The organism is Rhodococcus sp. C3V (genome assembly GCF_029269915.1).
Taxonomy (GTDB): Bacteria; Actinomycetota; Actinomycetes; order Mycobacteriales; family Mycobacteriaceae; genus Rhodococcus_F; species Rhodococcus_F qingshengii.
On record NZ_JARJBE010000011.1, the window covers coordinates 1 to 229,328 of the forward strand.

Genomic DNA, 229,328 nt, shown 5'->3' on the forward strand with positions numbered 1-229,328 from the left:
AGCCCACGACGACTGAGCCCACGACGACTGAGCCCACGACGACTGAGCCCACGACGACTGAGCCCACGACCAACCCTTCGGCGTCGCAACGTCCGAGCAGCAGCGCTTCCCCCGCGACCAACGCAACTTCGCAGACCGAGAGTCCTTCGAGCCAAGCACCCTCCGAGACGCAGTCTCCTTCCGAATCGCAGCCGAGTTCCGAGCAGTCGTCCGCGGTAGCGGCTCCGCCGGCTGGACCGTCTGATCCGCAGGGACCGTCAGCGGGCGGCGGAGCGCCTGCACCCTCTGCCGGTGGACCGGCGAACGCTGCGCCGGGCGCAGTCGCAGCCCCTTCCGCACCCGAGGTTCTGGCCGCACCCGCACCCGTAGCTCCGCAGGTACCGTCGAACGTTCCGAACGTCGCGGCTCCGACTGACAACCCGCAGGCATTTCCGACGGCGTTCACTCAAGGGCTTCCGCCGATTCTCAACGCCGCCGCCGTCGCCGGCGGTGTAGGCGGAATGGCAGTGGTAGCGGCCGGTGCGGGAGCACTGACTTTCCGCGGAGCATCGCTGCAGAAGGCACGATTGGCTGCCGCGCGTGCCGAATTCCTGGCACCCGGATCACAGGGAGGTGCGTGAGTCGTGCCGGACAGACGTTCACATCGCCGCGTTCTGGCCGCGGTGGATGCCGTATGCGACGCAGCAGCGTCGTCGGAGGCAGTGTCACTGCTGACGGTGGTGCAGACAGTCGCCCGCGAGCGTGGGCGCCCGATCGAGATCGATCTGGAAACCCCGCTCGCCACCGGAGTGTGCGGTCAGCGCCGAGCCTACGACGATCACGATGTCATCGTCTTGGCCCCCGGGCTTCCCAATGTCGAGCGAACTCTGGCACATGAGTTGGGGCACATAGTGTTTCGGCACGAAGGTGCCGAAATCGCCGAGGCGACGCTCGAGGTCAGTGACGATTTGATCGCCTACATGCTGAGTCAACGTTCTTTGCGGCGCAACGAACCCGTGCCGATGGATGACATCGCGGAGTGGGAAGCCGAGACGTTTGCGTCGATGTTGATCATGCGTCTGCGAACGATGAGTGGCCGTGGAACACCGCTGTCGGTGTTGCGGTACGACGAGGCGATCGGATGATCTTTTGGGCTGTGGCCCTTCTCGTCTGGGTTGCAGCCGGCGCGAGACTGGGTCGAGTTGTCGCGCGCACCGCGACGCCGTTGCGAATGTCGATGGTCTTTGCAGGCTTCTCGGTCGCATTGTCGTCGACGGTCATGGTGCCGGCGGTATGGGACATCGTCGATCGCATTGCGCCGGAGCAGCATGCCGCGGCGATGATCGTCATCGTCTTGTGGACAGCGTTGTCTGCGGCCAGTGCAGTCGGCGCCGTGTCTGCGTGGCCGGTGATGTCACGTCCAGCTATGCGCGGCCTCGCCACCGTGCTGTACTCGGTGGGGCTCCTGGTGGCGATCGCGGTTCTCTTCGGCTACCCGGCGCCGGCTCTGATCTTTATCATCGTCGCTCTGTCCCTTGTCATTTCGACGGGGCTACGGCACGTTGCGTGGGCACCGTTGGGGCGCGGAATCGCGTTGATCGTGACCGGTTCGTCGATCCTGCTCGTCGTGGTCGTAGTGATGCTGGTCGAATCGATCGGTGGCACCGGCGCACTCGAATCGGATATCTGGACGGGCGCAGGGGTGTGGTTCATCGCTGCCTCGAGTGTTCTGATTGCGCTGGGCATCACGTGGGTGCTTCTCGAGACCTGGTTACGTGCGCGACGAGATCTGTACCGGCTGCGGCGGATGCACGCGCTTCTCGTCAAGCGATTCCCCGAGGTAGTCGACGCGGACAGCGCCGGGAGTACGTCTGTGCTGCGGGCATCGGACATGATCGCGCAGATCATGGATGCGATGTACATCCAGTCCGGCGCCGGGATGTTCGACGTTGGTGGTCAGGAACCGCCGCGGGCCGTCACTGCACACGCGGGGATTTTGGCGGGGTGGATCGCCGATCCCTTGGCCTCGGATGTGTTGGACACCAGGTGGATTGCGCCTCCTGAGAAGATGTCGGCGCGCCGATGGGTGTTGTTGTTGGCGAAAGAACTCGATGAAACGACAAAAGTAGGTCGACGTTCGTAGTCGACCTACTCCATGTCATTGCAGTGCTCGAGATCGAGTCAGTGCTTCAGCACGTTCACATCAGCGTGACGCGTCAGGCGGAACCTCTGGCAAACCTTCACTCGCGCGGAGCTTTTCAGCCATCGTGGTGAGTAGATTCTGCGATTCTTCCGAGAGGTCGAATGCACGGCTCGAGAGGCGGCGAAGCCCGTAGCCTTGGAGCTGTGAGAGCAGTTCGAGATCGTGATCGATCTTGGCTGCGTAGATGTCGTTGAAGAAGTAGTCGGGCTTCACCTTGAAGAACCGGGCGAAGGCTGCGACTGTCTCGTCTGAGGGGTTGGTGCGCTGTCCCGAGCGGAGCTGCGAGATGTACGGCTTGGAGATCTGATGGCCGTCTTCGATGAGCGCTGCCGCAACCTCGGCGTTGGTATGGGGTTTGCGCCCCGGAGGATGAACACTGTCGAACAGTTTGTTCAATCGTTCTGCAAAGTCAGCCATTGTGAACCGCCCCGTAATCCTCTCTAGCTAGCAATTGTCCGTTCAGTGAATCCTACGGTATCACGCGGATAACCGATCGGTAGCTCACCGTAGTCTGTTTAGTGGACTAGTTGTCAAATGTGTCCGAGATTCGATTCGTCCGCCCAATGAGTGCTCAGCTATGTCTCAGCGCACATTGAGTTTCCGCCACACGGAAATGTGCAGCTACGACTGCGCTATTCGAACCTTCCAGTACTTGGCCAATCTGCCCAATATCAAACCTTTTACCCGTTTTGGCGATATTAGCTATGCGTTAGCCTGGTTTTTCACAACTATTTCGATTGAAAAACTGCAGTTCAAGCGATGTTTGAAGGTTTAGGGTCGCGATCAGGGTGGCTGGTTGCGATGTCATGCGGATCACCTCCGGGTTGAACCTTGAACGGTTTGCCGGATTGCGATCTGTGCTAGCTAAACCCTCCGAGTGGGTGCAGAATTGTGACATGAAACACACGATGAGTGATGATGAATTGCGCCGCGCAATCCGTGAAATTCAGGATCGAGCCCACGACGCGCGCAAGCGTGGGGACGATGTAGCGGCGGAAGAACTCGAACGTACGGTCAAGGGCTATCAAGAGCAGATGATGCAGCGTCTCTAGTGCTCGCTGCGGTCGTCTCTGTGCGGTGTTTGCGCGGAGTGCGGCCGTGCCCCGCAGGTCGCCTTGCGTGTTTCAGGGCGGCCGCACCGTGCGTGCGTAGACTTTCCCGCATGTCCACAGTACGAGTGCGGGGGAGTGTTCATCCATGTCTGTAAGGTCGCTCGACGGCAAGAAATGCCTGATCACCGGCGCCGGTAGTGGAATTGGACGTGCAACTGCGCTGCGTGCATCGGAGGCCGGCGCCGAATTGTTTCTCACCGATATCAACAGCATCGGATTGGAAGAGACGGTCGCGATGGTCGGCGCCGGCGGCGGCACGGTCAGCATGGCGAAGGCACTCGATATCTCGGACTACGACGAGGTCGTGAAATTCGGTACCGAGATTCACACTCAATTCTCTTCGATGGATGTCGTCATGAATATCGCCGGCATTTCAGCGTGGGGAACTATCGAGAACCTCGAACATCGGCATTGGAAGTCCATGGTGGACGTCAACCTGATGGGGCCGATCCATGTCATGGAGACGTTTGTTCCACCCATGATTCGTGCCGGCAAGGGTGGACACCTGGTCAACGTGTCTTCGGCTGCCGGACTTTTGGCCCTGCCGTGGCACGCCGCCTACAGTGCGAGCAAGTTCGGCCTTCGCGGGGTGTCCGAGGTGCTGCGATTCGATCTGAAGCGGCACGGAATCGGGGTCAGTCTGGTTGTGCCGGGTGGGGTGAAGACGCCATTGGTGGGAACCGTGGAAATAGCGGGTATCGACAGGAACGACCCGCGGGTCGAAAAACTCACGCACCGGTTCGAGGCGCGTGCTGTCTCCCCAGAGAAGGTGGCGTCGTGCATTCTGCGGGGAATCGAGAGGAATACGTACCTCGTATATACGTCCAATGACATCCGATTCGGATACTGGTGGGCGCGCAAATTCGCCCTGCCTTACGAGTTCGTGATGCAAAAAGCGAACGACCAGTTCAGTAAATTGCTCAAGCGATGAGCGTTAACTCCGCCGGGACTTTTATCTAGTCGAATAGGGACCAAAGTCATGCCGAAGAGTTTTCACTTCGATATCGAATTCAAATATCCGATCGACGACGTGCATCGAACTTTGACAGACCCGAATTATTGGAAAGGCAGACTCGGAGACCTTTATGCCACCTCGGACATCGAAGTTCGAGACGGATCGATCGAAGTATCCGTGTCCGAGGAAATCGACTCCGCCTCCCTCCCGAGCCTGGTCGCCAAGGTTGCGCCGAGTCGGCTCGGTCTGAAACGGGTCGATCGGTGGGGACCTCTGTCGGACGGGCGTGCAGCAGGGTCGGTCACCGGAATCGCGCGGGGACTGCCGATCCGAATCGAGACGACGCTCGATCTCACCGCCGCCGAGTCCTGCACGCGGTTGGTCGTCGACGGAACGGCTGAGGTGAAGATGCCGATCATCGGCGGCCAGATCGAGAAGTTGCTGAAGAAGACCGTCGAGGACTTGTTGGGGCGCGATCGGGACGCCGTCGAGTCATTTCTCGCCTGAGTCTGCACCGAAATCTACTTCCAGAACGCGCGCACCCGGGCCGGCGGATGCGAGTTGATCGTGCGGGTTGGCGAGGGCGCACCCCTCCAACGAGAGGCACCCGCAACCGATGCAACCGGTGAGGTTGTCCCGTAGACGTTCCAGTTGCTCGATGCGTAGATCGAGGTGGCGCCGCCACCCGGTCGACAATCTTTCCCAATCTGCGCGGTTCGGGGTACGGCCTTCAGGAAGTGTGCCGAGGGCCTCTCTGATTTCCGACAGCGGAATGCCGACGCGTTGCGAGATTCTGATGAAGGCGACGCGTCGAAGCGTGTCTCGTTGGTATCGGCGCTGGTTTCCGCTGGTCCGGCGACTGACGATGAGGCCTTCTCGTTCGTAGAAATGCAGGGCCGAGACGGCGACACCGCTGCGCTCGGAGAGCTGGCCGGGCGTGAGTTCCTTTGCCTTCCACGACGGCATCTCCATGGCGGCTACCGGTCCGTCGCGCGGTGGAGGGTGGCGTGGAGATGATGCGTCAGCGGGGTGTCACCGTGCGCCATCCACAAGTCGTATGTCAGCGTGTCGCCCTGAACGCGCATGACTCGCCGGACGTCGTGAACCGGTTTTGCGTCGGGTGATGCTGCGAGCGTGAGACGGGTCAAGGCGAGAGTGCCTTCGGAGTCGAGGGTGCCGCGATGGATCTCGACGAATCCGGTGGGCTGGCTGACCAGCAATTCGAGCTCACCACCAGGTGTTGGGCGCAGGTATCCCGATTCCATGTGAAGCGGTCGTCCGTCGGGGAGCCCACGAGTGCGCGACGAGTAGGTGAGAAACGGTTTCGGGGTGGGCGCGAACTCGATCTCCTCGGAGTACTCGAAGTCGTCGATGGTGGGGAAATGTCCGGCTCCAGCGCCGACCCAGCGCCCGGTGAACCTCTCGATTCCGGCGCCGTTCAGCGCCGCCTGATCCGTACTAGTCATTGCCTGGTCCTCTCGCCTGCGTCGGATCAGACGTTACGCGGACCGGTACGACAGCTGCTTGTCCCTGCTGGGTGGGGCCTACGGGATTAGTGTTCACTCATGAACGCTTCTGGCTCCGTCCCCCTCGGTGTCGATTCCGAGGTGGGCCGATTGCGATCGGTCATTCTTCATCGTCCTGGCGACGAGTTGAAACGATTGACTCCGCGCAACAACGACGAGCTGCTGTTCGACGCGTTGCCGTGGGTGGACCGCGCGCAGGAAGAACACGATCAGTTTGCGACCGTCCTTCGTGAGCGCGGCGTCGAGGTACTGCTTTTGTCCGATCTCCTCACCGAGGCGCTCGAGGTCAGTGGCGCAGCGAGGATCCAGGGAATCGCGGCCGCCGTGGACGCACGCAAGATCGGCCACGCGCTCGGGCAACACCTGGCCGCCTACCTGCGAAAGGTGGAGCCGAAGGAGCTTTCGTCGATCCTTACTGCAGGAATGACGTTCGACGAATTGCCGATCGATGCCGACTCGACCTCGTTGGTGCGCAGGATGCATCACGGCGGTGACTTCGTGATCGACCCGTTGCCCAACTTGCTCTTCACCCGTGATTCGTCGTTCTGGGTCGGGCCACGGGTCATCATCACGTCCTTGGCGTTGTCAGCGCGAGCTCGCGAATCCTCGATAACGGATCTCGTCTACGCGCATCACCCTCGATTCAAAGGCGTGCGCCGCGCGTACGAGTCGCACACGGCTCCTGTCGAGGGAGGTGACGTGCTGCTTCTCGCGCCGGGGGTAATCGCAATCGGTGTCGGTGAACGTACGTCACCCGCCGGAGCAGAAGCATTGGCGCGTAGCGTGTTCGACGACGGCCTCGCCCACACGGTGTTGGTTGTTCCGATCGAGCAACGCCGAGCGTCGATGCATCTCGACACGGTCTGCACCATGGTCGAGGCCGACGCGGTCGTCATGTATCCGGCCATTCAGGACACCCTGGCGGCGTTCACTCTGCGCAAGGAAGACGACGGGGTGAGTATTCGCGGTGCGACGCCGTTCCTCGAAGCGGCGGCCGACGCCATGGGAATCGGAAAACTGCGTGTGATCGACACCGGACTCGACACGGTGACTGCCGAGCGTGAGCAGTGGGACGACGGAAACAACACTCTCGCCGTCGAGCCTGGCGTCGTCGTCGCTTACGAGCGCAACGTCGAAACGAACGCCAGGCTGGAGGCCTCGGGCATCGAGGTTTTGCGAATCGCGGGTTCGGAACTGGGGTCCGGCCGAGGTGGTCCTCGGTGCATGTCCTGCCCGATCGCCCGCGATCCGCTGTAAGCCGTCGACGCTGTCAGAGAATTTCTTCCACCTTGGCTGCAGGCCGCGCGAGGACGGTGCCTTTGTCGGTGACCACGAACGGGCGTTCGATCAGAATTGGGTGTTCGATCATCGCGTCGAGGATCTCGGATTCGGATGCATCGGCGAGCCCGAGTTCCTTGTACTGCGTTTCGCGCTTGCGAACGGCTTGGCTGGGCTCGAGGCCTGCGTCGGCGAGGAGTTTTTCCAGCTCGGATCGGGTAGGCGGAGTATCGAGGTACTTCACAATGGTCGGTTCGATGCCGGCGTCGCGGATAAGTCCGAGAACAGTCCGCGACGTGTTGCACCGTTGATTGTGGAAGATGGTTGCAGATGCCATGGCCGTCATTCTGCCTCTGTGTCCGAACTCGTGGGACAAACAGGGGAACAACGGACACCTCCGGCGCGCTGCACTTGAAGTACCGACTTGTGAGGAGAAAACGATGACGGAACATCGAAGTGTGGACGAACGGCGCGTGGTCATTGCCGGTGGGCACGGCAAGATCGCGCAGCACCTGACGTACCTGCTGGCAGGACATGGTGATCGGCCGGTAGCGCTGATCCGCAACTCCGCGCACGAGGGTGCGGTCCGCACACTCGGCGCGTTCCCCGTGGTGATCGATCTGGAATCCTCCACGGTCGAGGAAGTTGCGAAGGTACTCGACGGTGCCGACGTCGCGGTCTTCGCCGCGGGCGCCGGACCTGGCAGCTCGATCGAGCGGAAGGATTCCGTAGACCGAGCTGCGGCGGTGCTGTTGGCCGATGCCGCCGAGAAAGCGGGAGTGCGTCGGTTCATTCAGATCAGCGCCATGGGTGCTGGTGACGAAATACCGGAGAACACCGACGAGGTTTTTGCCGCCTACCTGCGGGCGAAGACGGCAGCGGAGGAAGACCTGAAGACAAGGACTTCGCTGGATTGGACGATTCTTCGGCCAGGACTTCTGACAGACGACGACCCCACCGGTGAAGTCCTTCTTGCAGAGCCGCCCGTCGATCGAGGCTCTGTGCCTCGTGCAGATGTCGCCGCAGTGATCGAAGCGCTCATCGACGCGCCGTCCAGTGTCGGCAAGATATTGGTTCTGACCTCCGGCCCGCATACGATCCGCGAAGCGATCGAGGGTTTGTGAGAGAGAAGATGCTGTGACCGAGAAGATACGACGAGGGTGACGATGAAGATCGCGATCGAACACGATTCCTCCACAGCTCCGTACGACCAACTGCGGCAACAGATTATCGAGCAGGTTCACGGCGGCGGATTGATTGCGGGAACCAAGATCCCGACGGTGCGTGCATTGGCCTCGGAGCTGGGATTGGCGGCCAACACCGTCGCGAAGGCTTATCGCGCGCTCAGCGATCAGGGCGTGATCGAGACGAGGGGAAAGCAAGGGACGTTCATCGCTTCGGGGACCGATCCGGTGCAGGCGCAGGCGGAGCAGGCGGCGACCGCGTTTGCGCATAAGGTCCGCTCGCTCGGGTACTCCGACACTGAGATCGTCGCCATGGTGGAGTCGGCATTGAGAGGTGCGTGACACATTGATTAAGTTGACGCTTCAACTTAAAGCTGTCAGTCTTGGCTCATGAATTCGTCGATTGCTCGTGACCTCGGACTCCTCATCGCCCGTGTCGGCCTCGGGATCATCTTCATCGCCCACGGTTGGCAGAAGTTCTTCACCTACAAGATCGCCGGAACGCAGGCCGCATTCGAAGGGATGGGCGCCCCGCTCCCCAAGATTTCTGCAGTTCTGGCAGCATCCATCGAACTCGGTGGCGGCATCCTGCTCATCGCGGGTCTGTTGACCCCGCTCGTCGGAGCGCTGCTGTTCCTCGACATGGTCGGCGCGTTCTTCATCGTGCACGCGGACAAGGGTGTCTTTATCGACAACGGTGGCTACGAACTCGTCGTCGCTCTCGGTGTCGGATCGCTCTTGATCGCCGTGATCGGCGCAGGACGGATCAGCATCGACGGATTGATCGGCAAGGGCAACGGTTGGGTTAAAACCCCAGCTTGATCGGGGTGAGAAGGCGGGCTCAGCGGACGTTGAGCCCGCCTTCTGGCTTGCTTTTGGACCACAAAGTGACGAACGTAGTCATCTATGGTGACGAAATCTGATCGATCCGAACAAGATTCCGGGGCCAACGAAGAGCGCCCGGAGACGGGCTTTACTCGGGTAGGCGTTCGGACCGACTACGTGGTGTTTTCCGTGGCGGCCGCAGCGGTGTCGGCCATTGTCGTGTGGGGCCTGGTAGCTCCCGACAACCTCGACTCGGTAACCGGAAGTGTTCTCGGCTGGTTGGTGACCAACATCGGCTGGCTCTTCGTACTCGCGGCTTCGGCTTTCGTGCTGTTTTCCATCTACCTCGCAGTGAGCCGATTCGGCGACATTCCGCTGGGTAAAGACGGGGAGAAGCCCGAGTTCCGCACCGTCAGCTGGATCGCCATGATGTTCAGCGCCGGTATGGGGATCGGCCTGATGTTCTTCGGTGTCGCGGAACCGCTTGCGCACTACGTGACTCCGCCTCCCGGCACCGACGGCGGCGTCGGAACTGCCATGGCTACCACCATGTTTCACTGGGGACTTCACCCTTGGGCGATGTATGCCGTTGTGGGCCTTGCCATCGCGTACGGGTCGTATCGCCGCGGACGCAAGCAACTGTTCAGTTCGGCCTTCATCCCGTTGCTCGGTCGCAAGGCTGAAGGGCCGATCGGCAAGGTCATCGACATCCTGGCAATCTTTGCGACACTTTTCGGAACCGCAGCATCCTTGGGGCTCGGCGCACTGCAGATCGGCTCCGGTTTCGAGGTAGTCGGCTGGATGGAAGAAGCCGGCGTGTTCCTGCTTGTTGCCATCGTCGCGGTGCTCACCCTGGCGTTCGTCGCGTCCGCAGTTTCCGGCGTGGCCAAGGGAATTCAGTGGCTCTCCAACATCAACATGGTGCTCGCGCTGGTCTTGGCCTTGTTCGTGTTCGTTCTCGGGCCCACCGTACTGATTCTCAATCTGCTCCCGACGACCATTGGTGCATACGTTTCCGACCTTGCCCAGATGTCCGCCCGCACGGGTGCGTCGTCGAATCCGGAAACGGGCGCGTGGCTTTCGTCCTGGACGATCTTCTACTGGGCATGGTGGGTGTCCTGGACGCCGTTTGTCGGCATGTTCCTGGCGCGCATCAGCCGTGGTCGTACGATCCGTCAGTTCATCGTCGGCGTCATCGCCGTTCCCACGACTGTCAGCTTGCTCTGGTTCGCGATCTTCGGCGGCGCCGGCATCGGGGAGGAACGCGATGGAATCGGCCTGTCCAGCCGCGGCTCGGAAGAGGCTCAACTCTTCGGCATGCTCGACAATCTGCCGTTGGCCGGAGTGACGACTGTCCTGGTCATGCTGCTCGTCGCAGTGTTCTTCGTCTCCGGCGCGGACGCCGCGTCGATGGTGATGGGCACGCTCTCGCAGCGCGGAACGCTCGAACCGAGTCGCTGGGTCGTGGTCTTCTGGGGCATGTTGACCGGTGGCGTCGCGGCGCTTCTGCTGTGGACCGGTGGTTCCGAAGCGCTCGACGGCTTGCAGACGATGACGATCATCGCTGCGGCGCCGTTCGTGCTTGTGATGATCGGACTGTGCTTCTCGCTGTACAAGGATCTTTCGCACGACCCGATCATCGTTGCGGCGAAGGAGCAGAAACGTGCACTCCTGCGCCCGCGGCGGGGGCGTCGCGTCGGTAAATCGGCGGAGTAACCGTGAAAAGAAGGAGGCACCGAACTGGGTTCGGTGCCTCCTTCTTTGTCCTGTTACTTCCAGCTCGGCAACCAGAGGTGGTTCTGCCACGATTCCGGCGTGATCGGCATGGCGGTGAGTATCGGCCAGAGGTAGACGAAGTTGGCCACGACCAGACCGATGTACAGGCTGACTGCAAGAAGTCCGGTGGTACGACGCTCGACGGACGCGCTCGCCTTGCCTAGAACGTCACCGAGGACGAGCGCAAATCCCATGACCATGAACGGGGCGAGTGCAACGGCGTAGAAGTAGTACATCTGGCGGTCCAGCGTCGCGAACCACGGAAGGTAGGCGGCACCGTAACCCGTCAGGACCACTGCGTATCGCCAATCCCTGCGCACGAACGTCTGCCAGATCGCCCACGCCAGCATCGGCAGGGCCAGCCACCACATCGCCGGTGTGCCGATCAGCATCACGGCCTTGACGCAGCTGGCGGCCCCGCAACCGGTGACCTGCTCACCGTCGGCGTAGTAGTAGAGCATCGGTCGCAGCCCCATCGGCCACGTCCACGGCTTCGACTCCCACGGGTGGTGGTTTCCGGCGGAGTTCGTCAGACCGGCGTGGAATTGGAGAACGTTTCCGCTGTAGTACCAGAGTGAGCGCAGCGCGGAGGGGATGAAGCTCCACGTGCCGCCCTCACCGATCTCGTTACCGACGGCGTGACGGTCGACGCCGGTCTCGCTGGTGAACCAAGCCCAGTAGCTCGCGAGGTACACACCGAGCGGAATGATCACCAGCGCATACAGAGCGGGTCCGATGTCGCGAACGGCGGTGCCGACCCATGGGCGCTGCACGCGGTAGGCGCGGCGCGCTGACAGGTCGAAGGCAACACTGAGCAATCCGAAGAACAGAATGAAGTACATGCCGGACCACTTGGTTCCGCAGGCCAGGCCGAGCAGGATGCCGGCGCCGAACCTCCACCACCGGAAACCCAGCCGCGGACCCCAGGCAGAGTCGCCGATTCGGCCCTCTTCGTATACCTTCGCCATCCGTTCGCGGACTTGGTCGCGATCGACCACCAGGCATCCGAGGGCGGCGAGAACGAAGAAAGCCAGGAAGATGTCGAGCATCCCCAGGCGTGAGGAGACGAAGGTGACGCCGTCCACGATGAGCAGGATTCCGGCAATCGCGCCGATCAGCGTGGAGCGCGTCATGCGGCGCACGATCCGGATGATCAGCAGGACCATCAGTGTCCCGACCAGTGCCGACGAGAATCGCCACCCCCAACCGTTGTAACCGAAGAGTGCTTCGCCGATCGCGATCATCTGCTTGCCGATCGGTGGGTGAACCACCAATCCGTAGCCGGGGTTGTCCTCGATGCCGCCGCCGGTGAGAACCTGCCAACCCTGCGGAACGTAGTGCTTCTCGTCGAAGACCGGAGTGCCGGCGTCGGTCGGATAGGCGAGCATCGTGAAGCGTGTGATTGCCGCGATGGCGGTGATGAAAGCGGTGACGATCCAGCCGCGCAATCTGTCGGTCGGGCCGAAATCAGGATCCGGTACCAGCGGCCCGGGACTACGCACTACCCGATCGCTCGTGGCGGGCGTTGGCCGCTCGTCCGTCTGCACAGTCACCTGGCAATCGTAGGCTGTCAGGTATGACTGGTCGTTTGGTACTCGCCGCAACACCCATGGGAGATGTCGGTGACGCGTCTCCGCGTCTTCGGTCTGCTCTCGCCACCGCCGACGTCGTCGCTGCGGAGGACACACGACGCACCAAGTCTCTGGCGTCCGCGCTCGACGTCACCATCACCGGGAAGATCGTCAGTTTCTACGACCAGGTCGAGATTTCGCGGCTGCCCGCGTTGGTCGCCGACGTGGCCGAAGGCAAGACCGTCCTGCTGGTCACCGATGCAGGCATGCCGTCGGTCAGTGACCCCGGATATCGCCTCGTTGCCGCCTGCGTGGCCGAGAACCTCGCCGTCACGTGCCTGCCCGGCCCGTCGGCGGTCACGACGGCGCTGGCGCTCTCGGGTTTGCCGGTGGAGCGGTTCTGCTTCGACGGATTCCCACCGCGAAAGCAGGGGCAGCGCAAGACCTGGCTTTCGGCCCTGGCAACCGAGCAGCGAGCGTGTGTGTTCTTCGAAGCGCCCCATCGCCTCGCCGACTGCCTTGCAGATGCAGTCGAAGTTCTCGGGCCCGATCGCCGCGCGGCCGTGTGCCGGGAATTGACCAAGACTTACGAGGAGGTCAAGCGCGGCACTCTCGGGGAGTTAGCTGCTTGGGCGGCCGAGGGCGTTCGCGGTGAGATCACGGTGGTGCTCGAAGGCGCAGTGCTGGTGGCATCTGATCCTGCCGATCTGGTCGACGAGGTGGAAAGGCTGGTCGAGGGAGGAGCGCGCTTGAAGGACGCGTGCGCTCTGGTCGCAACGGCCGGAGTCTCCAAGCGCGAGTTGTACGAGACGGTTCTGGCAGCTCGCAAGGACTAGCGGGAGCGGTGCACTGCTGGTGCACCGGGACGCAGGTTGGCGTCGTCGGCTGCGGCCTGGCCGGCGTGCCAGCCTTCGGCGTCGACGGACCGTCCGCGAGTTTTGCGGGTTGTCGGGAACAATCGATCGAATTCGGCGTCGACGGCCTCGGATGTGGTGGCGAGGATCGGGAGAAGATCCGCGACGTCCATCGATGCCGCGTCGGCCGCTTCGGCTGTGGCCTTGGTGCCTGCGTCGCGTAGGCGGTGTCCGATTCGGCTGGCGAACCCCGCCAGGAATCCTTTGCGGAACGAGGTGGTGCGTGAGCCACCGCGATTGCTCGAATCGGCGAATTGCATTGCACGGGTTGCCTGTACGAGCAATGAGGTGAACAGCATGTCGACTTGCTGAAGGTCGACCGGAGTGCCGACGACGGTCGCGAGTGCGATGTCGCTGAACCAGACAGTCCGGACTCGATTCGATTCGCCGATCTCGGTCAGGAGGTGAACCTTTTCCTTCACGTACGGGTTCTCGATGTGAATGCGTCGGGCATTCACGGATGTGTCGGTGACCCCGGCGCGACTGTGGAGCAGTGCGGAATCGATGGCGTACCGGGTCATCAACTCCTGGGCCTTCGCGGTGAAAATTTCGGCTTCTTCCGCGAAGTTGGTGGCTTCCGCTTTGGCGAGTAGCCCACGAATTCGCTTGAGTACCTTGGCGTCGACCTCGGTATCACCGACGCCGGCATAGCTGGTGTCGGTGCGTTGCGACGGCCAGACGGATGGTGGTGCGAGCAATACCGTCCACTGAGGTAGGCGCATCCACGATCGTGCGACATCGACGATCTGCGAAACAAGGAAGTAGGGGTCTTGGAACAGTAGGCCGGCCGCGAGGGAGCGGAAAGCGTCGTCGTCCACGGTGATTCGAGAAGCGATACGCCGAGATTTCGGGTACTGCTCACCGATCGTCTGCAACTGCCCCACCCACTCGAGTGGTGCGCGATCGGACGCGCGGGATGCGTTCGCGTCGAACAGGATGGTGGTGGCAGCGAGATCGGCGTCGGACGCGTCTTTGCTTCGGCGAGCCAGATGGATCAGATCTGCCGGTTGCCATCCGCGTTCGTAGGCGGCCGTCAGTTCGCTGACGAGACCCTGCGCCGCAGAGACGGATTGAGGGCTGACCTCCTGAGTGGACACCCGTGCTCCGTTCCAAGGCAGTGTCTGCGCCGAAGCGCTGGTTCGAATGTATGTTCTATTCGTAGTCATGGCTGGAGTGTGCACGTGGGGTCCGACACATCCGCCGGTAGACGGATATTTCGGACCCCACGTGCGGCACTCGTGCCTAGCTCATTCCTCGACGAAGCGGGGGAAGACCGGTGCCGGAGCAGGCAGTTTCCGGTTCGCGTCGATGCGAACCGCGATGTCGGTGAACTGACGGTTCTCTTCGCTCTGGCCAAGCAGATCGAGGATGCGTGACGCCGCGTCGGGCATCACCGGCTGAACGAGAAGGCCGACGATACGGACAACTTCGAGCGTCACGTACAGAACCGTCGCCATGCGTGCCGGATCCGTCTTGCGCAGAACCCACGGTTCCTGCTTGGAGAAGTACCGGTTGGTCTCGCCGAGAACGCCCCAGATGGCTTCCAGTGCGAGATGCAGCGCCTGCACGTCGAACTCGCTGCGGCACTTGGCAAGCAAGGCATCCGCCGACGCCAGCATCGCCAGATCGTCCTCGGTGAACTCACCGGGGGTGGGGACCTGGGCGTCGCAGTTCTTCGCGACCATCGTCAGTGAACGCTGCGCGAGGTTGCCCAGTTCGTTGGACAGGTCTGCGTTCATACGAGTCACGATTGCTTCGTGGCTGTAGCTGCCGTCCTGGCCGTACGAGATCTCGCGGAGCAGGAAGAAGCGGACCGCGTCGAGGCCGTACTGATCGACCATCGCGATCGGATCGACCACGTTGCCGACCGACTTCGACATCTTCTCGCCCTTGTTGTACAAGAACCCGTGGACGAAGACTCGCTCCGGCAGTTCGATGCCGGCCGACATGAGGAACGCCGGCCAGTACACGGTGTGGAACCGTGTGATGTCCTTGCCGATGATGTGCAGGCTCGCGGGCCAGAACTTCTCGAACTCTTCCGAGTCGACGTTCGGATAGCCCACGCCGGTCAGGTAATTGGTGAGGGCGTCGACCCAGACGTACATGACGTGGTCGGGGTCGCCGGGAACCTCGACGCCCCAGTCGAACGTGGTGCGCGAGATCGACAGGTCCTTGAGGCCGCCCTTGACGAAGCTGACGATCTCGTTGCGGCGAGTCGTGGGGGCGATGAACTCGGGATGCTCTTCGTACAGTGCGAGGAGGCGGTCCTCGTACGCCGAGAGGCGGAAGGTGTAGTTGGACTCCTCGGTCCACTCCACCGGCGTACCGGTCTCGGTGGACTGACGGGTGCCGTCCTCGAGAAGCGTGGTCTCGGCTTCGGTGTAGAAGGCCTCGTCACGAACCGAGTACCACCCCGAGTACGTGTCGAGGTAGATGTCGCCCGATGCGGCCATCTTCTCCCAGATTGCCTTGCTGGCGACCTGATGATCTGCGTCGGTGGTGCGGATGAACCGGTCGTACGAGATGTTCAGGACCTTGTCGAGGTTCTGGAACACGTCGGAGTTCCGAGCCGCGAGTTCGCGGACGTCGATACCCTCTTTGATCGCTGTCTGCTGCATCTTCAGACCGTGCTCGTCGGTGCCGGTCATGAAGAACACTTCATGTCCGTCCAGCCGCTTGAAGCGGGCGAGCGCGTCCGAGGAGATGTACTCGTACGCGTGGCCGATGTGCGGAGCGCCGTTGGGATACGCGATCGCTGTCGTGATGTAGAACGGCGGTCGTTCCGCGCCTTCCGAGGCGGCGGAGTCCGGGCGCGGGGTCTGGGAGGGTGAGGCAGGCACAGTCATGGTGGGCTTACTCTATCGGGCGTGAGCAAAGACCGTCCCGCCCCCGATGCCCCTGAGCCCTTGTCGCCTCTGATCGACGCACATACGCACCTCGACGCCTGTGGTGCGCACGACGCTGCGACCGTGGCCGAAATTGTCGATCGAGCCGAGGCAGTCGGCGTCGGACGGGTCGTCACGGTGGCTGACGACCTCGACGCCGCACGCTTTGCCGTCGACGCTGCGAACTGGGATTCCCGTGTGTACGCCGCCGTCGCGATCCACCCGACCAGGGCAAACGTCCTTGATACCGATACCCGAGCCGAGATCGAGCGGTTGGCGTCGGATCCGCGAGTTGTCGCAGTGGGGGAGACAGGGCTTGATCTCTACTGGCCCGGCAAGCTTGAGGGCTGCGCCACCATCGAGGAGCAGGTCGACGCTTTCCGGTGGCACATCGACCTGGCGAAGCGTCTGGGTAAGACGTTGATGATCCACAACCGCGAAGCCGACCAGGACTTGCTGCGGGTGCTGAACGAGGAAGGCGCGCCGGAGACTGTGGTGTTCCACTGCTTCTCCTCGGATTCGGAGATGGCCCGTGCGTGCATCGACGCGGGCTACGTGTTGAGTTTCTCGGGAACCGTGAGTTTCAAGAATGCGAAGGCGCTGCGTGAGGCCGCGCTGTTGGTGCCCTCGGATCAGCTGATCGTCGAGACGGATGCGCCGTTCTTGACGCCGCACCCGTTCCGCGGTGCGCCCAACGAGTCGTACTGCCTGCCGTACACAGTGCGCGCGCTCGCAGACATCCGCGGTGAGGATCCGCAGGCGCTGGCAGCAGCGTCCACGGCGACAGCGGAGCGCGTCTACAAGCTCTGACGCTATGGTGGTCTGACAGGTAACTCCGCGCCCGGGACGGTCGTGTCCCGGTTCGTCTACTGCGCGGAGTATTCAGATGAATGACTACAACGTGGTCACAGTCCGCATCGAAACGTGGGAATTCGAGTGCTGTGCACCGTTGCCGGTGGTCGGCGAAAAATCTGCGTGGGCTTTGCACCCCACACGTGAGTCGCTGTGGTTCGACGGGACGGTTCATGGAGGAATCTATCCCGACGACGTGGAACCTACGGCCGGGATCGTTCTCTCGATCCGACTCGAGCGCGGCGAGTTTGTCGAACAAGAACCCAGGCACTGGGTATTGGTACCTGGGAGCACCGATCACGTTCGAGTCGAGAAGGTCCCACGGTCTTTTCGCGGCATGTCGTCGCTGGTTGCCGGTCGTCGTGGCTGGATGGAGACGGCCGTTGTCGTCGAGCTTGCTCTTCCCGCGAGGGGATGAGGGCGCACAGCTTCACTGAGCCGACGCCGGTCGACTCTTCGGTCCGGATCGTCAGCGTTCATGTCGACGCGGTCGAAGTCGAGTGCTGCGGGCCGTTTCCGGTGGTCGGTGAACCATGCTCGTGGACATTGACACCGCGATCGCAGGACGACGATTTCGACGGTTGGGTTCACGGCGGGATGCCGGCGTCTGGAGTCGTGACCACCGGTGTGGTGCTCGGGATTCTCGTGGTCACGACGACGTACGAGGAAGTCGGAAGTCCACGCATGTGGTTGCCCGTCGAAGGTAGCGAGACCTATCGAAGGGTCGAGGCCAGTCCTCGGTGGTTCCGAAGGTTCGGCGACTTCGACTTCGAGCCGCAGAATCGGATCGAGACCGGGCTGGTCGTCGAATTGGCCACCACCCGTGCGCCTTTCCGGTAGTCCCCACTACCAAAAAGGCGCACAGGGGGCTTGCCCCTAGAGAACCTTCGCCAGGAAGTCCTGGGTGCGCTGCTGCAGGGGGTTGCCGAACAGACTCTCCGGCTTACCTTCTTCGACGATGTATCCGTCGGCCATGAAGATGACTCGGTCGGAAACCTCACGGGCGAAGCCCATCTCGTGGGTCACGACGACCATGGTCATGCCCTGCTTGGCGAGGTCGCGCAGCACCTGCAGAACCTCACCCACCATTTCGGGGTCGAGGGCGCTGGTGGCCTCGTCGAAGAGCATGATGTCCGGACTCATCGCGAGTGCGCGGGCTATGGCAACGCGCTGCTTCTGCCCACCGGACAGGCTGGCGGGCTTGGCATCTGCCTTCTCCGCGAGGCCGACCTGGCCGAGCAGTTTGACGGCGATCTCGCGAGCCTGCTCCTTGGTCGATCGCCCGGTCTGCACCGGAGCGAGCATCACGTTTTCGACGACGCTCATGTGGGGGAACAGGTTGAAGTGCTGGAACACCATCCCGATGTGCTGGCGCACCTTGTCGATGTCGACATCCTTGTTCGTGAGGTCGAACTGGTCGACGCGCACGGATCCGGCGGTGATGTCTTCGAGGCGGTTGAGGCAACGCAGGAAGGTCGACTTGCCGGAACCTGAAGGCCCGATGACGCAGACCACTTCACCGCTCTTGATGTCGACGTCCAGGCCCTTGAGGACCTCGTTGTCGCCGAACGACTTCTTCAGTCCCTTGACCGAAATCTTGACCTCGGTGGCGGACTTGCCCATGTTGACGGCTGTTTCGGTCACTTGTTGATCCTCTTCTCGAGGCGGTTCGACAGCTTGGTGAGCGCCATGATGATGATGAAGTACATGACGCCGATGATCAGCCACATGTTGAACGACTGGAAGTTGCGCGCGATGATGATGCGCCCTGTCTGAGTGAGCTCGGCGAGTCCGATGACCGACAGGATCGACGTGTCCTTGAGGGTGATCACGAACTGGTTGATGTACGACGGGATCATCGTGCGAATTGCCTGCGGCATGATGACTTTTCGCATCGACTTCATGTAGCTGATGCCCAGGCTTCGTGACGCCTCCATCTGTCCCTTGTCGACGGACAGGATGCCGCCGCGGACGATTTCAGCCATGTACGCGCCGGCGTTGAGCGAGAGCGTGATGATGCCTGCGGTGAAGGCGGACATCTGGAAATGCAGGGCTGCCGGGATGCCGAAGTAGATGAAGAATGCCTGCACCAACAGCGGTGTGCCGCGGAAGATGTCGACGTAGGTTGTGCCTATACCTCGGACGAACATGTTGGTGGAAACGCGGCAGAGACCGAAGATCGCGCCTAGGACCAGAGCGATCGCGATCGAGACGACGGAGAGAACGATCGTCAACCACAGGCCCTTGAGAAGCTGCGGGTAGGTGCTCTTGATCAAGCCGATGATGGAGTTGTCCGACGTCGACGCGCCCTGACCGAGGTAGGTCGAGACGATTTCGTCGTACTGGCCGTCGTCGCGCAGGTTCTGCAGTCCGGCGTTGAACATCTGGAGCAGTTCGGCGTTCTGGCCCTTGTTGACTGCGAAGCCGTAGCTCGCGCCCACCTCTTTTTCGGTGACCGTCTTGAGGCCGTTGCCCTGTGTGATGCCGTAGGCGAGGACGGGGTAGTCGTCGAAGACTGCGACGGAGTTCCCGGTGCGGACCTCGTCGTACATGCTGGCGGAGTCGGCGAAATAGACTGTGGTGAAGCCGTATTGGTCCTTGATGGACTCGGCGAAGCTGGCGCCCTCGGTGCCGTTCTTGACGGCGACGCGCTTGCCCCTCAGATCCTCGTACGACTTCACGTCGTTGTCGGTCTCGAGGACCGCCATCTGCACGCCCGACTCGAAGTACGCGTCGGAGAAGTCGAACACCTGCTTGCGGGCGTCGGTGATGGACATGCCCGCGATGACGCCGTCCGCCTGCCCGGCCTGCACGGCCTGAAGGGCCGCGTCGAAGCCGAGCTGTTTGATGTCGACCTTGAAGCCTTGGTCCTCGGCGATCGCATTGAGCAGGTCGATGTCGATGCCGACGAGTTTGCCGTCTTCGTTCTCGAATTCGAACGGGGCGAATGTCAGATCGGTGGCGATCGTGTAGGTGCGGCCGGGTTGCGCGCTCGCGATTCCGGGGGCGAACAGCGCTGCGATCAGCGCCAGCAGGATGGCCAGGATCGGCCACCTGGCATTACGTGGTCTGTCGAATCTTCTTCGCACTATCGCCCAGCTTTCTTCTGTCGCGCCCGGGATCGCCGGACTGCTTTGAACCAGACGAGAACATACTGCGCCCAGAGCTGAATCGATACACGGGTATCGGAGCCGGAAAGTGCAGAACACACGACACGCCGTTGCCGTTCCGTGACAAAAGTCGCATTTCGTTGTGATTTGGTTGCCGATACAACGCTCGGTCGTTACCGTATTGTGATCGAACGTCGTCTGCCTTGGGATTTCCTGTGTCGCCTTTTGCCAAGATCAACTCCACGAAGTCACCACTTCTCTATTCAGTGGTGGGTGCGTTGCTTCTGACGCTCATCGTCGGGGGTGCGCTCGCCGTGGTTCGGCACAAGACGATCACCCTCGACGTCGACGGCGACATGATTTCGCTGTCCACGATGTCGAGCAGCGTCGGTACCGCTCTCGAGGACGCCGGATACCCGGTCGATCCCAAGGACGCGCTCGCACCCAGTGCCGATTCCTCCCTGTCCGATGGCGATACCGTCGTACTACGCCGTGCCCGTGAGTTGGCTCTGACCGTCGACGGTCAGCCGACCACCATCTGGACCACCGCATTGACGGTCGACGAGGCATTGAAGCAGGTAGATGTTTCCGACGACTTCGCAGTCTCGGCTTCGCGCTCGCATCGTCTGCCGCTCGAACGGACCGAGCTCGACGTCGTCAGCCCGAAGACCGTCAGCGTCAGCGACGGTGGTGCTCCGGCGGCGGAGGTCAAGCTCGCCGCCGTGACCGTCGGCGATCTTCTCGCGGCCAAGAATGCGCCGCTCGAGCAGGCCGACTCGGTGGTTCCCACCGCCGACACACCCGTTACCAACGGCCTGACCATCCAGGTCACTCGCGACCGCACGGACACTCGCGTCGAGACGCAGCCGATCGCGCCGCCGGAGAACAAGGTCGAGGATCCCGAGCTGGAGAAGGACAAGACCGTCGTCGAGAACCCGGGTGTTCCGGGTGAGCGCACGGCCACCGTCGAGGTCAAGACCGTCAACGGCGTCGAGGCCGGACGAACCGAACTGTCCGCGACCGTGATCAAGGAACCGGTCGCAGCAGTGGTGAAGGTCGGTACCAAGCAGGCTTCCGCTCCCGCTGTGTCCAACGCGTCGACGTGGGATGCCATTGCTCAGTGCGAGGCGACCGGAAACTGGGCCATCAACACCGGCAACGGTTTCTACGGAGGACTTCAGTTCACCCAGAGCACCTGGGAAGCATTCGGCGGCGGTCAGTACGCAGCTCGCGCCGACCTCGCATCACGTGAACAGCAGATCGCGATCGGCGAGAAAGTCCGCGCCGGTCAGGGCTGGGGTGCTTGGCCGTCCTGCACCAGCAAATTGGGCCTGCGCTGACGCGCTCACACCTCACAGAACACAGGAACCGATGTCACCGTTCGCCAAGATCAACTCGACCAGGTCGCCGTTGTTGTACTCGGCGATCGCCGCTCTTCTCCTGACGGTTCTCGTGGGTGGTGTTCTGGCCGTCGTCCGGCACAAGACCATCACTCTCGATGTCGACGGTGAGCAGATTCGCCTGAGCACCATGTCGACCAACGTCGACGGCGCTCTCGAGGACGCGGGTTACCCGATCGGTGACAAGGATGCAGTTGCTCCCGCGGCCGACGCTTCGCTGTCCGACGGCGACACCGTGGTGCTCCGTCGTGCCCGTGAGATCACGCTGACGGTCGACGGTCAGCCGCAGAAGCTCTGGACCACTGCCTTGACCGTCGACGACGCGTTGAAGCAGTTGGACGTCGCGGCGGATGTGCACGTGTCGGCTTCGCGCTCGCAGCGTCTTCCGCTGGACGGCGCCGCGCTCGACGTGCTGACACCGGTCGTCGCAAAACTGGTCGACGGCGCAAACGCGGCAGCAGACGTGCGTATCGCGGCGCCGACGGTCGGGGAGTTCCTTACCGCCAACGGCACTCCGCTCGAGCAGTCGGACACGGTGGTTCCCGCCGCCGACGCTCCACTGACCGAGGGCCTGGAGGTCACGGTGACGCGCAACCGCACCGAGAACAAGGTCGAGACCTTGCCGCTCGATCCGCCGGATCAGCGCATCGAGGATCCGACGATGAACCAGAGTCGCACGATCGTCGAGAACCCGGGCGTGCCCGGCGTGCGTGACGTGACGTTCGCCGTGAATCTCGTCAACGGTGTCGAAGCCGGACGTACCCAGGTCTCGGAGACGATCACCACACCGGCGCAGCCGAAGGTCGTGCGTGTCGGAACGAAGCCGGGCACCGAGGTGCCGCCCGTGGAGAACGGTTCGACGTGGGATGCGCTCGCACAGTGCGAGGCCACCGGTAACTGGGCCATCAACACCGGCAACGGTTTCTACGGCGGCGTGCAGTTCGACCAGAACACCTGGGAACGACAGGGCGGGTTGAAGTATGCGCCCCGCGCCGACCTCGCCACCCGTGAAGAACAGATCGCGATTGCGACACAGACCCAGCGCACTCAGGGCTGGGGCGCATGGCCGTCGTGCTCGGGTCGCCTCGGACTGGGATAAGTTCTACTGGTGTCAGACGCCGAACAATCGAACGAACCCATCGCTACTCCGCGCGGGCGGGCAGCCCTGCTCGGTCCGGTCGAGGTGCGCGCTCTTGCCGAGGAATTCGGTGTCCGGCCCACGAAACAGTTGGGGCAGAACTTCGTTCACGACGCCAATACCGTGAGGCGCATCGTCACCACGGCAGGCGTGACACGTGACGACGTCGTTCTCGAGGTAGGGCCTGGTCTCGGTTCGCTGACGATGGCGCTGATGGACGTGGTCGATCGGGTCATCGCGGTCGAGATCGATCCCAACCTCGCGGCTCGCCTGCCGAAGACGGTGGCCGAGCGAGCGCCGGAACTGGCCGATCGCCTGACCGTCGTCGAAGCCGACGCGATGCGTGTGCTGCCTTCGCAGATTCCCGGCGAGCCGACCGCGCTTGTCGCGAACCTGCCGTACAACGTCGCGGTGCCGGTGCTGTTGCACCTGTTCGCGTCGCTTCCGAGTCTGCGGACCGCACTCGTGATGGTGCAAGCCGAGGTTGCCGATCGCCTGGCGGCTGATCCGGGAAGCAAGATCTACGGCGTTCCCAGCGTCAAGGCCAACTTCTTCGGCGAGGTTCGCCGCGCTGGTGCAGTCGGACGCAACGTGTTCTGGCCGGTGCCGAAGGTCGAATCAGGACTGGTTCGTATCGATCGGTACGCGGAGCCGCCGTGGCCGATGGACGAGAAGCACCGCAAGCAGGTTTTTGCGGCGATCGACGCCGCGTTCGCACAGCGCCGCAAGACTTTGCGTGCCGCTCTCAGCGGTTGGGCAGGTTCGCCTGCCGAGGCCGAACGACGGCTCCTCGCTGCCGGCATCGAGCCACAGACGCGTGGCGAGATGCTCGACGCAGCAGCCTTCGTTCGGCTGGCTGGAGGCGAATAGCCCCGTGCGCGGTTAAGGAGTGCAGGGACTCCCTAACCGCGCACAGGGGCTTGCCCCCTTATTTGAACCGCCGCAACCTCAGGCTGTTGCTCACCACGAACACACTGCTGAATGCCATTGCGGCACCGGCGAGCATCGGGTTGAGCAGGCCGGCCGCAGCCAGCGGGATCGCAGCCGTGTTGTAGGCGAATGCCCAGAACAGGTTGCCCTTGATGGTCTTGAGCGTCTTGCGGGACAGTCGAATTGCATCGGCCGCCGACCGCAGGTCACCGCGCACCAGAGTGATGTCGCTGGCCTCGATCGCAACGTCGGTACCCGTGCCCATCGCCAGGCCGAGATCGGCCTGAGCCAGGGCTGCCGCGTCGTTCACGCCGTCGCCGACCATGGCCACGACGCGTCCTTCCGCTTGCAGTTTCTTGACGGCGTCGACCTTGTCCGCAGGCATGACCTCGGCGAAGACGGTGCTGATCCCGACCTGATCCGCGACAGTGCGAGCAACGGTGGCGTTGTCACCGGTCAGCAGAACCGGTTCGAGGCCGAGTGCTTTCAACTGCGCGATTGCTTCGGCGCTCGTGTCCTTGACCGCGTCGGCGATCACGAGGATGCCGTGCGCCTTGCCGTCCCAGCCCACCGCGATTGCGGTGCGCCCGGCCTTCTCTGCTGCAGCCTTCGCCTCGCGGAGATTTTCCGGCAACGGCATCGACCAGTCGGCGAGCAGCGCGTCTCGGCCCGCGACGACGGCGTGACCGTCGACCATTCCCTGCACGCCGCGCCCGGCGACGTTCACGAAATCCTCGACCGCAGGCAATTCGCCCACGGCTTCGGTCGCACCCTTCGCGATCGCTGCGGCGATGGGGTGCTCGGAGCGATGTTCGAGTGCGCCCGCCAGCCGAAGGACCTCGTCGACGGTTGTTCCTTCGCCCACCACGGTGTCCAGCAATGTCATCTGACCGGTGGTGACGGTTCCCGTCTTGTCGAGCACGACGGTGTCGACTGCGCGCGTCGATTCGAGCACCTCGGGTCCCTTGATGAGGATTCCCATCTGGGCTCCGCGACCCGTGCCCACCAACAGGGCTGTGGGCGTTGCCAATCCGAGGGCACAGGGGCACGCGATGATCAGCACGGCGACAGCAGCGGTGAAGGCCATCTCGATAGGGTTACCGGTGCCGAGCCAGTAGCCCAGTGTCGCAACGGCAATCGCGATGACGACCGGTACGAAGATACCGGCGATCCGATCGGCGAGGCGCTGAACTTCGGCCTTGCCGTTCTGGGCGTCTTCGACCAGTGCCGCCATCTGGGCGAGTTGGGTGTCGCTCCCGACCCGGGTGGCCTCGACGGTCAAGGTTCCACCGACGTTGACGGTGGCGCCGACGACAGTGTCCCCGACACCGACTTCCTCAGGCACGGATTCACCCGTCAACATGCTCATGTCGACGGCTGAGCGGCCCTCGGTGATGATGCCGTCGGTGGCGATCTTCTCGCCGGGCCGGACGATGAAGGAGTCGCCCGCTGCCAGTTCTTCGGCGGGGATTCGTACTTCGACGCCGTTGCGCAATACCGCGACGTCTTTCGCACCGAGCTCCATGAGTGCGCGTAGTGCGGCGCCGGACGTGCGCTTGGACTTGTGCTCGAAGTAGCGTCCGGCGAGCACGAACGTGATGACGCCCGCGGCAACTTCGAGGTAGATGTTGGCGCTGCCGTCCATCCGGTCGACCGTCAACCGGAAGGCGTGCTTCATACCGGCTTCGCCCGCAGTGCCGAAGAACAGTGCGTAGAGCGACCAGACGAAGGCCGAGATGGTGCCCAGCGAGATGAGCGTGTCCATCGTGGCCGCGCCGTGACGCAGGTTCACCCAGGCAGCCCGGTGGAAGGGGAGGGCCGCCCACACGATGACCGGTGCGGCCAGTGTGAGGGAGAGCCATTGCCAGTTGTCGAACTGCAGCGCAGGAATCATCGCCATAGCGATGACCGGCACGGAGAGAAGAGTCGAGATGATCAGGCGGGTACGGAGCTCGCGCAGATCACGATCCTGCGGGGTTTCCGCATCCGGGTCGACGGTGTCCGGCGCGCTGGGCGGCTTGGGGAGCGCGGCGGAATAACCGGCGTTCTCGACGGCAGTGACCAGATCTTCGACGGGTACCCCGTCCGGGAAGGTGACCTTGGCCTTCTCCGTCGCGTAGTTGACGGTGGCTGTGACGCCGTCGATCTTGTTGAGCTTCTTCTCGATTCGTGACGCGCAGGAGGCGCAGGTCATCCCGGTGATCGCGAGTTCGACGCTGCTCGAGTTGGCAGCATTGTCGACCGCAGTCGGTGACGTCATCAGTGCCCTCCCTCGTGATTGTCTGGAACTGAAGCTGTGGAAATGCCTGCATCAACAGTGAATTCGGCGGTCCGAACCACGCCCTCGTGCTGGAAGTCGAGGAACAGCCGGTATGTGCCTTCGCTCGGTGCCTGTGCGTGGAAGGAAATGTCCGGACCAGGAGCTGTGACGCCGTCGCCTGGCTCGCCTTCGGGGTGCACGTGCAGGTAGGCGAGGTCGCCGGTGCGCAGGGCAACGAGGTGACCGAAGGCACCGAGGTACGGATCGAGATCGGTGACCGGGGCTCCGTCGCGAGCAACGCTCAGCGTGATCGGGCCGCCGGCAGTGGTCAGATCACCGTCGAGAGTCACGGTGTATCCGTCGACGGTTGCGGTCGCGCTCTTCGCAGGTAGCGGCGCAGGAGTGAATTCGCCTGCCACGTCGAAGTTTCGGCCGAGTGTCAGTTGGGTGCCGTCGGTGGGATCGAAGTCCGCGAAGACTCGGTAGGTGCCGGCGGCGGGCCAGGCCCAGTCGATCGACCAGGTGCCGTCTGCAGCGAGGGACGGATGTACGTGGCGGAATTCGCTGGTGTCGTTTCGGACGACAATGAGGTGGAGTTTCTTCTCGTGCAGGAGGTCGAAATCGACGACGGGCGTGTTGGTGTCGTCGAGAATCCGGAAGGTCAAGGTTCCCGGCTCCCCAGCTCGACCGGGTGCGGTCACATCGGTGAGTGTGTATCCGCCGGAAGAGACTTCGAGTCCTGCAGGTGTTGCCGAATCCATGCCTGGCATCGATTCTGTGGTTGATTCGTGGGTGCTGTGCTGGGCGGTGGACATGTCTATCGGGCTTCCGATTGCGGCCCCCACGCCGAGGGCGGCGCCGAAGACGGCGACCAGCCCTACGGCGTAGGCGGCAAGTGTTGTCGAGGTGCGCACGGCTGACTCAGCTTGGTACGACTGCGTAGCCGGCTTCGTCGACTGCTGCGACGACGTCGGCTGCGGAGACGGGAGCATCGCTGGTGACGACGACACGTCCGCTCGCCAGTTCGACATCCACCGCGGTTACTCCCGCGATGTTGCCGATCTCTTCCTTGACGGATCCGACGCAGTGTCCGCAGGTCATTCCGGAAACGGTGTATTCGGCGGTGGTCATCGCAGGTCCCTTCGGTTGTGGAAAGCTTATTTTACGGATACCCGGTGTAGGTATCACTCTGCAATCGAAGGTACCCCCAGGGGGTATGCCTGTCAACGGGCTGGGCAGTGACGAAGGCCTCAGGGAAGACAACAGGGCGGATGTGTGGTCTACTTGTGTTGGTCGTAAGTGTTTGTGTTTGTGTTTCCACGCTCGCAAATGGTTAGGTTGCGAGCGTTTGGACATCCTCCACGGATTTGTCTCAGAACGGTCGTAGTAAGTGACCCGGGCGGTCGAAGCGACTGCCTGTTGACACTGTGTTAGAGGAGATTTACATGGCAGAGGGCATCGTGAAGTGGTTCAACTCCGAGAAGGGGTTCGGCTTCATCGCTCCCGAAGACGGCAGTGCTGACGTCTTCGTTCACTACTCCGAGATCCAGAGTGGCGGCTTCCGCACTCTCGAGGAGAACCAGCGCGTGGCGTTCGAGATCGGTCAGGGCAACAAGGGCCCGCAGGCCACCGGCGTTACCATCGTCTAAGACGTCCATGTGAGTCGGGCAACCGACGCATGACGTACTGACAAGACCCCAACTCTTCGGAGTTGGGGTCTTGTTGTATTTGGGTGAAAAACGCTGTCATGCATCGAGATACCGCTGAGTGGCGACTGCCGTTTCCGCCGCGATCGTGCGGCATTCCTCGCGGAGTTCAGGTGGATTCACAACGGTGAAATCGACGTCGAAAGCTCTGAGCCAGTGTGCGATCGATCGCAGAGAAGTGCCCGAAAGCACTATGACGCAACGCCCTTCGTCGGTGGACTCCACCGATCCCCACTGTTCGTTGACCATGGGTGCTATCTGCTCGATGGGTGCATGCAGTAGAACTGTTGCGCGCGTGGAGGAATAGACCCGAGCGACACCGCGGGACACGAAGTCTGCTGCACCACCGGCGGGTAGTTCCCGCGGCACGAATCGTGGGCCGGTGGGGATCTTGGGTTCCATCCGGTCGACGCGGAACGACCGCCAGTCTTCGCGAGACAGATCCCAAGCCACCAGATACCACCGAACACCCGACCGCACGAGCCTGTACGGTTCCACCTCGCGTCGGCTCTGGGTGCCGTCGTGAGTGCTGTAGTCGAATCTCAATCGCTCGTGGTTGTGGCATACGGATGCGATGGCGGACAGTACCGACGCATCGACTGCGCTCGCGGCGGGCTCGCGTGGCACGACATCGATCGACAGCGATTCCAGACGGTGTCGCAGCCTCGACGGCATGATCTGCCGCAGCTTCGCCAGCGCGCGCATCGAAGCCTCGCCGATGCCGACCACAGAGCCGGTCGCTCCGGATTGCAGTGAAAGTGCCACCGCGAGCACTTCTTCGTCATCGAGCTGTAGCGGGGGCATCTCCGCGCCGGCACCCAGGCGATATCCGCCACCGACTCCGACTGTCGCGTCGACCGGATAGCCGAGATCGCGGAGGCGGTCCACGTCACGTCGAACCGTGCGCGGGGTGATCGCGAGTTTGTCTGCGAGTTCGGCACCGGACCAGTCTCGACGCGTCTGGAGCAGTGACAGCAATCGCAGTAGGCGAGCCGATGTCTCCTTCATGGCCAGAAGTCTGCCAAACATTTAGGACCGTATGAGTCCTCAATTGAATTTAGGTTGGTCCACATCCGACCAGTCGAGAAGAAATTGGGGCCACGTCATGAGTCGCATCAACGACGGCAGACCGATGATCGAGACGAAGGCGCTCACCAAGCACTTCGCTCAGGGCAAGAAACTCGTGGAAGCAGTCAAGGGAGTCACGCTCGACGTAGCGGAGGGTGAGTTGGTTGCCTTGCTGGGGCCGAACGGCGCCGGGAAATCGACGACGTTGCGCATGTTGACCACCTTGCTCGAGCCCACGTCCGGCAGCGCGCGAATCGCAGGATTCGACATCGCTGCGGCACGAAACGAGGTGCGATCGAGCCTCGGATACGTCGGGCAGGGGAACGGCGCCGGCCACAACCAGCGAGTTCGCGACGAGTTGGTGACGCAGGGGTTGTGCTACGGAATGCCCAAGGGTGACTCGCAGGTCCGGGCCGACGAGCTGCTGCGTGATCTCGAACTCACCGAGTTGGGCACTCGAAAGGTCAGTACGTTGTCCGGCGGGCAGCGACGGCGGCTCGATATCGCTCTGGGCCTGGTCCATCGCCCACCGCTCCTGTTCCTCGACGAGCCGACCACGGGCATGGACCCGCAGAGTCGGGCCAACCTCTGGGACCACATCCTCCGGCTGCGGCGCGAGATGGGCACCACGATCGTGCTGACCACGCACTACCTCGAAGAAGCGGATTCGATGGCAGAGCGGGTCATCGTCATCGACGAAGGCACTGTCATCGCGGACAACACCGCTGCCGCACTCAAGGCTGATCTTGCCGGAGATCATTTGTTGCTCACCTTCGACAGCGTCGAGGCGGCCGCCGTCGCAGCGTCGGTGGCCGAGCGACTTGTCACTGTGCGTGACGTCACCGTCCAGGCGAGTTCGGTGAGTATCCGTGCCGGCGAGGGTGATTCGACGCTACCGGTGTTGCTGCGTGAAGCCGATGCCCGTGGTGCCCGCGCACTCACTGCCGACATCACCAGGCCGACTCTCGACGACGTCTTCCTCACTCTCACCGGCCGCAGCCTGCGCGAGAGCGCCGCCGCGGTCGCTTCCTGAAACACGACAAAGAACTTCGACGAACAGGAATCCGCCATGACAATCACACTCGATACCCCACGTACCGTGCACGGCAACATCGTTCGAGACAGCGCAATCGTGATGGGCCGTGAGCTGCGACCGATGTTGCGCGACCCGGTCAGCGTCATCTTCAGCCTCATCCAGCCGCTGATCCTGTTGGCGTTGTTCGGGCCTCTGCTCAAAGGGGTTCCGGGTACCGGTGACGGCGTATGGAATTGGTTCATTCCCGGTGTGTTGGTGATGATCGCGATCTTCGGAACGACGATGACCGGGTCCAACCTCCTGATGGAGATGCAGCAGGGATCGCACGAGCGAATGTTGGTGACTCCGCTCCGACGCTCGTCCTTGTTGATCGGGCGATCGTGCAAGGAGATGGTTCCGCTTGCCGCGCAGGCGATTCTGATCATTCTGGTCGCACTTCCGCTCGGATTGGACGTCAATGCAGCGGGAGCCGCGCTCGGGATAGTCCTGCTGGGAGTGTTCGGCGTCGGACTCGGTGCGCTCTCGTACGCTCTCGCTCTGGCTGTGCGGGAGCAGGATTGGATGTTCTGGGTCGTTCAGCAGACGCTGATGTTCCCGCTCCTGATCCTGTCGGGAACCATGCTTCCACTCGAGGACGCACCAGGTTGGATGAAGGTCCTCGTGAACATCAATCCGCTCGGCTACGTCGTAGACGCCGAGCGGGCACTCTTTGCCGGAGACTTCGCGTCGAGCAGCGTTCTGGCAGGAATCGTCGCCGCCTTGGGCGTGGCGGTGGTCGGTCTGGGCGTAGGTGTGCGCGCGGTGAAATAGCGTGGGTGTGCTGGCTGTCGGACGGGCTGCTGCGGTCGCAGGTTTTCGCCCAGGTGTTCGCAGCGCCTATTGTTGTTCCTTGTGCTCTCCGTCGTTCCACGCCCCGTAGTCGTCCGGGCCCCGTCCAAGGTGAATCTCCACCTTGCCGTCGGGGACCTGCGAGACGACGGCTATCACGAGCTGACGACGGTTTTTCAGGCATTGTCGCTGGCAGACACCCTCACGGTGGCGCCTGCGGACACCTTGACCGTGCGGGTGATCGGCGACGACGCCGCGGCCGTGCCGACCGATCGCACCAACCTCGTGTGGCGTGCCGCCGAGATGCTCGCCGTCGAGGGTGGCGTGGCCCCGAACGTCGAGATAGTCATCGAGAAAGGCATCCCCGTCGCAGGCGGAATGGCCGGCGGGAGTGCCGACGCAGCCGCCGCTTTGGTTGCGCTCAACGCTTTGTGGAAGCTCGACTTCTCGCGGCCTGATCTCGACGCTTTTGCGGCACGCCTCGGGAGTGACGTTCCGTTCTCGCTGCACGGTGGCACTGCCCTCGGAACCGGCCGCGGCGAACAACTTGTCCCCGTGTTGACCCGCCACACTTTTCACTGGGTGTTGGCGCTGGCCAAGGGTGGCTTGAGCACACCAGTCGTGTTCCGCGAGCTGGACAAGCTGCGGGCAGAAGGCTCCCCGAAACGGTTGGGGAGCGCCGATGCGTTGATCCAGGCACTGACCACGGGTGACGCTCATCTGCTTGCGTCGCTGCTCGGCAACGATCTGCAGGCTGCGGCACTCTCACTCAACCCGGATCTACGACGGACGCTTCGAGCGGGCGTCGAAGCCGGAGCTTTGGCCGGCATCGTCTCCGGCTCCGGACCGACATGCGCCTTTCTCTGCGCCGACGCACAGTCCGCGGTGGAAGTGAGCGCAGAACTTGCGGGAGCGGGGGTGTGCCGCACCGTTCGCGTGGCGAGCGGACCCGTTCCCGGAGCACGAATACTCGACAATGCGGCAAAGGGACAGCACTGATGGCGAATCTGATCAATCTGGAAAACGTGTCGAAGTCTTTCGGCGTCAAGCCGTTGCTCGACGGGGTCTCCCTGGGCGTCGAGGAGGGCGAGCGCATCGGCGTCGTCGGCCTCAACGGTGGCGGTAAGACGACCATGCTCGAAGTCCTCGCGGGTGTGGAGCAGCCGGATTCGGGACGCGTCAGCCGCGTCGGCGGATTGCGTATGGCCGTCGTGACGCAGCGCGGTGTACTGCCTCCCGGCTCCACCGTCGGTGAAGTGGTCCTGGGGCCGCTCGGAGTGGCGCAACACGAATGGGCCGGCGACGCGCGCATCCGTTCGGTGCTCTCGGGTATCGGCATCGACAACCTGGGCGCCGGCGGCGAGCGGTCCGCATTGGATGCCAAGGTCGACGGCCTGTCCGGCGGTGAGCGTCGCCGCGTGGCTCTCGCTGCGGCCCTGGTTCAGGACCTCGACCTGCTGGTGCTCGACGAGCCCACCAACCACCTCGACGTCGAAGGTGTTCAGTGGTTGGCCGAGCACCTCGTCTCGCGTCGCAGCGCGCTTGTCGTCGTGACCCACGATCGCTGGTTCCTCGACACCGTCGCCACCCGCACCTGGGAGGTTGTCGGCGGCGGCGTCGAAAGCTACGAGGGTGGCTACAACGACTGGGTGTTCGCTCGCGCCGAGCGTTCGCGTCAGGCTGACGCTTCCGAAGAGCGTCGACGCAACCTTGCACGCAAGGAACTCGCATGGCTGCGCCGCGGTGCGCCGGCCCGTACGTCCAAGCCGAAGTACCGCATCGAGGCCGCGGAGGCCTTGATCGCCGACGTTCCGGCACCTCGTGACGCGGTGGCACTTGCGTCCTTCGCCCAGCGTCGACTCGGCAAGGTTGTCATCGAACTCGAAGACGCGCGTCTGGAGACCCCGGACGGCCGCGTACTCGTCGAGGATCTGACCTGGCGTCTCGCTCCGGGTGAGCGTGTCGGCCTGGTCGGCGTCAACGGCTCAGGCAAGACGACTCTGCTGCGGACTCTGGCCGGCGAACTCGAGCCTGCCGCCGGAAAGCGCATTCAGGGGCAGACCGTCCACATCGGTTGGCTCAAGCAGGAACTCGACGATCTACCGACCGACATGCGCGTACTCGACGCGGTCAAGGATGTAGCCGAGCGAATCACGCTGGGAGACAAGGAAGTATCGGCGGGTCAGCTGGCTGAGCGGTTGGGCTTCACACCGGCGCGTCAGCGCACCCCAGTCGGTGATCTCTCCGGTGGTGAGCGCCGACGTCTGCAGTTGACACGTGTCCTCATGGCCGAGCCCAACGTCCTGCTTCTCGACGAGCCGACCAACGATCTCGACATCGACACGCTTCAGCAACTCGAAGATCTGCTCGACGGCTGGGCGGGCACCATGGTGGTCATCTCGCACGATCGGTACCTGATCGAGCGCATCTGTGACACCACTTGGGCGCTCTTCGGTGACCGCAAGCTCACCAACCTGCCCGGCGGTATCGAGGACTACCTGCGTCGGCGCGCAGCAATGGGGGATGGCGACAACCCGTCGGTGGCTTCGACGGCGAGTGGTGCGTCGAAGAGCAAGCAGGTCCGCGACGGTGCCGCGGATCGCGCTGCACGCAAGGAACTTTCGAAGCTCGAGCGGTCAATTGCGAAGTTCGACGACCGAGAGAAGAAGCTGCACGCTTCCCTCGCCGACGCGGCCACCGACCCGGACAAGCTGCAGAAACTCGGCGCAGAACTCAAGCAGGTCATCGCCGACAAGGAAGCCGCCGAAGAGCAGTGGATGGAGCTCTTCGCCGAGCTGGACGGCTAGGGGAACTTCGCTGCGAACCTCTTGAAGATTCGCTCGGGATCCAGGGTTTCCGGAGCATGCCTGCGCAGCAGTGCGTCCAGAACGAGCCCGTCCAGTGCTGCGACCAACTCCGTTGCATCGGACGAGGTCATGCCGCGTTCGACCAGGATGTCGACAAACCGATCCCGACCACGCACCAGTTCCACTGCGAGGTCGGGATCGTGGAATGACGCGATGATCAGTTCGTAACGCGCCCGAGTGCGGCCGGATTCAGGCCCCAGCCACCGGGCCACCTGTTGCTTCGGCGTCTCGCCCGGGCGAGGAAGATCACCGTCCAGAAGGTGTCGCACCACCTCGACTATCAGTCCACGCTGGTTTGCGAAGTAGTGCCGTGCGCTGCCGTGTGGCACGCCCGCCTCGTCTTCGACGCCTCTCATCGACCAGGCTTGAAACCCAACCCGGCCCGTCTTTTTCGACATCCTGCTCGTGCTGTGCGTTGTTGCGATTGTGTGTTTCGCGGGATACGTCCTCTATCGCGTCGTCTTTGACGGCTAGCTGAATGGTGATGTACTTCAACAGGTCTCGAGTCTTCATGTTCCCGAAGTTGTCCGGTTTGTCTCTGGTTATCGAAAGTATGTTCGATTAAACTTTGAGCATGGACAGTCGGGAAGCGTGGCAGCTGGATGGCGAGGACCTCAAGAGTGAGGTTCTGGATCTGGTGCGCGCCCGACACGAATTGCAGTCGCGGATGGTGTTGCTGATCGTGGAGATGTTTTCCCGTGAGGTTCTTGGCGGGAAGGGTTTTCGGGTGATCGCGCAGTGGTTGCATGGTTCGACGAATCTGGAGATCGGTGAGTGCAGTCTGCTGGTCGGGTTGGCGCGGTTGTTGATGCTCGAACCGGTTGTAGGCGATGCGTTTCACCGCGGTGACGTGGATGCGTTGAAAGCCCGGCAGGTGGCGTCGTTCTGTCAGCATCCACCGAAGAACATGACGCCGGCGGATGTGGACAAGGCCCGCGGGATTCTGCTTGGCCTGGCGTCGAAGAACATCGCTGATTGTGATGCGGTGCGGGCGGCGATCCGCCGGATCGAGAAGCAGTACGGCAAACGCGAAGACGGCGTCCCGGTCGGTGAGGATTCCGAACGTAACGAGTTCTACGCCTCGAAAGGCCTGTACGGGCGGGTCACTGTGAAGGGTGACTTGGATGCTGTGAACGGGGCCCGTCTGATCACGTTGCTGTCGAGCCTGTCTGCGCCGACGCCGGAGAAGGACGGGGTCAAGGACACCCGCACGCCGGCGCTACGGCGGGCGGACGGGTTTTGCGAACTACTGCGGCGGTACGAGCGGGCGGGGTTGGGTCCGATCGAGGGCGGGGTGAAACCGCACATCACGGTGACTGCGTCGGCGAAAGACATGACCGACCTCAAAGCGTTGAAAGACCTCCTGCCGTCGACTCAGGAACTGGGTTTCGCGTGGACGGATTGGGTAGGTCCGATCAGTATCGATACTGCCCGGATGTTGGCGTGCGACTGCACCGTCACCCGGATCCTCCTGGACGAGAATGGTGTTCCGCTCGACTGCGGTAAGGAAGCGAGAACGGCGACGGTGCCGCAGCGGCGGGCGTTGGCGGTTCGTGATGGTGGTTGCGCGTTTCCGGGGTGCGGGACACCGTCGGGGTGGTGCGATGCCCATCATATTGTTCACTGGAACGATGGTGGCCCAACGGATCTCGATAATCTGATTCTGTTGTGCGGTCATCATCATCGGACGATGCATCACACCGAGTGGCGGGTGGAGATCGGGCCGGATCGGAAGACGGTGTTCTATCCGCCGATGTCGGTGGATCCGTATCAGCAGCCGATCGGCGGGAACAGCCCACCCACCGCGGCGTGAATCGCGACAACTGAAGACGTGAGCACCGGGGCATCACCATGCCCCGGTGCTGACGGCTGTCTACTGTCAGAACGCTACTGTCAGAACGTGAGCGTGAGTCGCCCGTTCTCGTCGCTGATGTGAACAGTTCGCCCGATCGACGGAGGGTTGTCACCGCGAAGCTGGGTCAGTTCGGCGGCATTCTCGGGACCGGTGTGACCGGCGACGCGGCGGCCGTCCGGCGTTGCCGCGATCACGAACCCGATCTCAGGCTCCCCGGTGCGGCCGTATTCGACAGAGGTAGTGACAATTTCCGCCGTGCCCGTGTAATCAGTGATCAGTTCCGGAACCTCCGCAGTTAGCGCGCGTGCGTCGGGATCACCGACGTACCCGTCGGCATGAGCGGCGGACGACAGCAGTACGCAGTGCTGGTAGGTGAGGAATCCACCGTTGCCGTGGACGAGGGCAAGGTTCGCGCCGTCGCGAATTCGCCTGGTGACTTCAGCGACGGAATGCAGGGTGTAGCTGTTGAGCGGTCCGCCGAAGAACGAGTGTCCTCCGGTGACGCTTGGGATCGCGGTATCGGGAAGTCCGAGTTCGCGGATCAACAGCTTGGGCACGATTGGGAAGCAGCTGTAGGCATCGACGATGTCGAGTGCGTCGGCGCCGACTCCGGCACCGTCGAGTGTGCGATGTACGGCGTCATGCATCGCGGCCGAGCTGTCGAAGCTGTTGCGGCTGAGTATGTCCAACGGATCACTCGCACCTGCGCCGCCCCAGAGGTACACCAGCTTGTTTTCATCGATCCCGAACTCGCGGGCCGTCGACAACGAGCAGACGACAACGGCCGCAGCCTGATTGACGAAAGGCATGGCGTTGAGCATCAGCGGGTACGGCTCGGAGACCATCCGATTGCCGGGGCCGACGGTGCCGATCTCGTCTGCCGATCGGATCTCCGACGTCCAGGAGGCGGGATTCTTCGAAGCCAGTTCCGAGAACGCGGCGTACATCCGCGCGGACCAGTCGAGCGATTCACGGGCGTCGTGGCCCTCGGCAGCACTGAAACAGTTCTCGAAGAGCGGGTAGACACGAGTCGGCACGATGAAACCGGCGCGCTGCATTTCGGCGCTTCCCAGGTCGGTCGGATCGAATCCGGGAGGCCCACCCGGCGCGGCTGTCCACCCGATCGAGTCGGGGGCGACTCCGGACTTTCGCAGGGCGGTACTGCTGGCGTGCGATTCGCCGCCCACGAGCAGAGCAGCCGAGGATTCACCGCGAGCGATGGCCGCGCCGATCCGATCGAGGAGCGCCGCGGGCCAGTGGCCACCGATCGGCGAGGTAGAGGTGACCGTGGGGGTCGCGCCTAATCGTGAGGCGAGTAGCCCGGGGAGATCGTCGTACGACCAGCTGACTGTCTTGATCGCGAACACGGAATCGATCTGTGTTCCCAGTTCAGCGTGTCCACTGTCGTTCAACGCGGCGACGGTGGCGTCGTGAATCAGATCGAGGGGTTCGCGGTGCCCGTCGGCAGGATTCCAGCGCAGATCGCCGACGCTGACCGGGATTCGTGATGCGTCAACCATCATGTACCTCTCGTTGCCGACCCGTAGCCGGGAGTTGCAGTCACGATATCGGGGACCCTGGTATGTGTAACTCTGGGGTCACAGTCAACGATTTTCGGGTTCCTATTTAGGTATGCCTAACGAAAGTCCTATACTCGTCTTCATGACAGCTGTGGCAGAGAGAATTTCGGTGCCCGTGGGGCCGCGTTCCATCGATCACCCCTACTCGATGACAACGGTGACTCTGAAGCTCTCTCATCAGCGGCAGTGGGCCCCGCATCGTCATCCTGAACATGAGCTGATCTGGGGAAACTCCGGTGGAATGCTCACGGTTGTCGCTGACGGCATCACTTGGGAGGTGCCGCCTTCGGCCGGACTGTGGCTGCCTGCCGGGGCGTTGCATGCCGTGAAGGCCGGTCCGGGTACGGAGTTCTTCTGCACCTACTTCCGGCCCGAGGCTCACGAGGCGCCGTCGGGTGTTCCGGGCTTGTTCGGTGTCAGCGCTCTCCTGCGTGAGGTACTCCTGCACATGCATCGGCGGAACATGCCCGACGAGGCGCGCAGTCGCGCCGAGCGGGTGGCCTTCGACATGTTGCAGCCGCTCGAAGTCGCTGCGGTGGAGGTTCCGATGCCGACCGATCCGCGAGCGTTGTTCGTTGCCGAAGCGTTGGTCGCCAATCCGGCAGACCAGCGGTCGCTGTCCGAATGGGCGCTGACGGCTGGCGGTAGCGTCCGTACGCTGACGCGTGTGTTCGCTCAGGGCACGGGAATGACTTTTGCGCAGTGGCGAATTCAGGTACGTGTCCGCGCAGCGTTGACGTATTTAGCTGCTGGAGTGCCGGTTTCGGTTGTCAGTAGGCGGGTCGGATACGAAACTCCGAGTGCCTTTGTCGCAGTGTTCCGCCGGGTCACCGGCCGCACACCCGGCAGCATGATGAACAAGGGGAGCGTGGCGCCGGAATCGGTGCCGTACCTTCTGCACGCTTGAGTTGGGTTGCACCGGGCGGAAGTGCTCGGTGCAACCGTCGCGGTCAACTCCGCGGAGCGGACCACGCTTCCCACAGGTCCGCGTACCGACCCCCGAGGTTGACCAACTCGTCGTGAGAGCCGTGCTCGACGACGCGGCCGTCGTCCATCACCAGGATCTGATCGGCGTCGACGGCCTGTGAGAGTCGGTGTGCCACTGTGACAGCAGTGCGACCTCGGGTCAGAGCGAGAGCGGCATCGTCGAGGACCCTGGCTCCGGCGCTGCCCGCTTCGGCGGTCGCCTCGTCGAGAATCAGCAGCGGCGGATCCAGTAATTCGATTCTTGCCAACGCAAGTTGTTGTGCCTGTGTTGCGGTCAGCCGGTGTCCACCGTCTCCGACCACGGTTTCGAGTCCGTCCGGGAGAGCCCGCAGCCAATCCGACGCGCCGACGGTATCGAGCGCCGCGGTGATGTCGTTGTCGGTTGCCGACGGGTCGGCCAGCCGCAGATCCTCTGCCAACGTGCCGGCGAAGACGTGGACCTCCTGAGTCACGAGGGCCACCGCGCTCCGAGATGTCGACGGTGGCAGTTCGTTCCGGGGCACCGTCCCGATCTTCACGACGCCTTCGGTCGGTTCGTAGGTTCCCGCGATCAGCTTTGCGACTGTAGATTTTCCGGCTCCGGTAGCGCCCACCAGTGCGGTGACGGTTCCTGCCGGAATGGTGATGTCGATGTCTCGCAGAACAGGAGCGTCGCCGCTTCGGTACGAGAATGTGACGCGTTCCAAAGAAGCTGAGCTGTCGACAGGTTCCTGCGGATCGGTCGGTGCGGATGGCACGGGCGCAAGCGTGACTCCGACCAGGCGAGCCATCGCGATTGTGCCTTCCTGCAATTCGTCGAACACGCTGAGAACCGCGCCCACCGGATCGAAGAGGCGGTGGAAGAACAGGGCTGCGGCGGTGGCGGCACCGATGCTGATCTGACCGTCTTTCACCAGCCAGAAGCCGGTGATCAGCACAGCGGACAGGCCGATGAACTCCGCGATGTTGAGCCGGCCGAAGAACCTGGTGCGTAGACGCGTGGTCAACAAGCTCAGCCGGACGGCCGTCATCGATCGAGATTCGATCTGTTCGAGATGCGACTCGGCCAGGCGAAGCGATCCGACGGTGTCGGAGTTGCTCAGCGAGTCCAGGAGCTGTTGCGCACGTGCACCTTCTGCCTCCCGCTCCTCGCGGTAGACCGGTGCCGACCTCGAGAGGTACCAGCGCAGCGCCTGGATCTGGATGGGTGCCGCGATCACCGCGGCGACGGCGAATCTCCAATCGAGGCTACCCAATCCGATCAGCGTCAACACGATGGTCAGTGCCGCGGTGGCAAAAACCGGAAGTGCTTCGGATACAGCCCGGGTCACCAACCGCACGTCGCCGGTGATGCGGGAGACGAGATCTCCGCGCCCGGCGCGTTCGACGTCGCTCTGCGGAAGGTCGAGAACCCGGACGACGACTTCTTCGCGAAGGTCGGCGACAACGCGCTCGCCGACGCCGGCGAGCAGGTAGTTGCTCACTCCGACGAGAAGGGATGAGGCAACCGCGATGCCGACCAACGCGAGAGTCAATGTGCCGATGCGAGAGACAGCGTCGCCGTCTGCCTCGGTCACGGCGTCGACCATGGCGCCGAGGACCAGCGGTGTGAGCAGACCGATCGCGGTCGCGGCGGTCAGGGTGACGACTGCTGCGATCGCGGAAATTCGGTGGGGTCCCATCAACCGAAGTGCCGCGCGCCGCGCCTGTTTCGGTGTTGCGGTGGGGAGTAGTTCGTTCACAGCTCGATCACCCGATCGCAGATATCGAGCAGCACGGGGCTGCTGGTCAGAAGTATTGTGGCGTGTGCCCCGCGTACCTCGGCGATCCCGCGAGCAATGCGCGCTTCGGTGACGGAGTCGACGGCAGTGGTGGGATCGTGCAGGACCAGGACGGGAGCTTCGCTCGCCAGTGCCCTCGCCAACGCGATGCGCTGACGCTGACCGCCGGACAAAGAATTCCCTTGCTCGGTGACTCGGGTTGCGAGGCCGAGCGGCAGTGCCGAGATCACTTGATCTGCCGCAGCAGCGGCGATGGCCTCGTCGTTGCGGCTGCCGATCGGTGCGAGGGCGTCGATGTTGTCGCCGACTGTGCCGATGAACAGTGCCGCGTCGTGCGGTGCTGCCAGAACGTGAGTGCGAAGTTCGTCGATGTGCAGCTCGTGAATGGCGTTGTCGCCGAGATGAATTGTTCCGCTCGAAGGCTCGATTCGACGCGCCAGTGCGTCGACCAACGCATCCGCCCATGTGGCATTCTCGGTGACGATGCCGATGATCTCGCCGCGTTTGACGTCGAGATCGACTGGTGACGCTCCGGCCAACACGACGTCGCGCAGCGTCAGGAACTCGGAGTGATTCAGGGACACAGGTTCACCCGCGGGAGTCACAGCCTCGGTGGTCCCGAGAAGTGCTGCGACGCGGTTGGCGGAAGCACGCGCCCGTGCCAGACCGGCGCCGAAGTAGATGATGTCGATCAACGGACCCCGAAGGAACTGTGCCAGACCAACCACGGCAACGAATTCACCGACCGAGATGCTCCCGGACGCTGCCATCCGTCCGCCCACGTACGCGATGACAGCGAGGAAAGCGCCGGCGATCGCAACGTTGGCGGCGGAGTACATCGCTTGGTATCTCTGTGCGCGAAGGGTTGCTTCCAACGAAGTCCGGCTGGCTCCCCGATACCGCTGCGCTGCAGCATCTCCGGCGCCGATTCCGGAAAGGATTCGGAGTCCGGAGAGTAGATCTGCGGCTAGCGCGCCGGCCTTGGCGCCCTGCCATTGATCTGTTTCGGCTCGGCGTTCGAGCGGCCGACTGACCACCTGCATGAGAGCCAGCACCGGGGGAGTGCCGAGGATGACGAGCAGGCCGAGTGGCACCGAGATCACCAGTAGCGAAATCGCGGCGGTCAGCACTCCGCAGGCGGCCGCAAGTTTGGTGCTCAGCGTGTGCGTGAATCCGGCCACCGAACCCGCGTCGGATGTTGCAATCGAGTAGACCTCGCCCGGCATACGCCGCGGCGACATGCCGTGCGGATCGAGGCCTCGGCGCGCGATGTCCATCCGCAAGCGATGTGCTCCGTGCTCGGTGACGGAATCGGAGATGCGCGCCGCGAAGCGCCAACTGAGCAACAAGCCGGTGAAGAGAATTCCGAGAACGAGGATCCACTTTCCGAGTGCGGCGGCATCGTTGGTCGCCACAGCACGGTCGATGACCGCACCGATCACCACCGGCACCAACGCTTCCGCGACCTGGTGGCCGGTGAAGCCGACGGACGCGGCCGCCAGCTTGGCTCCGCGACCTTCGGAAGCGATCGCGCGTGTGATTACCTGACGCGGCGTGATCGCCGGGCTGGTTGGGGGACCGTTTGTCTCGGCCGAAAGAAGTGGTGTCGAAGGCACTGGGTCCACGCTAGGGATCGTGGGCGGTAGTCAGAAGTCACACCGGTGCCAATACTTGTCGTGAACAGGCCATACGTATTGCGTTGGCCGAATTGCGATAGTAGTTGGCCCCGTTGCAGCGGAGAAGGCATCGACTCATCGACGACACTGCAATAAATTAAGGTCTACCTTACTTAGCACGGGTTAACTATGTCCGGAAGTCGGATAGATCCTCGTGTTCGGGTCCGGTTCATGTTCCATCGATGTTGGAGATTGTTGTGAGTCTTGTGTTCGGCGAGGTACTTCACAAGGAGTACGTGACCCCGGGAATGGTTCGTATCGTGTTCGGTGGGGAGGAACTGACCGCCTTCGAAACCACCGGCACCGGTGACGAATACCTGCGCCTCCACTTCCCGGTCCCGGCTACAGGCAAGTTCGTTCTACCGGCGGAAGATCCGGATGCACCGCGCGGTTGGCGATACCCGGAGGGAGAGGAACCGTCCCCGTGCCAGCCGTACACCGTGCGACGGTTCGATTCCGAAACCAGCCGCATGACGATCGACTTCGTCGTTCATGAGGGTGGTATCGCCAGCGACTGGGCACAGAAGGCCGAGATCGGTGACAAGTTGGCGATCGGCGAATCTCGCGGCCTCTACGAGCCCCCAGTCGACGCACGCTGGCAGGTGTTCGTCGCCGACGCGACTGGACTCCCCGCACTCGGGCGCTTGATCGAACAGTTGCCCGCCGGGATGTCGGCCAAGGCGATCGTCGAGGTGGTGGACGAGTCTCACAAGCAGCAGATCACCTCGGACGCCGACGTCGAGTTCATCTGGCTGGTCGGCAGTGGCAACGGTGTTGCACCGTCGAAGTTGCCGGACGCGGTTCGTGCGATGAACCTGCCCACCGAACTCGGATACGTGTGGGTTGCAGGCGAGAGCACGATGCTCCGTGACATCCGCAAGTACCTTCGCCACGAACTGAAGTTGCCGGGTGAGCAGTACAAGGTCATCGGCTACTGGACGTACAAAGCCGAGGTGTGGAACGCGAAGTACGAGGCCCTCGACGAAAGTGTCCGCGCGGCACTCGATGCGGCCTGGGAATCGGACCGCGACGAGGAAGAGATCCGCGACGAGGTCGAGAAGACTCTAGAGAGCGCCGGCTTGTGACCGTTGGATTCGACAAGAGTGCTGTCGACAGCGGTGCGGCGGACAAGAGTGCAGTCGACAAACACACCGAAGAACTGATCGACGAGTCGCTACACGAGAAGCAGAAGCAACCGGACGGGCTGGTATCGACCAACTCTCGTCGTATGGCGGGTCTTCTGGTCTGCCTGGTGGTGCTCGCCGCCGTGCTCCTGCTGAGTATCGCGGTGGGATCGAAGACCATTCCGTTCGGCACCGTGATCGACGCGCTGGTGAACTACGACGATTCCAATGATCACGTGATCATTCGTGATCTGCGGCTACCTCGTACTCTGCTCGGTCTGATAGTCGGTATGGCACTGGGTGTGGCCGGTGGCCTCATCCAGGCGATGACACGAAATCCCTTGGCTGATCCAGGAATTCTCGGTGTCAATGCCGGCGCGGGCTTCGCGATGGTCGTTGCCGTCGCGGTCTTCGGCTTGACCAGCATCTGGTCGTACATATGGTTCGCTTTCCTCGGAGCGGTGATAGCCACGGCGATCGTCTACACGCTGGGCTCGATCGGTCGAGGTGGTGCGACGCCCATTCGGCTGACGCTTGCCGGTGTTGCCATCGGCTCCGTGCTCGGCGGCATCTCGTCCGGGATCACCTTGCTCAACCCGACCGCCTTCGACCAGATGCGCCAGTGGAATGCCGGCTCACTCAGCGGGCGTTCGTTGGAAATCGTTCTGGCCGTTGCCCCATTCATTCTCATCGGGCTCTTCCTGGCGCTCGCGTTGGCGCGCCAACTCAACGCGGTGGCCCTGGGTGACGATCTGGCACGTTCGCTCGGTGCCAACATCACTCGTACTCGCATCCTCGGTGTCATCGCGGTGACATTGCTGTGCGGCGCGGCGACAGCTGCGGCCGGGCCGATCGGATTCGTCGGTTTGATGGTTCCGCACGTCGCGAGATGGTTCGTCGGACCGGATCAGCGATGGATTCTCCCGTACACGTTGGTGTGCTCGCCGATTCTTCTTCTCTTCTCCGACGTCGTCGGCCGAATCGTGCTGCGCCCGGGTGAACTTCAGGTCGGCATCGTCACGGCCTTCATCGGCGCTCCGGTGCTGATCATGCTGGTGCGTCGAAGCAAGGTGAGCGGTCTGTGAGCATCGATTTCGGGCGCGCCACCACGGTGGTGCGCTCACCCAAAGAAGGCTGGTCCGCGCGGATCGACGTCCGCACGGTCACAGTCTGCCTCGTCCTCGTTGCGCTTGCATTGGCCATCGGTGTCATCGCGCTCGGTAGTGGTGACTACCAAGTGCCGATCGGGGACGTCCTCGGTGCACTGTTCGGCGAAGCCCCCGCGCGTATCCACATGGTCGTCGTGGAATGGCGTCTGCCCCGAGTTCTGTTGGCGCTGATGCTCGGTGCGGCGCTCGGTATGAGCGGTGCGATCTTCCAATCGCTGACCAGGAACCCGTTGGGTAGCCCGGACATCATCGGCTTCAACTCCGGTGCGTACACGGGCGCTCTGGTGGTCATCCTCCTCATCGGTGGTACTTACTACGAGATCGCAGTCGGTGCTCTGGTGGGCGGAATCGCCACCGCAGCAGTTGTTTATCTCCTTGCGTACAAGCGAGGTGTGCAGGGATTCCGGTTGATCATCGTCGGTATCGCCATCAGCGCGATGTTGGGCTCGGTCAACACCTGGATGATCCTCAAGGCGAAACTTGACGACGCCATGGCTGCCGCAGTGTGGGGTGCCGGTTCGTTGAACGGCCTCGGCTGGACTCAGGTGTGGCCGGTGGTCGTCGTGCTGGCCATCCTCGTTCCGCTGATCCTGGTGTTGGGCAGGCGGATGCAGATGCTCGAGATGGGCGACGACGCCGCCAAGGCGCTCGGCGTCCGGGCCGAACCCACGCGGCTTTCCCTGGTTGTTCTCGGCGTCGCCCTGACGGCCATGGTGACAGCAGCGGCCGGTCCCATCGGGTTCGTCTCGCTGGCGGCTCCGCAGTTGGTGAGGCGATTGACCGGTAGTGCCGGAGTGACCCTGCTGCCGTCGGCAGCAATGGGTGGCGCGTTGCTGATGGTCAGCGACTGGGTGGCGCAGCGAGCTTTCGCGCCGACACAGTTGCCGGTCGGCGTCGTCACCGTCTCCATCGGTGGCATCTATTTCGTATGGCTTCTCGCGCGAGAGGCACGTAAGCAGTGATCGGTGAAGGAACGAGGAACAGCGTGAACGAGACAAGTACGGCCGCCGTCGTGGTCGAAAGGACGAATCGGCTTCGCGCCGAGGACGTCACGATCGGTTACGACAAGCGCGTCATCTCGGAACACCTCGACGTCGAAATCCCCGACGGTGGCTTCACCGTCATCGTCGGTCCCAATGCCTGCGGCAAGTCGACGCTTCTGCGTGCGCTGTCCCGGTTGCTCAAGCCGACCACCGGCAAGGTCCTTCTCGACGGTAAGACGATCACGTCGTACCCGGCAAAGGAAGTTGCGAGGCGACTCGGGCTTCTGCCGCAGACGTCGATCGCGCCGGACGGAATCAAAGTCGCCGATCTGGTTGCGCGAGGGCGTTATCCGCACCAGAAGCTGATCCGCCAGTGGTCCCGAGAGGACGAGGCCGCCGTCATCAAGGCGATGGAGGCAACCAAGGTCACGGATCTGTCGGCCAGGCCGGTCGACGAACTGTCCGGTGGTCAGCGCCAACGTGTCTGGGTAGCTATGGTTCTCGCGCAGCAGACTCCGTTGGTGCTACTGGACGAGCCGACGACGTTCCTCGACATCGCGCACCAGATCGAGCTGCTGGAACTCTGCCGCGATCTGAACGAGAACGACGGACACACGCTGGTGGCGGTGCTTCACGATCTCAATCACGCGTGCCGCTACGGAACTCACATCATCGCGATGAAGGACGGCGCGGTGGTCGCCGAGGGCCCGCCCGCGGAGATCATCACCGAAGAACTGGTGCAGGAGGTGTTCGGCATGGCGTGCCGCATCATCGACGATCCGGTTTCCCACACACCGCTGGTCATTCCGCTGGGACGCGAGCGTCAGCGAAACATCGAAGGAGCAAAGGTATGACACTCGTCCTGGATGCGCAGGTTACCGACACGGAGTGGGCTCAGATCGTCGACCGCATTTCGCGACGCCGATTCTTCGGTGGCGCAGCTGGTGTGGCTGCAGCATTGGCGCTGAGCGCCTGCGGAAGCTCCGATGGCGAATCCGACTCTGCCAGTGACACTCTCCCGTACACGTGGGCCGAGTTCAGCGGCGACGTTCCGCGCGACCCGAAGCGTGTGGTGGTGCTCGACGGCCGCGTCGACCTCGAATTCGCGATGATGATGGACTACCCGATCGTCGGATCGGGCAACTTCTGGTTCCCCGACGCCAAGGCAGGATTCCAGTTTCCCGGCCGCACCATCGAGGACGCGAGCTTCGTCAACGTCGCCGGCGACTTCTCCACCAACTTCGAGGCTCTGCTCGCTCTCGAGCCCGATCTGATCGTCATCACTGCGATCGGATACACCAGTGACTGGTACGGCACCGAGCGCTTGTCTTCCATCGCGCCGCTGTTGGTCGTCGGCGACGACGTCGAACCGATTGCCGGGCACCCGGTCGACTGGCGAGGTGCTCTGATGGCGCAGGCGAGCCAGCTCGACCGGGTGACGATCGCCGAGGCTTCCATTGCGGAGTACGACGACAAGCTCGCGAGACTGCGACCGATGTTGCAGGAGAAGCTGGGCGGAAAGAAGATCGTGTTCGGCGTTCAGACGCCGACGGGCTTCCTTGTGCATCAGCGGAATCTGCGAATCAGTGTTGCACTCGATGCCGGCCTGGACGTGCTTTTCCGTGACGACGACAATGCAGAGAACTCGTTCGAGTTGTCGTTCGAGCAACTCGACACCTTGGCTCCGGCGGATGTGATCATCGCCCAAGCACGCGATCAGGAAGCGCTCGACGCGATCAAGTCGCAGCCGACGTGGCAGCGGTTGCCTGCAGTTCAAGCGGGCAACGTGTTGACCAGCGACGCGCGATACAACCAAGGATTTGCGCTCACCGCGGCCATCTTCCTCGACGTTCTCGAGGAAGCGGCCGGACGAATCACTGCTGGGCAGTAATTCAGGCGACGTTGCGGGCCTGGTCGAGTAGTTGTGCAACCTGCTCGAACCAGGCGCCGTAATTGGCGTAGGTGTTGGGACGCTTGTCGTCGAAGTCGATCACCTGGTTCGCGGTCACCGCGGGCAGCTTGACGAACACGGGTGATGCCGCGAATGCCTCTGCCGACTTCGCGAACTGGAACACGATGTCCGCCGGATAGTCCGGTACCTGTTCCCAGCTGAGATCGGCCCAGCCCTTGTCGCCTCCCGGACCGGTGAACTTCACGCCCAGTTCCTTCAGGTAACCGAACTGAGCGAGCGCCGTTGTGCCTGCGTACAACTCGGAGCTGTCACCGTTCAGGGCGAGGACTTCGATGTCGTCGACCTTGGCCGCAGCAGTTCGGATGCGCTCCGCACCGGATTCGAATGCTTCCTTGCCCTCGCGTGCTGCGGCTGTGTCGGTGTTCCCGCCGAGTGCTTCGGCGAGTGAGGCGTACTCGTTCAACACGTCCGGTGTCGAGGCTCCGGAGAACTTGACGCCGACAAACGGTGCAACATTGTTGACGGTCTTGCCCATCGGCTCGTCCCACCAAGTCCATCGTGTCGGGTCGTCGCTGTTGCCATACCCGATGACCAGGTCTGGGTCCAGCGCCGCAAGAGCTTCCGCGCTGAGTTCACCTTCACGGCCGACGACGGTCATCGTCGACTCGTCAGCGCGATCGGTGACGTCTGGATTGCCGACGCCGTAACCGAAGATGCCGACCGGCCGAATGCCGTAGTCCCACAGAGCCGCAGCGGAGTACGCGTCGACGACGATCCGCTCCGGGGCGTGGTCGAGGGTGATCGTGTTTCCGTATCCCGTTGTGTAACTCCAGGACTGGTCGGCAGACCTGGTCTCGGTAGAGGGCGCTGCGTCGCTACTTCCGCAACCGGCGAGTAGGAGCGTGGCGACGGCGGGTAGAGCGGCGAAGCCGGCGAGCCGGCGATTGATTTTCATGAGAACCTTCCGAACATGGCGAACTAAGCTAGGTAAGCCTAACCTGACATGCCATTCGGGTGTTCTCGGGGTCAGTTGCCCTGCCACATCTGAAGCCATTCGCTCCAGGACGGGGGAGTGATCGTTGGTCGGGGTGTTCCGCCACGAAGTCCGTCGAGCATGAAGTCGAGATAGCGCGTGTGTATTTCGGTGGCTCGATCACCCTCGATCGGCAGAGTCGGCCGCAGATGCACTGTCATGAGCATGACGTCTGCAGCAGTGAAGTCGGGCGGGACTTCGCGAGCGTCGATGCAGACGTCGACCATCGATTGCAGTGCGGCCTCCAATTCTTCGGCGGCACGAGTGACTTCGGCGTGTTCAGGTAACTTGCCGCCGAGGACCGGAATGAGCGGTCCCACTGATTCGGTGAGATATCGCGAGAAGAACGTCTTCAGTACGGCTTCATCGGTTTTCGCGGTGCTCATGCACTCTCGGGCGAGGGTGGCGAGGTGGTCGATCGCCCAGACGCGCAGGGATTGCGCCAGTTCCTCCTTGCCTCGGTATCGGCGATAGATGCTGCCTACTCCCACTCCGGCCCGGGTGGCAATTGCCGATACCGGTGCATTCCAACCCTGTTCGGCAAAAATCTCGCGCGCTGCTCGCAGTACGGTGACGTCGTTGTCTGCGGCTTCTCGGGCGCGTCCGGGGAGGCTCGCATTCTCTTTCGCCATTCCCACAGGCTAGCAATGCATGGTTTACTCAATCGGAACGGAGTATTCCGTTCCGATTCGATTCATGATTGGAGGAAGGTGTCGATGACAACCTTGGCGGAGGCGCCCACGCGATCCGGGAGCCGGGTGATCGCCGCGCTTGCGGGGGCGGTACTCGTCTACTCGCTCATGCAGACCATGCTGGTACCGGCGTTGCCGGTGTTGGGTGAGCATTTCGACACGTCCGTGGCGGTGACCGGCTGGATCCTGACGGCGTACCTGTTGGCGGCCGCGGTGATGGCTCCGATAGTCGGCGCGATGGGTGACCGATTCGGCGACAAGCGAGTCCTGGTGATCGTCCTGATCATCTTCGCTCTCGCGACATTTGCCGCGGCAGCCGCCCCGAATATCGGGGTGCTGCTTGTCGTTCGAGCTGTCCAGGGAGTGAGCATGGCGAGCTTCCCGCTTGCGATGGCAGTACTGCGGAGAACGGTAGTAGGTCCCGAGTTGTCTTCAGGGATAGGTTGGCTCGCTGGGACTTTGGGAATCGGTGCCGGAAGTGCACTGGTGATCGGCGGTGTCATCCTCGAGTATCTCAGTTGGCAGTGGTTGTTCGTGATCACCGGGATCTTGATCGTGCTCGCATTGGTCGCAGTGGTGGCCGTGGTTCCGGGCTCGCATCGCCGCCCGGGTATGCCGACGGACTGGGCCGGTGCCGGCGCTCTGGCGTTCGGATTGGTGAGCCTGCTCTTGGCGATCACGAAAGCCTCCGACTGGGGAGTTTTGTCGCTCGGATTCTGGGGTCTGGTGGTAGTCGCGTTCGTTTCGTTCGCGACACTGATTGCCGTCGATTCCCGCCACGACGCGCCGATCGTCGACATGCGAGTTTTTCGGGACAAGCCGATGATGATCACCAGCGCACTCACCCTGGTGTTCGGGTTCGTGCCGTACATTTTCTATATCTGTCTGCCGCGGATCCTCCAGGCGCCGGAAACGTCCACGTATGGAAGCGGATTCACCGTTGTGCAGACCGGCTTGGCGCTCTTGCCCGCCGCTGTCCTCGTCTTTCTCGGTGGCCGCTTGACGCCGGCTCTCGCGCGGCGATTCGGGCCGCGGGTGCCCGCTGTCATAGCGCTGGCCCTCATGGCGGCGGGCGCAGTCGGACTCGCGATCTGGCCGAGTTCGGTGGTTGCGATCGTGGCGTTCTTTTCCCTCGTCGGATTGGGGAACGGCGTGGGGTTCGCGGTCTGTGCTCTGTTGGTTGCCTCGATCGTCCCGCCATCGGAAATGGCAGCAGCCAGTGGAGTCAACAGTGTGATCAGAACCGTCGGTTCGGCGGTGGGCGCCCCGGTGACCACAGCGGTCCTGGCGATCGGCATTTCCGGCGACTCGTTCGCGCTGGCGTTCGTGATGGGTGCCGTCATCAGTGTTGTCGCCTGTCTGCCGGCGATTGCACTTCCAGCGACGAGGACTGCACAAAAGGCATGACTTACTGTAGGCTCCCCTAATCGAGACAGCGTGTAACTAAAGCGGGGAGAGAAGGATGTGGCAGCAGTGGGGCCTGCGAGCAACGGCACTCGCAGCGACAGCAACGGCGCTTGTCGGTTGCTCCGTGGGCGGCGATGACGCAGACGCATCGGAAACAGGCGAGTCGTCGGCCGTACCTGCACCTCAGAAACTGCTCGCACTGGACGAGTTCGCAGCGCTCAACGCACTCACGCTCGGGGTCAAGCCCGATACGGTCTTCGCCACGCTGCAGTCGCAGGCGGCGAAGGAGATATTGCAGAGTGAGGGGATCGAGGTCGTCGACAAACCGACGTTCTTCCAATCACCAGATGTGGAGCAGATCGCGGCCGTTCATCCTGACCGAATCCTGCTCAGTGATGTCGGCTCGTTGACGTCGATCACCGCGCAGGCCAACGAGATTGCCCCGACGACGGTGCTCGCCTATGCGGCGCCGTGGCGCGAAGTTCTGAATACCGCGGCGACGGCACTGGGTCGAGAGTCCGAAGCTCGCGAAATCGTGTCGAGGCTCGAGACCAAATTTGCCGAAGTATCCGGAACGGTCGAGGCGCAACCGCAGACGCTGTCAGTGCTGGTGGGATTCTCCGGCGGCATTTACACCGTCATCCCACAGTCGCCGATGTCCTCGATCATCGAGGAAGCCGGTTTCGGGCGCCCGCAAGCCGAACTCGACGCGAAGATCGGCCCCAACACAGGTGTTGCCACGTCTTCGGTGTCAGGCGAGGAGGTCGGACAGCACGCGGCGGACGCGATGGTCGTGACCTCGGGCAACATCTACGACGGCGCTCTAGTTCACGCAAATCCACTGTTCAACGAGATCTCCGCAGTGAAGGCCGGACGCACAGTGGACGTGAGCGGTGAACTTTGGTTCGGCAGTTATCCTTTCGCGGTCTACTGGATCCTCGAAGACCTCGAGGCTCTTGCCGATCGCACTCTCACCGGCGCGGAACTCCAAGGCCGCATCGCATCCGACGCCGACGCAGTAACCCGATGGAAGGCGTTCTCGAAATGACGACGACACAGGCCACGAAAGCAGACATTTCATCTGAAGAGGCCGACGCATCACAAGGAGCGACGGCCGAAGCCTCGCAAGCCAAAGCTGAAGCGGCGGCGCACAAGAGCGCGCTTCGCGAACTCCTTGCGCCAGTTCGTACACGGACCACCATCGCGATGGTGATGCAGGTGATCGCCGCGGTCGCGGCCATCGTGCCGTACGTGGCCATCGCCGAGTTGGGTAAGACGCTGATCGTGGGCGGCGACATCGACTCGTCTCGCGTCTGGACTATCGTGTGGGTGGTCGTCTTCGGTCTGGGTATGCGTGCGTTCTTCGGAGGCGGTGCATTGATCGTGACGCACTTCGCCGATGTCAATCTTCAAGCTGTGCTTCGGCGTCGAATCGCAGCGACACTCGGTCGACTTCCACTGGGCTGGTTCACCTCCCACTCGTCCGGAACCGTACGCAAAGCCGCGCAGAACGACATCTCCGATCTCCACTACCTGGTTGCGCACAGCGCCGTCGAGACCACCGGCGCCATCGCGGTGCCGCTCGTCGGGCTCGGCTACGTGATCTCGATCGACTGGCGTCTGGGACTGGTCGCGATTGCCACCCTCCCGATCTACATGATCGCCTACGCGATGATGACCAAGGACATGGCCGTCAAGATGAGCCGGATGAATGAGGGCATCGCGGCCATCAGCAACACCATCGTCGAGTTCGTCACCGGCATCGCAGTGGTCAAGACCTTCGGTCAGGACAAGCAGTCACATTCTCGATACCGCGACGCTGCCAAGGCGTTTGCCGTCTCGTACGAGGGCTGGGTTCGCCCGATGCTCCGGACCGAGGCACTGGCCTCGATTGCGTTGAGCGCACCGGTTGTGCTGGTGGTCAACCTTGGCCTCGGCTCGTGGTTCGTTCACTCCGGATGGGTGTCACCCGTCGATGTGCTGACCAGTTCTCTTGTCGCGATGGTGATTCCGGTGTCGGTGACGACCATCGGTTTCGGTATGCAGGCACGCCGTGAGGCAGCCGCCGCTGCGGCGCGACTGATCGCGCTGTTCGCAACCGACGCTCTGCCGGAAACCGATCATCCGAAAAAGCCTGTGGGGAACGAAGTTCGATTCTCCGGAGTTTCCTTTGCATACGACGACGGCGCCGACGTTCTGACCGACATTGATCTGACGCTGCCGGAGGGCACGGTGACGGCGCTGGTCGGACCGTCGGGTTCGGGTAAGTCGACGCTGGCGACGTTGGTTCCGAGGTTCCACGACGTGCGTGCCGGATCCGTGGCCATCGGTGGTGTCGACGTCAGGGAAGTCGCTACCGACGAGCTGTACCGCCACGTCGGATTCGTTCTGCAGGACGTGCAGCTGGTCGAAGCGACCGTGCTCGACAACATTCGGCTTGCCCGACCGCAGGCGACTTCGGCCGAGGTGAAGGCCGCTGCCGCAGCCGCGCAGATCGACACCCGAATCGAAGCGCTCCCGAGGGGGTACGACTCGGTGGTCGGGGTCGACGCCAGATTCTCGGGTGGTGAAGCCCAAAGAGTCTCCATCGCGCGTGCGATTCTCGCGGACACTCCTGTTCTCGTGCTCGACGAGGCAACCGCGTTCGCCGACCCGGAGTCCGAAGCCGATATCCAAGAAGCGCTGTCGCGTTTGACGGTGGGGCGCACCGTGCTGGTGATCGCGCACCGGTTGGCTTCGATCGTGAGTGCCGATCAGATCGTGGTCCTCGACGCCGGACGGATCGTGGAGAAGGGCACGCACGATCAGCTTGTGGCGAGTGGTTCAACCTATGCGCGGATGTGGGCGAGTCACAGTCGGGCCGACTCGATTGAACACAGTCGGGCCGACTCGATTGAACACAGTCGGGCCGACTCGATTGAACGCAACACCGCAGGTAAGTCTGACGCAGCAGGAAAGGCCAACTCATGATTCGCGACCTCTTCCGGATACTCGGCCCGCAGAATCAGGGCCGCTATCGCGAGTTCCTGGTGTGGGCAGTGTTGTACGGCGTGATGCAGGGTTTGGCAGTGGCGCTTCTGGTCCCTGCGGTGCAGGCACTGTTCGATCAGAACTGGGGCAGTTTCGTTCGGTGGCTCGCCGCCATGGCCGTATGCGCTGTGATCAGTTCGATTGCGCACTACCTGCAGGCGATGAAGGGTTTCGAGTCGGCCCTCACTCTGCTGCGGACGATGCATCTGCGTCTGGGAGATCATCTCGTCACTCTGCCGCTCGGCTGGTTCGGCGCCGGGCGACTCGGGCAGGTATCGCAGGTTGCCAGCAAGGGCACCATCTCGGTGATGGGGGCGGCTGCGCACCTGATGACACCGATCATCTCCGGAATTGCCAGCCCGGCAACCATTGTCGTGTGCATGTTGTTCTTCGACTGGCGGCTCGGGTTGGCGCTGGTGGTCAGCGTTCCGATTCTGTTCGCGGCAGCCAGATTTGCCTCGACGATGACTGCCAAGGCCGACGATCGGGCACATGCCGCAGCCGTCGAATCGAACAATCGAGTGCTCGAATACGCGCGTTGCCAACCGGTCCTGCGTGCTTTCGGACGCACCCACGGGGTGTACGAACCGCTCGACGACGCGATCGAAGCGCAACACACTGCGGGTCGTTCACAACTGTGGTTCGTGGTGATCGGGTCCGTGGTCAACGGGATCGCCCTGCAATTCGTGTTCTCTGCCGTGATCATCTTGGGCGCGTTCCTCGCGCTCGGCGGCGACATCGATCCGGTCACGTTGATCGCGCTACTCGGACTGACCGCACGGTTCATCCAGCCGCTGGGTGAGATCGGCGAGTTCGGCGGTGCAATCAGAATGGCACGCAATGAAATCCGGCGAATGTCCGAGATCCTCGAAGTTGAACCAATGGTCGAACCCGATACCAGCGGGACGGCGACGGGGGAGACGGCAGTGCAGTTCGACGCCGTCGACTTCGGATACGCGGACGGTGGGCAGGTTCTGCGAAACATCTCCTTCGACGTGCCACGGAAGTCGTTGACGGCGTTGGTCGGTCCGTCAGGGTCCGGCAAAACCACCGTCACCCGGTTGATCTCGCGCTTCTACGACGTCGACTCCGGTGTGGTGCGTGTCGGCGGCGTCGACGTGCGGGACCTCACGAGTGCCGACCTGATGTCGCAGCTGTCTCTGGTCTTCCAGGACGTGTACCTCTTCGACGACACGTTGATCGCGAACATCCGCCTCGGCCGCCCCGAAGCCACGGACGAGGAAGTCTTCGACGTGGCTCGGATCGCGGGCGTCGCGGAAATCGTCGAGCGGCTTCCGCGGGGTTGGGACACCCGTGTCGGTGAGGGCGGGACGGCACTGTCCGGTGGAGAGCGGCAGCGGGTCTCCATTGCGCGCGCACTCCTCAAACGCGCACCTGTCGTTCTGCTCGACGAGGCGACGGCCGCGCTCGATCCCGAGAACGAGGCACACGTTCAACGTGCGATGCAAGAACTCGCCAGGGAAAGCACACTGCTCGTGATCGCTCACAAACTGTCGACCGTCGTGGCCGCAGATCAGATCATCGTGCTCGGTGACGACGGTTCGATAGTCGAAGTGGGCACCCACGAAGTCCTGCTCGCAGCCGGTGGGAACTACGCCGCGTTCTGGAATCAGCGCCACCGTGCGTCGGGATGGCGGTTGGTGGCAAGCTGAGCAGAATGCAGACCGGAAAGAAGACGGGGCGGCCGCCGACGTTGTCGACAGTGGACATCGTCGAGGCCGCCCTCGCCGGTGATCTGAGTGAACTGACCATGCCGAGCGTGGCAAAGCGGCTGGGCGTCAGTCATTCTGCACTTTATCGCTACTTCGCAGACCGCGAAGCGCTGCTGCGTGCCTGCTCGGATCATGTTGTGCGTCAGACTGTATGGCCCGATACGAATCGTCCGTGGCGCGAATTCCTGAAGGATTTCTGCGACGTTCTGTGGTCCTCGTTCGAGCGCTATCCAGGTCTGGCCCAGGTCGGTCTCGCAGTTCCGGGCACGCCGCCGGCGATAATCGAGATCGTGGAGAAACTGGTCGGTTCGTTGACTGCGCAAGGCTTCACACCCCACGATGCGATATTGGCGGTGGACTTCATCTCCGAGGTGACGATGACGCAGTTCGCAATGATGGCGGCGATGGACAAGACCGTCAGCTCCGCCGATTCACGTTCCGCGCGACAGGCGTATCAGGAAAGTTGGAATGCATCGGAGTCGTTGATCGAGGGAATCGGCGACGAATCGACGTGGCACGGGCGAGGTTGGTTGGACGAGAAGATCACGATCATGCTCGACGGCCTGGAAAAGCGTGTTATCGGCTGACATTTCTACTAGCTTTGAGAGTAATGCCCGTTTCGGCGTGATACAGGCTAATGTGCACACATAGGACGGGTGGTTGCTGCACCGGGAGGCGGGGATCATGGATCTCGAAGCGATTGTTCTCATCCAAAGACTCAAGTACCGATACGCACGCGCCTTGGACACCAAATCGTGGGTCGAATTCGCCGACACTCTGACCGTCGACGCCACCGCGATCTACGGAGAACAACTCAGTTTCGATTCCCGAGATTCGTTCGTCTCCTTCCTCGAGAACACTCTCGGATCACACATCATCACCGAACATCAGTGCGGGCAACCCGAGATCGACGTCGACGGAGACACCGCAACCGGGATCTGGTGCCTCGCGGACACAGTGGTAATCCCCGAAGACGGCATGCTGCTTCGCGGATCGGCCTTCTATCACGACAGATACACCCGCTGCAGCGACGGTGAATGGCGAATCTCCCACACGAGCTACGAGCGGACCTGGGAATCGGTGGTGGCGCTCGCCGACATGCCGAGTTTCCGATTGACGTCCAACAAGTGGGCGCTGCTGCAGCAACCGTCGTTCGGCGACTCGGTAGTTCGCAACGTCTCCTGAGGTCGCCCGCGATTAGAGTCGGCTCATGGTTGATGCAGATTTTTCGCTGCCTGACGTACGGACGTGGATTCGCGGTATCCCCGCGCTGACCGGAACTCCGCCGCCCGCGCCCGAGTGTTTTCCGGAAAAGCCGGGGGAGTTGTTCCTCGACTGGCTCCGTGCGGCCGTAGCCTTCGGCGTCGTCGAGCCACACGTGTGTGCGCTCTCGACCGTGGACGGCGACGGTATGCCTGATTCTCGCTTCCTCATCCTCAAGGACGTGACCGAGGGTGGGTTCTGGTTCTCTGGTTCAGCTGCTTCGCCGAAAGGTGTTGAGCTGAAAGAAAATCCGCGAGCATCGCTCGCCTTCTACTGGCGCGAAACAGGCCAACAGGTCCGGATTCGCGGAACGGTTCGCGAGGGCGACGACGCACTTCGACGCCGAGACTTCGTCGAACGCTCCGTCACGGCGAGAGCGGTGGCGACGGCAAGTGAGCAGAGCGAGGTGCTCGAAGACTTAGGGGCGTACGACGCGTCGGTGGCCGCTGCGGAAGCAAGAATCAGCGACGACCCAGGGTTCGTGTCGAAGGACTGGCGTGCGTGGTGCCTCGAGCCGGAGTCTGTCGAGTTCTGGCAGGCAGACTCCGGGCGTCGGCATCAGCGGTGGTTGTACCGGCGCGGCTCGGACCGAGCATGGACACGAGCAGTGCTGTGGCCCTAAGTGACAGCTGGGTCGAGCTCAGCTGGCGCTGATTTCCGGTGAAACGAGGTTGACGACAATCGACTGTCCGCCCAGCTTGGCGTGGATTTCGGGATGTTCGAACCCCGAGGACAACAGGTAGCTGCCGAGCATCGTGAGCAACTCGTCCAGATCCGTCGTGGGGTCGGAGGAATGTGTGCTCGAGGGTGAGGCCTGATTTGCGATGAGTTCGGTGTGGGTGAGTCGACCGGCCACTCGAACGGCGGCTACGCCCATCGCGTCGCGACGTACGACGGTACGACTCCGAGTTTCGAGCGTCCTCGATGATTCGCGTGTTGAAGCTGGCACTGAAAGGTCCTCTCCGCTGCTGTGTGCGGCCGTGGTTCGGGCAGGAAGCGGAAACGTGAATGCATCGGATTGCTTGGGTGCGGTCGACAGAAAATCCGCTGTGGCGGTGGGACTGGTGGAACCGTTACCCGTGGAAAGGTTGCTCCCAGAACCATTGCTTGCAGAACCATTGCTTGCAGAACCATTACTTGCGGAGCTATTGGCTCTCGATCCGTTGCCGGAACCGTTGGGGCCCACTATTCCGTGAGAATTCTTGTCTTCCATTGTTTCGCTCCTGATGCCCGTAAACAGACCGCCGGTTTGCTTAATTGACGCAAACATACCAGGAGTTGGTTTACGGCCACACCCCTTGTGGAGTTCGGCGTTGAATGCGCAGCCACATTGCGAAGCCCCACAGGACGAAGAATGCATAGACCAGATAGAGGATCGCCGAAGGGTAATAGCCGGCTCGGAAAAGAAGCGGAACACCAACGGCGTCGACGCCGATCCAGATGAGCCAGAATTCGGTCCAGCTGCGCGCCATGCCGTATGTCGCGAGGATGGAGCCGGTGAAGATCCAGGCCTCCGCCCACGCTCCGTACGAGCCGAGGAGGTCGAAGATCCAGGCGAAAGCGATTGTGCCGCTGGTCATGACGGCGATCATGGCGACGCGCTCGCGAGTTGTCGCCCAATGGGGCAGGACTGCGCGACCGGAGTCGCGTGCCCCGCGTCGCCACTGAGTCCACCCGTAGACGCTGACGGTGATGAACAACAACTGACGGCCGGCCTGGCCGTAGAGATTGAGCTCTTGCGGAGTGTGGAAAAGTGCGCCCATGAACACCGTGAACAACAAGGCATTTCCGGCTATACCGACGGGCCACGCCCATACCGAGCGTCGCGCGCCCGCGATCGCGGAGCCGATTCCGAACGCGTTTCCGATGATCTCTCGCCAGAGAATCGTGGCGCTGCCGATGTGCAGTTCGGCGTCGAACAGCGCCTCGATCAGGCTCATCAGTCCGCAGCAGCGACGAGGGGTTCGAGCGTCAGATCCGGGAGTTCCTTCTGGATGTACTGCAGGCGCCACTTGTCACTGACCAGGGCGAGCAGAACACCGTCGGAACGGGTGAAGACCTCCACACCGCGCTGACGGTTCAGTTCGACCTCGGACGCGGCGTCGGTACGGCGAGCCAATGCGTAGCCGAGCGGTTCCATCTTGGCCTCGACGTTGAACTCGGCCTTCATGCGCGCTGCGACGACCTCGAACTGCATCGGGCCGACAGCCGCCATGACGGGGGAGGCGTCGCCGCGGATGTCGTTGCGGAGAATCTGGACGACGCCCTCGGAATCGAGTTGGTCGACAGCACGGCGGAACTGCTTGTACTTGCCGGCGCTTTCGGCGCGCAGGATCGAGAAGTGTTCCGGCGCGAACGACGGAATCGGCGGGAACTCCACCTTCTTCTCGGTGTACAGCGTGTGGCCGGGTGCGAGTGCGGTGGCGTTGACGAGGCCGACGACGTCGCCGGGGAACGCGGATTCGACGGTGGAACGTTCACGTCCGAATACCGTCTGGGCGTACTTGGTCGTGAAGGGCTTGCCGGTTTGGGCGTGTGTGACAACCATGCCGCGCTCGAACACGCCGGAGACGATGCGCATGAACGCCAGACGGTCGCGGTGCGCGGTGTCCATACCGGCCTGGACCTTGAAGACGACCGCACTGAACGGATCGGTGACCTCGCGCGGCTTGCCGCTGAGGTCTTCGCGCCCACGCGGCGGCGGCGCCAATTCGACGAGGGTGTCGAGGATCTGGCGGACGCCGAAGTTGAGCATCGCGGACGCGAAGATCACCGGGGAAGTCTGACCGGCGAGGAACATCTCCTGATCGTGGTCCTGGCCGGTAGCGGAGAGCAGTTCACTCTCCTCGGCCGCGGTCTCCCACTCGGAGCCTTCCTTGGCGAGCGCCGCGTCGGCGTCCATGACCTCTTCGGGGGCGATCTTCGCGCCGCCTGCGGTACGGGTGAAGCGGACGTACTCGCGAGCCTCACCGTCTTCACCGCGCCGCAGCAGTCCGCGGAAGTCGCCGGCGATGCCGACCGGCCAGTACAGGGGGGTGGGTGTGAGGCCGATCCGTTCGCTGATCTCGTCGAGCAGTTCGAGAGGAGTCTGACCGGGACGGTCCCACTTGTTGATGACGGTGATGACCGGAATGCCGCGGTGACGACACACCTGAAACAGCTTGAGCGTCTGCGGTTCGAGGCCCTTGGCAGCGTCGATGAGCATGACCGCCGCGTCGACGGCGGTCAGGACGCGGTACGTGTCCTCGGAGAAGTCGGAGTGACCGGGGGTGTCGACGAGGTTGATGACGTTGATCTGCTCGTCCGGGGTCTCGGAGGAGTGGTAGTTGAACTGCAGTGCGGTGGAACTGACGGAAATGCCGCGGGCTTTCTCCATCTCCATCCAGTCCGAGACCGTCGACTTGCGGCCTGCCTTGCCGTGGACGGCTCCTGCCTCCGAGATCTTCTTCGCGTGCAGTGCCAGCGCTTCGGTCAGCGTCGACTTTCCGGCGTCGGGATGCGAGATGACGGCGAAGGTGCGGCGACGCTCTGCCTCGGCGGACAGGCCCTTGGTCGTCGTCGTGACCGCGACCGACCCGCTCTCGGTTGAATCGGGGCCTTCGGTGTCGGACTGGACAGTCGAGTCGGAAGGGACGGTCGAGTCGGACGGGGTAGTCAACGAAGAACCTCTCGAAGTGGGCGTCGGTGCCGGCGACGTGCCGGTGCGCGGACAGGTGGAGAGTGCGGCAGCACAACAGAGAAAGGATACTCGCAGACCAGGATGCAATAGCCACTGCGGCGTAACACTCGGCGAACGATCGCTGATTATCCATGTATGTGTGTGTTCGAACACACAGCCATTTGTGTCCTGCGAAGAGTTGCACTGATCGAAGAGTGACACTGACCGAGGAGTTGCGTTGAGCAAGTTCACCGAAGAGATGTATGCGACCGCCGCAGTCACCGACCGCGGCCTGGTGACGGGAGAGCCGGACAACGCTTTCCGTCAGACCTGGGGCGACATCCACCAGGAGGCTCGGCGCATGGCCGGCGGCCTGGCCGAGGTCGGTATCGATCGCGGCGTCGCGATCGGCATTCTCGCCGGACAGCCCGTCGACATCGCACCTGCCTGCCAGGCGACGTGGATGCGCGGTGCGTCGGTGACGATGCTGCATCAGCCGACCCCCCGAACGGATCTGGGCGTCTGGGCTCAGGACACCGAGACTGTGATCGACATGATCTCCGCGAAAGCCGTCATTCTGGGTGCGCCCTTCGACGCGGCCAAGCCGCTCCTCGAAGAGCGTGGCATCACCGTCGTGACGGTGGACGAGCTTCGCAGCGGAACGTCGATCGATCCCGTGGAGACGGCCGAATCGGATATCGCACTCCAGCAGTTGACGTCCGGTTCCACCGGTTCGCCCAAGGCCGTGCAGATCACGCACGAGAACTTCTACACAAATGCCTACGCCATGATCAACCGCATCAAGTTCTCCATCGAGGACGACGTGATGGTGAGCTGGCTTCCGCTCTTCCACGACATGGGCATGGTCGGCTTCCTCACGGTTCCGATGCAGGTGGGCGCAGAGGTCATCAGCATCACGCCGATGGATTTCCTGCGCACCCCGGTGCTGTGGGCCGAGCTGATGGGCAAGTACGGCGGAACTGTCACCGCCGCACCGAACTTCGCGTACTCGCTCTTGGCTCGTCGACTCGCACAGGCGGAAGACGGGGCAGTCGACCTGTCCAGCGTCCGATACATGTGGAACGGCGCCGAGCCGGTGGATCCCGACACGATGGATGCACTCGCCGAGGCCGGTGCGCGTTTCGGTTTGAACCCGACTGCGCTGGCGCCCGTGTACGGAATGGCGGAAACCACGCTCGCCGTGTCGATTCCGGATCCCGATCAAGGTCAGGTCCTCGACTACGTCGATCCAGACTTTCTCGAATCGATGTCTCGAGCGGTGCCGTCCAATCGCCCCAACGCTCGTGCCCTCGCCACACTCGGCAAGATGGTGCCTGACCTCGAGGGACGCATCGTCGACCGTGACGGTCAGGTGCTTCCGGCCCGCGGTGTCGGAATCATCGAGGTTCGCGGCAAGGCAGTCACTCCCGGGTACGTCACGGTCGACGGACACAAGCCGGCCCAGGACGCCGACGGTTGGCTCGACACCGGTGACGTCGGGTACTTCACCGAGGAAGGACTGGTCGTGGTGTGCGGGCGTGTCAAGGACGTCATCATCATGGGCGGCCGGAACGTGTACCCCACAGACATCGAACGGGCGGCCGGAACCGTTGCCGGTGTGCGTCCCGGAAATGCCGTCGCGATTCGTCTCGACGCCGGCCAGAAGCGTGAGAGCTTTGCAGTCGCCGTCGAGACCAACGCTTTCGAGGATCCGGAAGAGGTCAAGCGTATCGAACGCGAAGTGGTCCACGCCGTGGTTGCCGACGTCGGTGTCCGACCTCGCGCCGTTGCGGTCCTGGGTCCCGGCAGTATCCCGAAGACGTCGTCGGGGAAGCTCCGCCGCGCCAATTCGGCTGCACTGCTGGGTAACTGACCGTCAGTGCAGGCGGTTCTGTGCGGCCTCCAACCCGAGTTCGAGCAGTAGCTCCACTGCATCCGCAGCCTCTTCGCATACGAGATCGAGTTCTTTTCGCTCCGTGGACGAGAACGGCTTGAGAACGTAGTCCGCCGGGTCCATGCGGCCCGGCGGACGACCGATCCCGACGCGCGTGCGCAGGTAGTCCTTGGTGGTCAACGAACTCGAAATGGACCGCAGGCCGTTGTGGCCGCCTTCGCCGCCGCCGAGTTTGAGTCTGATCGTCCCGAAATCGAGATCGAGTTCGTCGTGGACGACGATGATGTTCGCGGCGTCGACCGAGAAGAACCGTGCGAGACCGGCGACAGCGCCACCCGAGAGATTCATGTACGAGCGTGGTTTTCCGAGAATCACACGCCGGCCGGCGAGGCGACCTTCGACGATTTCGGCGCCACTCTTCTTGTGTACGTTGAACTTTCCGCCCATGCGCCCGGCAAGGGTGCCGGCGACCATGAAGCCGACGTTGTGCCGGGTCTTCTCGTACTGGGGGCCGGGATTACCCAGGCCGATGACGAGGGCGGTATCTGTGCTCAACGGACGCTACTTTCTGGCTTGTTTTTTCCTGCTACGCACGAACGGCGCGTCACTCCGAATCGGAATGACGCGCCGCGCGCAGTGAGTTCTGTTGGAACCGAGAGGATCAGGCCTCTTCTGCAGCCTCGTCGGCGGCGGGAGCTTCTGCGCCCTCTTCGAGGTCTGCCTCGGTGGGTGCAGCAACGACGTTGACGATCAGGGTGTCGGCGTCAGCCTGCAGGGTCGAGCCCTTGGGCAGTTCGAGCTGGCTGGCCAGGATCTGGGTGCCGATCTCGAGACCCTCGACCGAAACCTCGATCTGCTCGGGGATGTGAAGCGCGTCGGCCTCGATGGAGATCGTGGATGCGTCCTGCGCGACCATCGTGCCTGCAGCAGCATCGCCGACGACGATGACGTTCACGTCGATCGTGACCTTCTCGCCCTTCTTGATGACGAGGAGGTCGGCGTGCTCGATGTAGTTGCGGATGGGGTGCACGACGACCGACTTGGTCAGTGCAACCTGCTCCGTGCCCTCGATGTCGAGGGTGAGGATGGCGTTGGTGCCGTGTGCACGGAGGATGGCGGCGAAGTCGCGAGCCGGCACATTGAGGTGGCGGGGATCTTCACCGTGGCCGTACAGAACCGTGGGGACCTGGCCGTCACGACGTGCGCGGCGAGCTGCGCCCTTGCCGAATTCGGTGCGGACGACGGCGACGAGGTTGTTTTCTTCAGACATGATGAAACGGCTCCTACAACTCACGGGGTTCGTGCTCGGTTTACTGACGTGTGGTTTTGCCTGCGGCAAGGCGGACAGGCGCGCACACGGCCAGGAGCGAAACGCTCGAGCTGAGCCGTAGCCGCGTCGATCACGGTAAACCTGCAACGTGTGGAACTGCTGCGATTCACCCTCGCCGAGACAACTTCGGATACGTTACCGGAGTTTGCTCCCGGCCGCTAATCGCAGGTGGTGGGGACCTGGCCGTGTGGACGTGGTTCGCGTCACATCGAAAGCGGTAGCCTGACGGAGTGACCACCGTGGGGAACGCTCCCGAAGGCAGTCGGCTCGGTGCCGTCGTGCCGGGTACCGACCTGTCGCAGCATGCTCGCCTACTCAGTCGGGTGCACGACGCAGTTCTCTCCGGCCAGGAACCACCGGCGCAGCCGCGGACCGTCGTGGCGCGGTCGTGGTCGAGGGTGGCCGCCGGCGGGCTCACGCCGGATCACTGCGGTGCGTCTACTGTTGCCGATTTCTCCGAGTTGGAGGCGAGGCGTTCGCGTACCGCGCTGCGAAGCGTTCTGCCCGAACTGCGAACCACGCTCACCGAGGTCGCCGAGGACGCGGGCTTCATCGTGGTCGTTGCCGACGCCGACGGTGTCCTGCTCTGGCGCGAAGGGGCGAAGACCGTCAAACGTGCGGCGGACGCTCTCGGGTTCGCGGAAGGCGCACGCTGGTCGGAGCAGTCGGTGGGGACCAACGCGATAGGTACCGCGCTGATCGAAGACTCTGCGGTGCAACTCTTCTCGGCCGAGCACTATGCGCCCACGCATCACAATTGGTCGTGTACCGGCTCGCCCGTGCACGACCCACGGACGGGCGAGATACTGGGCGTGGTGGACATCAGTGGATCCGCAGCTTCGGTGCATCCCACCACCGTCGCGCTGGTGCGCACCGCGGTTCGCCTCGCGGAGGCGACGCTGTGGCGCGAGCACGCGGCTTCGCTCGAGCGCCTGCGCTCGCGGGCGGCACCGCTGTTCGCGGCAGGAACAGGTCCGGCATTGGTGGTCGACGAGTACGGCTGGGTGGCCGGCGCCAGCGGGATTGCCGCGCCTGACCGCGTGGCAGCACCCAGTGCGGGAAAGCCCGTCATCGTGCCAGGTCTGGGGATGTGTCTGCCTGAGCCGCTCGGAGACGGCTGGCTGTTGCGCACCGGCGTCGGCGGGCCGTTGATCGAGCTGGAGCTGGCCCTCGGCGCATCGCCGCAGGTGACGGTGCGTGGTGACGCCAACTGGACGCGCGCGCTTTCGCCGCGTCACGCTCAGATCTTGCGGGCACTGGCAGCCGTCGGTTCGGCAGGTGTGGATGCCGCAGGCCTGAGCGAAGTGCTCTTCGGTGATCGCGAGCATGTCGTGGCAGTGCGCGCCGAGGTGTCCAGACTGAGGAAACACCTCGGCGCGGTCCTCCAGACTCAGCCGTACCGCTTTGCCGAGGGCGTGCGAGTTGTGGTGATCTAGCGCGCCGCGCTGATTCCGGCACGACGTCCGAAGAAGCTGCCGTCGCCGAGACTTGTCCCGCTGGCGTAACCGCCCGCACAGACACCGGACGTGCAGCGACCCGCTGCGAAGAGTCCGGGGATCGGCGCACCCGAGACGTGCAGAACCTCGGAATCGACGGTGGTCTTCAATCCTCCCAGCGTGAATCCGCCTGTGCGGCCACGGAGATCGATTGCCGCGAACGGGCCGACGATCGGCTTCACCCACTCGGACTTCTTGCCGAGCACCGGATCCGAACCTTCAGCCGCGTGCCGGTTGTAGAGGTCGACGGTGGATTGCAGCGATCCGGCGGGCAATCCCATCTCGCCTTCGAGTTCCTCGACGGTCTCCGCCACCCAGCTCGGCTGCGCCCGCAACTGTGCACTGGACGATTCGGCATTCATGCCTTCCTCGTACGCAGCTTCGTCGATCACGAGGAATGCCTGGTTGTCCTGCTGGAACAGCGTTGCCTGGCCGATGCGGCCGGGGTAGGTGTCCTCGGGGATGTATCGCTGACCGCGGCCGTTGACAAGAATGCCGCGCACCATCAACTGCGGGTCGCAGAAGAACGCGACCTCGGTGGCGTCCATGTGTGCGGTGTCGGCGCCGAGTGCCTGACCGATCTGGATTGCGCGGCCGTCGTGCGCCTCGATGGAGGCCGCCGGGTGGCCGAAGATGCGCGGTGCGTTCGAGCGCACCATCTCGTTGTTGTACGCGAAGCTGCCCATCGCCAGCACGACGCCCTTGCGTGCGCGAATCGCGACGTCCTTGCCGTAACGCTTGGCGACGACGCCGACAACCCGATCGCCGTCTACCACCACAGTTTGGACGCGCAGATCGTATTCTGCTCGGACGCCGAGCTTTTCGGCCGTCTCGACGAGTGGCTTCATCAGCATGTAGCCGCCGCCCTTCTCGCCGGTGTTCTTCTCGGACATCTGCGGAACGTGTCCGCGGGGCGCGGGATCGACGAGGGTGTTGAACGGCGCGGCGTTCTCGCCTCCCGAGTACATCAGGCCGTCGTCGTACGGCGGTTCCCAGCCGGGCTGACCCCAGAACGATTCCTTGAACGGGACCCCGGCGTCGACGAGCCAGTTGTAGTGATCGACGCTGCCCTCGCAGTACGCGTCGATCTTCGTATCGTCGGTTCCGGGGCCGAGCGCTGCCTTCATGAACGTCTTCATGTTCTCGACCGAGTCCTCGAACCCGCACGCCTTCTGCAACGGCGTTCCACCGCCCAGGTAGATGAATCCACCAGCCAGTGACGCGGCTCCGCCCCAACCGCCCGTCCGCTCCAGGACGAGCACCTCGGCGCCGGCACGCGCTGCTTCGATCGCAGCGGTGACGCCGGCGATGCCGTATCCCGCGACGACGACGTCCGCCTCGTAGTCCCAGGTGGTGATGTCGGCAGCGGAGATCGGTCTGACGGTGGGGTCGGCCATGCGAATAGTCCTCTCGGAAGGCGAAACTGCTGATCACCCCACAGTTGCAGTTTCGACTTCCGCAGATCAGGCATGGTCCCGGTCAACGGGAGGTTTGCAAACTCCTCACCGCGCCCAGAAATGTGTCCAGGTCGGCTTCGTCGACGAAGTAGTGCGGCGATGCGCGAACCACGGCGTCGAGTCCGCGGGCATCCATGTCGAGGAGGGTGGACCCGCGACCGCTGACGGTGACGGTGATGTTCTGTGCTGCAAGCTGATCCCGAACCAGGTGCTCGGAAATACCGTCGACGGTGAAGGAAACGATGCCGCTCAGATGGGTTCCTCGATCGCGGACTTCGACTCCGGAAATCGCTGCCAGACCTTCCCTCAGCGTGACTGCTCGGGATTCGATCTGCTCCCACGCCGTGTCGGTGCCGATCGAGAGCAGATAGTCGGCGGCGACGCCGAGACCCAGGCGCGCCGCGACACTCGTTTCCCAGAGTTCGAATCGTGTTGCATCCGGCGCAGGGACGAAGCTGTTCTCGCCGGTCCATTCCGCTCCGTGCAGGTCCATCGCAGCGGGTTCGAGTGCGTCGACGAGTCCGGGGCGGACGTACAGGAATCCGGTTCCGCGTGGCCCGCGGAGCCACTTGCGGCCGGTTGCGCTGAGGGCGTCGACGCCGAGTTCGGTGACGTCGATGGGCAATTGGCCGACGGACTGGCATGCGTCGAGCAGAACGAGCGAGCCGTAGGCCCTCGCGAGTTCGACGACCTCGCGGACGGGGTTGATCAGGCCGCCGTTGGTGGGGACGTGGACGACGGAGACGACGCGAACACGATCGTCGAGCATGTTCTCGAGTGCGTCGAGGTCGATGCGTCCGTACTGATCGCTCGGGATGATCTCGACGTGGGCACCGGTCGAACGCGCCCGCCCCAGTGCAGCGATGGCGTTGCTCGCGTATTCGACTCCGCTGATGAGGATTCGATCACCGGGTCCGAGCGGAACGGCAGCGAGGAAGTCGTTCCACGCACGGGTCGCGCTGTCCGTCAAAGCGATATCGGTTGCCTGAGCACCGATGACCCGGGCCAGCGAATGGGGAACAGCAGCGAGGGCGCCGCTCTGACGAGCAGCTGCGACGTATCCGCCGACGTCGGCTTCACGTCTCAGGTGCTCGATCATCGTGGTCAGCACCGGCTCGGGCGGGAGCGAGGATCCCGCGCTGTCGAGGAACACCTTGTCGAGGCATCCGGGAGTGTCGCGGCGGATCGTGTCGAGATCGAACATGGCACCTTCCGTTCATGTCGGTGTGGTTCAAACTACCTGTGAACGAAGCTGTCCCGATGGAGCGAAGACTGGGCACGTCCGATGCCGTAGTGATCGGCCTCGGCGCGATGATCGGCGCCGGAGTCTTCGTGGTGTTCGCGCCCGCTGCCGCAGTAGCCGGTACCGGGTTGCTTGTGGGCCTGGCGATTGCAGCGTTCATCGCATTCTGCAACGCGACGTCGTCGGCGCAGCTTGCGGCCAGATACCCCACGTCAGGTGGGACCTACGTCTACGGACGTGAGCAGCTCGGACCCTGGTGGGGGTTTGCCGCCGGCTGGTCGTTCGTGATCGGGAAGACCGCGAGTTGCGCGGCAATGGCCCTGACTTTCGCGACGTATGTTGCGCCTACCGCCTGGCGTGTTCCCGCCGCGGTATTGGTGGTGGCGGCGCTGGTTGCAGTCAACTACCGCGGAGTGACGCGGACGGCGCACATGGCCAGGGTGATCGTCGCCGTGTCGGCGACAGCACTGTGCGTAGCGCTGCTGGTTGCCGTCGTCGGTCCTGGTGCGGTGCGCGAGCTCCCGGATCTCGCGTTCGGGTCGTGGTACGGAATTCTGCAATCGGCGGGACTGCTGTTCTTTGCCTTCGCCGGGTACGCCAGGATCGCGACGCTGGGGGAGGAAGTGCGTGATCCGCGTCGAACGATTCCGCGGGCGATCCTGATCGCACTCACCGTCGCCGTCATCCTCTATGCGCTGGTAGCGGTGGTGCTGTTGGTGACGCTGGGACCTGATCGGCTGGCGAATTCGGCGCGACCACTGGCAGATGCGGTGGGCGCAGTCGGTTGGAGTTGGGCCGTTCCCGTAGTGGTGATCGGTGCCACGGCGGCGTCGGCGGGGGCGCTGCTGGCTCTGATCGCCGGCGTGAGTCGTACGGCGATGGCGATGGCCCGCGAGCGCGATCTGCCAGTGGCCCTCGCTGCAGTCCATCCACGGTTCGGGGTCCCTCACCATGCGGAACTTGTGGTCGGTGCCGTTGTGATCGCCTTGGTCTCGACAACCGATCTTCGTGGGGTGATCGGCTTTTCGTCGTTCGGAGTGCTGCTCTACTACTTCGTCGCGAACGTGAGTGCGTACAGCCAACGCGGTGTGGACCGGATGTATCCGAAGTGGCTGCAAGCGGTCGGCGCGGCTGGTTGTGTCGTTCTGGTGGTCACACTTCCGTGGATCGCGGTTGTTTCCGGGGCAGGTGTGGTTCTGGCCGGTTGTGGGTACCGGTGGATACGACTGAAGAAATTCAACGACACGTAACACCACAAAGGGTGCATCTCGGACGTTGGCGTTCTATCGTCGGTAGCGACCGCGAAGACCGCCCGAAGGGGAAGTCGAATGGTGACAGCAGCGTTGACAGCAGCACAGACCACGCAGGTGGATTCACGTCCTGCGGCCGAGGCCTACGTCGGTGGTGTGTGCTTCAAACAGGGGCCACCCCGTTTGGTCGGAGCTGAGCTCGAATGGCTGACCAGCCAGGTTCCCGGTGGGGAGCGGCCGTCAGCAGCGACTCTGGCAAAGGCACTCGGGCGACACGCACCCACCAGTATCGACCCGGATTCACCAGCGGTTCCGCTTCCTCGTGGCAGCCTCGTCACCGTAGAACCTGGCGGACAGATCGAACTCTCGTCAGCGCCGCGGACGTCCGCCCGAGAACTGTGTGACTGTCTCGACGAAGACCGTCGTACTCTCGAAACACTCCTCGCGTCGTACTCCATCGAAATTAGTTCTGCCGCGGCCGACGTCGCCCGCCCACCTTCCCGGATTCTCCGGTTGCCACGTTATTGCGCAATGGAATCCCGCTTCGCCGGGATAGGACCGTACGGCACCTTGATGATGTGCAATACAGCAGCAGTGCAGGTCAGTGTCGATGCCGGCGGCAGCCCGGAGTCCATTGCCCAGCGTTGGCGGCTCCTCGGGGACATGGGGCCGGCGCTCATCGCTGCGTTTGCGTGTTCTCCACGCTTGCAAGGGGTTCCGAGAGGGGATTGGGCGTCCCAACGCATGCGGACGTGGCTCGAACTCGATTCCTGGCGAACGGTCGCAGTCCCGGAAGTGCAGGACTACGCCGGCTGGGCGCTCGATGTTCCGCTGATGTGTGTGCGAAACGAGGGCGACGATTGGACGGCTCCGCGGGGTGCCACTTTCGGGGACTGGATAGACGGCACTTTCGATGCCGAGATCGGACGCCGACCCGTCTGGGCGGACTTGGACTATCACCTGTCCACGCTGTTCCCGCCGGTTCGCGCTGTCGGCCATCTGGAGGTTCGCTACATCGATGCGCAGCCGGAAGATCTGTGGCGAGTACCGGTAGCAGCGATCGACGCGTTGCTGTCCGGGCCTGCCGTGATGCGTGAGGCGAGTGATGCCGCAGCGTCGACGGCCGGGAGATGGCGGGATGCGGCAGAGTACGGTTTGGACGACGTCGAACTGCGTTCGGCGGCAACCTCTCTGATGTCGCTTGCCGCGTCGTACGCGCCGGAGCCGCAGTTCGTCCGTCTTCTCGATGCCGCAGCCGAACGGTGTTGTCGCGCAATTGTGCCCGGTGAGAGCGACACATGACGGGGGAGATCACCAAGGAAGCGGTCGAGGCCGTACTTCTGCGAGCGCGTGAACGGTCGACTCTGCTCACCGACTGCGTCGACGATACCGAATTGGTCGCTCAGCATTCCCCGTTGATGAGTCCGCTCGTGTGGGACCTGGCGCATATCGGCAATCAAGAGGAACTCTGGCTGGTGCGAGATGTCGGTGGCCGCGATCCGGTGCGTAGCGACATAGACGAGCTGTACGACGCGTTCAAGCATTCGAGATCGTCGAGACCCACACTTCCCCTGCTCAACCCGGCCGAGGCGCGCGAATACGTACGTACGGTTCGCGGGAAGGTCTGGGATGTGCTCGAAGCCAGCACCTTCGGACGCACAGAACTCGACATGGACGGTTTTGCCTTCGGGATGATCGCGCAGCACGAGCAGCAACACGCCGAAACCATGCTCGCAACACACCAATTGCGTTCGGGACCCACGGCACTCGTTGCGACACCCGCTCCGCAAGCGGCCCGCATGCCGGAACTCGACGAGGTCACGATTCCCGCCGGCCCCTTCGTCATGGGGACCGACGACGAACCGTGGGCACTCGACAACGAGCGCACGGCGCATCAGGTCTATCTCACCGACTTCGCGATCGACAGATTCCCGGTCACCAATGGGCAGTTCGTCGAATTCATCGAGGACGGCGGCTATTCCCGACCGGAACTGTGGTCTCGAGACGGTTGGCGGCATCGCGTCGACGCGAAACTCCGTGCACCGCTGTTCTGGGAACGCGACAGTTCGGGTTGGTGGCACGAGACTTTCGGCGTCGAGGCGCCGGTCCCACCGGACAAGCCCGTCGTGCATGTGAGCTTCTACGAAGCCGAGGCCTACGCGAGTTGGGCAGGCAAACGGCTTCCCACCGAGGCGGAATGGGAAAAGGCCGCGCGGTGGGATCCGGAATCCGGAAGATCGCGACGATTCCCGTGGGGGGACGTGTCCGCAGACGAGAATCATGCCAATCTCGGTCAGCGCCATCTCGGTCCCGCCGGCGTCGGCTCGTACCCGGCGGGTGCGTCGGCAGCGGGTGTCGAGCAGTTGATCGGTGACGTGTGGGAGTGGACGTCTTCGGGTTTCCATCCGTATCCGGGTTTCCGGGCCTTCCCGTATCGGGAGTATTCGGAGGTGTTCTTCGGCGGCGACTACAAAGTGTTGCGAGGGGGATCGTTCGGGACCGACAGCGTTGCCTGCCGGGGGACGTTCCGCAACTGGGACCACCCGATCAGGCGCCAAATCTTCTCGGGTTTTCGCTGCGCCAGAACGATTTCGGGTAGATCCTGACATGTGTCGGCACCTCGGGTATCTCGGGCCGCCGCGTTCGGTTCGTGAACTCCTCCACGACGGCGAGAACTCACTGATGCGACAGTCGTGGGCACCTCGCGAGATGCGTGGCGGCGGGACCGTCAATGCCGACGGATTCGGCGCGGTGTGGTGGAACGGTGGAAGGCAGGGACGGTACCGCAGTATCTCGCCGATCTGGTCGGACCCGACAGTCGACGAGACGTTGTCCCACATCGTTTCCGGATCCGTTCTCGCCGCCGTACGTTCCGCGACGGAGGGGATGGCCGTCGAGATCGGTGCCTGCGCACCGTTCGTCGACGGAACCTACGCTTTCAGCCACAACGGAGCGGTATCCGGTTGGCCTGGCTCACTCGCCGACTTGGCAGCAGAAGTTCCGGCCGTCGAATTGCTGAAGATGCCCGCGCCGACGGATACTGCCTTGTTGTGGACAGTGCTTCGGCATCGGTTGAAGTCGAAGCCCGCGGAAGCCGCCGTGACGAGCCTCGTTCACGATGTGGCTGCGGCGGCACCGGATTCACGATTGAACCTCCTGTTCGGCGACGGGCAGGAACTGTGGGCCACGGCGTGGGGCCACACGTTGTACACGCGGGTCGACGAGTCGCGGGCCCTGATCGTTTCCGAACCGTTCGATCGTTCGCCGGACTGGGAGCAGGTGCCGGACCGGCACATCGTCTGCGCGCGTCCCGGCCATTTGATCATCACCCCGATACCGATGGGAGAACAATGAAAACCCCTACGCTCGAGGTTTATCTGACACCGGCCGAATCGGTCGACGCATTGCGAGCCGAGGCCAGGGAGGGCTTGACCGCTACGCCGAAGTGGCTCTCGCCCAAATGGTTCTACGACGCGCGTGGAAGTGAACTCTTCGAGGAGATCACGGCCTTACCCGAGTATTACCCCACCCGTACCGAACGCGGCCTGCTCGCTCGGTACGCCGACGAGATCGCGGCGTTGACCGAACCCGAGATCCTGATCGAACTGGGTTCAGGTTCCTCTGAGAAGACGCGGTTACTCCTCGACGCGATGACGGCTCTCGGAACTCTGCGAACGTATGTACCACAGGATGTTTCGGTGACGGCCCTCGAAGGTGCGGCGCAGCAAGTCGGTGCCGAGTTTCCCGGAATCGACGTGGTCGGGGTGGTCAGTGACTTCACCGGTTCGCTGCATCATCTACCCGGGGGCGGACGGCGCGCAGTCGCTTTTCTCGGTGGAACTCTCGGCAATCTCGTTCCGGCAGAACGCGCCGAGTTCCTCTCGGGCATTGCAGCGGTGCTCGATCCCGGTGAGAACCTGATCCTGGGCGTGGGATTGGTGATCGATCCCGCAGTCCTCGTGCCCGCCTACGACGACGCTGCCGGTGTGACTGCTCAGTTCAATCTCAATGTTCTCTCGGTCCTGAACAAGCAACTGGGAGCGAACTTTCCCTTGGAGGACTTCCGTCACGTCGCGCTCTGGGATGCCGAGAACGAGTGGATCGAGATGCGCCTGGAAGCACTTCGTGAAGTCTCGGTGCATATCGACGACCTGGATCTGGAGATCACCTTCGCAGCGGGCGAGCAGCTGCGCACCGAGATCTCGGCGAAGTTCACCGAGGAGGGGATTGCCGCGGAACTCGCGTCCGCGGGCTTCGGGGTACGGAAGGTGTGGACAGATCAGGATCAGCGCTTCGCGCTGTTGTGCGCGCAGCGGGCGTGAAGTGGGCGCTTGTCAGAGGATGCTGTCTCCTCCTAGAAGTGTCTCAAAAGTTCTGTAGGCGGCAATATTTGAGAAGTGTCGAGAGTAGAGATCTGCGGTGCCAGTATGGACAGCGTCCGACACCGGCGCAAGATCCACGAGATGCGCGAGTTTTACATAGGACTGGTCATCGCTCGCGCCGAGCGGATACTCCCGCTCGCCGGCCTTGCGCTCGAATTTTGACTGCGCCTCAGCGGGGTCGCCAGCCCAGATGAGATAACAGTCCTCTCGGTAGAAGCACCCGACCCCGTCATTCTTCCCCAACTCGAATATCGCTATGCCGAAGTACGGTTGATCTCGTGTCGGATGCTGAGTCATGCGATTGAACGTAGTGACATCGGAGCGCAAAAGGTATCGGTGAATACCCCGGGATTTCGCAAAAACTTGTCGGTGGGCGCCCGTAGAATCGCTCATATGTTCGAATCGAAGACTTCCGCGGACGCGCTGTTTCGGCAGCATGTGGAAATCGCGCGCGCCCACTTCCTCGAGATCGACGCGGTCACTGCGCTGTACTTGGACCGTTGTGAGGAGGATGCCGCGGTTGGAGTCAATGAGGCTTTTCGGGGTCAATTCGCGCACGTGGAGATCGCGTCGATACTGAGCATTACGGAGTACGCCGCGCAGAAAATGATTGCACTGGGATGTGACCTGCGCTGGCGACTTCCGCGGGTGGCGGCCGCTTTTGCTTGCGGTGACATCGATCTGGCCAAAGCGATGGCACTGTCCGAAGCTCTCGCCAACGTCTCCGAGCACGCGCTCGATGACATCGAGCGACTCCTCGTGGACGGTGCCTGCCGTGTAACCGGTAACAAGTTGAAGGCGCGCGCACGAGGTCTCATTGCTCGGCACGACCCTGATGGGGTGCGTGCCAGGCGAGTTCGTGCGGAGGCGGATCGGGACGTTCGGACGTGCGCGTCGCACGACGGTATGTCGACTCTGGACGGAATGCTTCCAGCGGTCGGCGCTCAGACTTTGGCCACCAGGCTCCGTGCGATGTCGATGCAGGTCTGTGGTTCCGATCCGAGAACTTTCGGGCAACGGCGTGCCGATGCACTGATCGCATTGGCGGAAGGAAAGACGTCGTTGGATTGTCAGTGCGACGGCGATTGCACCCGTAGGGATGATACGAAGACCTCCGCGCTCCCGATTGCGACAATTCTTGTGGGTGTCAACGCTTCCACCCTGCTCGGATTCGACGACCTGCCAGGCTATTTGCAGGGGTACGGCCACATCGATGCCGACCTTGCGCGCGCGATCGCCGCGGACGCCACGTGGCAGAGAGTCCTCACCCTTGCACCGTCCGAGGTGCAACATTGTTCGACTGCGGGGGCAGTCGGACCGGTGCTCGGCGTGGGTCGGTCGATGCGCTCACCGGAGATATTGCCCGCTGCGGCAAGGGATAATCGCTCGAGAAGGAACAGTGGTTCGCGGCGCGGTGAATCCACGTACCAGCCGTCCGCGGCGTTGGCGACGATTGTTAGGACGCGAGACGGTACGTGCCGCTTTCCGAATTGTGTTGTGCGTTCTGATAGTTGCGATATCGATCACACGGTGCCGTTCGATCACGGCAACCCCGCTCAGGGAGGGCCCACTGCAGAACGGAACTTGGCCTGTCTGTGTCGAAAACATCACCGACTGAAGACGTTTGGCAGGTGGACAGTGAAGCAAATCGGAGGTGGTCTTCTGGAGTGGAAAGATCCGTCAGGACGACGAACGGTTACCGCGCCCGTAGGCCCATTCTGTGACCCCGAACTGAGGTTGCCCGACGCGGCGAGACTGCATTTGACGGACGACGATGCGCTGGAACGACGTTTCGGACTTCGGGACAGGGGAGTGGAAGCGGATCTCGAATACCTCCTGGACTGGAGTGTGCCCGGCTGGCGGAAGGCACGATCTGCATCAAGACGTAACGCATCCCCACTGGCGAACGCTTTGCCGGAGTTTGCCGACTTCTGAAGGGGTTTCGTTTCTCCTGTGGCCTGCGGGTATAGCGAGAGGGCCCGAAAAATGGTGTTTGTCTGTTTATAGTGAGGCGCAGAACGGTTTCCGACCCGAGGAGAACGCGTGCGTCATCCGAAGCTCGCCGCATTGACCGTGGCCCTGACTGCAGTACTGGTGATGCCGGTAACGCAGAGCGTGGCTCAACCATTCCCCTTCGACCCCGGCAGTTTCGGCAACGGAAGCACCGGATCGTTGGGGAGCGACGACCCGGACATACCCATCGAGGACACCCTCCCGCAGTTGTCGGTCACCACACTGGTCGACGGACTCGACCACCCCTGGGACGTGGTGGCGGCCCCGGACGGTGCAATCCTGACCGGACAACGATCCGGCGGATTCTTCGTTCGCCGAGGCGACAACACGACAGGTCCAGTCGCTGCTGACCTTTCGGATCTCTACGCGCAGTCCGAAACCGGGCTCATGGGCATCGCGCTTGCTCGCGACTTCGCTCAGTCGCGCACCCTGTACACCTGCCAAGGATTCAGTGCTGGGGGAGTCACGGACGTTCGAGTGATCGCGTGGACCGTCGACGCCGGATGGACCGCACTCACGCGAACCGGAACTGTATTGCCAGGAATCCCGGTCTCGTCCGGGCGTCACGGGGGTTGCCGAATTCTTGCGGCGCAGGACGGAACGCTGTTCGTCGGGACGGGTGACACCGCGACGCCGAGCGTCCCGCAGGATCCGAATTCGCTGGGCGGCAAGGTCTTGCACATCAACGCCGACGGAACTCCGGCGGCGGGGAATCCGAATGCTTCCAGCCCGGTCTACACGCTCGGGCACCGCAACGTCCAAGGCTTGGCCGTGCAACCCGGAACCGGCCGGGTGTACTCGGTTGAACAGGGCACAAGCGTCGACGACGAAGTCAACCTGCTTACCCCCGGCGGAAATTACGGCTACCGCCCGGATCGGCTTCCCGGAACGTACGACGAATCCGTGCCGATGACCGATCCCGTGCGAGTGCCGGGAGCAATTGCGGCGGTGTGGCGTTCGGGTAGCTCGACGTTGGCTACCGCCAGCGCTGCCTTCACCGGTGGAGCTGCATGGGGTGCCTGGGACGGTGCGCTCGTAATGGGTGGCCTCAAGAGCAAGGAACTGATCTTCCTCCGCCTGAGTGCCGATGGACGCTCGGTCGACGCGCAGACCTTCGGGTTGGAGAACCAGTTCGGTCGCTTGCGGTCGGTGACCCCGACGCCCGACGGCTCGCTCCTGGTGACCACCGACAACGGCGCCGGCGACAAGGTGCTGCGGGTGACGCCCACGCCCTGATCTTCAGTACCAGGCGATGACCCGGCACGGACCACCGGAACCACCCGCATGCGTCGGCGCTCCCACCATCACCGTGGCGCCGACGGCCGGAAGTGCGGACAGATTTGCGAGGGCTTCGACTGCGTACTTTCCTGAGCCCAAAGCGCTTCGGTGAGCCCCGTGGGTGGTGCTTCGGCCCGCGTCGATGCTGAGGGTGTCCGAGCCCACGGCGACGATGTTGCGCTCGCGGACGAGAAAGTCGATCGCCTCGGGGTTGAATCCCGGTGTGTGTTGCACGCCGAGTGGATCTCGATTCGTGAAGGCGCCACCGGCACCGGCCCGGTTATCCCAACCCGAGTTCATCGCGACCAGGCTGCGGGGAGCGATCGTCCCATGGACGGCTTCCCAATCGAGGATGTCCTGGTGGGTGAGCAATGTGTCAGGGTCGGCGGCGGCGCGGGCGCTGATGTCGACGACCGCAATCGGTACGACGAGGTCGGCAACCGGAATCTTCTCGACGGTGATCCCGTCCGCACTGGCGTGTGCGGGCGCGTCGATGTGAGTACCCGTGTGTTCCTCGAGGCGGAGTTCGTTGAGGTAGAACTTTCCACCTGACCCGGCGGAGCCGAGCGAGCCCAGAGACCCGCCGGCGTCGGCGATCTTCGCCAGGTTCCTCATCTCGAACGAGCGCGCGCCCGGCCACACCGGGAACTCCGGCGTCAGTACGTGTGTCAGATCGACAATGGTCCGACCCGATGGCGTTGCCGACGCAGCGGGCTGTACAGCGCCGGCCATGACGGTCGCGCCGAGGGCACCGGTGCCCAGCGCCGCGAACATCGATCGACGGCTGATCTTCCTGCCCTCGCGTCCGATCGATTCGTAGACCTCCGACAAGACCTTCGGTGAGCACATCAGAAACTCCAGATCACTGGGATCAACACCGTTGCAACTATCAGGAACCACAACAACATCGGGAGTCCGAGCTTCCAGTAGTCGCCGAACTTGTAACCACCAGGGCCCATCACCATCATGTTCGCGGGAGTGGCTACAGGCGTCAGGAAGGAGGCCGCGGCAGCGACGGTGACCGTCATCAGAAGGGGCAGCACCGAGATGTCGAGTTCGATGGCGACCGAGATCGCGATCGGCGTGATGATCAACGCGGTTGCAGTGTTGCTGATCAGCTGGCCCAGAGTCGCCGTCACGACGAAGAGTCCAGCGACGACGACATACGGGCTTGCCCCACCGACGACGTCGACAAACGCATGCGCGAGCTTTTCGGCCGCGCCGGTCTGCTGGATTGCGGTCGACAGCGGGATCATTCCGCCGACGAGAATCAACGTGGTCCACGAGATGGACCGATGCGCCTGCTCGACGCTGATGACTCGTAGCAGCACCATCGCACATGCCGCGAGGAGTCCGGCTATCGCGGACGGCACCAATCCGAACGTCAGCATCACTACCATCGCCGCAACGACGACGAGAGCGATGACCGCGCGGGTTCCCAACGGGGCTGCCTGCTTACGGATCTGGGCAGGTGCGTCGACCACGAGGACGTTCGGATCGACGGAGGTGTGGGTGTCGAGATCGTCCCAGCTTCCTTGCAGGAGAAGCGTGTCACCGGCCGCCAACTTGACGCCCTTGGGGCCGCAGTCCTCACCGGCGCGCTGGACTGCGAGTATCACCAGATCTCCACTGTCGGTCACCATGCCCGGAAAAGCCCTGTCGCCGATCATTTCCGAGCGCGGCGGGATGATCACTTCGACCACGCCGTCGTGCTTGGTGATCAAGGGCTCTGCGGACGGCGCATCCTTTCCCATGAGCTGATACTGCTTCGCGAGGGTCTTGGCATGCCGGCTCAGGTCAGGCGACATCGACGTCCCCGCACGATGGGGGAGGACGTGAGGACCGAGAAGTACGGCGATCGCAATCGTTCCCAATACGAGCGGCGCACCGACCAAGGTGAAACTGAAGAACCCGAAAGCACCGGCCCCGGATTCCTCGGCGGCTTCGGAAACGATGATGTTGACCGGTGTTCCGGTCAAGGTGAGCATCGATCCGGCATGGGCGGCAAATGCCAACGGCAGAAGCAGTTGTGACGTCGATTTACCGAGACGAACCGCCAAGACGACCACCATCGGTACCAACGCGGCCACGGCCCCGTTGACGCTGATCAATGCGGTCAACGCGGCAACCAGCAACATGATCGCACTCACGAGACGGACTCGGGATTCGCCGACTTTCGCCAGCAGTTTCTCGCCCGCCCACGTGGTGACACCGGTGGCGTCGAGGGCTTCGCTGACGACAAAAAGCGCGGCGATGAACACCACCGTGGGATCGCCGAATCCGGCGAGCGCCTGCTCCATCGTGATCACACCGGTGGCGTACAGCGCCAGGGCAGTGCCGATCGCGATGATGCCGACCGGGATTCGGCCGATCACGAACAGCGCCACGACCAGTGCAAGCACGACGAAAGTGATGGTGATGTCATTCACGATTCGTAAAGGTACCTGCTCATACAGAACGGCCCCGTCTCGCAAGTGAGACGGGGCCGTGGGACGGACGCGAGGAGAATTAGTTGGAGGCGGCGATGCGGGCCTTCTCGAGAGCGGCCAGCGTGCGAAGAACCGTGGCCTTCTGCTTGTTCAGATCGCTCAGTCGTGCGCGAGCCGGCAACCCTTGTGCGAGTTCGGCGACCTTGATCTGCTCGTCGATCGAACCGAGCTGATCGAGAAGCCCTAGGACGCGCGTCTGGAGCGTGTCGATGTCCACGGTGTCGGTCTTGACCGGAGCGGCAACACGCGTCGCTGTGCCCGTGCTGGCGGGGCGGGAAGCGCGTGCGGGTGACGTGTCGGCGACAACCGTTGCGGCGCGGGGCCGAATTGCCTTGCGAACAGCGGCCGCATCAGGAAGGACGTCCATACGGATCTCGTTCAGGACTCGGCGGGCCTCGCGTGCGTTGACGCGGTACTCGCGCTCTTCGTCGTCGTCGGACTGCAGCGTGCCGCCGAGCGGGCGCAGACCGTACATGCCGAGGAAGCGCTTGGCGTCGTCGATGATGCCTTCGTTTTCACGGCATTTTCCGCAGCGGGGTTCGTTGCGGAACATGTCCACGGAGTTGTCGTCTCCGCACCAGACACAAGATCCTGGGCGCCACCGCCGGATCGTCGGAACTGATGAATTCAGGGAATGAGATTCGGGCCGGGATTCCAGGGTTTGCGCGTCGATCACGACGAGCCACACTAGGCGAAGATTGCGGCGCGGTGAACACCGCCCCAACATCGACCTGGGTTTCTCGACGGGAGCGTGATCAAGATCATGTCAATCGTCGCATTCGGTGGTATTCGTGTGTCCCACAGGTGGTTTCATGATGACCGGGTGGTCTGTTTCTGAGACCTTCACGAAGACGACGACGGGCGCGTACCGGTGACCGTGAAGTCACAGGTACGCGCCCGTAGTGCGGCGTGAGACTAGGCGCTGCCGTTGAACAGCGAAGTCACAGAACCGTTCTCGAAAACTTCCTTGATGGTGCGAGCGAGCAGCGGTGCGATGGACAGCACCGTCAGCGTCGGGAACTTCTTCGACTCGTCGATCGGAAGTGTGTTGGTGACAACAACTTCCTTCGCGCCACACGTCGACAGACGCTCGGCCGCAGGGTCGGAGAGGACGCCGTGGGTTGCAGCGATGACGACGTCACCTGCACCGGCCTCCTTGAGCACCTTGACCGCGCCGGCGATGGTTCCGCCGGTGTCGATCATGTCGTCGATCAGGATGCAGGTGCGACCTTCGACCTCACCGACGACGCGGTTGGACTTGACCTGGTTGGGTACCAACGGATCGCGCGTCTTGTGAATGAACGCCAGCGGTGCTCCCCCGAGCGAGTCGGCCCACTTCTCGGCGACACGAACGCGGCCCGAGTCGGGGGACACCACCGTGATGTTCTCGAGGTTGTAGCCCGCGCGAATGTGGTTGGCCAACTGGCTGTGTGCGTGCATGTGATCGACGGGGCCGTCGAAAAAGCCCTGGATCTGATCGGTATGCAGGTCGACCGTGATGATGCGATCGGCGCCGGCGGTCTTGAGCAGGTCGGCAATCAAGCGAGCGGAGATCGGCTCGCGTCCGCGATGCTTCTTGTCCTGGCGGGCGTACGGGTAGAACGGAAGAACGGCAGTGATGCGCTTTGCCGATCCACGCTTGAGAGCGTCGATCATGATGAGCTGCTCCATCACCCACGTGTTCAGCGGTGCCGGATGACTCTGCAGGACGAACGCATCGGAGCCGCGAACCGACTCTTCGAATCGAACGAAGATCTCACCGTTCGCGAAGTCGCGCGCGGTCTGCGGGGTGACGCGGATGTCGAGTTCCTTCGCCACCTGCTCCGCCAACTCGGGATGTGCGCGACCCGAGAACAACATCAGGTTCTTCTGGTTGTCGATCCAATTCGCAGTCACTGGTTCATGCCGTCCTTTTGTACTTGCCGGTCGATCTGGTGGTGATCTGTGCTGTCTGTTGTGCAGGGCTGTCAGGTTGTTGCAGGGCCGTCAGGTTGTGCAGCTGCTGCAGCGGCATCGGCCGCGGGTGTGCCGGGACGATTCTTCTGGACCCAGCCCTCGATGTTGCGCTGCACCCCACCCGAGACGGCGAGCGCCCCAGGCGGTACGTCGTTCTTCAAGACCGTGCCCGCACCCGTGTATGCGCCGTCTCCCACGACGAGAGGGGCGACGAACATGGTGTCGGAGCCTGTTCGGACATGCGACCCCACCACAGTACGGCTCTTGTTCACCCCGTCGTAATTGACGAAGACGCTCGAAGCTCCGATATTGCTGTGATGGCCGATGGTGGCGTCGCCGACGTAGGTAAGATGCGGAATCTTCGAATGCTCGCCGATATCCGCGTTCTTGGTTTCCACGTAAGCGCCGATCTTGCCGTGTGCCCCGAGGCGGGTACCAGGCCGGAGATAGGCGAAGGGGCCGACAGTCGCGTCCGCGCCGACAACGGAGTCGGTCCCGTGCGAGCGGACGACGACTGCGCGCTCACCGACTCTCACGTTGTCCAACGTGGTATCCGGGCCGATCACGGCGTCTTCGCCCACCGAGGTCGTGCCGGTCAACTGAACTCCGGGCAGGAGCGTCACGTCCTGTGCGATGTGCACGTCGCAATCTATCCATGTGCTCGCAGGATCGACGACGGTGACGCCGGCACGCATCCACTTCTCGAGGATCCGACGGTTCATCTCGCGGGCGAGCGTCGAGAGCTGCACGCGATCGTTGGCCCCCGCGACGAGAACCGAATCCGCGATGTGCTGAGCACGAACACGCTTGCCCGCGCGACGGGCGATCATGATCACATCGGTGAGATAGAACTCGTGTTGTGCGTTGTTGGAGTCGAGGGACGCCAGCGCGTCGCGCAGAGTTTCGAAGTCGAAGGCGTAGACCCCTGAATTGACTTCGGTGATCGAGCGCTGCGAATCGGTGGCTTCCTTCTCCTCGACTATGGCGTTCACCTCGCCGTCCGTCGTACGAAGGATTCGCCCGTAGCCGGTGGGGTCGACGGCCGTCGACGTCAACACCGTCACCGCGGCCGCGGGAGCAGCCGTGTGCTGGGCGAGGAGGTCTGCGATGGTCTTGCCGTCGAGCAGAGGCACGTCGGCGGCTGTGACGAGTACGGTCCCGGAGAAGTCGGCCGGCAACCCCTCGAGCCCACAACTGACAGCGTGCCCGGTGCCCTTCTGCTCGTCCTGAACAGCGACGGTGACGGAACGGTCCAGTTCCCCGGCGACTGCGTTCACGGCTTCGGTGACACGCTCACGATCGTGACCGACGACGGTCACCAGGTGCGTGGGATTCAGTGAGGTTGCCGCGTGAAGCGAATGTGCCAGCATGCTGCGTCCGGCGAGAGTGTGGAGGACCTTGGGAGTCTTCGACTTCATTCGTGTACCGGCACCCGCTGCGAGAACGATCACGGCGGTCTGCACTGGTTTGAGCTCCCTCTGTCGATCAAACTGTCGATCAAACTGTCGATCAAGACATACATTCCGCTCGGGAAAGCATGTTGTTCACCAGCTCCGCCGCCAGGACTCGAACCTGAACTATCTGAACCAAAATCAGAGGTGCTGCCATTACACCACGGCGGATTGCCACGCATTGCCGAGCCTTGCGGCCGAACGCGCGAAAGAATAATCGCATGCCGACCCGCCGTAGGTCGAACCGCTCCTCCGATCGGGCCCCCGAAGTCCCGATAGGCTGAGCGTCCACAGCAGTGATTTGTGTGTCGGCGAGAGGAAGACAATGGCGACGGTGTCCGGTTCGGGTGGCGTGGATCCAGTTCCCGAACGAGTGACACGGATCCGGATGACCGGTACCCAACGTCGGCAACAGCTGATCGAGATCGGGCGGGCATTGTTCGCCGAACGGGGATACGAAGCGACCTCGATCGAGGAGATCGCCCAGCGCGCGAACGTGTCCAAGCCTGTCGTGTACGAGCACTTCGGCGGCAAGGAGGGGCTGTACGCCGTCGTAGTGGACCGGGAGATGTCGCGACTCCTCGAGATGATCACGTCTTCGCTCTCACAAAATCGCTCGAGAGTTCGAGTCGAGCGGGTTGCGTTGGCTTTGCTCACCTACGTGGAAGAGCACACCGACGGATTTCGGATACTCGTGCGCGATTCGTCCGTTGTCGCGCCCAGTGGGACATATTCGAGCCTCCTCAACGACGCGATCAGTCAGGTGGGCTACCTGTTGGCGGGGGACTTCTCCAGACGCGGTTTCGACCCCGGACTAGCAACGATGTACGCACAGGCGCTTGTCGGCATGGTGTCCACTACGGCTACTTGGTGGCTCGACGAACGGACTCCGTCGAAGGAAGTTGTCGCCGCTCACCTCGTGAATTTGTGTTGGAATGGGCTGACGAATCTGGAAGCCGATCCACAATTGGAGGGTTAACCAGGCGCGCCTGCCGCGCAGAGATGGATCGCGGTCTAAGCTGTGTTCGCTGTATCACGATCGTTTGATGGGCAAATGTCTCATTTGTTTGCAGGGTGGGTTGAATGCCGAACCGTGCCATCCATTTTGACGCTGTGAACGGGTAAGACCAAGAATTCGTTCGATGTGTGGTGATTGGAGGCCGGATCGATGGTGAGGCAAGAGCGGGCAGAAGCCACCCGTGATTCGGTGCTGCGCGGAGCAGCGGGTGTGTTCTTGCGCCTGGGCTATGCCAATGCCAGCTTGAGCGAGATCATCGCCGAGTCGCAGGTGACCAAAGGCGCCCTGTACTTCCATTTCGGGTCCAAGGAAGAACTCGCGCGGGCAGTGATCGACGAGGGTTCGGCACGTTTCGACGCAAAATGTGAGCTCTGGTTGGACCGTCGAACTCCCGCGCTCGAGTCACTGATCGGTATTTCGTCGGTCATCGTCGACATCGGTGCGCATGACGCCATGGTTAGAGCGACGTTCCGCTTGTTGGTCGAGGTCGGGGACTATCGGGGCTCCGGGCCGGCGACTCTGGACGTGTGGCTCGACATTTACCGTGAACTTGCCAGCCGTGCCGCCGACGAAGGTGATCTGCGTTCGGACGCGGATTCTGCTGACATTGCTCGTTTCCTGTTGGAAGTTGCGTCGGGAGTTCGGCTGATGGCAGCCGCGACCGGGACCGTTCGTGAGCTTTCGGACTCTATGAAGGCATCGTGGAACCTGATACTTCCGATCGTGGTCCCGGAATCGAAAGTGGAGTACTTCAGGCAATTCGCGGCCCGTCGCCTTGCCAGTGATCACTGAAATCACTGGCTCTCCGCACTGCTCCTTGGTCAATTTGCTGCAAATGTCCTGGTAGGGACATTGTTCTCTTTGTTCTGCATTCGAAACAAACTAAGAGTATGTTTATAGTGTTGATGGGAATCTGGAAGTCCGATCTTGCCGTCAATCTTCGGATTGCGGTATGTTCTATCGGTAGCTGAAGAATTGCTGAGAATGAAGGTTTGTCAGGGCAGGGTGACGGCGTCGGCGCACCGGGCAGCATAGGGGGCTGCCCGGCGTGTACGACCCCAGATGGGGAGTCAACAGATGGGTGACACTGCGCCGACGCCGATGCTCGACATCGGCCCGCGGATCGGCTGTGACGTAGTGAACGTCGTGGATGTCACTCGAAGTATCGAACTCTTCGGGCGGAGGTATCTCGATCGGACCTTCACCCCGCACGAATTGCAGACGTGCGCCGGGCCGGCGCGGGATCAACGATTGGCTGCACGTTTCGCCGCCAAAGAGGCTGTGGTGAAGGTACTGCGGCCTGGTGACGTTCCCGTTCCGTGGAGTTCCATCGAAATCACTCGGGCCGAGTGGGGTGGCTGTGGGGTGACGCTGTCCGGTAATGCCGCGGAACTCGCGCGGACCCAGGATCTGCACGATTTTCAAGTATCTATCTCGCACGAAGCGGACGTGGCCATCGCAATGGTGATCGCAACACGCTCGGGCGCTCGCATCGAAAAGAAGGACGACATCGCTGATGATTGATCAGGCAATTCGGAAAGTGCTCGTCGAGCACGGTCGGCTGGCAGTCGACGTGAGCACGATCGACGGAGAGGCCGATCTTTACGAGTTGGGTTTGACGTCGCACGCGAGCGTGAATGTCATGTTGGCACTGGAGGATTCGTTCGACATCGAGTTCCCTGACGAGTTGTTGCGGAAGAGTACTTTCGCAAGCGTCAAGGCGATCGAGGGTGCGTTGACGGAGTTGGGTGCTGCATGAACGCTCCGCAATCGCAGTGCTCCACCGGAACGGCCCTCGAGCGGGCCGCACGGTTGGCCGACGAAGTTGCAGCGGTGTGGGCCGACGAAGTCGATGCAGAAGCAAGGTTTCCGCGTGAAGCTGTCGACGCCATGCGAAGCGAACGGCTGCTGTCCGTAGCTGTGCCGAGGGAACTAGGCGGCGAAGGGCTCTCGCTGCAGGAAGTGTCGCAGATCGCCCGTGTGATCGGAACACGCTGTGCAGCAAGCGGAATGATTTTCGCGATGCATCAGACGCAGATATACTCGTTGGTCAAGCACGGCAACACCGAAGCGCTACGCGAGTTTGTCGAAGAAACGGTCGACAAGCAATTGCTGTTGGCATCGGCAACCACTGAGCTGGGAATCGGTGGTGACGTCAGCCGGAGTTACTGCGCGGTGGAAGACTTGGGCGGTCACCTGCTGTTGATCAAGAACGCGCCTGTCATTTCGTACGGTGAACACTCCGACGCGATAGTCGTGACGGCTCGGCGAACACCGGAGAGTCAGCCGAACGATCAGGTTCTCGTGGTGTGTCGTACCCCAGACCTGACGCTCGAACGCACCACCGAGTGGAACACGCTGGGGCTGAGGGGAACTTGCAGTCTCGGTTACATCCTTCGGGCCACCTCGACACCGGAGATGGTCGCCGGCGTACCGTATTCCGATATCTCCACCCACACGATGCTTCCGGTCTCGCACGTCGTCTGGAGTTCGGTGTGGTTGGGAATTGCCGACGCTGCAGTCGAGAAGGCGCGCAAGTACGTGCGTGCCGCCGCCCGCAAGCAGCCCGGGGTCACTTCCCCCGGAGCGCTGCGGCTCGCCGAAGTTGCCGCTTCGGCACAACAATTCGCCGATCTCGTCGGTGCCTCTGCGCGCAGGTACGACCGCGCAGTCCACGCGGAGGAAGGCGCTGCCGATTTCGAGGCGACAGGAGCGGTGGGATTTTCGCTCGCGATGAACAACCTGAAAGTCACAGCCTCCACAGCGGTGGTGGAAATCGTGGGGCAGACAATGTTGATCTGTGGAATCTCGGGATATCGCGAGGACACCGAATTTTCGCTCGGTCGGCACCTTCGTGACGCGCACGGCGCAGCGGTGATGGTGAACAACGATCGAATCATGGCAGGTTCAGCGCACATGGCTATCGGATACCGGGGAACGCTATGACGAACGAGACTGTGACGACCGAGACTGTGACAGGCGAGACCGATCTGGATCGGGCCCGGGTTGCATTTCAACGTGAACTGCTCGTCGAAGGACTTCTCGTCGAGACGGAGGTGCCGGGACTCTACGGGCGTTCCGGCGTGTTCGAGGACATCGTCGACGGTATCGACCGAGTGGTGATTGCAGCGGGGCCAGGCGACGCCGCGACTCGGCTGCGGTTCCCGCCGGTGTTCCCGCGGAGCAGTTTCGAGCGCACCGACTACATCGCTTCGTTTCCCAACCTCACCGGCGCCATCAACACCTTCGCCGGTTCCAATCGCGATCACGCGCGACTGCTGGCCGATCGCGCCGAGGGACAATCGTGGGACCGCCACCTCGAGCCGACCGAGACCATGCTCGTGTCCGCAGCGTGCCATCCTGCCTATGCGCGGTACACCGGAGTTCTGCCCGAAGGCGGAGTGCTGCTGGACATCTACGGTTTTTGCTTCCGGCACGAACCGGCCATCGATCCGGCTCGCATGCAAGCGTTTCGGATGCACGAGTTCGTGACGATCGGTGACGCCGCGGCAGCGCGAGCGCATCGCGAGCATTGGATCGAGCGGGGGCTCGAGGTGCTCGGCCGGCTCGAACTCGACGCTACCCCGGTGATCGCCAATGATCCTTTCTTCGGGCGCGCCGGAAAGATGCTTGCAGCCAACCAGCGTGAAGAGAATCTCAAGACGGAACTGACAGTTCGGCTCTACGGAGATCTCGACGAGGGCACGGCGATCGTGTCCTCGAACAACCATCTCGACCATTTCGGTGTCAACTTCGATATCCGAACGGCGGAGGGGGAGGTGGCACACAGCTCGTGCGTCGGCTTCGGGATGGAGCGAATCGCGTTGTCCTTGTTGCGGACTCATGGTCTTGACGTGGCTGCATGGCCAACCTCCGTTCGTGAACGAATGGGCATCTGATGTCACGGCTCATCGACATTTCACCTGATCGCTACCGGCCCCATTCGTTGCACCAGGACGACCGCGTGTGGGCGCAGACCAACTGCTACACGGATCTGTGGATCGAAGTGTTGCATTCGCTGGGATTGGACCCCGTCCCGGCATTGGCATGTGCCTTCTCATCGCGGTTCGACGGGACTCAGTGGACGTTCCTCAAGCTCAAGGCCGAGGACATCTACGCGCTGTACGGAATCGAAGTCGCCGAGATGAACGTCTGGCGGGCACCGCTGATCCACGTCGAGGACAACCTCGCGGTTGGGATGCTGTCGACGGTTGAAGTGGACGGATACTGGCTTCCCGACACTCTTGGAACGAGTTATCACGAGGGGCACACCAAGACCACGATCGTGCCCAATCGGATCGATCGCGTTGCCGGCGAGCTCGAGTACTTTCACAACAGCGGGTACTACTTGCTGCGAGGCGACGATTTCTCCGGCGTCTTCGATCTCGATCGTTCCTCACTTCCTTCGTTCGTGCCCTATGTCGAACAGATCAGGTTGAATCCGGTTCACGCGACCAACGCCGGAAACATCGCCGAAGTGGCTCGGCGGAATGTAGCGGTTCGAGCGGTGGGTAATCCCGTGCGAGAGCTGGGACGCAAGGTGATCGACGACCTCGAATGGGTGCAGGGGGCGGGTATGGATGCGTTTCACCTCTGGTCCTTCGGGCTACTTCGTCAGTGCGGGGCCAGCGCGGAGCTGGCTGCCGACGCCAGCGAGTTCTTGGACACTGCAGGTTTCTCCGGGACAGGCGAAGCTGCGCCAGATTTCCGCAAAGTGGCATCCGGTGCCAAGAGCGTGCAGTTTCAGATGGCGCGTGCCTCCAGGGGCCGCGCGGTGGACCCGCGTGAGCAACTCGACGAGATGGCCGTGTCGTGGAAGAGGGCGATGGAAATCGTTGCCGACACAGTCGGCGTCGACTCGCATCGACACCTGAGGTTGGTCTGACAGTGCCTCGTTCGTCAGCAGACCTGCTGGCCGGCGCGATATGGCGATGCGCTGCAACCGAACCCGGATCCGTATCCGACCCGGATGCCCTCGAAGCCGTGACCGAGTGGGTCGCAGCGTCCGTGCCTGGAACAGTCGTCGGTGCGATACGTTCGGCGCAAACGGACGCCGGACGCACAAAGTCCGTTTCGTCGTCTGTTTCAGAATCGTCCGTTTCATCGTCGGACTGGTGGTTCGTGACTACCGTGGCCGCGACCGGTGAGGGGTCGTGGCTGCTCCAGTTCGACGGGATGACGGCGTTTGCGGATGTCTGGATCGGCGGTGTCCGTGTCGCGTCCGCTGAATCCATGTTCACACCTGGGGAAGTGATCATTCCGGCCGGAGTCGGCGCTGGTAAACGTGTCCAGGTGGCTGTTCATTTTCATTCTCTCTCCGCGATTTTGAGATCGAGGCGTCCCCGAGGACGTTGGCGATCGTCGATGGTCCGTGAACAGGGTCTTCGGTGGATACGAACCACGATGCTCGGTATGGCTCCCGTGTTCAGTGGTGTACCGGTACCGGTGGGTCCGTGGCGGGGTATCCGCTTGTTGGACAGGGGGATTGCCGCCGTAGTCTCTGCTGTCAAGCATGCGAGTGTTGACGGCACAACCGGTCGCGTTGCCGTCAGTGCTCGGCTCACCGGATTGCCGGCCTCGCTGGAGTACGTGACCGTGCGTGTCGGCGATCACTCGCGGCAATTGGCTGTATCCGCCGGACCGGATGGATTTCTCGAGGTGTCCGGCGTCGTCGAAGTGCCGGACGCGCAGTTGTGGTGGCCGCACACTCATGGCACCCCGCGCACTTATCGGGTGACAATGGAAGCGGTCGGAGTCTCCGAGCATCTCGGTTCAGTTGGCTTCCGGACGGTGGAGGTCGACAGATCCGATGGTGGATTCCGTTTGTATGTCAACGGCATCCGGGTGTACTGCCGTGGTTCGGTGTGGGTGCCGACCGACCCGATCTCGCTTCAAGGCGACGCCGGCACCACTCGTGTCTTGGAACGCCTGGCAGAGGCGGGACTCAACATGATTCGAATCCCGGGGACGATGGTCTACGAGAGCGACCACTTCTGGGAGGAATGCGCGCGACTGGGCATTCTCGTGTGGCAGGACATGATGTTGGCGACGCTCGATCCGCCCGACACCGACGAATTCTTCGAACTCGTTGCCGCCGAGGTCACCGCGTTCTTGCACAGAGTGCGCGGAAATCCCGCTTTGGCAGTCTTCTGCGGCGGCAGCGAGACCGAACAGCAGCCGACCATGCTGGGCTTGGTCGATCAACACATCCCGCTCATTCATTCGAGACTGCCGGAGTTGATCTCGACGGTGGCACCCGAACTCGAGTACGTGACGTCGTCCCCCTCGGCGCCTCGCGGGGGCGAGAAATTGGCAACGCATGTCGGAAGCGGGGTCGCTCACTACTTCGGGGTGGGTGCCTATCGTCGTCCACTGGCCGACGTGCTCAGCGCGCGAGTACGTTTTGCGACCGAATCATTGGCATTTTCGATTCCACCGTCGAATGCGGTGATCGAGAACGAATTCGGTTCACTCGCCGTCGCGGGGCACCACCCGGCATGGAAAGCCGCGGTGCCTCGGGACAACGGATCGTCGTGGGATTTCGAGGATGTTCGGGACCACTACGTCCACGCGCTTTTCGGCGAAGACGCTCGTGAAGTCCGGTGGTCCGACCCGGAACGCTATCTCGACCTGGGGCGAGCAGCTGTATGTGAGGCGTTCGCATCGACGCTCGGATACTGGCGTCGCCCGGACTCTCGGTGCGACGGCGCCTTGACACTCGCACTGCGAGACCTGGAGCCCGGACCGGGGTGGGGGGTCCTCGATTGGAGCGGCAGCCCCAAAGCTCCGTGGTTCGTGCTCCGTAGGAGCGCCAAACCGATCGCGCTCCTCGTCACGGACGACGGTATGGACGGATTGAGGCTCGACGCGATCAACGAGACCGCCGAACCTGTCGTCGGCGAGATCAGGTTTCGAGCGCACAGTCGGTCAGGTGTCGTCCCGGTCGACGTCGCGTTACCGGTCAAGGTGGAAGCGCATTCAAGTCTGACCTGGTCCGTGGACAGCCTTGTCGGCCGTTTCACCGACCTCACTCACATCTTTCGGTTCGGGGCGCGGACATACGACGCCGTCACCGTCACACTCGAAGACGAAGACGGCGAGATGGTGGACGAAGTGGTCCACCTCCTGGGTGGTCCGGCGCGGCCTCGCGAGCGATCGGTCGGACTTGTTGCCACAGCGCGCAACGTCGGTGACGAAGAGTGGGTAGTCGACGTCTCGACGGATGCTTCAGCCCAATACGTTGCCCTCGAACTGCAGGGCTTCGAGCCCGAAGACTCCTGGTTCCACCTCGCGCCGAACGGTCGCAGGACTGTACGCCTACGGAGAACCGGTCAGGCGACGAAGGTGATCGGTCGCGTTCGGGCGCTCAACTCGCACGTGAGTGCGGCCGTGGCGCCGCCGATCACTCCGGTCACACAATCCTCGCCGTCCAAGCGGACGTCGAAGAAGACGAGTGCTACGGGAAACTGAACGGATCGGACTGCGCTGCGAGATCGCACACCGATAGAATCGAACCGGCGCACAACTCTGCCTCGGTGGGGATATTGCGCTCGGGCTGTGCGTCCGCAACCCGTCATCACTGTTCAGGAGCGCGTTCGTTGACTTCCTTGTCCTCTGCCCAGACTGCGCTCGCTGGACTCGCCGAGGTCGCCCTCGCAGATGCCGCGTTCACTCCGGTGATCGAATCCATCGGATCGGCCGCCTTGGACATCGTGGCTCCGAAGCCGGCTCGGCCGTTCATCGCCGCTGCACTCGCCGCTCGCACGCCGGTGCTGCTGGTGACAGCCACCGGTCGTGAAGCCGACGATCTGACTTCGGAACTCACCGAGATGCTCGGTGGAGGAGTGGCGCAGTTTCCGTCGTGGGAAACATTGCCGCACGAGCGACTGTCGCCGAGCGCGGATACCGTTGGGCGACGGGTGGAGGTCCTGCGCAGACTCGCCAGACCAGACGACGCCTCGTACGGATCGCCACTTCGGGTGATCGTCACCACGGTGCGCTCTCTCGTTCAGCCGATGGCGCCAGGCCTGGGCGAGATAGAACCGATCACGTTGCGCGTCGGCACCGAGATCGATTTCGATTCCGTTCTGGTTCGTCTGGTGGAGATGGCGTACAGCCGCGTCGACATGGTGGGAAAGCGTGGTGAGTTCGCGGTCCGTGGTGGCATTCTCGACCTGTTCTCGCCGACGGCGGATCATCCGGTCCGTATCGAATTCTGGGGTGACGAGGTATCGGAGCTTCGCTACTTCTCAGTTGCCGATCAGCGTTCGCTAGCGGACGTCGACGTCGATTCCGTGATCGCGCCGCCGTGTCGTGAACTGATTTTGACAGCTGATGTTCGTGATCGAGCTGCCGCACTCGCTGCTGAGAACCAGGCTGACGCGTCGTTGGTCGAGATGCTGGACAAGATCTCGGCAGGTATCCCCGTCGAGGGGATGGAAGCTCTGCTTCCGGTTCTCAAACCCGGTGAACTGCAACTACTTTCCGATGTACTTCCCGAAGGGGCGCACATTCTTCTGTGTGATCCGGAAAAGGTGCGCACCCGCGCCACCGACCTGGTGCGCACCGGCCAGGAATTCTTGGAAGCATCGTGGACGGCGGCGTCGATCGGCGGCGCTGCACCGCTCGACACGTCGATCCTCAACGGCGGAGGAGTCGATCTCGGTGCCTCCGCGTACCGGTCGCTTCGTCATGTTCGCGAATCTGCCGAAGCTGCCGGCAGACCCTGGTGGACAGTCAGCCCGCTGGCGTCGGGAAACGGTGAAGAACTCGAACTCCCGGTGCACGCGGCACCGCAGGTGCGCGGTTCCGACGACCTGTTGGCCGAGCTGTTCGTCAGCCTTCGGGCGCACGTGAGCACGGGCGGTCGCGCGGCGATCGTGGTGGCAGGTGCCGGAACCGCAAGCCGCGTCGTGCAGCGACTCGGTGAAGCCGAAGTGCCCGCCAAGATGCTCGATGCCGGCGCTACCCCCGCCCGTGGACAGGTCGCGGTGCTCCGCGGATCATTGCACGACGGACTGGTACTCGCCGGCGACGACTCGACGCCTGGGATGGTGATCGTCACCGAGTCCGATCTGACCGGCAACCGCGTTGCCGCGGTCGGCGACGGAAAGCGCTTGCCGGCCAAGCGCCGCAATCAGGTTGATCCCCTCGCGCTGTCGGCAGGGGACATGGTCGTGCATGATCAGCACGGTATCGGCCGGTTCGTCGAAATGGTCGAACGCACCATCGGTGGGGCGCGTCGTGAATACCTGGTCATCGAATACGCGCCGAGCAAGCGCGGTCATCCGGGCGATCGTCTGTTCGTCCCGATGGAATCGCTCGATCAACTCTCCCGATACGTCGGTGGGGAGTTGCCGGCGCTGAGCAAGCTCGGTGGATCCGACTGGGCAAACACAAAGCGTAAGGCCCGCAAGGCAGTTCGTGAGATCGCGGGCGAGCTGGTTCAGCTCTACGCAGCGCGTCAGGCTGCTCCCGGGCATGCGTTCGGCCCGGACACACCGTGGCAGAAGGAACTCGAAGACGCATTCGCGTTCACCGAGACGTTCGACCAGTTGACCGTTATCAGTGAGGTCAAGGCCGACATGGAGAAGCCGGTTCCGATGGACCGGGTGGTCATCGGTGACGTCGGGTACGGCAAGACGGAGATCGCCGTCCGCGCCGCGTTCAAGGCAGTGCAGGACGGCAAGCAAGTGGCGGTGCTGGTGCCGACGACTCTGCTTGCACAGCAACATCTTCAGACCTTCACCGAACGAATGTCGTCGTTCCCGGTGAAGGTGCGAGGGCTGTCCCGGTTCACCGACGCCAAGGACTCGAAGGAAATCATCGCCGGCATGGCGGAAGGTGAGATCGACATCGTCGTCGGTACTCACAGGTTGCTGCAGACCGGTATTCGCTGGAAGGACCTCGGGCTTGTGATCGTCGACGAGGAACAGCGATTCGGAGTCGAGCACAAGGAACACATCAAGGCGTTACGCACCCACGTCGACGTCCTGACGATGTCGGCTACCCCGATTCCTCGTACTCTCGAGATGAGCATGGCCGGGATCCGCGAGATGTCCACGATCCTCACACCGCCGGAAGAACGTCATCCGATCCTCACGTACGTCGGCGCGTATGCGGACAAGCAGGTTGCCGCGGCCATCCGGCGTGAACTTCTGCGCGACGGCCAGGTCTTCTACGTACACAACCGTGTCAGCTCGATCGACAAGGCAGCCAAGAAGATCCGTGAACTCGTCCCGGAGGCTCGCGTCGTCGTCGCGCACGGTCAGATGAACGAGGACACTCTCGAAAAGACCGTGCAAGGATTCTGGGAACGCGACTTCGACGTGTTGGTCTGTACCACGATCATCGAAACCGGTCTGGACATCTCGAACGCGAACACACTGATCGTCGAACGTGCGGATTCGCTGGGCCTCTCGCAGTTGCATCAGCTTCGCGGACGCGTCGGGCGTAGTCGTGAACGTGGATACGCCTATTTCCTGTACCCGGCCGAAAAGCCTTTGACGGAAACGGCATACGACCGACTGGCAACGATTTCGCAGAATTCGGACCTCGGCGCGGGTATGGCCGTCGCGATGAAGGACCTCGAAATCCGTGGAGCCGGAAACGTTCTGGGCGCAGAGCAGTCCGGCCACGTCGCGGGGGTCGGGTTCGATCTGTACGTCAGGCTGGTCGGTGAGGCGGTCGAAGCCTTCCGGGCTGCAGCCGACGGCAAACCGATCACAATGGACGAGGGCACGAAGGAAGTCCGGATCGACCTACCGGTGGACGCGCACATCCCGCCCGACTACGTCACCAGTGACAGGCTCAGGTTGGAGGGGTACCGCAAGCTCGCTGCGGCAACTGATTCCGACGGCATCGCTGCCGTAGTCGAAGAACTGGTCGATCGCTACGGCCCACTGCCCGAAGAGGTTCGACGGCTGATCTCGGTGGCCAAGCTTCGACTGCTCTGCCGCGAGTATCAACTGGAGGAAGTCGCCGTCACCGGAACTCAGCTCAAGATCTCGCCTATGTCACTGCCCGATTCCAAACAGATCAGGCTCAAGAGGATCTATCCGAGCGCGCAGTACCGGGCAACGACCGGGCTCGTGCAACTCCCGCTGCCTCGCACCGGCGGAGTCGGCTCGGATCGCCTGCGGGACGTCGAATTGCTCCAGTACATCGCGGACTTCATCCTGGCGATTGACGGGCGCGCCGCCGGTGCCGTCCTGGTCGAGGCGTGAGCACACGGTGAACGAATCGCCCGTCGTCGTACTGCTCGATCCTTTGCGGCCGCATGTCTTTCCGCTGGAGGCGCTCCCGTTCCTGTCCGGCGCGATCGATATCGACCCGGACGTCCCCGACTCGGTACGCGGCGCACTGCCGGCCACGACACCCGGCGCCGCGGTGACTGTGATGATGGACACCGCCGAGCCGAAGATCGCGGCGTTGTCTGCCGCTGGGGTAAAGATGATTCGCGCCGAACCCATTCACGGCGATCGACTGGTGGAAGCGGCGTCGATCATGGACCGGTTGTGGAATCGCGGCGGTTGGGAGTCGACCCAGACGCACGAGAGCCTCTCCGTTTACCTCGTCGAGGAGACCTACGAGGTACTCGACGCGATTCGAAGCGACGACGAGAGCGATCTTCGGGAGGAACTCGGAGACCTGTTGCTTCAGGTGTTGTTCCACTCGCGGATCGCTCAAGCACACGGTGTTTTCGAATTGGACGACGTGGCCGGTGCATTGATCGCGAAACTCGTGCACCGCAGCCCGCACCTGGTCAGTTCCGGGGCGGTCGACATCGCTGAGCAAGAGCGGGCGTGGGACGCTTTGAAGGCTGCCGAGAAGGCTCGCGCGTCATCCATGGACGGCATCGCTCGGTCGCAGCCGCCGTTGCTCCTCGCCGAAAAAGTACTGAGCAGGGCCGCCAAAGCTGGTGTGATCGAAAGCGCCGATGAAGCTGATCTGGAAGCTCTGATCGAGCAGTGCCGACGCGCCGACACTGCACTCCTGGGCGCCCTGGACATGCTGATCGCCGACATTCGGATTCGTGAGGGAAGACGTCTCGAAGACGTGGAGGATTAGCCCACTTTGACGTAATTGCCCGGTAATCACCTGGCAATCGGAAAATAGCTTGGGCTTGGTGAGTGCAGTTGAAACAAACCTAAGGTATGTTTACGTACGAAATGAGCAACACTGGGTCGTTTTCTTGCATGAATTGGCCTTTGATCGGCGGTTATGTAGGGGGGTCCGATGACGGTTCATTTCTGCACTGCGAGCAGCGAGGTACGGCAACCGGCGGGGTGTTGCCGTACCTGGACGCTCGCGGTGGCTACCGATCAGCGATCCCCCAAGCCGTTCGATCCGCTGACGCCGTTCGTATGACAAGAAAGACTGATGGCAAATGAGCGTTCATGCTGAGGTGGAGAGCCGGTCGGCGGTATCGCAGGATTCCGCTCATGTCGGAACAGACTGGCGCCGGGCATACCGGAAGCGGATCGCAGTGAGCGATTCGATCACGGTCCTGTTCGTGATCGCACTCGCTCAGATCGGCAGTATGTGGCCGCATCCCATCGAGTGGCTGACACCACTCAAAGTGATCGCGTCTGCAGCGTTGGGCGGACTGTGGATGATCGCCCTCGCACGGGGGCGTAGCCGTCATCAGGCGATGCTGGGCGAGGGCAGTGACGAGTACGAGAAGGTACTGCTCGCTACCGGCCAGGTCTTCGGAGTAGGCGCATTGGCCGGGATCATTCTGGGCGTGGGAATTGCGCGAAGCTACCTCATGATCGCACTGCCCGTCGGACTCGCTGCGCTGCTTCTCGGACGCTACCTCTGGCGACGCGACATTCGAAAGAAGCGTGCGATCGGGGATTGCCGTAACTCGGTGCTGTTGGTCGGTGGACATGCGTCCGTCGTTGCTACTACGCGTGCCTTCGTGCGGGAATCCTCGGCAGGCTACGACGTTGTGGGAGCGTGCATTCCGCGTCGGGCGACCGCGTTGGACGATCACATCGTAGTCGACGGAGCAGCAGTCCCGGTAATGGGCAACGAGTTCGAGGTAGTCGAGGCGATGCGCGCAAGTGGCGCAGACACCGTCATCGTAACCGGGACCGAAGACCTCGGACAGGTGGGCATTCGCAAACTGATGTGGGACCTCGAAGCCGAGGGCGTCGACATGGTGGTTTCACCGGTCGTGGCCGATGTGTCGAAGGCTCGCTTGATGTTTCGCCCTGCGGCGGGACTCCCGTTGATTCACGTTGCGCGGCCGCGCTACCAGGGCGCGAACCGGCTTGCGCCCGCTGTTTTCGACGCGGTGTTCTCGATGCTGATGATCCTCCTCGTGGCGCCGGTCATGCTCGCCGCTGCCGCTGCAGTCAAGTTCACGTCGAAAGGCCCGGTGTTCTACAAGGCGGAACGCATCGGCCTCAACGGGAAACCGTTCCCCATGTTCAAGTTTCGTACCATGGTGGAAGGCGCCGATCAGCAGGTTGTCGATCTGATGGGGGACAACGAAGGCGCCGGAGGTGTGTTGTTCAAGATGCGTGAGGATCCACGAATCACGTCCGTCGGCAAGATCCTTCGTCGATTGAGTATCGACGAGCTACCGCAGTTCTTCAACGTCATTCGCGGAGAGATGAGCGTTGTCGGCCCGCGGCCGCCATTGCGTCGCGAGGTCGAGATGTACGACGACGAGGTTGCCCGGCGCCTGCTGGTCAAGCCTGGCATCACCGGTCTCTGGCAGGTAAGTGGTCGCAGTGATCTCTCCTGGGAAGAATCTGTTCGTCTCGACTCTTCCTACGTGGAGAATTGGTCTATCCTGCAAAATCTTTCGATCATTACTCGTACCGTCTCAGCGGTCGCGAAAAGCGACGGAGCGTACTGACTACGCGGTTGGTGCCGGCGCGGATATCCGCGCCGGGCACCCTCCTGTCAGCTGTCGAGCTCAACAATGCGAGAACAGATTCTTGACGTAGCCGGCAGTTTGGTAAACGTAGTTGAATGCCCACGTCCCGATCGAGAGTTCCGGACGGCTTGCGACCATGACCAGTTCTCCTTGATAACACTGCGAAATGATGTGCCGCGCCCGCGAGATATGAGGAACGAACGTCACGACGATGACAGTCTTCCATCCGTTGGCATTAGCCATTCTCTCGATTTCGAACCCCTCGCCCTCGGTGGTGGACGGTGACGGGACGAAACAGTCGACAGGGAAGTCGAACGTACCCTCGCAGATCGACCGCATCTTCTTGTCGTTGTCGCCGTAAGGATTCGAGAAGATCAGGCGTGGTGCGTAACCGTCTTTCATCAGTTGGATTCCGACCTCCTCGCGTCCGTCGTGTGCTCCGCCGAGGACAACGATAGCGTCAGCACTTCGTGGTGCATCGATCTTGGGTGAGACGAAGACGGGCCAACCCGTTGCCGCACCAAGGGCGAGGAGTGATAGAGGTATGCCCGCAATCTTCAAGGCCGATTTGATCTGTTTGATGGCCCCACAATACCTGGACTCAGGAGACGACGATGACCGGATGGCAACCACTTCGGACGGTGGCGGGGTTGACCGCCTTACGGGATGCCTATGGGCAGAACATGTCTGGACTCGTACCTGAGACCGGTGTGTATCTCGCCGACGACGGTTGGTGGATCGCTCTCACGGGTGCACCCGATCCCAGCTACAACCTTGCATTGGTCCATGGGGGTGATGTGCGGAAAAACACGGTCGCCGTTGTGGAACGAGTGCTCGCAGAGCGACTGCGCACCGTTGTCATGCTCGCCGGGGCGGGTCTGGATGCCGCGACCGCCCTCGCGGATGCAGGGTGGGTGTGCGTAGGTTCGAGTTCGCTGCGCGCGCTACCGAATTCTCCGTCAGCGCCGGATGCCGCGGTGCGGATCCTGGAAGATGGCGACCTGCGTTCAGCACGACAACTTGCGGAGGATGTTTTCGGTATCGATCGCGAATCTGCGACTCTGGTGTATCAGGAGGCGGCCCCCGACCGACCAAGTGAGCGTTCAGTCGTCGGCCTGTTCGAACTCGACACGCTGCAGACCGCAGCGATGCTGTCGTTCGGTAAGCCCATCAGCACTGTGTGGGCGGCCGGAACCAGGGCGCAAGGACAGCGGCGCGGACATGGGTTACGGGTCCTTCGGCAAGTGTCGGCAGCCGCATTCGAGGCTGTCGGCGACGGCGCCGTGTGTGGTCTCGCCAGCGCTGCCGGCAATGCTCTGTACGACGCGAGCGGAGCCGAAATCGTCGAGTACTGGCAGATGTGGTCGCGACCGCGATGGCTACTTGGTAGCTGACATCAGCCGTCAGGTATGTTTGTGTGCGTTCGGCAAACTTTTGGTTTCTTTCAGCTACGCTTCAACGCGCGATCCAATCGGGGGTACTCAAGATGGCAGATTCGAGTACCAGGGATGCGGTGATACGTCGCGAACTCGGCGTTCCGCCCACTTTCGACCTGGTGAGGCATGCACGAAACCTTGCAAGAGTGTTCTTCCCCGCTCTTGTCATCGCATTGCTCGTCGGTGGGATTGTCTACGCTGTGCGGGGAAGCGCGACACCGGTGTATCAATCCGACATCGTCGCGGAGGTTCAGTCTGCCTCTCAGATCGTCGTGACGGACGCGAACCTCGGCCAGTTGGTTGCCCCCTATGTCGCACTGGCCACCGATAGCGATGTGGTTGCCGCCATCCACGACCAGTTGAATAACGGGTGGACGACAGCGGATGTCTCGAGCCACATCTCGGTGACGCCGGGTACTTCTCCGGCATTGGTATTCGTCAAGGCGACTGCCTTCAGTCAGGCTGACGCGGACGCGCTGGCACGAATAGTCGTCGCCACCTTGAGCGACGCGCAGGCGCGACGCAATGCAGACACGCTGGATCGTCGTACCCGAGTTCTCACCGACGACATCGCTCGATTGAACGGGGACTTGGACGCAGCGCGGCGAGAAAGCTTGGACGAATACGAGACGCCCGCCGACGATCCGACTATCAAGGCGGATCTCGACGCGAGGCTGGAGCAGTTGCGCCAGTTGAGATCGACCGTATCCGGTTCCGACCGACTGCAGTTGCTTTCCGCCCCCGCGGGAACGGGTCTGCCGGTTGCGCCGAAGCCACTCGTCGAGTCGGCGGTTGCGTTCTTGGTGGTCCTCATTCTCGCTGCCGAAATCCTCTCTGCCTGCCGGGGTCGATTCAGTTCGCGAGTGACCGACGCGTGGGCACGTCGAACGGCCCGGAAATACGGAGCCTCACTACTCCTGCAGCACTCCGAAGCCGCTGAGTTTCCGCCGAACCTCGCGCTGACGATATGCCAGCGTGCAAGTCTCGGTGATCATGTCCTGGTGCTTTCGGGTGACGGCGTCCCCTCCACATCATGGGATGTTCCTGCGCACGTGCGATCCGGGGTCTCCCGATATTCGCTGAAGTCGGACTGGTGGCGCCGATTTGACTCCAATGGAACCGGGTTTGCCCTGGTTGTTGTCTCCGCACAGCACGCCAACCAACGGGAGATCGTCGAATGCCTCAGGGCTTTGGCCGAAGTCGATGTTGCGCGAACACTGGTACTCGTGGGTCCGTCTGCTCCCGAGCCTCTCCTCGACGTACTTACCCTCGCGGTGCTGCGTCGCAGACGCAGGCCCGCAAGTTCAGTGAAACTGGCGGCCGAGCCGACCAACTCGGCCACGAACTCACAGGCCCCGTCCGACAGCGCCTGGGTGAAGTCCGGTGCGCCGCGGCTGAACGAGCCTTCCGTTGCCGTGCCGTACGGAATGGATACTTCCGCCCTGGATTCGAGGAGGGATCGCGCCAGCCTGGTGGATGCGAAAACGGTCAGTATTGCGAAGAAGAACCTGCCGAAGGCTACGCCCAAGCCGAGCGCAGGGGTCGAGATCGAAGAGCCGCAGATCGTGCAGGCTGTTGATGTCGAGGGCGCCGGAGTCGAGGCGTCCGCAGTGGAGATTTCCGGAGCGGAGTCGACCAGCAATGATGCAACTGGTGTCAAGGCGTCCGGGGAAGCCGACGGCATCGACTCCGAAGCCTCGACCGAACGAATTATGTTGACCTCCAAAGATATAGCGGAAATTCGAAAGAGGAGGCAAAGAACTCGCGTGAGCCTTATACGTTCGGATTCAGCAGACGGACAGTCGGAATCCTGAAGGACCGGGCTTTCACTAGATCTTGGGTGTGCTGCACCCTCCAACTGCCTGTTTCACCGCTGCGAGTGCGGGTTTCGGAGTGTAATTGATCGTGACCAGACCGAAGTTCTGTTCGATATCCGAAGTGTTGGTTCCGCGATCACGCATGCTGTAGATGAAAATGCGCTCGATGTAACCGAGCACCTTTGCTTGCGCGAATCCATCCGAGATGATGTTGGCCTGTAATTGCGGGCTGACGGCGGTCGGGCCTGTACCTGTCGGAGCTCCGAATTCGGTTGCCCAGACTTTCTTTCCGCTGTCCCCGTTCTGCACCATCGATTCTCGCATCAGTCGGATCCTGTAGAAAGTGTTCCAATTCTGGGTGGACGAATCCGAAGGTAGCGCAGGCCAACTGTACGGATGGATCGAAAAGACATCGAATGAAGACTTTGCTCCTGCCGCGTACATACCCTTGAGATATGTGACCGGTGAGATGTCGGATCCGTTGTCGACGGCCGGTGCCAAACCGCCGTTGAGAATCTTTGCACCCGGTTGTACCGCACGGATACTTTCAGATGCGGCTTTCAGGAGTGCAGTGTATGTGTTCACATTCGGCTTGGGGCGGAAGAATTGTGTCAGGTTCGGTTCGTTCCAAATCTCCCAAGTGCTGATTCTGTTCGAGTACCGTTGTGCTGCTTGTTGTGCAAACTTGGCAAACGCGGCCGGATCGGATGGATACCCGTGGGTATCGTTGACCCCGGCGACGCGAGCCCAAGCCGGCGTGTACGTAACGATTCCCAAGACGCTCAATCCTTGGAGACGTGCTCGATCGACGACGCGGTCCGTTGCGCTCCAATTCTGTTGGCCCTTGGTTGATTCGACGGCGGACCAATCGACGTCGAACCTGAGCCAGGTCGCGCCGGCATTCTTCATTGCGGTCAGTTCTGCATCGAGATCATTCTGAGAGAGACCGTTGAGTGGGGCGCCCGCGGCGATCCCTAAACCAACGGAACTGCACGTCGAGTTCGGGGTTGGGGTTGTTGTTGGAACTGGACTCGGTGCACACGCGCTCAATGACCCGACAGTCAACAGGGCGCAGGCGAGGGACAATCGAAGTCGACTCACGCCGACCACCTTCTTTCCACAGTGACTCGAAACCGGTGCGGGACAGACAAGTTGGAAGCCGAACTAGATGACCAATCCGACAAATCAAAGAATTGCATGAATTGGGTCACTTGGCACCAGTCTCGAAGTCGGTTCTGCAGTACTTCCGTCCGGTTGGGTGCTACTGCGAAATGCGCCGGTTGGTATTGTCCGATTTTCTCGGTGACTGTGGTCGAAAATGATCAATAGTTCAGAGGCATCCTCCAGTTTCGTTTGCATCTTGCAACACGGCCATTGCGGGCTTCGGTTCGAAGTCGAGATCCAGAAGGCCAAAGTTTTGTTCGCGATCACCGGGATCGGAGCCGCGGTCCTGGAGACTGTAAACGAAGACCTTCTGAACGAACCCGAGGCTACGCGCTTCGTTGAATCCGTCACGCAGTATCTCGGCTTGCATCGACGGGGTCACAGCGTCGAGACCAGTTCCTGTTGGTGCCCCGAATTCGGTCGCCCAAATAGATTTGGTCGAGTCGCCGTTTGCAACCATTGTGTCGTGCATCAGCCGCATTCGATAGAAAGAGTTCCAGTTTCGAGTCAACGGGTCCGAGGGCAGTGCCGGGTAGGTGTACGGATGCATTCCGACAACGTCGAAGTGTTGTCCAGCTCCATATTCGTAGATGTTCGCGAGGAACGTCGTGGGGCTTATGTCAGCGCCGTTGTCAGTTGCGGGGGACAAGCCACCGGAGACAATTGTTGCGCCCGGTTGCACTGCCTCGATTGCTACGCTCGATGCGGCGAGCAGCTTCGAGTAATACTCAGGATCCGGCGTCGGATTGAAGAATGTTTGGAGATTGGGCTCGTTCCAGATCTCCCATGACGAAATGGAATTCGAGTAGCGGGCAGCGGCAAGCGCCGCGAACCTACCGAACGCGTCCGGGTCGGCCGGACGGGTATGCGTGTCAGGACTCGTCGCTGCCGGATCTCTTGCCCAGGCAGGCGTGTAGGTGATGAGACCGAGAATCTCGAGCCCGGAAGATTTCGCGATGTCCACGAGGCGATCGGTTCCGGACCAATCGAAGGTGCCCTCGGTACTTTCGATGGCGGACCAGTCGATGTCGAATCTGACCCAGTGCGAACCCGATGATCGAATAGCTTCCACCGTTCGATCCATTTCGGCGTCACTCATTGCGGTATAGCCGGAACCAAGTGCGATGCCAGTATTGTCTGACGAAGGTTGAACTGCGCAAGGTTCGCCGGTTGCGGTAATCGAAGAATGGACTACCAATCCGACAATCAACAAGACCACTGCGACTGCGGCGACTCGACGTGCCTTAGCCATCGATGAGCTCCTTCAGCAGAGCCGGAAGATTCTTCTGGATGTCATATCGGTCCTCTACCTTCCGCCGGCCGATGCGTGACAATTCGGATCGTGCACTCCCGTCCTCCAACAGTCTCGTTATCTCGGCTGCGAGTTCTACTGAATCAGATGGCTCGACGAGCGATCCGGCGCCGTCCCCCAGCAGCTCGCTGGTGCCGCCGAGATCGGTTCCGACGACTGGCACTCCGATGCTCATTGCTTCGAGTGCCACGAGTGGGCCGGCTTCGGGAGAGGTGCTCGCAGAAATCGCGATGTCCCATCCTTTGATAGTTGCCAGTGAATCGACATATCCGAGAAATGTGACGCGACCCGCCAGATCCGGCTGCTGTGCGCGTTCACGAAGTACTTGTGCGTACATTTCATCGCCCGGGAACGGAAGTCCGGCGATTTCGAGTTGGACGTCTACTGTGCGGGCGATGGCATCCATCAACACCAAGTGGCCTTTCCACGGCGTCAGCGACCCGATGATTCCGACAACTCGGCGTGCCGGTGATCGAACTTCCGTTACCTCAGGGGGAACTACAACACCAAGTCGTGACACCGAGGTGGGAATTCCCAGCGAAAGAACAGGAAGCGATGTCGGTCCGGAGACGGCGACTGCTCGTCGGATCCCGGGTTTTGCAATCCGTACGACGATTCGTTGTTTTGTGCTCGAGAGAGTGTCGTGGACAAGCCACGTTGCACGTTGCGGTACGCGGCCGAGCCTGATCACCGGCAATGCGAACAGTGAGTTGACTATCACGGTCGAGCTGGCCGACTGAGCCCGAGACGCAATGATGCGCCCGGCAATTCGCCAATTCTTTGCAACTTCGAGAATCGCCAGGACGCGTGCCAGACCCCCTTCGCCTCTGAGCGACAGGGTTGGTAGCGTGACCGTTTCGAAGTCGACTGACGCGCGTGCGCGATCCCTCAGCGGCCCTTCCGGACAAGCCAACATTACCGTGAAACCCTGCTCGTGTGCCAAACGCATCAGTTGGAGCATGACCAGTTCGGCGCCGGAGATCTCTCCAGTGTGGCTGACGAAAATGATCGTTCGTGTCATTTTACTTCCCTGTCGGGTTTTACCATTGCGAGTGGCGACTTCCCGCCCGCGAGCGATACAAGTGCATAGATTCCGACTGTCCCAAGTGGAGCGAGAACCGAAACGACTGGCCATGGCACGCCCAACCTTTCGACGCAGATCGTTCCTGCCACTGTGACCACCGCGCAGAGGGCGACGGCCGCTCCGAGCGGGAGCATCGGAAACATTCTGTGAACCGGCAGACTTTGCCGCACTACAACCCAAATTGCAACGAAAAGAAGCAGTTCGGTCGATACGGTCGCAACTGCCGCTCCGTTGAATGACATTCGAGGAATCAACACGATGTTGACCACGATATTGAAGAGTAAGCCGCCCAATGCAATCCACGGATATATTCGATGACGGCCGCTCGCAACCAGGATCATCAACCCCAACTGGGTGAGCATCGAGAAGCATGCGCCAAGCACCAACAGTCGCGTCGAGGTCCCTGCAATTGCGAACCGCTCTCCGTACAGAAAGGTGAGCACTCCGGTGGCAGCAGGCCAGAACGCGGCGATCGATGCGCTCCCGAGAACTGTCAGGACGATGAATGTTTCGCGGCTTCGTTCGCGGAACACTGCCACGCTGTCGGGCCAATAGGACACGAGAAGTGTTGTTACCGGGGTGACTACGGTGATTGCGACGATTTGCAGAAGGTCCGCGAATTTGTACCCGATGGTGTACAAGCCGACCGAATCGAAAGTATCGAGCTTGCCCAAGAGCAGCACATCCACTTTGGACAGAAGCGTGACCAAAGCGAAGCCGATGCTCAAAGGGATTGCTTCGATCAGCATTTCCCGCCACCTACGAAACTGCGCTCGTGACGACGGCCTAGGCCCGGCGACGCCCTTTCGGACACCGCGCACTTTCACGACGGCCGCGACCACTTCGTTGATAACCGCAGGGATGACGAGAACGAGGAGGATCGGCTGCCACAAAACCGCGACGATGGTCGCGACAAGCTGGGCGAGTTGCCCGACGCCCTCGGCGATCGCGACATACGTCATGCGCAGGCGGCTCTGGTACATGACGGAAAGTGCATGGCTGGGAGTGGCAACGACAACGACCAAACCAGCGACCGCCGTTGCTTCGACCACTTCTGCGGGGTAGCGGAGAATCCAGACATAACCCACCGCGACGATGTATCCGAAAAGACCAAGGGCGACCCGTAGGGATATGAACGCGGTGGTGACCAGCGAAACTTCCCACGGATTGCACTCGACCAACTTCGCGAGCACCACTCGGCCGACGCCGAGATCGGTGACGACGGACAACAATCCGAGCAATCCGAAGATGAGGGAGAACTTACCGAATTCGTCAGGGCTGATCGAACGCGCGATCAGAACCGAGCCGGTCCACCCCATCGCTGCCACTGCGATCCGGCTTCCGAGCATGATCGCAGTGCTTCGGCGTGCATCGTTCGCAGTCAAATCCGGAGCGGCCGGCCCGTGGATTTTCGTCTCTCGCTCGCGACGTTCCTTCTCGAACTTGTCGATAGCGGCCTGGCGCAATTCGGCGAACTCTCGCGGCGATACGGGCTCGGTGCCCGTCGAATTGCGATTTGTCATGAGCAACTCACACGCTCAGCCCTGCAGTGCGGTACGCGTCAACCGTGTATTCGGCTGTTCGGGTCCACGTCGATCGGGCCGCGACACGTGGCGCAGATTTACGGAGTGCGGTGTTGACATCGTCGTCCAGGACGACTGAGCGAAGAGCGGCCAACCAGGAAGCCTTGTCGTGCTTGCGGACAAGCACGGCGGCGTTGTCGGCGAATTCGGTCAGTGCTCCGACCGCACTCGCAACCACTGCCGCGCCGCACGCCATGGCTTCGAGTGGCGGCAGACCGAACCCCTCGTAGTGGGAGGAGTAAGCGACAGCAGTTGCGGCGGAATAGAGTGCCGGAAGGTCTTCTGTCGCGACGTAACCCAATCCTCGGGCGGAACGGGGCGCGTCGGGGCCCGTCGAGCCGGAGCCCGCCAGCAGAAAAGGAATCGACAACTCCGTGCACGCTTCGGCGACCAGAGCGACATCTTTTCGAGGTTCGATCGTTCCGACCTGCAGCACGAATCGCTCCGGTAGTTTCAATCGCCGCCGAACTTCGGTCACTGCAGCTTCGGTGGGGATCGTGGCCCAGGATGCGGGTGCCAGCGGCGTGACAACGGCATGCCGACCGCTCCGTGCGAGTATTCGTTCGGCGGTGAAGTCCGATACTGCAATGACGACGTCGGCCTTGCGTAGCGCCGCGGACAGGAGTCGGCGTTCGCCAGCTGCTCGATATCGACTGAAGGCCCACGGAACGTCGAATACCGACATGTCGTGAAACGTCGAGATCTTCAGGCCGCCTTGCCCGATCGGGAGGTCGACGTCGAGGCTGTGGAACAAGTCGCTGCCCGCGACCGGCACCATCGCCCACGCGGCTCTGTGTGCTCCGGAGGCAACAGGGCGCGTCACGGCGCGCACGCCGGTTGGAATCTCATCGACAGCGTCGATTTGCACTGTTGCGCTGAGGTTCGTCGATTCGCTGATCAGTGGGGAGAGTTCTCGGAGTAGTTCGCGTGCATAGGTTTGGACGCCGCCCCCACCAGGTCGGAGTGCCATGGCTCCGAGGGTGATTCGTGATCGGATATCGCTTCTTTCTCCGAGTGGTGTTGAGTCAGTGCGCATCCCACGGTTCCAATCAGTAGCCAAAAATAGAGGTCGAGGGGAAATATCTCGAAATATGTCGAGACGACAGAAGCGACCGCGGCCGCGACGATCGAGGCGCTGACACCGAGAGCCAAAGCGCCGTCCGAGCCGGGAAGCACACGCGATGCCCTCAGCGCGGACGCTCCGGAAGATATGAGGACCAGGACAAAAATCCACAAGCCGATCGGTCCGAGCTCGACTGCGACTTTCATGTAGTAGTTGTCGGGCTGATAGGGGATCAGCCCAAGTGTTGTCGCGGCCTTGATCGTCATCGTGTTGAGCATCGGTTGCGCTGCTTCCGCCGCCTTTGCTGCCGCGGATCCTGTTGCGCCCAGACCTTGCCCGAGTGGATGCACGAACAGCGAGCTGATTGTCGACGACCATCCGCTACCGCGTTCTTCGAGACTGTACGACGAGAACAGTGGTTTGACGATTGATGGTGGTGCCAACAGAAGTACAAAGGGAACGGCAGCGGCAGCCGCGCCGAACAACATCAAGATAGACCGATACTTGTATACGGCAATCCAGAGAAGCCCGACAGCCAACCCGATGTAGCTGGCCCGCACAATCGAGACTCCCATGCCTACGACCATGATCGGAGTTGCGGCCAGAAAGATAATGTTGCGCAGCCGTTTCGGATCCGCGAGAGCGACCGAAATACCGACGATCAAACTCAGCATCACGAAGAGACCGAACGCAAACGGGCCGGTGAAAGTGCTGAAGCTTCGCAAGATCGAGCCGGTGATTCGAATCTGTTCGGTGTAGCTGTAGCCGAGATCCACCAGGTATGCAGGCCCTACTGCTTGCTGAAGGAGTCCGATGACTGCTGTCAGTATCCCCATACCCATCAGGACGGACACGAGATGATCTCGGTCGTCCCGCGAGAACGGTGCGCGCCAGAGAATGACGGGTATCAAGATGTAGAAGTAGGTGATCTTTATCGATGTCACCCCGGCGATACCGGACAGAAGCAGTGCTGACGCGGAACCGAAAGCTACCCAGGCCGCGGCAGCCGGCCACCAAGGCATCGAGGGGCGCACTACCCGAAGGCGATTGGGGCTGACGAAGGTGCATCCCAACGTGAGCAGGAGCAACCCCTCCTTCCAACCGGCCATCGATGTCCCGCCGGGAATGATCGCCAACAGACCGTGGAGCGGAGCGAACAGTGCAACAAGCAGCAAGCCGCGTTGTGGTCGCTGGTAGATCGCAACGACGATGGGTACTGCGAAGATTGCAGCAACAAACATGAATGATGTGTTCACGCGATGAACCGGTTCGCATTCGCCGTGTCGGCCCGAGGGACCGTCGTAATTCCGAATGCTTTCGCTATCGAAGAAATCGCCTTTGTTTGCACGATATTTCGGAGGTCACGATGGTAGGACGGGTGATCGCCGACCGGTGGCATGATCGCGTCGAACGTTTGTCCTCGGTGAGTCATCCGGGCAACGCCTTCGGGTCCGCGTTGCTGATTGAACCATGCGGCGTCCGCGGGGGAGAGGATGACGGTGGTATCCACCCCACGCTTGCAGAGTGCCTCCAGCATTACCTCAGGAACCTGCGTGATTCCCCTGATTCCCAGAAGCTTCCACGCTGGATAGGGGAGACGGGACTGCAGTACGCCTTTCACCCGTCCGCGGAGGGGAAGTTTCGTGGTTTCGGCACCTGGATCGATTCGAGGAGCCTCCGGCAAGACAGCATCCATCAGGGACTTCTTGCGCCTCACCGACCACAAGATCATGTTTACGAGTATTGTCGATCTCGCACCCATCTGGAGCGCCATGGACGCTGAGGTCCATGCCCCCGAACACAATCCGGTCATCACGAGGTTTCTCGGATCTGCGCCGAGTGCGGCAACGGCAGTGCGTGCGTCCTCGTCTGCCGCGTGTGAATAGACCGACGTCGGATTGTCGGCGTCGATCGGACCCGAGTCGCCGACCCCTCGTCGGTCGAATCGGAGACTCGTGACCGAGAGAGCCGCGGCCTCACGAGCGATGGTCACCCACGAGCGGCCAGGCCCGACTCGATGCTCGATTGCAGTAGTGAAGAACAGTAGTCCGCGCTCGGGAGGCGCATCGGTGGTCGATATGTTGCCTGCCTCGGATTCGGGAGAAGTTGCGGGATGCGTGCGGATCGCGAAGAGCTCCTGAGCGCCGAATCGTTCCAACGTCTCGAACACCTCCTCGCCGACTTCGGTGACCGCGACGCGAGCTGTGGTGGTGATCGCGGGAGTGAACGCGGAGGAACTCGTGGGCGCGTGGCGATCCAACCACTGTGCGATTTCGCTGATGTGTGTGTAGGGGATGTCGACGTAGAAACTGGGAGGCGACGTGAACGCGTCGTGGTTCTCCAAGATCATCATCTCGGGATCAAGAGTTGCTGCGAGCCCGGCGACAGCTCTGCTGTCCAGTACCGAAGACTTCACGGCCAGAAGGGTGCGTGGACGTCCGAGAAATGGTCCGGTGATGCGGAGACGTGACAGTTGGTCGGCGCATTCGGAAGCCAGCACGCCACCCATGATCGACACACGTGAGTCGGCGGGATCGTCCTCTCCGACGCTGATCGCGTAGAACGCACGTTGTTCCCTGAGGTAGTTGCGGCCGGTCAGAATTGGGTCCCACAGGACTATCGAGTTGACGTGTCCGCACTCCTGCAATGCCGACGCTGCCAGGAGGGCCCCAACTCTCAGTCCGACGATGCTGACGGATTCCGCGCCCGCTCGTCGGACATAGTCCACAGCGCTGACGATGCTCTTCAGCCAGAGGGTGAGAGCGTCAGGATCGTCTTCGGCACCGGCCGAGTCGCCGACTCCCGCGTACTCGAAACGAAAAGCGGCCATACCCTGTGCCGCGAGTTTTTCGCCGAGAAGTCGCATGCCGCGATAGGTGTCGATGTGCTCCTTGCCCAGCGGGGGACACATGACCACGGCTTCTCGGACAGTTCCTGAAGAGGGCACGTGAACGAATCCGAGCAACGGCCTGTCTGCCGACCCGAACCACGTGGCCAGTTGAGTCTCGATGGTGATCACTCCGGTCAAGATCGGTTGCCTGTATGTTGCTAGTAAACATACCAGTAGTCTGTTTGATGCCGATCCGGCAATCTCTAGGTTTGTGAAGCGCCAAAAAAGCGCATAGGAGTCCGAAAATGTCAGGTGTACTCGTCCATGAATGGATAGAGCGTTCGGGCGGCGCAGAGAAGGTGCTGGACGAGTTCGTCAACTGTTATCCGGACGCTGACCTCTATTGTCTGTGGAACGATGCTCCCGGGCGTTACTCGACAACCGATGTCAACGAAAGTGTGCTCGCTGCAACGCCATTGCGTCGTAGCAAAGCGCTCTCATTGCCTGTCATGCCGTTCACCTGGCGAGGGTTGGAGAACCGCGGCTATGACTTCGCGCTGATCAGCTCCCACGTGTTTGCCCATCACGCAACATTCAGGGAGCAGTCTGCGCGATTCCGGAAATTCGTCTACGTGCACACCCCCGCCAGGTACGTGTGGAATCCCGAACTGGACGAGCGTGGAAACTCGCCACTCGCGAGGCTGGGATCACCCATTCTGCGCAAGATCGACCGCAAAAGAGCGTCGGAGGGAGCCTCGTTCGCAGCGAACAGTGTGTTCGTCAGTCGACGGGTTGAGCGAGCCTGGGGCGTGCAATCACGGGTCATCCACCCCCCTGTGGACGTCGACCGGATCTCCGCCGTCGAGGATTGGCGGTCCCGATTGAGCGAAAACGAAATTCAGCTACTATCCAGTTTGCCCTCGCCGTTCGTTCTCGGTGCCTCGAGGTTCATTCCGTACAAGCGTTTGGACTGGGTGATCCGGGCAGCCGAGCGGGCCGGAACGGCTGCTGTCATCGCAGGGTCGGGCCCGGAAGAGGATCGGCTCCGCGCGATGGCTGACTCTGCGTCGGTTCCCGTTCGAATTGTTCGGCGCCCCTCGGATGCGTTGCTTTTTGCGCTGTATCAGCAGGCACTCGCATATGTCTTTCCGGCGATCGAAGACTTCGGAATCATGCCGGTGGAGGCAATGGCTGCGGGTGCGCGCGTGATTACGAACAGCATCGGGGGAGCTTCGGAAACCGTGACACCTGGTGTCGACGGACTCCATTTCCACGACGACAGTTGGGAATCGGTGGCCGAGTGCATCCGAGATGTCGCCGCAGTGGACGTGAATGGTGCACGCTCGTACGAGAAGTACTCCGTGCGCAGATTTCGTTCCGAGATCGCAACCTGGACCGGTGTCCCGGTGTTCGGCTACGCGAACAGCGCGGAGCCCCAGTAGCTCCCGTCGGCGAGACCGCCGGGGCAAGCGAAGACCGCAGAACCGACGTGCTGGATGTATTCGTTCAGCGCATCGTGTCGTGAAAGGTTTTGCTGCATCGGAACAAACTGCTCGACCGGATTCCGGCAGTACGCAACGAAAAACAGTCCCGCGTCCAGGTGGCCGAAGCCGTCGGAGCCGTCGGTGAAGTTGTATCCGCGGCGCAAGATCTGAATCCCACCGAGTTCCTCGGCAGAGGCCAGGCGCACGTGTGAATCCTCCGGGATGACGAAGTCGTGGCCCATTTTGGAATCGAGATCGAGTTCGTCGAACTCGTCTTTGCCGCCGAGTGGCGCTCCGCTGCGTTTGGAGCGGCCGATGACGGCTTCCTGTTCCTTGAGTACTGCGCGATCCCACTGCTCGATCAGCATGCGGATTCGTCTGGCGACGAGGAATGAGCCGCCTGCCATCCAGGCCTGATCGTCAGTGGGATCAACCCAGACGTGCTGGGCGAGTGCGTTTGGATCTTCCGCCTTGATGTTGGCTGTTCCGTCCTTGAACCCGAACAGATTTCGTGGTGTCGCCTGCGTCGTCGAGGTCGAGGACGTTCGCCCGAACCCGAGTTGTGACCACTTGACCGACGCGGTGCCGAAAGCGACTCGCGCGAGGTTGCGGATCGCATGGACGGCAACCTGGGGATCGTTGGCGCACGCTTGGATGGCGATGTCGCCCCCGCTGCGATTCGGATCGAGGTTGTCCGCTCGGAAGTGGGGGAGATCGAGCAGGGCAGCAGGTTTCTTGTCTGCGAGCCCGAAACGGTCGTCGAAAAGTGACGGTCCGAATCCGATGGTCAGGGTGAGCTGCGACGGCGCGAGATCGAGTGCCTCACCCGTATCGCTCGGTGGCGCGTACGGACCGTCGCCGGTCGCTCCGTCCTCGGTTGCTTCCTGACCCGCCGTCATTCGTTCGGCCATCGCCGTCCACGTCTGCAGCAGCGTGATCAGTTGGTCGCGCGACTTCGTCGTCACATCGAAAGCGACGAAGTGCATGCGATCCTGGGCCGGCGTCGTGATGCCTGCTTGATGCTCGCCGCGGAATGCCACCACGTCTGCGTGATCGGTGCCGGAATTCTCGTCGGCGGTCACCCGCGCGATGACGGCACCGGCACCGGCCAGGACGGCGCCGGCCCCCACCGCGCCGAACAGTCGGCGCCGTGAGACCGCATGCGGTGCTGCGTTTTCCGCAGCGGGTGTGCCTTCTGGTGAATCAGTCATCTACTGTCCCGCGACTACTTCCTGGACCTGGCTGACCTCGGCGGACAGAGCATCGATTTTACGCGAGAGTTCCTGACGCTGCGCTTCGGTGACGGTGTCGTAGTACACGAATCCGTCGCCGACGCGGAACTGCGCCAGCGCAGCGTCGAGGTCGGCGAATCGGTCAGCGATGCGCTGGGCCAGCTCGGGATTACGTCCCTGCAGAATCGGGTTCAGTGCCGCGATCGCCGCTTGCGAGCCGTCGACGTTGGCCTGGAAGTCCCACAGGTCGGTGTGCGAGAAGATGTCTTCCTCTCCGGTGATCTTGGAAGTCGAGATCTCGTCGAGCAGTCCTTGGGCGTCGCCGGCGATCTTGGTCGGATCGATCGTGTAGTCCTCGGCGTTCACCTGGTCGGCAAGATACTGAATGTCTTCGAGCAGTTGATCGGCGACCGCGTTGGTATCCGGCTGAAGTCCGGTCACCCACAAATCCTTCTCGAGGCGGTGGAATCCCGTCCAGACCTGACCGGGCTCCAGATCCGCTTCGCGCAGGTCCAGCTTGGGATCGAGTTCGCCGAAGCTCTCGGCTTCGGGCTCGATGCGCTCGTAGTAGGTACGTGCGATCGGGAAGAGTGCCTTCGCCTGGTCGACGTTGCCGGACTGGACGGCGGCGACGAACTGAGCTGCGGTGTCCTGCAGCGCGACGATCTGGCTGCGGATGTACCTCCGGTAGCCGTCGGCAGCTTCGGCGAGTTGGCCGCTCTCGTCGGTGGCCGCCTGCGAATCGCCCGTGACGACGAAGTCCTGACGGATGCCGGTTCCGACCATGCCCGGCTTGCACGCGAGTTGATAGGTCGCAGCCTCGGGGAGAGAGACGATCAGCTGCCGGGTAAGGCCGGGGCCGATGTTCTCGACTTCGCCCATCGCTCGATCACCCTCGGCGAAGACGTAGAACTCGGTGACCTTCGAGCCGTTGTTCGTCACCTGGAACGTCGAACTGCCAGTGGTTCCGGTGGTGGCACTGACGTCACACGAATCGTCGGTGGCCGTGACGACGATGTCGCCGTCGCTCGCCGTCGTCTTCTCGGTGCACGCGGCGAGGGAGAAGGGAAGTACCGCAGCCGTGGCCAGTACGAGGGTTGATTTACGCATGTCGGCAATGCCTCTCAGGATTTTTCGGGAACGTGTGTGTCGTGCGCCGGCGGGGCCGTCGGCTCGGTTGGCTTCGACGGAAGGGGACGCAGGAAGAGTGCGAGGACGACTACGAGGTAGACGACCCACGCGACGGCTTGCAGGACCGTCGGATCCGGGCGGAAGTTGAAGATTCCGGCGAGGACGGTGCCGTACCAGGTCGACGGGTCGTAGCCGGGCGTCAGGTTGAACGCGAGATTCGAACCGCCCGGAAGCACATTTCCGGTCTGCAGAGCGCGAACACCGTACGAGAGGATTCCGGCGGCTACGACGATGAGGAAGATCGCCGTGTACCGGAAGAAGGTCGTCAGGTTGAGACGGAGGGCGCCGAAGTACATGGCGACGGTCAAGACGGCGGCCAGGAGAATTCCGAGGAGCAGTCCGACCAACGGCCAGGAGCTGCCTGCGGTGTTCTCGGCGTAACCGACCATGAGCAACGCAGTCTCGACGCCTTCACGACCGACCGCGAAGAACGACAGCGACAAGATGGCGACGGGTCCGGCGATCAACGCCTTCTCCATCCCCGCTTTCAGATCTCCGGAAATGTTTTTGGCGGCCGTGCGCATCCACAGGACCATGATCGTGACGATGACGACGGCGATCAGGGAGGCAACGCCCGCGATGATCTCCGCGGTCAGGCCGTCGACCGTCGACGTTCCGTAGTGGATCGCGAAGAAGATGATCGCCACCATCGCGACGGCGATCGCGACGCCGAGCCACACCCATTTCAGTGCGTCCTTGCGCTGGGCCTTCACGAGGTAGGCGGCGAGAATCATCACCACGATGCCCGCTTCGAGGCCTTCGCGCAGACCGATCAGGCCACTGCCGAATAACTGGGTGGCAACTGATGGTGTGCTCGCGGCAGCGAGTACCGACACGGGCACGGGCGACTCCTGACTGAGTGAGTGCAACAGCTTCTGACGAACGCATGAGGCTAGGCCAGCCTTAACTCAGAAGAAGATACTCCATCATTGACGGCGAACCATGCTCTCACCTGTACTTTTGCTGTTCTTTACCAATGGATTCGGGAGTAGTTCACTCGCATGTGGATGATGGAGGGGTGTACCGAACTCCCGCAGCCCGCAGAAGTCCCCGGCGTCTCTCGCGAGCCGTAGCAGCAGTAGCTGCCGGAACAGCTTTGCTGGGCGCAGGCATCGTGGCGTGTGGATCGAACGAACCGAAAGTAGCCATTCCGGAGGGCATACCCCCAGGTACCGGCGCTCCGACGCCGCCGATCGACATCAATGCTCCCGGCCGCAGTGCTGATCAACTCGCCGACTGGGCAGCGGGATTGTCGGACGACATCGGGATCGGGACGACGGCACTCGAGGCCTACGGGTACGCCGCTGCGGTCATGGCCGAGACGCTTCCCGGCTGCGGAATCGGGTGGACAACTTTGGCCGGTATCGGCAGCGTCGAGAGCCGCCACGGGACCTACGACGGCTCGTCGGTCGACGCGTTCGGCCAGGTTGCTCCGATCATTCGGGGAATCCCTCTCGACGGTGGCCCGGGAGTTGCCGAGATCCCCGACACCGACGGCGGGGCGATGGACGGCGATCCAGTGCACGACCGTGCGATGGGGCCCATGCAGTTCATCCCCGAGACGTGGCTCAAATGGGGAGTCGACGCCAACGGCGACGGCCGGGTGGACCCAGACAACATCGACGACGCTGCCCTCACAGCCGCCCGCTACCTGTGTGCACGCGGGGGAGACCTCACTTCCGCTGCCGGATGGCAGCAGGCACTGATGGCGTACAACCTCTCGGGCGACTATCTCGCACTCGTTCGTGATCGTGCGTCGGCGTATTCAGTCGGGGTACGGCCGGACTGACGGTGATCGATCCGCAGGTCGGACCCGTGACCGCGCGTCGATAAAGAAGCCTTCGGCCCGTGCGGTTAGGCTGTGTGCTGGCACTACAGAGGTGCTGGCACTGCAGAGGCCCAGCCGCGATCGTGGTCCTCTTTCGACCGGAGGGGTCGGAGCCCAAGTGTCAAGCACGCAGAGCGTGCCCCAATGCGAAGCCCATTCGAAGGAGAACCACACAGTGGCCAGTATTGAGCAGGTCGGAGCTCGCGAGATCCTTGATTCCCGTGGTAACCCCACGGTTGAGGTCGAGGTTCTGCTCGAAGACGGAAGTTTCGCCAGGGCTGCGGTGCCGTCCGGCGCTTCGACCGGTGAGCACGAAGCCGTCGAACTGCGCGACGGTGGCGCACGCTACGGCGGAAAGGGCGTCGAGAAGGCCGTGGAGGCTGTGCTCGGCGAGATCGCTCCTGCCATCATCGGCATCGACGCAACCGAGCAGCGCACGGTCGACCAGGCGCTGCTCGACGCGGACGGCACCCCGGACAAGTCGCGTCTCGGCGCAAACGCTCTGCTCGGTGCCTCGCTTGCCGTGGCTCGCGCCGCCGCCGAGTCCTCGGGCCTCGAGCTGTTCCGCTACGTCGGTGGCCCCAACGCTCACGTTCTCCCTGTCCCGATGATGAACATCCTCAACGGTGGCGCACACGCAGACACCGGCGTCGACGTCCAGGAGTTCATGGTTGCTCCCATCGGCGCACCGAGCTTCAAGGAATCGCTGCGCTGGGGCGCCGAGGTCTACCACTCCCTGAAGTCGGTTCTCAAGGAGAAGGGCCTCTCCACCGGTCTCGGCGACGAAGGCGGATTCGCGCCCGACGTCGCAGGCACCAAGGAAGCACTCGACCTCATCACGATCGCCGTGAACAAGACCGGCCTCAAGCTGGGTACCGACGTCGCGCTCGCTCTCGACGTCGCTGCCACCGAGTTCTACACCGACGGCACCGGCTACAAGTTCGAGGGCAAGAACCGCACCGCGGCCGAGATGGCGGCGTTCTACGCCGAGCTCATCGACGCCTACCCGCTCGTTTCCATCGAGGATCCGCTCGACGAAGACGACTGGGACGGCTGGGTCGCACTCACCGATCAGATCGGCAACAAGATCCAGCTCGTCGGCGACGACCTCTTCGTCACCAACCCCGAGCGCCTCGAAGAAGGCATCGTCAAGGGTGCGGCCAACGCACTCCTGGTGAAGGTCAACCAGATCGGCACCCTGACCGAGACCCTCGACGCCGTCGATCTCGCTCACCGCAACGGCTACAAGACGATGATGAGCCACCGTTCCGGCGAGACCGAGGACACCACCATCGCCGACCTCGCGGTTGCCGTCGGCAGCGGCCAGATCAAGACCGGTGCTCCGGCACGCAGCGAGCGCGTTGCCAAGTACAACCAGCTGCTGCGCATCGAGGAAAACCTCGGCGACGCAGCACGTTACGCCGGCGAGGTTGCGTTCCCGCGCTTCGCTTTCGAGGCCTGACGGAAATCTAAGATTCAGTAGTGTCTGCACAGCGCGGTAAGCCACGATCCCCCGGCGGAAGTCCGGGGGGTCGTGGTTCCCGTCGTGGGGACACACCGTCGCGTGCGCGTCGGGACAGTGCCCGACGCCCACGCGTGTCGGAACCTTCGGTAGATCCGGAAGCAGTCGATTCCGCTGTGACAGGCCCCGCGCAACCGGGGGTCTCCGCCGAGAAAGCGTCGGCGCGAGGGTCGAAGTCGGCCCGGGGGAAGAGCGGAACCAACAAGTTCTGGTCTCGGCTTCCGAAGTCGGACAACACCATTTTCGGCTTGTCCACCAGTCGGGCAGTTGTGCTCGCGATGGTTGTGCTCATGCTGGCGCTGACACTGGCAGTGCCGCTCCGTACTTACATCAGCCAGCGTTCGGATGCCGCGCAGGTGGCGGCGGAACGTCAGGTACTCGAGGAAGAACTGCGAAAGCTGCAAGGGCAGAACGCGCGCTTCGACGACCCTGCGTACATCGAAGCTCTTGCACGAGAACGCCTTCGGTACGTCAAACCGGGCGAGACCCCGTTCCAGGTTCAGCTTCCCGGTGACTACAAGGAACCCGAGAAGAAGCAGGAAAAGGAAACACCGCTCACAGGTCCGTGGTATCGCGATCTGTGGCAAACGATTTCGGAACCGCCAGTGGTTCCCGAGACGACGACACCGGCCCCGATGCCGTTGGCGCCGATAGAGCCAGAAGAACAAGGAGTACCCACCGGGTGAGCAACACGTCCGAAAATTCCCCACAGGTTTCACAAGCGGATCTCGACGCCGTTGCCGCTCAATTGGGCCGTGAGCCACGCGGAGTGATCGAGATCGCGTACCGCAGCCCGGACGGTCAGCCGGGCGTGGTCAAGACCGCCCCCAAACTTCCGGACGGAACACCCTTCCCGACGTTGTACTACCTCACGGACCCGCGACTGACTGCCGAAGCGAGCCGTCAGGAATCCGCCGGCGTCATGCGTGAAATGACCGAACGCCTGACCCAGGATCCGGAACTTGCCGCGGCCTACCGACGGGCATACGAGTCGTACCTTGCCGAGCGGGACGCGATCGAATCTCTGGGAACCGACTTTGCCGGCGGTGGAATGCCGGATCGTGTCAAGTGCCTGCACGTGCTGATGGCACATTCGCTTGCCAAGGGACCCGGCGTCAATCCGCTCGGTGACGAGTCCGTCGCGTTGGCCGGTCACGGAAAGCTGCGCGGCACTGCAATTCCCGCGGACTGGCCTGGCATCGACGATGCCGACAACACCGACCGGTGACTCGCCGTGTCGCCGCAGTCGATTGCGGTACCAACTCCATTCGACTGCTGATCGCCGACGTCGGCGCCGACGGTCGTCTGGTGGATGTCCGGCGCGAGATGCGCGTCGTGCGACTCGGTCAAGGTGTTGATGCGACAGGGACATTCGCGCCCGAGGCCATCGAACGCACCCGGGTCGCGCTGGTCGAGTACGCGTCGATGATCGCCGATGCCGGAGCAACCGCCGTTCGCATGGTCGCCACCTCGGCTACTCGCGACGCTGCGAATCGGGAAGAATTCTTCACGATGACGCGGGACGTGCTCGGCGCGGTGATTCCCGGATCCGGAGCAGAGGTCATCACCGGCGACGAAGAGGCGCGCCTCTCGTTCAGCGGTGCTGTGGGAGAACTTGATCCGTCCGAGGGCCCGTTCGTGGTGGTCGATCTCGGCGGCGGATCCACCGAAGTTGTCCTCGGCGACGCGTCCGGCGTCCAGGCTGCGTACTCCACCGACATCGGCTGTGTGCGCGTCACTGAGCGGTGCCTACCGTCGGATCCGCCTACGGCAGAGCAGGTTTCCGAGGCGACAACTTTTGCGACTGCAAAACTTGCCGAGGCGTTCGAGGCCGTACCCGTCGAGAAGGCGCACACGTGGGTGGGTGTCGCTGGAACCATGACGACGCTGGCCGCGATCGCGCAGGAACTTCCGGAGTACGACGCCGAGAAGGTGCACCTGTCGAGGATTTCGTTCAATCAACTGTTCGACGTGTGCGAGCGTCTCATTGCTATGCCTCGGGTTGATCGTGCTGCCTTCGGCCCGATGCATCCGGGGCGGGTGGACGTCATCGGCGGCGGAGCGATCATCACCACGGTGCTGGCTCAGACCTTCGAGGCCAAAGCCGGGATCACCGAACTGGTCGTCAGCGAACACGACATCCTCGACGGTATCGCGATGTCGATAGCTCAGACCGACCCGATAGTCTGATCCCTGACGCACCCGACCAGTCGGGTGCGTCAAGGCCCCCATAGCCCAATTGGCAGAGGCAACGGACTTAAAATCCGTCAAGTGTCGGTTCGAGTCCGACTGGGGGCACAGAAATTGCCTATTCGAACACGCAGGTAGAGGTGCATTTCGGACGGTTCATTCGAACGCTTACGCCGTGTCTGCCCACAATTTGCCCACAACTGAATCCAACTTCGCCGCGACTGCGTTGAGATCGTCGTCGAAAAGGTCGGCGTAGACGTCGAGGGTCATTGCCGCACTCTTATGCCCCAGCATCTTCTGCACGGCCTTCACATTCACATCCAGTCAAGGGAACCGGCCCTCCGTCTACGCGTGCCCGGCACGCAACCGCGAAATCTGCGCTGCGGGTGTGTCCGTGTCGGCAGGACTCTTGGAAGCTGACGTCACAGAACGAGTCGTCGCGCGCCTGTCGTTGCCGAAGGTTCGAACTGCGATCACCGCAGCGGTGAACGCGTTGGGAACCCGCGAGGAAGAAGAGCAGAGGATCGCCGAGTTGAAGGGCCGATTCGAACGGCTTGGGCGCGAATATGCGGACGGGTCGATCGAGGTCGAAACGATGCGTGCAGGCACTGCCCGAGTGCGTGCGAACATCGCATCGATCGAATCGCGGATGGCGGAGAGGGAAGTACTTGCTGATCTTCCCGAGATCACCAGAGGATCTGTTCTTCGGTGGTGGGAGCAGTCGGGTCCGCGGCAGCGCCGCGATGTTGTGTCGATCTTTCTGGATCATGTGACGGTTCGACCGTCGGAAGGATGGCGGCGAGGCCCAGTCGACGACCGCCTGGACTACGCCTGGAAAAAACATTGAATGCCGACGATTTCACGTTGATGCAAATCGTCGAGTTCGGGTGGACCCAACCAGACGGACCGATTGAGTGGGCGCAGGGGACTCGGCGGCCGGACACATCAGCGAACCGAAACCGGATCCTTAAACGCGACGCGGAATACCCGACTGGCGATGATGGGTGGAAGATCGTTCCGCAAAGTCTGATCGACGGTCGCCGACGGTACATGATGCGGATCCGGTGGGAAGACATCCGTTTCTACTCGGAAGAGCACCGCTGACCCTGCCTGGAACGCGAGAACGCAGAAGCGTCTCAAACCCGCCGGCCGGCTAGGCCGCGTCGGACTCGACCCACGTCGCGTCGATTACGTCTGGAAAACGCAATGAGCAGTGCGTCGATTCTCGCTTGTCAAGTGGTCGGAGAAGATTCGAGATCACGTCTGCGAAGCCCCTGCCTCCTGCGCTGATGAGGACAGCACGAACAATGGGCGAGCTCCGCTGTGTCGCGACTTCAGGATCAGAAAGGTCGTTGATCACTGAATAGCCAAACTCGCCGAACCCTGCACAGGCCAGAGTCGCGCAGGATCGCGTCCAATTTGTGTCTAGGGGAAATCGGCATGGAGAATCTCGGCTAGCGTGGCCGACGTGGGCGCTTCTTTGAGGGGCCCTGTTTGTTCGGTGTGCTTTCGCGCTCGGCCCGTGCACTGGCTTCGGCTGCTTCCATGAAGTCACTGACGGTAAGCGTCACCTTTGGAAGATCGAGCATCTGGACCATCTGGTCAAAGATGGGTCGCTGATAGCCGAATGCCTCAGGGACCGTTATCGACATAAATGCCGAGATAAGATCAGGGTTCCATTCAGGCGCCTCGTCCCACGAAAAGTGAAGAACGCTATCGATCTGAAGACTGCAATCTGATCGACTTATTGAGGTATTAAGCCTTACTCCCAGGCCGTTGCTATTCGTAGCGTATGAAGCCGTTGTTTTAAGTCCAACTTCGAGGGAATTGATATCTATTTCGAATCCCTCCCCCGCAGGAGGAAGCGCGCGCGAGAAAGTCTCGAAGACCATTGGATGAACGGACGCGATGGAATGGTACAGACGGTGTGCCTCGTTGCGAACCGTCATCTGCTTAGTGTCGACATCTTTAGACAACGATCGGCGCCCCACTGTGCTGACCGCTGAACTCGAACGCATCGGTCCAACCGCTGGCGTACCCACGGCCCCAGTGATGTAAGTCGGTATTTCTTGACACCGTGGTATGGAATGAGATCGTCTGTTCGTGGCCACTGCTGACACTCGGCTCGTCGACTGAGCAGGCAGGCTCAAATTCTTCAATCACGAACCGGACGCAACGCCCGATCCCCCACGCGTAATGGCGGATCTGCGACAGCGTGAGGTCAGCATCATCACGCTCGATACGTGAGATTGTGCTCGGAGCCACGCCAAGTTTGACAGCCAGGCTTCTCTGGGACAGCCCTGCGTTAGCGCGGTCAGTCTTGAGCTGGTCTTTGAAGTCGAGTTCGTTCTCAGCGAGTCGCTTGGCCAAGCGTTGCGAACGAGTGCTCGGCTTCCTGCTCTGCCTACCCATCAGCTCGCCCTCTCGTCGCTCGACATTTGATCTTGTCCGCACAGTGTTGCATGTTGCGCAACAGTTACCCTTCGGGGGGTGCGGGCGGTCATCGCTCGATCACCCTGCATTGACATCCGTTCTCGCTGCAGTATCGCTCGATGACACCAATCGCGTGTCTGATTTCTGAAGTTTGATGAGTTGTAGTTTTTTGTCGATTCCATTTAGTGCACTTCCAAGAAAGCTTTGCGGCAAACAGGCCCATCTCGCCTTCGGGAGCCTCTGAAAAGTAGAGTCGATAGGTCCGTACACCTTCGGGCCCGCGTCGCTTGAAGCCTTCCGATTTCAACGCACCCACCCATGGCAAGCGACGCCGTCCCAGATCGCGGCCTTCTGGAGCAGTCAGGTCCTGAGCACTTATACCGGCTTGTTCTGTCCGCTCGATCAGAGTGTCCAGGAACTGGATGGCAACCTCGTCTTCGTTCGGGTCGTCGAGCCTTTCCATCTCGGCTTCCACCTCAGGCCACCATTCCCACTTGCAACCGCCGTAAAGCGCGATTGATTCCCTGTCGTGCACCCGCGGTCCTTTCGCGTTGTCCGGTCGAAACGTCTGAGCAAAATCGAAAGCTGTGCAGTCATGGCAAACTTGTTTCTGAACTTCGGCATGACACCTCTCAACGAGGGCTCGCTCAGACCCCTGGATGTCTCAAGGGGTCATGGCAGTGAGAGGTTTGTGTCGCCGACCTCAGGTCGGCGTACTAGTCACACTTTGCGAGGCTATGGCGGGGTTATACCTTCGTGCCTTGGCATCGCTAAGCCGTCGAGGCAAGGCGCTTCTATTTTTCATCTCGACATTTCGCCTGTCGGCCGGGCCTCGGGGGTGTTTGCCGCATCCGCCGGGGCTGATCTTCGTGGTCCGGGAATCATCGCATGCCGCAACCTTGCAGCATCATCCGAACCGGACTTACCGGTCCCAAACACATAGAAGACCCCACCATGTGGTGGGGCCTTCGTGAAGTGACTGCTACCCGACGCGCTGGATGATGCCGATCTGGAACCGTGGGACTGCCGTGTATTTGTCTGACGTCGATGTGTACTCATACTCGCCGTCAACGACAGCGTGCAGAACTATTTCGTCGCCTTCGATGAACGAGTCGAGTTCTGTGCTCATGCCGATGAATTGCGCGGTCTGATTGTTGCCTATACCAATCGTCGACGTTCCGACTTTCGCTAGAAATCGATCAGGTCCGGTCACGGTGTCGAACTGGAAGATTGTCCCGCGGAGGATGATGCGGCGGTCTTTGTTGGCCCACGGGTTTTTGACTACTAACGCGAAGTCCCTGTCGCTGATCTCTTCGTACGTCGAGGGGTCGGCGAAGGTGGCGTCTTTGCGTAATGTCAGTTGCGCGTTTTTGGTGTCATCGATTGTGATGGTTTCCGGCTGCTGTCCGGCGATGTTGGCAACGACGGTCGTTCCTACGATTAGTACAACTACGCCCACGGCTATGGCGATGAGAAGCCAGATCACTTTTGTCAACGAAGTCATCGGAGGCTTCGGGTTTACCGTCGCTAGGTTCGCCGAGCGTGGCTGTGTCTGACTGGTCCACTGCTGCCCGTCCCAGAACCGCACGATTGTCGGGTTCTGTGGGTCTGGATACCAGCCGGGCTGTGAGTTCATCGTCGCGTCCTTGCTCGGCCCCGCGGTGGGGAAGTGTCAGCAATACATACCAGACAGTCCGGACACTAGTGGACGTGCACGTGGAAATGCTCCGGTCGCCCTGCTGCGATTCAATCGGTGTATGGCCAAAACTGAACCGATTGTTATTTCGCCGGCTGTCGTCGATGGTCTCCGCATGATCTTCGCGCGCCTAGCGAACGACACATCGGCGTTGAGCAGACCGGCGGACATCACTGAGCCGGTAGATCGTGACGCCATGTCTCCGCGCCTACTCACCGCCGTTCAAGCTGGCGAGTTCCTTGGTGTGGACCAGTGACCGCTCTGCCCACATTTTGCCCACAACCCATCGGCAGAGTGCGTCCGCAGTGCGTCCGCAGTGCGTCCGCAGCAGTTTCGTGACTCTCCAATCAGCCCAAGACTGCAAACGCTGAAATCTTTTGCCCCGCAGCGATAATCCCATCGCACCAATTTGGCCAATTGAAACAAACATCAAGAAGGGCAAACTTGAAATCCGTCAAGTGTCGGTTCGAGTCCGACTGGGGGCACCACGTAGATCCTCCTGCACATTGAATCGAAAAACCCCGCTCGTCCTCTTCGGACGGGCGGGGTTTTCCGTGGAGCAGCGACTGACCACCAAGTGGCTACTGAGCCCAGACGGTCGTCCCGGCAGGAGCATTCAGCGTGTTGACGAGATCGATGCCGGCTACGACAGCCGCGCCGCCGCCGCCGAGGATCGTTCCGGCGACACCACCGATTCCGGCGCCTGTTGCGAGGCCACCCAGGCACAGTGCCGCGGCGACGGGGAGTCCGACGATGGTCAAGCCCAGCGGAGCGCCGACAGCGCAACCGATTCCGGCGCCGACGATGGTGCCGAGCAGGCTGCCGACCTGAGTGCCGAGTCCGAGTTGGCTCTGGAAGTGCGCAATCGCCCGATCATTCTCCTCAGGCGAGGCGACGGGCGTCCATTCCTTTGCCACAGGCGCACTCTCGGGTCGAGGTGTTGCCTTCGCCGAATCGGTGATCGGTGTCAGCGTGAGGGTCTTACCGTCTTCACTGATCGTGCGATCGAAGGGGAACTGTAGATCCCCGAGGTTGTATGCGAGAGGCAGGGAAACAAGGTCGGCTCCCTTGCTGTCCTGCAAGACGACGGACTTGCCGTCGCCCGACACCTTGAACAGCCCGGCGTCGATGGTGGTGACGATCGACTTGTCGACGACCTTCGCTTCGTAATTCACGTCGGTCGACGGATCAGCTGATGCGATCCCTGTTGATGCTCCGACTGCAGCGACCGCTAGAGCAGTCACAGCCGTCTTCTTGAAGAAACCCATAGTTCAACCCCGTGCTCGCCTGCGTGTGCTCGCAGAAACTCGACAACTTCGGACATTGGTAAACCCCCGACAAAGCCTTCGTATTAAAGCAGACCGAAGTGACGGAAGGGATAGTTGCGCTCGGGCCGACCGGAAGCGGCCGGTGTAATCGAATGTGCAGCGTGCAGTACCAAGTTGTCGAACATGTGTGCGAAAATGTGGAGATGCGGTTGACCGAGCAATCCCCGGACTGCTGCCCCAACGGACACCGGCTCACGGCGAACACATGCCTTGTCGGTTGGGAGGTCTGCGGGTGTGCCTCGACGGAGAATGGCGGACACAGGACCCATTACTGCAGGCGATGTGGTGAAACTGTCCGGACGCCGGAGTGCGTAGGCGTGAATCCGCAGAAAAGTCGGTGGAGTTGAAGTGCTGTTACGTTGTGTTTCAAAGAGATTCGCGAGAGCCTCACCCGGCGGATCGGTGCCGGGTGAGGCTTGTGGATCAGGTAGGCGGGGCGACGGGTGCGTCGCTGCTTCCTCCCGAGCTCCCGCTCGACGAGCCGGTGCCGAAAAGTAGGCCGAAGAAGCCGGAGATTGCGCCGAAGAAATCGAACATGGGCGAGCCTTTCGAGAGGACGAATGCGGTCACGACAAGTGGCCGACTTGTGGTGGTGTTCAGAGAAGTTCCGTCGACATTGACGGCAATGGCGTCGGACGAAGGCCGACTGCCGGATGAAATGTACGATTCGTCCCGGTTTGATACAAGTCTTTCCCGAGTAACAGTTACTTGAGGCTTAAATTATCGGGGGTGCCTGCCTGATCTGGGGTGCCCTGCCTGCTTGGGTGGGGCAACCAGGCAGGGCAGTGGTTGGCCGTCCCTCTCAATACCGACCTACGGCGAACCATCGGCGTTGAAACTACCCACAGTTCGTGACGTGCGCCACTTACGTACCGGTACCTTCGTTAGCCGAGGTCGGACGTTGTGACGGAGGCGGTCGTCGACGTCCCCGCGGGGACGTGGTTCATCGAGAAATCGCGGTCCCGATCAGGGTTGACGACGCTTGCCAACAGGAGCATGGCGGCGACAAAGAGAACTCCTGCGGCGAGGTAGGCGATTCTCACGGGCAGGCGCGGGCGTCGATCTGAATTCGTGGACATTCACGTTCTCCATCGGTGCATGTTGGACGAACGCTTAGTTTAACGATCAACTAATGAAAGGGCGCGAACAGTGACGCAAGATACGAAAAGGCCCTCGATCTCGGGGGAAATCGAGGGCCTTTCCGGTCGAACGTCGGCGTCGCCAAGCACATAGCGTCACCGACCCACTATCGGTGTCGAGCGTGACCCCTCATGTCCGACCCCACTTCTCGACACTATCCAGTAACTTGCGACATTGTGGATGATTCGGACATTGTCATTCGGATGGGGGAGGCCCCGTCCGCAGCCCCTACTTTCGTCCGGCAGCCCATTTCATACCCCAGTTGTACGCACGGTCGAGATCGGACTGACTGCCGTTGATGTACTGCACTTCGCGCGTCACCGTCACGCCTTGACCTGAACTTTGGATGAGCGCGATCGCGCACAGTCGCTCCTGGTTGCTCGCGGAGTCGAGTCGCACTTCCACCTCCGGCCCGTTGGTGGGATACAAGGTGACGACGCCGTCCACGGCCGCCCAGTTGGGAGCGCCGTCGTAGATCATCGCGAAGATCAGGATTCGCCGGAAAGCGCTTGGGTCACCAAGATTGACGTGCATGTTCTCGCCGCCGGTGTTCGCACCACTGCGGTCGTCGCCGTCGAGGGAGATGTAGGGCGGAGAAGTCAGTGAACCGAAACTGTTACCCAAGGCCTGAACTACTCCCTTGGACCCGTCGGCAAGTTCGTAGAGGCATCCGAGGTCCAGGTCGACCGCACCAGAGCCTGCGCCGGCGAGCTTGGCGAGAAAACCGGTCTTCTTCGGTGGTGCCCCCTGTGACCAGTTGAGGTTCACGCGCATATTGCCTTGTCGTTCACCCGCCTTCGCGAGGTTGACCGTCGGCGCCGATTTTGTGAGCGTGATCTTGCTCAGGCTGACCGGTGCTTGCGACGGAGTGGACTCGCCGGAACGTCGGGTGTAGTCGATTGCCATCGTGATAGTCCTTGTCTGAACTCGAATGAGTCCGATCGTGTTACCCGTCGAGGAATCTCCACCGACGTGATCGGCGATCTCCGGCCATTGTCCCTCATGTCTGATTTCAACCCATGGGCATCAAACTTGCGGCGCCAACTTGCGGCAGACCAGCAGTTTGCTGATTACTGTGTCTGTGGGCAGACGCGACTCCGAAATAGGGTGGACGCACTGGTTGACACGGCAACGTCCAATTACGGAAGAATTGCTGAGTCGGACGTCCGATTCAATTTCGTCGTGGGAGCGGGAGGTAAGTGATGCCAGTCCTGTCGCTTCTGCAACCCCGCCAGAGAGAAAGACTGACGCCCGCCCAACGTGATGACGTAACTCGTGAGCAGATAGCCGTTACCTTCGGCGTGCTGCCCTGGGCCGCTGCCGTCCACCTCGTCGTCACACTCGGGCTGACGTTGTATGTAATTCCCCCGGACGGCGGACCGCTGCCGCGTGTGTGGCCATTGCTGTCCGGCGTGATCGGGTTGGTGGGGATGTGCGTGGGTCTCGCCATTCATTTCAACCTGATCACACCCACGTACCGGATGTCCTACGCGTTTCTCATCGTCGAATTTGCTGTAGTCGGGATCCTGTATTCCTCGCTCGCCCTGGTCCTGTACCCGATCCTGGACGATTCCGGCGATCTGATCCTGATAGCGGTCACCACATCGATCACCGGTGCCGGAGCCGTGGCCACCGCGATGTTGCGAGTGGTGGGGGTCACCTGGGTCCTGTCCAATCTGATAATCCTCGGGGTGGCATTCTGGCTTCAGCCGGGACCCGAGTTCGAACGAATTCTCATTGGAATGATCGCCTATGGCGCGGCTCTGATCGGCGGCACGATAGTGGTCTCGGGCAACCTGGAATCTCGCTATCGAGCTGAATTGAGCGCCGCGTCGGAACGATCGGTCGTGCAGATGCTTCTCGAAGACTTCGAAGGCAACGCCGGGGACTTCGTGTGGGAGACGGACCAGAAAGGCAAGTTCAACCGAATCCCGACGCGGCTCGCGGTCGAAGCGGGGCTGGACTCCACCGAGTTGCAGGGAACGGCGTGGCAGGACCTGTTCATGGAGTTGGGCACCCTACGGATCCCCGGCGGGATCGATGCGCTGATGGAGTTGCAGCAGGCCCGCCACACGAAGACCGCATTCGTCGACGTGCTCGTTCCGGTCCGAGTTCACGGTGAAATTCGGTGGTGGCAGATCTCCGGACGCCCGCGCCCCGGCCGTACACCCGACGAGTTCGTCTGGCGAGGAGTCGGTTCCGACGTCACGGAAGTAAAACTGCAGAGTGACGAGATCGTGCGGATGGGTCGTGTGGACGCACTCACCGGTATGCCGAACCGGCACAGCTTCTGGACCGAGCTCGAGCGACTGCTGCGCGAGCCGTACACAAGCGAAAGTGGTCTCGCGTTGGCCATGCTCGACCTCGACAACTTCAAGTCGGTCAACGACACACTGGGACACACCGTTGGCGACGCGGTTCTGCGAGAGGTCGCGGATCGCCTGTCCGAAGCCGGCGGGGTGTCACAGTTGTTCGCACGTCTGGGGGGAGACGAGTTCGCGGTTCTTTTCACCGATGTGGGTGACAGCTCACAAGTTCGTACTCTGCTCGGCCGCTACATCGAAACTCTGCACGAGCCGATCACAGTGGCCGGTACGCGGTTGGAGATCGGATGCAGCATCGGGTACTACCTCCCCGACGAGCTGCCGTCCTCCGCCGACGAGATGATGGGCGCTGCGGACCTGGCCTTGTTCGCGGCAAAGGAATCCGGGCGCGGGGCCGTACGTGAATATCGAGACTCGATGAAGTCCGTGGCCGATCGGCGGGCCCGCCTGCTCGAAGATCTGGGAAACACTGTCGCGGAGAAGGACCTCGAACTCGAGCTGTTGCCCAGGATCGACGTGGTTTCCCGCGAGATCGTGGCCGTGGAAGTCCGCGTGATCTGGCACAACGCCCGCCTCGGTGCCGTTACGTCCGCCGAATTCATGAGCGTCGCAGACGACACCGGTTTGGCGTACTCACTGGGGACTACCGTCTTCGAGTTGGCCTGCGAGGCGGCGTCCCGCCTTCCTGATCACCTGCGGGTAGCCGTCGCGGTATCGACGCGTCAGCTCGAATCGGATTCCTTTGTCGTCGCGATAGGGGACTCGCTTCGACGATCAGGTGTCAGTGCACATCAGCTCGAGCTCCAACTCAACGAATCATCGGCGATCACCGACGAGTCCAAGTTTGCGTTGCACGCCATCGCGGACATGGGAATCGCGCTGACCGTGGACGAGTTCGGCGCCGGATTCTCCTCGCTCGCATCACTGTCCGGCCTTCCGTTCACCCGAGTCCGGATAGAACGCTCCATTTCGGGTGCAGTGCCTGGTGGACGGTCGATCCTCGAAGCTGTCGTGGATCTGGTCGACGCATTGGGAATGGAGGTCGTCGTCTCGGGAGTCGACGGTGAGGAAGACTTGAAGTCCGTGGCCGCTGCAAGGGTGAGGACTGTTCAGGGATACATCGCCGGCGGAGCCATGTCGGTCGACGCGGTCGCAGCGGCGGTAGCAGGCCGACGTGGATGACCCGGCAGTACTCCGTAGGCGTCGCGTCGGGACGTCGGTGCGCAAACTCGGTCGCAGCGGCACGGAACAACACCTCTCGGATTACGATCGCCGTCGCCTACTCGATCGACGACTGCGGTTCACCGCGCGCGTACTGCCGTGGTCGTTTCTGACCGCGGCGGTTGCCTTGTCAGCGATCGTGGTGCTTCTGCCGGTGGATGCCGGATGGTTCACCTTCGCCTGGTCGAGCGTCATGCTGTTGTCGAGCGCTGGATTCAGTGTGTATTGGCTCCGGCGCTCGCGTCTCGGCGTCTCCGAGTCCCAGACCACCGAACTGGTGGTACTCACAGTCGAAATCATTGTCTGGGGAGTGCTCCTGGCGTGCTTGGCTCTCGTTCTCTTCCCGATGCTCGATCCTCGTGACGAGTTGGTACTGAGCTCGACCTTGATCGGTGGGATCGCGGTCGGCGTGTTTCCCACCATGATGTTTCGCGGAATCACTGTGGTCTGGATCAGCCTGGTGGGAGTCGGGTTGGCCGGGGCGTTCTGGACGGAACCGGGCACATCGCGTTTCGTGCTGATCGGGGTGCTGGTCGTCTTTGTAGGTTCGCTCTACAGCGGAACTTTGCTGTTGGCCAAACTTTTCGAGAGACGGCTACGCGCCGAACTCATAGCCGAGGACGAACGAGATCTCGTCGAGTTGTTGCTCAACGATCTCGAAGACGGAGCACAGGATTGGCTCTGGGAGACCGATTCGCGCGGTATCGCCAGTACCGTGTCGTATCGCTTCGCCGAGCAGGTCGGTTTGCCGGCAGCACAGATTCGGGGCCGCACAATGCACGAGATCCTGATCGGGATCGGCGCGTCCCGAACAGATGTGGGCAGGAAGTCCCTTGATCTCCTCGCCGCGAATTTTCAAGCCGGGACGGCGTTTCGGGACCTCACCATGCAGGTCGTCGTTCGGGGCGATACTCGCTGGTGGTCGATGTCAGGTCACCCGGGCAGTGGCGATGGGGCGACCTACGGGTGGCGCGGTGTCGGATCCGATATCACGCACTCGTATCACCAGCGCCAGAACATCTTGCGATTGGCAGAGATCGATTCGTTGACCGGGCTCAGAAATCGGTACAGCTTCAACGCTCAACTGTCTTCGCGGATTCGGGACGGACACAGGGTGTGGCTGGCAATTCTGGATCTGGACAACTTCAAGTCGATCAACGACCGGTTGGGACACCACATCGGAGACGACGTGCTTCGCGATGTTGCCGGCAGACTGCACAGCGTTCTGCGATCGAACGAGATCTGTGGCCGACTGGGGGGTGACGAGTTCGCCATCGCCTTCGACGACCTAGCCTTCGACGACATCGGGAGTGCAGATGAGGTGGAGAAGAGATTCCAAACGATTCTCGACTCATTCGAACGACCATTTTCACTGGTCGGCAACCAGATTCGCATTCGTGCCAGTCTGGGGTACGGCTCGATGCCCGACGACGCCGACAGCCTCGAAGACCTGGTGATTGTCGCGGACCTCGCGCTTTACCACGCAAAGGAGAGCGGTCGGAACCAGATTCGCGCCTTCGATGCGACTTTGCGGGATCGTGCGACGGGTAGGGCCAGGGCATTGTTGGATCTTCGTCGTGCGTTGATCGACGAAGAGTTCGAGTTGGTCTATCAGCCACAGGTCTCGGCCGCGACGGGAGTTGTCGTCGGGTTCGAGGCTCTGCTGCGGTGGAACCATCCGACTTCAGGTCTCGTCTCGCCGGGAGACTTCATTTCGGTCGCCGAGGAAACCGGCTTGATCGTGCCGATCGGTGCAGGTGTTCTGAGGGCTGCCTGCACGGCGGCGACAACGTGGCCGGAGGACATTCGGGTTGCCGTCAACGTTTCTCAGGTGCAACTGCGTTCGAGTCGATACGTCGACTCGGTACGCCGGACACTGATCGAGGTGAACCTCCACCCCAGCCGACTCGAGATCGAGGTGACCGAATCGTTGGTCATCGACGACGCCGACCGAGATGTGTTGGTACAGCTCTCGGCGCTCGGCATCGCCATTGCGATGGACGACTTCGGCACAGGGTTCTCCTCGGTTGCCAGCTTGGCCCGGCTGCCGCTCGATCGGTTGAAGATCGATCGGGCGTTCGTCGCACCGCTGGACGCGGATCCCTCGAATTCGAGGTTCGCTGTCTTGCGAGCCGTCATCGCGATTGCCAAGTCTCTGGGGCTGGACACCGTCGCCGAGGGCGTGGAGACGGAGAGGCAGCGCGCGATAGTGACCGAGTGCGGATGTGACGTGATCCAGGGGTACCTCGAGGGAATGCCGATACGGGCAGCCGAGATTCCGCACTATTTGAATGGGCGACTCGGCGGTTCGAGCAGGTGGGGTGTCGCGGCTACCACTGAGTGAGAACTTTGCGCCCGTTTTGCCGATCGATGTGTGACGGTACGCCGAAGTGCTTCACATCGAACTGCAGAAGGGTGTCTTCGTGGTGGTCGGATCGGCGTACTCCCCAGGGCCGATGTTGGTGGGTAAGAAGGCAGTGGTCACAGGCGGTTCCCAGGGAATCGGCGCAGCGATTGTTCGAGCATTTGCATCGCATGGCGCGTCAGTTCTGGTTGTCGACGTGGCTCCTCTTGGCGACGTCGAATTCGACTCGGCTGCAGGTGGTTCGATCAACTATCTCGAGTACGACGTGCGGACGCGGGAAGTCCCCGTAGCGTTGACCGAGTTCGCTCCGGACGTCCTGGTGAACAACGTGGGTCATTTCCTGAACCCGCCGACAGAGTTCACCGGTACGGATCCCGGTTTCTGGTCCGAGGCCGGCAGCATCAATTTCGATCACGTCGTGCGTCTGACCCATGCCCTGCTTCCCGGCTTGATCGACCGCGGTTTGGGTGGATCGATCGTGAACCTGACGACGGTGGAGGCGCATCGAGCGATCCCGGGCCACACGATGTACTCGGCATACAAGGCCGCGCTGACACAGTTCACCAGGAGCCTTGGTGTGGAGATCGGTCGAACCGGAGTGCGCGTCAACGCCATTGCCCCGGATCTGATCGAGTCGGTACAGGTGCCGTATCGCACGATCGTTCCTGCCGACGACTGGGACAAGTGGCCGGGGTGGGCACCGTTGGGCGGACCGGGCCAGCCGGTCGACATTGCCGGCCCCGCACTGTTCCTGGCTTCCGACCTGGCGAGATACATCACCGGAACCGTGATCCACGTCGACGGCGGCTCGCACGCTGCCGGAGGCTGGTTCCCCACAGAAGAGGGTGGCTGGACCAACCGGCCCCGAAAGGCTTGACACATGACAACTTTCAGTCTGAACGTTCCCAACTTCGGCACCACTCTCGCGGAGGACTCCTACGCGAAACTCGTGCAGGTCTGTCAGAGCGCGGAAGCTGCGGGCTTCGACCGGGTCCTCGTCACCGATCACGTGGTGATGGGCTCGGACAACTCGGCGTACACGTGGTCGGCGTTCCCCACCGAGCCCGACGCCAACTGGCTCGAGCCGCTGACCGTCCTGGCTTTTGTTGCCGGACAGACGAAGACAATTCGCTTGGGGACCGGAATCGTCATCGCGGCGCTGCGCGGGGGAGCGGTACTGGCCAAGACGGCCGCGACACTCGATCTGCTCTCCGGGGGCCGACTCGACCTTGGCGTCGGAACAGGTTGGCAGGAACGTGAATACGAGGCGGCAGGTATGGACTTCGGTAAAAGGGGACCACTGCTCGACGACGCTCTCGCAGTGTGCCGGGCCCTGTGGAGTTCGGCGCCGGCGAGCATCGACACCCCTCGTCTGAAGTTCGACGACGTGTACTGCGCGCCCCGTCCGGCCGCTGGAATCCCGATCTGGGTGTCCGGTTCGCTCTCCAAGGCCGTTGTACGACGCGTCGCAACCTGGGGTGACGGGTGGATTCCGATCATGGGTGCCGCGGACGACGACCTACGTGAAGGGATCGACGTCATCGGCAAAGCGATGGCGGATCTCGGACGCGATCCAGCGGAATTGCAGGTCCGTGGGCGACTGACCGTCGTACGCGGGTCCGACGGTTCGATCGACCTCCCGGCGACGATGATCGGCGCCGAGCAGCTGCTCGAATCCGGTGCCACCGATGTGCTGGTTGCGCTGGCAGCAGTAGATCCGGATCCGGATGCGGCGATGGCAGAGTTCGGCGAGCTGGTGGCGGCCTTCGCAAAGGTGACCCGCTGACTATTGCGTCGAGGCGGTAGTTCTATCGTGCGAAGTGTTGTAGTGCAGCCTGATCGAGGAGAGAACACATGACCGAGAGCATCGTCGTGGATACGAGCCTGGAGGCGTTGCTCGACGCCCGGATCAGCTGCCGCGCCTACGAGGACCGTCAGGTGCCACGTGAGGTGATCGAGGAGATCCTTCGGCTGGCGCAGAAGACGCCGTCGTGGTGCAACACGCAACCGTGGCAGGTCGCGATCACCGAAGGGGAGGGCACCGAGCGATTCCGCGCCGGCCTCGGTGAGTACGTGATGGCCAACGCCCAGGAGTCGGACTTCGAGTTCCCGCGCGCGTACCAGGGCATCTACAAGTCGCGTCGGTTCGACTGCGCGATGGCGCTGTATTCGAGCGTCGGAATCGAGCACGGTGACCGCGCCGGATCCGCGGCACAGACGATGAAGAATTTCGAGCTCTTCGGCGCTCCTCACGTCGCGATCATCACCACCGACGAGGCATTGGGCACCTACGGCGCAGTCGACTGCGGGTTGTACGTGAACAGCTTCCTGCTCGCGGCCCAGAGTCTGGGGGTCGCCACCATCCCGCAGGCGGCGCTCGCGGGCAGCTCCAAGTTCATTCACGAGCATTTCGGTATCGACGACACTCGCAAGGTTGTCTGCGCGATCTCGTTCGGATACCCCGACGCCGACCACCCGGTGAACGGATTCCGCACCGAACGCGAAACCGTCGACAACGTCGTGCAGTGGATGTCGAACTGACAGGGATGTCGAACTGACAGGGATGTCGAACTGATCACCTGCTGGTCGGGGGATTGAGTGTTGCGTAGTTCCACCTGAAAGACTGGTGGCATGTCCGACACACCCGAACTGTTCGATCGTCTGCGCCGATTCCCCGATGTCGAGGCACCCAATCTCTTTGCCGTCGATGCGGCTGATCGTCTGATCCTCGACGAGGCCGCCGACGCTCTCGCCGCGGCACCGGCGGGCACCGTCGTCGTGATCGGCGATCACTACGGTGCGCTGACTGCCGGTGTTGCGCTCGTGCACGGAATCGCCGGCGTGCGCGTTCACCAGGATCCGCTCACCGGAGAGTTGGCCCTCGCGAACAATGCGCGCGAACTCGGATTCAGTGACGCCTTCACCTCGCACGGACTGGACGAGGAGTTGCTCAGCGGCGCCCGCGTCGTGCTCATGCAATTGCCGCGTAGCCTCGCCGAACTTGCCGAGATCGCTCAGCTGATCGCGCTCCACGCCGACCCGGCGGTTCGTGTCTTCGCCGGTGGGCGTGACAAGCACATCACCCCGGCGATGAACAAGGTTCTCGGCGAATCGTTTTCCGACGTCAGCGCCTCGCGTGGACGGCAGAAGTCCCGCGTACTCAAGGCTTCGGAACCGAAGCCCGATGTTGCTATCACGTTCCCGGTGACCGAACGCCTCGACGAATTCGACCTCGACGTCGTTGCTCACGGCGCAGTGTTTGCCGGTGCGAGCCTGGACATCGGCACCCGGTTGCTCCTGGAGAACCTCGGAAAGATTGCGGTCGATCCGCTGAGTGACGTGATCGATCTGGGTTGTGGCAGCGGCATTCTCGCGGCGGCGATCGCGCGGAAGTTCCCGGACGTGCACGTGATCGCAACGGATCAGTCCTCGGCAGCCGTCGCTTCGGCCCTGGCGACCGCGTCCGCAAATGGCGTCGGCGATCGAGTGAGCGGCCTGCGCGACGACGCCGTGAGTTCGTTGCCCAGTGCGAGCGCGGATCTGGTTCTGTTGAACCCGCCGTTCCACGTCGGCGCGGCGGTGCACACCGGCGGAGCACTCAAGATGTTCGAAGCTGCCGGTCGCGTCCTGCGTCCGGGTGGCGAGTTGTGGACTGTTCACAACGCGCATCTGGGGTATCGCGAACCGCTGAAAGCCTCGGTGGGTCCGAGCGAGGCGATGGCGAAGAACGCGAAGTTCATCGTGATGAAGTCGGTCAAACCGTCCTAGTATCGAAAAGGGACAAGTGTCGAAGAGTGTTGATCTTCCGGAAATGCGCCGGGAACTACAACCGAAGCTTCGACGTTGTAAATTACGAGTGCTTTACTTTTAGTCAGGTACACGGACCGTGTCGGAAACTCGGATCCGTCCGGCGAACCCGCGACGCACCCGTCGTAGGCCACCACGATGAAGGGATGATCACGGTGCGCACCACCAGCAACCCGGTGTTCCGCAATCTGCCCAAGCAAGAGGGCAACGGATACGCCTCGTTCGGATCTGCGACGGCGGGCGCCTCGCAGGCAACCCAGCAGTTCGGTCAGCCGCAGTACGCTCCGGCCGAGCCGTACCAGACCGGTCCCACCTCGCGGGCCATGACGATCGACGACGTCGTCACCAAGACGGGCATCACGCTCGGTGTGCTGACGATCTCGGCACTGGTGTCGTACTTCCTGGTCAACAACAACGTCGACCTCGCTACCCCGCTGGTCATCGGCGGCGGTCTCGTCGGCCTCGTTCTGGTTCTGGTCGCTACGTTCGGCCGCAAGATGGACAACCCGGCAATCGTGTTGGCGTACGCCGTCGCCGAGGGTCTGTTCCTCGGTGCGCTGTCGTTCATGTTCACTGATATTCAATTCGGTGGCGTCGGCGGATCCGCACTGATCGCGCAAGCAGTCCTCGGAACGTTCGGCGTGTTCTTCGGCATGCTGGTCGTCTACAAGACCGGTGCGATCCGGGTGACACCGCGTCTGACGCGAATGATCATCGGCGCATTGATCGGCGTTGTCGTTCTGGCCCTCGGTAACCTCGTCGCGAGCTTCTTCGTCGAGGGCGGACTGGGACTGCGTGACGGCGGAACGCTCGCCATCATCTTCAGCCTCGTCTGCATCGGCATCGCAGCCTTCAGCTTCCTGCTCGACTTCGACGCCGCTGATCAGCTGATCCGCGCACAGGCGCCCGAGAAGGCAGCCTGGGGCGTCGCATTCGGCCTCACCGTCACCTTGGTCTGGCTGTACGTCGAGATCCTGCGTCTGCTGAGCTACTTCAACAACGACTAGTTCTCGAGTCGATCCGTAACACGAAGAAGGGCCCCGCGAGGGGCCCTTCTTTTGTCGTCTGTGGACGGTTACGGTGCTTGGATACCTAGCAACTGCTTGGTTTGGAACGAAGGGGAGCGAATGTCGACAAACACCTCTGAACCCATCCTGGTCGCGGATGCCGGAGCAGTGCGAACGCTGACCTTCAATAATCCGAGTCGTCTGAACGCATTTGATGCAGCCGGTTTTCGAGCGTTGACCAAGGCGCTCGACGACGCGGCGTCGGACGAAGCCGTGGCCGTGGTGATCGTCGAGGGCGCAGGCAAGGCATTTTCCAGTGGCGTCGACCTACGCGCACTCGCCGAACCAGGCGCAGACAACGCCGACTTCGGCCACGCATTCGCGCCGCTGATCGTCGCGCTGGTGGAGTTCCCGAAGCCATTGATCGCCGCGGTACACGGCGCTGCCGTCGGCATCGGCCTGACCATGCTGCTTTACTGCGACGTCGTCTACGTTGCCGAGGACGCACGTCTGCGGGCACCGTTCACTTCGCTGGGTACAGCTCCCGAAGCTGCCAGTAGTTGGTTGCTGCCCAAGGTGATCGGAACGCAGCGAGCCGCCGAGCTGATCCTGTCGGCCCGGTGGCTCAGCGGCGTCGAAGCTGCCGCCTACGGACTGGCGACAGCCGCCGTGCCGGCCGACCAGGTACAGGCACGCGCCCGCGAGAGTGCCGAGCAGATTGCCGCCAACGTCGGACCGGCAGTCCTTGCCGCCAAACGACTGCTCCGTCACGGATGGGCGGACGAAGCTCGCGCTGCCGTGCAGCGTGAGGACGACGCTGCGCGAGAGTTGATTCGCGAGTTGGGGAGTTTTGCTCGGAAGTTCACGAATACCTGAAACCCGACCACACGAAAGCGGCCGCCCGGCAGAAGCCGGGCGGCCGCTTTCGACGTGCTCAGGGGATCAGCTGAGGCGCTCGATCACCATTGCCATGCCCTGTCCGCCGCCGACACACATGGTCTCGACGCCGAAGGTCTTGTCCTGCTCCTGCAGGTTGTTGATCAGGGTGTTGGTGATACGGGCACCGGTCATACCGAAGGGGTGACCCAGGGCGATCGCGCCACCGGAGATGTTGAGCTTGTCCTCTTCGATGCCCAGTTCGCGAGCGGATCCGAGGACCTGCACTGCGAATGCCTCGTTGATCTCGAACAGGTCGATGTCGGAGATCGACTTGCCGGCGATCTTCAGGGCGTTCTTGACGGCCTGGATCGGGCCGAGGCCCATGATCTCGGGGGACAGGCCCGAGACGCCGGTGGAGACGATGCGAGCGAGCGGGGTCAGGCCGAGTGCCTTTGCCTTGGTGTCGGACATGATCACCAGTGCGGCTGCGCCGTCGTTGAGCGGGCAGGCATTGCCGGCGGTGACGGTGCCGTCGGGGCGGAAGACGGGCTTGAGGCCGCTGATGCCCTCGTAGGTGGTGCCGGCGCGGGGGCCGTCGTCCTTGGAGACGACGGTGCCGTCGGCGAGCGTGACGGGCGTGATCTCACGCTCGAAGAAGCCGCGAGCGATGGCTTCCTCGGCGCGGTTCTGGCTGCGAACTGCCCAGCGGTCCTGGTCTTCGCGGGTGATTCCGGTGGCCGAAGCGACGTTCTCCGCGGTCTGGCCCATACCCAGGTACACGTCGGGGATCAGGCCCTCTTCGCGAGGATCGGTCCAGGCGACTCCACCTTCGGCGAGCTTGGCGCTACGGGCCTGCGCTGCGTCGAAGAGCGGATTCTTGGTGTTGGGGAGGCCGTCGGCGTTGCCGGTGATGAAGCTGGAGACGGACTCGACGCCGGCGGAGATGAAGACGTCGCCCTCGCCTGCGCGGATGGCGTGCAGAGCCATGCGGGTGGTCTGCAGCGAGGAGGAACAGTAACGGTTGACCGTGACACCGGGGAGGAAGTCGTAGCCGAGCTGGACGGCGACGACGCGGGCGATGTTGAAGCCCGACTGACCGGCGGGCTGGCCGCAACCGAGCATGAGGTCGTCGATCTCGGTGGGGTCGAGCTCGGGGATCTTTGCCAACGCGGCGGCAACCATCTGAGTTGCGAGGTCATCCGGGCGGATGTCCTTGAGCGAACCCTTCATTGCGCGGCCGATGGGCGACCGTACTGCTGAGACGATTACTGCCTCGGGCATGAAAACTCCTTTTGTGTACTGCTCGAGGGCGGCTTGAAACGCCGTCGAGCAGGGCAAGTTGAATGCAGCTTCGACTTACAATTTACGTTGCTGCTCCCAGATGGTGGTCACGCAGTCTCACTCAGTTGACGTCGGGGCGCTGACCTGCGGGTTTGGTGCGTCTCGCGAAGGCTTTCCACTGGGTTGCCGCCGCCGTCAGTCGGGCCGCGACGGTGCGGGCTTGCGCCGCCTCCGAAACGTGGGGGAGCTCGGGTAGCGGGCCACCCTGCCATTCACCCAGAGCCGACGCGAGAACCGGGACGATCTGCTTCGCCGCGAGTTCGTATCCGGCCGCGGACGGATGGAAACGGTCGGCCGAGAACATCGTGTCGGGCGAGGCCAGGAATTCCTTGGCCAGCAGGTCGGCCAGTGGAACGGGATGACCCCCGGCGTTTCTGGTCGCGGCCGCCTGGGCGAGTGCGAGGCGATGGCCCCATTCGCGCACCACGGAGCGCAGAGGTTGCGGGATCGCCGTGACCACCCCCAGATCCGGGCAGGTGCCGACAACAACGACGGCGCCGCTCTCGCGTAAGCGTCGAACCGCGTCGCCGAGGCGTTTAGCCGACGCGTGAATCGCGTTCTTGGCGGTGACGTCGTTGGCGCCGATCAGGATCACCGCAGCGTCCGGGGGAGGACCGGCGACGAACATGGCGTCAACCTGCCCACTCAACCCGCGGGAGGTGGCGCCCCCGATGGCCTTGGTGCTCAAACGGATTCGCTTCCCGGTTTCACTCGCAAGCAGCTTCGCGACCTGAACACCCGGTACTTCCGAGGCCGTCAGCGCGCCGACGCCGGCCGCAGACGAATCGCCGAAGATCATCAAGTGGAGATCGAAGGGCACGGCCCGCCACCAGAGTTCCGGGTTGTCGGCGCCGGGTGCGTACACCCCGTCCGCCTCGGGTGGCTTGGCGATATTGCGACCGATCACCCCGCGGGCCGCCCCCGCCTGCGACATCAGATAGTTGTAGCCCAACCAGGAGAGCGTGCCTGCACTCGATCCGGCCACCACCGTGGCCACCGACGCTTTCAGTCCGGTTCGACTCACACTTGCCAATCTAGCCGGATTGCACCACCTTCGCCCGACGTCCGCGCGCACCGTTTTCCTTCATCTGGGAACATGGACGAATGCGCATCGCGGAACACGTCGTCGACCTCATCGGCAACACCCCACTCGTCAAGCTCACGTCCGTCACGGGCGAAAACTTCGGCACGGTGGCAGCCAAGGTCGAATACCTCAACCCTGGCGGTAGCTCCAAGGACCGCATCGCCGTCAAGATGATCGACGCAGCCGAGGCTTCGGGTGAACTGAAGCCGGGCGGCACCATCGTCGAGCCGACTTCGGGCAACACCGGAATCGGCTTGGCGCTCGTGGCGCAAAAGCGTGGATACAAGTGCGTTTTCGTCTGCCCAGACAAGGTCAGCGAAGACAAGCGCAACGTCCTGCGCGCCTACGGCGCCGAGGTGGTCGTGTGCCCCACGGCCGTCGCGCCGGACAACCCGAACAGCTACTACAGCGTCTCCGACCGCCTCACCCGTGAGATCCCCGGCGCCTGGAAGCCCAACCAGTACTCCAACCCGGGCGGACCGGAGAGCCACTACGAGACCACCGGCCCCGAGATCTGGGCCGACACCGACGGCAAGATCACGCACTTCGTCGCGGGCGTCGGCACCGGCGGCACCATCACCGGCACCGGCCGCTACCTCAAGGAAGTTTCGGGCGGCAAGGTCAAGGTCATCGGCGCAGACCCCGAGGGCTCCGTCTACTCCGGCGGCACCGGTCGTCCGTATCTGGTCGAAGGCGTCGGCGAAGACTTCTGGCCGTCGGCATACGACCCGTCCATCCCGGACGAGATCATCGCGGTCTCGGATGCCGATTCCTTCGAGATGACGCGTCGCCTCGCCCGTGAAGAGGGACTGCTGGTCGGCGGTTCCTGCGGTATGGCCGTCGTCGCTGCCCTCGAAGTAGCCAAGCGCGAGGGCCCCGACGCCCTGATCGTCGTCCTCCTCCCGGACGGTGGCCGCGGCTACCTGTCCAAGATCTTCAACGATCAGTGGATGGCGTCGTACGGATTCCTGCGCACCCCACTCGACGGCAAGACCAACGTCCCCACCGTCGGCGACGTTCTGCGTGGCAAGTCGGGCGAGCTGCCGGACCTCGTTCACACCCACCCGTCGGAGACCCTGCGCGATGCGATCGAGATCCTGCGCGAGTACGGCGTGTCCCAGATGCCCGTCGTCGGTGCGGAACCGCCGGTCATGGCAGGCGAGGTCGCCGGAAGTGTGTCCGAGCGGGATCTGCTGAGCGCGGTCTTCGAAGGCCGTGCGCACCTTGCGGATTCCGTCGAGAAGCACATGAGCAAGCCGTTCCCGCTCATCGGTTCCGGCGAGCCGGTCTCGGCTGCCACGAAGGCGCTCGGGGACACCGACGCACTCATGGTCGTCGACGACGGCAAGCCGGTCGGTGTCATCACGCGCCACGATCTCCTGGGTTTCCTGAGTTCGGATTCCTGAGTTCGGATTCCTGCGCCGGCACCGGCGCCATTAGGCTGGGGACCATGAGTGAGCAACGCAGCAAGGCCGACAACATCAGCTGGCAGGGTTTCTCCACGAAAGCGGTGCATGCGGGTTACGAACCCGATCCGCTGACCGGTGCGGTCAACGTGCCGATCTACGCGAGTTCCACCTTCGCCCAGGACGGCGTCGGTGGAATGCGCAGTGGCTTCGAGTACGCGCGAACGGGTAACCCCACCCGTCGCCCACTCGAGGCGAACCTCGCCGCGCTCGAATCCGGAACCTACGGCCGAGCGTTCAGTTCGGGAATGGCGGCCACCGACTGCCTGCTCCGTTCGGTACTTCGACCCGGCGATCACCTGGTCATCCCCGACGACGCGTACGGCGGAACCTTCCGTCTCATCGACAAGGTGTTCACGCAGTGGGGGATCGAGTACACCCCGGCTCCGGTGTCCGACGTCGATGCGGTGCGCGCGGCGATGAAGTCCAACACCAAGCTGGTCTGGGTCGAGACGCCCACGAACCCGCTGCTCAATATCGGTGACATCGAGCTCCTTGCCGAGGTCGCCCACGAGGGCAACGCAAAGATCGTGGTGGACAACACCTTCGCGTCGCCGTACCTGCAGCAGCCGCTGCAGCTCGGTGCCGACATCGCGCTGCACTCCACGACCAAGTACATCGGCGGACACTCCGACGTGGTCGGTGGCGCTCTCGTCTGCAACGACGAAGAACTGGACACCGCGTTCGCCTTCCTGCAGAACGGATCCGGCGGCGTTCCCGGCCCGTTCGACGCGTTCCTGACGTTGCGCGGAATCAAGACACTGGCGCTGCGCATGGAGCGTCACAGTGACAACGCGGAGAAGGTCGTCGAATTGCTCGACGGCCACCCCGCGGTTGCCGGCGTCATCTACCCCGGACTGGCTTCGCATCCGTCGCACAAGGTCGCGGCCAAGCAGATGCGACGCTTCGGCGGCATGATCTCCGTCCGCCTCAAGGGCGGCAAGGCGGCGGCTCTCGACCTGTGCTCGCGCACCGAGATCTTCACGCTGGCAGAATCTCTCGGCGGAGTCGAATCCCTCATCGAATTCCCCGGTGCGATGACCCACGCCTCGACGGCCGGTTCCGCTCTCGAGGTTCCCGACGATCTGGTTCGCCTGTCGGTCGGCATCGAAGACGCCTCCGATCTGGTCGGCGACATCGAGCAAGCGCTGTCCTGATCTTCGCTCTACAGTAATTCGACTTCGAATCTGCAGTGCGCCTTCACACCTCACGAGGGTGTGGAGGCGCACTTTCTGGAGGCATGCGTGAATCTCGAACAGATAAAGGCTGCACAGCAACTGCTCGCCCCGGTCATGCGACGCACCCCGGTCGTGGCCTCGCGAGTGTTGTCCGAAACCACCGGCTTCGCCGTGAGCTTGAAATGTGAAAACCTGCAGCGCACCGGCTCTTTCAAACCGCGCGGTGCGTACAACCGCATTGCCAATCTTTCCGCAGAGGAACGGGCAGCGGGCGTGGTGGCGGCCAGTGCCGGTAACCATGCGCAGGGAGTTGCCTGGTCTGCAACAGAATTGGGAATCAAGTCGACCGTCTTCATGCCGACGGGTGCGCCGCTGCCGAAGTTGGTGGCCACCAAGGCATATGGAGCTCAGGTCCACCTGCACGGTTCGACTGTCGACGAAGCGCTCGTGGCCGCTCGCGAATTCGCGGACCGAACCGGAGCAGTTCTGGTCCACCCGTTCGACCACGAGGACGTCGTGGCGGGGCAGGGGACTGTGGGGCTCGAAATCCTCGAGCAACTGCCCGAGGTCGGCACGATCCTCGTTCCCACCGGCGGCGGCGGGTTGATCGCCGGAGTGGCCGCAGCAGTCAAAGCTGTACGCCCGCAGGTCCACATCGTCGGAGTGCAGGCCGAGACCGCGGCTGCCTGGCCGGCGTCGTTGGCAGCCGGGAAGCCGACCGCCTTGGCGTCGATGTCCACGATGGCAGACGGTATCGCCGTTGGCTGCCCTGGCGAGGTTCCGTTCGCCGAAGTTGCCGCCCATGTCGACGCCGTGGTGACGGTCAGCGAGGAAGCGCTGTCCAAAGCGCTCCTGCTGTGCCTCGAACGCGCCAAGCTCATCGTCGAACCGGCCGGCGTTGCGGCCGTCGCGGCCTTGATGACCTGCTCTCCGGAGGAGCTGGGACTGACAGGGCCGGTGTGCGCCGTGCTTTCCGGCGGCAACATCGATCCGCTACTTCTCACGCACGTCATCTCGCACGGTCTGCGAGCGGCCGGACGGTTCCTCGGCGTTCACATCACCATCGACGATCGGCCGGGCGCACTGGTCTCGTTGCTGGAAGTGGTTCGAGCGAACGGCGCCAGCGTGGTCGACGTCATCCATTCCCGTACCGGTGGCGAACTCGCGCTCGACGAAGTGGAAGTCTTCCTCACCGTCGAGACGCGTGGTCCGGACAACAAGGCGGAACTTCTCACCGCCTTCGACCGCGCCGGTTACGCAGTACGACTGCAGAACTGAGGCGAGTTACTCGTCAGGCCAGCCGCCCAGAACCGTCACGCGGTACTCCTGGTCGACCAGCCTGGCGGGTACGTCGAGTTGATGTAGCCAGTCGATGGCCGAACCGCCCATGCCGACCGCAACCCGACTGAATGCGGCGGCCTGGGCGCAGGAAGATGCAATCACCGACACCGTGCGCCACATCGGCGTCGCCGTCGATTCGCGGTGCAGTGGCTTGACGGTGCTGGCCGTGGCGATCCCGCAGTCGGAAGGAAGTGCTACCTGGCAGGTCGGGTCGCCGGGCAGGTCTTGCACCTGAATCTGCCAGCCGTCTTCCGGCGCCGGGCCGGCAACCGCGATGTCCCCGCCGAGGCCGACCAGCACGCCACACCCGAGAAGAGTCGCAGTGGACGCGGCACAGTGGTCCGCTGAACTGGCGCGGGCCGTCGCGGACAGATCGAGAACGACGTCGTCCGGGCTGTACACGCGGTTGTTCTCGACGCGAATCTTCCACCAGGAGTGAGGGTCTGCCGACCCGGCCGTCGGCGTGAGTTTGCCGTCGGTCAGTCGTGCGACAGCCAACGCGTCTTCGAGGAAGTGCGCGAACATCGGGGTCACGGCGACGCCGTCGACGTTGCTCGCGGCGCTGACATAGGTACGAATCTCGGAGTCGGCACGATCTCGATTGGTGGCGGCGTCGGCAGCGGTGAGGTACCCGCGAACCAGGCTGGCCGCGGAGGGAAGGACTTCAGGGTCGGTGACGACGACCCGGGCCTGAACCCCCCACGTGAGCCACTCGGAGGCCGAGCGCGGAGTACTCACGAACCGTTGGAGACGGCGTCCGGGGTTCCGAATCCGGCGACCACGACGGGCCGCTTCGCTACGGGATTCTTGGTGTGAGAAGCCGACGTGTCCGGCGCGAGTGCCGTGGCAGTGGGAGAAGAAACGAGTGAAAGTCCGCCGCTTGCGAGTGCTCCCGCCACAGCCGTGGCTGCGAGGGCGAGGCGAACGGGTCGATACACCGTAGTGCGTCCCCGGGCGGGTCGTGGCCGATCGTCGCTCATGGACTCAGCTTGCACGCCGAACCTGAGAAAAGCCTTGGCGTCTGTAGTCATTTGCGTAACGCCCGCCGAGATAAATGAGACATTGGTTACAGGAGTCGCGAGACTGAGCCGTGTCGAATGCATGTTCGAAAGAGTAGATGTTCGCACCGACAAGTTTCGGGTACGACCACGTACATGGATTTTCAGAGGTTTATCGGAGGTTCGGATGGCAGTCGGTGTCCTGGCGATCGCTGTGTCGATCGGCACCGCACTGGGCGTGATGAGTGGAACTCTCGGAGCGCCCGCACAAGTCGAGAAGAACGAGTCTTCGAATGCTGCAGTCTCACTTGCAGCCTGGAACGGACCGGCACGAACTCAGGACACACCTGAGGGAATCGTGCCTTCCGTACCCTCCAACTTTCCGGGAGCGACATTGGCGCCCGTGGGAGCGGTGGCAGTGTTCGCGCCGTGGATCAAAAAGGCCGGTGCTCTGTGCTCGGAGATCACGCCCGCGGTGATCGCCTCGCTGTACTCGGTCGAGAACGGATTCAAGTACGGACCCGATACCGACATCTCACCGGAAGGTGGGCGCGGGCCTGGCCGCTTCACCACCGCAGCGTGGACGGCATACGGCAAGGACGGTGACGGCGACGGAAAGATGGACATCCTGGGCGTTGCCGATCCGGTGATGACAACCGGATACCGGTTGTGCGATCTCGTGAAGCAAGCGCAGTCCTGGCAGAAGTCCGGTGAGGTCGAGGGCGATACCGTCGACCTCGCGCTCGCTGCCTACGACGTCGGGCCGGACGCAGTTCGCGAAGCGGGCGGCGTTCCGGCAGACAAGTCGGGCGAGGTTCCTGCGGAGCAGGCGGTCGCCGCTCCGTTTGTCGCCCAGATCAAATCGTTGCAGGACTCGTTCGCCCTGATGCTTGCGCCCTTCGACTACAACAACCTCGCCGCAGCGGTGGGCGGCGTCGTCGAGGCCGGTCTGAAGTTTCTCGGATTGCCGTACGTGTGGGGTGGCGGAAACATCAACGGGCCGTCGATGGGCGGGTTCGACTGCTCGGGGCTGACGTCGTACGCGATCCACGCGGCCACCGGGGTGACTCTGCCCCGGACCTCGGAGACGCAGTGGGGTGTCGGCGTCGAGATCCCGCTGGATCAGGCGCAGCCCGGTGACCTGTTGTTCGGCAACTGGCAGGCAGGCGGCCCCGGCCACGTGGCGATCTACGTCGGCAACGGTCAGATGCTTCACGCACCCACGTTCGGCGACGTGGTGAAGGTCGGCCCGATCTTCGCAGGCATGAAGGCTCGCCGCGTGGTGTGAGTGGGCAGGAAACTGCGAGCGCCGACAGAGCAAGAAGCGCCACCCGACCGAGTCGGGTGGCGCTTCTTTTCAGAGCTGGTACAGCCGATCAGCTGTGGTAAGGCTCCGCGCTCAGCAGCGTGACCTTCATGGTGCTGCCGTTGGGCAGGTTGTACTCACGCGTGTCGCCGACCTTGGCTTCGAGCAGCGCGCCGCCCAGCGGTGAGTTCGGCGAGTAGACCTCGAGCTTGGCGTCACGTGCGCCTTCTTCGCGGGTAGCGATCAGGAACGTCTCGGTGTCACTCTCGTCGCCGTCGTAGTAGACCTTGACTACGGATCCGGGCAGTGCGACACCGGACTGAGTGGGGGCCTCGCCGACCTTTGCGCTGTTCAGCAGCTCCTGGAGCTGGCGAATGCGGGCTTCCTGCTGACCCTGCTCTTCGCGGGCAGCGTGGTAGCCGCCGTTCTCCTTCAGGTCACCCTCTTCGCGACGCTCGTTGATCTCGGCGGCGATGACCGGGCGATTGGCGATGAGCTGGTCGAGTTCGTTCTTGAGCCTGTCATGTGATTCCTGGGTAAGCCAGGTCACCTGGGTCTCGGTCATCTCGATCACTCCCTAGTAGTCGGAGCCGGGGGCTCCCTCGACGATCGCTGCAACAGCAGCGAACAACGACGCAGAAGCACCACCAGGGATGCAACCTTGCCGTCAAACCTTGCGTCAATGCAGCAATACACGGTTCCACCCGGAACCGTGTATCGGGCAATTCTATCACGCATGACTACCCGCCCTGTCCGGCGTCAAACGTCCGGCAGGGTGGGTGCGTCCCGAGGTCAGCTCTTGGTCAGGTACTCCGGAACGTCGAAGCTGCAGCCGTAGACGTCGGCCATGCCTGGCGGCTGGGACGTCTTGACCTCGGTGTTGAACTCTAGGGTCTGATGTTCCGACGACGGGACGTAGACCTCACGTCGACCGGTTTCGGAGCCGTCCTTCGAGCGTGCGCGCACGATGCACATCGCTTCACGCGACGAGTCGTCGCGTGTGACGGTGAAACGGATCTTCACCGTGGAGTCGTTGGCGATGTCGAACGAGATGGTCTCGGTCTCGATTTCCTTGACCGCAAATTTTCCGTACGCGTAGTACGCGATTCCGCCGCCTACGACGATGACGAGAGCGGTCAGAGCCCACACCATCCACTTGCGGGGACTGCCCGTGCGAGTTGTGCTCGGGTACCGATCTTGGGGAAGCGGTTTGCTCATCACTCTGCTCTCGAAGACTCGAGTTCGCGTGTCGTGCAGCAACTGACTGTGTCCCGCCGGATTACCGAAGGGGTCACGGCTGCGCCAGGAACTCTCGGGTGGAACTATAGAGGACGTATCCCGTCGCGCCGTCGGTAGGTTTGTCGGCAGTCGGTACGTTTGACGGCAACGGCCCGGAGTAATCCGAGCGGTGCACAGCGTGTGATTCGAAGACTGCCGGTGACGGCTACAGGTGAACTGCCGGTGACGGCTACAGGTGAACTGCCGGCAACGGCTACAGGTGAAGTTGAGGTGAACGAACACGTGAGCGGATTCCGGCTCATGGCCGTCCATGCCCATCCCGACGACGAGTCGAGCAAGGGTGCGGCCACCACCGCCCGTTATGCAGCCGAAGGCCACGAAGTGATGGTCCTGACGCTCACCGGGGGTGAGCGTGGCGACATTCTCAACCCGGCCATGGACGTTCCCGGTGTCCGCGATCGAATCAGCGAAGTTCGCCAGGAGGAGATGGCCGAGGCCGCTCGCATCCTGGGCGTGAAGCAGCGCTGGCTCGGTTTCGTCGATTCCGGGCTTCCCGAGGGCGACCCTCTTCCGCCGCTGCCCGAAGGGTGCTTCGCCCTCGTTCCGCTCGAAGAGTCGACGCGCGCTCTGGTGAAGGTGATTCGCGAGTTCCGTCCCCACGTCGTCACGACGTACGACGAGAACGGCGGATACCCGCACCCGGATCACATCCGGTGCCACGAGGTGACGATGGCAGCCTACGAAGCCGCCGCCGATCCCGAGTACTTCCCCGAGGACGGTCAGCCGTGGGAAATCAAGAAGGTCTACTACTCGCACGGATTCATCCGTAAGCGCCTCGAACTCTTCCAGGAGGAGTACGAGCGTCGCGGTGAGCCGTTCCCGATGGCGGACTGGCTCAAGAAGTGGAAGACCGAACGCGGCGACATGATGGTCCGGGTGACCACTCAGGTCACGTGCGGCGACTACTTTCCCCAGCGTGACGATGCTCTGCGCGCACACGCGACGCAGATCGATCCCAACGGTTCGTTCTTCGCTGTGCCGCTCGACATTCAGCAGAAGATCTGGCCCACCGAGGAATTCGAGCTCGCCAAGACGCGGGTCACCACGTCCATTCCGGAAACCGACCTGTTCGCAGGTCTCGAAGAGGACGCTCAGAAGTGAATGCTCTGTCCGCCGAGGTAGTTCTCGGCACCACACAATTTCTTGCTCAGACGCCCAGTAACCCATCCGGCCCGGAGTTCGGAAAGTCCTCTCCGGTCGGCCTGCTGGTGATTCTTGCGCTGCTCATCGGTGTGATCCTCCTGGTTCGGTCGATGAACCGCCAGCTCAAGAAGCTGCCGGAGACGTTCGAACCGGATCATCCCGAACTCGATCAGCAGGCAGACGAAGGCACCGACCGGGGAGCTATCACTGCTCCGAGCCCGGCGGAACCCAACGTCTCTACCGAGAAGAAGCCCAAGCAAGAATCCTGAGACGAACGAGGTAGCGGCGATGGACCCACGGATGCGGAACAACCTGGGTGGGTCCTCGAGCCCTTACCTGCGTCAGCACGCCGACAATCCGGTCCACTGGCAACAGTGGGGCGAAGAAGCGATGGAGTGGGCGCGCGAGCGCAACGTGCCGATTCTCCTCTCGATCGGATACTCGGCGTGCCACTGGTGCCACGTCATGGCGCACGAGTCGTTCGAGAACGACGAGATCGCGGCCGTCATGAACGCGAACTTCGTCTGTGTGAAGGTGGACCGAGAAGAACGTCCCGACATCGACGCCGTCTACATGAATGCGACGGTTGCGATGACCGGCCAGGGCGGCTGGCCCATGACCTGTTTCCTGACTCCCGACGGTTCACCGTTCTACTGCGGCACGTACTACCCGCCGACGCCTCGCGGCGGAATGCCCTCGTTCACACAGCTTCTCGAAGCGATAGTCGACACCTTCACGAATCGGCGCGACGAGGTCGACAACGCGGCACAGTCGATCGTCACGGAACTTCAGCGCGCGTCGGGCGGGATTCCGTACGGCGGAGCACCCATCGACGCCGAGCTGCTGAACGCGGCGGGTCGGTCGATCCTCGGCGACGAGGACGTCCCGCGCGGGGGATTCGGTGGGGCACCGAAGTTTCCACCGTCGGCACTACTGGAGGGGCTGCTCCGACAGTACGAGCGAACGGGTTCGGGCGAGATCCTCGGCGGCATCGAGCGCACCGCCGAAGCAATGGCACGTGGCGGGATCTACGACCAGTTGGGTGGCGGTTTCTCGCGGTACTCGGTCGATGCCGAGTGGGTGGTTCCGCACTTCGAGAAGATGCTCTACGACAATGCGCTGCTCCTGCGGTTCTACGCGCACTGGGCGCGGCGCACCGGATCGGACCTCGCCACTCGCGTCACCGAGGAGACCGCAAGGTTCCTGCTCTCCGATCTGCTGACCGAGAACGGTTGCTTCGCTTCGGCTCTCGATGCCGACACCGACGGCGTCGAAGGCCTCACGTACGTATGGACGCCGACGCAGCTGGTCGAGATTCTCGGCGCGGAGGACGGGCAGTGGGCGTCGGAGTTGTTCCGGGTCACCGATACCGGAACCTTCGAAGAGGGTGCGTCGGTACTGCAGTTGCTCCGTGACCCCGATGACTGGTCGCGCTGGCAGACGGTCTCCGACGCTCTACGCGCCGTCCGGGCTCAGCGTCCACAGCCCGGCCGCGACGACAAGGTGGTGACGGCCTGGAACGGGCTGACCGTCACGGCCTTGACGGAAGCCGGACTTGCCCTGGACCGACCCGACTGGATCACCGCGGCGGCCGAGTGCGCAGGCGCTCTTCTCGACCTTCACCTGGTGGACGGTCACTTGCGTCGCGCTTCCCTCGGCGGGGCTGTCGGCGCCCCGACGGGCGTGCTCGAGGATTACGCAATGTTGGCCACCGGCCTCCTGGCTCTATACCAGGCAACGGGATTGGCGCGGTGGCTCGATGCGGCGCAGCAGTTGCTCGACGTCACTGTCGACCACTTCGCTGATCCGGCCGAGCCGGGAAGCTGGTTCGACACGGCCGATTTCGCGGAGTCGCTCGTGACTCGGCCCCGAGACCCGTTGGACGGCGCGACGCCGTCCGGTGCGTCGAGCGTCGCGGAGGCGCTGTTGACCGCGGCGGCGTTGACCGATGCCGAGCGCTCTTCTCGTTACGCCCAGGCCGCGGCGGACGCGCTGGCGAGAGCCACGTTGCCGCTCGAGCGTGCGCCTCGCTCGGCGGGACATTGGCTCGCTGTGGCGGAAGCGTCGTCGCGTGGTCCGATACAGGTGGCCGTCGTCGGGGAAGGTTCGCTGTTGGCCGATGCCCGTCGGCTTGCGCCGGGTGGTGCAGTGGTTGTCGGGGGAGCCCCGGATTCTTCACCGCTGCTTGCAGATCGACCCCTCGTCGACGGTGGTGAAGCCGCGTACATCTGTCGGGGATTCGTGTGTGATCGGCCGGTGACGACGGTGGTGGAACTGGCGAGTCAGTTGAACACGACGAGCCATACCGCGATGTAGTGGCAGATCGCTGCGACGACCGTCGCGGCGTGGAAGAACTCGTGATGCCCGAACGTCGTGGGCCACGGGTTTGGCCATTTCGTCGCGTACAGAATTGCGCCGACGCTGTAGAAGATTCCGCCGACGAGCAGCAGCACCATCGGCGCCACACCGACCTGGTGCGTCAGTTCACCGACCACGGGAACTATTGCCCAACCGAGGAGCAGGTAGAGCGGGACTCCCACCCATTTCGGGGCGGTGGGCCAGAGCATCTTGAGTGCGACGCCGGCGAGCGCGCCTGCCCACACGATCGCGAGGATGATCTTGCCGGTGTGAGTCGGGAGGCCGAGCATGGCGAACGGTGTGTAGCTGCCGGCGATGAAGAGAAAGATCATCGAATGGTCCGCACGCTTCATCCACGTACGGCCCTTGACCGTCTGCCACTGGATGCGGTGATACGTCGCACTGATGCCGAAGAGGCCGCAGATCGTGACGCTGTAGATCGCGGTTGCCCAAGCCGCTTTGGCGCCGACCTGAGCGCCGGCTACGGAGACGAGAACGATGCCCGCGACGACGGAGACACCGAGCGCCCACAGATGGATCCAACCGCGCATGCGTGGTTTGACCGGAAGCTCGTCGAGCCCGAATGCCGTCATGTGCAACCCCTCTCGTTCCGTACTGTTGCGAACCGCGTAACCTACGGTACCGTAGGTTACGCATCAGTAGCATAACCTACCTGCGGGTTTTCGACGCGTACAAAAAGCGTGACGGCGCTCGCATGTGGCTGTCACTGCCGGGCGTAGTCTTTGACACCATGGTGATGTCACGGTGAATCTGCGCGGACTGCTGTACAGCATCTACGAGCGACGACTCCTCAGTCATCTCGACGGTCTCGCGCACCCACGGCACGTAGCCGTGATGTGTGACGGAAATCGGCGATGGGCTCGCGAGAACGGCTTCACCGATGTCAGTCACGGGCACCGCATGGGCGCGCTCAAAATTGCCGAATTGCTCGAGTGGTGCGACGCCGCCGGAATCGAGATGGCAACCATCTACCTGCTCTCGACCGAGAACCTGCGCCGCGAGCCGGAAGAGCTCGACACCCTCCTCGAAATCATCACCGACGTCGTCGAAGAGATCTCCGGGCCCGGCAAGAACTGGAGTGTGCAGATCGTCGGTGCTCTCGATCTTCTGCCTCCCGAGCAGTCCAGGCGCTTGCGGGAAGCGGCGGCGGGGACGAGCGGCCGAACCGGGACACATGTCAACGTCGCGATCGGATACGGCGGGCGTCAGGAGATCGCCGACGCCGTCCAATCGCTCCTTCGCGACAAGATCGGTGCGGGCCTGAGCGGAGACGAACTGATTCAGGCCGTCACGGTCGACGGCATCGACGGGCATCTGTACACGTCGGGACAGCCCGATCCGGATCTGGTGATCCGCACCTCCGGCGAGCAGCGGCTCTCCGGATTCCTGTTGTGGCAGAGCGCCTATTCCGAGATCTGGTTCACCGAGGCGTACTGGCCCGAGTTCCGTCGAGTCGACTTTCTTCGAGCCTTGCGCGATTACGCGGCGCGCCACCGCCGGTTCGGCGCCTGAGTCGTCTCAGAGCTTGCGCAGCCGCAGCCGGTTGATCGTGTGGTCGGCGTCCTTGCGCAGCACCAGGGTTGCGCGGGGACGGGTGGGGAGAATGTTCTCCACCAGGTTCGGGTGATTGATCGAGTTCCAGATCTCCTTCGCCGCGATGGTCGCGTCACGGTCGGAGAGGCCGGAGTAGTGGTGAAAGTGGGCGTTCGGATCGGCGAACGACGTGTTGCGTAGCGCGAGGAACCGCTGGATGTACCAGGCTTCGATGTCCTCGATGCGGGCGTCGACGTAGATCGAGAAGTCGAACAGATCGGAGACCATCAGACGCGGGCCGGTCTGCAGGACGTTGAGGCCCTCGATGATGAGGATGTCGGGCTGGCGGATCAGGTGGTACTGGCCCGGGATGATGTCGTACGACGTGTGCGAATAGACCGGCGCCGCTACCTCTTCCGCCCCGGACTTGACTTCGGTGACGAAGCGCAACAGCTTGCGGCGATCGTAGCTTTCGGGAAAACCCTTGCGGTGCATGATGCCCCGACGCTGGAGTTCCCTGGTCGGATAGAGGAATCCGTCCGTGGTGACGAGGTCGACGCGCGGATGGTGATCCCAGCGGGCCAGGAGAGCTTGCAGCACACGAGCAGTCGTGGATTTTCCGACCGCGACCGAACCGGCGACACCGATGACGAAGGGCACCTGACGATCGGGATGCTTCTCGCCGAGGAAGGTCGCGGTGGCCGCGAACAGTCGTTGGCGTGCCGCCACCTGCAGGTGGATCAGACGTGCGAGGGGGAGATAAACCTCGGCAACTTCTTCGAGATCGATCTGCTCGCCGAGACCACGCAGGCCGTACAACTCGTCCTCGGTCAACACCAGTGGCGTCGACTTACGCAGTGTCCGCCACTGCTTGCGGTCGAACTCGACGTAGGGACTCGATTCGTTGGTGCGCGCCATCAGCCCAGCTCACCGGCACGTAGTGAACCCGGGGCCCGGCGGACGAAACAGCTATGCGAGCAAGCCAGGCGCGTGTGCGCACGATCCGAGTGCATAGTCGGATTGTGCTCGGTGCCACGTCCGGGACTTTCGCCGGGTGGCATTCCGGAGCGAGCGACTAGGCTCGGTGGTTATGGATCCAGACACACTTGTTCGCCAATACCTGCTGCTCGGACTGGGTTTCGACCGTCTCGAAGACGGGTTCGTCGACGCGTTCACCGGTGACCCGGTGCTGCGTAAGCAGATCGAGAGCGCCCCGAAGCCCGATCCGCGTGAACTTGCCCGCACGGCACGTGAATTGCGGGGCGAGTTGGCCGGAAGTGGTCTGAACGCCGAACGCGCCCACTTCGTCGACGTACACCTTCGCGCCCTGGAATGCTCCGGGCGCAAGTTCGCGGGTGAGGACATCGGCTTCGTGGACGAGGTCGAGGCGTACTTCGACGTCCGAATCGAGAAGGGAAACGAGGACGCCTACAGCGACGCTCACCGGTTGATGGGTGAAGTTCTGCCCGGTCCGGGACCGCTGGCGCAGCGGGTGCAGGCGCATCGCAAGGCCGACGAGATCCCCGCGGCGAAACTGAACGAATGCGTCGAGGCAATGTCGAGTGCGCTGCGCGATCTGGTCCGCGGCACGTTCGGGCTTCCCGCGTCGGAAACCGTCGAATACGAAGTGGTGGGGGACAAGCCGTGGTCCGGCTTCAACTACTACCTCGGTGACTACCGCTCCAAGGTTGCGATCAATTCGGATCTGCCGCAGTTCATGGCCAACCTGCCGCGGCTGATCGCGCACGAGTCCTACCCCGGCCATCACACCGAGCATTGCCGTAAGGAAGCCGGTCTGGTCGGTTCGGGCCAGCTCGAGCAGACACTGTTCCTGGTCAACACGCCGCAGTGCATCATGGCCGAAGGCCTCGCGGATTTGGCGCTGGAAGCGATTGTCGGCCCGGACTGGGGTTTGTGGGCGCAGGACATCTACGCCGACCTCGGCTTGTCTTTCGACGGGGAAAAGGCGCAACGGCTCTCCGCCGCGTCGGGGCAACTGCTGAGTGTCCGGCAGGATGCGGCGCTGATGTTGCACGACGAGGGGCGCAGCCTCGACGACGTGGCGCTGTTCCTCGAACGGTGGTCGCTGTCGACGCCGGAACGCGCTCGCCAATCGCTCAAGTTCCTGTCTTCGCCGCTGTGGCGGGCATACACCAGCACGTATGTCGAGGGATACCGGCTGCTCGGGGGCTGGCTGGACGAGGTGCCGGTGGGCGCGGAGCGCACCGAACGCTTCCGCAGGCTGCTCGACGAGCCGCTGGTCCCCAGCTCTCTGCGTGCTGCCTAGTGCCGGGTGGAGACGGCGGGAGCGAACTTCGTAGACTGGACGCATTCGTTTCCGCATCCAGCTTGGAGATTCCTCGATGACCGCTGTGCCCGGCTCCGACGTCAACTCTGCATCACTCGCCGAACTCGACCCCGAAGTCGCCGAGGCGATGGCTGGTGAATTGGCTCGTCAGCGCGACACGCTCGAGATGATCGCGTCGGAGAACTTCGTTCCCCGCTCGGTTCTGCAGGCTCAGGGCAGCGTCCTGACCAACAAGTACGCCGAGGGCTACCCGGGACGTCGTTACTACGGCGGTTGCGAGCACGTCGACGTCATCGAGGATCTGGCGCGCAACCGTGCGAAGGAACTCTTCGGTGCAGAGTTCGCGAACGTTCAGCCGCACTCGGGCGCACAGGCCAACGCTGCTGTTCTGATGGCACTGATGAACCCGGGTGAGAAGCTGCTCGGCCTCGACCTTGCACACGGCGGTCACCTCACGCACGGCATGAAGCTCAACTTCTCCGGCAAGTTGTACGACGTCGCGTCCTACGGCGTCAGCAAGGAAGATCACCGCATCGACATGGACGAGGTGCGCTCGATCGCCCTCGCCGAGAAGCCGAAGGTCATCGTTGCCGGCTGGTCCGCGTACCCGCGTCAGCAGGACTTCGCGGCGTTCCGTGCGATCGCCGACGAGGTCGGGGCGTACCTGTGGGTGGACATGGCTCACTTCGCCGGACTGGTTGCGGCAGGCCTGCACCCGTCGCCCGTCCCGTACGCAGACGTCGTCTCCTCGACCGTCCACAAGACCCTCGGTGGTCCGCGTTCGGGCCTGATCCTGGCGAAGAAAGAGTGGGCCAAGAAGCTCAACTCCGCTGTCTTCCCCGGTCAGCAGGGTGGACCGCTCATGCACGCCATCGCGGCCAAGGCCGTCACCTTCAAGATCGCTGCCGGTGAAGAGTTCAAGGATCGTCAGGCACGCACCCTTTCCGGTGCGCGCATCCTTGCCGAGCGTCTGGGCAACAAGGACGTCGCAGACCAGGGCATCAGCGTCCTGACCGGCGGCACGGACGTCCACCTCGTTCTCGTGGACCTGCGTAACTCGCAGCTCGACGGCCAGCAGGGTGAGGACCTTCTGCACGAAATCGGCATCACGGTCAACCGCAACGCTGTTCCGTTCGATCCCCGCCCGCCGATGACCACCTCCGGTCTGCGTATCGGTACCGCAGCGTTGGCCACTCGCGGATTCGGCGATGCCGAGTTCACCGAGGTCGCCGACATCATCGGTACCGCTCTGGCCGGCAACGCGGATCTGCCGGCGCTGCGGGCGCGCGTCGCCAAGCTCGCTCTCGACCTTCCGCTGTACGACGGTCTCGAGAACTGGGGCCTGCTCAGCAAGAACGTCTAGGAATTCCTTCACCGACGGCCCGGTCCCTTTCGAGGGGCCGGGCCGCTGGTTTTTTGCCAGTCGCGGATTGTGGCATCGGTCACATGACCGATGGTGGCCGAGTTCGGCGCTTCCTAGCCTGAGAGCATCACCCCTCCGGCGAAGGAAACCCCATGACCGAACAGAATCTGCATTGGCTCTCCGCTACCGAGATGGCGGCGTCGGTCGCGTCGAACAGTCTCTCGCCCAACGAGATTGCCGAAGCGATGATCCAGCGCGTCGACGCCGTCAATCCGTCGATCAACGCGATAGTCCAGTTCGATCGCGAGCAGGTGACGCGCGATGCGGCCGAACTCTCACGGCAACAGGAAGCGGGCGAGAAACTCGGCCCGCTGCACGGCGTTCCGTTCACGATCAAAGATCTGACGGCAGTCGACGGGCTGCCGACCACGTTCGGGATGAAGCCGATGGCCGACAACATCGCGACGGGAAATGCCGTCGTCGTGGACAGGCTGCGTGGCGCCGGCGGACTGTTCCTGGGAAAGACGAATACTCCCGAAAGTGGTTACTACGGAGGCACGGACAACCACCTGTACGGGCCGACGCACAACCCGTGGAAGCTCGGCAACAGCGCGGGCGGGTCCAGTGGCGGTGCGTCGGCTGCTGTGGCTGCAGGCCTCGGGCCACTCGCCGAGGGCAGTGACGGCGCGGGATCGGTGCGTATCCCGTCGGCGCTCTGCGGGGTCGTCGGGTTGAAGCCGACCACCGGCGTCATCCCGCAGACCATCCTGGCCGGGCGCTTCTACAACTGGGCGTATCACGGTCCGATCACCCGGACTGTTGCCGACAACGCGCTGATGCTCGACATCATGGCCGGGCCGGACAATGCAGACCCGCTCTCGATCGAGCGTGCCGAGACCTCGTACGTCGAAGCCTCGAAGGGCGACGTGAAGGGCCTTCGCGTGGCGTGGTCGCCGAATCTCGGTCTCGGCCATGTTGATCCGGAGGTGCTGGCGGTGTGTCTCGACGCGTTGTCGGCATTCGAGGAATTGGGTGCCCGGATCACCGAGGCGACCCCGCAGTGGGGAAATCCGTCGGAGTCGATGTGGAACGGCATCTGGGTTCCCGGTTTCGCTTCCGAATACGACTTGCTCGACTGGGAGAACCAGCGCGGCGAGGTCGACGACAACCTGATCGAGATCATGCACGAGGCCGAGCGGCTCACCGGTGTCGACGTCGGGCGGGCCGACGCATTCCGCGGCGTCATGTGGGACACGTGGACGACGTTCATGAACGACTACGACGTGTTGGTCTCGCCGACCCTGGCTTCGGCCACGTTCCCGCTCAGTCAGTTCGCGCCGTCGTGGCTCGAAGGTGCGTCGCTGCGTGAGCAGTTGCTCGATTGGCTCTTCACCTACCCGTACAACATGCTCAACAATCCGGCGATCACCGTGCCCGCCGGATTCACCGCCGACGGTCGACCGGTGGGGCTGCAGATCGCCGCACGTCACCGCCGGGACGCACTGGTCTTGCGGACTGCCGCGAACTTCGAAGCGGCACGTCCGTGGGCGGACAAGAAGCCGGCCGATTCACTGGTCGTGGCCTAGCTCACACGATTGGCTAGATTGGTGTGATGACGTCTGTACTGCCTGATCGCGGCGCTGGACCTGACATGTTCGCGCCGCGATCGCCGGCGGCCGGGGCGTACGGCATTCTCGGCCTGTGCGCCGAAGAACTCCGCGCACGTGGACTCGCGTACTCGGCTGCGGCGGTCACGTACCGAGACCCGTCGAGCGGAAGACATCGGGCTCTGGCGAGTTCCGGATACGACGCCAGGGTGCTCGAGTTCCTGCTCGAGGACTTCGTCGCCGATCGCAATCTCTTCGGCATCATTCGCGAGGCTTCGGGCGTGCCCGTGTTCTGGCAGGACGTGCCACGATTCGAGCAGGTCGAGATGGTCACCGATGTTCTGCGGCCGTCCGGGTACGCCGAGGGTGCGTCGGTCGCATTGGGGTTCTCCGGCCGTGAGGTGACCGGATTGCTGCACATGAGCTTCGCGGATTCCGGCGTCGTCGATCGCGTACGGGAGGTGGTGGCGGCGTCCAGCGCAGCCTGCTCGCGCGTCGTGGGGGACCAGGTGGCGCTCGATCGTGTCCATCTGAGCCCACGGGAGATCCAAGTACTGCAATTGGTGGCCAGGGGCGCGGGCAATGTCGAGATCGCCGAGGAGTTGTTCGTCAGCCGTCGCACCGTCGCCACCCACCTCGAGAACATCTTCGTCAAGACCGGAACCAATTCGCGGGTTCAGGCGGCGGTGCGCGCCGCGAAGTGGGGTCTGATCGAGTCCTGAGTGACGCCGAATCACACGAGTGGCATTTTGTTACCTGGCGTTCACCAGATGTGCGGCTCGTTCCGTGGCGCGAGTGTCCGATCCGCAGTACCGTCGGCAGTAACGAGTAACCAGAAGTTACTTGTGCGGGAGGTTCTGATCGTGACTGAAACACTCAGTACGAGAGGGCCGGCGCCCGGCCCTTGTTTCAGCTGACACAGCGTCACCTGACACCAGAGCCGTCCGGCCCAGCGAGCTGAGTTTGCGCGGGTGCCGCGCAGACCTAGGAGCCCAACGTGACTGCATCACGCTCCGTCTCTGCCCACTCGGCCCGGGCTGATCTATCAGCCGGGAATCATTCGGGAGATGCACTTCGCACGTACGTCTTGGATACCTCGGTACTACTGTCCGATCCATGGGCTGTCACTCGATTCGCCGAACACCACGTGGTACTCCCACTGGTCGTGATCAGTGAACTCGAAGGCAAACGGCACCACCACGAACTGGGATGGTTCGCCCGAGAATCGCTCCGCATGCTCGACGATCTACGGATCGAATACAGCCGCCTCGACCGTCCGGTGCCGATCGGCACCGAGAACGGGACGCTGCAGGTCGAACTCAATCACACCGACCCTGCGGTCTTGCCAGTCGGATTCCGCACGGACAGTAACGATTCGAGGATTCTGGCGTGTGCGCTGAACCTTGCGGCGGAGGGCAAGGACGTAGTCCTCGTCAGCAAGGACATTCCGCTTCGTGTGAAGGCGGGCGCGGTGGGACTACCTGCCGACGAGTACCACGCTCACGACGTCGTGCCCTCCGGATGGACGGGTATGACCGAGCTGGACGTCGCCTCGACGGACATCGACGAGCTGTTCAACGAGGGTTTCCTGGACCTCGACGAAGCGCGAGATCTGCCGTGTCACACGGGTCTTCGCCTGCTCGGTGGTTCGTCGAGCGCCCTCGGTCGGGTGACTCCCGACAAGCGCATCCAGTTGGTGCGCGGTGAGCGCGAGGCGTTCGGGTTGCACGGCCGCTCCGCCGAGCAGCGCATTGCGCTCGATCTCCTCATGGACGAGAGCATCGGCATCATCTCTCTCGGTGGTAAGGCGGGCACCGGTAAATCGGCCTTGGCTCTGACGGCAGGTTTGGAAGCCGTTCTCGAGCGGCGCACTCAGCGCAAGGTTGTCGTCTTCCGTCCGTTGTATGCCGTTGGCGGACAAGAACTCGGCTACCTTCCCGGTAGTGAGAGCGAGAAGATGGGCCCGTGGGCTCAGGCCGTTTTCGACACTCTCGACGGGTTGGCCTCGCCAGAGGTTCTCGAGGAGGTTCTCGCCCGCGGAATGCTGGAAGTGTTGCCGCTGACGCATATTCGCGGTCGGTCGCTGCACGATTCGTTCGTGATCGTCGACGAAGCGCAGTCGCTCGAACGAAATGTTCTGCTGACAGTGCTTTCTCGTCTGGGAACCGGCTCGCGAGTGGTCCTCACGCACGACGTCGCGCAGCGTGACAACCTGCGAGTGGGCAGGCACGACGGAGTTGCGGCCGTCATCGAAAAGCTCAAGGGGCACCCGCTTTTTGCGCACATCACACTCACGCGCAGTGAGCGTTCGCCGATCGCCGAGTTGGTGACCGACATGCTCGAGGAGTTCGGCCCCACTTCCTGAGAAGTGATCTCCCCGTGCGGACTTCGGTCTGCACGGGGAGATGCCTGGGTTTGAAGTTGTTCAGTTTTGCAGCGGTCCCAGTTCGTTGTCGAGAACTTCCTGCACGACACGCATCGCCGCCAGTCCGGCCGGCGCGCCGCAATACGCGCTCGCGTGGATCACGGTTTCGACGATCTCGGTGCGTGTCAATCCGTTTCGCAATGCCCCACGTACGTGGCCTTTGAGTTCGTTCTCGGCGCGCAGCGCGATCAGCATCCCCAGATTGATCAGACTGCGACTGCGGCGATCGAGTCCGGGACGCGTCCATACCGAACCCCAGACGTTGGCCGTCACGAAGTTTTGCAGTTCTTCGCTGTCCGTTCCCCGGGTGCGCTCGAAGGCGGCGTCGACGAAATCGGTCCCCATGACTTCGGTGCGCACAGCCAATCCGGCGTCGAAGGAGTCAGGCGTGGTGTTTTCGGACATGGCAGGTTCGCTCGCTTTCGGCAGGTGATTTCAGGCCGGAGCAAGCCTACTTCGTGTCCCGGTCCCGACGACTGCGCGGCCGACCGCGGTTACCACGCCCCACGCGACGTCTCGCAGACTGAAGTAGTCCCGCCAGACGCAGACCTTGCCGTCGCGCAGTTCGAAAGTTCCGCATACCCAGAACTCGATGCGCAACGGTCCGACAGTGAGGATGTCGGTGCGTTCGGTGAGCACCGTGGACTCGTCGCCGACGATGTGGTGCATCTCCGCCTCGAATTTCAGTGAAGGCTTGGTGACCAGACGAAGCGCTCGCACGACGGTCTTCTTGCCTCGCAGGGTGGGGAGCGAGACGTTCTGCCAGACGATGTCGTCTGTCATCAATTCGGCTGCGGCGTCCACGTCGAAATCGGTGAGGGCCGCGAACATTGCGTTCACCGTGGCTGTCGAACTACTCATGGGGTGTCCTTGGCTGATTATTCGGCCGGTGTTGCCCGGATGAAGGTACCGAGATGATCGTGATCGAAGTACTCCAAGGTTAGCGAGTTTCCGTCGAAGGTGGCCTTCGAGACCGTCCCGGCCGGTGCGTTCTCGCCGCTGAGCGGGAACGTGAAGGTGTTTCCGTCCCAGTGGGTCAGAGGGTACGTCGCGGCCGCGGGACCCATGGTCAAGGTCAGCGCACCGTTCTGCTGCGTCACGAGCGCGGGACCCCAGTACGGATTGCCGTAGTCGCCGGTCAATTGGTCTGTCGGTGGCGCGGGAGCGGGGGAGGCCGGCGGCGTCTTCCCGGCAAGTTCGCCCTCAGGGTCGGCTTGTGAGGCAAAGGACGCTTCGTACAGCGGGCGCCACTCGCGGGTGATCTTCCCGAACTGCACCAGATCGGCGAATTCGGCGGTCAAGGTCTCTGCGACGCCGGTGGGCGTGCCGTTGGTCAGAACGACTATGCCGACGTCAGCGGAGGGAATCGTCACGAAATTGGTCCCGGCACCGAGCAGGAAGGCGCCGGAGTGGCTGGCGGTCACACGGCCTGCCGCGCTGTCGGAAACGTTGAACCCGTAGCCGTAGAAGCCGGAGCGTTCCCCGATTTCCTGCGCATGGCGCGAGACGATTTCCGGGTTGACTGCGGGCACGAGCGCCTCCGTCTGAACGACCTGCTGCCCCTGATACCGACCGCCCGACAGCACCATGTCCAACCACTTGGCCATGTCGTTCACCGAGGAGCTGACTCCACCGGCGGGGGATTGGGCGTCGGCGTCCCGAACCGGCCCTACCTTGTACTTTCCGTCTTCGAGGATGTGGCCGACTGTTCGATTTTCTCGGGCTTGGTAATCGGCGAACCGCGAAGACGTCGATGTCATACCGAGCGGACCGTAGATCGTGTTCTGCGACAGCGTTTCCCAATCGGTGCCCGCCGCGGCTGCAACGGCCTCCGCACCGGCAGTGACGCCGAAGTTCGTGTACTCGTATGTGATTCGGAAGGGGTTGAGCGGTAGTTGGCGAAGTTTTTCGAGCACCTGGGCCCGGTTGTAGCCCAGGTCCTCCAGCCCGTCGCCGGCGTGGTCCGGTAACCCCGACCGATGCGTGTAGAGATCGGAGATCGTGAGGTGGTCGGTCACCCACGGATCGGCAAGCGCAAACCCCGGCAGTTTCGAGATCACCGGAGTGTCCCAGTCGACGGTCCCGATTCCGACTTCGTGGGCGACCACCGTGGCCCCGACCGATTTCGACACCGATGCCAGTTGGAACACGGTGTCGGCATCGACGGTGGCGCTCTTACCCAACTCGCGAACCCCGAATCCCTTTGCGTACACAGTCTTACCTCCGTGCACCACGGCCACCGCCATGCCGGGAACACCGGAACTTGCCATGAGGTCGTTCGCGAGGCCGTCGAGCTTCCCGACCGCGTCGTCGATTTGCCCGTCCGGGATCGGCACCCCGGCGTCGAGACCCGGGCTGGCGTCGCTGACGACCGGCCCGGGCGCCGAGGTGGTGTCTGAATCGGACGAGCATCCGGCGAGCAGGGCGACCGTCAGTACTACCGGAACCGCCGCTGCCGACAGTCGCGAGCTGTTTCTACTGGTGATGGACACGAGATTCTCCCTAGCAGGGTTGTCGTCGGTACCACTCGGTCAATCCAGTATCGGGGAACGGCGGGCTGATATTGGGACAAATCGGGAAACCTTGTAGCTACTTCGGGGTCTTGGTTGTCAGACTGCCGAGAATGGAGCCTTCCGTGACCGGCTTCCAAGGGAGCAACAACGCGACCAGCAGAGCGGTGATCAATGCTGCTCCGACCGTGAAGTACGACGCGATGGCGAAGCCTTCCAGGCATGCGGTCTTCATCGTGTAGATCAGACTGTCCTTCTGCTGCTCGAAGAGCGGACTGATGTCGCGGGAGCGGATTTCGATGACGCTGAGCACGGACTCACGAGCGAAGCCTTTCTCCTGCGCCGACATCACGGCGTCGGGAATGGCGTCGACGATCGGAGCCACCTTGGACGTGTAGTACGAGGCGACGATCGAACCGATGACGGCGACGCCCAGGGTCCCGCCGAGCTCACGCGTCGTGTCGTTGACTGCCGAACCTGCCCCCGCTTCGTCGAGGGGCACCGAGGACATGATGGAGTCGGTCGCCGGTCCCTGGACAATTGCGAGGCCCAGACCCATGAGGACCATCGAGATCACGACGGGTCCGAGGTAGGGCGTCTCGACGGTCGTCCGACCCGCCAGGTACATCCCGCCGCTGAGTACCAGGAGGCCGAACACCATCACTGCAGTCGTGCCGAGTTTCTGTGCCGCCAAGGTGGCGACTGGGGCGCCCACGGCGACAGCTGCAGCGAAAGGCAAAGAGTGGATGCCGAATTCGAGCGGCGAGTACTCCCGAACGCCCTGGAAGTACTGCGTGATCAGGAACAAGAATCCGAACATGCTGAAGTAGCTGACAGCAATAGCCAAGGCGGGGAAAGAAAACCGCCGGATTCGGAAGAGATTCATGTTCAGGATCGGCGCGTCGGTGCGCAGTTCCCATGCGACGAATGCGGCCAACAACACTGTCGCAGAGAGGTATCCCGTGATGCTGAATGTCGACACCCATCCGCGATGTGGTGCGTCGATGATGGTCCACACCAGAATGACGATGCCCAGTAGCGACAAGATTGTTCCGACGAAATCGAATCGGCCGACGTGGAGCGCCTTCGATTCCGGAACAACCAGCAGCACACCCACGATGACCAACAATGCTGCCGGAACATTCATCCAGAACACCGAGTGCCAGGAGAAGTGCTCGAGAAGCCAGCCGCCCGCAGTCGGGCCGATGGCAATCGCGAAGCCGGCCATTGCGGTCCAGGCCGCGATGGCGATGGCTCGTTCTCTGGCGTCGGTGAAGATGTTGGTGATCATGGCCAACGTAGCCGGAAAGACAGCTGCGGCAAAGACACCCATGGCGGCTCGCGCCATGATCACCTGTTCGAGGTTGGAAGCCAAGGCGCCGACGAGCGACATCGCACCGACGCCGATCAAGCCGATGATCATCACTCGGCGGCGTCCGAAGCGGTCACCCAGGTGGCCGAAAGTGAGTAGGAACCCGGCGAAGGTCAACGTGTACGCGTCGACGATCCACTGCAGGTCGCTGACGCTGGCGAACAAGTCGACGCTCATCGTCGGCAGTGCGACGTTGACCACTGTGTTGTCCAGCACGACAAGGAGTTCGGCGAGGCAGATGAAGATCAGCGCAGTGAATCGACGGGACTTGGTCATCATGGGCGCCGAGGGCGCCGGTGCAAGTGTGTGAGACATGTTTGTACGCCATCTCTGCTCCTGCGCGGACGGCAGCAGCGGTTGGAAGAAAGAGGGTTGGTCAGCTCGGGGCCGAGACCAGAGCCTTGAGGTGAGCGCCGATGCGATCGAGAGGCGCCGTGGTGTGCTGAGCTTTTGCCATCAGGGTTGCGCCTTCGATTGACGCGATCACGACGGTTGCCCACTGTGCTGCAGTCTCGGACGGCTGTCCCTGCTGCCAGAAGAACGATGTGAGAAGCGATTCCCACGAGGTGAAGGATTCGCCCGCAGCAGTTAATGCCGCCGGCGTCGACGCGCCCTCCACTGCCGCGGCTGCGACCGGACAGGAGGAGGTGAAATCGCTCTCTACCAAGCTGTTTCGAAATATCGTGACAACCGCGTCGATGATCTCCGGTGGGGAAGACTGAGCGATCATCGAACTGATGGCGGCACTGACGCCCCGGCCGAAGTAGGCAACTGCTTCGCCGGCCAGCTGTCCTTTGCCCTCGGGAAAGTAGTGGTACACCGACCCGCGGGGAGCTCCCGAGCGTTCGACGATCTCGGTGAGCGAGGTCGTCGCGATCCCGTGTTCACGGAAGGCATTGATGGCGCCGACCAGCATCAGAGTGCGGGAATCGGAGTCGGCCATCCCGCCATCGTATGCAATCGCAGTGCTGTTCGAATCATCTGGTGCCGCTGATTCTCTTGGTACTCCCCACTTGCGACGCGCTGCGGCGATCGGACAACGCGTCTGCGGGCCGGTCATGGCAACGAGGCGTCTCGAGGTGTGTTCATCACTGCCTCCCAGTATGTCGATCGGTATAGGAACGAATCTGAGACTAGATGTAACCGACAGACACAGTCAAGTGTTGTGTGCAGGTGGTGGGTATCGACGAAGATTCTTGGTGGCAAAACTCCCCGAACAGTGGTTATATCGTGCGGTATAGAGCTGTTGCTTCGAGCACCAGCTTCGGAGGAGAGGAAACGACATGCCGGTACCGACGTCAGTTGCACGAAAACGAAGAATCGAAGTCGCAGTCGGGAAGTATTTCGCCAATCCGCTGGTCACCGGATTGAATCGGATCGGTTTGATGCCGTCGTTGATGACCGAGATCGAGACGGTTGGACGCCGAACCGGTCTGACCCGCCGAGTGCCCGTTGCGATCACCTACGACGGTGACGAGGCGTGGGTCATTGCGCAGCATGGCACCGGCGCGGGGTGGGGTGCCAATATCTCTGCGACGCCGAAGGTTCGGATCCGTCGCCGCGGCGAGTGGGTGGCCGGACAGGCCCAGATCATGCCGGACGACGACGTGCCGGCGCGGGTGAAGACATTTGCGTCGGGGAAGATCAGATCGGCGCTGACGGCCTCTGCCTTTCGCGGATTGCAGACCGACCCGGTCAGTGTTCGCATCAAACTCGCACTCGATTCGTCAACCGATTGAATCAACGGGAGTTGAAATGGCCGGTGCGGAATGACCCGGTGCGTTCTCGTCGTTGACGAATGCAGCGGTGGCGCGATCGCCACTCCACACGACGAAGGAGCAGGATCATGCGCATCGGAATCATCGGAGCCGGTCAGATCGGTGGCACGCTCACACGTAGGCTCGCTGCGCTCGGTCACGACGTGCGCGTCTCGAACTCGCGGACACCGGACACGCTTGCAGAACTGGAAGCCGAGACGGGTGCGAAGGCAGTCCGCAGCACCGAGGCCGCCGAGGGTGCCGAGCTGGTCATCGTGAGCATTCCGCAGAAGAACGTGGTTGATCTACCGGCGGGGATTCTCAGCGGTGCGGTCGCAGGTGCCCCGGTCATCGAGACCAACAACTATTACCCGCAACAGCGTGACGGTCTGATCGCCGCCATCGAGGACGGACAGACCGAAAGCGGATGGGTGCAGGAACACCTGGGTGTACCGGTGTTCAAGGCGTTCAACGGAATCTGGTGGAAGCATCTCCTCGAGAAGGGGCTTCCCGAAGGTGCAGAGGGGCGCATTGCGCTACCCATCGCCGGCGACGACGACGCGAACAAGCAGGTCGTCTTCGATCTGATCAATCAGTTGGGCTTCGATCCCGTCGATGCGGGAACGATCGACGATTCCTGGCGTCAGCAGCCGGGAACTCCCGTGTACGGCAAGGATTTCGATCGCGAAGCGACGCTGAAAGCATTGGCCGAGGCGAGCCCCGATCGCACCGACGAGTGGCGGGCAACCACTACGGTGTAGGGAAAAGTGTGGCGGTTTCCGAAGTGGAAACCGCCACTCTTTTGTTTGTTCAGTCCTTGACCTTCGCCATCGCCAGAACGTCGAGACGCTTGTCGAGTTCTTCCTCGCTCAGCTTGTCCGGGACGAGTCCGCGCTCGATGACGACCTGACGGATCGTCTTCTTCTCTTTGAGCGCCTGCTTCGCGACGGCTGCGGCTTCCTCGTAACCGATTGCCGAGTTGAGGGGCGTCACGATCGACGGCGAAGATTCGGCGAGTGTCTTGAGGTGCTCCTCGTGCGCGACCAGTCCGCTGACGCACTTGTCGGCGAACAGTCGAGAGACGTTGGCCAGCAAGGTGAACGACTCCAGCAGGTTGCGGGCCATGACCGGGATGTAGACGTTGAGTTCGAAAGCTCCGGCGGCGCCACCCCACGCGATGGCGGCGTCGTTTCCGATCACCTGAGCCGCAACCTGAGTGGTTGCCTCGGGCAGGACCGGGTTCACCTTTCCGGGCATGATCGAGCTTCCCGGCTGCAGATCAGGGAGTGCGATCTCGCCGAGTCCGGTCAGCGGACCCGATCCCATCCACCGAATGTCGTTGGCAATCTTCGTCAGTGAGACGGCGATGGTCCGCAGCGCGCCCGATGCCTCGACCAGTCCGTCACGCGCGGCCTGCGCTTCGAAGCTGTTCTTCGCCGGAGTCAGCGCGTCGACGCCGGTCGACTTGACCAGTTCGGCAACAACTTTGGGGCCGAATCCATCCGGAGCATTGAGACCGGTGCCGACTGCTGTTCCGCCGATCGGCAGCTCGCCGAGGCGGGGGAGTGTTGCGTTGACGCGCTCGATGCCGGCCTCGATCTGACGTGCGTAGCCGCCGAACTCCTGACCGAGCGTGACCGGCACAGCGTCCATCAGATGGGTGCGTCCGGATTTGACGACGGTCTTCCACTCGGTCGCCTTCGTGGCAAGCGCAGCATGCAGATGTTCCAGTGCCGGAACAAGATCGGTGACCGCTGCTTCGGTAGCTGCGACATGCGTGGCGGTGGGGAAGGTGTCGTTGGAGGACTGCGACATGTTGACGTGATCATTGGGATGTACGTCCACACCGGCGGCCTTCGCGATGGATGCGATGACCTCGTTGGCGTTCATGTTCGAACTGGTTCCCGAGCCGGTCTGGAAGACGTCGATGGGGAACTGATCGTCGTGCTTGCCTTCGGCGATCTCGTTCGCGGCGGCGATGATTGCGTCGGCCTTGTCCGCGTCGAGGAGTCCGAGGTCCTTGTTGACCTGCGCACACGCTGCTTTCAGCAGGCCCATTGCGCGGATCTGGGTGCGCTCGAGCGGGCGCCCGCTGATCGGAAAGTTCTCGACTGCACGCTGGGTCTGTGCTCGCCACAGTGCGTCGATGGGCACCCGAACTTCGCCCATGGTGTCGTGTTCGATTCGGAACTGTTGATCGTTGCTCTCCGTCATGGCTCCACATTGCCACTTTTCGAGAGCGGGTAGGGGACTACGTCCCCCGTGAGCGGTTGAGGAGTGCAGGGACTCCCTAACCACTCACGGGGCGGAGCCCATCAGAACGTCGGGGGAACCGCGCCCTCTTCGCCGTCGAAGTCGACGGAGCTGTACTCGCGCAGCTTCTCGAGACGGTGGTACGCGTCGATCATGCGAACGGTGCCGGACTTGCTACGCATCACGATGGACTGCGTGCTGGCGCCGCCGCCGTAGTAGCGGACGCCGCGCAGGAGGTCACCGTCGGTGACGCCGGTGGCGCAGAAGAAGACGTTCTCGCCCGAGACGAGATCTTCGGTGGACAGGATCCGATCGAGATCGTGACCGGCGTCGATGGCCTTCTGACGCTCTTCGTCGTCGGTGGGGGCCAGCTTGCCCTGCAACGATCCACCCATGCAGCGCATGGCTGCTGCGGCGATGATGCCCTCTGGCGTTCCGCCGATGCCCACGAGCATGTCGGTGCCGGACTCCGGACGCGCTGCGGCGATCGCGCCGGCAACGTCACCGTCGGAGATCAGACGGATACGAGCGCCGGTGTCGCGAACGTCCTGGATCAGCTGGTTGTGACGCGGGCGGTCCAGGATGCAGATCGTGATGTCGGAGACCGACGCCTTCTTGACCTTGGCCACGCGCTTGATGTTCTCGGCGATCGGTGCGCTGATGTCGATGACATCTGCGGCATCCGGCCCGACAGCGATCTTCTCCATGTAGAACACGGCCGACGGATCGAACATCGCGCCGCGCTCGGCAACAGCCAGAACAGAGATCGCGTTGGGCATGCCCTTGGACATCAAGGTGGTGCCGTCGACCGGGTCGACGGCGAAGTCACAGTCGGGGCCGTCGCCGTTTCCGACCTCTTCGCCGTTGAACAGCATCGGCGCTTCGTCCTTCTCGCCTTCACCGATGACGACGATGCCGCGCATCGAGACTGAGGAGACGAGCTGACGCATGGCGTCGACGGCTGCTCCGTCGCCGCCTTCCTTGTCGCCGCGGCCTACCCAGCGGCCGGCAGCCATAGCACCGGCTTCGGTGACTCGGACCAATTCGAGTGCGAGGTTACGGTCCGGGGTCTCACGATGAGTGCTGCTGGCCGTCATGTGCGGTGCCTCCTGGCGCGGTCGCGGTCGACGGGGTGTGTCGACGCAGTGGTTTCTTCAGGCGTCATTGTCCCAGATGGGAGCGGCTACGTGCGCTGTCGGGTCGCCGCAGAGACGTTTTGTCTCGCTCGAGGGGGACCGGGAATCGTATCTACTGCGGAGTACCTGGATACTGGGGGTGTGGCATCGAAGAAACCCCGCATTCTCGAAGACAACAAAGACATGGTCTGGTCTCTCGTACCGTTGGTGCTGTTCTGCATCATCATTGCGGGCATCGCCAGCCAGTGCACGTTCAGTCCTGGCGGCCCGACACAGGGGCCTATCCCGAGCGTCGACGTGGACGCAGCTCTGAACTACGACGCGAAGGAACTCGGATTTCCCATCCGTAATCCCGGTGTTCCGGACGGGTGGACTCCGAACTCCGGCAGTCGCAAGATCATCTCCGGCGACGGCGGCGGAGATTCGAGCACTGTGGGATTCATCACGACCAGTGGTCGCTACATCCAGCTGACACAGAGCAACGCCGAGGAATTCCCGTTGGTGTCACATGTTGCCGGTGGACAGCGATTCGCGACCGGAGTCGAGACCGTCGGTGCCGATACGTGGAACGTCTTCGGCGGCGAAGGTGTCGAGTCGATCTGGGTCACGGACGTCGGGGATGTTCGCCTGTTGCTCACGGGCGCGGCGACGCCGGAAGAGTTCCGGATTCTTGCCGAGAAGGTCGGCGCAGCGCAGCCGATCACGCCATAGGATTTGCGGTCGGAGCGGACGCTACTCGTCCGCTTCGGCCAGAGCCTTTTCGACGCGGGCCCTCGCGCCGGCCAAGTGCTCTTCACAGCGCTTGGCCAACGCTTCGCCTCGCTCCCACAGTGAGAGTGACGCGTCGAGGTCCAGACCGCCCTGTTCGAGAATCTTCACGACGCTCACCAGTTCGTCCCGGGCTGCTTCGTAGCCGAGTTCGTTGATGTCGGTGTCGGTGTCGGTGGCGTTGCTCATTTTTCTCTTCCCATCACTGCGGCGCGAACGGCGCCGTCTGCAAGTCGAACTCGAATCTGGGTACCGGGTGGCGCGTCCTCGACCGAGCGCAGAACCTCCGGATCGCCTTCGGCGACAACACGTTGCACGACTGCGTATCCGCGGGCCAGCGTCGCGGCGGGGCCCAGCGTGGTGAGCCGGGCGCGCAGATGCTCGATCGTTCGGGACTCGGAGTCGATCAACCGAGTCACATCGCGTCGTCCGGCGGCTTGGAGCCTTTCGACCTCCTCGGCGCGACGGTCCACCGCGAGCAGCGGTGATGCCATGACCGGTCGAGTGCGCAACTGTTCGATCAGATGAGACTCACGCTTGACCCAGCTGCGCAGTGCCGCAGCGCTGCGGTCACGCAGATCCGCAACCAGGGCAGCTTCCGCAACCGCGTCGGGTACGACGCGCTTCGCAGCGTCGGTGGGTGTGGCTGCGCGCAGGTCGGCGACGTGGTCACTGAGCGGGCTGTCCGGCTCGTGTCCGATGGCACTGACGATCGGCGTCGTGCAGGCCACGATGGCGCGGCACAGCGCTTCGTCGGAGAACGGCAGGAGATCCTCGACGCTTCCGCCGCCGCGAGCGAGGATGATGACGTCGACTACCGGGTTGGCGTCGAGTTCCTTCAGCGCTTCGATGATCTGGGGAACAGCAGTCGGACCCTGAACCGCGGTGTTACGCACTGCGATGGCAACTGCTGGCCAACGACGATGGGCGACTGAGACGACATCCTTCTCGGCCGCACTGGCTCGGCCCGTGATCAGGCCGATCGTGCCGGGCAGAAACGGAAGCGGCCGTTTGAGCCGCGGATCGAACAAGCCCTCGGCCGCGAGCAAGGCGCGCAGTCTCTCGATGCGGGCAAGCAGCTCACCGATACCCACGGCGCGAATCTCGGTGACACGCAACGACACCGTTCCGCGTCCGGTGTAGAACGAGAGCTTGCCGAACATCACGACACGCGAGCCCTCGGTCAACGGCACCGGGGAGTTGTGCAACAACTGCGGTGAGCACGTGATCGACAGCGACATGTCTGCCGACGGATCACGCAGGACGAGAAAGGCCGTTCGGGTACCGGGGCGTGCATTGATCTGGGTGATCTGACCTTCGACCCAGATGCTGCCGAGCCGATCGATCCAGCCGGCGACCTTGGCGGAAACCGTGCGGACCGGCCACGGCTGCTCGGCGCTACTGGCGCCGGACGATCGCTGCGATGAAGCGGGGGGCGTTGCGGAAGTCACTTTGCCTTGGCTGTGGTGATGCGGTTGGTGAGCATGGTCTGGAACGGTGCGCGAGCGAGCGTCGCATTCTCGTAGTCCAGGACGGCGGTCAGCTCGTCGATGCTGAGCGTCCGGATGCGCGCACGGAGCTGTGCGAGTGTGAGGTTGGGGTAGTCGAGTTCGGTGACGATCTCGGGCTCTTCGGCAGGCTTGTCCGTCGTAGCTGCCGTGGATTCGGACTCGGCGCCGGGTGCGGGTTCCTCGATGGGGGCAGTCGGCTCGAGCGAGTAGAGCGCGAAGCGACCGGCGTTGGTCGGGGTGTCAGCGGTGGTCGATCCGGTGGAAGACGTCGGGTCAGCAGGCGCGTCGACGTCTTCGTCGAAGACCGCCCACTCGGGCTGTTCGTCCTCGGAAGACCAGTTGATCAGTGCAAATGCCTGATCGCCCTTGATGGCCAACGAGGTGATCGACTGCTGCACGCGCATGCTTGTCTGCAGCATCTGGCTCACGGCGGTCATCGGCAGGGCGACGGCGGTGGTGGGCAGCTTCTTTGCCTCTTCCATCGCGGTGACGGCGAGTCCCGCGGCAACGCGCGCCACGAACGGTGGTCGGATCATTCCCACAGCTTGCCGCAAAGCTCCGACAATCGGTAGCCGACTTGCCTGTGACGGCCGTACTCGTTTACTTCGGAACCTTCGATCGGATCCCGAAACCGAGGTGTTCACGTTTGCCGGAGTGTCTCACGTTCGAGGTGCCAGTAGGCTGGTCACATGTCTTCGGCTGTTCCTCTCAATCTCGGTATCGCGCACTCGGCTGATTCGCCGTCCACCCGCAAGGGCAGCGCCAAGCGCGTGCTCCTCGCCGAGCCTCGCGGCTACTGCGCCGGCGTCGACCGCGCGGTCGAGACCGTCGAGAAGGCCCTCGAGAAGCACGGCGCTCCCATCTACGTGCGTAAGGAGATCGTCCACAATCGCCACGTCGTCGAGACGCTCGAAGATCAGGGCGTGATCTTCGTCGACGAAACCGACGAGGTTCCCGAGGGATCGTTGCTCGTGTTCTCGGCGCACGGTGTGTCGCCGGCCGTCCACGACTCGGCTGCCGAGCGGAACCTGCGCACGATCGACGCGACGTGCCCCCTGGTCACGAAGGTGCACCAGGAAGCGAAGCGATTCGCCCGCGACGATTACGACATTCTGCTCATCGGCCACGAAGGCCACGAGGAGGTCGAGGGCACCGCAGGTGAGGCTCCCGATCACGTCACCATCGTCGACGGCCCGGATTCGGTCGACGCGGTCACGGTTCGTGACGAGTCGAAGGTCATCTGGCTTTCCCAGACCACACTGAGCGTCGACGAGACGATGCAGACCGTCGCGCGCCTGCGTGAGCGCTTCCCCAATCTGCAGGACCCGCCGTCCGACGACATCTGCTACGCCACGCAGAACCGTCAGGTCGCGGTCAAGGCGATGGCTCCCGAGTGCGATCTCGTGATCGTGGTGGGTTCGCGGAACTCGTCCAACTCGGTTCGCCTGGTCGAGGTCGCGCTCGGGGCGGGCGCTGCCGCGTCGTACCTGGTCGACTACGCCCGTGAGGTCGATCTCGCGTGGCTCGAGGGTGTCCAGACAGTCGGCATCACGTCAGGCGCATCGGTACCCGAGGTGCTCGTGCGCGGCGTGATCGAACTTCTTGCCGAGCACGGATACAACGACGTTCAACCCGTCACCACTGCCAACGAGACTCTGGTGTTCGCCCTTCCCCGTGAATTGCGAGCAGCGCGCACGTCCTGAATCAAGAAAATGCGGGGCACCTTCCATCTGGAAGGTGCCCCGCATTTTTGTGCTACCGGGCGCGTCTGTTCAGGGCTCTTCGCGATCGCGGTACCGAACTCGCGGCGGCGGATACGCGGGAAGATCGACTCCGGGTGGGCGGCGGCGAGGGGGCAGCGGCGGCGATACGTCGTCACCCGAAGCGAAGAAGGGCTCCATCCGCTCCTCACGTCTGGGCGACGGAGTGGGCTCGGGCGCCCGGCGGCGACCGTACGACGGGTAGTCGTCGTCTGCCACGGGCCGACTGTCGGGCTGGGGGCGACGCGTAGGCGGTTGGTGCGTGCGATCGACCCTGGGGGGCTGAGGGCTTCTCCGAGGCGGCAGCGGACGCTCGTCCTGGATTGGCTCGCGCCTGGGGGTGCTTCGGTAGGCGGGCTGCTCGTCCACCTCGGGGGCGCGGCGACGCGGGGGCCCGGGGACGGGCGCGTCCGAGACTCTGCGTCGACGCCCGGTCTCGGGTGCGGGTTGTTCTCGCGTGGCAGCCGCAGAGGAGTCACGAGTGGTGGCCGCCGAGCGGCGGGAGCGGGTCGAGCGCGCGGGCCCGGTGGGGCGCTGATTGAGCAGGAAGTATCGGAAGCCACCGATGATCAGCACGACCACGGTTGCGGCCAACATGATCGGAAAGCGGTTGACCAACGGGTACGCGATGTTGATCGCGATATCGCGCAGCGCGGTGCTGTTGTCCTTGCCGATGAGCGTGTGCCCGATCGGCACCGCAGCGAAGAGCAGCAACGGCGGTTGGGCCATCGCGGTGAAGAGTGCTTTGTTCGAAGCGGCAACCACAGCGAAGAGACAGCCCAGGAAGTAGAACGTCGAGAACACCGCGGTGAGCTCTCCGCCGCCTCCGGTGGCATCGATCAGTACGCCGACGGCGGTCACACCGGCAGCAATCAGGATCACTCCCCACCAGGGCAGGCCGGGGACGGTCACGATGAGCGATCGCTTGTCCAGCGGTACCCCGGAGCGAGCACGTTGGGTTGCAGACACATAACGACATTAGCGGTTCTTGCGTTGTCGGCCGTGTTTGTGCGGGTCGTGGCTGGCGCATTTATCGACGCGATGGCGCGATGGTTTCGGGTTCTTCGCCAAACGAACCGGACGGATTGTGTGCAGGGTCACCGGACGCTCGTGGGTTGGGGCACACCGACGAAGCCGTCAGCGTGGGAGATCGGCGGTGTCGGTGGGCTGCTCTACCGTCGGATTCATGAAGATTCTGCACACCTCCGATTGGCATATAGGTCGCACCTTTCACGGGGTCGATCTGTTGGCCGATCAGGCGAGTGTGCTCGGTTCCATCGCAGATTCCGTCCGCGAACACGGCGTCGACGTCGTGGTCGTGCCCGGTGACATCTACGACCGCTCGATTCCCAGTTCCGACGCGGTCACCGTGTGCAATCGAGGCTTCGAGGCAATCCGGGCGGCGGGGGCGGTCATCGTCGCGACGTCCGGCAATCACGATTCCGCGGTGCGGCTCGGAGCCGGGGCATCCTTTGCCGCTGCCGGCGGCTTGCACTTGATCACCCGAGTCGGCCAGATCGGTACTCCGGTGATGCTGAGCGATCAGTTCGGGCCCGTCGCCTTTTACGGGATTCCGTATCTCGAGCCGGAGATCACGCGCGTCGAGTTGGACGTGCCCCGGGCTCGTACTCATTCCGACATCCTCGGAGCGGCCATGTCGCGTGTTCGGCGAGATCTCGCTGAACGAACGGCTGCCGACCCCGCGACTCGATCGGTATTGCTCGCCCATGCCTTCGTCGTGGGCGGTGAGGCCTCTGAATCGGAACGCTCCATCTCGGTCGGCGGAGTGGAGACCGTCGCAGTGGGCGAGTTCGACGGCGTCGACTACGTCGCCCTCGGACACCTGCATTCTCCGCAGATGCTCTCGGAGAGTGTTCGATACTCAGGCTCACCGTTGCCGTATTCGTTCGGTGAGCGCAGCCACCGTAAGGCGGCGCTGCTGATCGAACTCGACGCAGCCGGCCTGTCGTCGGTGCAGCGCCTGGATCTCCCGGTCATTCGGGGGCTGAGCCAGGTAGTGGGGACACTCGACGAACTACTCACCGAGTCGAAATATGCCGATTCCGAGCAGTGCTATGTCTCCGCATTGCTCACCGACCCGGTCCGCCCGGTCGATGCCATGAGGCAACTTCAAGCCCGTTTCCCGTTTGCCGTTCATCTCGAATGGCAAAGGCCGGAAGGACAATCGGATCTCAAGTACCGCGACGCGGTTCGTGGTCGAACCGACATGGAGATCGCCCGCGGCTTTGTCTCGGCAGTGCGTAGTGACCCGTCCGAGCGTGAGGTCTCGTTGATGACCGAAGCGCTCAGCGCTGCCGCGCGCGCCGAGGAGTCCACGGTAGAACTGGGTGAAACCGCGTGAGACTGCACAAACTCGAAGTCAGCTGTTTCGGGCCCTTTGCCGACACGGTCGAAGTCGACTTCGACCGTTTGGGTGCAGACGGGTTGTTCCTTCTTCACGGCGACACCGGGGCAGGAAAGACCACGATTCTCGACGCGGTTGCGTTCGCCCTGTACGGGCGGGTGCCGGGCGCGCGCAACGAGGGCAAGCGATTGCTGTCGGATCACGCGCCGGCCGGTTCGGTGCCGCGCGTGGAACTGGAGGCGACCATCAGTGGTCGCCGAATCAAACTCGTTCGCAGTCCGGAGTATTCGCGCCCGAAGAAGCGCGGGACCGGTTCGATTACCGAGAATGCCAAGGCCACGCTGACGTGGTTGGACGGCCGCGGCGAGAACCTTTCGCGCATCCCTGACATCGGTGACGAGATCAACCGTCTCATGGGCATGAGCGCTGATCAGTTCTTCCAGGTGGTGCTCTTGCCTCAGGGTGAGTTCGCCAAATTTCTGCGCGCCGAAAGCGATGAGCGAGGCAAACTGCTCGAGCGTCTGTTCGACACCAAGCGTTTTGTCTCCGTCGAGGCATGGTTCGACGCCAAACGAAAGGCAAGTGCTACCGCGCTCGCCGCCAGGGAGCAATCCGTGCGTCTGCTGCTCGCGAAGGTCGAGACTGCCGCTGGGCTCGAGGTGGGCGCCGAGGCGCACCCACTGGAATGGTCGCGCAAACTCCTCGCCGAGGCTCAGGACACCCGCGATGCAAGTCTCGCCGAGATGGTGACCGCCAAAGATGCAGCAGCCGAGGCTAATCGGGTGCTCGCAACGGCGCAGCGAACCGCAGAGCTGCTCGTTCGCCGTAATCGTGCGACTGCTGAACTCGCAGCATTCAACACGGGCACCGCGCACCGATTTGCGATCGGCGCCGAACTCGAGACCGCCAGGCGGGCTGTGCAGGTAGCTGCTGTCGCCGACGATGTAGAGACTGCCCGCGTGGGTCTTGTCGCATCGCTCGAATCGATGAACACCGCGATGTCGACCTACTCGGCAACGGGCGGGCCGGAGATTTTCGAGCCGGGAGTGTGGCCACCCACCGACGATGAGCGTCAACGCGTCGTAACTCGGATCCGGACCTGGCGTGACGAGATCGTTCGTCTCGACGCGATGGCGGAGGACGCTCGCAGAGCCGATGCGGCGGAAGCCGAGGTCGAAAAACTCGGAGTTCGGCGAGACGCCCTGTCCGAGCGCATTGATGCCATCGCGGTTGAACGCACCGAACTGCCAGAACTGGTACGCGCGGCCGGCCGAAGATTGGACGACGCGCAACGCGCGCATGCCACTCTGCCCGGCCTCGAGGCGGCACTCGTCAGAGCGTCGGATGCTGCGACGGCGGCCCATGAAATCGTCTCTCTGCGTGCGCAAGCCGAGAAGATTCGTGTGCAGGTGTTGGATGCGCGCGACGTCCATCAGAGTGCTCGCGGGCGCTGGCTCGATCTCGTGCAGAAGCGTATCGAAGGCATGGCGGCGGAGTTGGCGAGTTCACTCGCGCCCGGTGACCCTTGCCAGGTGTGTGGTTCGCGTGAACACCCTGCCCTGGCGCAGTCGGACGTCGTCACGGTCACCGAGCCCGATCTGGAAGCCGCGTCCGCAGCCGAGCGTGCAGCGGAGAAAGCCCTGAGCAAGGTAGTCGACCGCCAGGTAGCCGTCGACCGTGACATCGACCGCGTGATCGCCCGCGGCGGGGATGGAGACGTCGAAGAACTCGACAGGCTCCGCGCCGCGGCTCAGAGCGCCGTCGACGAGGCGACACACTCTGCCGGTCAGGTTGGAGTGTTGGCCGACAAGCTCGCGCAACTCAACGAGCGTGACGGCGAGCTGCAACAGGAATCGGCTTCTCTGACTGCCGAATTGGCAGCACTGACCGAGCGAATGACGACACTGTCGGCCACGGTCGAGCAGATTCGAGCGGCGATTGTCGCTGCGGTGGGAGAAGATTCGACCATCGCTGCTCGGCGCTCGCGGTTCGACAGGCTTGCCTCCGCGGCCACGGCGGCATCTGAGATGCGTGACGAGGCCGTTCGTGCGCAGGCGCGATCGGCGGAACTGTCGACCAAACTGGCCGCTGCGGCGGCCGCTGCCGGATTCGATTCGGTCGAGGCTGCGATCGAAGGGGTGAGATCGCCTGCCCGAATCGCGGCGATCGAAACCGAACTCGCCAAAGCGCGTGACCTCGAGGTGGCCGCTCGCACCATCCTCGACGACCCCGAGGTCGTTGCGGTGGGCGAAATCGAGACAGTCGACGTCGAGGGTCCTCGCAGCCTCGCCGTTCAATGCGCCGAGGTGGTGAACTCGGCTGTTGCAGCCGCATCCCTGGCCGAGAACCGTGTGTCGGATCTCGAACGGTTCAGCGGACAACTCGAGAAGGCATACGAGGCGGTTGCGCCCGAGCGGGAACTGCACGACGAACTCGCGGCCCTCGCCGACGTGATCGCAGGCAAAGGTCAGAACAGTCGCAAGATGTCGCTGCGAGCGTATGTGCTCGCTTCGCGGTTGGAAGAGATCGCCGTGTCGGCATCGGTTCGGCTGCAGCGGATGTCCGGGGGTCGGTACGAGTTCGTGCACAGTGACGAGGCAGGTACTCGGGGTCGCCGCGGCGGTCTGGGACTCGACATCCGCGACGACTTCACGGGAGTCGTTCGCTCGGCGAAGACGCTCTCCGGTGGTGAATCGTTCTTGGCGTCATTGTCTTTGGCGCTCGGACTCGCCGATGTGGTTGCGGCGGAGTCCGGCGGAATCGTTCTCGACACGATGTTCATCGACGAAGGATTCGGCACTCTCGACGCCGACACCCTCGACTCGGTGATGGCTGTGTTGGACGAGCTTCGCGACGGAGGACGAGTGGTGGGCATCGTCAGTCACGTGGACGAGATGAGGCAGCGAATCCCGAGTCGCCTGCACGTCATTCGCGGACGTGCAGGCTCCTCGGTGAACGTGATTGCAGGCTGATCAGGCCTTTTTGTTCTCTACCTCTGATTCGGCGTCGGCGTCGTCGTCTTGATCTTCGAGGATGTCCGACGCGTCGCCGGCGGGCATCGGCTCGTTGTCGCTTGCGCGCTCGTCGATCTGCTCTCCGATGTACCGGATGACAACTGCTGCCACCGCGGCGACGGGCACTGCGAGGAAGGCGCCGACGATGCCGTACAGCGAGCTACCGGCGGCCACGGCAAGCAGTACGATGACGGCGTGGAGTTTCATCGACTTGCTCTGCAGCACTGGCTGAAGGACGTTTCCTTCGATCTGCTGTACCGCCAGGATGATGATCAGCACGATGATGGCGGTGGTGAGACCGTTGGCCACCAGCGCAACCAACACGGCCAGGGCGCCGGCGACAAACGCGCCGACGATCGGGATGAAGCCACCGATGAACGTCAGAATTGCCAGCACCGGTGCCAGTGGGACGCCGAGGATCAGCAATCCGGCGCCGATGAAGACCGCGTCGATGAGGCTCACCAGCGCTTGTGTCCTGATGAATCCACCGAGCGTGTCCCACATGCGGGTGAGGACCTCTTCGAGATGCCGACCGGCGCGACCGCCGCCGACAGCGTGCAGCCAGGGGATGAACCGCGGTCCGTCCTTGATGAAGAAGAAGGCGAGAATCAGAACCAAACCGAGCGTGACCAACAAGGAGCTCGCGGTACTCACGCCGCTGAAAACGCCTGAAGCGATGGCGGTTCCACTTTCCTGCACCTTGGTGATGACGGCGTGGACGGCGTTGTCGATCTGGTCGTCCTTCAGGTTCAGGGGCGGACCCTGGAGCCAGTCCTGAACCTGGTTGATGCCCTCGGTGGTCTTGTTCGCGAGCTCGGGGGCCTGGCTGACCACTGACGGAACGATGCCTGCGATCACGCCGGCCAAGATTCCGATCGAGAGCACCAAGGTGATGCCGGCTGCCGCGGCGGGTGGCATACCGCGCTTGATCATTCCGCGGGTCGGCGGCCACATGACTGTCGCGACAACGATAGCCAGAGCCACCGGCAGGATGATGACCCAGAGCTTTTCGATCAGCCAGCCGAAAATCCAGGCGCCCAGCGAAATCGACGCCAACACCAACGACCACTTTGCGAGCCACATACCTCCTTGCCCGATGATCTCGCCGCGGTCGCGCTTGCGCACCCCTGCGGACGTCCCCTTGTCTTGCTCGCTCACTGATCGTCCTTTCCGTCGGCGCAGGGATCTCCTCGCCGATGTGCGAATCCGGTGATCTAGCTGAGCTGATCGTAACGACTGCGTGCGATAACTCGTGTGTTGCGCTGCAATACTGTGTTTTGAAGCATGCCGATCGGACTAACATTTCCGTCATGAGAATCGCAGCAGCAGTCGGGGCAGCAGCAATCGTCGTTCTCGGGCTCACCGCGTGTAGCACCGAGGATCAGGACAACGCGCAGAACAAGATCAGCGAAGCAGTCACGAGCGGGCAACAGGCGCTCGAGACAGCCAAACAGTCCGCGGGCAACGCCATCGATCAGGGCAAGACGGCGCTGTTCGTCGCCACGTTCCGTGGGGCTTACGCGCCGTTGGCGGAGAATCGCGACGACGCAGACATCGAGGAGATCTTGACTACCACGTGTACCGAGGTCGCCAACGGCACGGACGAGGCGCAGGTCAAGACCAAGATCACCGACCTGGCCGAGAACAACGGCAACAAGCCTACCGACGAGCAGGCCGGCCACATTTACGAACTCGCGAAGGCCACCTGCCCCTGACGGAGATTCACCAAGCGCGGGATTCAGCAGCAGCGGGCGCCTGGGTTGGCGTCTGCTGCTGCGTGCCGGCGGCGCCAGAACTCTCGTTCGCTGATCACCGGTGAGTCGGCGTGGTGGCGTCGGGTGTGCTCGACGTAACGCTGATAGTCGAGATCACCCATCACCGAGCGAACCCACCACAGCGTTCCGCGGAACGCTGTGGTGAGTTTTGCCGTCATGGTCATGGTCAGTGCCCACCTCCGTGCGCGGCGCCGGGCGCACGGACCTTCCCGGCTTTGATGAGCTCGTCCCATTCCTTCTGGATTTCCTTCTCCGCGGGCGTCGGAATGAAGCTGGCGGGTCCGAAGATCTTCGACGGTTCTTCCGGGGACTCGGTGGTCGGCAGCCCGCCGGCTCGGATTGCCTTGGCACATACGATGATCCCGGCGATGACCACGACGATCACCAGTGACGCGAAGATGATCGACAGCGTGCCCTGGATGAAGGTGTTGCGAATGACGGCATCGATGGCCTCCGGAGTCTTCGCAGAACCGTGCGCTGTCTCGCCTGCGGCCTTCGCATCCTTGAACACGTTGTGCTGAGCCCAGTAACCGATCGCGGGGTTGTCGGAGAAGATCTTCTGGTACGACGCGGTCATGGTCACGACCAGGTCCCACACCAACGGCACGCCGGGGATCCAGGCCCATTTGAACAGGCCCTTCTTCATGACGATCGTCATGACCACCGTCAGGGCGATCGCGGCCAGTAGCTGGTTGGCGATGCCGAAGAGTGGGAAGAGTGTGTTGATTCCGCCGAGGGGATCGGTGACACCCATGAGTAGGATCGCGCCCCACGCAGCGACCACGATCAGCGAGCACAGCCACGCGCCGATGCGCCACGACGGGTCCTTGAACTTCTTTGCCGGACCGCCGAAGTTGCCGAGCGAGTCCGAGAGCATGAATCGAGCGACGCGAGTGCCGGCATCGATCGTGGTGAGGATGAACAGAGCCTCGAACATGATCGCGAAGTGGTACCAGAACGATTTCAGCGAGTCACCGCCGAAGACGTCGCTGAGCACTTCGGACATGCCGAACGCGAGCGTCGGGGCGCCGCCGGTTCTCGAGATGATCGATTCTTCGCCGACGGCCTCGGCTGCCTGAGTTAGTACGTCCGGCGTGATGGGGGCAGTGCCGAGGGGCAGATTGTTGACGTATTCGGCTGCGGTTTCCGGTGTTCCACCGGTGAGCGCCGCGGGAGCGTTGAGTGCGAAGTACAGGTGCTGATCGAGGATGCAGGCGGTGACCAGAGCCATGATCGCGACAAACGATTCGGTCAGCATGCCGCCGTACCCGATCATCTTGGTCTGGCTTTCCTTCTCGAGCAGCTTCGGCGTCGTACCGGACGCGATCAGCGCGTGGAATCCCGAGAGTGCGCCACAGGCAATGGTGATGAACAGGAACGGGAACAGTGAACCGGCAAAGGCCGGGCCTTCGCCGTTGGAGGCGAACGGCGTCACTGCCGGCATGTTCAGGGCGGGCCGTGCAACCAGAATTCCGATGGCCAGCAGTGCGATCGTGCCGACCTTCATAAACGTCGACAGGTAGTCACGCGGCGCCAGGAGCAGCCAGACCGGCAGCACCGATGCGGCGAATCCGTACGCGATCATCAGCCACGCGATGGTCACCTTCGAGAGGGTGAACCAGTCTGCGCCCCAACCGGTATCGGCAACCCAGCCGCCGGAGACGATAGCAAGGAGAAGCAGGACGACGCCGATCAAGGAAACCTCGGAAACCTTGCCCGGCCGCAGATACCGCAGGTACACGCCCATGAACAGTGCGATGGGGATGGTCATCGCGATCGAGAACACACCCCACGGGGACTCGGCGAGCGCATTGACGACAACAAGTCCGAGCACCGCGATGAGGATGATCATGATGACGAACACGCCGATCAATGCGGCGACGCCGCCGACGAGGCCGAGTTCTTCGCGGGCCATCTGACCGAGGCTGCGCCCGCGGCGCTTCGACGAGATCCACAGGACCATGAAGTCCTGCACCGCCCCGGCGAACACCACGCCGACGATGATCCAGATCGTTCCCGGAAGATATCCCATCTGAGCGGCCAGGACGGGCCCGACCAGTGGGCCCGCGCCGGCGATTGCCGCAAAGTGGTGACCGAACAGCACCCGACGGTCGGTCGGCATGTAGTCGGCGCCGTTCTCCATGATCTCGGCGGGAGTTGCGACGTCGTCGCGGGGCTTGACGATCTTGCGTTCGATCAACCGCGCATAGAAGCGGTAGGCGATCAGGTAGGTACAGATTGCGGCCAACACGAACCACACGGCGCTGATGTGTTCACCGCGGACGATCGCAATCATGTACCAGGCGCCCGCGCCGACCAGTCCGAGAACAAGGAAGACGACGCGCGCAGTCGTGGAAATGGGCGTCTTGTCGATGACGCCGACAGGTGGCAGGTCAGGATCGGTTTTCAGGTACTCGACATTTGGTTCCGGCGCAGTCGTCAAGCTCATCGTCGAACTCCGTCCACTAGTGCAGTGTGGCCGCCGTCACAGCGGGCCATCTGTCACTGTAGGACCAGAAGGGTGAATCCGCGCGATCTGAAACGCGGGAGTCGACCGACGTCAGAATCGGTGAGCGTCGGCGTCGATCCAATCGGTGAGCCAGCTCTGCGGCGGGGAGTCGAGCAGTTCACCCGGCATCAGCCAGTCGAACAGGTCGGCATAGGTGCGGGTGGTGAGACCGTCGACGCGGCGGTTGAGCATTCCCGGTTGTAATTGGTCGAACGAATCGATGCCCATCGACGCGATCATCTGTTGCGCGCTGGCGACGGTTGCCTTCTGGAATCGGTAGACGCGCTCGCTCTTGTCGGGGATGTCGAGTGCGCGGGTGCGTGCCGGATCCTGAGTGGCAACGCCGACCGGGCAGCGGTTGGTGTGGCACATCTGGGCCTGAATGCAGCCCACTGCGAACATCATTGCGCGGGCAGCCATCGTGAAGTCTGCGCCCTGGATGATGCGTTTGACGATGTCGGAACCGCTCGCCACCTTTCCGGAAGCGCCGATTTTCACGAGAGGGCGCAGACCAGTTCCCACCAAGGCGTTGTGCACCAGCATCAGGCCTTCGGTCAACGGCATGCCCATGTGGTCCTCGAATTCCACCGGACCAGCGCCGGTGCCGCCTTCGGAACCGTCGACGATGATGAAGTCCGGCGTGATGCCGCGTTCGGTCATCGCCTTGCAGATTCCGAGGAATTCACGACGCGAGCCGACACACAGTTTCATCCCGACCGGCTTGCCGCCCGACAGTTTTCGCAGGGTCGCGATGAAATCGACCAGTTCGACCGGGGTGCTGAACGCGGTGTGCGCGGGTGGCGAAATCACGGTCTGGCCGACGGGTACCCCGCGGGTTTCAGCGATTTCGGGGGAGACCTTGACTCCGGGAAGCACGCCACCCAACCCGGGTTTCGCACCTTGCGAGAGCTTGATCGAAATGGCCTTCACCTGATCGAGGCCGGCGCGCTCGGCAAAACGGTCAGGATCGAATCGGCCGTCCTCGGTTCGGCACCCGAAGTACCCCGAAGCGATTTCCCAGATCAGATCGCCACCGTGTTTGCGGTGATACGGACTGATCGCACCTTCGCCGGTGTCGTGGGCGAAGCCGCCTTTGGCTGCGCCGGCGTTGAGGGCCTCGATTGCGTTGGCGGACAACGACCCGAAGCTCATCGCGGAGACGTTCAGGAGAGCGATGTCGTACGGTTTCGTGCAATCGCGTCCGCCGAGGCGAACTCGGGGAACGGTGTCGGGGGCGGTCCGTGCGCGAATCGAATGCGTCATGAACTCGTAGCCGATCGCATTGACGTCGCGCTCGGTCCCGAAGGGCTCTTCCGCCAGTGTTCCCTTTGCCCGCTCGTAAACCAGATCTCGCGTTTCGCGATCGAATGGCATTCCATCGGTGGATGATTCGACGAAGTACTGCTGGATCTCGGGTCGAATCTTCTCGAGGAGGAATCGCGCGTGCCCCAGGACCGGATAGTTACGGAGGATGCTGTGGGACTTCTGAGTGAGGTCGTAGGTGCCCATCGCCGCCAGCGCGAGTGTGACGACAGCGATCACCCACCATCCGGGCGAGGCGACAATTGCGAGCGCGGCGGTGCCGAGACCCACTATCCATATCAAGAGCACGATCAGCATCCGAGTCACCTCGAGAGCGTAGGCGCTCACTGTGACACGGCAGCGGTAAGTCTCCACTAGGTTCTGCGATAGAGAACCGAATCCGACTCTTTGGGGGAATGATGACCGAACCGCAATATCCGACCGACCCGCAGGACCCGAAGGAGCAGCAGTATCCGAAGGAACAGCAGTATCCGGCGGGCCAGCAGTATTCAGCCGGTCAGCAATATTCAGCAGGCCAGGAGTATCCGACGGGCCAGCAGTACTCAGCCGGACAGCAGTATCCGACCGGTCAGCAGTACAGCGCGACCCAGCAGTACAGCGCCGCTCCCACGTACGCGGCGCCTCAGTACGGTCCGCCGAAGTCCAACGCGGGATGGGCCGTCGCGTCGATCCTGTTCTTCTGGCCTATCGCGTTCGCCGCGTTCAATCATCTCCACGACATCTACCCGAAGTGGGCGATGGGCGATCACCAGGGCGCGCAGTACGCGTCCGAGCGGGTGAAGAAGCTCGGTCAGATCTCGCTCCTCATAGCCGTGATCTGCTGGGTGCTGTTCATCGCGTTCTACGTCATCTTCCTGGTTGCGATCGTGTCGTCCGTCGATTCGTATACCTACAACTGATCACCTGCCGCGACGTGACGGTGGGGCGAGTACCCGTCACGTCGCTGCGAGGCCGTAGAATCCACAGACCGTGAGCCTTACCCTCGGAATCGTCGGACTGCCCAACGTCGGCAAGTCCACCCTTTTCAATGCACTGACCAACAACGACGTGTTGGCAGCGAACTACCCGTTCGCGACCATCGAACCCAACGTCGGTCTGGTCGAGCTGCCCGATCCGCGGCTGCAGAAGCTCGCCGAGATCTTCGGCTCCGAGCGCATCCTCCCCGCGACCGTGTCGTTCGTCGACATCGCCGGAATCGTCAAGGGTGCATCCGAGGGCGCCGGCCTGGGTAACAAGTTCCTGGCCAACATCCGTGAAGCTGATGCCATCTGCCAGGTAGTGCGCGTCTTCGCCGACGACGACGTCATCCACGTCGACGGCAAGGTCGACCCGGCCTCGGACATCGAGGTCATCGAGACCGAGCTCGTGATCGCCGACATGCAGACCCTCGAGAAGGCTCTCCCGCGTCTGGACAAGGAAGCTCGCAAGAACAAGGAGCTCAAGCCAGCCCACGACGAGGCGCTCAAGGCTCAGGCATTCCTCAACGAGGGCACGACGCTCTTCAGCGTCAAGGACAAGCTCGATTTCTCGTTGCTGCGTGAGCTGAGCCTGCTCACCACCAAGCCCTTCCTGTACGTCTTCAACGCCGACGAGTCGGTGCTCACCGACGAAGCGAAGGTCGCGGAACTGCGCGCTTCCGTCGCCCCGGCCGACGCCGTGTTCCTCGACGCGAAGGTCGAGCAGGAACTGCTCGAGCTGGACGAGGAAGACCGCCAGGAAATGCTCGACTCGATCGGTCAGACAGAGCCGGGCCTGCATGCCCTCGCGCGCACCGGCTTCCACACTCTCGGGCTGCAGACCTACCTGACGGCTGGTCCGAAGGAAGCTCGCGCCTGGACGATCCACAAGGGTGACACCGCGCCCCAGGCTGCCGGCGTCATTCACACCGACTTCGAGCGTGGCTTCATCAAGGCTGAAATCGTGTCCTTCGACGACCTCGTCGAGGCCGGTTCCATGGCCGCAGCCAAGGCTGCCGGCAAGGTCCGCATGGAGGGCAAGGAATACGTCATGGCCGACGGCGATGTGGTGGAGTTCCGCTTCAACGTCTAAATCCGCGGCTTCTGGTCGTCACCCCACGGGCATCTCGCTGAGCGTCCGACGGGTGACGAACCGCCGCGCTTTCCCCGACAACGGGTCGGTGAATTCGAGTTCCCTCGCGAGCAATTGGAGTGGGAGGGAATGATCGTCCGGCGCGTCGGGCAGCAGGTCGGGGTATCGCCGGTCGCCCAGGATCCCGGCGCCGAGAGCTGCCAGGTGCACTCGCAACTGGTGCATCCGTCCGGACTGCGGACGTAGAACCGTGTGCAGCACAGCACGTCCGGAGGCACTCACGCCCGTCCCTCGCGCCTCGATCATGGTCTCGGAGTTGGGTTCACGGCTGTCGTCGACGACGACTCGCAACTCGCCGCGTCGAGCTTCGATGTGGTTGCGGTAAACGAGAGGGACGTCGAGCGCTGGTGCATCCCGGCCCCGCCGGGTCGGTCGCGCCGACACCGCCTCGTAGACCTTCGTGACCTGACGCTTCTCGAACAGTGACTGGTACGCGCCGCGCGTCGCGGGGCGGGCCGAGAACATCACCACTCCTGCGGTGCCGCGGTCGAGTCGATGGATCGGGGTCAGATCTGGGTTGTCGAGACGAACCCGCAGGCGGATGAGCGCCGACTCACGCAGGTATCGCCCGCTCGGAGTGGTCGGGAGAAAATGTGGCTTGTCGATGACGACGAGATCGTCGTCGGTGTGCAGGATCTCCTCGTGGAACGGCACCGGGTCCTCCGCCGGCAACTCACGGTAGTACCAGACGAACCGGTGCGCGCTGAGTTCTGTGTTCAGGCAGATCGAGTGGCCGTCGGTATCCACGAACTCGCCGTCGTCGAACCGCCGATACAGGTTCTCGGCGTCCAGATGGTCGAACTTGGCTACGACGTACTCAGCGATCGTCGCCCACGGCCCAGAGAGCGGGATGCGTAGGCGCGTCGGGCCAACCCCGTTCTTGACGGGCAGCGGTGGGGACATGGACACGCAGGTCATCATCCCATCGACTACTGGTCAGCGGTGATTCGGTGTGGCCTCGACGGGGACGTCCCCGCGGGGACGCGGAACCGAACTCGCAGCGGTGGTCGGTGTAGATCGTCTACTCGAAAATCAGTAGCGCGGACGAGATGCGGGCCCGTATGGTTCGGCAGAGAAAGATCGCAGTCGAAAAGCACTGCGGGCCATACCTTCTGTAGCTCAATTGGTGAGAGCACCCGACTGTGACTCGGGCGACGGCGGATCGTAACCGCCCAGAGGGACCAGCTCAGATACGGTTGAGGTCGGGCCTCTAGGCGCAGAGGCCGGCGGCCCTTTGCCTGCACAGTTGTCGAACGAGCCTGAGCCGGTATTCCCTGAATCGCCGGACAGCATTCCAGTCACCCGCCATTTCCGCGTCGGCAAGTAGGTATTCGCAGTTGTCCAACTGATCCTTCAAAGACATCATCAGAATTCACCTCCGATCACCCGAGCAAGTACCTGTCCAGGATGCGGCCGACGGGACCCCGGGGACATCGGCCGTAGTACCTGTTCAGGTACCTGCTTCGGTGCGCGGTGGAGGCTACTTCTTGACCGCAGGTGCAGGTAGTGGCATGCCTCGCTCGGCCAGAACGGCTCGGAGACGATCGGGGTAGTCGGTGATGATCCCGTCGACACCGAGGTCGATCAGGGCGTGCATGGTGGCGGGATCATCGACGGTCCACGGGATGACCTTCATGCCACGCGCATGTGCGCTCGCGATCATGTCGGCTGTCGGATAGAGGGTGAAACCGGGATCCCCGACCTTTCCGCCCTGCGGAGTTCCTTGGACGGGGGAGTAGGCGGAGGCACCAAAGGTTGCCACCGCAGCGATGCCGTCGCCACCGAAATCATCGATGTCCAGACCGCCGAGCCACGGTGACGCTCCGTCCTTGCCTACCTGGAGAAAGTCGCCGTTCGTGAGCGCAACGACGGGGACACTCGGCGCGAGTTGACGGGTGAGCATGAGCGAGCCCCAGTCGAAGCTCTGAATGGTGACGCTGTCCAACAATCCGGCTGCCCGGATCGTATCGAGGACTACAGAGACGAACTGCTCACGCGGGGCGGTCTCGTGAGGCGCTCCCGCTTCCACCTTGGTCTCGATGTTGAGCTTGATTCCGGGTGCGTTGTACGACTTCACCAGGGCAAGCACTTCTTCGAGCGTCTGCATTTTCGCTCCCGGAACATTCTGCTGTTCAGGGTATCCGGCAAGGGGGAGAGTGCCGCAGTCCATGGTCTTGATCTGCTGCAGGCTCAGCGTGTTGACGAATTTGCCGACGTACGGGAACTCCGGGTCACCCGCAGTTGCGGGCTCGGTGTCGAGGCATTTCTTGTTCGAGATCTTACGATCGTGCGTGACGACAGCGATCCCGTCCTCGGTGATCTGGGTATCGAGTTCCAGTGTGCTGACGCCCATTTCGAGGGCATTCGCGAACGCGGCCAGGCTGCTTTCCGTGTACAGGCCGAGCCCGCCGCGGTGGGCTTGGACGTCGAACGTCGAAACCGGCTGGGGTGCTGAACTACCGAACGAACCGGACCAGTCGAGACTGCCGGTTGGCGATGCGCCGGCCGGGGCCGCCAGGGCGGTGAGGGGGAGTGCGACGGTCACGGCGGCACACGACAATATTCTGCTCAGTTGCATGAAAGGAACGTAGAGGCGTCGAATGGCTCGCCGGGGTTCGTTAGGTAAACTAACGGTAAAGGTCAGGCCGCGTGAATGCGCTGCCCGACGCCGCTCGCGTGGACCTTCATCCACGACGCCAGAAGCTCGCACCCGGTCAGTCCGCTCTCGTCGAGAGGTTCGATCGCGTAGCTGATGTGTCTACCGCCGCGAGGGTTCTTGAGCTGAAATCGGTTCAGGTTCAACTTCGTCGGCAGGTAACCAAGTACTTCGAGGAACGCGGTGCGAATACGTCGTAGATCGGTACGCCACTGTTTGGGACTGAAACGAGTCTTCTGCGCATTCTGGAAAGCATTGCTACGAAGTAGTTCCCAAACCTTTCCTGCCCACACGCGTGCCTGCGAGAAGGACATCCAGCGCGTCAAGTCTGCGATGTCGCGAATGTAGCTGTCGTCGCTGGCATTACAGATCATGTCCTGCGGGTGCCCGATCCACTTGACCGGAATCCACGGCTGGATCTCGGGTCCGTCGCCGGCAACTCCGTGTCCCTCACAACCTTCGATCACGCCTGCCGGTTGTTGAGGATCGGAGATCAGTCCGACTCCGATGACGTTGGCGCGGTTCAGCGTCGGAAGAGCCGAGCGGATCACGGTGCATCCCTGTGAGTATCCGATCAGCATGACCGGGCCGTCTGTCTGTGCGATTTCGGCGGTGAGGGCCTTCACACCCATCGCGGTGCTGTGCCGAAAGCTCAGGCCACCGTCGGCGACCGGACCGTACGATGCGGGATAAGCGACCCAGCGAGAATCGAATCGACTGTCGAGTTCGTCGGTGACGGCACTGAGGAGTCCGCGCACACGGGCGCCGTGGTCGCCGACGTGGGATTCGCCGGTGCCGCCAACTGCAAGAACGGTTACCTCAGCCATGTCAGCGATCATCCACGTCGATTCTGAGAGGTCTGCATCCAAACCCTGAGAAGAGACTGGCAATCCGTTGTACTGCGAAATCGTTATCGAGCGAGCACCATTTACCCATGACGACGCCGAATCGTTCATCCAGACGAAAAGTGTCCGTTGTCGGTGCGGGAAGCGTCGGCACCGCAATTGCGTATGCGTGCCTGATACGCGGATCGGCCGACGCGCTCGCCCTCTACGACACCAACAGCGCAAAGGTCCGGGCCGAAGTTCTCGATCTCAACCACGGCACCCAGTTCACACCGCCGTGCACTGTCGACGGAGGCGATGACATCTCGGTCACCGCGGGATCCGACTTGGTCGTCGTCACCGCGGGCGCCAAACAGCATCCCGGTCAGTCGCGGCTCGAACTTGCCGCGGTGAACGTCAAGATCGCGCAGACACTGACCGAACAACTGTTGGCGGTGTCACCGGACGCGGTCCTTCTCTTCGTCACCAACCCGGTCGACGTGGCGACCTACGCAGCGATCCAGGCCGCGGGACCGTCGTACCGCGGCCGAATTTTCGGATCTGGGACCGTGCTGGACACGGCCCGATTGCGATTCCTGCTGGCTACCGAACTCGGAGTCGCGGTGGAGAACGTTCATGCCTTCATCGTGGGCGAGCACGGGGATTCCGAGATTCCGCTCTGGTCGAGCGCAACCATCGGCGGAGTGCCGGCAACCTCGTTCGTGGGACCGTCGGGTGGCGTCCTCGGCCCCGACCTACGCGCGAAAGTAGCGAAGTCTGTAGTCGAGAGTGCTTACGAGATCATCGAGGGTAAGGGCGCGACCAACCTCGCCATCGGATTGTCGAGCGCATTCATCGCGGAAGTCGTGTTGCGGGACGAACAACGGGTTCTGCCGGTATCGACTTTGCAGAGCGGCGTCCACGGACTCGAGCACGTTTGCCTGTCCCTTCCCACGATGGTTGGTCGCGCTGGTGCCGGCCGAGTCCTCGAAGTACCGCTATCGGAAAAGGAGGCTTCGGGGCTCCGATCTTCTGCCCGGACATTGCGAGAGGTGCAGGAATCTCTGGGATTGTGAATATCTGTTCTCCTCGATATCCGACATATAGGATCAACAAATGATCAGCTTCCTGATTCGCGCCGCGATCTTCCTGGGTTCTGCCGCTGTCGGGCTTCTTGTTGCGTCGTTGATTCTTTCGGGCTTCTCGGCGCCCACATCCGGATTCATCGTTGCGGTCGTGATCTTTGCGATTGCGCAGTCGGTCCTGGCGCCGTTCATCGCCACGGTCGCAAAGCGCCATGCACCGGCATTTCTCGGCGGAATCGGATTGGTGTCGACATTTGTCGCGCTGTTGGTGGCGTCGCTCTTCTCCAATCTGTCGATCTCCGGTGTCTCGACGTGGATTCTGGGAACCGTCGTCGTGTGGCTGGTAACCGCCGTTGCGACGCTGGTTCTTCCGTTGTTGTTCGTGCGTAAGAAAGTTCAGGAGAAGAAGGCACAGTGACGCGCCCGAACATCGGTATGGACTACGCAGTCCTGGACTGCCCGGATCCGGCTGCATTGGCCAACTTCTACGTCCAGGTCCTCGAGTGGAAAAGTGTTCGCGACGAGGATGATTGGCACGTGATCGAAGGACCCGGCGGGGAGCGGCTCGCGTTTCAGCTCGCTCCGGATTTTGTTCCGGTGGACTGGCCGACCTCCGGTGTCGGGATCCATCTGGATCTGTTCGTGGATTCTCTCGACCCCGCCGAGGCTTGGGTGACGAACCTTGGAGCGCAGCGGGTGACCGACATTCCGGAGCATCAGACTTTCCGCGTGTACCGCGACCCGGTCGGTCACTATTTCTGCCTGTGCCTGCGGGACTGAGTGTCGACTCGCTCCGATCTCGTCGACCGTGGATAATTCCGAACACTTGTCACGCCCGAGAATTGGAGATCGACGATGGCTTCGCAGAATTCCAACGAATTCCTGGTAGAACGTACGACGATCGTCAAGGCAGAAGCACCGGTCGTCTTCGCGTTGATCAACGATTTCCATCAGTGGACTCAGTGGTCGCCGTGGGAAGGTCTCGACCCGGCGATGCAGCGGACGTACGCGGGGCCTGACGCGGGCGTCGGGGCTTCGTACGCCTGGGCGGGAAACAAGAAGGCGGGCTCCGGTTCGATGGTGATCACCGAATCCGTCCCGAATGAACGAGTAGTTTTGGACCTGGCCTTCCTCAAGCCGTTCAAGGCGCAGAACGTCACCACGTTTCTCATCTCGCCGAATTCCGGTGAAGTTCAGGTGACGTGGAAGATGACCGGAAAGAAGAATCTGTTCTTCAAGATCTTCGGTTTCATCTTCAGCATGGACAAGCTTGTCGGAAAGGATTTCGAGAAGGGCCTGTCCCAGCTGAAAGCTGCTGCAGAAAAGAGCTGACAAGCCGGTGGTACCGTCTCCCGGTGTTACGGATGACGCCCACCGATGCCCAAACCTTCTGGATTTCGGAGAAGATCCCGAACGATCAGCTGCTGCTCTACTGTTTCGACGGGCAGAGCCAGCACATGGACGAGCTACGACGCTCGGTGGTCGAAAGAGCGTCGCTCATTCCGGATCTCAATGTTCGGATTCGTGAATCGCCGTGGCACCTCGACTATCCGGTGTGGGAGCCCATGCCGGTCGACGCCTCCTTGGTGAGAGTGCATGAGCTGCCCGAAAACTCGTGGCTCTCGTGCATTCACGGAATCGAGAAACTACTCGAGAACCACGTCGACCCGCGCGAGTCCCCGTGGACGCTGCACCTGTTTCACGGCGTCACCGGCGTGCCGCGCTGCAGTGGCCCGGCGCTGATCGCAGTTCTGCAGGTCGCTCATTCTCTGGCGGACGGCAAACGCGCGTCGGCGATTGCTCGCCAACTGTTCTCGCCGCAACCGCCCGCGAAGCAGAAGACGGACGTGCGGCGTAGCGGATCAGCCGAGATTCTGGGCCGCGCCGCCCTGCGCCTTCCGGGCCAACTCGTTTCGCTGTTCCGCGACGGCCGGGCGGGGCACCGCGCGCAGTTACAGCTGCAGGCGGACACCGAATCGGGAGTTGTTGCGCCGCAGGCGGCGAGCCGTCCGAAGGTGCGCTCGAACATCCCTCCCGGACCGCACCGACTGGTGCGCATGGTCGTGCGGGACAGCGCCGATTTCCGTGGCGACGGCGTATCCGTCACAGTCGGAGCGATGACAGCCATCTCGGTAGCGATGGCGAACTACCTCACCGAGCGAGACGGCTCGGTACCGCCCGAATTGGGAGCTGAGGTGACCATCGCCAAGGCAGGTACACCCACGGCGCGCAATCACTTCCGCAATGCAGGTGTCGGGCTGTTCCCGGAAGTCGATGATCTTCGTGAGCGAGCCCAATTGATCAGGGAGTCGATGGACGAGCGTCGCGCACGTGCGTCCCATCCATCCAGCGCAGCGTCGGATCTCGCGCTGAACGCGGTTCCCGGCCCGCTGGTCCGTTGGGGCGTGCAGCAATACGATTTCACGGCAGTACCCGACGAGGTCACTGGAAACACCGTGGTGTCGAGTGTCGCGCGCGGTGACGCGGATCTGGTGCTCGGAGGCGGCGTCGTTCGGTTCACAGCGGGCTTCCCGAGTTTGTCGCCGGTCATGTCGTTGACCCACGGCGTACACGGGATCGGGGACACTGTGACGATCAGCATCACCAGCAGTCCGGCCTCGATTCCGGACATCGATGTGTACGAGCAGATGATGCACGACGCGATCGACGAGGTGCGCGAAGCGCTGTCGTGACGGCCTGATGTACTGGCTGCATGGGATTCACGCGCGCCGAACTGGAATCGTTCCGAGACGCCGAGATCGAGGATCTGATCGGGCCGGATTGCCGGCTGTTGTTCGTCGGTATCAATCCGGGACTGTGGACGGCGGCGACCGGCGCGCATTTCGCCAGACCGGGTAATCGGTTCTATCCGGCACTGCTGCGGGCAGGCATAATCGAGCATGCGATCGATCCTTCCGCGGGTATGTCGGACGCTGACACACAGCATCTGATCGATCGGGGAGTGGGCATCACCAATTTGGCGGTGCGGGCAACTGCGCGCGCCGATGAATTGACGTCGGAGGAACTCGCAACTGGCGGAGTTCGGGTCCGAAACATCGTGCGCGCAACCAATCCAGTAGTCGTTGCCTTCGCCGGGATCACCGCCTATCGAACAGCTTTCGGTGACAAGAAGGTGAAGGCCGGGCGTCAGGACCGTGATTTCGAGGGGGCAAAACTGTGGATCGTGCCCAATCCCAGTGGTCTCAACGCACACGAGACGGTGGACACCTTGGCAGCGAAATATCGTTCCGCCGCATCCGAAGCCGGAATTCTCTGAGAGAAGTCGCAGTTCCGTTCGGCCAGAACAAGGTACAAGTTAAAGTGCTTGTATGTCTGTTCTATACAACGTCTTTGTAGTGATTCACCTACTCGGCATGGCTGCCCTGGTCGGTAGCTACTTCACCGTCCTCAAGGCTCCTTCGATCACCGAGGTCATGGTGTGGGGTGCCAGGATGCAGTTCGTGTCCGGCCTGATCATCGTCGGGTTGGGCGAAGGCGCCCTGGACAAGAACTACATTCACGCGAAGATCGCTGTGAAGCTGGTGCTTTCGCTGGTCATCGTGGCGCTTGCCGAGATCACCCGGGCGAAGCAGAAGAAGGGCCAGCCCAATCCGAATCTGGTACACGTCGTCGGCGGGTTGTCGATCGTGACCGTATTCGTGGCCGCGCTCTGGACCTGACAAAGACACAAAAGAGCCCCGGCGATCGAAACTCGCCGGGGCTCTTTGCTGTTGACGTGTCTACAGACCCGGGCGCTTGCCGATCGTCAGGGTCACTTCACCGGTGTGCGCAAAGAAGTCGTTGCCCTTGTCGTCGACGACGATGAAGGCGGGGAAGTCCTCGACGTCGATCTTCCAGACGGCTTCCATTCCCAGTTCGGCGTACTCGAGGATGTCGACCTTCTTGATGCAGTCGAGCGCCAGGCGAGCGGCCGGTCCACCGATCGACCCGAGGTAGAAACCGCCGTGCGAGTTGCAGGCGTCGGTGACCTGCTTGGAGCGGTTTCCCTTGGCCAGCATGATCATCGAGCCACCGGCGGCCTGGAACTGCTCGACGTACGAGTCCATACGGCCGGCCGTGGTCGGGCCGAACGAACCGGACGCCATGCCGTCGGGCGTCTTGGCGGGGCCGGCGTAGTACACCGGGTGATCCTTGAGGTACTGCGGCATCTCTTCGCCTGCGTCGAGGCGTTCCTTGATCTTGGCGTGCGCGATGTCGCGTGCCACGACGAGCGGACCGGTCAAGGAGAGACGAGTCTTCACCGGGTGCTTGGAGAGCTCGGCGAGGATCTTTGACATCGGCTTGGTCAGATCGATCTTGACCGCAGCGCCCTTGCCGGTACCCGAAATGCCATCCGTCTCTTCGTCGAGCTGAGCGTCCGTGACCTCGGGCAGGAAACGGCCCGGGTTGAATTCGAGCTGTTCCAGGAACACGCCCTCCTGGGTGATCTTGGCCTTCGCCTGTCGATCTGCCGAGCAGGACACCGCAATGGCGACGGGCAACGAAGCGCCGTGGCGGGGGAGTCGGACGACGCGGACGTCGTGGCAGAAGTACTTGCCGCCGAACTGTGCTCCGATACCGATCTTCTGCGTCAGCTCGAAAACCTTCTTCTCGAGCTCGTGATCGCGGAAGCCGCGACCCGTGATGGCGCCTTCGGTGGGCAATTCGTCGAGATAGTGCGCCGACGCGTACTTCGCCGTCTTCATCGCGAACTCGGCCGAAGTACCGCCGACGACGATTGCAAGGTGGTAGGGCGGGCAGGCTGCGGTGCCGAGTGAGCGGATCTTCGCCTCGAGGAACTGCATCATCGAGTCGGGATTGAGGATCGCTTTGGTTTCCTGGTACAGGTAGGACTTGTTGGCGCTTCCGCCGCCCTTGGCCATGAAGAGGAACTTGTACGAGTTCTCATGTCCGGCAGCAGTATCGGCGTACAGCTCGATCTGCGCGGGCAAGTTGTTGCCGGTGTTCTTCTCGTCCCACATCGTGATGGGGGCGTTCTGCGAGTAGCGCAGGTTCAGACGCGTGTAGGCGTCGTAGACACCGCGGGCAATGGACTTCTCGTCGTCGCCGGGGGTGAGCACATGCTGTCCACGCTTGCCCATGACGATGGCGGTTCCGGTGTCCTGGCACATCGGCAGAACGCCGGCAGCGGCGATATTGGCGTTCTTGAGCAGATCGAGCGCGACGAACTTGTCGTTGTTCGACGCTTCGGGATCGTCGAGGATGCTCGCGAGCTGCGTCAGGTGATCCGTGCGCAGGTAATGAGAGATGTCGTGCAGCGCCGTTTCGGTCAGCAAGCGCATCGCTTCTGGCTCGACCTGCAGGAAGGTGCGGCCGTCCGGTCCCTCGACTGTCGACACCCCTTCGGTGGTGAGCAATCGGTACTCGGTGGTGTCATCACCGATCGGCAACAGGTCCTCATAGAGGAAGTCGGCCATCATCTCTCCTGAACAAGGGTGCGTGCGAAGGTCGCATTCAGGTTATCGTTGGGGGTTTCCTTCTCCGAATCGGGGCGGGTGTGAGCTGGAATTATCCGGATGCCACTGGCTCGATCAAGATACTTCGACCAGTTCGGAGAGCTCGACGCCGCGAAATTCGGCAAGTATTTCGGCCTGCTCGGCCACTGCTGCGCGGGCCGATCGTGACCACGTTCCCCACGGGGTGATCGCGACCTTCAGCGTCTTTCCGGATGCTCGTGGTCGCCACAATCCGGTGATCGTGCCACCGACTACCACCGTGCCCGGTCGCCCGAGGGTCGGCCACACCGTCTTCTGGGCGGTCGGATCGGGAACCAGGGTCTCCCGATCCTTGAGCTGTACATACGGATCGAAAGGCCCGAGCAAGCGCGTATTTGAATCGGTGGGGGAGCCGAACAAGTCTTCGCGGTCCTGTTCGAGAATCCACCGCTTCTCGCCGTTCACCTCGATCTCCTCGGCATCGATTGGCGAGTGGGCTTTGACGTCCCTGACCGGAGCATCGAGAAACGACGCGACGTGAGCAGGTGTCGCGGGGCCGTAGAACCGCAGATAACCCCGGATCACGTCGAAGCGGGAATCTGCGTCTGCGCCCGTGGCGCTGAATGGGCGTCGGCGCCAACCCGGAATGCGTTCGAGCACTGGGGGAGATGTGTCCGGCTGTAGCTCGAGGCCTGCCTGGAGTGCCGCGAGCCGGAACGGCATCTCGTACAGATGAGTGGCGTTGCACGGGCGGCAGAATCTCAGATAGGGCTCGGTCACTCGGTTGGTCAACTGCGCGGACATCTCGCCCTTGACGGTTGGTTTCGAGACGATGTCCCGCATCGCAGCAGCAACTGTTTGCAGGGCAGTCAGCGTCGGGATGCCGGCGGCCTTCAGGGGCCGATTCGCGTCGTAAATGCGCTTGGCTGCATCGGCTTCGCTGAACGGCGACGTGGCGGCGGCGACGGCAGGCAGGTCGCCCCGACGGTAATAGTGGGGGGCTCCGCGCAACGTCCAGGCAAGAGCGAGCTCAGTGGCGTCGACGCGGACGCCGCGGATCCGCAGGGCCCAGGCGGCTCCGTCAGGTCCGGTGTTCTGAATCCCGAGATCGAGAATGCTGCAATCGCTGTGATCGGCGTCACCGACAACCGCTCGGTCGAGTTGATGGCGGTGCCACCGGAAATTAGCTACCTGCGTGAGTGAGGTTGCGCTAGACATGATTTCAGTTTACTGGTGGGTAACCGCAGGATTTGGGGCGGTTGATCAATGCGGCGACAGAATTGGTCAAATTCGACCGATTGGCCGGAATTTTTTCAGTAGCAGACCTTATTAGTCGAAATAATGACCCCATTGTCGGAATCCTTTGCCAACTGGTCGTTCGTATGATTACTGTTACCCACGTCACGGATACATTACAGATGTGACGCAGCTGTCACAGCACTGTCGGGTGCTTTTGGCAGCTGACCTCTGACTTCTCTAGGAGATTCACATGGGTTCACTGATGTCGATCGTCGAACTTGCACTCAAGGGCATGGGCTCGCTTGGTGCCGGCGACCAGTTGTTCGAAACCTTCATCGGTTCGGTTCAGACGAACACAGGCAGCCTCAAGCCGCTCCTCTGATCCCGCTCGCCGGAATCGGACCGTTCGACCTCAAAATTCCGCTCGGGTGACCGAGACCTAAACAACTGTAGGAGTTTTCATGGGATCCTTCGAAATCGTGGGGAACGTCATCACGGCTGTCAACAACGTCGGCACCGCATTCTTCAATTCGCTGACCGAGCTCAGTGGCGGCACTGTTACGCCCAAGTAAGCTTCGTCTGACGAGAAAGGCTCACGCGCTCGGTGCGTGAGCCTTTCCGTGTCGACCGGATCGAGTTTTTCCGATCACGTCGGGTTTGCCTGTTTCAGGCGGTACCGTTCGAAAGGTTCCGCTGCCGAAGAGAGTGACCCGGATGATCGAGACTCGTGCGTTACGAACGGTTTTCCGTGTCTTCGTGGCGTTGGCCACGGCAGTGTGTGGGTTCCAGCTCCTCACCGCACCGGGTCACGCTCAGTCGGCGGACAGCAGGCTGGTCGACATCTCGGTGTACTCACAGTCGATGGGGCGCGACATTCCGTTGCAGGTCTTGCGGCCGGCTGATACTTCGACGCCTGCTCCGACGCTCTACCTACTCAACGGAGTAGACGGAGGAAAAGACGACGCGACGTGGTCGGTGCGGACCGACGCACCGAAGTTCTTCGCGGACAAGCACGTCAACGTGGTCACGCCTCTCGGTGGAGCATTCAGCTATTACACCGATTGGGAGCGGCCGGACCCCGGCCTCGCGAAATCCGGCAACAACAACGGGGTCAACATGTGGACCACGTTCCTGACGGAAGAACTACCGCCAGTCATTGATTCAATGTTCGCGACGACCGGCGAGAACGCACTGGCAGGCCTGTCGATGGCAGGCACGTCGGTACTGGATCTGGCTATGGCGGCGCCCGCGCTGTACAACAGTGTCGGGTCCTTCAGCGGGTGCGCGATGACGAGTCCGGGCATCGGGCAGAACTTCGTGAAACTCGTGGTTGCCGTGGGTGGGGGTGACGCGGAAAACATGTGGGGTCCGTACGATGGTCCGGGTTGGCCGGCTCACGATCCGGTTGTCAACGCGGACAAGCTACCTCGAGTCCCTATGTACATCACAACAGCAACCGGAATTCCGGGTCCGTACGACACACTTGCCGATCCGCGGATCGACAACGACGTCACAGATTTGGCGTTGCAACTTGTTCTCGGTGGCGGAATCGAGGCGGCAACTCACTACTGCACCACCCAGCTTGCGGACAGGACGAACGCATTGGGTATGAACAACATTCGCTACAACTTCAAGCCGGCAGGAACGCATTCATGGGGATACTGGGAAGACGACTTACACGACTCGTGGCCGATGATCGCCGCGTCGCTCGGCGTGTGAGGCCCCATCGAGCAAGCCTTCGAAGCGTCGTTCTCGTCGGCGCGCTCGCCTTGATTTCACTACTTGCGTTGCCCTCGACCGCGCTCGCCGACGAGACCCCGAAGATAACGAGTGTCACCGAACTGTCTTCGCGCTTGGTTCTTCTCGACGTCGCGAGTCCCGCCATGGGGCGCACCATGCAGGTGAAAGTGCTGCTTCCTGCCGACCGCTCGGAACCGCGCGGGACGCTGTATCTCCTGGACGGCAATTCCGGGCAGATCGAAGAGAACAACTGGCTGGCTCCGGCTAACGGCGATATCGTCCCGTTCTTTGCCGACAAAAACGTGAACGTCGTACTCCCCATCGGTGGAACCGGCACCATGTACACCGATTGGCAGGAAGACCACCCGAAATTCGGTCGTCTGAAGTGGGAGACATTCCTGACGAAAGAGCTTCCCCCACTGATCGACACGAGGTTCGCCACCAACGGGCACAACGCAATCGGCGGGATCTCGATGGGTGCAGAAGCCGCGCTGATTCTGGCCCAACGCTCGGCCGGGTTGTACGACGTGGTCGCGGGCTACAGCGGCTGCTACACAACCGTCGGAGGATTCGGCAAGGCGTTGACCGATCTTGTGGTGATCAACGGAAATGCCCGTTCGGAGCAGATGTGGGGTCCGGCCGGCAGCGAGGCTTGGCAAGAGCACGACGTTTTCGCCAATGCCGACAAGCTGCGCGGCACCAAGGTGTATCTCGCCTCGGGATCGGGACTACCAGGTCCGCACGAAACTCTCGATACTCCTGCCCTGGGCCGGGTATTGGTCGTTGGCGGGGTCATGGAACTGGGATCGAACCTGTGCACCGACCAGATCACGCAGGTGTTGCGCGATCGCGGAGTCGATGTCACCCGCAGCGCTCAACCGGTGGGGACGCACGGTTGGCCGTACTGGCGCGACGAACTCGTTCGCTCCTGGCCGATGCTCGACTCTGCGTTGTCGGCTTGAGTAATTCCTTGCGATGAGTTTCCGCTTCGGGCCGGGTCTATAACCCTGTACACCTGATTCGTAACCTCGTCGACAAGGACAGAACATGCCTTCCATCACTCCCTGTTTGTGGTTCGACAACCAAGCAGAAGAAGCAGCGAACTTCTACATCTCGGTGTTCGGTTCCGGGCAGATCCTGGGAATCGAACGGTACGTCGAGGGATCGCCTTCCGGAATGCCTGCGGGATCGGTGATGACCGTCAGCTTCGAACTCGGCGGTCAGCGATTCACCGGATTGAACGGCGGGCCGATGTTCACGTTCTCGGAAGCAGTGTCTTTCGAGATTCCGTGCGTCGATCAGGCTGAGGTCGATCACTACTGGTCCAGGCTGACCGAGGGTGGGGAAGAGGGCCCGTGCGGATGGGCCAAGGACAAGTTCGGATTGTCCTGGCAGGTAGTCCCGAATCGTCTTCTCGAACTGATGAAGGATCCGGATCGGGCCAAGGCGCAACGCGCCACGGACGCGATGATGAAGATGAAGAAGATCGACATCGCGGAGCTCGAACGGGCCGCAGACGCGTCCTGAACACGATCTGGCCGATGAGCGACAGCCTTCGTTAGCTGATGCTAGCCTTCCCTAATTCTCGCTGGAGCGTTGGAGGAGTGCTGGTAACCATGCGAATCAAAGTCTCTCGAACGAAGATTGCAGTCACCGCCTTGGCGGCCTCGCTCGCCGTCGCCGGACTTGCCGGCTGCAGCAGCGACAGCGCTGACGCACCCGCGGAGGCGGGAGCAACCGTCTCGACCATGTTCGGCGACGTCGAGGTCCCGGCCAACCCGCAGCGCGTCGTTGCGCTCGGTTGGTCGGACGCCGAGACGGCACTTGCCCTCGGAACACAGCCGGTCGGTGTCGCGGACTGGATGGCGTTCGGTGGCAAGGGCGTCGGACCCTGGATTGCGGACGAGTTCACCACGGATCCGAAGATCCTCGGAACCATGGACCTGAGCATCGAGGACGTCATTGCTCTCGACCCGGACCTGATTTTGTGGACGAGAAGCGACAACACGCAGGCCACCTACGACAAGCTCAGCGCCATCGCGCCGACGGTCGGGCCGCCGCCGGGTCTGTCCACTGCGTACGGGACGACGGTCGAGCAGCAGACCGAACTCGTCGCGAAGGCTCTCGGCAAGGAAGCAGAAGGAAAGGCGGTACTGTCCGGCCTCAACGCCAAGTTCGACGCTGCAATTGCCGCCAATCCGAGCTTTGCGGGTAAGACAGCGGCCGTCGGCGCCTACAGTTCCGATGGTTACGGCGCGTACGTACCCGGCGACGCACGCGCAGACTTCATGACGCGCCTCGGCTTCACGATCCCGACGGCGATCACCGAAAAAGCCACCGGAAACTTCTACATCCCGGTCGCCAACGAGAACCTGAACCTGTTCGACGCGGATCTCACGGTGCTGTTTCCGATCTTCCTCGACAGCAGTGCGTTTGCGAACGATCCGCTACTGCGCGCAATCCCGTCGGCTCAGGAGGGACATCTGTTGATCCTCGATGACCCGGCACTCGTCAATGCGTTCTCGAGTGGCTCGGTACCGGGGTTGACCTACGCAATCGACAACGCCGTTCCGAAGTTTGCGAGCACGCTCGGCGCCTGATCAGAGCTGTTTCGGGACCTGCCCGTCACTGTGAGCGTGTTCGCAAACAGTGGCGGGCAGTTCTCGTGCGCCGGTACACTGGGCAAAGTGAACTTTCAGCTAACGAGCGGCGGCCCAGTGGAGATCGGTCCAGTGGAGATCGAAGCGACCGCTCCTCGTTTTCCGCGGATGCATGCATACGTGGATATCGCTGTTGTGGTCGTGGTGCTGGTGGGAACCAATCTGATCGCGCATTTCACCACCGCCTGGGCAAGCATCGCGACGGTACCCATCTCTGCTCTCGTCCTGTTGGCGCTCACCAAGCGCCGGGGAATGGGTTGGGCAGAATTGGGGCTGTCCCGTCGTGACCTGCGGCGAGGTTCGAAGTACGCGCTTGCTGCCGTCGGCCTGGTCCTGACGGTTGTCGCCGTCGGCGCTCTGCTTCCGCTCACACGCACCTTCTTCATGGCGGATCGCTACGCCACTATTTCCGGCGCGATCATCGCGTCGATGATCGTGATCCCGCTGCAGACCGTCATTCCCGAAGAGTTGGCTTTCCGTGGCGTCCTGCACGGCACGTTGAACCGGGTCAGTGGATTCCGCGGCGTCGCCGCTGCCGGTTCTCTGATGTTCGGACTGTGGCACATCGCGTCGTCGATGGGTTTGACCAGCGGTAACGAAGGGCTGTCCGGCTTTCTCGGTACCGGAGTCGTCGGCCAGGTCGCCGGCATCCTCGGAGCCGTTCTCGCCACCGCTGCGGCCGGTCTCGTATTCACCTGGCTTCGTCATCGCAGCGGCAGCCTCATTGCGCCGATTGCTCTGCATTGGTCGTTGAACGGTGCCGGTGCGCTGGCTGCGGCTCTTGTTTGGCATGCAACTCTTGCTTGATCCCAATATCTGACAAAAAGGACAGCATTCGCCGCGCGACGCCGGGTAGTTTTGTGCTTTGCTCAGTAAGTGACGCACCTTCATCGAGGCCATGTCTTCCACATTTCCGGTCGTCCGACGGTCGAGGATGCGGCGCAGTCGCTCGTCTCGATCCCCGACGGCGTCTTGGCGATCGACGATGCCGGAACGGTCGTCTACTGCGGAGAATTCGAATCGCTCCCCGGAGACCTCGCGGGCGGCGAAATTCACGACCACCGACCGGGTTTCCTGCTGCCCGGATTCGTCGATGCACACATTCATTTCCCGCAGACCTACGCCGGCGACGCCTACGGCGGCGGCCAACTCCTCGAGTGGCTCGACCTGTGCGTCTTTCCCTCCGAATCGAGATTCGCTGATCCGGAATTCGCCCAGCACGCTGCCGAGGCCTTCTGCGCTCGCCGAGTCGCCACGGGAACCACGGCCGCGATGGTGTTCGGATCGGCCTTCCCGCACGCGCAGGACGCCCTGTTCTCGGAAACTCTGAAACGCGGCCTTCGAGTGGTCAGCGGACGTGGGATTCAGACCACCGGCCCGGCCTCCGCTGCCGCGCTGATCACCTCGGAAGAGGACGCGATCAGACTCACCCGCGAGGAGATCGACAAGTGGCACGCGGCCGACACCGGCGACGTGAACACTGCGCTCGTTCACGTCGCAGTGGTTCCCCGCTTCTCTCTCGCGGTGACAACACGGACGCTGAAGGACTTGGGGGAGTTGTACGACTCCGTCCGTGACCGGGGCGTCTACTTCCACAGTCATCTCAACGAGAACAATCGGCCCGGAACCGGCGAGGTGGCGACCACACTCGCCGAGTACGAGGTCGAGACCTATCTCGACACGTACGACGGCAAGTTCCTCCCCGGCTCACAGGTCGGCGGAAAGAGCTTCCTGGGTCCACGCGCGATACTCGCGCACTCGGTGCACTGCCAGGACTCCGAACTCGCACGAATGGCCGAGACCGGAACCTCGATCGCACATTGCCCTACTTCCCAGCAGTTTCTCGGCTCCGGCACCATGCCGTGGAAACGAACCGTTGCGTCAGGGGTCAACATCGCGATCGGATCGGACTTCGGTGGCGGCGACGAGTGCCTGCTCACCCGAGTCCTCGGCGACGCCTTCAAGGTTCACATCTCCGAAGCCGGCGACGACGGAGTGTCGATGCACCCTGCCGAACTGCTGTTCACCGGAACACTCGCCGGTGCTCGCGCGCTGGACATGGAGAACCGGATCGGCAACTTCGACGAGGGCAAAGAGGCCGACTTCCTGGTGATCGATCCGTCCGGGTGGCCGCCGCTCGCCGGGCTCGTCAACTACGGAACGCGTTCGGATGATCCGATACTCGCCCGCGACCAGACGCTCTTCGGGCTCCTGATGGCGATGCGCGAGCCCGCGATTGCGCACGTGTACGTGCAAGGGCGCCGGATATCGGGCTGACGTGTCCGCAACTGCCATCACCGGGTACCACCGAACGAGTTCGGGATTCCGGGCGTGGGTCGAGCGTGCGGCCGAGACCGCCGGTCGATTCGACGGCTACCTGAGCTGTGGCATCAGTGATCAACCGGAACCGGTGTCGCACGGCGTGTCCGTCACTTTCGACAGTGCCGACGATCTTCATCGTTGGCTGGAGTCGACTGATCGCCGCGATCTCGAAAGATCAGCTGCTGCAACGGGAATTCTGGCGCAGACGAGTGATCTCGTTCTGATCGACGGCGTGCTGCCGCCGCCCGGTATCGGTGTGTACGACCACGCCGTCGTCGTGGGTAAGGAGAACGAGTTTCTGCGAACGCAACGACACCTCATCGATCTCAGTTCGCGATTCTCCGGCTACGAGTCGGTGATGTTGTTGCGGTCGGTCACCGACTCCACCCAGTGGAAGTCCGTCCTCCGGTTTCGGACAGAGCAGCAGTTGGCGGTGTGGATGGCGTCGCCCGAGAGGGCCGCAGCACTACCGAAACTGCGGGCCGAGTTGGCCGAGGACTTCACCGAGACCACGCGGTCGACACCGTTCGGCACCATTCTGCGCACGGAGAACGGGCAGACTCGCGCGACGCCGAATTGGAAGACGGCGATGATCATCCTGCTCGTCCTCTATCCGACGGTGATGACGCTGTCGAGGTTTCTCGGGCCGCTGCTCGACGGGATCGGAGCGCCGCCGTGGCTGTCGATGTGGTTGAGCCAGATAGTCAGCGTCGGCGCCATGACGTGGTTCCTGATGCCGACGGTCACCAGGTGGTTCCGCCACTGGCTCGACCCGGTCGACGGCGCCGTTCCCCGCACCAACTGGCGCGGTGGCGCAGCGGTAATTGCGGTGTACGTCGTGACTCTGACGCTCTTCGCCTCCGTGAAGTGGCTGCAGTTCTGGGACTACTTCGACTGAATCCGGCCTCGGCGGAAGTAGGTGAGCGGTCCGAAGAAGTTGACGAAGATGATCGCCGCCCACTTCTTCTTGCTGCCGTTGACCGTATCGGCAGGGCGTCGCGCCAGGTCGGTCCACGCTGCGATCGCCAACAGGGACTGAATCGTTGCGAGCAGGGAGACGACGCGGCGCTGCGCGGGTGACAGCTCACTCCAGGATTTCTTTTTTGTGAGGTTCATGAACTCCACTGTGCCCTCGAACGTCCAATCGGTGTCGAGATCCGGTTGTTATCGGTGCCGGGAGTTCCTCAAATCAGTGTGAATAGCGTCACCATGACGACCGATAGGTACTGTCTCGCGGGCCGTCGGGACGGTCGTTTTCGGCGTAAAGATCTCGCTAACTCGAACTGTGGCTGAATGTTTGCGCCCGCACTAAGCTCGCGTGGCTACATTGCCGCGGGGGATTTGGCCAATCTGCTGGTACGCACTCTATCGGGAGCAACACCCATCCTGTTAAGTAAGGCTTGCCAATCTTGTGGTCGCCCTACAGGTTTGATGCTGTGCGGTAGCTGCTATCGGGAACGATGTTCGGAATACGTCAATAAATCGTCCTTAGGTGACAGTTTGATCACTGCCGGTGGGTGTTACCTGTGTGTATGTCCGCGCCCCGAAGGGGTCGAAATGTAACGTCCCGGACACATTTGGTGTCGCGGAAGTAACGGAAGGCCTCTACTCTTATCGCCAGCAGCCACTCACGTGGCGGCAATCCTCTGGACCGTATCTTCGACAGGAGCACATCGCATGAGCAGCGCAGAATTCTCGGATGCCTTCACCTTCCTCAACGACTTCTTCAGCAACGCGTCTGATCTCTTCAGCGCTCTGAGCTTCTTCACCTCGCTCAGCTGATAGCTTCCGGCCGCTAGGCCGACTCAGTGGCCCCCGAAGGCGATGCCTTCGGGGGCCACTGTTGTCTGTCAGGCGTCCAAATTTGGTGACAATGTGAGCATTGTTGACCAAGTGCATGGCGGGGTTGATGTGACTGTGGTGGAATGCGAGCGAAAGAAGATAGCTTGCCTGCCCGCCACTTCGAGCGGGACACGCCGATGATCGGAGCTTTGTGCACGTCTCGCGAAGAAACCTCTTCAAGTACGCAGCGGCTGGATCGGCGGCTGCCGGACTCGCTGCATTGAGCGGTACGACGTCGGTGGCCAATGCCGGTTCGCTCGGGACCCTGCTCGATTACGCCGCCGGTGTGCCGTCCGCTCAGGCAATCAAGGCCGCCGGGTATGCGGGCGCCATTCGATACGTCTCGGACAGGCGCCCGGGCGCCGATTGGATGGTCGGCAAGCCCGTACTGGCGCGGGAAACCGACGCGTTGACCGCGGCCGGACTTCAAGTCGTTTCTTGCTATCAATTCGGCAAGGGCGGAACGGCGGACTGGCGCGGGGCCCGCGAAGCGGGCAAGCGTCATGCTGCCCGTGGCCTCGAACTACATGCGGCGGCTGGTGGGCCGTCCGGTCGGCCGATCTACGCGTCGATCGACGACAACCCGACCAGTACTGAAATCACTACGCTGATCGCGCCGTACCTCGAGGGGTGGGCCTCGGTTGTCGGCAACGGAGCGCTCGGCGTCTACGGAAACACTCGCGTGATCGACGCAATGATCAGTGCCGGCGTCGGAACCTGGTTCTGGCAGCACAATTGGGGCTCGCCCGCAGGGTATGTGCACCCGCGGGCAAACCTGCATCAGTTCGAGATCGACAAGCGCAAGGTCGACGGCGTCGGCGTGGATCTGAACTCGATCCTCACTCGGGACTACGGGCAGTGGTCGTTGGCCGGTGCGGTCGGTCCGGCCCAGCCGGTCGGATCCTCGTTGCCGACAGGATCTATCGCACCATAGCGCCGAATTTGGCGAGCCAGGCCTTGGCGTCGTCGGGGAGGGTGCCCGCCGCTTCCGCGGCGAGGCACCATGCTTTTGCCATCGACAGGAAGTTCATCGGGTTGTAGGCGTCTTCTTCGCGAGACCACAGTCCGTTGCCGGCGTAATGCAGGATCGTGATGTTGGCGGCTCCGTGCTTGGATCCGTCACCCGGATCCTCCATCGGGTTGTCGATCTCGCACACGATCCATCCGCGCTGCTCGTCGACCACGAACCAGTTGGCTGGAAATTCGGTCATGCGGTGCCCCGGGAACTCCGTCATCGTGCGAGTGACCCACTTGCGTACGGCCTCTCGGCCATTGAGGGTGCCGAAAGCGTGTTCCACGTAGACGACGTCCTCGGTGAACATGTCCGCGAAGGCGTTCCAATCGCCGGAACGAGTGCACTCGACAACGGTGTTCTGGTAACCCGCGAAGGCGTCTTCGAGTTCGGTGCGTGTCCAGGTCATGAAAGGCTCCTCGGGTAGTCGTCGCCTCAAATTAGAACACGTTGCAGAATTGATTGTCGGCGATTCGATGGAGAAGAGTTCTGCGGTACCGTCGTTGGCGGGTCGGGGACCCGTTATGTGAGAGGGCACCACGTGGATATCATCATCAATTTCATCTACACACTTCTGTCGAAGTTGCAGACGGGCAGCATCGAAGGCTCTTCGGAGAAGTGAGTCCTCCGCCGGGTTGATTCCCTTACGAGACTTTCTGTTTGGGAATCAACCCGGCGAACACCATCGTCACGACGGCGGCGGCGATGGAGATCAGGAACGTGGCACGAAACGCCTCGAACGAGGGGATCACTGCGGTGCCGACGGTGATGGTCATTCCGGCCAGGACGACGCTCACGATCGCGGCAGACGTCGACGTGCCGATCGATCGCATCAGTGAGTTCAGTCCGTTCGCGGCTGCAGATTCCGTGATGGGGACTGCGCCCATGATCAAGGCCGGCATGGCCGAGTACGAGAGCCCGACGCCCGCTCCGATGAACATTCCGGCCACGGCGACCTGCCAGACACTCGACACCGTGAAATATGCGAAGGCGTAACCCAATCCGATGACGAGGGCGCCGAGCATCAACGTGATTCGCGGGCCGCGCCAAGCCGAAATTCGAGCGGAGACGGGCGAGAGCGCCATCATGACGAGTCCGCCGGGGGCCAGTGCGAGTCCCGCTGCAACCATGGACAGTCCGAGTCCGTAACCGGTGGACGTCGGTGCCATGAGCAGTTGGGGGAGCGTCAGAGAATTGCCGTACATGGCAAAACCGACGGCGATCGACGCGAAGTTGGTGAAGAGAACCTGCGGCCGGGCCGATACGCGGAGGTCCACCAGCGGTGCGTTGCGTCGAAGTTCCCACCATCCCCACACCAGGAAGCTGAGCGCGGAAACCGCAAGGAGCCCCAGGGTTTTCGCGTCGCCCCATCCCCGGGTTCCGCCCTTGGTGATGGGGAGTAACAGGGTGATCAAACCAACGGTGAGGCCGAGCGCACCGACGAAGTCGAAACGTCCCGGGCGTCGTACGGTCGATTCGGGAATGACGAACGCAACCAGTGCGATGCAGATCAGCCCGAACGCTGCCGATGTGACGAAGAGGAAGTGCCAGTTGGCATTCTGGGCGATCACCGCGGCGATCGGCAGTCCGATCGCACCGCCGACGCCGAGGGTGGCGCTCATGACCGCCATGGCGCCGGCCACTTTCTTCGGTGGAAGAACGTCACGAATGATGGCTATGCCCAATGGAATTGCCCCGACCGATGCTCCTTGAAGTGCTCGGCCGACAACGAGCACGATCAGTGAAGGTGCGATCGCGCAGATGGCCGAGCCCAGAACGACCATCCCGAGACTGACCAGCAGCATTCGTTTCTTGCCGAACATGTCGCCGAGGCGCCCGCTGATCGGCGTGATCACCGCGGCGGCGAGGAGTGTTGCGGTGACCGCCCACGAGGTGTCGGCGGGAGTGGAGTTCAGCAGGTGCGGCAATTGCGGAATGATGGGGACTACCAGCGTCTGCATCAAGGCGACGACGATTCCGCACAGTCCTAGAACGGTGAGCACTGGACCCGAGGATGCGTAGTTCGTGTCGGGGATTTTCTCGTCGACATTGGACGACCCTGCGTGAACGGACATGCGGCTCCCGCCATGGCGTGTTCTGATTGGTGCGTTCGCCCCAGTGTGCACGCTACACATCGTGTGTAGTCTGCACAATATGAGGATGGACCGGGACCCTGATCTGGTGAATATCGAGTACGAGTTGACTCTGCTCTCGCGTTACCACGCGCTCGCACAACGGGCCGAACTTCATCTGGACCGGTCGGCGTATCTACTGCTCGGTCGACTGGAATTGCAACATCCCATGAGCCTCAAGGAGCTCTCCTGCGCTTTCTCGCTCGACATCTCCACCATCAACCGGCAGATCGGCGCGCTGAGGCGTCAGGGCTTGGTGGAGCGAGTGGAGGATCCGGACGGAGGGCTCGCGCGAAAGGTCCGGCCGACGGCGCAGGGGCTGTCGAAACTTCGTGCTGATCGCGAACATTCGACAGCCGGTGTCGAAAAGGTCCTCCGCGAGTGGACGCCGGAGCAGCGTCTCGCGCTCGGTGACCTACTGCGGCAATTCAATACCTCGGTCGAAGCGCTGGAAGGCCGCGAATGGCCGCGACCGAATCAGGTCTGAGAGTGCGAGACGGATCGTAGTGAGCGGTCCGGATCGCTCGAATCCGATTCCGGCGCAATGACAACAAGTTTCGGGTGTTCTTCGGGGGCTGCATGATTTCCACGCCAGGAGAGCAGTGACCAACGTGAGAGACCGGACAGCGCGGACCCGAGACTGGCGAACGAGCCCGAACTCAGGACCGACGCCGTAGACCCGATGCTTCCGATCGAAAGAAAAGAGCCGACGCTACCGATCGACAGGATCGAGTACGCCGATCCGATCGAGAGAATGGACCCCTCGGATCGGATGGACAGTATCGATCGCGTCGACTTGTGTGACCGTATCGACTGGTCTGGGCCGGATTTCTTCTCTGGACGACCGTGCGTGATGTCCACTCGTAGATGTCCCATCTATCGGGTCTATCACGGTGATCGGAGATGCAAAAGGGACCCACCGAAATTCGGTGGGTCCCTTTCACAAGACTTCGATCAAGCTACCGCGAACATGCCCACGGTCGGAAGGAAGCTGCAGGTGATGCGATCTGCGCCTTCCGGCTGGGTGGTCAGCGAACCGCTGATCACCGAGAGAACGCGTCCGGGGCCGGTATCGGCGATAGCCGACAGAGTGGCTGGGCCGTCCGGGTTGATGCGTGCGGCGTTGGTCAAGTTCTGGGTGGCGCTGCGCTGGTTGTCAATGTTGACCCAGGTGACGGTCATCGGCACCGGCTGGTCGTCGACGGCGGGAGCCGTACCGAGAGCGGTGAAGACGAATCCGGCCTGACCGGCAGCGGGACCGGGAGGAGGCAGGTGAGCCGGGCCGGGAACGGCAAGTGCGGTTCCGACCGAATCGGCGGTGGCCGAGATGCAGCCCTTGCCAAGCGTCGGGTAGAGGAACTGCGCGATGACGGGGGCGTTCTCGTCCGGGATCGCCGGTCCGCCGCCGCCGCTGCCGTCGAGGAAGGTGATGACCTTCTCGAGGGTGGCCTTGATCTCGGGCGGAATGCCGGGGGAGTTCAGGATCGCGCGAGCCTGGTCGAGCAACGCTTGCTGCGGTCCGCCTGCAACATCGGCCGGACCTGCGGCGGCGCCGATGATGGCGGGCGCAAACGATGCGAGGAACTCGATCGGCACACTTTCGGGTGCGGGCGGTGCTGCCGGATCGGCCATTGCCTGTGCCGGCAATGCCAGTCCTGCTACTGCGGCAATAGCGACGGCGGTGAACGCCTTTCGCATACCTCGGGTTCGAAGCACTGTTTCCCCATCCTTAGTCATACCGCGCGGGCGCCTAGGCGAGCTCCGCGTTTGACGGCTCGAGGGGTCACTCTATGTACAGAGCCCCCGGGTTGTACAGCTGTTCAGTTGCTGAGCAGCTACGCACCGGGGGGAGTCTATGGCATGACCGGCCTCGATCGTGATTTACGGCGACCATACCTGTGACTGAAGTGATCTATGTGAAAGTTGATGCAACTGTTACGTCAGATTGCGAGGTTTGTTCACTCGAAGATCAGTCGAAACGAACCGAATCGTCGACGAGTACGTCAATTCGACGGGCAAGGTCGAAGTCCAGTTCCGTGAGACCGCCCGCCGAGTGTGTCGAAAGCGTGTACGTGACCTTTCGCCAGCGAACGTCGATGTCGGGATGATGATCCGCGGCCTCGGCGACTGCCGCGATGCGTTGAAGAAGCGCGATGGCGTCCGGGAATGTCGCGGAGTCGACCGTGCGAGTGATCGACCCTGGCGACAGTTGCCAGGCGGGCAGTTCGTCGAGAGCGTTTTGGATCGCGGAGTCGGACAACAAAGTGGCCATACTCCATCATGGTGCGATGAGTGATGCACCTGCAAGGGATCGGGAAGTTGTCGCCGGTGCGATCTTCCGCGAGGGAAGGCTGCTCCTCGCGCAGCGGACGAGTCCGCCGGCTTTGGCCGGTCGTTGGGAGCTGCCGGGCGGGAAGGTCGAAGAATTCGAATCGCCACAGAACGCGTTGGCGCGGGAGCTGCTCGAGGAACTGGCGGTCGAGGTGAGATGCGGCGCCAGAATCGGTGTCGACGTGCCACTGTCGCCGGGGTTGGTCCTGCGGGCCTACCGGGCGGAGTTGGTGTCGGGAGAACCGGTCGCGCTCGACCATGCTCAATTGACATGGGTCGACGCCGAAGAACTGTTGTCGATGGATCTGGTGGACAACGATCGAGCCTGGATCCCCGAGTTACTCGCGGAATTGAGCGCGCTTACGCCGCACGAGCCTTCTTGAGACCCGCTTTCAGTTCCTTCTTGGATGCGCCCTCGTTCTCGAGCTTCTTCATCCGCATGATGACGACGGGGCACTTGATGCACCGCGTCTTCTTGCGGCAGCACTTCTTCTTCGGCTTGAGCTGCGAGACCTTGCTTGCCTTGACTTTTCCCATGTGACGCTGCGGCTTTCCTGTTTCACTACGGCGGAGAGCCCGCTCTTGAAACGAGGTTAGCGTACCCTTAAATGACCTGTTTCTCCAGGTCGTAATCCTACGCGCATCGGCGTGGTGCAGATCACTATTCGCTGGTGGGGGCGGTGATAGAGGCCGCACAATGCAGGAGTATCAGCCCGGAGCGAGTAGTATTTACTAGGCCGCGGTGCCTTCTCAGGCGATTCGTGCCCTGATTCGGATCACACACTCGTGCAGCGGCCACCAGAAGAGCCGTGCGACTTGACTTTCGCGTGGCCGAATCAACTCAGCCAGGAGAGCCATCGCGTGACCATCACCAGCTTCCGTAACGTTGCCATCGTCGCACACGTCGACCACGGCAAGACCACCCTCGTCGACGCCATGCTTCGTCAGTCCGGCGCGTTCGAGGAGCGCGCCGAGCTGGTCGATCGCGTTATGGACTCCGGCGACCTCGAACGCGAGAAGGGCATCACCATTCTCGCGAAGAACACCGCAGTACATAAGGTCAACGAAGACGGTTCCATCACCGTCATCAACGTCATCGACACCCCCGGCCACGCCGACTTCGGTGGCGAGGTCGAGCGCGGCCTGTCCATGGTCGACGGCGTCGTCCTGCTCGTCGATGCTTCCGAGGGACCCCTGCCGCAGACGCGTTTCGTGCTGCGCAAGGCACTCGCCGCTTCGCTGCCCGTCATCCTGGTCGTCAACAAGACGGACCGCCCCGACGCCCGTATCGAAGAGGTTGTCACCGAGGCTCAGGACCTGCTCCTCGACCTCGCATCGGACCTTTCCGACGAGGCCGCCGAAGCCGCTGAGCTCGCACTCGAACTTCCCGTCCTCTACGCGTCCGGTCGCGAAGGCAAGGCATCGACCGTGCAGCCCGAGAACGGCAAGGCTCCCGACGCCGAGGACCTCACCGCACTCTTCCAGGTGCTGATGGAGTACGTCCCCGCGCCGAAGGGCTCGGTCGACGCACCGCTGCAGGCTCACGTCACCAACCTCGACGCATCCGCATTCCTCGGTCGCCTCGCACTCGTTCGCATCCACAACGGCGAGCTGCGCAAGGGCCAGACCGTGTCCTGGTGCCGCGAGGTCGACGGCGAGCCCGTCGTCACGAAGACCAAGATCACCGAACTCCTCACGACCATCGGTGTCGAGCGCGTTCCCGGTGAGGTCGCCGTCGCCGGTGACATCTGCGCCGTCGCAGGATTCCCGGACATCATGATCGGCGACACCCTCGCCGATCTGGAGAACCCGGTCGCACTGCCCCGCATCACCGTCGACCAGCCGGCAATCTCGGTCACGATCGGCACCAACACGTCACCGCTCGTCGGTCGCGTCAAGGGTCACAAGCTGACTGCACGCATGGTCAAGTCCCGCCTGGACCAGGAGCTCGTCGGTAACGTCTCGCTCAAGGTCCTCGACATCGGTCGCCCCGATGCGTGGGAGGTCCAGGGTCGTGGAGAGCTCGCGCTCGCCATCCTCGTCGAGCAGATGCGTCGTGAGGGCTTCGAACTCACCGTCGGTAAGCCGCAGGTTGTCACGCAGCTCGTCGACGGCAAGGTTCACGAGCCTTTCGAAGAGCTGACCATCGACAGCCCCGAGGAGTACCTCGGCGCCATCACGCAACTCCTGGCCAACCGCAAGGGCAAGATGGTCCAGATGTCGAACCACGGCGCAGGCTGGGTTCGCATGGAGTTCATCGTTCCTTCGCGTGGCCTCATCGGCTTCCGCACGGACTTCCTCACGGAAACCCGCGGAACCGGTATCGCCAACGCCGTGTTCGACGGATACGGCCCGTGGGCCGGTGAGATCCGTGCGCGCCACACCGGCTCGCTCGTCTCGGACCGCTCCGGCACGGTGACGCCGTTCGCCATGATCCAGTTGGCCGACCGCGGAACCTTCTTCGTCGAGCCCGGCGCAGACACCTACGAGGGACACGTCGTCGGTATCAACCCGCGTCAGGAAGACCTCGACATCAACGTCACTCGCGAGAAGAAGCTGACCAACATGCGTCAGTCGTCCGCAGACGTGATGGAGACCCTCGCAAAACCGATCAAGCTCGAACTCGAAGCAGCGATGGAGTTCTGCTCCAGCGACGAGTGCGTCGAGGTCACCCCGGAGGACGTTCGCGTCCGCAAGGTGCACCTCAACGCAACCGAGCGCGCTCGCGAGCGTTCACGTAGCAAGGCACGCGACAAGGCTGCTCTGTAGTCTTTCGTCGGTTACAACCTGACAGGCGGATGTGCCTTTCAGCCGAGTTTTCGGCGGAAAGGTACATTCGCCTTCATGGTTTCCAGGCGAAAGATCTGCCAGGGAATCGAGTTGCAAAGGGGCGACGCGGCCCCGTACGGAAGGAATTGTCTGTGGCCTCAGGACGTCGCTACCTGGCGTTGGCAGTGGCAGTGACGGCGTTGTCACTGACTGCATGTACAGCCGATCCGCCGCCTCCGGTCGAGAGCACCGAAACCGTCAAGCCCACACCGACTCCGGTCGTTCCGGCGATGAAGCAGGTCACTGTGGCAATCGACGAGGTGGGAGGCGGATTCAACCCGCACCTGCTCGCGGATCAGTCGCCGGTCAACTCCGCAGTCGGCAACCTCGTACTGCCCAGTGCGTTTCGCCCGATCAATTCGCCCACACAACCTGGCGCGACGGAGTGGGCGATCGACGATTCTTTCCTCGTTTCCGCTGAAGTGACGTCGGAGGCCCCGTTCACGATTCGCTACCAACTGCGCAACGAAGCCCAATGGTCGGACGGCGCTCCCATTGCGGCAGAAGACTTTCGCTACCTGTGGCAGCAGATGATCTCGGTTCCCGGTGTGGTCAATCCCGCGGGCTATCAGATGATCGACGACGTGAACTCGTCCGGCGGCGGCAAAACGGTCAACGTCGTGATGCGTGCGCCGTATCCGGCATGGCGAGAGTTGTTCACCGATATTCTTCCGTCCCACCTGATCAAGGACACTCCCGGCGGTTTCAGCACCGGCCTGAGTGAGGGGATTCCGGTGTCGGGAGCCCACTTTCACGTGCGCTCGGTCGACCGCGGCCGGGACGAAATCGTGCTCGAACGCAACGACCGATTCTGGGGCAAGCCTTCAGACCCGGATCAGATAGTTCTGCGACGCGGAGGAACGGCTGCGCAGTTGGCGGATGCGCTGCGTACCGACGATGCCCAAGTGGCGCAGGTTCATTCGGGTAGTGCCACGGATATTCAGCTGTCTGCAATCCCGGGTGTCAGGACGGCGTTCTCCTACGTTCCGCGCACTCTCGACATCAACGTGAACGGGCGAAGCAAGAACTTCGCGGATGTTCGGGTGCGTAAAGGTGTTCTGGGACTGCTCGATCCGGACCTGCTCGCCGTGGTGGCGGCAGGGAGTGAATCGGCGTCCGCCCCGGTGAAAGCTCAGATCCTCGCTCCGTCGGATCCAAGGTATGCGCCCACCGCGCCGCCGAAACCGACCAGGGAGCAAGCGCTGGGCGAGCTGACTGCAGCCGGCTACCTGACGGCACCGCCCACCGGAATCGTCACGGGCACTGGAACGGTCGGATCGATCGTCCGTGACGGCGCCCAGTTGACACTGCTGATCGGCGCTCCCGAAAACGACGACATCGCGATCGCCGTGGCAAACACCGCTGCCGACGAATTGCGTGACGTGGGAATCCTGGCGACCGTCGAATCGGTGGCGCCGGAGGAACTCTACGGCGAGGACCTGACGACAGGACGCGTCGACATGATCGTCGGTTGGAGCCGGGCAGGCGCCGACACGGCCACTTCGCTGGCCTCGCGGTTCAGTTGCCCGAGCGCACCTTCCACTCCGGCAACAAGTTCGGCAGTGCCCGCACCGACGCCGTCGCAGACACCGGAGCCCATCCGAACGACAAGCGTCGAGGCTCCGAGCAACCTGTCCGGGCTGTGTGATCCGGCGTTGCAAGGTCGGATCGACGAAGCGCTCAGTGGCATCGGGGATCTGGGGTCGTTGATCGCCGATGCGGAACCCAGGCTGTGGGATCTTGCGGCGGTTTTGCCGATCGTGCAGAGCCGAGCGCTGGTCGCGGTCGGGACCGGAGTCGAGGGCGTGGTCCTCGACGGGCCGGTGCAGGTGGGGATATTCGGAAACGCTACGGACTGGGTGAGGGTGGAAAAGTGACCGCGTCGGCGAAGCGACTTCTGTTGGTACACGCACATCCGGACGACGAAACGATCACCACCGGTGGCACCATCGCGCGATACGCGTCCGAAGGCGTCGAGGTCACAGTCCTCACCTGCACGTTGGGGGAGGAAGGCGAAGTGATCGGTGATGCGTGGGCCGGGCTCGTGGCTTCCGAGGCCGATCAACTCGGTGGCTACCGGATCGCGGAACTGAGCGCTGCTTTGTCGGCTTTGGGCAGTGCCGCTCCTCGCTTCCTCGCCGGTGCCGGTCGGTATCGCGACTCCGGAATGATCGGCACACCTTCGGCCGCCAATCCCCGTGCTTTTGTCAATGCTCGACTCGACGAAGCAGTCGGCGCGGTGGTCGCCGTCATTCGTGAGATTCGGCCGCACGTCGTGATCACGTACGACCCCAACGGCGGCTACGGGCACCCGGATCACATCCAGGCGCACGCGATCACGACAGCGGCCGTCGAAGCTGCAGGAACGACCGCGTATCCCGAGACCGGCGAGCCGTGGTCGACTCCGAAGTTCTACTGGACCGTGACCGAGCGCAGCGGACTCGAACGCGGCATCGCGGCGATTTCCGAGTTCCCGGAGAACTGGCGTCTGCCCGAGCCCGGGGAATTGCCGAGCGTCGAGGACACAGACGTGACGACGGCAATCGACGTTCGAGGCGTCATCGATGCGAAGGCGAGGGCATTGAGCGCCCACGCCACTCAGGTGACGGTAGCCCCGAGCCGAGCCGAGTTCGCATTGTCGAACAACGTGGTCCAACCGATCCTGACGGTCGAGCATTTCGTATTGGCCGCCGGCGCGCTCGGTCCGGTGGGTGAGGACGGCCGCGAGCGCGATCTGTTCGGCGGGCTGCACAGCTGACCTGGGCGTCGGCTCACAGGCATTGCGATCGACGCCGTAGTGGTGTGTGATGCGTGTCACCGGATGGGTGGTCCTTTCGGTAACAGCAAAGCCTGGGGGCTGAAGAAATGTACAACTGGGACCTGCAAAACCAGATCGTCGCCTTCGTCGATTCGTTGCGTCCGATGGCTGGTTATTACCACGACTTGTATTACGGGTCGCTCTACGCATTCGCAGATCAGCAGAGTCATTTGCTGACTCTGCTCGGGTTCCCGCCGGTTCCCTGATCAGCTTCGTGCTTTTCGGGCGCGAGCCGGGGTGCTTGTCGGGAGGGACCCCGCGCTCGCGCGATGACGACCGATAGACCACTATCAAAACCATGACGACCGTCGAGAACAACACGGACGCCTCGACAGGAACGTCGCTGTCGTGGCTCGACCCTGTCATCCTCGGCGTCCTGATTTTCGACGGATTCTTGTGCGCGGTGTTGTCCGTCCTGTTCTTGCCGACTCATCTCGGTACGACGGCATTTCCCATCAGCATTCTCGTAGCCGCGACCGCGAACCTCGTATTGGTGATCGCCGCCCGCACGGTTACGACTCCGGGTAGGGCCGCATTGCCGCTCGCCGGTTGGATCGTCGGGTTCTTGGTGTGCATGGTGGGCGGCCCCGGCGGCGACGTACTCGTGCTTTCGTCCCCTCTGACCTTCCTGCTGCTGGTCGGTGCGATCGCTCCGGCCGCCGTTTTCCTCTTCAAAGTGGCGATCAACAGACTTGCCACCCTCAGCTCGCAATAGTTCTCGGCGCGCGCGTAGGAAACTGACCCGTGCATAAGGGACACTCAGCCTGTGGCTGAACATGATTTGGCGGGTGCGACTATCGCCTTGACCGCAGAACGGCGTGTCGAAGAATTTGCGACGCTCCTCGAACGTCGAGGCGCGGAGATCGTGCGGACACCGGTGATCCATGTGCTGCCGTTGGTGGACGATCGAGACCTGAGGACTCAGACGTCCGCTTTGATTGCCGATCCTCCGGAATTGGTCGTGATCAGTACCGGGATCGGCTTCAGGGGTTGGCTTGACGCCGTCGCCTCGTGGGGTTTGACCGAGGAGTTCCTCGGGGCTCTCGCCCACACGCGCATCATCGCCCGCGGCCCCAAGGCGACGGGTGCCATCCGAGGCGCCGGACTGCGCGAGGAATGGTCGCCTTCGGGTGAGTCGTCCGAGGAAGTTCTGGCACATCTCGGAAGCGAGGGAGCGGCAGGCTTGCGCATCGCAGTCCAGTTGCACGGCACCATCACCGAATGGGAGCCGTTGACGGACCTGAGCGCCTCCCTCGCCGACATCGGCGCGGTTGTCACTCCGGTATCGGTCTATCGGTGGATCCGGCCGCCGGATCAGTCGCCGGTCCGCGCGTTGGTCGCTGCAGTTCGTTCCGGTGCGATCGACGCGCTGACCTTCACCAGTGCCCCCGCGGTCTCCTCGATGCTCAGCACGGCAAAAGAAATGGGCGAGCTGGAGCGGTTCGTCGCAGCGATGCGCGGACCGGTACCGACCTACTGCGTCGGACCGGTGACGGCCGCCCCGCTGGAACTCCTCGGTGTTCCGACCATCCAGCCGGAGCGATCGCGTCTCGGTTCGCTGGCGCGGCTCATCATCGACGACCTGCCCACACGTCGCCACCGCCCGGAGTGACGGCTTCGATCAATGCCCACGCGTTCTCGGCGGGGAGATCGATCACCTCGTAGCTTCCGGTGCCGGCGGGCGTCGCGGCGACGACGGTTGCCACTCCCGCGCGTCGTTGGAAGAACGTCTCGCGCACCGTCCATCCGATGACACCTTCGGATTCGAGACTGTGACGCTGGCGATCGAGCGAGCCGTTTCGGGTGATCAACCATCCGGGTAGTACTGCGTGGCCGAGGCCGTTGTATCGGTCGAAGGCGAGGGCGGTGCCACCGATGGCGAGTACGGCGACCCCGAACCACGCGTAGATCGGTACATCGAGTCCAGAAGCCGCGCACGCCACACAGACCAGGAACGCCACCGCGGCGAGGAACAGTGCTCGGGTGTACCGGCGACGCCGCGCGGCCGGGCCGTGCGGGATCAGCGGGGCGGACGCCTGGCGTGAGTCACCGATCACGGTGGCCATCACTCGCTCGGCTTCCCTGCGCGGTCCCTGCGGGAGCAGTAGCGAAGATTCCTTCTTCTCGGCGCTGACCCCGGTCATGATGGCGTCGAGCCGCGCGCCGCGGGCCAATCGCAGCAGGAGCGGTTCCTTGAGCGTCGTGCCGCGGAGGCGGGCGCGGTCGAGTGTGGTTTGCCGAGTCTTCAACAGGCCGTGACTGACATGCAGGATGCGGCCGTTGTCGGTGAGTTTCATGTTGCCGAACGCGATCAGGTACTGGACGCAGGCGAGTGCACTCGACAGCACCAGCAGCACGACGAGTGCGATGACGACCATCAGTGCGATGCCGAGGCTCTCGAGTGAGTCGAAGCTGTCGCTCACTGCCGAGGATTTCGCGACGGCAGTGCCGATGCCGTATTGGAACGAGATGCCGATGATGGCTGCGATGATGGCGATTCCGGTGAACGAAAAGGGGGCGTAGCGAACCCAACTCGGTTCCCAGTGACCGATTTCGGTGTCGACCGGTTCGGTGATGCTTTCGACCGGCGTGCCCGGGGTTTCCAGTCGCCGTGCTTGCTGGGCGCCGGCCAACAGTGCGGCGCGTAGGTCCGGAACCAGGGCGGTCGACAGGGCGTTGAGCTCGAACTTGTTCGAATCGTGGCCGCTCCCGGCGCGCTGGCCGGTACCGATGCGCACGATCGACAGTCCGAGCAACCGGTGCATGACCCCGGCCTCGACGTCGACGGATCGGATGCGGCTACGCGGGACGGAGAGCAGCTTTTTCTGGAAGACCCCGGTGCGCAGTTGAACGTGGACGGGTCCGATTCGGTACGTGGTGGTGAAATACCGCAACAAACCGAAGATGACGAGCAGAGTGACGACGCCGAGTCCCCACCAGTGGTTTCCGGATTGGCTGCCGAGAACTACGGAGACGAGTAGGACCGGGAGCAGTTTGACGACTTCGTTGACGGGGTGGACCAGAAGCATGCGTCGGTCGAGGCGGAGCCAGGGCTGTTCCTCTTCCGCGGCCTCGGCAGCTGCCGTTTCCGCCTCTACCGGGATCTCGATCGCGGTCGGGTCGCCCAACTGTTTCTCGTTCACGTCGCGTCTCCCACGTTGGTACCCGCGATCTCCGTCAGTTGAGCCACCGTGCGGTCGGCGACTTCCTGGTCGAGTGCGGAGATCTTCACGGCCCCGGCCGACGACGCTGTCGTGACCGTGACGGTTGCCAGACCCAACATGCGGTCGATCGGTCCGCGCTCGGTGTCCACGGTCTGCACGCGCGAGATCGGTGCGATGCGTCGCTCCTGGGTGAACCAGCCGGTGCGGGTGTATACCGCGGTGTCACTGATCTCCCATCGGTGGACCCGATACCGCCACGCCGGGACCATCAGAATGTAGGTGGCAGCGAAGAGTACGGTGACTGCGAATACGGTGCCGACCACCCAGGACGGGATTCCGGGCACCAAGACGGCACAGACGATTTCGGCGACGATGACGGGTACCCAGAACAGTGAGGCAGTGATTGCCCACAGCCTCGGGGCTTTGGTGCTGGGTCGCCATAACGGGTCGGCCATGGTCAGCGGTTGCGGCGCAGTCATGGGCACTACTTTGGTCGAGTGAGGGGCGATCTGTCGACATCGGCCCTATCGTGGAGTGTGGCGACCGCGAAGGGAGCACGTGATGACCGAACAAGATGCGACATTCGACCCGGAGGCTCCGGAATCAGATGCGCTCGAACAATCGACACCCGTAGATCCGAACGCCCCTGAAGAACCCGATCTGACCGACATTCCGCTCGACGCGCCAGTGGCTGACGTCGTGGATCAACGAGTCGAGGTTGCGGTCGACGACGACTACCGGCCGTCGTGATCGAGGCGGTGTCGGGGCGGTGAGGCCTCCTACTTCTGGCACCGGGTGGCACTAGTCGTCCCACATGGCGCATGATCGCTAGGTGAACCGAACTGGTGATGACTCCGGCAAACCCACCATGCTTCCGATGCCAGGTATTTCCGCGTCCGCCTCGTCCAGTCCGTCGCCCGGCCCGTCAGCGTCGGCGATGCGGCGAGTTCTCCGTCGTGCACGCGACGGAGCGACCCTGAACGTCGACGAGGCGGCAACGCTGCTGCAGGCACGGGGAACCGATCTGACCGATCTGTGTTCTTCGGCGGCCAAGGTTCGCGATGCCGGTCTGCTGGCAGCGGGTCGGCCGAACACCGTGACGTATTCGCGGAAAGTTTTCATTCCGCTGACCCGTCTGTGCCAGGACAAGTGCCACTACTGCACATTCGTCACGGTGCCAGGGAAGCTGCGTGCCGCTGGGCACGGCATGTTCCTGGAACCGGACGAGGTTTTGGACATTGCCAGGGCAGGCGCCGAATTGGGCTGCAAGGAAGCGTTGTTCACGCTGGGGGATCGCCCCGAGGCTCGCTGGCCGGAAGCCAAGCAATGGCTGGACGAACGCGGCTACGACTCCACCCTCGACTACGTGCGAGCGATGTCGATCCGGGTACTCGAGGAGACAGGCCTGCTCCCACACCTCAATCCCGGTGTGATGAGCTGGCAGGAACTCTCGCGGCTCAAGCCCGTTGCGCCGTCGATGGGCATGATGCTCGAGACGACCGCTACCCGGCTGTTCACCGACAAGGGTGAGTGCCACTACGGCAGCCCGGACAAGGACCCGGCGGTTCGGCTACGCACCCTGACCGACGCAGGCCGACTGAACATCCCCTTCACCACGGGAATTCTTGTGGGCATCGGGGAGAACTTCCTCGAACGTGCCGAGTCGATCATGGCGATACGCAAGTCGCAGAAGGCGTTCGGCCACATCCAGGAAGTGATCATTCAGAACTTCCTGGCCAAGCCCGATACCGCGATGCGCAATACGCCTGATGCTGGACTCGACGAGTTTCTCGCGGCCATCGCCGTCGCACGCCTGCTGCTCGGGCCGACGATGCGGATCCAGAGTCCGCCGAATCTCGTCTCGAACAGCGAGTGCCTCGCGCTGCTCGGCGCAGGCGTGGACGACTGGGGCGGGGTATCACCGTTGACCCCCGATCACGTCAACCCCGAGCGTCCCTGGCCGAATCTCGAGACCTTGGCCGAGATCAGCGCCGAGGGCGGCTTCACGCTGACCGAACGCACTGCGGCTCAGCCGGCATATGTCCTGGCCGGGGCTCCGTGGATCGATCCGCGTATTGCGGGTCACGTGCAGGCGCTGGCGGATCCCAAGACCGGTCTCGCCTTGCCCGACACCAAGCCGGTGGGTCGGCCGTGGCAGGAACCGGACGAGTCGTGGGAATCGAGCGGACGCGTCGATCTCAATACCGAGATCGACACGGACGGGCGCAACACCGAGACCCGCAGTGACCTGGGCAGTGCGTTCGGCGACTGGGAGACCGTGCGCGAACAGGTTCTCGAGCTCAGTGCTCCGATTCGCGTCGACACCGATCTGCTGGCTGCGCTCCGCAGTGCCGAACGCGACCCGGCCGGATGTTCCGACGACGAGTACCTGGCCCTCGCCACGGCGGAGGGCCCGGGCCTGGAAGCCGTTGTGGCACTGGCGGATGCGCTGCGCAAGGATGCCGTCGGCGAGGACGTCACCTACGTGGTGAACCGGAACATCAACTTCACCAACATCTGCTACACGGGCTGCCGATTCTGTGCGTTCGCGCAGCGCAAGGGTGACGCCGACGCGTTCACGCTGTCGGCAGAGCAGGTCGCCGACCGTGCGTGGGAAGCGCACGTCGCCGGCGCAACCGAGGTGTGCATGCAGGGCGGTATCGATCCGGAACTTCCCGTCACCGGTTACGCCGACCTGGTCCGGGCCGTCAAGAAGCGCGTGCCGTCGATGCACGTCCACGCGTTCTCTCCGATGGAGATCGTGAACGGTGCATCGCGCAGTGGTGAGAGCATCAGGGATTGGCTGACGGCCCTTCGTGAGGCGGGCCTGGACACCATTCCCGGTACGGCAGCGGAGATCCTCGACGACGAGGTGCGCTGGATCCTCACCAAGGGCAAACTGCCGACGGCGGAATGGATCGAAGTGGTCACCACGGCCCACGAGGTGGGGCTGCGGTCGAGTTCGACGATGATGTACGGGCATGTCGATCAGCCGCACCATTGGGTCGGGCACCTGAACGTTCTTCGCGGAATCCAGGACCGTACAGGCGGATTCACGGAGTTCGTGCTGCTGCCGTTCGTTCACCAGAGCGCGCCCCTGTACCTGGCGGGCGCTTCACGGCCAGGGCCGACCAATCGGGACAACCGCGCTGCGCACGCGTTGGCACGCATCATGCTGCACGGCCGCATACCCAATATCCAGACCAGCTGGGTCAAACTTGGCATCACCGGAACGCAGATGATGCTCAACGGCGGCGCCAACGACCTCGGCGGAACGCTGATGGAAGAGACGATCTCGCGGATGGCCGGCTCCGAACACGGTTCCGAGAAGACCGTCGCAGAACTGCGCGCCATCGCCGAGGGAATCGGACGTCCGGCACGCGAACGAACCACCACACATGCACGACGCGAAGGAGCGATTGCCTGATGGCTGACGTACTGGGGGACCGCAAGGTCGTCGAGGTTCTCGATCGAGCGGTGTGGGGGATCAACCCGGTTCTCGACCTCGCCTACAGCGATCCGCTCGGTATCAAACGTCGGACGTTCGAGCCGACCGATCCCGAGCGAAACGCTGCTGCGATGGTGTTGGACGCGGCCGCTTGGGTCCTCGACGTCGTCAAGTTCCCCGGGACGGCGGCGTGGTCGGTGATGACCGACGAGCAGCGCTCGAAGTGGTGGACGACCCGGTTGGGTGCACTCAACACCGTCGCCGTCGCGTTTCCCGGCATCTTCGGCGTCCTCCTCAATCGGTTGCCGATCCAGGACCTGCTGGCCTTCGCGAATCAGGCCGTTGTGCTCGTTGCGGTTGCCCGTGAACACGGAGTGACCGAACGGGATCAGCAGGTGGACCTCCTGGCGTCGGTGCTGTGCCGGCGTGAGACGAAGTCTCGAGAGCTTCTCACCGGAGAAGACTTCGCCGAGAAATCAGCCGGCGGCGCCGACGAGACCTGGCGCCCGTTCGCGCTCATCGGAACGTTGTGGCGCACGTCCAAGACTTTTCGTGCCATCACGGACGAGTTGCACAAGCGGCCGTCGCGGACAAAACCGTACGAGATCATCGGCAAGATTCCGGTGGTCGGCGTCGTGGCGGATTACCTCGGTGAGCGGGGCGCACTGGTACGCGCGGCCGCTCTGGGGGAGAAGTGGATCGCGATTCGGTCGAGGAACTTCACCGCAGTAGGCTGAAATGTGTTACCCCCGCCTGCTCAGAGTCGGTCGGCAGGGGGATAATAGGCTGTTCCCGCGGTACGTGAGAGTCGTATCGGATTTTCGGCCCCTTGCAACTGCGTGTTGCGGCGGCGATGCACGACAGGAAGGCAGGGAGATCGGCAGTGACCTACACGATTGCTGAACCGTGTGTAGATGTGATGGACAAGGCGTGCATCGAAGAATGCCCTGTCGACTGCATCTACGAGGGTGGACGCATGCTTTACATCCACCCCGACGAGTGTGTCGACTGCGGCGCGTGTGAGCCTGTCTGTCCCGTCGAAGCCATCTTCTACGAAGACGACGTCCCGGACCAGTGGAACGCGTACATCAGCACCAACGTCGATTTCTTCGACGATCTCGGCTCACCGGGTGGAGCGGCCAAGCTCGGCAAGGTCGACTACGACACGCCGTTCATCAAGGCGCTGCCTCCCATGGGTGAGGAATAGAGATCTTGTCTCGTACTCCGGTGGCCGCTGGGCTTCCTGATTTTCCGTGGGATTCGCTCGCCGATGTCACGGCGAAGGCGCACTCTCATCCCGACGGCATCGTGAACCTGTCCGTGGGGACGCCGGTGGATCCGGTGGACCCGGTGATTCAGGAGGCTCTGGCCTCTGTTGCCGAGGTGCCCGGATACCCGACGACTCATGGCACGCTCGCGCTTCGCGAGGCCGTGGCGGAGTCACTGGATCGCCGCTACAACATTCCCGACGTCGATCCGGCAGCGGTGCTGCCGGCCATCGGTACCAAGGAAATGATCGCGTGGCTGCCGAAATTGCTCGGTCTCGGAGCCGGCGATCTGGTGGTCATTCCGGAGTTGGCGTACCCGACGTACGAGGTCGCAGCGAAACTGGCAGGTGCTCGTGTCCTGCGCGCCGACGGCTTGAACAAGCTCGGTCCCGAGTCGGCGGCGATGATCTTCGTGAACTCGCCCTCGAATCCCACCGGCAAGGTGCTCGGCCTCGAGCACTTGCAGAAGGTCGTGGCCTGGGCGCGCGAGCGCGGCGCCATCGTCGTCTCCGACGAGTGCTACCTCGGATTGACGTGGGAAGCCGATGCGCTCTCCATTCTCGATCCTCGTGTCAACGACGGTGATCTGACCGGTTTGCTTGCGGTCCACTCACTTTCGAAGACGTCCAATCTCGCGAGCTATCGCGCCGGGTTCGTCACCGGTGATCCGGCTCTCGTGTCGGAACTGCTCGAGGTGCGCAAGCATGCGGGCATGATCCTGCCGCTACCGATCCAGGCGGCGATGACCGCAGCCTTGGGCGACGACCAACACGAGAACATCCAGCGCGAGCGGTACCGCGAGCGTCGTAGTGTGTTGATCGAAGCTGTTCGAGGCGCCGGATTCACCGTCGACAATTCCGAGGCAGGTCTGTACCTCTGGGCGACGCGCGGCGAGGAATGTCGAGCGACGGCCAGTTGGTTCGCCGATCGTGGGATCCTCGTTGCCCCCGGTGAGTTCTACGGACCGAGCGGGAGAAAGCACGTTCGGATCGCTCTCACCGCTACAGACGAACGAATCGCCGCGGCAGCAAAGCGCCTCTCCGCCTGAACCGTGTGCTTTCGCGGGTGTCAGGTTCCCTGATGTCGGTATCGGTCCGATGTAAGGTCGCGCTGTGACCACCTCAGGGACCGGCGGCTTGGACGCGGTACTGATTGTCGCCGTCGTTGTTGCCTCGATCGCGCTGATGCTCGCGTGGCTGAAGGATCGTCGAATACTCGGAGACCTACCTCTTTCGGCCGTTGTGCTTTGGCTCGTGGTGGCAGTGCCGTCAATTTTGCAGGCGCTGATGCCGGGACTGTTGGACATGTTTCGCCGTGATCCCACGTTGATCCGCGACGGTCAGTGGTGGCGGATCCTGACGTCGGTGTTCGTCCAGGACGGCGGCCTTGCCGGGACGGTTGCCAACCTTCTCACGTTGGCAGTGGTGGCGCCGCCTGCTTTTCGGCTCTGGGGCGCCGCACGCGGTTGGGCACTCTTCCTGCTCGGTCAACTGTTGTTCGGTTTGCTCACCACCGCAGTCTTCCCGTCGACCGGCGCAGGCAACTCCGGTGCCACGCTTGCTCTGGCAGCGGCGGCCGCGGGCATCGGCGTTCTGGTGCGCCCGCGAATGCCTGAGATTGTTCTGACGGTCGTGATTGTCGTCGGCGGCGCAACATTGGTGACGGTCGACGACGCACACGGATTCGCGGTGCTTTCCGGGGCGCTCTTGGGGGCTGCGCTGGTGACGCTGTTCCCTCCGCACTCGATGGACGCGCGTCGGGCAGGAGAAAGTTTGCGACCATCCGCGCTGTGAGATGCTGTCGTGGTGCTGCTGAGATCCTTGAACCCCCTTGCTGTTGCCCGCGGTGACGACCTCGACGACGCCGTGACGATCGGTGACACGGTTCTCTCGCGGAGTGCCATTCTCGGTGCCGCGACCTCGGTCGCGGAGCGAGTGGCGCAGGCCGATCGGGTTGCCGTATTGGCAACTCCCACAGCAAAAACGATTCTCGCCGTCGTCGGGGCGTTGATTGCCGGCGTCACCGTTGTGCCGGTCCCGCCGGACTCGGGGAAGGCTGAGCGAGAGCACATTCTGCGTGACTCCGGTGCCCAGGCGTGGCTCGGCGAAACGGACGACCACTGCGAAGGTCTGCCCGTGGTTCCCGTCCGATTGCACGCTCGCTCGTGGCACAGCTATCCCGAACCGGCACCGCAGTCCACAGCATTCGTCCTGTACACGTCCGGAACTACCGGCCCACCGAAGGGCGTTCTGCTCAGTCGCTCGGCTATCGCAGCCGGGCTCGACGCGCTCGCCGAGGCCTGGGACTGGACGTGGCGAGACACCCTCGTACACGGGCTTCCGCTCTTCCACGTGCACGGACTGATTCTCGGAATCCTCGGCCCCCTCCGGATCGGCAGCCGGGTGATCCACACCGTCAAGCCGACGCCGGAAAACTACGCAAGGGCCAAAGGCTCCCTCTACTTCGGTGTCCCCACCGTCTGGTCGCGTATCGCCGAAGACGAAGAAGCTGCCCGCGCGTTGTCCGGTGCCCGACTTCTGGTCTCCGGTAGTGCGCCGCTTCCCGTGCCTGTCTTCGAAAAGCTGCGGGAGCGAACAGGATTGACGCCCATCGAGCGTTACGGCATGAGTGAGACGATGCTGACCCTGAGCACGCGTTTCGACGGCGAGCGACGCCCGGGGTGGGTCGGCGTGCCGCTGCGCGGAGTCGAGACTCGTCTTCGTGACGAGAAGGGCAACGATGTGCCGCACGACGGCGAGAGTATCGGCGGCCTACAGGTACGTGGGCCGATGCTTTTCGACGGCTACTTGAACCGTCCGGACGCAACCGCCGAGTCCTGGACGGAGGACGGCTACTTCAAGACCGGTGACGTCGCCGTCATCGACGAGGGTGGGTTCCACCGAATCGTCGGCCGCGAATCCATCGACTTGATCAAATCCGGTGGATTCAGAGTCGGCGCCGGCGAGATCGAGACCGCCATCCTCGGGCACCCTTCGGTGTCCGAAGTTGCGGTGATCGGTGTCCCCGACGCCGATCTGGGGCAACGGATCATCGCCGTCGTAGTCCGTAAGCCCGGGACTCCCGAGGTCACCGAAGCCGAATTGGTCGAGTTGGTGGGGGCGGAGTTGTCGGCGCACAAGCGTCCCCGTGAGGTTCGATTTGCCGAGACTCTGCCACGTAACGCGATGGGCAAGGTTCAGAAGCGTGAGCTGCTCTAGCAGGTCAGTTTGCTGAAAAGTCGCTGCGACGCTTGAAGGTTCGTGAATTCGGCCGGCCTGTCCCGAAATGTGGGCTCGCCGGTTCTCCGACGATTCAGCGCTAGTTGGAATTTCTGTGTTCTTGGCTACACTACCGCCCGGTAGGGACAGTTCCAGTCGCGCGCATACCGTCGGTATGCCTGAGTGCGAGTGGCCTCGGAAGGGCAGATTTCATGGCGGGCGGACGGCATTCGAGTCCTGACAGCGGGCGGTCGATCGGGTTCTACGCAGTGGGTGGGTTGGTTGCCGTCGCGGTAGTCGCCACCGGGGTGGTGGTCTTCAAGGCAACACAGTCCGATTCCTGCGAGAGCGTCGACGAGTACTCGCTGGCAGCGGATCCTGCGATCGCGCCGGCAGTCACGGAGATCCTCGCAGAATCGTCGCCGGAGCAGACAGGCTGTTCACGGATCACGGTCACCTCTGCGCTGCCCGGGGACGTTGCGGGAACTTTGGGTAAGGGCGTGGACGCTCCGGACATGTGGATACCGGATTCGACAGCGTGGGTGGGCAAAGCTGCATTGACGGCCAAAGGGCCGGTCGCTGCCGCCGGCGGTTCGATCGCCACCTCGCCTGTCGTACTTGCCTCCGGCGGTGGCGAACAGTTTGCCAGTTGGCTCACGGCGCTACAGGTTCCCGATCTGGCGTTGGGCAATCCGTTGTTCACAGGGGTTGCGTCGGCGCCCATTCTCGGAGCTCTCGCGGAAACCGGGGCCACCTCCGAATCCGTTCGAGCGGCACTCGTACCCCATGCGCAAGCGGAGAGTGTTCGTACCGAAGATCAGCCGGTAGGACAGAAGATGCTCACCGAATTGGTCAGCTCCGGAAAGGTCGGTGTTTCGACCGAGCAACAGGTCGTCGAGTTCACGAAGGCCGAGTCGAAGATTTCCGCGACAGTACCGGCGACGGGAACCATGATCATGGATTACCCCCTGGTGGTCAGTGCTTCGGCACCGGACCGGCACTACGCCGCAGCCAAGAAGAGTGACGCCATCGCCGAGCTGTTGCACAGTGAATCTGCTCAGGAAGTGCTGACGCGCAGCGGGTTCCGTACTTCCGGCGGTGGAGCCGTCGAAGGTGGAGTCGGTGACGTCACGGCACTGACCGTGTCCGAACAGTCGGTGGCCGATCAGACACTGGGCGCTTGGGCTCTGATGGCCAAGCCGATCCGGACACTCGTTGCGATCGACGTGTCTGCGTCGATGGACTACCCGGCGGCAGGCGGCAAGACGCGCATGCAGTTGACCACTGCTGCTGCTCTGGCCGGCAATCAGGTCTTCCCAGACAGCGTCGCTGCCGGTCTCTGGGCGTTTTCCCAAGGTATGAACGGAACCCAGGACTTCCAGGAATTGGTGCCGATCAGGCGCTACGACACGATCGTCGACGGTGTGACTCAACGAAAGTTGATGGCAGATCAGGCGAACCGGCTCACCGAACTCAAACGTGGCGCCACAGGTTTGTACGACACGACGCTGGCCGCATTCCGTAAGGTTCAGGAATCGTACGATCCGCGAGCAGTCAACAGCGTCATCATCTTGACCGACGGCGCAAACGAAGATCCTGACAGCATCAGCCGTGAACAGTTGCTCGATGTTCTTGCACGCGAGCAGGATCCGGCGCGTCCGGTCATCATCGTCACCATCGGCATCACCGATGACGCAGATGCGGCGGCGCTCGCCGATATCTCCCGCGTGACGGGCGGTTCGACGTACATCGCTCGTGACCCCTCGGAGATTTCCGAGGTGTTCGTGAACGCATTGGCTCACCGAGGAACTTAGGCCGCATCCGGACTGGTCCAGGGTGCCGGAAGTGGCGGAGCCTCAGACGAATACCGGTGCCCGGTAGGTGTCGTCGTGGTGAAGGTGTGCCGGTTACCTGGTACAGGTTCGGCAGTCCAGTCCGAGGCCTGTTTCGCGTAATTGCATGCCGCACACAACCCGGCACCGTTGGCTGCGCTGGTGAGTCC

At 62.6% G+C, this 229,328-nt stretch carries 216 protein-coding genes, 3 tRNA genes and 1 pseudogene (1 of these 220 running past the window's edge); 130 read left to right on the plus strand and 90 right to left on the minus strand.

Annotation, left to right across the window (positions count from 1 at the left end):
- The 3 genes from P3G66_RS24670 to P3G66_RS24680 all read left to right on the plus strand — a co-directional run.
- The coding region (locus P3G66_RS24670; protein ID WP_256083076.1) for a cell surface protein at positions 1-620 on the plus strand (620 nt) is incomplete at its 5' end.
- Between the two features lie 3 nt (positions 621-623).
- Positions 624-1,124: an ImmA/IrrE family metallo-endopeptidase gene (locus P3G66_RS24675; RefSeq protein ID WP_003946241.1), complete on the plus strand. Its 501-nt coding sequence runs from the start codon at positions 624-626 to the stop codon at positions 1,122-1,124.
- Positions 1,121-2,122, plus strand: coding sequence for a hypothetical protein (locus P3G66_RS24680; protein WP_003946245.1), 1,002 nt, complete (start codon positions 1,121-1,123; stop codon positions 2,120-2,122). The genes P3G66_RS24675 and P3G66_RS24680 overlap by 4 nt, the downstream gene beginning before the upstream one ends.
- Before the next feature lie 60 nt (positions 2,123-2,182).
- On the opposite strand, the gene P3G66_RS24685 is transcribed toward P3G66_RS24680, so the two are convergent.
- On the minus strand, positions 2,183-2,599 hold the full coding sequence (locus P3G66_RS24685) for a helix-turn-helix domain-containing protein (RefSeq protein WP_003946231.1): 417 nt from the start codon (positions 2,597-2,599) through the stop codon (positions 2,183-2,185).
- 479 nt (positions 2,600-3,078) lie between these two features.
- Between P3G66_RS24685 and P3G66_RS24690 the strand changes: the two genes are divergently transcribed.
- The 3 genes from P3G66_RS24690 (at position 3,079) to P3G66_RS24700 (ending at position 4,756) form a co-directional block, all read left to right on the plus strand.
- Positions 3,079-3,234 carry a hypothetical protein gene (locus tag P3G66_RS24690; RefSeq protein WP_276117245.1) on the plus strand — a complete coding sequence of 52 codons (156 nt, stop codon included), beginning with the start codon at positions 3,079-3,081 and terminating at the stop codon, positions 3,232-3,234.
- A 145-nt stretch (positions 3,235-3,379) separates the two neighbouring features.
- Complete coding sequence (locus tag P3G66_RS24695) at positions 3,380-4,225, plus strand: SDR family oxidoreductase (protein WP_276117246.1); 846 nt, start codon at positions 3,380-3,382, stop codon at positions 4,223-4,225.
- 48 nt (positions 4,226-4,273) lie between these two features.
- Complete coding sequence (locus P3G66_RS24700; protein WP_030536322.1) at positions 4,274-4,756, plus strand: DUF2505 domain-containing protein; 483 nt, start codon at positions 4,274-4,276, stop codon at positions 4,754-4,756.
- On the opposite strand, the gene soxR is transcribed toward P3G66_RS24700, so the two are convergent.
- Together soxR and P3G66_RS24710 are read right to left on the minus strand one after the other, a co-directional pair.
- The gene (gene soxR / locus P3G66_RS24705; protein ID WP_050654499.1) at positions 4,742-5,221 is read right to left on the minus strand and encodes a redox-sensitive transcriptional activator SoxR; all 480 of its coding nucleotides are present in this window, start codon (positions 5,219-5,221) and stop codon (positions 4,742-4,744) included. The genes P3G66_RS24700 and soxR overlap by 15 nt on opposite strands.
- 5 nt (positions 5,222-5,226) lie before the next feature.
- Complete coding sequence (locus P3G66_RS24710) at positions 5,227-5,715, minus strand: FABP family protein (protein ID WP_276117247.1); 489 nt, start codon at positions 5,713-5,715, stop codon at positions 5,227-5,229.
- A 99-nt stretch (positions 5,716-5,814) separates the two neighbouring features.
- Here P3G66_RS24710 and arcA point away from each other — a divergent pair, with 99 nt between their 5' ends.
- The gene (gene arcA / locus P3G66_RS24715) at positions 5,815-7,032 is read left to right on the plus strand and encodes an arginine deiminase (protein WP_003946210.1); all 1,218 of its coding nucleotides are present in this window, start codon (positions 5,815-5,817) and stop codon (positions 7,030-7,032) included.
- 13 nt (positions 7,033-7,045) lie between these two features.
- Here arcA and arsC read toward each other — a convergent pair whose 3' ends face one another.
- Positions 7,046-7,399, minus strand: coding sequence for an arsenate reductase (glutaredoxin) (arsC, locus tag P3G66_RS24720; protein ID WP_054831733.1), 354 nt, complete (start codon positions 7,397-7,399; stop codon positions 7,046-7,048).
- A 94-nt stretch (positions 7,400-7,493) separates the two neighbouring features.
- Here arsC and P3G66_RS24725 point away from each other — a divergent pair, with 94 nt between their 5' ends.
- From P3G66_RS24725 to P3G66_RS24740, 4 genes are all read left to right on the plus strand, one after another.
- Entirely contained in the window at positions 7,494-8,177 is a 684-nt protein-coding gene (locus P3G66_RS24725; protein ID WP_003946268.1) for an SDR family oxidoreductase, read from the plus strand.
- Between the two features lie 42 nt (positions 8,178-8,219).
- The gene (locus tag P3G66_RS24730) at positions 8,220-8,579 is read left to right on the plus strand and encodes a GntR family transcriptional regulator (protein WP_003946225.1); all 360 of its coding nucleotides are present in this window, start codon (positions 8,220-8,222) and stop codon (positions 8,577-8,579) included.
- A gap of 48 nt (positions 8,580-8,627) precedes the next feature.
- On the plus strand, positions 8,628-9,059 hold the full coding sequence (locus tag P3G66_RS24735; RefSeq protein ID WP_003946228.1) for a DoxX family protein: 432 nt from the start codon (positions 8,628-8,630) through the stop codon (positions 9,057-9,059).
- 84 nt (positions 9,060-9,143) lie between these two features.
- Positions 9,144-10,778, plus strand: a complete 1,635-nt coding sequence (locus P3G66_RS24740; RefSeq protein ID WP_276117248.1) for a BCCT family transporter — start codon at positions 9,144-9,146, stop codon at positions 10,776-10,778.
- A 53-nt stretch (positions 10,779-10,831) separates the two neighbouring features.
- On the opposite strand, the gene P3G66_RS24745 is transcribed toward P3G66_RS24740, so the two are convergent.
- Positions 10,832-12,391: a phospholipid carrier-dependent glycosyltransferase gene (locus P3G66_RS24745; protein ID WP_113683221.1), complete on the minus strand. Its 1,560-nt coding sequence runs from the start codon at positions 12,389-12,391 to the stop codon at positions 10,832-10,834.
- A gap of 23 nt (positions 12,392-12,414) precedes the next feature.
- Here P3G66_RS24745 and rsmI point away from each other — a divergent pair, with 23 nt between their 5' ends.
- Positions 12,415-13,245, plus strand: coding sequence for a 16S rRNA (cytidine(1402)-2'-O)-methyltransferase (rsmI, locus tag P3G66_RS24750; protein ID WP_276117249.1), 831 nt, complete (start codon positions 12,415-12,417; stop codon positions 13,243-13,245).
- Here the strand turns inward: rsmI and P3G66_RS24755 are convergent.
- Both P3G66_RS24755 and metG read right to left on the minus strand, forming a co-directional pair.
- On the minus strand, positions 13,242-14,420 hold the full coding sequence (locus P3G66_RS24755) for a DUF2786 domain-containing protein (protein WP_276117250.1): 1,179 nt from the start codon (positions 14,418-14,420) through the stop codon (positions 13,242-13,244). The two genes, rsmI and P3G66_RS24755, sit on opposite strands and share 4 nt — an antisense overlap.
- A gap of 150 nt (positions 14,421-14,570) precedes the next feature.
- Positions 14,571-16,169, minus strand: a complete 1,599-nt coding sequence (gene metG, locus P3G66_RS24760; RefSeq protein ID WP_276117251.1) for a methionine--tRNA ligase — start codon at positions 16,167-16,169, stop codon at positions 14,571-14,573.
- Positions 16,170-16,190: 21 nt separating this feature from the next.
- Between metG and P3G66_RS24765 the strand changes: the two genes are divergently transcribed.
- The 3 genes from P3G66_RS24765 to P3G66_RS24775 all read left to right on the plus strand — a co-directional run bounded on the left by P3G66_RS24765 (position 16,191) and on the right by P3G66_RS24775 (position 17,900).
- Positions 16,191-17,018, plus strand: coding sequence for a TatD family hydrolase (locus P3G66_RS24765; RefSeq protein WP_276117252.1), 828 nt, complete (start codon positions 16,191-16,193; stop codon positions 17,016-17,018).
- A 76-nt stretch (positions 17,019-17,094) separates the two neighbouring features.
- Complete coding sequence (locus P3G66_RS24770; protein WP_042921287.1) at positions 17,095-17,478, plus strand: DUF6578 domain-containing protein; 384 nt, start codon at positions 17,095-17,097, stop codon at positions 17,476-17,478.
- Positions 17,475-17,900 (plus strand): DUF6578 domain-containing protein, encoded by a 426-nt coding sequence (locus P3G66_RS24775; protein ID WP_042448984.1) that lies wholly within the window; start codon positions 17,475-17,477, stop codon positions 17,898-17,900. The genes P3G66_RS24770 and P3G66_RS24775 overlap by 4 nt, the downstream gene beginning before the upstream one ends.
- Positions 17,901-17,936: 36 nt before the next feature.
- Here the strand turns inward: P3G66_RS24775 and P3G66_RS24780 are convergent, their stop codons facing one another.
- Together P3G66_RS24780 and P3G66_RS24785 are read right to left on the minus strand one after the other, a co-directional pair.
- A complete protein-coding gene (locus P3G66_RS24780) occupies positions 17,937-18,683 on the minus strand; it encodes an amino acid ABC transporter ATP-binding protein (RefSeq protein WP_276117299.1) in 747 nt (248 codons plus the stop codon).
- Positions 18,684-18,700: 17 nt separating this feature from the next.
- Positions 18,701-20,149: an amino acid ABC transporter substrate-binding protein/permease gene (locus P3G66_RS24785; protein ID WP_051649535.1), complete on the minus strand. Its 1,449-nt coding sequence runs from the start codon at positions 20,147-20,149 to the stop codon at positions 18,701-18,703.
- Positions 20,150-20,385: 236 nt separating this feature from the next.
- On the opposite strand from P3G66_RS24785, the gene P3G66_RS24790 reads away from it, so the two are divergent.
- Genes P3G66_RS24790 through rsmA form a run of 3 tightly spaced genes read left to right on the plus strand, consistent with a single transcriptional unit; the run spans position 20,386 to position 23,578 of the window.
- Positions 20,386-21,510: a resuscitation-promoting factor gene (locus P3G66_RS24790; RefSeq protein WP_042921286.1), complete on the plus strand. Its 1,125-nt coding sequence runs from the start codon at positions 20,386-20,388 to the stop codon at positions 21,508-21,510.
- A 31-nt stretch (positions 21,511-21,541) separates the two neighbouring features.
- Positions 21,542-22,669 carry a resuscitation-promoting factor gene (locus P3G66_RS24795; protein ID WP_007729017.1) on the plus strand — a complete coding sequence of 376 codons (1,128 nt, stop codon included), beginning with the start codon at positions 21,542-21,544 and terminating at the stop codon, positions 22,667-22,669.
- Between the two features lie 9 nt (positions 22,670-22,678).
- The gene (gene rsmA / locus P3G66_RS24800) at positions 22,679-23,578 is read left to right on the plus strand and encodes a 16S rRNA (adenine(1518)-N(6)/adenine(1519)-N(6))-dimethyltransferase RsmA (RefSeq protein WP_276117253.1); all 900 of its coding nucleotides are present in this window, start codon (positions 22,679-22,681) and stop codon (positions 23,576-23,578) included.
- 58 nt (positions 23,579-23,636) lie between these two features.
- Here the strand turns inward: rsmA and P3G66_RS24805 are convergent, their stop codons facing one another.
- Genes P3G66_RS24805 through P3G66_RS24815 form a run of 3 tightly spaced genes read right to left on the minus strand, consistent with a single transcriptional unit; the run spans position 23,637 to position 27,029 of the window.
- Positions 23,637-25,898, minus strand: coding sequence for a heavy metal translocating P-type ATPase (locus P3G66_RS24805; RefSeq protein ID WP_030536311.1), 2,262 nt, complete (start codon positions 25,896-25,898; stop codon positions 23,637-23,639).
- Positions 25,898-26,812, minus strand: a complete 915-nt coding sequence (locus tag P3G66_RS24810; RefSeq protein ID WP_042921281.1) for a hypothetical protein — start codon at positions 26,810-26,812, stop codon at positions 25,898-25,900. The genes P3G66_RS24805 and P3G66_RS24810 overlap by 1 nt, the downstream gene beginning before the upstream one ends.
- Before the next feature lie 7 nt (positions 26,813-26,819).
- Positions 26,820-27,029: a heavy-metal-associated domain-containing protein gene (locus tag P3G66_RS24815; RefSeq protein WP_003946267.1), complete on the minus strand. Its 210-nt coding sequence runs from the start codon at positions 27,027-27,029 to the stop codon at positions 26,820-26,822.
- A 314-nt stretch (positions 27,030-27,343) separates the two neighbouring features.
- Between P3G66_RS24815 and P3G66_RS24820 the strand changes: the two genes are divergently transcribed.
- The gene (locus P3G66_RS24820; protein ID WP_003946232.1) at positions 27,344-27,547 is read left to right on the plus strand and encodes a cold-shock protein; all 204 of its coding nucleotides are present in this window, start codon (positions 27,344-27,346) and stop codon (positions 27,545-27,547) included.
- 96 nt (positions 27,548-27,643) lie between these two features.
- Here the strand turns inward: P3G66_RS24820 and P3G66_RS24825 are convergent, their stop codons facing one another.
- Positions 27,644-28,612: a YafY family protein gene (locus tag P3G66_RS24825; protein ID WP_276117254.1), complete on the minus strand. Its 969-nt coding sequence runs from the start codon at positions 28,610-28,612 to the stop codon at positions 27,644-27,646.
- Between the two features lie 97 nt (positions 28,613-28,709).
- Between P3G66_RS24825 and P3G66_RS24830 the strand changes: the two genes are divergently transcribed.
- The 4 genes from P3G66_RS24830 (at position 28,710) to P3G66_RS24845 (ending at position 33,343) form a co-directional block, all read left to right on the plus strand.
- Positions 28,710-29,705, plus strand: a complete 996-nt coding sequence (locus P3G66_RS24830; protein ID WP_080726601.1) for an ATP-binding cassette domain-containing protein — start codon at positions 28,710-28,712, stop codon at positions 29,703-29,705.
- 36 nt (positions 29,706-29,741) lie between these two features.
- Positions 29,742-30,518 carry an ABC transporter permease gene (locus tag P3G66_RS24835; protein ID WP_276117255.1) on the plus strand — a complete coding sequence of 259 codons (777 nt, stop codon included), beginning with the start codon at positions 29,742-29,744 and terminating at the stop codon, positions 30,516-30,518.
- 81 nt (positions 30,519-30,599) lie between these two features.
- Complete coding sequence (locus P3G66_RS24840) at positions 30,600-31,535, plus strand: 4-(cytidine 5'-diphospho)-2-C-methyl-D-erythritol kinase (RefSeq protein ID WP_030536307.1); 936 nt, start codon at positions 30,600-30,602, stop codon at positions 31,533-31,535.
- Positions 31,535-33,343 (plus strand): ABC-F family ATP-binding cassette domain-containing protein, encoded by a 1,809-nt coding sequence (locus tag P3G66_RS24845; RefSeq protein ID WP_003946255.1) that lies wholly within the window; start codon positions 31,535-31,537, stop codon positions 33,341-33,343. The genes P3G66_RS24840 and P3G66_RS24845 overlap by 1 nt, the downstream gene beginning before the upstream one ends.
- On the opposite strand, the gene P3G66_RS24850 is transcribed toward P3G66_RS24845, so the two are convergent.
- Positions 33,340-33,759, minus strand: coding sequence for a TetR family transcriptional regulator (locus P3G66_RS24850; RefSeq protein WP_081558219.1), 420 nt, complete (start codon positions 33,757-33,759; stop codon positions 33,340-33,342). The two genes, P3G66_RS24845 and P3G66_RS24850, sit on opposite strands and share 4 nt — an antisense overlap.
- Before the next feature lie 218 nt (positions 33,760-33,977).
- Here P3G66_RS24850 and P3G66_RS24855 point away from each other — a divergent pair, with 218 nt between their 5' ends.
- Positions 33,978-35,216, plus strand: coding sequence for an HNH endonuclease signature motif containing protein (locus P3G66_RS24855; protein WP_276117256.1), 1,239 nt, complete (start codon positions 33,978-33,980; stop codon positions 35,214-35,216).
- Positions 35,217-35,296: 80 nt separating this feature from the next.
- On the opposite strand, the gene P3G66_RS24860 is transcribed toward P3G66_RS24855, so the two are convergent.
- Entirely contained in the window at positions 35,297-36,781 is a 1,485-nt protein-coding gene (locus P3G66_RS24860; RefSeq protein WP_276117257.1) for an acetyl-CoA acetyltransferase, read from the minus strand.
- A 139-nt stretch (positions 36,782-36,920) separates the two neighbouring features.
- On the opposite strand from P3G66_RS24860, the gene P3G66_RS24865 reads away from it, so the two are divergent.
- Positions 36,921-37,745 carry an AraC family transcriptional regulator gene (locus P3G66_RS24865; RefSeq protein WP_042920975.1) on the plus strand — a complete coding sequence of 275 codons (825 nt, stop codon included), beginning with the start codon at positions 36,921-36,923 and terminating at the stop codon, positions 37,743-37,745.
- A gap of 43 nt (positions 37,746-37,788) precedes the next feature.
- Here the strand turns inward: P3G66_RS24865 and P3G66_RS24870 are convergent, their stop codons facing one another.
- On the minus strand, positions 37,789-39,546 hold the full coding sequence (locus P3G66_RS24870; protein ID WP_276117258.1) for an ABC transporter ATP-binding protein: 1,758 nt from the start codon (positions 39,544-39,546) through the stop codon (positions 37,789-37,791).
- The gene (locus P3G66_RS24875; RefSeq protein ID WP_241199025.1) at positions 39,543-41,201 is read right to left on the minus strand and encodes an ABC transporter ATP-binding protein; all 1,659 of its coding nucleotides are present in this window, start codon (positions 41,199-41,201) and stop codon (positions 39,543-39,545) included. The genes P3G66_RS24870 and P3G66_RS24875 overlap by 4 nt, the downstream gene beginning before the upstream one ends.
- 257 nt (positions 41,202-41,458) lie before the next feature.
- Here P3G66_RS24875 and P3G66_RS24880 point away from each other — a divergent pair, with 257 nt between their 5' ends.
- The 5 genes from P3G66_RS24880 to P3G66_RS24900 are packed head-to-tail and all read left to right on the plus strand — an operon-like array spanning position 41,459 to position 46,428.
- Entirely contained in the window at positions 41,459-42,346 is an 888-nt protein-coding gene (locus P3G66_RS24880) for a siderophore-interacting protein (protein WP_276117259.1), read from the plus strand.
- Positions 42,343-43,470, plus strand: coding sequence for a Fe(3+)-siderophore ABC transporter permease (locus tag P3G66_RS24885; RefSeq protein WP_003946222.1), 1,128 nt, complete (start codon positions 42,343-42,345; stop codon positions 43,468-43,470). The genes P3G66_RS24880 and P3G66_RS24885 overlap by 4 nt, the downstream gene beginning before the upstream one ends.
- Positions 43,467-44,516 (plus strand): iron-enterobactin ABC transporter permease, encoded by a 1,050-nt coding sequence (fepG, locus tag P3G66_RS24890; protein ID WP_003946259.1) that lies wholly within the window; start codon positions 43,467-43,469, stop codon positions 44,514-44,516. The genes P3G66_RS24885 and fepG overlap by 4 nt, the downstream gene beginning before the upstream one ends.
- 23 nt (positions 44,517-44,539) lie before the next feature.
- Positions 44,540-45,391, plus strand: coding sequence for an ABC transporter ATP-binding protein (locus P3G66_RS24895; protein WP_042449225.1), 852 nt, complete (start codon positions 44,540-44,542; stop codon positions 45,389-45,391).
- Positions 45,388-46,428, plus strand: a complete 1,041-nt coding sequence (locus tag P3G66_RS24900) for an ABC transporter substrate-binding protein (protein WP_054827505.1) — start codon at positions 45,388-45,390, stop codon at positions 46,426-46,428. Before P3G66_RS24895 ends, P3G66_RS24900 begins: the two co-directional genes overlap by 4 nt.
- 1 nt (position 46,429) lies before the next feature.
- On the opposite strand, the gene P3G66_RS24905 is transcribed toward P3G66_RS24900, so the two are convergent.
- Entirely contained in the window at positions 46,430-47,404 is a 975-nt protein-coding gene (locus P3G66_RS24905) for an ABC transporter substrate-binding protein (protein ID WP_042448946.1), read from the minus strand.
- Positions 47,405-47,475: 71 nt separating this feature from the next.
- Complete coding sequence (locus P3G66_RS24910) at positions 47,476-48,114, minus strand: TetR/AcrR family transcriptional regulator (protein ID WP_030536301.1); 639 nt, start codon at positions 48,112-48,114, stop codon at positions 47,476-47,478.
- A gap of 84 nt (positions 48,115-48,198) precedes the next feature.
- Here P3G66_RS24910 and P3G66_RS24915 point away from each other — a divergent pair, with 84 nt between their 5' ends.
- From P3G66_RS24915 to P3G66_RS24945, 7 genes are all read left to right on the plus strand, one after another.
- On the plus strand, positions 48,199-49,581 hold the full coding sequence (locus tag P3G66_RS24915; protein WP_042449222.1) for an MFS transporter: 1,383 nt from the start codon (positions 48,199-48,201) through the stop codon (positions 49,579-49,581).
- 55 nt (positions 49,582-49,636) lie between these two features.
- A complete protein-coding gene (locus P3G66_RS24920; RefSeq protein WP_042448943.1) occupies positions 49,637-50,629 on the plus strand; it encodes an ABC transporter substrate-binding protein in 993 nt (330 codons plus the stop codon).
- Positions 50,626-52,551, plus strand: a complete 1,926-nt coding sequence (locus P3G66_RS24925; RefSeq protein WP_275231601.1) for an ABC transporter ATP-binding protein — start codon at positions 50,626-50,628, stop codon at positions 52,549-52,551. The genes P3G66_RS24920 and P3G66_RS24925 overlap by 4 nt, the downstream gene beginning before the upstream one ends.
- A complete protein-coding gene (locus P3G66_RS24930) occupies positions 52,548-54,284 on the plus strand; it encodes an ABC transporter ATP-binding protein (protein ID WP_065351231.1) in 1,737 nt (578 codons plus the stop codon). Before P3G66_RS24925 ends, P3G66_RS24930 begins: the two co-directional genes overlap by 4 nt.
- A gap of 5 nt (positions 54,285-54,289) precedes the next feature.
- Positions 54,290-54,931, plus strand: coding sequence for a TetR/AcrR family transcriptional regulator (locus P3G66_RS24935; RefSeq protein WP_054780876.1), 642 nt, complete (start codon positions 54,290-54,292; stop codon positions 54,929-54,931).
- Positions 54,932-55,028: 97 nt separating this feature from the next.
- A complete protein-coding gene (locus tag P3G66_RS24940; RefSeq protein WP_003946235.1) occupies positions 55,029-55,529 on the plus strand; it encodes a nuclear transport factor 2 family protein in 501 nt (166 codons plus the stop codon).
- A gap of 25 nt (positions 55,530-55,554) precedes the next feature.
- Positions 55,555-56,229 carry a pyridoxal 5'-phosphate synthase gene (locus P3G66_RS24945; protein ID WP_003946217.1) on the plus strand — a complete coding sequence of 225 codons (675 nt, stop codon included), beginning with the start codon at positions 55,555-55,557 and terminating at the stop codon, positions 56,227-56,229.
- 18 nt (positions 56,230-56,247) lie between these two features.
- Here P3G66_RS24945 and P3G66_RS24950 read toward each other — a convergent pair whose 3' ends face one another.
- The 3 genes from P3G66_RS24950 to P3G66_RS24960 all read right to left on the minus strand — a co-directional run bounded on the left by P3G66_RS24950 (position 56,248) and on the right by P3G66_RS24960 (position 59,265).
- On the minus strand, positions 56,248-56,820 hold the full coding sequence (locus P3G66_RS24950; RefSeq protein ID WP_050794098.1) for a hypothetical protein: 573 nt from the start codon (positions 56,818-56,820) through the stop codon (positions 56,248-56,250).
- Positions 56,821-56,890: 70 nt separating this feature from the next.
- Complete coding sequence (gene pnuC / locus P3G66_RS24955; RefSeq protein ID WP_276117260.1) at positions 56,891-57,547, minus strand: nicotinamide riboside transporter PnuC; 657 nt, start codon at positions 57,545-57,547, stop codon at positions 56,891-56,893.
- On the minus strand, positions 57,547-59,265 hold the full coding sequence (locus P3G66_RS24960; protein WP_007728924.1) for a peptide chain release factor 3: 1,719 nt from the start codon (positions 59,263-59,265) through the stop codon (positions 57,547-57,549). Before P3G66_RS24960 ends, pnuC begins: the two co-directional genes overlap by 1 nt.
- A 238-nt stretch (positions 59,266-59,503) precedes the next feature.
- On the opposite strand from P3G66_RS24960, the gene P3G66_RS24965 reads away from it, so the two are divergent.
- Entirely contained in the window at positions 59,504-61,138 is a 1,635-nt protein-coding gene (locus tag P3G66_RS24965) for a fatty acyl-AMP ligase (RefSeq protein ID WP_007728923.1), read from the plus strand.
- Positions 61,139-61,141: 3 nt separating this feature from the next.
- On the opposite strand, the gene pth is transcribed toward P3G66_RS24965, so the two are convergent.
- Positions 61,142-61,714 carry an aminoacyl-tRNA hydrolase gene (gene pth, locus P3G66_RS24970; RefSeq protein WP_003946229.1) on the minus strand — a complete coding sequence of 191 codons (573 nt, stop codon included), beginning with the start codon at positions 61,712-61,714 and terminating at the stop codon, positions 61,142-61,144.
- A gap of 106 nt (positions 61,715-61,820) precedes the next feature.
- Positions 61,821-62,429 carry a 50S ribosomal protein L25/general stress protein Ctc gene (locus P3G66_RS24975; protein ID WP_003946242.1) on the minus strand — a complete coding sequence of 203 codons (609 nt, stop codon included), beginning with the start codon at positions 62,427-62,429 and terminating at the stop codon, positions 61,821-61,823.
- Between the two features lie 290 nt (positions 62,430-62,719).
- Between P3G66_RS24975 and P3G66_RS24980 the strand changes: the two genes are divergently transcribed.
- Positions 62,720-63,925, plus strand: coding sequence for a GAF domain-containing protein (locus tag P3G66_RS24980; protein WP_075834005.1), 1,206 nt, complete (start codon positions 62,720-62,722; stop codon positions 63,923-63,925).
- Here the strand turns inward: P3G66_RS24980 and P3G66_RS24985 are convergent.
- On the minus strand, positions 63,922-65,382 hold the full coding sequence (locus P3G66_RS24985; protein WP_054188787.1) for an FAD-dependent oxidoreductase: 1,461 nt from the start codon (positions 65,380-65,382) through the stop codon (positions 63,922-63,924). The two genes, P3G66_RS24980 and P3G66_RS24985, sit on opposite strands and share 4 nt — an antisense overlap.
- 82 nt (positions 65,383-65,464) lie before the next feature.
- The gene (locus P3G66_RS24990; protein WP_007728914.1) at positions 65,465-66,646 is read right to left on the minus strand and encodes an aminotransferase class V-fold PLP-dependent enzyme; all 1,182 of its coding nucleotides are present in this window, start codon (positions 66,644-66,646) and stop codon (positions 65,465-65,467) included.
- Between the two features lie 14 nt (positions 66,647-66,660).
- On the opposite strand from P3G66_RS24990, the gene P3G66_RS24995 reads away from it, so the two are divergent.
- The 5 genes from P3G66_RS24995 to egtD all read left to right on the plus strand — a co-directional run bounded on the left by P3G66_RS24995 (position 66,661) and on the right by egtD (position 72,257).
- Complete coding sequence (locus tag P3G66_RS24995; RefSeq protein WP_276117261.1) at positions 66,661-67,935, plus strand: APC family permease; 1,275 nt, start codon at positions 66,661-66,663, stop codon at positions 67,933-67,935.
- A 78-nt stretch (positions 67,936-68,013) separates the two neighbouring features.
- Complete coding sequence (gene egtA, locus P3G66_RS25000; RefSeq protein ID WP_047270292.1) at positions 68,014-69,237, plus strand: ergothioneine biosynthesis glutamate--cysteine ligase EgtA; 1,224 nt, start codon at positions 68,014-68,016, stop codon at positions 69,235-69,237.
- A complete protein-coding gene (gene egtB, locus P3G66_RS25005) occupies positions 69,234-70,541 on the plus strand; it encodes an ergothioneine biosynthesis protein EgtB (protein ID WP_003946306.1) in 1,308 nt (435 codons plus the stop codon). Before egtA ends, egtB begins: the two co-directional genes overlap by 4 nt.
- Position 70,542: 1 nt before the next feature.
- Positions 70,543-71,289: an ergothioneine biosynthesis protein EgtC gene (gene egtC, locus P3G66_RS25010; protein ID WP_276117262.1), complete on the plus strand. Its 747-nt coding sequence runs from the start codon at positions 70,543-70,545 to the stop codon at positions 71,287-71,289.
- Complete coding sequence (gene egtD, locus P3G66_RS25015; protein WP_276117263.1) at positions 71,286-72,257, plus strand: L-histidine N(alpha)-methyltransferase; 972 nt, start codon at positions 71,286-71,288, stop codon at positions 72,255-72,257. Before egtC ends, egtD begins: the two co-directional genes overlap by 4 nt.
- A gap of 12 nt (positions 72,258-72,269) precedes the next feature.
- Here the strand turns inward: egtD and P3G66_RS25020 are convergent, their stop codons facing one another.
- Positions 72,270-72,614: a DUF4288 domain-containing protein gene (locus P3G66_RS25020; RefSeq protein WP_276117264.1), complete on the minus strand. Its 345-nt coding sequence runs from the start codon at positions 72,612-72,614 to the stop codon at positions 72,270-72,272.
- A 96-nt stretch (positions 72,615-72,710) separates the two neighbouring features.
- Between P3G66_RS25020 and P3G66_RS25025 the strand changes: the two genes are divergently transcribed.
- Both P3G66_RS25025 and P3G66_RS25030 read left to right on the plus strand, forming a co-directional pair.
- Complete coding sequence (locus tag P3G66_RS25025; protein ID WP_276117265.1) at positions 72,711-74,252, plus strand: HNH endonuclease signature motif containing protein; 1,542 nt, start codon at positions 72,711-72,713, stop codon at positions 74,250-74,252.
- Positions 74,253-74,360: 108 nt separating this feature from the next.
- A complete protein-coding gene (locus P3G66_RS25030; protein ID WP_047270295.1) occupies positions 74,361-75,566 on the plus strand; it encodes a PQQ-dependent sugar dehydrogenase in 1,206 nt (401 codons plus the stop codon).
- A gap of 3 nt (positions 75,567-75,569) precedes the next feature.
- Here the strand turns inward: P3G66_RS25030 and P3G66_RS25035 are convergent, their stop codons facing one another.
- From P3G66_RS25035 to P3G66_RS25060, 6 genes are all read right to left on the minus strand, one after another.
- Complete coding sequence (locus P3G66_RS25035; RefSeq protein ID WP_276117266.1) at positions 75,570-76,457, minus strand: cyclase family protein; 888 nt, start codon at positions 76,455-76,457, stop codon at positions 75,570-75,572.
- A complete protein-coding gene (locus tag P3G66_RS25040; RefSeq protein ID WP_218694759.1) occupies positions 76,457-78,037 on the minus strand; it encodes an SLC13 family permease in 1,581 nt (526 codons plus the stop codon). The genes P3G66_RS25035 and P3G66_RS25040 overlap by 1 nt, the downstream gene beginning before the upstream one ends.
- Before the next feature lie 79 nt (positions 78,038-78,116).
- The gene (locus tag P3G66_RS25045; protein WP_058226039.1) at positions 78,117-78,650 is read right to left on the minus strand and encodes a hypothetical protein; all 534 of its coding nucleotides are present in this window, start codon (positions 78,648-78,650) and stop codon (positions 78,117-78,119) included.
- Positions 78,651-79,012: 362 nt separating this feature from the next.
- A complete protein-coding gene (locus tag P3G66_RS25050) occupies positions 79,013-79,993 on the minus strand; it encodes a ribose-phosphate diphosphokinase (RefSeq protein WP_003946284.1) in 981 nt (326 codons plus the stop codon).
- Positions 79,994-80,064: 71 nt separating this feature from the next.
- Positions 80,065-81,516 carry a bifunctional UDP-N-acetylglucosamine diphosphorylase/glucosamine-1-phosphate N-acetyltransferase GlmU gene (gene glmU, locus P3G66_RS25055; protein WP_003946310.1) on the minus strand — a complete coding sequence of 484 codons (1,452 nt, stop codon included), beginning with the start codon at positions 81,514-81,516 and terminating at the stop codon, positions 80,065-80,067.
- Positions 81,517-81,604: 88 nt separating this feature from the next.
- Positions 81,605-81,675: transfer RNA gene (locus tag P3G66_RS25060), tRNA-Gln, on the minus strand.
- 154 nt (positions 81,676-81,829) lie between these two features.
- Here P3G66_RS25060 and P3G66_RS25065 point away from each other — a divergent pair.
- The 11 genes from P3G66_RS25065 to P3G66_RS25115 all read left to right on the plus strand — a co-directional run bounded on the left by P3G66_RS25065 (position 81,830) and on the right by P3G66_RS25115 (position 96,392).
- Positions 81,830-82,483 (plus strand): TetR/AcrR family transcriptional regulator, encoded by a 654-nt coding sequence (locus tag P3G66_RS25065; RefSeq protein WP_276117267.1) that lies wholly within the window; start codon positions 81,830-81,832, stop codon positions 82,481-82,483.
- Between the two features lie 189 nt (positions 82,484-82,672).
- Complete coding sequence (locus P3G66_RS25070; protein ID WP_276117268.1) at positions 82,673-83,314, plus strand: ScbR family autoregulator-binding transcription factor; 642 nt, start codon at positions 82,673-82,675, stop codon at positions 83,312-83,314.
- A 285-nt stretch (positions 83,315-83,599) separates the two neighbouring features.
- A complete protein-coding gene (locus P3G66_RS25075) occupies positions 83,600-84,046 on the plus strand; it encodes a holo-ACP synthase (RefSeq protein WP_047270297.1) in 447 nt (148 codons plus the stop codon).
- Complete coding sequence (locus tag P3G66_RS25080) at positions 84,039-84,281, plus strand: acyl carrier protein (protein WP_003946296.1); 243 nt, start codon at positions 84,039-84,041, stop codon at positions 84,279-84,281. Before P3G66_RS25075 ends, P3G66_RS25080 begins: the two co-directional genes overlap by 8 nt.
- The gene (locus P3G66_RS25085; protein WP_042920939.1) at positions 84,278-85,468 is read left to right on the plus strand and encodes an acyl-CoA dehydrogenase family protein; all 1,191 of its coding nucleotides are present in this window, start codon (positions 84,278-84,280) and stop codon (positions 85,466-85,468) included. Before P3G66_RS25080 ends, P3G66_RS25085 begins: the two co-directional genes overlap by 4 nt.
- Entirely contained in the window at positions 85,465-86,421 is a 957-nt protein-coding gene (locus P3G66_RS25090; protein ID WP_276117269.1) for an amino acid--[acyl-carrier-protein] ligase, read from the plus strand. The genes P3G66_RS25085 and P3G66_RS25090 overlap by 4 nt, the downstream gene beginning before the upstream one ends.
- Positions 86,421-87,407, plus strand: coding sequence for a DUF1839 family protein (locus P3G66_RS25095; RefSeq protein WP_003946304.1), 987 nt, complete (start codon positions 86,421-86,423; stop codon positions 87,405-87,407). Before P3G66_RS25090 ends, P3G66_RS25095 begins: the two co-directional genes overlap by 1 nt.
- Before the next feature lie 2 nt (positions 87,408-87,409).
- Positions 87,410-89,992, plus strand: coding sequence for a glycosyl hydrolase (locus P3G66_RS25100; RefSeq protein WP_276117270.1), 2,583 nt, complete (start codon positions 87,410-87,412; stop codon positions 89,990-89,992).
- 128 nt (positions 89,993-90,120) lie between these two features.
- The gene (gene mfd, locus P3G66_RS25105) at positions 90,121-93,747 is read left to right on the plus strand and encodes a transcription-repair coupling factor (protein WP_276117271.1); all 3,627 of its coding nucleotides are present in this window, start codon (positions 90,121-90,123) and stop codon (positions 93,745-93,747) included.
- A gap of 7 nt (positions 93,748-93,754) precedes the next feature.
- Positions 93,755-94,591 (plus strand): MazG family protein, encoded by an 837-nt coding sequence (locus tag P3G66_RS25110; protein ID WP_030536281.1) that lies wholly within the window; start codon positions 93,755-93,757, stop codon positions 94,589-94,591.
- A 319-nt stretch (positions 94,592-94,910) separates the two neighbouring features.
- The gene (locus P3G66_RS25115) at positions 94,911-96,392 is read left to right on the plus strand and encodes a sugar transferase (RefSeq protein WP_054826093.1); all 1,482 of its coding nucleotides are present in this window, start codon (positions 94,911-94,913) and stop codon (positions 96,390-96,392) included.
- 60 nt (positions 96,393-96,452) lie between these two features.
- On the opposite strand, the gene P3G66_RS25120 is transcribed toward P3G66_RS25115, so the two are convergent.
- Complete coding sequence (locus P3G66_RS25120) at positions 96,453-96,974, minus strand: YdcF family protein (RefSeq protein ID WP_233272324.1); 522 nt, start codon at positions 96,972-96,974, stop codon at positions 96,453-96,455.
- Between the two features lie 53 nt (positions 96,975-97,027).
- Here P3G66_RS25120 and P3G66_RS25125 point away from each other — a divergent pair, with 53 nt between their 5' ends.
- Together P3G66_RS25125 and P3G66_RS25130 are read left to right on the plus strand one after the other, a co-directional pair.
- Positions 97,028-97,807, plus strand: a complete 780-nt coding sequence (locus P3G66_RS25125; RefSeq protein WP_143542675.1) for an N-acetyltransferase — start codon at positions 97,028-97,030, stop codon at positions 97,805-97,807.
- 92 nt (positions 97,808-97,899) lie between these two features.
- The gene (locus tag P3G66_RS25130) at positions 97,900-99,663 is read left to right on the plus strand and encodes a hypothetical protein (protein ID WP_143542676.1); all 1,764 of its coding nucleotides are present in this window, start codon (positions 97,900-97,902) and stop codon (positions 99,661-99,663) included.
- 15 nt (positions 99,664-99,678) lie between these two features.
- Here P3G66_RS25130 and P3G66_RS25135 read toward each other — a convergent pair whose 3' ends face one another.
- The 7 genes from P3G66_RS25135 to P3G66_RS25165 all read right to left on the minus strand — a co-directional run bounded on the left by P3G66_RS25135 (position 99,679) and on the right by P3G66_RS25165 (position 108,891).
- Positions 99,679-100,776, minus strand: coding sequence for a cellulase family glycosylhydrolase (locus P3G66_RS25135; protein ID WP_180279614.1), 1,098 nt, complete (start codon positions 100,774-100,776; stop codon positions 99,679-99,681).
- A gap of 220 nt (positions 100,777-100,996) precedes the next feature.
- On the minus strand, positions 100,997-102,082 hold the full coding sequence (locus tag P3G66_RS25140) for a beta-xylosidase (protein WP_054826095.1): 1,086 nt from the start codon (positions 102,080-102,082) through the stop codon (positions 100,997-100,999).
- Positions 102,075-103,163: a glycosyltransferase family 4 protein gene (locus P3G66_RS25145; RefSeq protein WP_235867847.1), complete on the minus strand. Its 1,089-nt coding sequence runs from the start codon at positions 103,161-103,163 to the stop codon at positions 102,075-102,077. Before P3G66_RS25145 ends, P3G66_RS25140 begins: the two co-directional genes overlap by 8 nt.
- Positions 103,160-104,749: a flippase gene (locus P3G66_RS25150; RefSeq protein WP_099698006.1), complete on the minus strand. Its 1,590-nt coding sequence runs from the start codon at positions 104,747-104,749 to the stop codon at positions 103,160-103,162. The genes P3G66_RS25145 and P3G66_RS25150 overlap by 4 nt, the downstream gene beginning before the upstream one ends.
- A gap of 7 nt (positions 104,750-104,756) precedes the next feature.
- Positions 104,757-105,779: a glycosyltransferase family 1 protein gene (locus P3G66_RS25155; protein ID WP_054831908.1), complete on the minus strand. Its 1,023-nt coding sequence runs from the start codon at positions 105,777-105,779 to the stop codon at positions 104,757-104,759.
- Complete coding sequence (locus P3G66_RS25160; RefSeq protein ID WP_223304407.1) at positions 105,707-107,113, minus strand: O-antigen ligase family protein; 1,407 nt, start codon at positions 107,111-107,113, stop codon at positions 105,707-105,709. Before P3G66_RS25160 ends, P3G66_RS25155 begins: the two co-directional genes overlap by 73 nt.
- Before the next feature lie 11 nt (positions 107,114-107,124).
- A complete protein-coding gene (locus P3G66_RS25165) occupies positions 107,125-108,891 on the minus strand; it encodes an alpha/beta fold hydrolase (protein WP_346349164.1) in 1,767 nt (588 codons plus the stop codon).
- Positions 108,892-109,007: 116 nt separating this feature from the next.
- Between P3G66_RS25165 and P3G66_RS25170 the strand changes: the two genes are divergently transcribed.
- Complete coding sequence (locus P3G66_RS25170) at positions 109,008-110,144, plus strand: glycosyltransferase (protein WP_020908547.1); 1,137 nt, start codon at positions 109,008-109,010, stop codon at positions 110,142-110,144.
- Here the strand turns inward: P3G66_RS25170 and efeB are convergent.
- The 3 genes from efeB to efeU are packed head-to-tail and all read right to left on the minus strand — an operon-like array spanning position 110,117 to position 113,445.
- Positions 110,117-111,397, minus strand: coding sequence for an iron uptake transporter deferrochelatase/peroxidase subunit (gene efeB / locus P3G66_RS25175; protein WP_276117273.1), 1,281 nt, complete (start codon positions 111,395-111,397; stop codon positions 110,117-110,119). The genes P3G66_RS25170 and efeB overlap by 28 nt on opposite strands.
- A complete protein-coding gene (gene efeO, locus P3G66_RS25180) occupies positions 111,398-112,528 on the minus strand; it encodes an iron uptake system protein EfeO (RefSeq protein ID WP_276117274.1) in 1,131 nt (376 codons plus the stop codon). It abuts the gene before it with no gap.
- Between the two features lie 14 nt (positions 112,529-112,542).
- Positions 112,543-113,445, minus strand: a complete 903-nt coding sequence (efeU, locus tag P3G66_RS25185) for an iron uptake transporter permease EfeU (RefSeq protein WP_276117300.1) — start codon at positions 113,443-113,445, stop codon at positions 112,543-112,545.
- A 140-nt stretch (positions 113,446-113,585) separates the two neighbouring features.
- Between efeU and P3G66_RS25190 the strand changes: the two genes are divergently transcribed.
- From P3G66_RS25190 to P3G66_RS25215, 6 genes are all read left to right on the plus strand, one after another.
- Positions 113,586-114,398 (plus strand): lytic murein transglycosylase, encoded by an 813-nt coding sequence (locus P3G66_RS25190; RefSeq protein WP_134932199.1) that lies wholly within the window; start codon positions 113,586-113,588, stop codon positions 114,396-114,398.
- 214 nt (positions 114,399-114,612) lie between these two features.
- Positions 114,613-115,899 carry a phosphopyruvate hydratase gene (gene eno, locus P3G66_RS25195; protein WP_003946309.1) on the plus strand — a complete coding sequence of 429 codons (1,287 nt, stop codon included), beginning with the start codon at positions 114,613-114,615 and terminating at the stop codon, positions 115,897-115,899.
- A gap of 20 nt (positions 115,900-115,919) precedes the next feature.
- The gene (locus tag P3G66_RS25200) at positions 115,920-116,645 is read left to right on the plus strand and encodes a septum formation initiator family protein (protein ID WP_075833969.1); all 726 of its coding nucleotides are present in this window, start codon (positions 115,920-115,922) and stop codon (positions 116,643-116,645) included.
- Positions 116,642-117,187, plus strand: a complete 546-nt coding sequence (locus tag P3G66_RS25205) for a DUF501 domain-containing protein (protein WP_003946286.1) — start codon at positions 116,642-116,644, stop codon at positions 117,185-117,187. Before P3G66_RS25200 ends, P3G66_RS25205 begins: the two co-directional genes overlap by 4 nt.
- Positions 117,184-118,149 carry a Ppx/GppA phosphatase family protein gene (locus P3G66_RS25210; protein ID WP_276117275.1) on the plus strand — a complete coding sequence of 322 codons (966 nt, stop codon included), beginning with the start codon at positions 117,184-117,186 and terminating at the stop codon, positions 118,147-118,149. The genes P3G66_RS25205 and P3G66_RS25210 overlap by 4 nt, the downstream gene beginning before the upstream one ends.
- Positions 118,150-118,183: 34 nt before the next feature.
- Positions 118,184-118,257: transfer RNA gene (locus P3G66_RS25215), tRNA-Leu, on the plus strand.
- A gap of 60 nt (positions 118,258-118,317) precedes the next feature.
- Here the strand turns inward: P3G66_RS25215 and P3G66_RS25220 are convergent.
- Positions 118,318-118,464 (minus strand): annotated as a pseudogene (locus P3G66_RS25220) (site-specific integrase); the annotation flags it as partial.
- 79 nt (positions 118,465-118,543) lie between these two features.
- On the opposite strand from P3G66_RS25220, the gene P3G66_RS25225 reads away from it, so the two are divergent.
- Positions 118,544-118,996 carry a hypothetical protein gene (locus P3G66_RS25225; RefSeq protein WP_211917271.1) on the plus strand — a complete coding sequence of 151 codons (453 nt, stop codon included), beginning with the start codon at positions 118,544-118,546 and terminating at the stop codon, positions 118,994-118,996.
- A 607-nt stretch (positions 118,997-119,603) separates the two neighbouring features.
- Here P3G66_RS25225 and P3G66_RS25230 read toward each other — a convergent pair.
- The 7 genes from P3G66_RS25230 to P3G66_RS25260 all read right to left on the minus strand — a co-directional run bounded on the left by P3G66_RS25230 (position 119,604) and on the right by P3G66_RS25260 (position 125,652).
- Complete coding sequence (locus P3G66_RS25230) at positions 119,604-120,098, minus strand: hypothetical protein (protein ID WP_211917269.1); 495 nt, start codon at positions 120,096-120,098, stop codon at positions 119,604-119,606.
- 19 nt (positions 120,099-120,117) lie between these two features.
- A complete protein-coding gene (locus tag P3G66_RS25235; protein WP_211917267.1) occupies positions 120,118-120,561 on the minus strand; it encodes a helix-turn-helix transcriptional regulator in 444 nt (147 codons plus the stop codon).
- A gap of 88 nt (positions 120,562-120,649) precedes the next feature.
- A complete protein-coding gene (locus tag P3G66_RS25240) occupies positions 120,650-121,117 on the minus strand; it encodes a hypothetical protein (protein WP_211917265.1) in 468 nt (155 codons plus the stop codon).
- Between the two features lie 447 nt (positions 121,118-121,564).
- A complete protein-coding gene (locus P3G66_RS25245; RefSeq protein WP_276117276.1) occupies positions 121,565-122,218 on the minus strand; it encodes a DUF2510 domain-containing protein in 654 nt (217 codons plus the stop codon).
- A gap of 641 nt (positions 122,219-122,859) precedes the next feature.
- A complete protein-coding gene (locus P3G66_RS25250) occupies positions 122,860-123,546 on the minus strand; it encodes an ammonium transporter (RefSeq protein ID WP_276117277.1) in 687 nt (228 codons plus the stop codon).
- Positions 123,547-124,490: 944 nt separating this feature from the next.
- Positions 124,491-124,685, minus strand: coding sequence for a hypothetical protein (locus P3G66_RS25255; RefSeq protein WP_054826308.1), 195 nt, complete (start codon positions 124,683-124,685; stop codon positions 124,491-124,493).
- 289 nt (positions 124,686-124,974) lie between these two features.
- Positions 124,975-125,652 carry a tellurium resistance protein TerA gene (locus P3G66_RS25260; protein WP_007728823.1) on the minus strand — a complete coding sequence of 226 codons (678 nt, stop codon included), beginning with the start codon at positions 125,650-125,652 and terminating at the stop codon, positions 124,975-124,977.
- Between the two features lie 296 nt (positions 125,653-125,948).
- Here P3G66_RS25260 and P3G66_RS25265 point away from each other — a divergent pair, with 296 nt between their 5' ends.
- From P3G66_RS25265 to P3G66_RS25300, 8 genes are all read left to right on the plus strand, one after another.
- Positions 125,949-128,252, plus strand: a complete 2,304-nt coding sequence (locus P3G66_RS25265) for an EAL domain-containing protein (protein ID WP_225320105.1) — start codon at positions 125,949-125,951, stop codon at positions 128,250-128,252.
- Complete coding sequence (locus P3G66_RS25270; RefSeq protein WP_165639610.1) at positions 128,245-130,635, plus strand: EAL domain-containing protein; 2,391 nt, start codon at positions 128,245-128,247, stop codon at positions 130,633-130,635. Before P3G66_RS25265 ends, P3G66_RS25270 begins: the two co-directional genes overlap by 8 nt.
- A gap of 46 nt (positions 130,636-130,681) precedes the next feature.
- Positions 130,682-131,533, plus strand: coding sequence for an SDR family oxidoreductase (locus P3G66_RS25275; RefSeq protein ID WP_007728815.1), 852 nt, complete (start codon positions 130,682-130,684; stop codon positions 131,531-131,533).
- A 3-nt stretch (positions 131,534-131,536) separates the two neighbouring features.
- Positions 131,537-132,442 carry a TIGR03619 family F420-dependent LLM class oxidoreductase gene (locus P3G66_RS25280; protein ID WP_042448880.1) on the plus strand — a complete coding sequence of 302 codons (906 nt, stop codon included), beginning with the start codon at positions 131,537-131,539 and terminating at the stop codon, positions 132,440-132,442.
- 68 nt (positions 132,443-132,510) lie between these two features.
- Positions 132,511-133,197, plus strand: coding sequence for a nitroreductase (locus P3G66_RS25285; RefSeq protein WP_003943290.1), 687 nt, complete (start codon positions 132,511-132,513; stop codon positions 133,195-133,197).
- A 90-nt stretch (positions 133,198-133,287) separates the two neighbouring features.
- On the plus strand, positions 133,288-134,424 hold the full coding sequence (locus P3G66_RS25290; protein WP_276117278.1) for a methyltransferase: 1,137 nt from the start codon (positions 133,288-133,290) through the stop codon (positions 134,422-134,424).
- 194 nt (positions 134,425-134,618) lie between these two features.
- Positions 134,619-135,470 carry a Bax inhibitor-1/YccA family protein gene (locus P3G66_RS25295; protein ID WP_003943280.1) on the plus strand — a complete coding sequence of 284 codons (852 nt, stop codon included), beginning with the start codon at positions 134,619-134,621 and terminating at the stop codon, positions 135,468-135,470.
- Positions 135,471-135,590: 120 nt separating this feature from the next.
- The gene (locus P3G66_RS25300) at positions 135,591-136,346 is read left to right on the plus strand and encodes an enoyl-CoA hydratase/isomerase family protein (RefSeq protein WP_276117279.1); all 756 of its coding nucleotides are present in this window, start codon (positions 135,591-135,593) and stop codon (positions 136,344-136,346) included.
- Between the two features lie 66 nt (positions 136,347-136,412).
- Here the strand turns inward: P3G66_RS25300 and P3G66_RS25305 are convergent, their stop codons facing one another.
- Positions 136,413-137,630, minus strand: coding sequence for an acetyl-CoA C-acetyltransferase (locus tag P3G66_RS25305; RefSeq protein ID WP_019744600.1), 1,218 nt, complete (start codon positions 137,628-137,630; stop codon positions 136,413-136,415).
- 121 nt (positions 137,631-137,751) lie between these two features.
- Positions 137,752-138,723 carry an SGNH/GDSL hydrolase family protein gene (locus P3G66_RS25310; protein ID WP_042448870.1) on the minus strand — a complete coding sequence of 324 codons (972 nt, stop codon included), beginning with the start codon at positions 138,721-138,723 and terminating at the stop codon, positions 137,752-137,754.
- A 71-nt stretch (positions 138,724-138,794) separates the two neighbouring features.
- Here P3G66_RS25310 and P3G66_RS25315 point away from each other — a divergent pair, with 71 nt between their 5' ends.
- From P3G66_RS25315 to ilvA, 3 genes are all read left to right on the plus strand, one after another.
- Positions 138,795-140,180, plus strand: a complete 1,386-nt coding sequence (locus P3G66_RS25315; protein WP_003943292.1) for a cystathionine beta-synthase — start codon at positions 138,795-138,797, stop codon at positions 140,178-140,180.
- Between the two features lie 44 nt (positions 140,181-140,224).
- Complete coding sequence (locus tag P3G66_RS25320; RefSeq protein ID WP_003943272.1) at positions 140,225-141,397, plus strand: cystathionine gamma-synthase; 1,173 nt, start codon at positions 140,225-140,227, stop codon at positions 141,395-141,397.
- A 135-nt stretch (positions 141,398-141,532) separates the two neighbouring features.
- Positions 141,533-142,696, plus strand: a complete 1,164-nt coding sequence (gene ilvA / locus P3G66_RS25325) for a threonine ammonia-lyase (protein WP_256931634.1) — start codon at positions 141,533-141,535, stop codon at positions 142,694-142,696.
- A gap of 6 nt (positions 142,697-142,702) precedes the next feature.
- Here the strand turns inward: ilvA and P3G66_RS25330 are convergent, their stop codons facing one another.
- Positions 142,703-143,497 (minus strand): FAD:protein FMN transferase, encoded by a 795-nt coding sequence (locus tag P3G66_RS25330; RefSeq protein WP_003943281.1) that lies wholly within the window; start codon positions 143,495-143,497, stop codon positions 142,703-142,705.
- Complete coding sequence (locus P3G66_RS25335) at positions 143,494-143,739, minus strand: hypothetical protein (RefSeq protein ID WP_153211881.1); 246 nt, start codon at positions 143,737-143,739, stop codon at positions 143,494-143,496. The genes P3G66_RS25330 and P3G66_RS25335 overlap by 4 nt, the downstream gene beginning before the upstream one ends.
- 205 nt (positions 143,740-143,944) lie before the next feature.
- On the opposite strand from P3G66_RS25335, the gene P3G66_RS25340 reads away from it, so the two are divergent.
- The gene (locus P3G66_RS25340; protein WP_003943296.1) at positions 143,945-145,045 is read left to right on the plus strand and encodes a C40 family peptidase; all 1,101 of its coding nucleotides are present in this window, start codon (positions 143,945-143,947) and stop codon (positions 145,043-145,045) included.
- Between the two features lie 88 nt (positions 145,046-145,133).
- Here P3G66_RS25340 and greA read toward each other — a convergent pair whose 3' ends face one another.
- Positions 145,134-145,628: a transcription elongation factor GreA gene (gene greA / locus P3G66_RS25345; protein ID WP_007726385.1), complete on the minus strand. Its 495-nt coding sequence runs from the start codon at positions 145,626-145,628 to the stop codon at positions 145,134-145,136.
- Positions 145,629-145,855: 227 nt separating this feature from the next.
- Positions 145,856-146,281: a DUF4307 domain-containing protein gene (locus P3G66_RS25350; protein WP_007726384.1), complete on the minus strand. Its 426-nt coding sequence runs from the start codon at positions 146,279-146,281 to the stop codon at positions 145,856-145,858.
- Positions 146,282-146,584: 303 nt separating this feature from the next.
- On the opposite strand from P3G66_RS25350, the gene mca reads away from it, so the two are divergent.
- The 3 genes from mca to P3G66_RS25365 are packed head-to-tail and all read left to right on the plus strand — an operon-like array spanning position 146,585 to position 149,821.
- Positions 146,585-147,463: a mycothiol conjugate amidase Mca gene (mca, locus tag P3G66_RS25355; RefSeq protein WP_007726383.1), complete on the plus strand. Its 879-nt coding sequence runs from the start codon at positions 146,585-146,587 to the stop codon at positions 147,461-147,463.
- Positions 147,460-147,774 (plus strand): hypothetical protein, encoded by a 315-nt coding sequence (locus tag P3G66_RS25360; RefSeq protein ID WP_007726381.1) that lies wholly within the window; start codon positions 147,460-147,462, stop codon positions 147,772-147,774. The genes mca and P3G66_RS25360 overlap by 4 nt, the downstream gene beginning before the upstream one ends.
- A gap of 19 nt (positions 147,775-147,793) precedes the next feature.
- On the plus strand, positions 147,794-149,821 hold the full coding sequence (locus P3G66_RS25365; protein WP_058226022.1) for a thioredoxin domain-containing protein: 2,028 nt from the start codon (positions 147,794-147,796) through the stop codon (positions 149,819-149,821).
- Here the strand turns inward: P3G66_RS25365 and P3G66_RS25370 are convergent.
- Positions 149,788-150,456, minus strand: a complete 669-nt coding sequence (locus tag P3G66_RS25370) for a hemolysin III family protein (protein WP_003945269.1) — start codon at positions 150,454-150,456, stop codon at positions 149,788-149,790. The two genes, P3G66_RS25365 and P3G66_RS25370, sit on opposite strands and share 34 nt — an antisense overlap.
- Before the next feature lie 172 nt (positions 150,457-150,628).
- Here P3G66_RS25370 and P3G66_RS25375 point away from each other — a divergent pair, with 172 nt between their 5' ends.
- Positions 150,629-151,396: an isoprenyl transferase gene (locus P3G66_RS25375; RefSeq protein ID WP_003945211.1), complete on the plus strand. Its 768-nt coding sequence runs from the start codon at positions 150,629-150,631 to the stop codon at positions 151,394-151,396.
- Positions 151,397-151,402: 6 nt separating this feature from the next.
- On the opposite strand, the gene coaA is transcribed toward P3G66_RS25375, so the two are convergent.
- Entirely contained in the window at positions 151,403-152,335 is a 933-nt protein-coding gene (gene coaA / locus P3G66_RS25380; protein ID WP_003945270.1) for a type I pantothenate kinase, read from the minus strand.
- A gap of 172 nt (positions 152,336-152,507) precedes the next feature.
- Between coaA and P3G66_RS25385 the strand changes: the two genes are divergently transcribed.
- From P3G66_RS25385 to P3G66_RS25405, 5 genes are all read left to right on the plus strand, one after another.
- Complete coding sequence (locus P3G66_RS25385) at positions 152,508-153,704, plus strand: DUF885 domain-containing protein (protein WP_276117280.1); 1,197 nt, start codon at positions 152,508-152,510, stop codon at positions 153,702-153,704.
- Positions 153,705-153,780: 76 nt separating this feature from the next.
- Positions 153,781-155,088 (plus strand): serine hydroxymethyltransferase, encoded by a 1,308-nt coding sequence (glyA, locus tag P3G66_RS25390; protein ID WP_003945195.1) that lies wholly within the window; start codon positions 153,781-153,783, stop codon positions 155,086-155,088.
- 152 nt (positions 155,089-155,240) lie between these two features.
- Positions 155,241-156,674: an amidase family protein gene (locus P3G66_RS25395; protein ID WP_276117281.1), complete on the plus strand. Its 1,434-nt coding sequence runs from the start codon at positions 155,241-155,243 to the stop codon at positions 156,672-156,674.
- Between the two features lie 26 nt (positions 156,675-156,700).
- The gene (locus P3G66_RS25400; RefSeq protein ID WP_030536254.1) at positions 156,701-157,417 is read left to right on the plus strand and encodes a LuxR family transcriptional regulator; all 717 of its coding nucleotides are present in this window, start codon (positions 156,701-156,703) and stop codon (positions 157,415-157,417) included.
- Positions 157,418-157,692: 275 nt separating this feature from the next.
- Positions 157,693-159,060 (plus strand): PhoH family protein, encoded by a 1,368-nt coding sequence (locus P3G66_RS25405; protein WP_003945274.1) that lies wholly within the window; start codon positions 157,693-157,695, stop codon positions 159,058-159,060.
- 60 nt (positions 159,061-159,120) lie between these two features.
- Here P3G66_RS25405 and P3G66_RS25410 read toward each other — a convergent pair whose 3' ends face one another.
- The 5 genes from P3G66_RS25410 to P3G66_RS25430 form a co-directional block, all read right to left on the minus strand.
- Positions 159,121-159,525, minus strand: coding sequence for a carboxymuconolactone decarboxylase family protein (locus P3G66_RS25410; RefSeq protein WP_221741713.1), 405 nt, complete (start codon positions 159,523-159,525; stop codon positions 159,121-159,123).
- Between the two features lie 30 nt (positions 159,526-159,555).
- Complete coding sequence (locus P3G66_RS25415) at positions 159,556-159,981, minus strand: limonene-1,2-epoxide hydrolase family protein (RefSeq protein ID WP_007726363.1); 426 nt, start codon at positions 159,979-159,981, stop codon at positions 159,556-159,558.
- A 17-nt stretch (positions 159,982-159,998) separates the two neighbouring features.
- Entirely contained in the window at positions 159,999-161,612 is a 1,614-nt protein-coding gene (locus P3G66_RS25420; RefSeq protein ID WP_064689298.1) for a serine hydrolase, read from the minus strand.
- Positions 161,613-161,709: 97 nt separating this feature from the next.
- Complete coding sequence (locus P3G66_RS25425) at positions 161,710-163,281, minus strand: MFS transporter (RefSeq protein ID WP_050656893.1); 1,572 nt, start codon at positions 163,279-163,281, stop codon at positions 161,710-161,712.
- A 97-nt stretch (positions 163,282-163,378) separates the two neighbouring features.
- Positions 163,379-163,945, minus strand: a complete 567-nt coding sequence (locus P3G66_RS25430) for a TetR/AcrR family transcriptional regulator (protein WP_003945239.1) — start codon at positions 163,943-163,945, stop codon at positions 163,379-163,381.
- Positions 163,946-164,285: 340 nt separating this feature from the next.
- On the opposite strand from P3G66_RS25430, the gene P3G66_RS25435 reads away from it, so the two are divergent.
- Together P3G66_RS25435 and P3G66_RS25440 are read left to right on the plus strand one after the other, a co-directional pair.
- Positions 164,286-164,741, plus strand: a complete 456-nt coding sequence (locus tag P3G66_RS25435; protein ID WP_116058061.1) for a nitroreductase family deazaflavin-dependent oxidoreductase — start codon at positions 164,286-164,288, stop codon at positions 164,739-164,741.
- A gap of 59 nt (positions 164,742-164,800) precedes the next feature.
- On the plus strand, positions 164,801-165,520 hold the full coding sequence (locus P3G66_RS25440) for an NAD(P)-binding domain-containing protein (RefSeq protein ID WP_080909223.1): 720 nt from the start codon (positions 164,801-164,803) through the stop codon (positions 165,518-165,520).
- A gap of 49 nt (positions 165,521-165,569) precedes the next feature.
- Here P3G66_RS25440 and P3G66_RS25445 read toward each other — a convergent pair whose 3' ends face one another.
- Positions 165,570-166,973, minus strand: coding sequence for a class II fumarate hydratase (locus tag P3G66_RS25445; RefSeq protein WP_003945220.1), 1,404 nt, complete (start codon positions 166,971-166,973; stop codon positions 165,570-165,572).
- Positions 166,974-167,074: 101 nt separating this feature from the next.
- Positions 167,075-168,109: a class II fructose-bisphosphatase gene (gene glpX / locus P3G66_RS25450; RefSeq protein WP_003945202.1), complete on the minus strand. Its 1,035-nt coding sequence runs from the start codon at positions 168,107-168,109 to the stop codon at positions 167,075-167,077.
- Positions 168,110-168,289: 180 nt separating this feature from the next.
- Here glpX and P3G66_RS25455 point away from each other — a divergent pair, with 180 nt between their 5' ends.
- Entirely contained in the window at positions 168,290-168,859 is a 570-nt protein-coding gene (locus tag P3G66_RS25455; RefSeq protein WP_003945206.1) for a DUF4245 domain-containing protein, read from the plus strand.
- A 21-nt stretch (positions 168,860-168,880) separates the two neighbouring features.
- Here P3G66_RS25455 and P3G66_RS25460 read toward each other — a convergent pair whose 3' ends face one another.
- The 3 genes from P3G66_RS25460 to P3G66_RS25470 are packed head-to-tail and all read right to left on the minus strand — an operon-like array spanning position 168,881 to position 170,963.
- Entirely contained in the window at positions 168,881-169,105 is a 225-nt protein-coding gene (locus tag P3G66_RS25460; protein WP_019744579.1) for an exodeoxyribonuclease VII small subunit, read from the minus strand.
- Positions 169,102-170,367, minus strand: a complete 1,266-nt coding sequence (gene xseA / locus P3G66_RS25465; RefSeq protein WP_042920858.1) for an exodeoxyribonuclease VII large subunit — start codon at positions 170,365-170,367, stop codon at positions 169,102-169,104. The genes P3G66_RS25460 and xseA overlap by 4 nt, the downstream gene beginning before the upstream one ends.
- On the minus strand, positions 170,364-170,963 hold the full coding sequence (locus P3G66_RS25470) for a lipid droplet-associated protein (protein ID WP_276117282.1): 600 nt from the start codon (positions 170,961-170,963) through the stop codon (positions 170,364-170,366). The genes xseA and P3G66_RS25470 overlap by 4 nt, the downstream gene beginning before the upstream one ends.
- 153 nt (positions 170,964-171,116) lie before the next feature.
- Between P3G66_RS25470 and P3G66_RS25475 the strand changes: the two genes are divergently transcribed.
- On the plus strand, positions 171,117-172,130 hold the full coding sequence (locus P3G66_RS25475; protein ID WP_003945273.1) for a 4-hydroxy-3-methylbut-2-enyl diphosphate reductase: 1,014 nt from the start codon (positions 171,117-171,119) through the stop codon (positions 172,128-172,130).
- A 69-nt stretch (positions 172,131-172,199) separates the two neighbouring features.
- Here the strand turns inward: P3G66_RS25475 and P3G66_RS25480 are convergent, their stop codons facing one another.
- Complete coding sequence (locus tag P3G66_RS25480) at positions 172,200-173,156, minus strand: DUF6542 domain-containing protein (protein ID WP_276117283.1); 957 nt, start codon at positions 173,154-173,156, stop codon at positions 172,200-172,202.
- Positions 173,157-173,373: 217 nt separating this feature from the next.
- On the opposite strand from P3G66_RS25480, the gene P3G66_RS25485 reads away from it, so the two are divergent.
- Both P3G66_RS25485 and P3G66_RS25490 read left to right on the plus strand, forming a co-directional pair.
- Positions 173,374-174,549, plus strand: a complete 1,176-nt coding sequence (locus tag P3G66_RS25485; protein ID WP_276117284.1) for an exonuclease SbcCD subunit D — start codon at positions 173,374-173,376, stop codon at positions 174,547-174,549.
- Positions 174,546-177,524 (plus strand): SMC family ATPase, encoded by a 2,979-nt coding sequence (locus P3G66_RS25490; protein ID WP_276117285.1) that lies wholly within the window; start codon positions 174,546-174,548, stop codon positions 177,522-177,524. The genes P3G66_RS25485 and P3G66_RS25490 overlap by 4 nt, the downstream gene beginning before the upstream one ends.
- Here P3G66_RS25490 and P3G66_RS25495 read toward each other — a convergent pair whose 3' ends face one another.
- Positions 177,525-178,724, minus strand: a complete 1,200-nt coding sequence (locus P3G66_RS25495; protein ID WP_124567069.1) for an AI-2E family transporter — start codon at positions 178,722-178,724, stop codon at positions 177,525-177,527.
- A gap of 152 nt (positions 178,725-178,876) precedes the next feature.
- Between P3G66_RS25495 and P3G66_RS25500 the strand changes: the two genes are divergently transcribed.
- Positions 178,877-179,281: a hypothetical protein gene (locus tag P3G66_RS25500; RefSeq protein ID WP_276117286.1), complete on the plus strand. Its 405-nt coding sequence runs from the start codon at positions 178,877-178,879 to the stop codon at positions 179,279-179,281.
- A gap of 23 nt (positions 179,282-179,304) precedes the next feature.
- Here P3G66_RS25500 and P3G66_RS25505 read toward each other — a convergent pair whose 3' ends face one another.
- The 3 genes from P3G66_RS25505 to P3G66_RS25515 all read right to left on the minus strand — a co-directional run bounded on the left by P3G66_RS25505 (position 179,305) and on the right by P3G66_RS25515 (position 183,479).
- The gene (locus P3G66_RS25505) at positions 179,305-179,505 is read right to left on the minus strand and encodes a YbdD/YjiX family protein (RefSeq protein ID WP_019744572.1); all 201 of its coding nucleotides are present in this window, start codon (positions 179,503-179,505) and stop codon (positions 179,305-179,307) included.
- A gap of 2 nt (positions 179,506-179,507) precedes the next feature.
- Positions 179,508-181,790: a carbon starvation CstA family protein gene (locus P3G66_RS25510; protein ID WP_007726338.1), complete on the minus strand. Its 2,283-nt coding sequence runs from the start codon at positions 181,788-181,790 to the stop codon at positions 179,508-179,510.
- 111 nt (positions 181,791-181,901) lie between these two features.
- Positions 181,902-183,479: an FMN-binding glutamate synthase family protein gene (locus P3G66_RS25515; RefSeq protein ID WP_276117301.1), complete on the minus strand. Its 1,578-nt coding sequence runs from the start codon at positions 183,477-183,479 to the stop codon at positions 181,902-181,904.
- A gap of 89 nt (positions 183,480-183,568) precedes the next feature.
- Here P3G66_RS25515 and P3G66_RS25520 point away from each other — a divergent pair, with 89 nt between their 5' ends.
- Both P3G66_RS25520 and ychF read left to right on the plus strand, forming a co-directional pair.
- Entirely contained in the window at positions 183,569-184,072 is a 504-nt protein-coding gene (locus P3G66_RS25520) for a CD225/dispanin family protein (protein WP_276117287.1), read from the plus strand.
- A 70-nt stretch (positions 184,073-184,142) separates the two neighbouring features.
- Entirely contained in the window at positions 184,143-185,222 is a 1,080-nt protein-coding gene (gene ychF, locus P3G66_RS25525; RefSeq protein WP_030536245.1) for a redox-regulated ATPase YchF, read from the plus strand.
- Between the two features lie 18 nt (positions 185,223-185,240).
- On the opposite strand, the gene P3G66_RS25530 is transcribed toward ychF, so the two are convergent.
- Positions 185,241-186,203 (minus strand): pseudouridine synthase, encoded by a 963-nt coding sequence (locus P3G66_RS25530; RefSeq protein WP_070162385.1) that lies wholly within the window; start codon positions 186,201-186,203, stop codon positions 185,241-185,243.
- Positions 186,204-186,390: 187 nt separating this feature from the next.
- Here P3G66_RS25530 and P3G66_RS25535 point away from each other — a divergent pair.
- A tRNA-His gene (locus P3G66_RS25535) sits at positions 186,391-186,466 on the plus strand.
- Positions 186,467-186,762: 296 nt separating this feature from the next.
- Here the strand turns inward: P3G66_RS25535 and P3G66_RS25540 are convergent.
- Both P3G66_RS25540 and P3G66_RS25545 read right to left on the minus strand, forming a co-directional pair.
- Positions 186,763-187,827, minus strand: a complete 1,065-nt coding sequence (locus P3G66_RS25540; RefSeq protein ID WP_042921042.1) for a glycerophosphodiester phosphodiesterase family protein — start codon at positions 187,825-187,827, stop codon at positions 186,763-186,765.
- A gap of 95 nt (positions 187,828-187,922) precedes the next feature.
- Entirely contained in the window at positions 187,923-188,765 is an 843-nt protein-coding gene (locus P3G66_RS25545; RefSeq protein ID WP_039972676.1) for a PE-PPE domain-containing protein, read from the minus strand.
- 107 nt (positions 188,766-188,872) lie between these two features.
- Between P3G66_RS25545 and P3G66_RS25550 the strand changes: the two genes are divergently transcribed.
- From P3G66_RS25550 to P3G66_RS25580, 7 genes are all read left to right on the plus strand, one after another.
- On the plus strand, positions 188,873-189,838 hold the full coding sequence (locus P3G66_RS25550) for an L-lactate dehydrogenase (RefSeq protein WP_039972672.1): 966 nt from the start codon (positions 188,873-188,875) through the stop codon (positions 189,836-189,838).
- A gap of 40 nt (positions 189,839-189,878) precedes the next feature.
- Positions 189,879-190,265, plus strand: coding sequence for a phage holin family protein (locus tag P3G66_RS25555; protein ID WP_003945275.1), 387 nt, complete (start codon positions 189,879-189,881; stop codon positions 190,263-190,265).
- Positions 190,262-190,627, plus strand: coding sequence for a VOC family protein (locus P3G66_RS25560; protein ID WP_007726323.1), 366 nt, complete (start codon positions 190,262-190,264; stop codon positions 190,625-190,627). The genes P3G66_RS25555 and P3G66_RS25560 overlap by 4 nt, the downstream gene beginning before the upstream one ends.
- A 75-nt stretch (positions 190,628-190,702) precedes the next feature.
- Positions 190,703-191,179, plus strand: a complete 477-nt coding sequence (locus P3G66_RS25565; RefSeq protein WP_007726321.1) for an SRPBCC family protein — start codon at positions 190,703-190,705, stop codon at positions 191,177-191,179.
- 32 nt (positions 191,180-191,211) lie between these two features.
- Positions 191,212-192,540, plus strand: coding sequence for a WS/DGAT domain-containing protein (locus P3G66_RS25570; RefSeq protein WP_030536239.1), 1,329 nt, complete (start codon positions 191,212-191,214; stop codon positions 192,538-192,540).
- 20 nt (positions 192,541-192,560) lie between these two features.
- Positions 192,561-193,124, plus strand: coding sequence for a mismatch-specific DNA-glycosylase (locus tag P3G66_RS25575; RefSeq protein ID WP_276117288.1), 564 nt, complete (start codon positions 192,561-192,563; stop codon positions 193,122-193,124).
- Positions 193,125-193,176: 52 nt separating this feature from the next.
- Positions 193,177-193,527 carry a hypothetical protein gene (locus tag P3G66_RS25580; RefSeq protein WP_003945214.1) on the plus strand — a complete coding sequence of 117 codons (351 nt, stop codon included), beginning with the start codon at positions 193,177-193,179 and terminating at the stop codon, positions 193,525-193,527.
- Positions 193,528-193,587: 60 nt separating this feature from the next.
- Here the strand turns inward: P3G66_RS25580 and P3G66_RS25585 are convergent, their stop codons facing one another.
- Both P3G66_RS25585 and P3G66_RS25590 read right to left on the minus strand, forming a co-directional pair.
- Positions 193,588-195,285 (minus strand): fumarate hydratase, encoded by a 1,698-nt coding sequence (locus P3G66_RS25585; RefSeq protein ID WP_276117289.1) that lies wholly within the window; start codon positions 195,283-195,285, stop codon positions 193,588-193,590.
- Between the two features lie 114 nt (positions 195,286-195,399).
- Entirely contained in the window at positions 195,400-196,521 is a 1,122-nt protein-coding gene (locus P3G66_RS25590; protein WP_276117290.1) for a winged helix DNA-binding domain-containing protein, read from the minus strand.
- A 271-nt stretch (positions 196,522-196,792) separates the two neighbouring features.
- Between P3G66_RS25590 and P3G66_RS25595 the strand changes: the two genes are divergently transcribed.
- The 8 genes from P3G66_RS25595 (at position 196,793) to P3G66_RS25630 (ending at position 204,162) form a co-directional block, all read left to right on the plus strand.
- Positions 196,793-196,924: a hypothetical protein gene (locus P3G66_RS25595; protein WP_003945242.1), complete on the plus strand. Its 132-nt coding sequence runs from the start codon at positions 196,793-196,795 to the stop codon at positions 196,922-196,924.
- A gap of 332 nt (positions 196,925-197,256) precedes the next feature.
- A complete protein-coding gene (locus P3G66_RS25600) occupies positions 197,257-198,261 on the plus strand; it encodes an alpha/beta hydrolase family protein (RefSeq protein WP_276117291.1) in 1,005 nt (334 codons plus the stop codon).
- Positions 198,258-199,244 (plus strand): alpha/beta hydrolase family protein, encoded by a 987-nt coding sequence (locus P3G66_RS25605; RefSeq protein ID WP_276117292.1) that lies wholly within the window; start codon positions 198,258-198,260, stop codon positions 199,242-199,244. The genes P3G66_RS25600 and P3G66_RS25605 overlap by 4 nt, the downstream gene beginning before the upstream one ends.
- 85 nt (positions 199,245-199,329) lie before the next feature.
- Positions 199,330-199,809: a VOC family protein gene (locus P3G66_RS25610; RefSeq protein WP_007726307.1), complete on the plus strand. Its 480-nt coding sequence runs from the start codon at positions 199,330-199,332 to the stop codon at positions 199,807-199,809.
- 89 nt (positions 199,810-199,898) lie between these two features.
- Positions 199,899-200,882 carry an iron-siderophore ABC transporter substrate-binding protein gene (locus P3G66_RS25615; protein WP_276117293.1) on the plus strand — a complete coding sequence of 328 codons (984 nt, stop codon included), beginning with the start codon at positions 199,899-199,901 and terminating at the stop codon, positions 200,880-200,882.
- Positions 200,883-201,050: 168 nt separating this feature from the next.
- Positions 201,051-201,749 (plus strand): CPBP family intramembrane glutamic endopeptidase, encoded by a 699-nt coding sequence (locus P3G66_RS25620; RefSeq protein ID WP_276117302.1) that lies wholly within the window; start codon positions 201,051-201,053, stop codon positions 201,747-201,749.
- A gap of 69 nt (positions 201,750-201,818) precedes the next feature.
- The gene (locus tag P3G66_RS25625) at positions 201,819-203,219 is read left to right on the plus strand and encodes an amidohydrolase family protein (RefSeq protein WP_276117294.1); all 1,401 of its coding nucleotides are present in this window, start codon (positions 201,819-201,821) and stop codon (positions 203,217-203,219) included.
- A gap of 1 nt (position 203,220) precedes the next feature.
- Positions 203,221-204,162: an antibiotic biosynthesis monooxygenase gene (locus P3G66_RS25630; RefSeq protein ID WP_050656023.1), complete on the plus strand. Its 942-nt coding sequence runs from the start codon at positions 203,221-203,223 to the stop codon at positions 204,160-204,162.
- On the opposite strand, the gene P3G66_RS25635 is transcribed toward P3G66_RS25630, so the two are convergent.
- Entirely contained in the window at positions 204,150-204,380 is a 231-nt protein-coding gene (locus P3G66_RS25635) for a PLD nuclease N-terminal domain-containing protein (RefSeq protein WP_031331074.1), read from the minus strand. The genes P3G66_RS25630 and P3G66_RS25635 overlap by 13 nt on opposite strands.
- Before the next feature lie 877 nt (positions 204,381-205,257).
- Between P3G66_RS25635 and P3G66_RS25640 the strand changes: the two genes are divergently transcribed.
- Positions 205,258-206,040 (plus strand): DUF1906 domain-containing protein, encoded by a 783-nt coding sequence (locus P3G66_RS25640; RefSeq protein WP_042920828.1) that lies wholly within the window; start codon positions 205,258-205,260, stop codon positions 206,038-206,040.
- On the opposite strand, the gene P3G66_RS25645 is transcribed toward P3G66_RS25640, so the two are convergent.
- Together P3G66_RS25645 and P3G66_RS25650 are read right to left on the minus strand one after the other, a co-directional pair.
- Entirely contained in the window at positions 206,027-206,527 is a 501-nt protein-coding gene (locus tag P3G66_RS25645) for a nuclear transport factor 2 family protein (protein ID WP_007726289.1), read from the minus strand. The genes P3G66_RS25640 and P3G66_RS25645 overlap by 14 nt on opposite strands.
- Before the next feature lie 235 nt (positions 206,528-206,762).
- Positions 206,763-208,193, minus strand: a complete 1,431-nt coding sequence (locus P3G66_RS25650) for an MFS transporter (protein WP_276117295.1) — start codon at positions 208,191-208,193, stop codon at positions 206,763-206,765.
- Between the two features lie 85 nt (positions 208,194-208,278).
- Between P3G66_RS25650 and P3G66_RS25655 the strand changes: the two genes are divergently transcribed.
- Entirely contained in the window at positions 208,279-208,737 is a 459-nt protein-coding gene (locus tag P3G66_RS25655; protein WP_003945257.1) for a MarR family winged helix-turn-helix transcriptional regulator, read from the plus strand.
- Here P3G66_RS25655 and P3G66_RS25660 read toward each other — a convergent pair.
- The 3 genes from P3G66_RS25660 to P3G66_RS25670 form a co-directional block, all read right to left on the minus strand.
- Positions 208,728-209,126 carry a hypothetical protein gene (locus tag P3G66_RS25660; protein WP_042448789.1) on the minus strand — a complete coding sequence of 133 codons (399 nt, stop codon included), beginning with the start codon at positions 209,124-209,126 and terminating at the stop codon, positions 208,728-208,730. The two genes, P3G66_RS25655 and P3G66_RS25660, sit on opposite strands and share 10 nt — an antisense overlap.
- A gap of 78 nt (positions 209,127-209,204) precedes the next feature.
- Positions 209,205-209,948 carry a hypothetical protein gene (locus P3G66_RS25665; protein ID WP_003945233.1) on the minus strand — a complete coding sequence of 248 codons (744 nt, stop codon included), beginning with the start codon at positions 209,946-209,948 and terminating at the stop codon, positions 209,205-209,207.
- Between the two features lie 271 nt (positions 209,949-210,219).
- Positions 210,220-210,522: a 4a-hydroxytetrahydrobiopterin dehydratase gene (locus P3G66_RS25670; protein WP_003945236.1), complete on the minus strand. Its 303-nt coding sequence runs from the start codon at positions 210,520-210,522 to the stop codon at positions 210,220-210,222.
- Positions 210,523-210,538: 16 nt separating this feature from the next.
- On the opposite strand from P3G66_RS25670, the gene P3G66_RS25675 reads away from it, so the two are divergent.
- The gene (locus P3G66_RS25675; protein ID WP_007726279.1) at positions 210,539-210,964 is read left to right on the plus strand and encodes a (deoxy)nucleoside triphosphate pyrophosphohydrolase; all 426 of its coding nucleotides are present in this window, start codon (positions 210,539-210,541) and stop codon (positions 210,962-210,964) included.
- Here P3G66_RS25675 and P3G66_RS25680 read toward each other — a convergent pair.
- Entirely contained in the window at positions 210,942-211,118 is a 177-nt protein-coding gene (locus P3G66_RS25680) for a hypothetical protein (RefSeq protein ID WP_003945207.1), read from the minus strand. The two genes, P3G66_RS25675 and P3G66_RS25680, sit on opposite strands and share 23 nt — an antisense overlap.
- 324 nt (positions 211,119-211,442) lie before the next feature.
- Here P3G66_RS25680 and typA point away from each other — a divergent pair, with 324 nt between their 5' ends.
- The 6 genes from typA to P3G66_RS25710 all read left to right on the plus strand — a co-directional run bounded on the left by typA (position 211,443) and on the right by P3G66_RS25710 (position 217,840).
- Complete coding sequence (gene typA / locus P3G66_RS25685; protein ID WP_007726276.1) at positions 211,443-213,350, plus strand: translational GTPase TypA; 1,908 nt, start codon at positions 211,443-211,445, stop codon at positions 213,348-213,350.
- Positions 213,351-213,502: 152 nt separating this feature from the next.
- Positions 213,503-215,287 carry an ABC transporter family substrate-binding protein gene (locus P3G66_RS25690; protein ID WP_276117296.1) on the plus strand — a complete coding sequence of 595 codons (1,785 nt, stop codon included), beginning with the start codon at positions 213,503-213,505 and terminating at the stop codon, positions 215,285-215,287.
- On the plus strand, positions 215,284-216,168 hold the full coding sequence (mshB, locus tag P3G66_RS25695) for an N-acetyl-1-D-myo-inositol-2-amino-2-deoxy-alpha-D-glucopyranoside deacetylase (RefSeq protein ID WP_007726273.1): 885 nt from the start codon (positions 215,284-215,286) through the stop codon (positions 216,166-216,168). The genes P3G66_RS25690 and mshB overlap by 4 nt, the downstream gene beginning before the upstream one ends.
- A gap of 107 nt (positions 216,169-216,275) precedes the next feature.
- The gene (locus tag P3G66_RS25700; RefSeq protein ID WP_003945210.1) at positions 216,276-216,434 is read left to right on the plus strand and encodes a hypothetical protein; all 159 of its coding nucleotides are present in this window, start codon (positions 216,276-216,278) and stop codon (positions 216,432-216,434) included.
- A gap of 92 nt (positions 216,435-216,526) precedes the next feature.
- On the plus strand, positions 216,527-216,943 hold the full coding sequence (locus P3G66_RS25705; RefSeq protein WP_030536224.1) for a hypothetical protein: 417 nt from the start codon (positions 216,527-216,529) through the stop codon (positions 216,941-216,943).
- A gap of 51 nt (positions 216,944-216,994) precedes the next feature.
- Positions 216,995-217,840, plus strand: a complete 846-nt coding sequence (locus P3G66_RS25710; protein ID WP_211920621.1) for a uroporphyrinogen-III synthase — start codon at positions 216,995-216,997, stop codon at positions 217,838-217,840.
- On the opposite strand, the gene P3G66_RS25715 is transcribed toward P3G66_RS25710, so the two are convergent.
- Both P3G66_RS25715 and P3G66_RS25720 read right to left on the minus strand, forming a co-directional pair.
- Entirely contained in the window at positions 217,800-219,371 is a 1,572-nt protein-coding gene (locus P3G66_RS25715; protein ID WP_081305368.1) for a PH domain-containing protein, read from the minus strand. The two genes, P3G66_RS25710 and P3G66_RS25715, sit on opposite strands and share 41 nt — an antisense overlap.
- A complete protein-coding gene (locus tag P3G66_RS25720) occupies positions 219,368-219,871 on the minus strand; it encodes a PH domain-containing protein (RefSeq protein WP_042926352.1) in 504 nt (167 codons plus the stop codon). The genes P3G66_RS25715 and P3G66_RS25720 overlap by 4 nt, the downstream gene beginning before the upstream one ends.
- An 82-nt stretch (positions 219,872-219,953) precedes the next feature.
- On the opposite strand from P3G66_RS25720, the gene P3G66_RS25725 reads away from it, so the two are divergent.
- The 8 genes from P3G66_RS25725 to P3G66_RS25760 all read left to right on the plus strand — a co-directional run bounded on the left by P3G66_RS25725 (position 219,954) and on the right by P3G66_RS25760 (position 229,140).
- Positions 219,954-220,142 carry a hypothetical protein gene (locus P3G66_RS25725; protein WP_003945217.1) on the plus strand — a complete coding sequence of 63 codons (189 nt, stop codon included), beginning with the start codon at positions 219,954-219,956 and terminating at the stop codon, positions 220,140-220,142.
- Positions 220,143-220,260: 118 nt separating this feature from the next.
- Positions 220,261-222,819: a bifunctional FO biosynthesis protein CofGH gene (locus P3G66_RS25730; RefSeq protein WP_003945208.1), complete on the plus strand. Its 2,559-nt coding sequence runs from the start codon at positions 220,261-220,263 to the stop codon at positions 222,817-222,819.
- A complete protein-coding gene (locus P3G66_RS25735; protein WP_030536220.1) occupies positions 222,819-223,577 on the plus strand; it encodes a hypothetical protein in 759 nt (252 codons plus the stop codon). Before P3G66_RS25730 ends, P3G66_RS25735 begins: the two co-directional genes overlap by 1 nt.
- 146 nt (positions 223,578-223,723) lie before the next feature.
- Positions 223,724-224,047 carry a ferredoxin gene (gene fdxA, locus P3G66_RS25740; protein WP_003945248.1) on the plus strand — a complete coding sequence of 108 codons (324 nt, stop codon included), beginning with the start codon at positions 223,724-223,726 and terminating at the stop codon, positions 224,045-224,047.
- A 5-nt stretch (positions 224,048-224,052) separates the two neighbouring features.
- Positions 224,053-225,156 (plus strand): succinyldiaminopimelate transaminase, encoded by a 1,104-nt coding sequence (dapC, locus tag P3G66_RS25745; RefSeq protein WP_276117297.1) that lies wholly within the window; start codon positions 224,053-224,055, stop codon positions 225,154-225,156.
- A gap of 64 nt (positions 225,157-225,220) precedes the next feature.
- On the plus strand, positions 225,221-225,901 hold the full coding sequence (locus P3G66_RS25750; protein WP_064113470.1) for a rhomboid family intramembrane serine protease: 681 nt from the start codon (positions 225,221-225,223) through the stop codon (positions 225,899-225,901).
- A gap of 12 nt (positions 225,902-225,913) precedes the next feature.
- On the plus strand, positions 225,914-227,326 hold the full coding sequence (locus P3G66_RS25755) for an acyl-CoA synthetase (protein WP_007726254.1): 1,413 nt from the start codon (positions 225,914-225,916) through the stop codon (positions 227,324-227,326).
- A 212-nt stretch (positions 227,327-227,538) separates the two neighbouring features.
- Complete coding sequence (locus P3G66_RS25760) at positions 227,539-229,140, plus strand: substrate-binding and VWA domain-containing protein (RefSeq protein WP_007726253.1); 1,602 nt, start codon at positions 227,539-227,541, stop codon at positions 229,138-229,140.
- Here the strand turns inward: P3G66_RS25760 and P3G66_RS25765 are convergent.
- Positions 229,137-229,328 carry the 3' end of a DUF222 domain-containing protein gene (locus P3G66_RS25765; protein WP_346349163.1) on the minus strand. 1,116 nt of this gene lie beyond the right edge of the window, so only the last 192 of its 1,308 coding nucleotides appear in the window; its start codon lies off the right edge, out of view; the stop codon is at positions 229,137-229,139. The genes P3G66_RS25760 and P3G66_RS25765 overlap by 4 nt on opposite strands.

What these genes read in the sequence shown, in the direction of transcription:
- P3G66_RS24855 (WP_276117256.1), top strand. Translation starts at nt 33,978, where the DNA reads ATGGACAGTCGGGAAGCGTGGCAGCTGGATGGCGAGGACCTCAAGAGT.
- P3G66_RS25655 (WP_003945257.1), top strand. Translation starts at nt 208,279, where the DNA reads ATGGACCGGGACCCTGATCTGGTGAATATCGAGTACGAGTTGACTCTG.
- P3G66_RS25370 (WP_003945269.1), bottom strand. Translation starts at nt 150,456, where the DNA reads ATGACGGCATTCGGGCTCGACGAGCTTCCGGTCAAACCACGCATGCGC.
- P3G66_RS24865 (WP_042920975.1), top strand. Translation starts at nt 36,921, where the DNA reads ATGACAGCTGTGGCAGAGAGAATTTCGGTGCCCGTGGGGCCGCGTTCC.
- ilvA (WP_256931634.1), top strand. Translation starts at nt 141,533, where the DNA reads ATGCGACGCACCCCGGTCGTGGCCTCGCGAGTGTTGTCCGAAACCACC.
- P3G66_RS25150 (WP_099698006.1), bottom strand. Translation starts at nt 104,749, where the DNA reads ATGACAAATCGCAATTCGACGGGCACCGAGCCCGTATCGCCGCGAGAG.
- glpX (WP_003945202.1), bottom strand. Translation starts at nt 168,109, where the DNA reads ATGACGGCCAGCAGCACTCATCGTGAGACCCCGGACCGTAACCTCGCA.
- P3G66_RS24950 (WP_050794098.1), bottom strand. Translation starts at nt 56,820, where the DNA reads ATGGAAGACAAGAATTCTCACGGAATAGTGGGCCCCAACGGTTCCGGC.
- efeB (WP_276117273.1), bottom strand. Translation starts at nt 111,397, where the DNA reads ATGACTGATTCACCAGAAGGCACACCCGCTGCGGAAAACGCAGCACCG.
- P3G66_RS25570 (WP_030536239.1), top strand. Translation starts at nt 191,212, where the DNA reads ATGACGCCCACCGATGCCCAAACCTTCTGGATTTCGGAGAAGATCCCG.
- P3G66_RS24735 (WP_003946228.1), top strand. Translation starts at nt 8,628, where the DNA reads ATGAATTCGTCGATTGCTCGTGACCTCGGACTCCTCATCGCCCGTGTC.
- P3G66_RS25025 (WP_276117265.1), top strand. Translation starts at nt 72,711, where the DNA reads ATGTTCGAATCGAAGACTTCCGCGGACGCGCTGTTTCGGCAGCATGTG.
- P3G66_RS25260 (WP_007728823.1), bottom strand. Translation starts at nt 125,652, where the DNA reads ATGGCAATCGACTACACCCGACGTTCCGGCGAGTCCACTCCGTCGCAA.
- P3G66_RS24700 (WP_030536322.1), top strand. Translation starts at nt 4,274, where the DNA reads ATGCCGAAGAGTTTTCACTTCGATATCGAATTCAAATATCCGATCGAC.
- P3G66_RS24685 (WP_003946231.1), bottom strand. Translation starts at nt 2,599, where the DNA reads ATGGCTGACTTTGCAGAACGATTGAACAAACTGTTCGACAGTGTTCAT.
- P3G66_RS25440 (WP_080909223.1), top strand. Translation starts at nt 164,801, where the DNA reads ATGCAGCGGTGGCGCGATCGCCACTCCACACGACGAAGGAGCAGGATC.
- P3G66_RS25475 (WP_003945273.1), top strand. Translation starts at nt 171,117, where the DNA reads ATGTCTTCGGCTGTTCCTCTCAATCTCGGTATCGCGCACTCGGCTGAT.
- P3G66_RS25190 (WP_134932199.1), top strand. Translation starts at nt 113,586, where the DNA reads ATGGATTCGGGAGTAGTTCACTCGCATGTGGATGATGGAGGGGTGTAC.
- P3G66_RS24815 (WP_003946267.1), bottom strand. Translation starts at nt 27,029, where the DNA reads ATGACCACCGCCGAATACACCGTTTCCGGAATGACCTGCGGACACTGC.
- metG (WP_276117251.1), bottom strand. Translation starts at nt 16,169, where the DNA reads ATGACTGTGCCTGCCTCACCCTCCCAGACCCCGCGCCCGGACTCCGCC.
- P3G66_RS25125 (WP_143542675.1), top strand. Translation starts at nt 97,028, where the DNA reads ATGACCGGATGGCAACCACTTCGGACGGTGGCGGGGTTGACCGCCTTA.
- P3G66_RS25725 (WP_003945217.1), top strand. Translation starts at nt 219,954, where the DNA reads ATGACCGAACAAGATGCGACATTCGACCCGGAGGCTCCGGAATCAGAT.
- P3G66_RS25520 (WP_276117287.1), top strand. Translation starts at nt 183,569, where the DNA reads ATGATGACCGAACCGCAATATCCGACCGACCCGCAGGACCCGAAGGAG.
- P3G66_RS24825 (WP_276117254.1), bottom strand. Translation starts at nt 28,612, where the DNA reads ATGAAGGAGACATCGGCTCGCCTACTGCGATTGCTGTCACTGCTCCAG.
- P3G66_RS25700 (WP_003945210.1), top strand. Translation starts at nt 216,276, where the DNA reads ATGTACAACTGGGACCTGCAAAACCAGATCGTCGCCTTCGTCGATTCG.
- P3G66_RS25090 (WP_276117269.1), top strand. Translation starts at nt 85,465, where the DNA reads ATGACGAACGAGACTGTGACGACCGAGACTGTGACAGGCGAGACCGAT.
- P3G66_RS25160 (WP_223304407.1), bottom strand. Translation starts at nt 107,113, where the DNA reads ATGTTTGTTGCTGCAATCTTCGCAGTACCCATCGTCGTTGCGATCTAC.
- coaA (WP_003945270.1), bottom strand. Translation starts at nt 152,335, where the DNA reads ATGGCGCGCACCAACGAATCGAGTCCCTACGTCGAGTTCGACCGCAAG.
- P3G66_RS25650 (WP_276117295.1), bottom strand. Translation starts at nt 208,193, where the DNA reads ATGTCCGTTCACGCAGGGTCGTCCAATGTCGACGAGAAAATCCCCGAC.
- rsmI (WP_276117249.1), top strand. Translation starts at nt 12,415, where the DNA reads ATGACTGGTCGTTTGGTACTCGCCGCAACACCCATGGGAGATGTCGGT.
- P3G66_RS25070 (WP_276117268.1), top strand. Translation starts at nt 82,673, where the DNA reads ATGGTGAGGCAAGAGCGGGCAGAAGCCACCCGTGATTCGGTGCTGCGC.
- P3G66_RS24860 (WP_276117257.1), bottom strand. Translation starts at nt 36,781, where the DNA reads ATGATGGTTGACGCATCACGAATCCCGGTCAGCGTCGGCGATCTGCGC.
- P3G66_RS25080 (WP_003946296.1), top strand. Translation starts at nt 84,039, where the DNA reads ATGATTGATCAGGCAATTCGGAAAGTGCTCGTCGAGCACGGTCGGCTG.
- P3G66_RS24680 (WP_003946245.1), top strand. Translation starts at nt 1,121, where the DNA reads ATGATCTTTTGGGCTGTGGCCCTTCTCGTCTGGGTTGCAGCCGGCGCG.
- P3G66_RS25400 (WP_030536254.1), top strand. Translation starts at nt 156,701, where the DNA reads ATGACGTCTGTACTGCCTGATCGCGGCGCTGGACCTGACATGTTCGCG.
- P3G66_RS25760 (WP_007726253.1), top strand. Translation starts at nt 227,539, where the DNA reads ATGGCGGGCGGACGGCATTCGAGTCCTGACAGCGGGCGGTCGATCGGG.
- P3G66_RS24820 (WP_003946232.1), top strand. Translation starts at nt 27,344, where the DNA reads ATGGCAGAGGGCATCGTGAAGTGGTTCAACTCCGAGAAGGGGTTCGGC.
- P3G66_RS25045 (WP_058226039.1), bottom strand. Translation starts at nt 78,650, where the DNA reads ATGTTCCGCAACGAACCCCGCTGCGGAAAATGCCGTGAAAACGAAGGC.
- P3G66_RS25285 (WP_003943290.1), top strand. Translation starts at nt 132,511, where the DNA reads ATGACCGAGAGCATCGTCGTGGATACGAGCCTGGAGGCGTTGCTCGAC.
- P3G66_RS24925 (WP_275231601.1), top strand. Translation starts at nt 50,626, where the DNA reads ATGACGACGACACAGGCCACGAAAGCAGACATTTCATCTGAAGAGGCC.
- P3G66_RS24900 (WP_054827505.1), top strand. Translation starts at nt 45,388, where the DNA reads ATGACACTCGTCCTGGATGCGCAGGTTACCGACACGGAGTGGGCTCAG.
- P3G66_RS25410 (WP_221741713.1), bottom strand. Translation starts at nt 159,525, where the DNA reads ATGTCCGAAAACACCACGCCTGACTCCTTCGACGCCGGATTGGCTGTG.
- P3G66_RS25115 (WP_054826093.1), top strand. Translation starts at nt 94,911, where the DNA reads ATGAGCGTTCATGCTGAGGTGGAGAGCCGGTCGGCGGTATCGCAGGAT.
- egtB (WP_003946306.1), top strand. Translation starts at nt 69,234, where the DNA reads ATGACGGGGGAGATCACCAAGGAAGCGGTCGAGGCCGTACTTCTGCGA.
- P3G66_RS25635 (WP_031331074.1), bottom strand. Translation starts at nt 204,380, where the DNA reads ATGAACCTCACAAAAAAGAAATCCTGGAGTGAGCTGTCACCCGCGCAG.
- P3G66_RS24995 (WP_276117261.1), top strand. Translation starts at nt 66,661, where the DNA reads ATGTCGGTGTGGTTCAAACTACCTGTGAACGAAGCTGTCCCGATGGAG.
- P3G66_RS25565 (WP_007726321.1), top strand. Translation starts at nt 190,703, where the DNA reads ATGGCTTCGCAGAATTCCAACGAATTCCTGGTAGAACGTACGACGATC.
- P3G66_RS24905 (WP_042448946.1), bottom strand. Translation starts at nt 47,404, where the DNA reads ATGAAAATCAATCGCCGGCTCGCCGGCTTCGCCGCTCTACCCGCCGTC.
- P3G66_RS25485 (WP_276117284.1), top strand. Translation starts at nt 173,374, where the DNA reads ATGAAGATTCTGCACACCTCCGATTGGCATATAGGTCGCACCTTTCAC.
- P3G66_RS25245 (WP_276117276.1), bottom strand. Translation starts at nt 122,218, where the DNA reads ATGAACTCACAGCCCGGCTGGTATCCAGACCCACAGAACCCGACAATC.
- P3G66_RS24975 (WP_003946242.1), bottom strand. Translation starts at nt 62,429, where the DNA reads ATGTCTGAAGAAAACAACCTCGTCGCCGTCGTCCGCACCGAATTCGGC.
- egtD (WP_276117263.1), top strand. Translation starts at nt 71,286, where the DNA reads ATGAAAACCCCTACGCTCGAGGTTTATCTGACACCGGCCGAATCGGTC.
- P3G66_RS25720 (WP_042926352.1), bottom strand. Translation starts at nt 219,871, where the DNA reads ATGACTGCGCCGCAACCGCTGACCATGGCCGACCCGTTATGGCGACCC.
- P3G66_RS25545 (WP_039972676.1), bottom strand. Translation starts at nt 188,765, where the DNA reads ATGGCTGAGGTAACCGTTCTTGCAGTTGGCGGCACCGGCGAATCCCAC.
- egtC (WP_276117262.1), top strand. Translation starts at nt 70,543, where the DNA reads ATGTGTCGGCACCTCGGGTATCTCGGGCCGCCGCGTTCGGTTCGTGAA.
- P3G66_RS24780 (WP_276117299.1), bottom strand. Translation starts at nt 18,683, where the DNA reads ATGGGCAAGTCCGCCACCGAGGTCAAGATTTCGGTCAAGGGACTGAAG.
- P3G66_RS25155 (WP_054831908.1), bottom strand. Translation starts at nt 105,779, where the DNA reads ATGGCACTCCGACCTGGTGGGGGCGGCGTCCAAACCTATGCACGCGAA.
- P3G66_RS25680 (WP_003945207.1), bottom strand. Translation starts at nt 211,118, where the DNA reads ATGGGAAAAGTCAAGGCAAGCAAGGTCTCGCAGCTCAAGCCGAAGAAG.
- P3G66_RS25075 (WP_047270297.1), top strand. Translation starts at nt 83,600, where the DNA reads ATGGGTGACACTGCGCCGACGCCGATGCTCGACATCGGCCCGCGGATC.
- P3G66_RS25705 (WP_030536224.1), top strand. Translation starts at nt 216,527, where the DNA reads ATGACGACCGTCGAGAACAACACGGACGCCTCGACAGGAACGTCGCTG.
- P3G66_RS24935 (WP_054780876.1), top strand. Translation starts at nt 54,290, where the DNA reads ATGCAGACCGGAAAGAAGACGGGGCGGCCGCCGACGTTGTCGACAGTG.
- P3G66_RS24830 (WP_080726601.1), top strand. Translation starts at nt 28,710, where the DNA reads ATGAGTCGCATCAACGACGGCAGACCGATGATCGAGACGAAGGCGCTC.
- P3G66_RS24725 (WP_003946268.1), top strand. Translation starts at nt 7,494, where the DNA reads ATGACGGAACATCGAAGTGTGGACGAACGGCGCGTGGTCATTGCCGGT.
- P3G66_RS24710 (WP_276117247.1), bottom strand. Translation starts at nt 5,715, where the DNA reads ATGACTAGTACGGATCAGGCGGCGCTGAACGGCGCCGGAATCGAGAGG.
- P3G66_RS25335 (WP_153211881.1), bottom strand. Translation starts at nt 143,739, where the DNA reads ATGAGCGACGATCGGCCACGACCCGCCCGGGGACGCACTACGGTGTAT.
- P3G66_RS25145 (WP_235867847.1), bottom strand. Translation starts at nt 103,163, where the DNA reads ATGACACGAACGATCATTTTCGTCAGCCACACTGGAGAGATCTCCGGC.
- P3G66_RS25735 (WP_030536220.1), top strand. Translation starts at nt 222,819, where the DNA reads ATGGCTGACGTACTGGGGGACCGCAAGGTCGTCGAGGTTCTCGATCGA.
- glyA (WP_003945195.1), top strand. Translation starts at nt 153,781, where the DNA reads ATGACCGCTGTGCCCGGCTCCGACGTCAACTCTGCATCACTCGCCGAA.
- P3G66_RS25445 (WP_003945220.1), bottom strand. Translation starts at nt 166,973, where the DNA reads ATGACGGAGAGCAACGATCAACAGTTCCGAATCGAACACGACACCATG.
- P3G66_RS24945 (WP_003946217.1), top strand. Translation starts at nt 55,555, where the DNA reads ATGGTTGATGCAGATTTTTCGCTGCCTGACGTACGGACGTGGATTCGC.
- P3G66_RS25300 (WP_276117279.1), top strand. Translation starts at nt 135,591, where the DNA reads ATGTCGACAAACACCTCTGAACCCATCCTGGTCGCGGATGCCGGAGCA.
- P3G66_RS25020 (WP_276117264.1), bottom strand. Translation starts at nt 72,614, where the DNA reads ATGACTCAGCATCCGACACGAGATCAACCGTACTTCGGCATAGCGATA.
- P3G66_RS25555 (WP_003945275.1), top strand. Translation starts at nt 189,879, where the DNA reads ATGATCAGCTTCCTGATTCGCGCCGCGATCTTCCTGGGTTCTGCCGCT.
- P3G66_RS25425 (WP_050656893.1), bottom strand. Translation starts at nt 163,281, where the DNA reads ATGATGACCAAGTCCCGTCGATTCACTGCGCTGATCTTCATCTGCCTC.
- P3G66_RS24730 (WP_003946225.1), top strand. Translation starts at nt 8,220, where the DNA reads ATGAAGATCGCGATCGAACACGATTCCTCCACAGCTCCGTACGACCAA.
- P3G66_RS24835 (WP_276117255.1), top strand. Translation starts at nt 29,742, where the DNA reads ATGACAATCACACTCGATACCCCACGTACCGTGCACGGCAACATCGTT.
- P3G66_RS25265 (WP_225320105.1), top strand. Translation starts at nt 125,949, where the DNA reads ATGCCAGTCCTGTCGCTTCTGCAACCCCGCCAGAGAGAAAGACTGACG.
- P3G66_RS25470 (WP_276117282.1), bottom strand. Translation starts at nt 170,963, where the DNA reads ATGATCCGACCACCGTTCGTGGCGCGCGTTGCCGCGGGACTCGCCGTC.
- P3G66_RS25395 (WP_276117281.1), top strand. Translation starts at nt 155,241, where the DNA reads ATGACCGAACAGAATCTGCATTGGCTCTCCGCTACCGAGATGGCGGCG.
- P3G66_RS24915 (WP_042449222.1), top strand. Translation starts at nt 48,199, where the DNA reads ATGACAACCTTGGCGGAGGCGCCCACGCGATCCGGGAGCCGGGTGATC.
- P3G66_RS25460 (WP_019744579.1), bottom strand. Translation starts at nt 169,105, where the DNA reads ATGAGCAACGCCACCGACACCGACACCGACATCAACGAACTCGGCTAC.
- P3G66_RS24990 (WP_007728914.1), bottom strand. Translation starts at nt 66,646, where the DNA reads ATGTTCGATCTCGACACGATCCGCCGCGACACTCCCGGATGCCTCGAC.
- P3G66_RS25365 (WP_058226022.1), top strand. Translation starts at nt 147,794, where the DNA reads ATGGACCCACGGATGCGGAACAACCTGGGTGGGTCCTCGAGCCCTTAC.
- P3G66_RS24805 (WP_030536311.1), bottom strand. Translation starts at nt 25,898, where the DNA reads ATGACGTCACCGACTGCGGTCGACAATGCTGCCAACTCGAGCAGCGTC.
- P3G66_RS25065 (WP_276117267.1), top strand. Translation starts at nt 81,830, where the DNA reads ATGGCGACGGTGTCCGGTTCGGGTGGCGTGGATCCAGTTCCCGAACGA.
- P3G66_RS25350 (WP_007726384.1), bottom strand. Translation starts at nt 146,281, where the DNA reads ATGAGCAAACCGCTTCCCCAAGATCGGTACCCGAGCACAACTCGCACG.
- P3G66_RS25620 (WP_276117302.1), top strand. Translation starts at nt 201,051, where the DNA reads ATGCATGCATACGTGGATATCGCTGTTGTGGTCGTGGTGCTGGTGGGA.
- P3G66_RS25510 (WP_007726338.1), bottom strand. Translation starts at nt 181,790, where the DNA reads ATGAGCTTGACGACTGCGCCGGAACCAAATGTCGAGTACCTGAAAACC.
- P3G66_RS25585 (WP_276117289.1), bottom strand. Translation starts at nt 195,285, where the DNA reads ATGGCCGACTTCCTCTATGAGGACCTGTTGCCGATCGGTGATGACACC.
- P3G66_RS25230 (WP_211917269.1), bottom strand. Translation starts at nt 120,098, where the DNA reads ATGACGGTTCGCAACGAGGCACACCGTCTGTACCATTCCATCGCGTCC.
- P3G66_RS24850 (WP_081558219.1), bottom strand. Translation starts at nt 33,759, where the DNA reads ATGAGAGGCGTCGAAGACGAGGCGGGCGTGCCACACGGCAGCGCACGG.
- P3G66_RS25315 (WP_003943292.1), top strand. Translation starts at nt 138,795, where the DNA reads ATGCGCATCGCGGAACACGTCGTCGACCTCATCGGCAACACCCCACTC.
- greA (WP_007726385.1), bottom strand. Translation starts at nt 145,628, where the DNA reads ATGACCGAGACCCAGGTGACCTGGCTTACCCAGGAATCACATGACAGG.
- P3G66_RS25580 (WP_003945214.1), top strand. Translation starts at nt 193,177, where the DNA reads ATGTCTGTTCTATACAACGTCTTTGTAGTGATTCACCTACTCGGCATG.
- P3G66_RS25600 (WP_276117291.1), top strand. Translation starts at nt 197,257, where the DNA reads ATGATCGAGACTCGTGCGTTACGAACGGTTTTCCGTGTCTTCGTGGCG.
- efeO (WP_276117274.1), bottom strand. Translation starts at nt 112,528, where the DNA reads ATGCGTAAATCAACCCTCGTACTGGCCACGGCTGCGGTACTTCCCTTC.
- P3G66_RS24910 (WP_030536301.1), bottom strand. Translation starts at nt 48,114, where the DNA reads ATGGCGAAAGAGAATGCGAGCCTCCCCGGACGCGCCCGAGAAGCCGCA.
- P3G66_RS25665 (WP_003945233.1), bottom strand. Translation starts at nt 209,948, where the DNA reads ATGCGAAAGGCGTTCACCGCCGTCGCTATTGCCGCAGTAGCAGGACTG.
- P3G66_RS25130 (WP_143542676.1), top strand. Translation starts at nt 97,900, where the DNA reads ATGGCAGATTCGAGTACCAGGGATGCGGTGATACGTCGCGAACTCGGC.
- P3G66_RS25550 (WP_039972672.1), top strand. Translation starts at nt 188,873, where the DNA reads ATGACGACGCCGAATCGTTCATCCAGACGAAAAGTGTCCGTTGTCGGT.
- P3G66_RS25675 (WP_007726279.1), top strand. Translation starts at nt 210,539, where the DNA reads ATGAGTGATGCACCTGCAAGGGATCGGGAAGTTGTCGCCGGTGCGATC.
- P3G66_RS25290 (WP_276117278.1), top strand. Translation starts at nt 133,288, where the DNA reads ATGTCCGACACACCCGAACTGTTCGATCGTCTGCGCCGATTCCCCGAT.
- P3G66_RS25615 (WP_276117293.1), top strand. Translation starts at nt 199,899, where the DNA reads ATGCGAATCAAAGTCTCTCGAACGAAGATTGCAGTCACCGCCTTGGCG.
- P3G66_RS25530 (WP_070162385.1), bottom strand. Translation starts at nt 186,203, where the DNA reads ATGATGACCTGCGTGTCCATGTCCCCACCGCTGCCCGTCAAGAACGGG.
- P3G66_RS25660 (WP_042448789.1), bottom strand. Translation starts at nt 209,126, where the DNA reads ATGGGACATCTACGAGTGGACATCACGCACGGTCGTCCAGAGAAGAAA.
- pnuC (WP_276117260.1), bottom strand. Translation starts at nt 57,547, where the DNA reads ATGAGCCTGATCGAGGCGCTGTTCGACGCCGAACTGCACATCGGCAGC.
- P3G66_RS25255 (WP_054826308.1), bottom strand. Translation starts at nt 124,685, where the DNA reads ATGTCCACGAATTCAGATCGACGCCCGCGCCTGCCCGTGAGAATCGCC.
- P3G66_RS25575 (WP_276117288.1), top strand. Translation starts at nt 192,561, where the DNA reads ATGGGATTCACGCGCGCCGAACTGGAATCGTTCCGAGACGCCGAGATC.
- arsC (WP_054831733.1), bottom strand. Translation starts at nt 7,399, where the DNA reads ATGACGGCCATGGCATCTGCAACCATCTTCCACAATCAACGGTGCAAC.
- P3G66_RS24740 (WP_276117248.1), top strand. Translation starts at nt 9,144, where the DNA reads ATGGTGACGAAATCTGATCGATCCGAACAAGATTCCGGGGCCAACGAA.
- P3G66_RS25280 (WP_042448880.1), top strand. Translation starts at nt 131,537, where the DNA reads ATGACAACTTTCAGTCTGAACGTTCCCAACTTCGGCACCACTCTCGCG.
- P3G66_RS25610 (WP_007726307.1), top strand. Translation starts at nt 199,330, where the DNA reads ATGCCTTCCATCACTCCCTGTTTGTGGTTCGACAACCAAGCAGAAGAA.
- P3G66_RS25435 (WP_116058061.1), top strand. Translation starts at nt 164,286, where the DNA reads ATGCCGGTACCGACGTCAGTTGCACGAAAACGAAGAATCGAAGTCGCA.
- P3G66_RS24985 (WP_054188787.1), bottom strand. Translation starts at nt 65,382, where the DNA reads ATGGCCGACCCCACCGTCAGACCGATCTCCGCTGCCGACATCACCACC.
- P3G66_RS25590 (WP_276117290.1), bottom strand. Translation starts at nt 196,521, where the DNA reads ATGTCTAGCGCAACCTCACTCACGCAGGTAGCTAATTTCCGGTGGCAC.
- P3G66_RS25140 (WP_054826095.1), bottom strand. Translation starts at nt 102,082, where the DNA reads ATGGCTAAGGCACGTCGAGTCGCCGCAGTCGCAGTGGTCTTGTTGATT.
- P3G66_RS25505 (WP_019744572.1), bottom strand. Translation starts at nt 179,505, where the DNA reads ATGACCATGACGGCAAAACTCACCACAGCGTTCCGCGGAACGCTGTGG.
- P3G66_RS25595 (WP_003945242.1), top strand. Translation starts at nt 196,793, where the DNA reads ATGGGTTCACTGATGTCGATCGTCGAACTTGCACTCAAGGGCATGGGC.
- soxR (WP_050654499.1), bottom strand. Translation starts at nt 5,221, where the DNA reads ATGGAGATGCCGTCGTGGAAGGCAAAGGAACTCACGCCCGGCCAGCTC.
- P3G66_RS24940 (WP_003946235.1), top strand. Translation starts at nt 55,029, where the DNA reads ATGGATCTCGAAGCGATTGTTCTCATCCAAAGACTCAAGTACCGATAC.
- P3G66_RS25645 (WP_007726289.1), bottom strand. Translation starts at nt 206,527, where the DNA reads ATGACCTGGACACGCACCGAACTCGAAGACGCCTTCGCGGGTTACCAG.
- P3G66_RS25415 (WP_007726363.1), bottom strand. Translation starts at nt 159,981, where the DNA reads ATGAGTAGTTCGACAGCCACGGTGAACGCAATGTTCGCGGCCCTCACC.
- P3G66_RS25250 (WP_276117277.1), bottom strand. Translation starts at nt 123,546, where the DNA reads ATGGGTTTCTTCAAGAAGACGGCTGTGACTGCTCTAGCGGTCGCTGCA.
- P3G66_RS24690 (WP_276117245.1), top strand. Translation starts at nt 3,079, where the DNA reads ATGAAACACACGATGAGTGATGATGAATTGCGCCGCGCAATCCGTGAA.
- P3G66_RS25430 (WP_003945239.1), bottom strand. Translation starts at nt 163,945, where the DNA reads ATGGCCGACTCCGATTCCCGCACTCTGATGCTGGTCGGCGCCATCAAT.
- P3G66_RS25500 (WP_276117286.1), top strand. Translation starts at nt 178,877, where the DNA reads ATGAGAATCGCAGCAGCAGTCGGGGCAGCAGCAATCGTCGTTCTCGGG.
- P3G66_RS25730 (WP_003945208.1), top strand. Translation starts at nt 220,261, where the DNA reads ATGCTTCCGATGCCAGGTATTTCCGCGTCCGCCTCGTCCAGTCCGTCG.
- egtA (WP_047270292.1), top strand. Translation starts at nt 68,014, where the DNA reads ATGGTGACAGCAGCGTTGACAGCAGCACAGACCACGCAGGTGGATTCA.
- P3G66_RS24930 (WP_065351231.1), top strand. Translation starts at nt 52,548, where the DNA reads ATGATTCGCGACCTCTTCCGGATACTCGGCCCGCAGAATCAGGGCCGC.
- P3G66_RS25035 (WP_276117266.1), bottom strand. Translation starts at nt 76,457, where the DNA reads ATGTGCTCACCGAAGGTCTTGTCGGAGGTCTACGAATCGATCGGACGC.
- P3G66_RS24845 (WP_003946255.1), top strand. Translation starts at nt 31,535, where the DNA reads ATGGCGAATCTGATCAATCTGGAAAACGTGTCGAAGTCTTTCGGCGTC.
- P3G66_RS25085 (WP_042920939.1), top strand. Translation starts at nt 84,278, where the DNA reads ATGAACGCTCCGCAATCGCAGTGCTCCACCGGAACGGCCCTCGAGCGG.
- P3G66_RS25095 (WP_003946304.1), top strand. Translation starts at nt 86,421, where the DNA reads ATGTCACGGCTCATCGACATTTCACCTGATCGCTACCGGCCCCATTCG.
- P3G66_RS24795 (WP_007729017.1), top strand. Translation starts at nt 21,542, where the DNA reads ATGTCACCGTTCGCCAAGATCAACTCGACCAGGTCGCCGTTGTTGTAC.
- P3G66_RS25170 (WP_020908547.1), top strand. Translation starts at nt 109,008, where the DNA reads ATGTCAGGTGTACTCGTCCATGAATGGATAGAGCGTTCGGGCGGCGCA.
- arcA (WP_003946210.1), top strand. Translation starts at nt 5,815, where the DNA reads ATGAACGCTTCTGGCTCCGTCCCCCTCGGTGTCGATTCCGAGGTGGGC.
- P3G66_RS24920 (WP_042448943.1), top strand. Translation starts at nt 49,637, where the DNA reads ATGTGGCAGCAGTGGGGCCTGCGAGCAACGGCACTCGCAGCGACAGCA.
- P3G66_RS25670 (WP_003945236.1), bottom strand. Translation starts at nt 210,522, where the DNA reads ATGGCCACTTTGTTGTCCGACTCCGCGATCCAAAACGCTCTCGACGAA.
- P3G66_RS25320 (WP_003943272.1), top strand. Translation starts at nt 140,225, where the DNA reads ATGAGTGAGCAACGCAGCAAGGCCGACAACATCAGCTGGCAGGGTTTC.
- P3G66_RS25235 (WP_211917267.1), bottom strand. Translation starts at nt 120,561, where the DNA reads ATGGGTAGGCAGAGCAGGAAGCCGAGCACTCGTTCGCAACGCTTGGCC.
- P3G66_RS24775 (WP_042448984.1), top strand. Translation starts at nt 17,475, where the DNA reads ATGAGGGCGCACAGCTTCACTGAGCCGACGCCGGTCGACTCTTCGGTC.
- P3G66_RS24695 (WP_276117246.1), top strand. Translation starts at nt 3,380, where the DNA reads ATGTCTGTAAGGTCGCTCGACGGCAAGAAATGCCTGATCACCGGCGCC.
- P3G66_RS24770 (WP_042921287.1), top strand. Translation starts at nt 17,095, where the DNA reads ATGAATGACTACAACGTGGTCACAGTCCGCATCGAAACGTGGGAATTC.
- P3G66_RS25305 (WP_019744600.1), bottom strand. Translation starts at nt 137,630, where the DNA reads ATGCCCGAGGCAGTAATCGTCTCAGCAGTACGGTCGCCCATCGGCCGC.
- P3G66_RS25385 (WP_276117280.1), top strand. Translation starts at nt 152,508, where the DNA reads ATGGATCCAGACACACTTGTTCGCCAATACCTGCTGCTCGGACTGGGT.
- P3G66_RS25340 (WP_003943296.1), top strand. Translation starts at nt 143,945, where the DNA reads ATGGCAGTCGGTGTCCTGGCGATCGCTGTGTCGATCGGCACCGCACTG.